At 70.8% G+C, this 226,651-nt stretch carries 210 protein-coding genes, 3 tRNA genes and 1 pseudogene (2 of these 214 running past the window's edge); 91 read left to right on the top strand and 123 right to left on the bottom strand.

The annotated features are described in order from the left end of the window. The 4 genes from BJ991_RS09475 to BJ991_RS09460 all read right to left on the bottom strand — a co-directional run. Positions 1-15: the beginning of a UDP-glucose dehydrogenase family protein gene (locus BJ991_RS09475; protein WP_179489489.1), read on the bottom strand. The gene continues 1,383 nt to the left of window position 1, outside the view; only the first 15 of its 1,398 coding nucleotides appear in the window; the start codon lies at positions 13-15; the stop codon falls past the left edge of the window. A 68-nt stretch (positions 16-83) separates the two neighbouring features. After that, positions 84-1,136: a right-handed parallel beta-helix repeat-containing protein gene (locus BJ991_RS09470; protein WP_179489487.1), complete on the bottom strand. Its 1,053-nt coding sequence runs from the start codon at positions 1,134-1,136 to the stop codon at positions 84-86. Further along, complete coding sequence (locus tag BJ991_RS09465) at positions 1,136-2,959, bottom strand: right-handed parallel beta-helix repeat-containing protein (protein WP_179489485.1); 1,824 nt, start codon at positions 2,957-2,959, stop codon at positions 1,136-1,138. Before BJ991_RS09465 ends, BJ991_RS09470 begins: the two co-directional genes overlap by 1 nt. Further along, entirely contained in the window at positions 2,956-4,296 is a 1,341-nt protein-coding gene (locus BJ991_RS09460; RefSeq protein ID WP_179489483.1) for a glycosyltransferase, read from the bottom strand. Before BJ991_RS09460 ends, BJ991_RS09465 begins: the two co-directional genes overlap by 4 nt. Before the next feature lie 360 nt (positions 4,297-4,656). On the opposite strand from BJ991_RS09460, the gene BJ991_RS09455 reads away from it, so the two are divergent. Beyond that, positions 4,657-5,391, top strand: coding sequence for an EI24 domain-containing protein (locus tag BJ991_RS09455; RefSeq protein ID WP_179489481.1), 735 nt, complete (start codon positions 4,657-4,659; stop codon positions 5,389-5,391). Positions 5,392-5,393: 2 nt separating this feature from the next. Here BJ991_RS09455 and BJ991_RS09450 read toward each other — a convergent pair whose 3' ends face one another. From BJ991_RS09450 to BJ991_RS09435, 4 genes are read right to left on the bottom strand one after another with little or no spacing between them, the layout of a single operon-like run. Next, the gene (locus tag BJ991_RS09450) at positions 5,394-5,798 is read right to left on the bottom strand and encodes an MmcQ/YjbR family DNA-binding protein (RefSeq protein ID WP_179489479.1); all 405 of its coding nucleotides are present in this window, start codon (positions 5,796-5,798) and stop codon (positions 5,394-5,396) included. A gap of 38 nt (positions 5,799-5,836) precedes the next feature. Beyond that, positions 5,837-6,505: a DUF4166 domain-containing protein gene (locus BJ991_RS09445; protein WP_179489477.1), complete on the bottom strand. Its 669-nt coding sequence runs from the start codon at positions 6,503-6,505 to the stop codon at positions 5,837-5,839. Then, a complete protein-coding gene (locus tag BJ991_RS09440; protein ID WP_179489475.1) occupies positions 6,502-7,134 on the bottom strand; it encodes an SRPBCC family protein in 633 nt (210 codons plus the stop codon). The genes BJ991_RS09445 and BJ991_RS09440 overlap by 4 nt, the downstream gene beginning before the upstream one ends. 38 nt (positions 7,135-7,172) lie before the next feature. Next, on the bottom strand, positions 7,173-7,736 hold the full coding sequence (locus tag BJ991_RS09435; protein ID WP_179489473.1) for an alpha/beta fold hydrolase: 564 nt from the start codon (positions 7,734-7,736) through the stop codon (positions 7,173-7,175). 353 nt (positions 7,737-8,089) lie between these two features. Here BJ991_RS09435 and BJ991_RS09430 point away from each other — a divergent pair, with 353 nt between their 5' ends. Further along, complete coding sequence (locus tag BJ991_RS09430) at positions 8,090-9,517, top strand: MFS transporter (protein WP_179489471.1); 1,428 nt, start codon at positions 8,090-8,092, stop codon at positions 9,515-9,517. Between the two features lie 20 nt (positions 9,518-9,537). On the opposite strand, the gene BJ991_RS09425 is transcribed toward BJ991_RS09430, so the two are convergent. Beyond that, on the bottom strand, positions 9,538-9,732 hold the full coding sequence (locus BJ991_RS09425) for a hypothetical protein (RefSeq protein ID WP_179489469.1): 195 nt from the start codon (positions 9,730-9,732) through the stop codon (positions 9,538-9,540). Between the two features lie 142 nt (positions 9,733-9,874). On the opposite strand from BJ991_RS09425, the gene BJ991_RS18810 reads away from it, so the two are divergent. Next, positions 9,875-10,237, top strand: a complete 363-nt coding sequence (locus BJ991_RS18810) for a DUF5655 domain-containing protein (protein WP_343048699.1) — start codon at positions 9,875-9,877, stop codon at positions 10,235-10,237. A gap of 60 nt (positions 10,238-10,297) precedes the next feature. On the opposite strand, the gene BJ991_RS09415 is transcribed toward BJ991_RS18810, so the two are convergent. Together BJ991_RS09415 and ychF are read right to left on the bottom strand one after the other, a co-directional pair. Beyond that, positions 10,298-10,660: a zinc ribbon domain-containing protein YjdM gene (locus BJ991_RS09415; protein ID WP_179489467.1), complete on the bottom strand. Its 363-nt coding sequence runs from the start codon at positions 10,658-10,660 to the stop codon at positions 10,298-10,300. Then, on the bottom strand, positions 10,653-11,726 hold the full coding sequence (gene ychF, locus BJ991_RS09410; RefSeq protein WP_179489465.1) for a redox-regulated ATPase YchF: 1,074 nt from the start codon (positions 11,724-11,726) through the stop codon (positions 10,653-10,655). Before ychF ends, BJ991_RS09415 begins: the two co-directional genes overlap by 8 nt. Positions 11,727-11,792: 66 nt before the next feature. Here ychF and BJ991_RS09405 point away from each other — a divergent pair, with 66 nt between their 5' ends. Beyond that, positions 11,793-12,422: a VOC family protein gene (locus tag BJ991_RS09405; RefSeq protein WP_179489463.1), complete on the top strand. Its 630-nt coding sequence runs from the start codon at positions 11,793-11,795 to the stop codon at positions 12,420-12,422. A gap of 7 nt (positions 12,423-12,429) precedes the next feature. On the opposite strand, the gene BJ991_RS09400 is transcribed toward BJ991_RS09405, so the two are convergent. Genes BJ991_RS09400 through BJ991_RS09385 form a run of 4 tightly spaced genes read right to left on the bottom strand, consistent with a single transcriptional unit; the run spans position 12,430 to position 15,257 of the window. Beyond that, on the bottom strand, positions 12,430-13,131 hold the full coding sequence (locus BJ991_RS09400) for an HAD family hydrolase (RefSeq protein ID WP_179489461.1): 702 nt from the start codon (positions 13,129-13,131) through the stop codon (positions 12,430-12,432). Next, on the bottom strand, positions 13,128-13,886 hold the full coding sequence (locus BJ991_RS09395) for a class I SAM-dependent methyltransferase (protein WP_179489459.1): 759 nt from the start codon (positions 13,884-13,886) through the stop codon (positions 13,128-13,130). The genes BJ991_RS09400 and BJ991_RS09395 overlap by 4 nt, the downstream gene beginning before the upstream one ends. Further along, complete coding sequence (locus BJ991_RS09390; protein ID WP_179489457.1) at positions 13,879-14,511, bottom strand: dihydrofolate reductase family protein; 633 nt, start codon at positions 14,509-14,511, stop codon at positions 13,879-13,881. The genes BJ991_RS09395 and BJ991_RS09390 overlap by 8 nt, the downstream gene beginning before the upstream one ends. Next, positions 14,508-15,257 carry a class I SAM-dependent methyltransferase gene (locus BJ991_RS09385; protein WP_179489456.1) on the bottom strand — a complete coding sequence of 250 codons (750 nt, stop codon included), beginning with the start codon at positions 15,255-15,257 and terminating at the stop codon, positions 14,508-14,510. Before BJ991_RS09385 ends, BJ991_RS09390 begins: the two co-directional genes overlap by 4 nt. Before the next feature lie 187 nt (positions 15,258-15,444). Here BJ991_RS09385 and BJ991_RS09380 point away from each other — a divergent pair, with 187 nt between their 5' ends. Both BJ991_RS09380 and BJ991_RS09375 read left to right on the top strand, forming a co-directional pair. Further along, positions 15,445-16,104 carry an exonuclease domain-containing protein gene (locus tag BJ991_RS09380; protein WP_179489455.1) on the top strand — a complete coding sequence of 220 codons (660 nt, stop codon included), beginning with the start codon at positions 15,445-15,447 and terminating at the stop codon, positions 16,102-16,104. A gap of 61 nt (positions 16,105-16,165) precedes the next feature. Beyond that, positions 16,166-17,509 carry a DNA recombination protein RmuC gene (locus BJ991_RS09375; RefSeq protein WP_179489454.1) on the top strand — a complete coding sequence of 448 codons (1,344 nt, stop codon included), beginning with the start codon at positions 16,166-16,168 and terminating at the stop codon, positions 17,507-17,509. A gap of 28 nt (positions 17,510-17,537) precedes the next feature. Here the strand turns inward: BJ991_RS09375 and BJ991_RS09370 are convergent, their stop codons facing one another. Both BJ991_RS09370 and glpX read right to left on the bottom strand, forming a co-directional pair. Further along, positions 17,538-17,747 (bottom strand): UDP-N-acetylmuramyl pentapeptide phosphotransferase, encoded by a 210-nt coding sequence (locus BJ991_RS09370; protein ID WP_179489453.1) that lies wholly within the window; start codon positions 17,745-17,747, stop codon positions 17,538-17,540. Between the two features lie 118 nt (positions 17,748-17,865). Next, positions 17,866-18,855, bottom strand: coding sequence for a class II fructose-bisphosphatase (gene glpX, locus BJ991_RS09365; protein WP_179489452.1), 990 nt, complete (start codon positions 18,853-18,855; stop codon positions 17,866-17,868). A 223-nt stretch (positions 18,856-19,078) separates the two neighbouring features. Between glpX and fbaA the strand changes: the two genes are divergently transcribed. Then, a complete protein-coding gene (gene fbaA, locus BJ991_RS09360; RefSeq protein WP_179489450.1) occupies positions 19,079-20,110 on the top strand; it encodes a class II fructose-bisphosphate aldolase in 1,032 nt (343 codons plus the stop codon). A gap of 83 nt (positions 20,111-20,193) precedes the next feature. On the opposite strand, the gene BJ991_RS09355 is transcribed toward fbaA, so the two are convergent. Genes BJ991_RS09355 through BJ991_RS09340 form a run of 4 tightly spaced genes read right to left on the bottom strand, consistent with a single transcriptional unit; the run spans position 20,194 to position 23,088 of the window. After that, on the bottom strand, positions 20,194-20,919 hold the full coding sequence (locus BJ991_RS09355) for a zf-HC2 domain-containing protein (RefSeq protein WP_179489448.1): 726 nt from the start codon (positions 20,917-20,919) through the stop codon (positions 20,194-20,196). After that, positions 20,916-21,422, bottom strand: coding sequence for a sigma-70 family RNA polymerase sigma factor (locus BJ991_RS09350; RefSeq protein WP_179489446.1), 507 nt, complete (start codon positions 21,420-21,422; stop codon positions 20,916-20,918). Before BJ991_RS09350 ends, BJ991_RS09355 begins: the two co-directional genes overlap by 4 nt. A gap of 47 nt (positions 21,423-21,469) precedes the next feature. Then, positions 21,470-22,051 carry a DUF6264 family protein gene (locus tag BJ991_RS09345; RefSeq protein ID WP_179489444.1) on the bottom strand — a complete coding sequence of 194 codons (582 nt, stop codon included), beginning with the start codon at positions 22,049-22,051 and terminating at the stop codon, positions 21,470-21,472. Next, entirely contained in the window at positions 22,048-23,088 is a 1,041-nt protein-coding gene (locus BJ991_RS09340) for a 4-hydroxy-3-methylbut-2-enyl diphosphate reductase (RefSeq protein WP_179492662.1), read from the bottom strand. The genes BJ991_RS09345 and BJ991_RS09340 overlap by 4 nt, the downstream gene beginning before the upstream one ends. Positions 23,089-23,187: 99 nt before the next feature. Between BJ991_RS09340 and xseA the strand changes: the two genes are divergently transcribed. Genes xseA through BJ991_RS09305 form a run of 7 tightly spaced genes read left to right on the top strand, consistent with a single transcriptional unit; the run spans position 23,188 to position 29,728 of the window. Next, positions 23,188-24,555: an exodeoxyribonuclease VII large subunit gene (gene xseA / locus BJ991_RS09335; protein ID WP_179489442.1), complete on the top strand. Its 1,368-nt coding sequence runs from the start codon at positions 23,188-23,190 to the stop codon at positions 24,553-24,555. Then, positions 24,552-24,791: an exodeoxyribonuclease VII small subunit gene (locus tag BJ991_RS09330; protein ID WP_179489440.1), complete on the top strand. Its 240-nt coding sequence runs from the start codon at positions 24,552-24,554 to the stop codon at positions 24,789-24,791. The genes xseA and BJ991_RS09330 overlap by 4 nt, the downstream gene beginning before the upstream one ends. Continuing rightward, complete coding sequence (locus tag BJ991_RS09325) at positions 24,791-25,432, top strand: DUF4245 family protein (RefSeq protein ID WP_179489438.1); 642 nt, start codon at positions 24,791-24,793, stop codon at positions 25,430-25,432. The genes BJ991_RS09330 and BJ991_RS09325 overlap by 1 nt, the downstream gene beginning before the upstream one ends. A gap of 38 nt (positions 25,433-25,470) precedes the next feature. Next, the gene (locus tag BJ991_RS09320) at positions 25,471-26,094 is read left to right on the top strand and encodes a carbonic anhydrase (protein WP_179492660.1); all 624 of its coding nucleotides are present in this window, start codon (positions 25,471-25,473) and stop codon (positions 26,092-26,094) included. Between the two features lie 22 nt (positions 26,095-26,116). After that, complete coding sequence (locus BJ991_RS09315; RefSeq protein WP_179489436.1) at positions 26,117-27,511, top strand: aspartate ammonia-lyase; 1,395 nt, start codon at positions 26,117-26,119, stop codon at positions 27,509-27,511. A gap of 43 nt (positions 27,512-27,554) precedes the next feature. Next, the gene (locus tag BJ991_RS09310) at positions 27,555-29,075 is read left to right on the top strand and encodes a sensor histidine kinase (protein ID WP_343048698.1); all 1,521 of its coding nucleotides are present in this window, start codon (positions 27,555-27,557) and stop codon (positions 29,073-29,075) included. Beyond that, complete coding sequence (locus tag BJ991_RS09305) at positions 29,072-29,728, top strand: response regulator transcription factor (RefSeq protein WP_179489432.1); 657 nt, start codon at positions 29,072-29,074, stop codon at positions 29,726-29,728. Before BJ991_RS09310 ends, BJ991_RS09305 begins: the two co-directional genes overlap by 4 nt. 126 nt (positions 29,729-29,854) lie before the next feature. Here BJ991_RS09305 and BJ991_RS09300 read toward each other — a convergent pair whose 3' ends face one another. From BJ991_RS09300 to BJ991_RS09285, 4 genes are all read right to left on the bottom strand, one after another. After that, positions 29,855-30,418 carry a hypothetical protein gene (locus tag BJ991_RS09300; protein ID WP_179489430.1) on the bottom strand — a complete coding sequence of 188 codons (564 nt, stop codon included), beginning with the start codon at positions 30,416-30,418 and terminating at the stop codon, positions 29,855-29,857. A 103-nt stretch (positions 30,419-30,521) separates the two neighbouring features. Beyond that, the gene (phoH2, locus tag BJ991_RS09295) at positions 30,522-31,886 is read right to left on the bottom strand and encodes an RNA 5'-3' helicase PhoH2 (protein WP_179489429.1); all 1,365 of its coding nucleotides are present in this window, start codon (positions 31,884-31,886) and stop codon (positions 30,522-30,524) included. A 162-nt stretch (positions 31,887-32,048) separates the two neighbouring features. Next, complete coding sequence (locus BJ991_RS09290; RefSeq protein ID WP_179489427.1) at positions 32,049-33,173, bottom strand: aminotransferase class V-fold PLP-dependent enzyme; 1,125 nt, start codon at positions 33,171-33,173, stop codon at positions 32,049-32,051. A gap of 88 nt (positions 33,174-33,261) precedes the next feature. Beyond that, complete coding sequence (locus tag BJ991_RS09285; RefSeq protein WP_179489425.1) at positions 33,262-34,047, bottom strand: isoprenyl transferase; 786 nt, start codon at positions 34,045-34,047, stop codon at positions 33,262-33,264. Positions 34,048-34,158: 111 nt separating this feature from the next. On the opposite strand from BJ991_RS09285, the gene trhA reads away from it, so the two are divergent. Continuing rightward, on the top strand, positions 34,159-34,896 hold the full coding sequence (trhA, locus tag BJ991_RS09280; protein WP_246301064.1) for a PAQR family membrane homeostasis protein TrhA: 738 nt from the start codon (positions 34,159-34,161) through the stop codon (positions 34,894-34,896). A gap of 24 nt (positions 34,897-34,920) precedes the next feature. Here trhA and BJ991_RS09275 read toward each other — a convergent pair whose 3' ends face one another. Beyond that, complete coding sequence (locus BJ991_RS09275; RefSeq protein ID WP_179489423.1) at positions 34,921-35,202, bottom strand: hypothetical protein; 282 nt, start codon at positions 35,200-35,202, stop codon at positions 34,921-34,923. Between the two features lie 66 nt (positions 35,203-35,268). Between BJ991_RS09275 and BJ991_RS09270 the strand changes: the two genes are divergently transcribed. Together BJ991_RS09270 and greA are read left to right on the top strand one after the other, a co-directional pair. After that, a complete protein-coding gene (locus BJ991_RS09270; protein ID WP_179489421.1) occupies positions 35,269-35,661 on the top strand; it encodes a DUF4307 domain-containing protein in 393 nt (130 codons plus the stop codon). Between the two features lie 86 nt (positions 35,662-35,747). Next, positions 35,748-36,239 (top strand): transcription elongation factor GreA, encoded by a 492-nt coding sequence (gene greA, locus BJ991_RS09265; RefSeq protein ID WP_179489419.1) that lies wholly within the window; start codon positions 35,748-35,750, stop codon positions 36,237-36,239. A gap of 45 nt (positions 36,240-36,284) precedes the next feature. Here the strand turns inward: greA and ilvA are convergent, their stop codons facing one another. Then, complete coding sequence (ilvA, locus tag BJ991_RS09260) at positions 36,285-37,511, bottom strand: threonine ammonia-lyase (RefSeq protein ID WP_179489417.1); 1,227 nt, start codon at positions 37,509-37,511, stop codon at positions 36,285-36,287. Then, positions 37,508-38,701 carry an AI-2E family transporter gene (locus BJ991_RS09255; RefSeq protein WP_179489415.1) on the bottom strand — a complete coding sequence of 398 codons (1,194 nt, stop codon included), beginning with the start codon at positions 38,699-38,701 and terminating at the stop codon, positions 37,508-37,510. Before BJ991_RS09255 ends, ilvA begins: the two co-directional genes overlap by 4 nt. Before the next feature lie 88 nt (positions 38,702-38,789). Between BJ991_RS09255 and BJ991_RS09250 the strand changes: the two genes are divergently transcribed. After that, positions 38,790-40,076 carry a DNA glycosylase AlkZ-like family protein gene (locus BJ991_RS09250; RefSeq protein WP_179489413.1) on the top strand — a complete coding sequence of 429 codons (1,287 nt, stop codon included), beginning with the start codon at positions 38,790-38,792 and terminating at the stop codon, positions 40,074-40,076. Then, positions 40,073-40,996, top strand: coding sequence for a hypothetical protein (locus BJ991_RS09245; RefSeq protein ID WP_179489411.1), 924 nt, complete (start codon positions 40,073-40,075; stop codon positions 40,994-40,996). The genes BJ991_RS09250 and BJ991_RS09245 overlap by 4 nt, the downstream gene beginning before the upstream one ends. Positions 40,997-40,999: 3 nt before the next feature. Here the strand turns inward: BJ991_RS09245 and BJ991_RS09240 are convergent, their stop codons facing one another. From BJ991_RS09240 to BJ991_RS09210, 7 genes are all read right to left on the bottom strand, one after another. Then, complete coding sequence (locus BJ991_RS09240) at positions 41,000-42,097, bottom strand: DNA glycosylase AlkZ-like family protein (protein WP_179489409.1); 1,098 nt, start codon at positions 42,095-42,097, stop codon at positions 41,000-41,002. Between the two features lie 40 nt (positions 42,098-42,137). Continuing rightward, positions 42,138-43,025, bottom strand: a complete 888-nt coding sequence (locus tag BJ991_RS09235; protein ID WP_179489407.1) for a M48 family metalloprotease — start codon at positions 43,023-43,025, stop codon at positions 42,138-42,140. Positions 43,026-43,028: 3 nt separating this feature from the next. Then, on the bottom strand, positions 43,029-43,598 hold the full coding sequence (locus BJ991_RS09230) for a LemA family protein (RefSeq protein ID WP_179489405.1): 570 nt from the start codon (positions 43,596-43,598) through the stop codon (positions 43,029-43,031). Positions 43,599-43,678: 80 nt separating this feature from the next. After that, the gene (locus BJ991_RS09225; RefSeq protein ID WP_179489403.1) at positions 43,679-44,992 is read right to left on the bottom strand and encodes a D-arabinono-1,4-lactone oxidase; all 1,314 of its coding nucleotides are present in this window, start codon (positions 44,990-44,992) and stop codon (positions 43,679-43,681) included. Then, the gene (locus tag BJ991_RS09220; protein ID WP_179489401.1) at positions 44,989-46,218 is read right to left on the bottom strand and encodes an alanine racemase; all 1,230 of its coding nucleotides are present in this window, start codon (positions 46,216-46,218) and stop codon (positions 44,989-44,991) included. The genes BJ991_RS09225 and BJ991_RS09220 overlap by 4 nt, the downstream gene beginning before the upstream one ends. A gap of 103 nt (positions 46,219-46,321) precedes the next feature. Then, positions 46,322-47,476: a PQQ-dependent sugar dehydrogenase gene (locus BJ991_RS09215; RefSeq protein WP_179489399.1), complete on the bottom strand. Its 1,155-nt coding sequence runs from the start codon at positions 47,474-47,476 to the stop codon at positions 46,322-46,324. Positions 47,477-47,502: 26 nt separating this feature from the next. Then, on the bottom strand, positions 47,503-48,240 hold the full coding sequence (locus BJ991_RS09210) for an SDR family oxidoreductase (protein WP_179489397.1): 738 nt from the start codon (positions 48,238-48,240) through the stop codon (positions 47,503-47,505). Between the two features lie 102 nt (positions 48,241-48,342). On the opposite strand from BJ991_RS09210, the gene BJ991_RS09205 reads away from it, so the two are divergent. Then, the gene (locus BJ991_RS09205; RefSeq protein WP_179489395.1) at positions 48,343-48,993 is read left to right on the top strand and encodes a TetR-like C-terminal domain-containing protein; all 651 of its coding nucleotides are present in this window, start codon (positions 48,343-48,345) and stop codon (positions 48,991-48,993) included. A 218-nt stretch (positions 48,994-49,211) separates the two neighbouring features. On the opposite strand, the gene BJ991_RS09200 is transcribed toward BJ991_RS09205, so the two are convergent. From BJ991_RS09200 to BJ991_RS09155, 10 genes are all read right to left on the bottom strand, one after another. After that, positions 49,212-49,285: transfer RNA gene (locus BJ991_RS09200), tRNA-Leu, on the bottom strand. A gap of 34 nt (positions 49,286-49,319) precedes the next feature. Continuing rightward, positions 49,320-50,717 (bottom strand): FAD-dependent oxidoreductase, encoded by a 1,398-nt coding sequence (locus BJ991_RS09195; protein ID WP_179492656.1) that lies wholly within the window; start codon positions 50,715-50,717, stop codon positions 49,320-49,322. A gap of 34 nt (positions 50,718-50,751) precedes the next feature. Then, on the bottom strand, positions 50,752-52,107 hold the full coding sequence (locus BJ991_RS09190) for a S8 family peptidase (protein WP_179489393.1): 1,356 nt from the start codon (positions 52,105-52,107) through the stop codon (positions 50,752-50,754). Further along, positions 52,104-52,634 (bottom strand): DUF501 domain-containing protein, encoded by a 531-nt coding sequence (locus tag BJ991_RS09185; protein ID WP_179489391.1) that lies wholly within the window; start codon positions 52,632-52,634, stop codon positions 52,104-52,106. Before BJ991_RS09185 ends, BJ991_RS09190 begins: the two co-directional genes overlap by 4 nt. A gap of 75 nt (positions 52,635-52,709) precedes the next feature. After that, the gene (locus BJ991_RS09180) at positions 52,710-53,249 is read right to left on the bottom strand and encodes an FtsB family cell division protein (protein WP_343048697.1); all 540 of its coding nucleotides are present in this window, start codon (positions 53,247-53,249) and stop codon (positions 52,710-52,712) included. 193 nt (positions 53,250-53,442) lie between these two features. Then, positions 53,443-54,723 carry a phosphopyruvate hydratase gene (gene eno, locus BJ991_RS09175; protein WP_179489389.1) on the bottom strand — a complete coding sequence of 427 codons (1,281 nt, stop codon included), beginning with the start codon at positions 54,721-54,723 and terminating at the stop codon, positions 53,443-53,445. Between the two features lie 94 nt (positions 54,724-54,817). Next, positions 54,818-55,504, bottom strand: coding sequence for a class I SAM-dependent methyltransferase (locus BJ991_RS09170; RefSeq protein ID WP_179489387.1), 687 nt, complete (start codon positions 55,502-55,504; stop codon positions 54,818-54,820). A 60-nt stretch (positions 55,505-55,564) separates the two neighbouring features. Then, complete coding sequence (locus BJ991_RS09165; RefSeq protein WP_179489385.1) at positions 55,565-55,732, bottom strand: methionine/alanine import family NSS transporter small subunit; 168 nt, start codon at positions 55,730-55,732, stop codon at positions 55,565-55,567. Further along, entirely contained in the window at positions 55,729-57,327 is a 1,599-nt protein-coding gene (locus tag BJ991_RS09160) for a sodium-dependent transporter (RefSeq protein ID WP_179489383.1), read from the bottom strand. Before BJ991_RS09160 ends, BJ991_RS09165 begins: the two co-directional genes overlap by 4 nt. A 68-nt stretch (positions 57,328-57,395) precedes the next feature. Further along, on the bottom strand, positions 57,396-58,181 hold the full coding sequence (locus BJ991_RS09155; protein WP_179489381.1) for a helix-turn-helix domain-containing protein: 786 nt from the start codon (positions 58,179-58,181) through the stop codon (positions 57,396-57,398). 74 nt (positions 58,182-58,255) lie between these two features. Between BJ991_RS09155 and BJ991_RS09150 the strand changes: the two genes are divergently transcribed. Next, entirely contained in the window at positions 58,256-58,768 is a 513-nt protein-coding gene (locus BJ991_RS09150) for a VOC family protein (RefSeq protein WP_179489379.1), read from the top strand. Between the two features lie 18 nt (positions 58,769-58,786). Here the strand turns inward: BJ991_RS09150 and hisS are convergent, their stop codons facing one another. From hisS to BJ991_RS09125, 6 genes and pseudogenes are all read right to left on the bottom strand, one after another. Next, positions 58,787-60,043 (bottom strand): histidine--tRNA ligase, encoded by a 1,257-nt coding sequence (gene hisS / locus BJ991_RS09145; RefSeq protein ID WP_218853147.1) that lies wholly within the window; start codon positions 60,041-60,043, stop codon positions 58,787-58,789. A gap of 31 nt (positions 60,044-60,074) precedes the next feature. Next, positions 60,075-60,755 carry a nucleoside triphosphate pyrophosphohydrolase gene (locus BJ991_RS09140; RefSeq protein WP_179489375.1) on the bottom strand — a complete coding sequence of 227 codons (681 nt, stop codon included), beginning with the start codon at positions 60,753-60,755 and terminating at the stop codon, positions 60,075-60,077. A gap of 53 nt (positions 60,756-60,808) precedes the next feature. Further along, the gene (gene nhaA, locus BJ991_RS09135; protein ID WP_179489373.1) at positions 60,809-62,152 is read right to left on the bottom strand and encodes a Na+/H+ antiporter NhaA; all 1,344 of its coding nucleotides are present in this window, start codon (positions 62,150-62,152) and stop codon (positions 60,809-60,811) included. Positions 62,153-62,367: 215 nt separating this feature from the next. Continuing rightward, positions 62,368-62,574 (bottom strand): alanine:cation symporter family protein, encoded by a 207-nt coding sequence (locus tag BJ991_RS18645; RefSeq protein ID WP_343048696.1) that lies wholly within the window; start codon positions 62,572-62,574, stop codon positions 62,368-62,370. A gap of 110 nt (positions 62,575-62,684) precedes the next feature. Next, positions 62,685-62,768: pseudogene (locus BJ991_RS18640) on the bottom strand (hypothetical protein); the annotation flags it as partial. Beyond that, the gene (locus BJ991_RS09125; RefSeq protein WP_179489371.1) at positions 62,768-63,367 is read right to left on the bottom strand and encodes a gamma carbonic anhydrase family protein; all 600 of its coding nucleotides are present in this window, start codon (positions 63,365-63,367) and stop codon (positions 62,768-62,770) included. The pseudogene BJ991_RS18640 and the gene BJ991_RS09125, both read right to left, overlap by 1 nt. 171 nt (positions 63,368-63,538) lie before the next feature. Here BJ991_RS09125 and gdhA point away from each other — a divergent pair, with 171 nt between their 5' ends. Both gdhA and BJ991_RS09115 read left to right on the top strand, forming a co-directional pair. Continuing rightward, positions 63,539-64,924, top strand: a complete 1,386-nt coding sequence (gdhA, locus tag BJ991_RS09120; RefSeq protein ID WP_218852913.1) for an NADP-specific glutamate dehydrogenase — start codon at positions 63,539-63,541, stop codon at positions 64,922-64,924. 144 nt (positions 64,925-65,068) lie between these two features. Beyond that, positions 65,069-65,257 carry a hypothetical protein gene (locus tag BJ991_RS09115; RefSeq protein ID WP_179489369.1) on the top strand — a complete coding sequence of 63 codons (189 nt, stop codon included), beginning with the start codon at positions 65,069-65,071 and terminating at the stop codon, positions 65,255-65,257. 26 nt (positions 65,258-65,283) lie between these two features. On the opposite strand, the gene mfd is transcribed toward BJ991_RS09115, so the two are convergent. Next, positions 65,284-68,970, bottom strand: coding sequence for a transcription-repair coupling factor (gene mfd / locus BJ991_RS09110; protein WP_179489367.1), 3,687 nt, complete (start codon positions 68,968-68,970; stop codon positions 65,284-65,286). 69 nt (positions 68,971-69,039) lie between these two features. Between mfd and BJ991_RS09105 the strand changes: the two genes are divergently transcribed. Next, positions 69,040-69,831 (top strand): hypothetical protein, encoded by a 792-nt coding sequence (locus BJ991_RS09105; protein ID WP_218852912.1) that lies wholly within the window; start codon positions 69,040-69,042, stop codon positions 69,829-69,831. 25 nt (positions 69,832-69,856) lie between these two features. On the opposite strand, the gene pth is transcribed toward BJ991_RS09105, so the two are convergent. Further along, positions 69,857-70,441, bottom strand: coding sequence for an aminoacyl-tRNA hydrolase (gene pth / locus BJ991_RS09100; RefSeq protein ID WP_179489365.1), 585 nt, complete (start codon positions 70,439-70,441; stop codon positions 69,857-69,859). Positions 70,442-70,543: 102 nt separating this feature from the next. Continuing rightward, a complete protein-coding gene (locus BJ991_RS09095) occupies positions 70,544-71,200 on the bottom strand; it encodes a 50S ribosomal protein L25/general stress protein Ctc (RefSeq protein WP_179489363.1) in 657 nt (218 codons plus the stop codon). Positions 71,201-71,464: 264 nt separating this feature from the next. On the opposite strand from BJ991_RS09095, the gene BJ991_RS18635 reads away from it, so the two are divergent. Beyond that, on the top strand, positions 71,465-71,587 hold the full coding sequence (locus BJ991_RS18635; RefSeq protein WP_281363925.1) for a hypothetical protein: 123 nt from the start codon (positions 71,465-71,467) through the stop codon (positions 71,585-71,587). On the opposite strand, the gene BJ991_RS09090 is transcribed toward BJ991_RS18635, so the two are convergent. Then, positions 71,572-72,078, bottom strand: coding sequence for a gluconokinase (locus BJ991_RS09090; protein ID WP_179489361.1), 507 nt, complete (start codon positions 72,076-72,078; stop codon positions 71,572-71,574). The genes BJ991_RS18635 and BJ991_RS09090 overlap by 16 nt on opposite strands. A 250-nt stretch (positions 72,079-72,328) precedes the next feature. On the opposite strand from BJ991_RS09090, the gene gndA reads away from it, so the two are divergent. Then, positions 72,329-73,756 (top strand): NADP-dependent phosphogluconate dehydrogenase, encoded by a 1,428-nt coding sequence (gene gndA, locus BJ991_RS09085; protein ID WP_343048839.1) that lies wholly within the window; start codon positions 72,329-72,331, stop codon positions 73,754-73,756. A gap of 63 nt (positions 73,757-73,819) precedes the next feature. On the opposite strand, the gene BJ991_RS09080 is transcribed toward gndA, so the two are convergent. Together BJ991_RS09080 and BJ991_RS09075 are read right to left on the bottom strand one after the other, a co-directional pair. Beyond that, a complete protein-coding gene (locus tag BJ991_RS09080; protein WP_179489357.1) occupies positions 73,820-75,154 on the bottom strand; it encodes an FAD-binding oxidoreductase in 1,335 nt (444 codons plus the stop codon). A 69-nt stretch (positions 75,155-75,223) separates the two neighbouring features. Further along, the gene (locus tag BJ991_RS09075; RefSeq protein ID WP_179489356.1) at positions 75,224-76,240 is read right to left on the bottom strand and encodes a magnesium and cobalt transport protein CorA; all 1,017 of its coding nucleotides are present in this window, start codon (positions 76,238-76,240) and stop codon (positions 75,224-75,226) included. 43 nt (positions 76,241-76,283) lie between these two features. Here BJ991_RS09075 and BJ991_RS09070 point away from each other — a divergent pair, with 43 nt between their 5' ends. The 3 genes from BJ991_RS09070 to BJ991_RS09060 are packed head-to-tail and all read left to right on the top strand — an operon-like array spanning position 76,284 to position 79,518. Next, complete coding sequence (locus tag BJ991_RS09070; RefSeq protein ID WP_179489354.1) at positions 76,284-77,288, top strand: NAD-dependent epimerase/dehydratase family protein; 1,005 nt, start codon at positions 76,284-76,286, stop codon at positions 77,286-77,288. A 44-nt stretch (positions 77,289-77,332) separates the two neighbouring features. Further along, a complete protein-coding gene (locus tag BJ991_RS09065) occupies positions 77,333-78,055 on the top strand; it encodes a response regulator transcription factor (RefSeq protein ID WP_281363924.1) in 723 nt (240 codons plus the stop codon). Beyond that, entirely contained in the window at positions 78,052-79,518 is a 1,467-nt protein-coding gene (locus BJ991_RS09060; protein WP_179489353.1) for a sensor histidine kinase, read from the top strand. Before BJ991_RS09065 ends, BJ991_RS09060 begins: the two co-directional genes overlap by 4 nt. Before the next feature lie 128 nt (positions 79,519-79,646). Here the strand turns inward: BJ991_RS09060 and BJ991_RS09055 are convergent, their stop codons facing one another. The 6 genes from BJ991_RS09055 to BJ991_RS09030 all read right to left on the bottom strand — a co-directional run bounded on the left by BJ991_RS09055 (position 79,647) and on the right by BJ991_RS09030 (position 87,172). Beyond that, positions 79,647-81,158 (bottom strand): FAD-dependent oxidoreductase, encoded by a 1,512-nt coding sequence (locus BJ991_RS09055; protein WP_179492646.1) that lies wholly within the window; start codon positions 81,156-81,158, stop codon positions 79,647-79,649. 62 nt (positions 81,159-81,220) lie between these two features. After that, positions 81,221-81,775, bottom strand: a complete 555-nt coding sequence (locus tag BJ991_RS09050; RefSeq protein ID WP_179489351.1) for an MOSC domain-containing protein — start codon at positions 81,773-81,775, stop codon at positions 81,221-81,223. Between the two features lie 62 nt (positions 81,776-81,837). Then, complete coding sequence (locus BJ991_RS09045) at positions 81,838-84,594, bottom strand: cation-translocating P-type ATPase (RefSeq protein WP_179489350.1); 2,757 nt, start codon at positions 84,592-84,594, stop codon at positions 81,838-81,840. Positions 84,595-84,623: 29 nt separating this feature from the next. After that, positions 84,624-85,658, bottom strand: a complete 1,035-nt coding sequence (locus BJ991_RS09040; protein ID WP_179489348.1) for a ribose-phosphate diphosphokinase — start codon at positions 85,656-85,658, stop codon at positions 84,624-84,626. Next, complete coding sequence (gene glmU, locus BJ991_RS09035) at positions 85,633-87,099, bottom strand: bifunctional UDP-N-acetylglucosamine diphosphorylase/glucosamine-1-phosphate N-acetyltransferase GlmU (RefSeq protein WP_179489346.1); 1,467 nt, start codon at positions 87,097-87,099, stop codon at positions 85,633-85,635. The genes BJ991_RS09040 and glmU overlap by 26 nt, the downstream gene beginning before the upstream one ends. Position 87,100: 1 nt before the next feature. Then, positions 87,101-87,172 (bottom strand) — tRNA-Gln (locus BJ991_RS09030). A gap of 172 nt (positions 87,173-87,344) precedes the next feature. Between BJ991_RS09030 and BJ991_RS09025 the strand changes: the two genes are divergently transcribed. After that, positions 87,345-87,848, top strand: a complete 504-nt coding sequence (locus BJ991_RS09025) for a MarR family winged helix-turn-helix transcriptional regulator (RefSeq protein ID WP_179489344.1) — start codon at positions 87,345-87,347, stop codon at positions 87,846-87,848. A 31-nt stretch (positions 87,849-87,879) separates the two neighbouring features. On the opposite strand, the gene BJ991_RS09020 is transcribed toward BJ991_RS09025, so the two are convergent. The 6 genes from BJ991_RS09020 to BJ991_RS08995 form a co-directional block, all read right to left on the bottom strand. Next, complete coding sequence (locus BJ991_RS09020) at positions 87,880-89,694, bottom strand: ABC-F family ATP-binding cassette domain-containing protein (RefSeq protein WP_179489342.1); 1,815 nt, start codon at positions 89,692-89,694, stop codon at positions 87,880-87,882. A gap of 80 nt (positions 89,695-89,774) precedes the next feature. Beyond that, positions 89,775-91,124, bottom strand: coding sequence for a GNAT family N-acetyltransferase (locus BJ991_RS09015; protein ID WP_246301063.1), 1,350 nt, complete (start codon positions 91,122-91,124; stop codon positions 89,775-89,777). Positions 91,125-91,241: 117 nt separating this feature from the next. After that, positions 91,242-92,165 (bottom strand): ABC transporter substrate-binding protein, encoded by a 924-nt coding sequence (locus BJ991_RS09010; protein WP_179489338.1) that lies wholly within the window; start codon positions 92,163-92,165, stop codon positions 91,242-91,244. Positions 92,166-92,197: 32 nt separating this feature from the next. Beyond that, positions 92,198-92,962: an ABC transporter permease subunit gene (locus BJ991_RS09005; RefSeq protein ID WP_179492644.1), complete on the bottom strand. Its 765-nt coding sequence runs from the start codon at positions 92,960-92,962 to the stop codon at positions 92,198-92,200. Continuing rightward, positions 92,959-93,645: an ABC transporter permease subunit gene (locus BJ991_RS09000; protein WP_179489336.1), complete on the bottom strand. Its 687-nt coding sequence runs from the start codon at positions 93,643-93,645 to the stop codon at positions 92,959-92,961. The genes BJ991_RS09005 and BJ991_RS09000 overlap by 4 nt, the downstream gene beginning before the upstream one ends. Continuing rightward, entirely contained in the window at positions 93,642-94,469 is an 828-nt protein-coding gene (locus tag BJ991_RS08995) for an ATP-binding cassette domain-containing protein (protein ID WP_179489334.1), read from the bottom strand. The genes BJ991_RS09000 and BJ991_RS08995 overlap by 4 nt, the downstream gene beginning before the upstream one ends. A gap of 183 nt (positions 94,470-94,652) precedes the next feature. On the opposite strand from BJ991_RS08995, the gene BJ991_RS08990 reads away from it, so the two are divergent. From BJ991_RS08990 to BJ991_RS08980, 3 genes are read left to right on the top strand one after another with little or no spacing between them, the layout of a single operon-like run. Continuing rightward, positions 94,653-96,338 (top strand): FAD-dependent oxidoreductase, encoded by a 1,686-nt coding sequence (locus tag BJ991_RS08990; RefSeq protein WP_179489332.1) that lies wholly within the window; start codon positions 94,653-94,655, stop codon positions 96,336-96,338. After that, positions 96,338-96,625 (top strand): metal-sensitive transcriptional regulator, encoded by a 288-nt coding sequence (locus BJ991_RS08985; protein WP_425487546.1) that lies wholly within the window; start codon positions 96,338-96,340, stop codon positions 96,623-96,625. The genes BJ991_RS08990 and BJ991_RS08985 overlap by 1 nt, the downstream gene beginning before the upstream one ends. Positions 96,626-96,665: 40 nt before the next feature. After that, positions 96,666-96,833, top strand: coding sequence for a hypothetical protein (locus tag BJ991_RS08980; RefSeq protein WP_179489328.1), 168 nt, complete (start codon positions 96,666-96,668; stop codon positions 96,831-96,833). A 49-nt stretch (positions 96,834-96,882) separates the two neighbouring features. Here BJ991_RS08980 and BJ991_RS08975 read toward each other — a convergent pair whose 3' ends face one another. Together BJ991_RS08975 and BJ991_RS08970 are read right to left on the bottom strand one after the other, a co-directional pair. Continuing rightward, positions 96,883-97,809, bottom strand: coding sequence for a 4-(cytidine 5'-diphospho)-2-C-methyl-D-erythritol kinase (locus tag BJ991_RS08975; RefSeq protein WP_179489326.1), 927 nt, complete (start codon positions 97,807-97,809; stop codon positions 96,883-96,885). After that, the gene (locus tag BJ991_RS08970; RefSeq protein ID WP_179489324.1) at positions 97,806-98,873 is read right to left on the bottom strand and encodes an aldo/keto reductase; all 1,068 of its coding nucleotides are present in this window, start codon (positions 98,871-98,873) and stop codon (positions 97,806-97,808) included. The genes BJ991_RS08975 and BJ991_RS08970 overlap by 4 nt, the downstream gene beginning before the upstream one ends. Before the next feature lie 176 nt (positions 98,874-99,049). Between BJ991_RS08970 and BJ991_RS08965 the strand changes: the two genes are divergently transcribed. After that, the gene (locus tag BJ991_RS08965; RefSeq protein WP_179489322.1) at positions 99,050-100,636 is read left to right on the top strand and encodes a stealth conserved region 3 domain-containing protein; all 1,587 of its coding nucleotides are present in this window, start codon (positions 99,050-99,052) and stop codon (positions 100,634-100,636) included. Here BJ991_RS08965 and BJ991_RS08960 read toward each other — a convergent pair. The 4 genes from BJ991_RS08960 to BJ991_RS08945 form a co-directional block, all read right to left on the bottom strand. Beyond that, positions 100,584-101,513 carry a phosphodiesterase gene (locus tag BJ991_RS08960; protein ID WP_179489320.1) on the bottom strand — a complete coding sequence of 310 codons (930 nt, stop codon included), beginning with the start codon at positions 101,511-101,513 and terminating at the stop codon, positions 100,584-100,586. The two genes, BJ991_RS08965 and BJ991_RS08960, sit on opposite strands and share 53 nt — an antisense overlap. A gap of 104 nt (positions 101,514-101,617) precedes the next feature. Next, on the bottom strand, positions 101,618-102,472 hold the full coding sequence (gene rsmA, locus BJ991_RS08955; RefSeq protein WP_179489318.1) for a 16S rRNA (adenine(1518)-N(6)/adenine(1519)-N(6))-dimethyltransferase RsmA: 855 nt from the start codon (positions 102,470-102,472) through the stop codon (positions 101,618-101,620). A 165-nt stretch (positions 102,473-102,637) separates the two neighbouring features. Continuing rightward, positions 102,638-103,012, bottom strand: coding sequence for a YciI family protein (locus BJ991_RS08950; RefSeq protein ID WP_179489316.1), 375 nt, complete (start codon positions 103,010-103,012; stop codon positions 102,638-102,640). Further along, complete coding sequence (locus BJ991_RS08945; protein ID WP_343048693.1) at positions 102,991-104,310, bottom strand: RNA polymerase sigma factor; 1,320 nt, start codon at positions 104,308-104,310, stop codon at positions 102,991-102,993. Before BJ991_RS08945 ends, BJ991_RS08950 begins: the two co-directional genes overlap by 22 nt. 183 nt (positions 104,311-104,493) lie before the next feature. Here BJ991_RS08945 and BJ991_RS08940 point away from each other — a divergent pair, with 183 nt between their 5' ends. Continuing rightward, positions 104,494-104,667 (top strand): hypothetical protein, encoded by a 174-nt coding sequence (locus BJ991_RS08940; protein ID WP_179489314.1) that lies wholly within the window; start codon positions 104,494-104,496, stop codon positions 104,665-104,667. Positions 104,668-104,669: 2 nt separating this feature from the next. Here the strand turns inward: BJ991_RS08940 and BJ991_RS08935 are convergent, their stop codons facing one another. Together BJ991_RS08935 and metG are read right to left on the bottom strand one after the other, a co-directional pair. After that, entirely contained in the window at positions 104,670-105,572 is a 903-nt protein-coding gene (locus BJ991_RS08935) for a TatD family hydrolase (RefSeq protein ID WP_179489312.1), read from the bottom strand. Continuing rightward, on the bottom strand, positions 105,569-107,143 hold the full coding sequence (gene metG, locus BJ991_RS08930) for a methionine--tRNA ligase (RefSeq protein WP_179489310.1): 1,575 nt from the start codon (positions 107,141-107,143) through the stop codon (positions 105,569-105,571). The genes BJ991_RS08935 and metG overlap by 4 nt, the downstream gene beginning before the upstream one ends. A 129-nt stretch (positions 107,144-107,272) precedes the next feature. Here metG and BJ991_RS08925 point away from each other — a divergent pair, with 129 nt between their 5' ends. After that, positions 107,273-111,628, top strand: a complete 4,356-nt coding sequence (locus BJ991_RS08925; RefSeq protein ID WP_179489308.1) for a prealbumin-like fold domain-containing protein — start codon at positions 107,273-107,275, stop codon at positions 111,626-111,628. A gap of 33 nt (positions 111,629-111,661) precedes the next feature. On the opposite strand, the gene rsmI is transcribed toward BJ991_RS08925, so the two are convergent. Then, the gene (gene rsmI, locus BJ991_RS08920; protein ID WP_179489306.1) at positions 111,662-112,480 is read right to left on the bottom strand and encodes a 16S rRNA (cytidine(1402)-2'-O)-methyltransferase; all 819 of its coding nucleotides are present in this window, start codon (positions 112,478-112,480) and stop codon (positions 111,662-111,664) included. A gap of 65 nt (positions 112,481-112,545) precedes the next feature. Here rsmI and BJ991_RS08915 point away from each other — a divergent pair, with 65 nt between their 5' ends. Then, positions 112,546-114,183 carry a phospholipid carrier-dependent glycosyltransferase gene (locus BJ991_RS08915; RefSeq protein WP_179489304.1) on the top strand — a complete coding sequence of 546 codons (1,638 nt, stop codon included), beginning with the start codon at positions 112,546-112,548 and terminating at the stop codon, positions 114,181-114,183. 111 nt (positions 114,184-114,294) lie between these two features. Here the strand turns inward: BJ991_RS08915 and BJ991_RS08910 are convergent, their stop codons facing one another. The 6 genes from BJ991_RS08910 to hemE form a co-directional block, all read right to left on the bottom strand. After that, positions 114,295-115,656 (bottom strand): glutamate-1-semialdehyde 2,1-aminomutase, encoded by a 1,362-nt coding sequence (locus BJ991_RS08910; protein WP_179489303.1) that lies wholly within the window; start codon positions 115,654-115,656, stop codon positions 114,295-114,297. Then, positions 115,653-116,663: a porphobilinogen synthase gene (gene hemB / locus BJ991_RS08905; RefSeq protein ID WP_179489301.1), complete on the bottom strand. Its 1,011-nt coding sequence runs from the start codon at positions 116,661-116,663 to the stop codon at positions 115,653-115,655. The genes BJ991_RS08910 and hemB overlap by 4 nt, the downstream gene beginning before the upstream one ends. Before the next feature lie 62 nt (positions 116,664-116,725). After that, positions 116,726-117,634, bottom strand: coding sequence for a hydroxymethylbilane synthase (hemC, locus tag BJ991_RS08900; RefSeq protein WP_179489299.1), 909 nt, complete (start codon positions 117,632-117,634; stop codon positions 116,726-116,728). Between the two features lie 100 nt (positions 117,635-117,734). After that, positions 117,735-118,406 carry a hydrogen peroxide-dependent heme synthase gene (gene hemQ / locus BJ991_RS08895; protein WP_179489296.1) on the bottom strand — a complete coding sequence of 224 codons (672 nt, stop codon included), beginning with the start codon at positions 118,404-118,406 and terminating at the stop codon, positions 117,735-117,737. Next, positions 118,403-119,677, bottom strand: a complete 1,275-nt coding sequence (locus BJ991_RS08890) for a protoporphyrinogen/coproporphyrinogen oxidase (RefSeq protein ID WP_179489294.1) — start codon at positions 119,675-119,677, stop codon at positions 118,403-118,405. Before BJ991_RS08890 ends, hemQ begins: the two co-directional genes overlap by 4 nt. After that, positions 119,670-120,737, bottom strand: a complete 1,068-nt coding sequence (gene hemE / locus BJ991_RS08885) for a uroporphyrinogen decarboxylase (protein ID WP_179489292.1) — start codon at positions 120,735-120,737, stop codon at positions 119,670-119,672. Before hemE ends, BJ991_RS08890 begins: the two co-directional genes overlap by 8 nt. 81 nt (positions 120,738-120,818) lie before the next feature. On the opposite strand from hemE, the gene BJ991_RS08880 reads away from it, so the two are divergent. Next, positions 120,819-122,045, top strand: coding sequence for a glutamyl-tRNA reductase (locus tag BJ991_RS08880; protein WP_179489290.1), 1,227 nt, complete (start codon positions 120,819-120,821; stop codon positions 122,043-122,045). A 93-nt stretch (positions 122,046-122,138) separates the two neighbouring features. Here the strand turns inward: BJ991_RS08880 and BJ991_RS08875 are convergent, their stop codons facing one another. Genes BJ991_RS08875 through BJ991_RS08845 form a run of 7 tightly spaced genes read right to left on the bottom strand, consistent with a single transcriptional unit; the run spans position 122,139 to position 128,431 of the window. Further along, positions 122,139-124,040 (bottom strand): DUF255 domain-containing protein, encoded by a 1,902-nt coding sequence (locus tag BJ991_RS08875; protein WP_179489288.1) that lies wholly within the window; start codon positions 124,038-124,040, stop codon positions 122,139-122,141. A gap of 21 nt (positions 124,041-124,061) precedes the next feature. Next, complete coding sequence (locus tag BJ991_RS08870; RefSeq protein ID WP_179489286.1) at positions 124,062-124,898, bottom strand: aldo/keto reductase; 837 nt, start codon at positions 124,896-124,898, stop codon at positions 124,062-124,064. Between the two features lie 54 nt (positions 124,899-124,952). Continuing rightward, the gene (locus tag BJ991_RS08865; protein WP_179489284.1) at positions 124,953-125,729 is read right to left on the bottom strand and encodes an ABC transporter permease; all 777 of its coding nucleotides are present in this window, start codon (positions 125,727-125,729) and stop codon (positions 124,953-124,955) included. Next, a complete protein-coding gene (locus tag BJ991_RS08860; protein WP_179489282.1) occupies positions 125,726-126,652 on the bottom strand; it encodes an ABC transporter ATP-binding protein in 927 nt (308 codons plus the stop codon). Before BJ991_RS08860 ends, BJ991_RS08865 begins: the two co-directional genes overlap by 4 nt. Then, positions 126,649-126,945 carry a winged helix-turn-helix domain-containing protein gene (locus BJ991_RS08855; RefSeq protein ID WP_179489280.1) on the bottom strand — a complete coding sequence of 99 codons (297 nt, stop codon included), beginning with the start codon at positions 126,943-126,945 and terminating at the stop codon, positions 126,649-126,651. The genes BJ991_RS08860 and BJ991_RS08855 overlap by 4 nt, the downstream gene beginning before the upstream one ends. Then, positions 126,942-127,619 (bottom strand): hypothetical protein, encoded by a 678-nt coding sequence (locus tag BJ991_RS08850; RefSeq protein WP_179489278.1) that lies wholly within the window; start codon positions 127,617-127,619, stop codon positions 126,942-126,944. The genes BJ991_RS08855 and BJ991_RS08850 overlap by 4 nt, the downstream gene beginning before the upstream one ends. Before the next feature lie 23 nt (positions 127,620-127,642). Further along, positions 127,643-128,431: a CPBP family intramembrane glutamic endopeptidase gene (locus BJ991_RS08845; protein WP_179489276.1), complete on the bottom strand. Its 789-nt coding sequence runs from the start codon at positions 128,429-128,431 to the stop codon at positions 127,643-127,645. Positions 128,432-128,514: 83 nt separating this feature from the next. Between BJ991_RS08845 and hrpA the strand changes: the two genes are divergently transcribed. Both hrpA and BJ991_RS08835 read left to right on the top strand, forming a co-directional pair. Further along, a complete protein-coding gene (gene hrpA, locus BJ991_RS08840) occupies positions 128,515-132,492 on the top strand; it encodes an ATP-dependent RNA helicase HrpA (RefSeq protein ID WP_425487523.1) in 3,978 nt (1,325 codons plus the stop codon). A 10-nt stretch (positions 132,493-132,502) separates the two neighbouring features. Next, complete coding sequence (locus BJ991_RS08835; RefSeq protein WP_179489272.1) at positions 132,503-133,444, top strand: quinone oxidoreductase family protein; 942 nt, start codon at positions 132,503-132,505, stop codon at positions 133,442-133,444. A 13-nt stretch (positions 133,445-133,457) separates the two neighbouring features. Here BJ991_RS08835 and BJ991_RS08830 read toward each other — a convergent pair whose 3' ends face one another. Next, positions 133,458-134,306 (bottom strand): sulfurtransferase, encoded by an 849-nt coding sequence (locus BJ991_RS08830; RefSeq protein WP_179489270.1) that lies wholly within the window; start codon positions 134,304-134,306, stop codon positions 133,458-133,460. A gap of 102 nt (positions 134,307-134,408) precedes the next feature. On the opposite strand from BJ991_RS08830, the gene BJ991_RS08825 reads away from it, so the two are divergent. From BJ991_RS08825 to BJ991_RS08775, 11 genes are all read left to right on the top strand, one after another. Continuing rightward, positions 134,409-135,755 (top strand): O-acetylhomoserine aminocarboxypropyltransferase/cysteine synthase family protein, encoded by a 1,347-nt coding sequence (locus tag BJ991_RS08825; protein ID WP_179489268.1) that lies wholly within the window; start codon positions 134,409-134,411, stop codon positions 135,753-135,755. Continuing rightward, the gene (locus BJ991_RS08820; protein ID WP_179489266.1) at positions 135,752-136,750 is read left to right on the top strand and encodes a Gfo/Idh/MocA family protein; all 999 of its coding nucleotides are present in this window, start codon (positions 135,752-135,754) and stop codon (positions 136,748-136,750) included. Before BJ991_RS08825 ends, BJ991_RS08820 begins: the two co-directional genes overlap by 4 nt. Positions 136,751-136,785: 35 nt before the next feature. Continuing rightward, positions 136,786-137,661, top strand: coding sequence for an NYN domain-containing protein (locus BJ991_RS08815; RefSeq protein ID WP_179489264.1), 876 nt, complete (start codon positions 136,786-136,788; stop codon positions 137,659-137,661). Positions 137,662-137,802: 141 nt separating this feature from the next. Further along, positions 137,803-139,182 carry an MFS transporter gene (locus tag BJ991_RS08810; RefSeq protein WP_179489262.1) on the top strand — a complete coding sequence of 460 codons (1,380 nt, stop codon included), beginning with the start codon at positions 137,803-137,805 and terminating at the stop codon, positions 139,180-139,182. Between the two features lie 119 nt (positions 139,183-139,301). Then, a complete protein-coding gene (locus tag BJ991_RS08805) occupies positions 139,302-140,489 on the top strand; it encodes an ROK family transcriptional regulator (protein ID WP_343048692.1) in 1,188 nt (395 codons plus the stop codon). 58 nt (positions 140,490-140,547) lie between these two features. Beyond that, positions 140,548-141,594, top strand: coding sequence for a substrate-binding domain-containing protein (locus BJ991_RS08800; protein WP_179489258.1), 1,047 nt, complete (start codon positions 140,548-140,550; stop codon positions 141,592-141,594). A 76-nt stretch (positions 141,595-141,670) separates the two neighbouring features. Further along, entirely contained in the window at positions 141,671-142,519 is an 849-nt protein-coding gene (locus BJ991_RS08795) for an ATP-binding cassette domain-containing protein (RefSeq protein ID WP_179492640.1), read from the top strand. Next, positions 142,516-143,724, top strand: a complete 1,209-nt coding sequence (locus tag BJ991_RS08790) for an ABC transporter permease subunit (RefSeq protein ID WP_179489256.1) — start codon at positions 142,516-142,518, stop codon at positions 143,722-143,724. Before BJ991_RS08795 ends, BJ991_RS08790 begins: the two co-directional genes overlap by 4 nt. Positions 143,725-143,904: 180 nt before the next feature. Beyond that, a complete protein-coding gene (locus tag BJ991_RS08785; RefSeq protein WP_179489254.1) occupies positions 143,905-144,984 on the top strand; it encodes a substrate-binding domain-containing protein in 1,080 nt (359 codons plus the stop codon). 85 nt (positions 144,985-145,069) lie between these two features. Further along, on the top strand, positions 145,070-145,879 hold the full coding sequence (locus BJ991_RS08780) for an ATP-binding cassette domain-containing protein (RefSeq protein ID WP_179489252.1): 810 nt from the start codon (positions 145,070-145,072) through the stop codon (positions 145,877-145,879). Continuing rightward, positions 145,876-147,147, top strand: coding sequence for a sugar ABC transporter permease (locus BJ991_RS08775; protein ID WP_179489250.1), 1,272 nt, complete (start codon positions 145,876-145,878; stop codon positions 147,145-147,147). Before BJ991_RS08780 ends, BJ991_RS08775 begins: the two co-directional genes overlap by 4 nt. Positions 147,148-147,225: 78 nt before the next feature. Here BJ991_RS08775 and BJ991_RS08770 read toward each other — a convergent pair whose 3' ends face one another. Further along, positions 147,226-147,921, bottom strand: coding sequence for an NAD-dependent deacylase (locus tag BJ991_RS08770; protein ID WP_179489248.1), 696 nt, complete (start codon positions 147,919-147,921; stop codon positions 147,226-147,228). A 169-nt stretch (positions 147,922-148,090) separates the two neighbouring features. On the opposite strand from BJ991_RS08770, the gene BJ991_RS08765 reads away from it, so the two are divergent. Continuing rightward, positions 148,091-149,497: an MDR family MFS transporter gene (locus BJ991_RS08765; protein WP_179489246.1), complete on the top strand. Its 1,407-nt coding sequence runs from the start codon at positions 148,091-148,093 to the stop codon at positions 149,495-149,497. A gap of 28 nt (positions 149,498-149,525) precedes the next feature. Here the strand turns inward: BJ991_RS08765 and BJ991_RS08760 are convergent, their stop codons facing one another. Both BJ991_RS08760 and BJ991_RS08755 read right to left on the bottom strand, forming a co-directional pair. After that, on the bottom strand, positions 149,526-151,046 hold the full coding sequence (locus BJ991_RS08760) for an ATP-dependent DNA ligase (RefSeq protein WP_179489244.1): 1,521 nt from the start codon (positions 151,044-151,046) through the stop codon (positions 149,526-149,528). 56 nt (positions 151,047-151,102) lie between these two features. Further along, positions 151,103-151,978 carry an LLM class flavin-dependent oxidoreductase gene (locus BJ991_RS08755; protein WP_179489242.1) on the bottom strand — a complete coding sequence of 292 codons (876 nt, stop codon included), beginning with the start codon at positions 151,976-151,978 and terminating at the stop codon, positions 151,103-151,105. Between the two features lie 155 nt (positions 151,979-152,133). On the opposite strand from BJ991_RS08755, the gene BJ991_RS08750 reads away from it, so the two are divergent. Next, positions 152,134-152,961: a DUF2306 domain-containing protein gene (locus BJ991_RS08750; protein ID WP_179489240.1), complete on the top strand. Its 828-nt coding sequence runs from the start codon at positions 152,134-152,136 to the stop codon at positions 152,959-152,961. Here the strand turns inward: BJ991_RS08750 and BJ991_RS08745 are convergent. The 3 genes from BJ991_RS08745 to BJ991_RS08735 all read right to left on the bottom strand — a co-directional run bounded on the left by BJ991_RS08745 (position 152,922) and on the right by BJ991_RS08735 (position 157,055). Continuing rightward, a complete protein-coding gene (locus BJ991_RS08745; protein ID WP_179489238.1) occupies positions 152,922-153,686 on the bottom strand; it encodes an LLM class flavin-dependent oxidoreductase in 765 nt (254 codons plus the stop codon). The two genes, BJ991_RS08750 and BJ991_RS08745, sit on opposite strands and share 40 nt — an antisense overlap. 54 nt (positions 153,687-153,740) lie before the next feature. Then, entirely contained in the window at positions 153,741-154,376 is a 636-nt protein-coding gene (locus BJ991_RS08740; protein ID WP_246301061.1) for a VOC family protein, read from the bottom strand. Between the two features lie 135 nt (positions 154,377-154,511). Further along, the gene (locus BJ991_RS08735) at positions 154,512-157,055 is read right to left on the bottom strand and encodes an ATP-dependent Clp protease ATP-binding subunit (protein WP_179489236.1); all 2,544 of its coding nucleotides are present in this window, start codon (positions 157,053-157,055) and stop codon (positions 154,512-154,514) included. 244 nt (positions 157,056-157,299) lie between these two features. On the opposite strand from BJ991_RS08735, the gene BJ991_RS08730 reads away from it, so the two are divergent. Genes BJ991_RS08730 through BJ991_RS08715 form a run of 4 tightly spaced genes read left to right on the top strand, consistent with a single transcriptional unit; the run spans position 157,300 to position 161,172 of the window. Next, entirely contained in the window at positions 157,300-158,133 is an 834-nt protein-coding gene (locus BJ991_RS08730) for a class I SAM-dependent methyltransferase (protein ID WP_179489234.1), read from the top strand. 37 nt (positions 158,134-158,170) lie between these two features. Further along, on the top strand, positions 158,171-158,380 hold the full coding sequence (locus BJ991_RS08725) for a hypothetical protein (RefSeq protein ID WP_179489232.1): 210 nt from the start codon (positions 158,171-158,173) through the stop codon (positions 158,378-158,380). A gap of 14 nt (positions 158,381-158,394) precedes the next feature. Beyond that, the gene (locus BJ991_RS08720) at positions 158,395-160,749 is read left to right on the top strand and encodes a LuxR C-terminal-related transcriptional regulator (protein ID WP_179489230.1); all 2,355 of its coding nucleotides are present in this window, start codon (positions 158,395-158,397) and stop codon (positions 160,747-160,749) included. A gap of 51 nt (positions 160,750-160,800) precedes the next feature. Next, entirely contained in the window at positions 160,801-161,172 is a 372-nt protein-coding gene (locus tag BJ991_RS08715; RefSeq protein WP_179489228.1) for a VOC family protein, read from the top strand. Positions 161,173-161,235: 63 nt separating this feature from the next. On the opposite strand, the gene BJ991_RS08710 is transcribed toward BJ991_RS08715, so the two are convergent. Next, positions 161,236-162,297 (bottom strand): SDR family NAD(P)-dependent oxidoreductase, encoded by a 1,062-nt coding sequence (locus BJ991_RS08710; RefSeq protein WP_179489226.1) that lies wholly within the window; start codon positions 162,295-162,297, stop codon positions 161,236-161,238. Positions 162,298-162,380: 83 nt separating this feature from the next. Between BJ991_RS08710 and BJ991_RS18630 the strand changes: the two genes are divergently transcribed. Beyond that, positions 162,381-162,965: a TetR family transcriptional regulator gene (locus BJ991_RS18630; protein ID WP_179489224.1), complete on the top strand. Its 585-nt coding sequence runs from the start codon at positions 162,381-162,383 to the stop codon at positions 162,963-162,965. A gap of 3 nt (positions 162,966-162,968) precedes the next feature. Here BJ991_RS18630 and BJ991_RS08700 read toward each other — a convergent pair whose 3' ends face one another. Next, positions 162,969-163,958, bottom strand: a complete 990-nt coding sequence (locus tag BJ991_RS08700; RefSeq protein WP_179489222.1) for a DUF5937 family protein — start codon at positions 163,956-163,958, stop codon at positions 162,969-162,971. A gap of 45 nt (positions 163,959-164,003) precedes the next feature. On the opposite strand from BJ991_RS08700, the gene BJ991_RS08695 reads away from it, so the two are divergent. The 3 genes from BJ991_RS08695 to BJ991_RS08685 are packed head-to-tail and all read left to right on the top strand — an operon-like array spanning position 164,004 to position 165,451. Next, positions 164,004-164,399 carry a cupin domain-containing protein gene (locus BJ991_RS08695; protein WP_246301059.1) on the top strand — a complete coding sequence of 132 codons (396 nt, stop codon included), beginning with the start codon at positions 164,004-164,006 and terminating at the stop codon, positions 164,397-164,399. Positions 164,400-164,433: 34 nt separating this feature from the next. Then, positions 164,434-164,727, top strand: coding sequence for a DUF4287 domain-containing protein (locus tag BJ991_RS08690; RefSeq protein WP_179489218.1), 294 nt, complete (start codon positions 164,434-164,436; stop codon positions 164,725-164,727). 4 nt (positions 164,728-164,731) lie between these two features. Then, positions 164,732-165,451, top strand: a complete 720-nt coding sequence (locus BJ991_RS08685; RefSeq protein ID WP_179489216.1) for a VIT1/CCC1 transporter family protein — start codon at positions 164,732-164,734, stop codon at positions 165,449-165,451. On the opposite strand, the gene BJ991_RS08680 is transcribed toward BJ991_RS08685, so the two are convergent. Continuing rightward, the gene (locus tag BJ991_RS08680) at positions 165,414-168,074 is read right to left on the bottom strand and encodes a cation-translocating P-type ATPase (RefSeq protein ID WP_343048691.1); all 2,661 of its coding nucleotides are present in this window, start codon (positions 168,072-168,074) and stop codon (positions 165,414-165,416) included. The genes BJ991_RS08685 and BJ991_RS08680 overlap by 38 nt on opposite strands. Before the next feature lie 167 nt (positions 168,075-168,241). Here BJ991_RS08680 and BJ991_RS08675 point away from each other — a divergent pair, with 167 nt between their 5' ends. Both BJ991_RS08675 and BJ991_RS08670 read left to right on the top strand, forming a co-directional pair. Beyond that, positions 168,242-170,236, top strand: coding sequence for an ABC1 kinase family protein (locus BJ991_RS08675; RefSeq protein ID WP_179489214.1), 1,995 nt, complete (start codon positions 168,242-168,244; stop codon positions 170,234-170,236). Between the two features lie 68 nt (positions 170,237-170,304). Beyond that, on the top strand, positions 170,305-172,803 hold the full coding sequence (locus tag BJ991_RS08670) for a glycoside hydrolase family 65 protein (RefSeq protein WP_179489212.1): 2,499 nt from the start codon (positions 170,305-170,307) through the stop codon (positions 172,801-172,803). On the opposite strand, the gene BJ991_RS18805 is transcribed toward BJ991_RS08670, so the two are convergent. The 3 genes from BJ991_RS18805 to BJ991_RS08655 all read right to left on the bottom strand — a co-directional run bounded on the left by BJ991_RS18805 (position 172,710) and on the right by BJ991_RS08655 (position 174,062). Then, complete coding sequence (locus BJ991_RS18805) at positions 172,710-173,051, bottom strand: universal stress protein (protein WP_343048836.1); 342 nt, start codon at positions 173,049-173,051, stop codon at positions 172,710-172,712. The two genes, BJ991_RS08670 and BJ991_RS18805, sit on opposite strands and share 94 nt — an antisense overlap. 99 nt (positions 173,052-173,150) lie before the next feature. Beyond that, on the bottom strand, positions 173,151-173,615 hold the full coding sequence (locus BJ991_RS08660) for a DUF3817 domain-containing protein (protein WP_179489208.1): 465 nt from the start codon (positions 173,613-173,615) through the stop codon (positions 173,151-173,153). Positions 173,616-173,624: 9 nt separating this feature from the next. After that, positions 173,625-174,062 (bottom strand): MarR family winged helix-turn-helix transcriptional regulator, encoded by a 438-nt coding sequence (locus tag BJ991_RS08655; RefSeq protein WP_179489206.1) that lies wholly within the window; start codon positions 174,060-174,062, stop codon positions 173,625-173,627. A gap of 143 nt (positions 174,063-174,205) precedes the next feature. Between BJ991_RS08655 and BJ991_RS08650 the strand changes: the two genes are divergently transcribed. Further along, on the top strand, positions 174,206-174,775 hold the full coding sequence (locus tag BJ991_RS08650) for a DUF6512 family protein (RefSeq protein ID WP_179492634.1): 570 nt from the start codon (positions 174,206-174,208) through the stop codon (positions 174,773-174,775). A gap of 56 nt (positions 174,776-174,831) precedes the next feature. On the opposite strand, the gene nrdF is transcribed toward BJ991_RS08650, so the two are convergent. The 4 genes from nrdF to nrdH all read right to left on the bottom strand — a co-directional run bounded on the left by nrdF (position 174,832) and on the right by nrdH (position 178,726). After that, a complete protein-coding gene (gene nrdF, locus BJ991_RS08645; protein ID WP_179489204.1) occupies positions 174,832-175,806 on the bottom strand; it encodes a class 1b ribonucleoside-diphosphate reductase subunit beta in 975 nt (324 codons plus the stop codon). Positions 175,807-175,838: 32 nt separating this feature from the next. Then, positions 175,839-177,995 carry a class 1b ribonucleoside-diphosphate reductase subunit alpha gene (gene nrdE, locus BJ991_RS08640; protein WP_179489203.1) on the bottom strand — a complete coding sequence of 719 codons (2,157 nt, stop codon included), beginning with the start codon at positions 177,993-177,995 and terminating at the stop codon, positions 175,839-175,841. Next, positions 177,977-178,411, bottom strand: a complete 435-nt coding sequence (nrdI, locus tag BJ991_RS08635) for a class Ib ribonucleoside-diphosphate reductase assembly flavoprotein NrdI (RefSeq protein WP_179489202.1) — start codon at positions 178,409-178,411, stop codon at positions 177,977-177,979. Before nrdI ends, nrdE begins: the two co-directional genes overlap by 19 nt. Before the next feature lie 81 nt (positions 178,412-178,492). Beyond that, the gene (gene nrdH / locus BJ991_RS08630) at positions 178,493-178,726 is read right to left on the bottom strand and encodes a glutaredoxin-like protein NrdH (RefSeq protein WP_179489201.1); all 234 of its coding nucleotides are present in this window, start codon (positions 178,724-178,726) and stop codon (positions 178,493-178,495) included. Between the two features lie 357 nt (positions 178,727-179,083). Between nrdH and BJ991_RS08625 the strand changes: the two genes are divergently transcribed. After that, positions 179,084-180,328: an MFS transporter gene (locus BJ991_RS08625; protein ID WP_179489200.1), complete on the top strand. Its 1,245-nt coding sequence runs from the start codon at positions 179,084-179,086 to the stop codon at positions 180,326-180,328. Positions 180,329-180,416: 88 nt separating this feature from the next. Next, entirely contained in the window at positions 180,417-181,265 is an 849-nt protein-coding gene (locus BJ991_RS08620; RefSeq protein ID WP_179489199.1) for a gamma-glutamylcyclotransferase family protein, read from the top strand. Between the two features lie 16 nt (positions 181,266-181,281). Here the strand turns inward: BJ991_RS08620 and BJ991_RS08615 are convergent, their stop codons facing one another. Beyond that, positions 181,282-181,686, bottom strand: a complete 405-nt coding sequence (locus tag BJ991_RS08615; protein WP_179489197.1) for a pilus assembly protein CpaE — start codon at positions 181,684-181,686, stop codon at positions 181,282-181,284. Positions 181,687-181,711: 25 nt separating this feature from the next. Next, positions 181,712-182,725 (bottom strand): LacI family DNA-binding transcriptional regulator, encoded by a 1,014-nt coding sequence (locus tag BJ991_RS08610; RefSeq protein ID WP_179489195.1) that lies wholly within the window; start codon positions 182,723-182,725, stop codon positions 181,712-181,714. Between the two features lie 105 nt (positions 182,726-182,830). On the opposite strand from BJ991_RS08610, the gene BJ991_RS08605 reads away from it, so the two are divergent. Then, the gene (locus BJ991_RS08605) at positions 182,831-185,737 is read left to right on the top strand and encodes a glycosyl hydrolase family 28-related protein (RefSeq protein WP_179489194.1); all 2,907 of its coding nucleotides are present in this window, start codon (positions 182,831-182,833) and stop codon (positions 185,735-185,737) included. Positions 185,738-185,797: 60 nt separating this feature from the next. Here the strand turns inward: BJ991_RS08605 and BJ991_RS08600 are convergent, their stop codons facing one another. Then, positions 185,798-186,628: a LacI family DNA-binding transcriptional regulator gene (locus tag BJ991_RS08600; protein ID WP_179489192.1), complete on the bottom strand. Its 831-nt coding sequence runs from the start codon at positions 186,626-186,628 to the stop codon at positions 185,798-185,800. A gap of 112 nt (positions 186,629-186,740) precedes the next feature. Here BJ991_RS08600 and BJ991_RS08595 point away from each other — a divergent pair, with 112 nt between their 5' ends. From BJ991_RS08595 to BJ991_RS08545, 11 genes are all read left to right on the top strand, one after another. Beyond that, positions 186,741-188,420 (top strand): glycoside hydrolase family 13 protein, encoded by a 1,680-nt coding sequence (locus BJ991_RS08595; protein WP_179489190.1) that lies wholly within the window; start codon positions 186,741-186,743, stop codon positions 188,418-188,420. A 63-nt stretch (positions 188,421-188,483) separates the two neighbouring features. Then, entirely contained in the window at positions 188,484-189,851 is a 1,368-nt protein-coding gene (locus BJ991_RS08590; protein ID WP_179489189.1) for an ABC transporter substrate-binding protein, read from the top strand. A 73-nt stretch (positions 189,852-189,924) separates the two neighbouring features. Next, the gene (locus BJ991_RS08585) at positions 189,925-190,908 is read left to right on the top strand and encodes a carbohydrate ABC transporter permease (protein WP_179489188.1); all 984 of its coding nucleotides are present in this window, start codon (positions 189,925-189,927) and stop codon (positions 190,906-190,908) included. Continuing rightward, entirely contained in the window at positions 190,905-191,795 is an 891-nt protein-coding gene (locus BJ991_RS08580) for a carbohydrate ABC transporter permease (RefSeq protein ID WP_179489187.1), read from the top strand. The genes BJ991_RS08585 and BJ991_RS08580 overlap by 4 nt, the downstream gene beginning before the upstream one ends. 114 nt (positions 191,796-191,909) lie before the next feature. Beyond that, positions 191,910-192,668, top strand: a complete 759-nt coding sequence (locus BJ991_RS08575; protein WP_179489186.1) for an alpha/beta fold hydrolase — start codon at positions 191,910-191,912, stop codon at positions 192,666-192,668. Positions 192,669-192,688: 20 nt separating this feature from the next. Beyond that, positions 192,689-193,861: an acyl-CoA dehydrogenase family protein gene (locus tag BJ991_RS08570; protein ID WP_179489185.1), complete on the top strand. Its 1,173-nt coding sequence runs from the start codon at positions 192,689-192,691 to the stop codon at positions 193,859-193,861. 68 nt (positions 193,862-193,929) lie between these two features. Next, the gene (locus tag BJ991_RS08565; RefSeq protein WP_179489184.1) at positions 193,930-194,379 is read left to right on the top strand and encodes an iron chaperone; all 450 of its coding nucleotides are present in this window, start codon (positions 193,930-193,932) and stop codon (positions 194,377-194,379) included. Between the two features lie 67 nt (positions 194,380-194,446). After that, positions 194,447-195,718 (top strand): DUF445 domain-containing protein, encoded by a 1,272-nt coding sequence (locus BJ991_RS08560; protein ID WP_179489183.1) that lies wholly within the window; start codon positions 194,447-194,449, stop codon positions 195,716-195,718. Positions 195,719-195,769: 51 nt separating this feature from the next. Next, positions 195,770-196,147, top strand: a complete 378-nt coding sequence (locus BJ991_RS08555) for a gamma-glutamylcyclotransferase family protein (RefSeq protein ID WP_179489182.1) — start codon at positions 195,770-195,772, stop codon at positions 196,145-196,147. After that, positions 196,131-197,087: an arginase family protein gene (locus tag BJ991_RS08550; protein WP_179489180.1), complete on the top strand. Its 957-nt coding sequence runs from the start codon at positions 196,131-196,133 to the stop codon at positions 197,085-197,087. Before BJ991_RS08555 ends, BJ991_RS08550 begins: the two co-directional genes overlap by 17 nt. 80 nt (positions 197,088-197,167) lie before the next feature. Continuing rightward, the gene (locus BJ991_RS08545; protein WP_179489177.1) at positions 197,168-197,656 is read left to right on the top strand and encodes a SixA phosphatase family protein; all 489 of its coding nucleotides are present in this window, start codon (positions 197,168-197,170) and stop codon (positions 197,654-197,656) included. Positions 197,657-197,675: 19 nt separating this feature from the next. Here BJ991_RS08545 and hutI read toward each other — a convergent pair whose 3' ends face one another. The 3 genes from hutI to hutH all read right to left on the bottom strand — a co-directional run bounded on the left by hutI (position 197,676) and on the right by hutH (position 202,393). Beyond that, entirely contained in the window at positions 197,676-198,923 is a 1,248-nt protein-coding gene (gene hutI, locus BJ991_RS08540; protein WP_179489175.1) for an imidazolonepropionase, read from the bottom strand. Between the two features lie 153 nt (positions 198,924-199,076). Beyond that, a complete protein-coding gene (gene hutU, locus BJ991_RS08535) occupies positions 199,077-200,786 on the bottom strand; it encodes a urocanate hydratase (protein WP_179489173.1) in 1,710 nt (569 codons plus the stop codon). After that, positions 200,786-202,393: a histidine ammonia-lyase gene (gene hutH / locus BJ991_RS08530; protein WP_179489171.1), complete on the bottom strand. Its 1,608-nt coding sequence runs from the start codon at positions 202,391-202,393 to the stop codon at positions 200,786-200,788. Before hutH ends, hutU begins: the two co-directional genes overlap by 1 nt. Positions 202,394-202,473: 80 nt before the next feature. Here hutH and BJ991_RS08525 point away from each other — a divergent pair, with 80 nt between their 5' ends. Beyond that, on the top strand, positions 202,474-203,217 hold the full coding sequence (locus tag BJ991_RS08525; protein WP_179489169.1) for an IclR family transcriptional regulator domain-containing protein: 744 nt from the start codon (positions 202,474-202,476) through the stop codon (positions 203,215-203,217). A 77-nt stretch (positions 203,218-203,294) separates the two neighbouring features. Then, on the top strand, positions 203,295-204,419 hold the full coding sequence (locus tag BJ991_RS08520) for a baeRF11 domain-containing protein (RefSeq protein ID WP_179489167.1): 1,125 nt from the start codon (positions 203,295-203,297) through the stop codon (positions 204,417-204,419). Positions 204,420-204,457: 38 nt separating this feature from the next. Here BJ991_RS08520 and BJ991_RS08515 read toward each other — a convergent pair whose 3' ends face one another. Then, positions 204,458-205,468: a LacI family DNA-binding transcriptional regulator gene (locus tag BJ991_RS08515; protein WP_179489166.1), complete on the bottom strand. Its 1,011-nt coding sequence runs from the start codon at positions 205,466-205,468 to the stop codon at positions 204,458-204,460. A 191-nt stretch (positions 205,469-205,659) separates the two neighbouring features. On the opposite strand from BJ991_RS08515, the gene BJ991_RS08510 reads away from it, so the two are divergent. From BJ991_RS08510 to BJ991_RS08495, 4 genes are read left to right on the top strand one after another with little or no spacing between them, the layout of a single operon-like run. After that, complete coding sequence (locus BJ991_RS08510; protein ID WP_179489165.1) at positions 205,660-206,919, top strand: sugar ABC transporter substrate-binding protein; 1,260 nt, start codon at positions 205,660-205,662, stop codon at positions 206,917-206,919. 3 nt (positions 206,920-206,922) lie between these two features. Continuing rightward, a complete protein-coding gene (locus BJ991_RS08505; protein ID WP_179489164.1) occupies positions 206,923-208,032 on the top strand; it encodes a carbohydrate ABC transporter permease in 1,110 nt (369 codons plus the stop codon). Beyond that, positions 208,029-208,940: a carbohydrate ABC transporter permease gene (locus tag BJ991_RS08500; RefSeq protein WP_179489163.1), complete on the top strand. Its 912-nt coding sequence runs from the start codon at positions 208,029-208,031 to the stop codon at positions 208,938-208,940. Before BJ991_RS08505 ends, BJ991_RS08500 begins: the two co-directional genes overlap by 4 nt. After that, positions 208,937-210,862: a glycogen debranching N-terminal domain-containing protein gene (locus BJ991_RS08495; RefSeq protein ID WP_179489162.1), complete on the top strand. Its 1,926-nt coding sequence runs from the start codon at positions 208,937-208,939 to the stop codon at positions 210,860-210,862. The genes BJ991_RS08500 and BJ991_RS08495 overlap by 4 nt, the downstream gene beginning before the upstream one ends. Before the next feature lie 98 nt (positions 210,863-210,960). On the opposite strand, the gene BJ991_RS08490 is transcribed toward BJ991_RS08495, so the two are convergent. After that, complete coding sequence (locus BJ991_RS08490) at positions 210,961-211,437, bottom strand: YbaK/EbsC family protein (protein WP_179489161.1); 477 nt, start codon at positions 211,435-211,437, stop codon at positions 210,961-210,963. A gap of 263 nt (positions 211,438-211,700) precedes the next feature. On the opposite strand from BJ991_RS08490, the gene BJ991_RS08485 reads away from it, so the two are divergent. Then, on the top strand, positions 211,701-212,777 hold the full coding sequence (locus tag BJ991_RS08485; protein ID WP_179489159.1) for a Glu/Leu/Phe/Val dehydrogenase family protein: 1,077 nt from the start codon (positions 211,701-211,703) through the stop codon (positions 212,775-212,777). A gap of 97 nt (positions 212,778-212,874) precedes the next feature. Next, positions 212,875-213,657 (top strand): ZIP family metal transporter, encoded by a 783-nt coding sequence (locus BJ991_RS08480; protein WP_179489157.1) that lies wholly within the window; start codon positions 212,875-212,877, stop codon positions 213,655-213,657. Between the two features lie 76 nt (positions 213,658-213,733). On the opposite strand, the gene BJ991_RS08475 is transcribed toward BJ991_RS08480, so the two are convergent. Then, on the bottom strand, positions 213,734-215,761 hold the full coding sequence (locus BJ991_RS08475; RefSeq protein ID WP_179489155.1) for a glycosyl hydrolase family 28-related protein: 2,028 nt from the start codon (positions 215,759-215,761) through the stop codon (positions 213,734-213,736). A 286-nt stretch (positions 215,762-216,047) separates the two neighbouring features. Between BJ991_RS08475 and BJ991_RS08470 the strand changes: the two genes are divergently transcribed. Further along, a complete protein-coding gene (locus BJ991_RS08470) occupies positions 216,048-217,139 on the top strand; it encodes a polysaccharide deacetylase family protein (RefSeq protein WP_343048690.1) in 1,092 nt (363 codons plus the stop codon). 41 nt (positions 217,140-217,180) lie between these two features. Beyond that, a complete protein-coding gene (locus BJ991_RS08465) occupies positions 217,181-218,047 on the top strand; it encodes an LLM class F420-dependent oxidoreductase (protein ID WP_179489151.1) in 867 nt (288 codons plus the stop codon). A gap of 179 nt (positions 218,048-218,226) precedes the next feature. On the opposite strand, the gene BJ991_RS08460 is transcribed toward BJ991_RS08465, so the two are convergent. From BJ991_RS08460 to galU, 4 genes are all read right to left on the bottom strand, one after another. After that, positions 218,227-218,299 (bottom strand) — tRNA-Ala (locus BJ991_RS08460). A gap of 66 nt (positions 218,300-218,365) precedes the next feature. Further along, positions 218,366-219,325, bottom strand: a complete 960-nt coding sequence (locus tag BJ991_RS08455) for a large exoprotein (protein WP_343048689.1) — start codon at positions 219,323-219,325, stop codon at positions 218,366-218,368. 16 nt (positions 219,326-219,341) lie between these two features. Further along, positions 219,342-219,971, bottom strand: coding sequence for a GNAT family N-acetyltransferase (locus BJ991_RS08450; RefSeq protein ID WP_179489149.1), 630 nt, complete (start codon positions 219,969-219,971; stop codon positions 219,342-219,344). A 42-nt stretch (positions 219,972-220,013) separates the two neighbouring features. Then, positions 220,014-220,901 carry a UTP--glucose-1-phosphate uridylyltransferase GalU gene (galU, locus tag BJ991_RS08445; RefSeq protein ID WP_179489148.1) on the bottom strand — a complete coding sequence of 296 codons (888 nt, stop codon included), beginning with the start codon at positions 220,899-220,901 and terminating at the stop codon, positions 220,014-220,016. A gap of 104 nt (positions 220,902-221,005) precedes the next feature. Here galU and BJ991_RS08440 point away from each other — a divergent pair, with 104 nt between their 5' ends. Continuing rightward, positions 221,006-221,605 carry a 5-formyltetrahydrofolate cyclo-ligase gene (locus BJ991_RS08440; RefSeq protein WP_179489147.1) on the top strand — a complete coding sequence of 200 codons (600 nt, stop codon included), beginning with the start codon at positions 221,006-221,008 and terminating at the stop codon, positions 221,603-221,605. 49 nt (positions 221,606-221,654) lie between these two features. Here BJ991_RS08440 and BJ991_RS08435 read toward each other — a convergent pair whose 3' ends face one another. Beyond that, a complete protein-coding gene (locus BJ991_RS08435; protein WP_179489146.1) occupies positions 221,655-224,012 on the bottom strand; it encodes a transketolase-like TK C-terminal-containing protein in 2,358 nt (785 codons plus the stop codon). A gap of 113 nt (positions 224,013-224,125) precedes the next feature. On the opposite strand from BJ991_RS08435, the gene BJ991_RS08430 reads away from it, so the two are divergent. Next, entirely contained in the window at positions 224,126-225,295 is a 1,170-nt protein-coding gene (locus tag BJ991_RS08430) for an acyl-CoA dehydrogenase family protein (RefSeq protein WP_179489145.1), read from the top strand. A 16-nt stretch (positions 225,296-225,311) separates the two neighbouring features. Continuing rightward, on the top strand, positions 225,312-226,448 hold the full coding sequence (locus BJ991_RS08425) for an acyl-CoA dehydrogenase family protein (protein ID WP_179489144.1): 1,137 nt from the start codon (positions 225,312-225,314) through the stop codon (positions 226,446-226,448). A 132-nt stretch (positions 226,449-226,580) separates the two neighbouring features. On the opposite strand, the gene BJ991_RS08420 is transcribed toward BJ991_RS08425, so the two are convergent. Then, positions 226,581-226,651 carry the 3' end of an acetyl-CoA acetyltransferase gene (locus BJ991_RS08420; RefSeq protein WP_179489143.1) on the bottom strand. It continues 1,075 nt past the right edge of the window, so 71 of the gene's 1,146 nt are visible here — the last part of the coding sequence; its start codon lies beyond the right edge, outside the window; its stop codon occupies positions 226,581-226,583.

The following is a 226,651-nucleotide window of genomic DNA, read 5'->3' as shown; positions in this document are numbered from 1 at the left end:
GAGGTCGGTCGTCATGGGTGTCTCCTTGCTCTGCGTCCGGTGTTCGAAACCGGGTCGGGAATGGTTGCGGATGCCGCGGCCGCTCACTCGCGGCACTCGACGTTGCTCAGCTCTCGGTCGCCCGAGACCTCGTTGTCGCACAGGAGGACGTTGCCGCGCTCGGGCTCGAACGCGAACGCCACTCCGTCGCCGGGGCCTTCGAGGTTCGCGACGTTGCCCGCGAAGACGTTGTCGGTGCCCCAGCCGTCGAGGATCTCGTGCGTCTGGAACCCGTCGCCGGGCGACGACGTGCCTTCGTTGCCCTCGATGCGCCACCCGTTGCCCTTCACGTCGACCCACGAGTCGGCATCCGTGATCGCCGAGCCGTCGAAGGTGTTTCCGCGCAGGACGCCCGCGCTCGTGCCCTCCTTGATGTCGACGCTCTCGGACGTCGTGCCCGAGATGGTGTTGCCCTCGATCACGTTGCGATCGCTGCGGTCGGGCTCGCAGCCGGTGATGTCGCACCAGTTGCTCTCGGCCGAGCCGATGTAGATGCCCTCGCCGAACTTCGGCTTGCGCAGCCCGGTGTCGCCGACGGTGTTGCCCACGACGTGGTTGTCGGTGCTCGCGGCGCGAAGGTGGATGCCCTCGTCGCCGATGTGGGTCACGGTGATGCCGCGGATCGTCGTGTGGGTCGTGGCATCCGCCATGATCCCCTTCTGGCCGTTGCGCACCGTGAAGCCCTGCACGATCCAGTGGGAGACGCCGTCGAGGTGCAGCACGTAACCTCCGTCGACCGCGCCGCCGTCGAGGATCGCATCCTCGGGCCCGCACAGCGTGATGGGAGCGTCCTGCGTGCCCTGCGCCGAGGCGACGAACTCGCCCTCGTACGTGCCCGGCTGAAGCGCGATCACGTCGCCGGGCTGGGCGGCGTCGAGCGCATCCTCCAGCTCTTGGGTCGTGGTCGGCTCGGCGGTCGCGTCCTCGCATTCGACCTCGGCGGCACCACCCGCGGGTGCGGGGGCCGTCGGGGTCGGCGACGGCGGCGCACCCGATGGACTGCCGCCGGATGCCGGACCCGACGCGCACCCGGCGAGGGGCGCGAGCAGGGCGAGCGCCGCGACGATCAGCGGCGGGGCGTGGGACTTTCGGTTCATCACTGTGTCCTCCGGATCGACTCGGGGGGAACGATCCCCCGTGTGAGCTGGGTGAGCGGGATGTGCTCGGGATACGGATGGCGGATGGGCGGGCTCTTGCGGCGCGTGAGCGCCGTGATGACCACGAGCACGCCGAGCGCCGTCCAGATGAGAGTCAGCGGCTGCGCGAACGTCTCGAGCACCGAACGCGGGGTGACGGGCGGCGACCAGCCCTCGAGGTCGTTGCGCGCCGCGTATCCGCCGACGGCATCGTCGTGCACGGCGGTCGTGCCGTGCCCCGCGATGACGTTGCCGACGATGCGTGTTCCGCTCGCGTGACCGACGAGGGTCACCGCGTGCTGCGAGATGTCCGCGAACCGGTTGTCGCGGATGTCCGCCGTCGCGTCATGCAGGTGCACGCCGGTTCCGACCGACGACAGGACGTTGTCGCGAATGCCCACCTCCGAGGCGCCGTCCCGCAGCGCGATGGACTGCCGCTGCTGGTGCGACATCGTGTTGCCCGTCATCGTGACGAGGGTCGCGGCATCGTCGACCACTACGCCGACGATGCCGGCCGCGATGTCGCTGTCGGCGATCGAGACGTCGCGCGCGCCGCTGACTTCGACGCCGTAGCGCGCGTTGTCGGCGATGCGCGACTCGACGATCGCGATGTCGCCGTATCCCGCGGTCGAGGAACCGGCCGGATTGGGCCCCTGCGCGAGCGCGCGGCCGTCGATCGCGATGCCGTTGCGGCCGTTGCCCGTCACGGTGACGGCGGTCATCGCGATGGACGCGCTCGAGCGCCCGACGACGATGCCGTCGCCGGCGCTGGCCGACACGGTCGTCGCGGCGAGCTCGGTGTCGGTGACGTCGCGGTGCAGCACGAGCCCGTCGATGAGGCTGCCGTCGATCGTCGAATCGCCGACGGCGAGCCCCGCGGCATCGGCCACGAAGAGTCCGTACGCGTTGCCCGTGAACGTCGCGTGCTGGACAGACCCGCTCACGGGCCCGAGGCGCGCGTCCTCTTCGTCGAGTGTCGAGGTCACCTCGTCGGGCGAGACGAGGGGCGCGGCTGCGTCGGTCGCGGCATCCGTCGACTCTTCGGCGAGTGCGGGGCGGTCATCGGATGCCTCGGCGCCGGTCAGCGCGAGTCCGCCCGTCTCGCCCGACCAGAAGCCGAGCTGAGCGAAGGCGGCGTGCGCGATGTCGACGGTTCCGCTCTGGACCCGGATGTACGCACGACCATCAGCCGTCGTCGTGTCCTCCGCGCCCGTGCGCGGGTCGAAGCTGTTCACCGCGAGGGGAGCGCCCTCGGCGCCGGCCACCCGCAGCGCACCGCCGATGACGACGATGGACGCGAACCCTTCGGGAGTACTCGCGAGCTTGACGGCGGGGACGCCCGACAGGTCGAGCGCGGCCTGCGGCAGCGCGACGATGCTCTCCGACACCAGGATCGCCCCATCGGGCAGCTCGGTGATCGCGTCGGGCGACAGGGCTCGCAGATCGTGGATCGTGTAGGGGTCCTGTCGCGCGGGCAGCACGAGGGTCGTGAGCGGCGCCGTCGGCAGGCGGTACGCGCCCTCGACGTGTCCGGAGCGCCACGGGAGTATGCCCGCGAGCGACGTCACGAGCGAGACGCGCTCGCGCTCAGCCGCGACGAGGGCAGCCTCCGCCTCGGCGTCGCCCGCGTAGCCGAGGTCGCGCGAGCCGTCCTGCTGCGTCTGCCCCTCGGCCCAGGACTCGCCGAACGGGTTCTCGCGGAACACGATGCCCGCGACGAACGCCGCCGCCACGATGACGACCACCAGCAGCAGCGTGCCGGTGAAGCGCTGCAGGCGGGTCATCGCTGCGTCACCGCCTCTGCTCGCGCCGTGGCCGGCGCGCCGGCGGCCGGCGAACGGAGCGTCGCGGCCGACTGGCCGTCGCCGCCCACCTGGGTGGCGCTCCGCGTCAGCCAGCCCTGCTTGTTCATCGTCGCGAACGCCCACAGCTTCACGGGAAGGGCGATCACGATCACGGTGAGCGCCACGATCGGCAGGATGACGATGTCGCCTGGGTGGCGGGCCAGGTGCGAGATCCCGCGGATGCCGCGACCGATGATGACCCACCCCACGACGCCGACGATGCCGATCGTCGTGAACTCGAGCCGCGCGAACAGCAGGTAGAAGAGCGTGAGGCCCATCGTGACCGGGGTGAGGAGGATCTGCAGCACGGTGATCTTCGTGACGAACGGCGTCTGCCACAACCACCCCTTCGCGATCGCGGTGAGGTAGCAGCGGTAGGAGTTGCGGCTCCACCGCACGCGCTGCTTGACGAAGGCGCGCAGCGTGTCGGGGAACATCGACAGCGCGCGGGCGTCCGACTGGTGCACCGTGCGGTAACCGGATGCCAGCACCAGCCAGGTGAGCCGGCCGTCGTCACCCGCGATGCAGCGACGCCCGAGGAAGAACTCGTTCTCGAGGTGGTCGAGCACCGGCAGGACCGCACGGCGTCGGTAGGCGGCCGTCCGTCCGGAAAGGCAGGGAACGGCGCCCGCGCGGCCCATGGCGGGCACGTAGTCGTAATAGCGCAGGTCGACGAGCCAGTCCGCGACCCGGCGCCACACGCTCGAGCGGCGCTGATACACGTTCTGGTGCGTGCCGACGCCGCCGACGCGCGGATCGATGAAGGGCATCTGCACCGCGCGCAGCAGTCCGTCGCGCCACGCGGTGTCGGAGTCGGTCAGCACGAGCACATCGAACCGGGCGAGACGGATGCCGGCGCCCAGCGCCGACCGCTTGCCGACGTGCTCGAAGAGGATCGGTCGAACGCGCGGGTCCCCCAGCGCGACGATGCGGTCGTACGCCTCGAGGTCCGCGACGTCGAGCACGATGATGATCTCGTCAGGGTCCTGAGACCGCCACGAGTCGAGGCATCTCATGAGGATGTCGGGGTCCTCGTGGAACGACGGGACGACGACCGACGTCGTCTCGCGATGGCTGTTGCGGATCGGCCGGGCGAAGCGCGACAGCGTGAAGCGGTAGAGCCACAGGCTCCACACGACGATGCCGGCGATCGCCAGCGGAACGAACGGCCGTACAGTCGCGAAGAACTCTTCGACCGCCTGCCAGTCGACGGCCGACAGCGCGCTGTCGAGGAAGGCGGTCAGGTCGTCGAACGGTGAAGCGTCTTGCGGGGACATCGAGCTCCTTGCCAGGCGCACGCCGCCGCTGGGAGACACCGACCGGTCGGGCCGGCGTCGCCGCGAAGGGTGCGCCGTTTTCAGTCGTGAGGAGGGACGTGGCCGAGAACGGCGCGCAGAAGTCGAAGTGTCCACGGTAGGCCGGCGGGCGCGGAATCTCGCGGGGGTTCACATCCTCCGGGAGGGCACCTACTATGGGCATCCCCGATGAGAAGCGGCTCACGGAGCATCCGCGTTTTCAACCCGTGATCTGCGTTTTTACTTGCCTGTCGCCCTCACTGGCGATGCGACGCTCGTCCCTTCGGCCTCAACCTCCGCCTGAGGATCTACTCCACGCGCCTGCCCTAGGCTGAGGGGCGCATGCGCGATTTCATCAGAGGAGTGTCGTATCTCGGACGCGGGTTCGCGTACTGGGGCAGACGGCCGGGTCTCATGGCTCTGGGGCTGGTCCCCGCGGCGATCGTCGGAATCGTCTTCCTGGCGGGCCTCATCGCACTGGGCGCGTTCCTGCCCACGATCGCCGACGCGCTCACGCCGTTCGCCGACGGCTGGCCGAGCGTCTGGGCGGTCGTCATGCGTGTCGCGGTCGGCACAGCCGTGTTCGGCGCAGCGCTCGTCCTCGTGGTGGTGTCGTTCACCGCGGTGACTCTCGTCGTCGGCGACCCGTTCTACGAGCGCATCTGGAAGGCGATCGAGACGGAGCTCGGCGACACCGGGGCCGAGAAGGACTACGGCTTCTGGCGCTCCGTTGGGGACGGCGTCTCGCTCATCGCGCGCGGCATCGCCGTCGCGGTGGTCGCCGCCCTCCTCGCCCTCATCCCCGCGATCGGCGGAGTGCTGAGCGCGCTCGTCGGGATCGTCGCCACGGGATGGCTCGTCGCCGACGAGCTCACGGCGCGGGCGCTCACGTCACGCGGCATGGCACGCCGCGAACGCCGATGGGTGATGCGCCCGCACCGGGCTCGCGTGCTGGGGTTCGGCGTCGTCACGCAGCTGTGCTTCCTCGTGCCGCTCGGCGCCGTCGCGACCATGCCCGCCGCCGTCGCAGGGTCGACGCTGCTCGCGCGATCGCTGCTCGAGGGCGACGCCGCCTGACGTCAGGATGACCCGCGAGGGGAAGACGCCTCATCGAACTCGCGACGCAGGTACTTCGGCGCCTGGGTGCGCCACGCCTCGGTCACGAGCTCGGCGAGGTGGTCCTCGTCGATGCGGGCCATCCGGAAGGCGACCTTCGGCTCGCTCCACCGCGTCGTCGTGCGCAGGAACACGTCGGGATCCATCTCGGCGAGAGCGAGCGCGTCGACGGCGTCGGCGACCTTCACGGCGACGACGAGCTCGGATGCCACGATCGCGCGCACGTCGTCGGGGATGCTCGGCCACGGGTGGCACTCCCACGCGTAGAGCTTGCCGCGCACGAACCACGCGGCGCCGCCCGTCGTCGCGCGCTCCTCGCTGCCGGGAAGCCGCTCGGCGGTGCGGCGCACGTCGTCGAGAGTCGGCATCGACCGAGGGTATCGCCCACCGCAGACAGCGCGGTGGGTCAGGTTCTCCGCTCGTGCCGCACGGGCTTGAGCCGCTCGGGCGCGCCCGTCGCCCGAATCCACTCGCACTCGAACGTGCCGCTGTAGCCGAAGAGGAACCCGAAGCGGTGATTGTGCACCTCGAGGTCGACGTGGAATCGGCCGTCGGCGTCATGGAAGTGCTCGTGCAGTGTCGCGCGCCCGCTGAAGGCCATCGGGAAGCGGAACGCGATCGGCCCCTCGTAGAAGCGCTGCGCGTCCGATGTCAACCGCAACCCGCCCCGATCGTCGACCCGCAGGTCGAGGTCCACCGCAAGGTGCTGGTGGGTGCCCAGGTAGTCGAGGATGCGACCGCCGTCGAGGATCATCGTCGCGTCGAAGCGACGACTCTTCCCGGCGATCGCGTACTCGCGCACGAACGTGACCGTCTCGCGTCCGAGCGGGTCGACGTACGGGTAGTTCTCGATCACGAACGGCACATCCCGCCCCGTGTCGGGCACGAGGATGTTCCGCAGCCGCCCGATCTGCAGGAACGGCACCGTCCACCACGGCCCGCGCCGGATCGTCGTCATGACGCCCCGGCCGACGCACGCCTCGCCCGATGCGAGGCCGACACCGAACCGGCGGCGCATCATCGGATGCAGCCGCGCGAAGTCCTCGCCGAGGGCGCGCTCGAAGATCGAGGTCACGACGCCGCCTCCGTGGCTGGGTCGGGCAACGTCGCGAGCGTCGCAGGTGCATTCACGAGGTGGTCGGCGCGCCGCGGACGCGAGGCGGGCGCGCGCCGGCAGCGACGAGCGCGAGGACGATCCGGATGCCCCCACCACACCGCACTCCACAGCGGCCACCGCTCGGGCGGAACCCCGGTCTCGATCCAATTCCGCAGGCGGTCGAAGCTCCAGGCCGTCGCCCATCCCAGCAGCGGGCGGACGAGCACGTCGAGCAGGCCCCACCCGGGTTCGTAGTCGTAGCCCGTGATGAAGGCGGTCCCGCCGTCGACCGGCACGTAGCGCCAGTACCCACGACCGGCGCGGATCGGCGACAGCACGTCGTCGGTCGCGAAGCGCAGCGCCGAGGTGCGAGTGCCGTCGGGTCGTTCGACCTCACCGAGGCTCACTCCGGTGCCCTCGACGATGTGGAACGGAGTGCGTCGCGTGTAGCGGAAGCGGGTGGCGCGCGCATCCGTCTCGCCTGTCGGCTGAATGTGTGAGAAGCGGATGTCCCACCGCACGTGCTCCGCCGGGTCCTGCGTGAGCCGCCAGACCTCGTCGACGTCGGCGCGGATGAAGATCTCGACATAGATGCCGGAGCGGGTCACACGACGACGCTACCGGCCCGCCGCGACGCGACCGTGCATCAGTCCCAGTCGAGGTACTCCTCGATGATGACGGCCGTGTCCATGATGTGAGTCAGCGGGAAGAGATGCCCCGCGCCCTCGATGTTCTTGACGCTCGCGCGCTCGGAAGCGGTTGCCCGCAGAGCGTCGCCGTTGGCGGGCGGTGTGACGTGGTCTTCGGTCCCCTGGATGATGAGCACCGGGATCACCGGGGCCAGCGGGATGTCGGCCTCCTCGACGCCGAGAAGCAGGAGGCCGTTGACGCGGTCGGTGTGCGTCGCGGCGAACGCGCGCGCGACGGTGCCGCCCGATGCATGCCCGCCGATCCACGTGTGCTCGAATCCGAGGCGGTCGAGCACGGATGAGACGTCCGCGACGCGCTCCTCGAAGCTCTCCGAGTCGGAGCGGGTGCCGACGCGCACGACGTGGAAGCCGGCCTCCTCAGCGAGGTAGTGCGACACGACTCCCAGTGGATCTCCGTCCAGACCGCCGTCGGCGACGAGCACCAGCGAGATGGGCCCCTCCCCCTCCTCGACGTACGGGATCGGGCGGCTGTCCGCGTCGACGGTGCGGTTGTCGGTCACGTGCGTGAGTCCTCTCGTGCGGGAAGTGTCGTGTCTCGCTCCGCGCGCACAGCGATGCCGCGGCGAACGACGGGATGGTGCGCGAGGCGGATCGAATCTATCAGACGGGCGGACGCGCGGTTTGCCATTACTGCCTCTGATCTGGTCTTTTGAGACGCGGAGTGCTCGCACCCCGGTGCCAGGACGGGGTTGTCAGGGAGCAGCCTCGCCAGTCCGCCATCGCGCCGTTGGGTATCGTGTTCCCACTTCCCCGGCGCTCACCCTTGCCATCGTCATCGCGATCGCGGAGTCGGTCGCCGGGATCGTTCCGGCCCATCGTGCGGCCGCTCTCCCCGTCCTCGAAGGGATCGCTCATGACTGAGTCGCGCCGGGTGTCCCTCGTGCTGACGCTCGTCTCGGCACAGCTCGTGGTGATGCTCGACTCGAGCATCCTGAACGTGGCGCTGCCGTCGATCGCCGATGAGTTCGCTCTGTCCGCCACGGGCACCGCGTGGGTTCTCAACGCGTACTTCCTCAGCTTCGGAGGGCTCCTTCTCGTATCTGGCCGCGCGGCCGATGTCTTCGGGCGCAGGCGGATGTACCTGATCGGGGCCGCCGTGCTCGCGATCGGCTCGGTGGTCGGGGCACTCGCACCCGACGAGGGGGTGCTGATCGCGGCGCGGGTGTGTCAGGGGGCAGGGGCCGCGATGCTCAGCCCGGCCGCGATGTCGGTCATCCTGGCCGGGTTCACCGGATCGGCCCGCACGACCACGATGAGCTGGTGGGGCGCGGCGTCCACGGTGGGCGGCGCGCTGGGCGTCACCGTCGGCGGCGTCCTGACGGGGATGCTGGGATGGCACAGCGTGATGGCTGCGACGGCCATCGTCGCGTCCGCGGTGCTCGTGGCGGGCTGGCTGACGCTCCCGGCGGACGAAGCGGGAGCACGGCGACCGTTCGACGCCGCCGGGGCCGCGGCCCTCACCCTGGCGGTCGTCGCCGCGGTCTACGCCGTGCTGACCGTGCCGCACAGGGGATTCGCCTCGATCGAGGTGTTCGTCGCCGTCCTCGCTGCCATCGCTGCGGGAGTGGCGTTCGTCATCATCGAGAGGCGCACCGCTGACGCCATCCTCGCGCCCGCGGCGCTTCGCGAGCCGCGCGTGGCGGGCGGCGTCGTCGCGAACATGCTCGGCGGCGCCGCACGGATCGCGTGCTTCGTGCTGGTCGCATTGCTGATCCAGCAGGTCCTCGAATACGAGCCCGCGGTCGCGGGCGTGGCGATGCTTCCGACGTCGCTCGCCGGGTTCGCCGTCAGCACTCTCGTCCTGCCGCGTGCCCTCAAGCGCTTCGGCGCCGAGAAGGTCGCCGTGGCGGGACTCGCGATGCTGATCGTCGCCCACCTGCTGTTCGCCTCGATCGACCACGGCGCACCGTATGTGTGGCGGGTTCTGCCGGTGCTGCTCCTCGCCGCGACCGGCGTGGCGTTCAGCTTCACCCCGACGACCCTCGTCATCGCCGACGGCTTCGCTGCACGCAGAGCGGGCGTCAGCTCCGGTCTGGCCTCGGCCACAGCGCAACTCGGAGGCGCGATCGGCATCGCCGTCTTCGGCGCCGTCGACGCCGCCGGAAGGGCCGCTGCGCTCGGCGCAGGCGGGAGCGCCCTGGCGGCGGCCGAAGCCGGACTGTGGGCCGCCCATCTGACGGCAGCCGCGTTCGCCGCGGGTGCCGTGATCGTGGCCTACATCACATGGCCCGCGCTCCGCAGATCGCCCCGACGCACGCCGAGGACGGCGACGGGATCATGAGATCGACGACGTGAACGCCGTCAGAAGTCGACCTTGCGCTCCTTGTCGACATCGAGCTCGGTCTCGTCGCTCGACCATGCGTCGAGCGTCGAGTCCAGTTGGCGGCGGAGCCACTCCGCGCTGAGCGAGCCGGATGCTGCGTGCTCGTCCAGCTGGCGGCGCCTCTCGTCCGCGGTGCCGTGCAGGTCGGCCGGGTCCGAACGTGCGTTTGCCATCGCGTCCTCCCAGGGTCGTCCCCCCGGGCGCGAGCGTACACCTCATGATGTTGTGAAGGCGGGTGCGCGCGATGCTCGATCGGTGCGTCGCGGGGAGCGGCCAAGCCTCAGCAGCCCTCGGCAACCCGACTACCCTTCTCTCGTGACGGAGAGGACACCTGAGGACTACTTCGGCGCCCAGAGCGTGGGGCTTGACACGTTCCTACGCGTCCATGCGGCAGCCGTGGAGGCCCACCCGGACGTGACGGTCCGAGTGTCGAAGAGCCAGGTGGCACTGCGACGCCGGCGCGGCTTCGCCTATCTATGGATCCCGGGTCGGTACCTGCGCCGGCCGACCGCGCCCGTCGTCTTGTCTCTCGCGACGGACGAGCGTCTGGAGTCCGCACGATTCAAGGAGGTCGTCCACCCCGGCCCCTGGATGCACCACCTGGAAATCCACGACGTCAAAGACATCGACGACGAAGTCGTCGGCTGGCTCATCTCGGCAGCCGACGACGCGGGCTAGATGGCGAAGCGGATCGCCTGTCTGGCGTCGCGCGCTCTCCGACGGGCGGTTCCCGGGGTGTCAGAGCGACTTCTTGACCACGCTCGACTTCAGCTGCATTCGCCCGAAGCCGGGCACGGTCGCATCGATGTCGTGGTCGCCCACGCCGTCGTCGATGAGGCGGATGCCGCGCACCTTCGTGCCGACCTTCACGGCGCCGCCTCCCGCGCCCTTCACCTTGAGGTCCTTCACGATCGTGACGGTGTCACCATCGGCGAGCACGTTGCCGACGGCATCGACGACAGGCGCCGCGGCCTCGGCCGCGCTCGCATCCGTGTCATCCGCCGACCATTCGTGGCCGCACATCGGGCACACCAGCAAGGCTCCCTGCTCGTAGGCGTAAGGCTCGTTGCACGCAGGGCAGGGGGGCAGCGCGTCAGACATTGAACCGGAACTCCACGACATCCCCGTCCTGCATCACGTAGTCCTTTCCCTCGATACGGGCCTTGCCGCGGGCGCGGGCCTCGGCCACCGATCCGGTTTCGACGAGGTCGGCGAACGAGATGACCTCGGCCTTGATGAACCCCTTCTCGAAGTCGGTGTGGATGACACCCGCGGCCTGCGGAGCCTTCCAGCCCTTGCCGATCGTCCACGCGCGAGCCTCCTTGGGCCCGGCGGTGAGGTAGGTCTGCAGCCCGAGCGTGTCGAAGCCGATCCGAGCGAGCTGATCGAGGCCCGACTCGTCCTGACCGGTCGACGCGAGCAGCTCGGCGGCGTCCTCGGGGTCGAGGTCGATGAGCTCGGACTCGATCTTCGCGTCGAGGAACACGGCCTGCGCGGGCGCGACCAGTTCGGCGAGGGCCGCCTTCTTCGCGGCATCCGTCAGCACGCTCTCATCGACGTTGAAAACGAAGATGAACGGCTTGGCGGTGAGCAGACCGAGCTCCTTGATGGGGGCGAGGTCGATGCCGGATGCCGACAGCAGCTCACCCCGCTGCAGGGCCTCCTGCGCGGCGAGCGCGGTCGAGAGCACGGCAGGGTCGGTCTTCTTGCCCTTGACCTCCTTCTCGAATCGCGGAATCGCCTTCTCGAGGGTCTGAAGGTCGGCGAGCTGGAGCTCGGCGTTGATCGTCTCCATGTCGCCCTTGGGGTTCACCGCGCCCTCGACGTGCACGACGTCGTCGTCATCGAACCCGCGGACGACCTGCGCGATCGCATCTGCCTCACGGATGTTCGCGAGGAACTGGTTGCCCAGCCCCTCCCCCTCGCTGGCGCCACGCACGATGCCGGCGATGTCGACGAACGACACGGTCGCGGGGAGGATCCGCTCGCTGCCGAAGATCTCAGCGAGCGTCTTCAGCCGCGGGTCGGGCAGGCTCACCACCCCGATGTTGGGCTCGATCGTCGCGAACGGGTAGTTCGCCGCGAGCACCTGGTTCTTGGTCAGAGCGTTGAAGAGGGTGGACTTGCCGACGTTGGGCAGTCCGACGATTCCGATGGTGAGAGCCACGGGCATCCAGTCTACGGCGCTCAAACTCGCGGCCCGGCCCGTCTCCAGCCGCCCTAGGCTGGCCGCGTGCGGTTCGCTCATGTGAGGCTCGCGGCGCCCCTCGACCTGAGGGGGTTCTACGGAGGTGAGCTCGGGCTGCCGCTCGACAGGGACGCGATCGTCGTCGGCGAGACCCGCCTCTCTTTCCGGGTCGAGGACGGCGGCGCGTTCTACCATTTCGCTCTTCTCGTGCCCGGCGACCGCTTCGACGCGGCGCTCGAGTGGGCCCGCGACCGCGTGGAGCTGCTGGGCGACGTGTTCGACTTCGCCTTCTGGGACGCGCGAGCGACCTACTTCCACGACCCCGCCGGCAACATCGTCGAGCTCATCGCCCACCGCAGGCTCGAGGAGAACGGGCGCACAGGGACGTTCGCGGCGGATGAGCTCGTCGGCTTCTCGGAGCTGGGGCTCGTCGGCGATCGACGGGAATTGCTGCGCCAGCTGGAGCAGGTCGGTCTCGAGCTCTGGAGCGGCGGGATCGACGAGCCCGACAGCCTCGGCTTCGTCGGCGAGAAGGGACGGACCCTCATCCTCACGCGCCCGGGCCGCGGCTGGCTCCCGACGGGAAGACCGGCGGAACCGCATCCGGTCGCCATCGACTTCGAGCCGGACACGGCACGGTTCGAGTTCGATCCGGCACCGGCCGGTCCGCAGTAGGCCTGGCTCAGCCGAGGAGTTCGACGAGCCCCCGCAGATCCGTCACGATGTGATGGGGATCGCAGTCCTGCTCGGCGCCACGGCGGTCGATCCACACCGCCGTCAGGCCCGAGGCCCGCGCGCCGCCGACATCCGCGTGCTGGTTGTCGCCGATGTGGAGCGCTTCGCTCGCCTCGACGCCCATCCCCTCGACGGCGGCGTCGAAGATCGCCGGGTCCGGCTTCTGCGCGCCGACCTCGCCCGAGACGAGGATCGCGTCGAACCGTCCGGTCAGGTCGACCGCGTCGAGCTTCGCGCGCTGCAGGTCGCTCGGGCCGTTCGTGATGATCGAGGTGCGGATGCCGCGCCTGCGGCACTCCGCGAGCACGTCGAGCGCCTCAGGGTACAGCGACCACGACGTCGTCTCGATGCGCCACTGCAGCTCGTACGCCTCTCTCGCGGCAGCCTCGAGATCGTCGACGTCGAACTGCGACAGCGCCCGACGCCACACTCCCGCCATGACGACATCGGTCGGGACTCGGCCGAGCATCCACTGCTCGCCGATCTCGTCCCACTGCTCCGACCACGCGCGCCGGTGCACTGCGTCGACGTCGGCAGACGTCAGGCCGTGCCGCTCCGACACGCCGGCCGCCACGCGCACGAGCACGTCGTCCATGTGGTCGTCACGCAGCAGCGTGCCGTCGAGGTCGAAGCAGACTCCGCGGATCATGCGGTCTCCTCTGTGAGTTCGGTCCGTCGGCCAGACATGTACCGGTACGACGCCGTGACATACGGCACCTCCACTATGCCGTCGCGATCCGACACTCCGGGCCGCCCGAGCACCTCCACGACCGCGCGCAGCACCTGCTCCTGCTCGTCGGACGGCAGCAGCGGGAAGTAGCTGCGCGACCGGACGTCGGCGAGGATCTCGTCCGTCGTCGACCGTCGCACCCACTCCACGAAGTGACGCGCGGGACCCGCGAACGCGTCGCCCATAGCCGGGTCCTCCACGTCTCCGCGGAAGTGGTCGCCGTCTGCTCGCATCGCGGTGCCCAGGTCGTGCGCCCACGGCACGCGCTCGTCGCGGAGGTTCCAGACGAGCCCGAGTCGCCCGCCCGGCCGCAGCACGCGGGCGACTTCGGCGGACGCGGCATCCGCATCGACCCAATGCCACGCCTGCGCGAACGTGACGACATCGACGGATGCGTCGGGCAGAGGCATCCGCTCCCCCGACCCTGCCATCGCCTCGACGCGCGGAAGGGCACGGCGCAGTTCCGCGAGCATGCTCGCCGACGGCTCCACCGCGATCACGCGGCGACCTGGGCGTTCCAGCAGGCGGGTGAACTTGCCCGTGCCGGCGCCCGCGTCGACGACGACCTCGGCGTCATCGCCGACGAGCCAATCGACGGACTCGCGCGGGTACGACGGACGCGCGGCGTCGTACCCGGCCGCGACCGAGTCGAACGACGCCGCGGGATCACTCATCCCGCGTCTCCGCGGAGTCGACGCGCCAGCGCATGAGGACGTTCCCCGACTCCTCCCAGGCGCGCGTCTCGAGCAGCTTGAGCGCCACCGGTGGGCGCGTGTCGAACAGCGGCACACCGCGGCCCGCGATGAGCGGGAACGTCACGAGGTGCAGCTCGTCGACGAGACCGGCCTCCATGAGGTCGTTCCACAGGAGCCTGCCGAGGAGGATCAGGATCCCTCGGCCCTCGGTCTGCTTCATCGCGGCCACCTCTCGGCGGGCGTCCTCGATGCGCACGATGCGGGTGTTCTCGTACGGCGCGATGTCGGCGTCGGTGACCGTGTCGGAGACCACGACCTTCTCGACCGCGAGGATGAGGTCGGCGAACTCGCGGCGGATGGCCGTGGCATCCGCCGCTTCGCGGACCCCGCTCCAGTACGTCATGTTGCCGAGGAACGAACGCCGGCCCGACAGCAGAAGCGTGTCGGACTCGCGCAGGAGGCTCGTCGTGTAGTGGTCGAACGAGTCGGCGCCGCGGTAGTCGGGGTGCTGGTGCTCGAAGAACGAGACGATGTCGTGCGTGTCGTCCTCGTAGCGGCCGTCGACCGTGACGAAGTTGCAGACCGTGAGCGTGCGCGTGCTCATGGCCGGACCACCCGATACGCGCGTGTGACATACGGCAGCTCGATGGTCGCGTCGCCGACGGCACCGAGCTCGTCGAAGAGTTCCGCGAGACCGACCTCGATGCGCTCGCGCTCCGCGGGCGGAGCCGTGATGATGTAGCTGCGCGAGCGGGCCATGTCGAGGAGCGCGTCGCGCGTCATCCGCCGCGACCAGTGCCACGTCTTCGCCTCGAGCTCCGCGAACGGCGCGGCGAGCGTCGGATCGCCGTCGGCGAGCATCTCCTCCGCGCGACTGCCGTGCATGATGCCGGTGAGGCGCCTCACCCACGGCTCGCCGTCGTCGCGTACGTTCCAGATGAGCCCGAGCACACCGCGCGGGCGCAGGACGCGCGCGACCTCGGCGGACGCGGGCACAGGATCCACCCAATGCCACGCTTGGCCCAGCACGACCGCGTCGACGGATGCATCGGGCAGCGGCAGGTTCTCGGCCGTGCCGACGAACGTGGGCACGCGCCGCACGTTCTCGCGCAGGACGCCGAGCATCGCGGCATCCGGATCGATCGCGACGACCTCGGCTCCCGCCTCGACGACAGCACGCGTCAGCTTGCCCGTTCCCGCTCCGACATCGGCGACGCGCAGGCTGTGCCCCTCTCGGCGGGCGGGCTCCAGCAGCCACTCGACCGCATCGGCGGGATACTCCGGGCGACCGGATTCGTAGACGGATGCCGCGGACCCGAACGATCTCGACATCTCTTCGCGGGTGGCCATGCCTCGACCCTACGACCCCGGCCCGACACGTGCGGATCTCCGGAGATCTGCGCAGGACCGGCGCCGCACACCTCGCAGCCGCGCGGCTCCGGCCCCTGGGTCATCCGATCGTTCCGGAGTTGCGCACGTCCGACGTCGTCCGGCGTGCCTGCCCGGCGACGTCGGAGGTGCGAGTGATGCTGAGGGGGTGCCACTGGATTTCACCGCGATCGACTTCGAGACGGCGAACTCCAGCAGTGCGTCGGCGTGCGCGGTGGGCCTCGCGCGGGTGCGCGACGGCGAGGTCGTCGACACGAAGGGCTGGCTGATCCAGCCGCCCTTTCCGCACGACCAGTTCTTCGAGCTGAACACCCGCATCCACGGGCTCACGGCCGAAGACGTCGTCGGCGCGAAGACCTGGACCGAGCAGCTCGCCGATCTCACGGAGTTCTGCGGGTCGGATGTGCTCGTCGCGCACAACGCCGGCTTCGACATGACCGTGATCCGGCGCGCGTGCGAGGTCACGGGCGATGACTGCCCGCCGTACGAGTACGTGTGCAGCCTCCAGCTCGCTCGGCGCGTCTACCGCCTGGAGTCGTATCGGCTTCCCTCCGTGGCCGCAGAGGCGGGCTTCGCCGAGTTCGCGCACCACGACGCCACCGCCGACGCGCTCGCGTGCGCGCACATCATGATCGACGCGGCCCGGCGGCTGAGCGCCCGCGACATCCGATCGCTGGCCCAGCTCGCCCGCGTGGGCGTGGCGCGGATCGCGGTACCCGAGCGTGTCGAGAAGCCGCCGGCGGCCGATGCGCCTGCGTCCGGGGCGCCGCTTCGGTGGGAGCAGCAGACACTCTTCGAGTTCGCCTGACGTCACGCGGCGCGCGGCGCCGCGCGAGTGCGATGTCGGATGCTCGCGTCATCCTGATCCCATGGACGCACTCATCATCGTCGCGATCGTGATCGCGTGTCTCGCCGCCGGCGCCCTCGCCGGGTGGACGGCCGGGCTCGCGCGCGCCGCAGCGCGCTCCGCCCGCGAGCACACCGACCTGCGCGCACGGCTCGCCGCCGCCGAGGCGGCGCGGGCGGGCGTCCAGGCGCAGCTCGATCACCAGCACCTCCTCTACCGCGAGCTCGCAGCGCAGACGCGGTCCGATCAGGCCGCGCGCGAAGAGCGCGAGCGTCGCGAGCAGGCGGTGCTGCGGGCGCTCGCTCCCGTGCACGAGACGCTGCAGACGATGCAGCTCAAGGTCGACGAGCTCGAGCGCGAGCGCCACGCCCAGTTCGGCACGCTCGCCGAGCAGCTGCGGCGCGCGCACGAGTCCGACGAGGCGTTGCGCGCGACCACCGAGTCGCTCGCGAGCGCACTGCGGTCGGGCGCGACGCGCGGCGTGTGGGGCGAGACGCAGCTCCGCCGTGTTGTCGAGGCGGCGGGGCTCACAAGGTACGTGGATTTCGACCTGCAGGCGACGGTGAAGACGGATGCCGGGGCCGGCCGCCCCGACATGGTCATCCGCCTCCCGGGCGACAAGGCGATCGCCGTCGACGCGAAGGTCCCGCTCGACGCGTATCTCGAGGCGAGTGCGATCCCGTTCACGGCCGTCGGCGCCGAGGCGGCGCGTCGCCGCGCGCTGCTCGAGCGCCACGTCAAGGCCGTCCGCGCCCACGTGGACGCGCTCGCGAAGAAGAGCTACTGGCAGGGGCTGTCGTCGAGCCCCGAGTTCGTCGTGTGCTTCGTGCCGAGCGAGTCGCTGCTCGCGGCCGCGCTCGAAGAGGACCCCGCGCTGCTCGACTACGCGTTCGGCAGGCGCGTCGCCCTCGCGTCGCCGGTCAACCTGTGGGCTGTGCTGAAGACCGTCGCCTACGCGTGGACGCAGCAGGACGTCTCGCAGGAGGCTCGCCGCCTGTTCGACCTCGGCAACGAGCTGTACCAGCGGCTCGGCGGCCTCGCGGGCCACGCCGACGACCTGCGCCGCGCGATCGAGCGCACGATCGACAGCTACAACAAGCTCGCCGGCTCGCTCGAGTCGAGGGTCTTCGTGAGCGCACGCCGGTTCCCCGGCATCGACGAGACGAAGCTCGACGCCCTCGCGGCACCCGCGACGATCGACAAGTCGCCGCGGCGCCTGACCGCGCCCGAGCTGCTCGAGGGTCTCGCGTTGGACGACGAGGCCTCCGTGCTCGAGGAGCCGCCGGTGCTCGACGAGTCATCCGCGCTCGACCCGCCCACGATCGGGGCCGACGTCGGAGAGGTGCGCCACCGCATCGGCCCGTGAGGGCGCGTGAGCCCGCAGAGCGAGCGGGTCAGACGCCGCCGGGGATGAGGCTCATGAGCGCGATCACGGCGCCTGAGACGACCACGAACGCGCCGACCATCCACCACGCCGAGAGCTCGTGACCCTCTTCGCGCCTGACGCGCAGAAGCACGTCGGGGCGACGCGCAGGATCGATGGCGTTCGCCACGACGGCGTGTGCGCCGGTCTGCGGCTTCGGCTCGCTCACCGGTACGGTCATCGTCAAACTCCTCCAGCCTGCGGAAACGGACTGCGTCGACGCCGACGACTCGTTCGATTCTGCCAGACGAGTCTGGACATCGGGCGCACGCCGTCGTCACGAACCGGTCACGAACCGATCACAGCCACTTCGACGTGAGGTGCTCCGACGAGATGCGCCGCAGCGTGCCGGACGCGCCGCGCAGCACGACGCTCTCGGTGTAGACGTAATCGCCCTCGCGGCGCACGCCTGCGACGAGCTGTCCGTCGGTCACTCCCGTCGCGACGAAGATGGTGTTCGAGCCCCGCACGAGCTCGTCGGCCTCGTACACGTAGCCGTCCATCTTGAGCCCCGCGTCGATGCCGCGCTGCCGCTCGTCGTCGTCGCGCGGCCACAGCCGGCCCTGGATGTGCCCGCCGAGGGCCTTGATCGCGCACGCCGTGACGATGCCCTCGGGGCTCCCGCCGATGCCGACGCACATGTCCGTGCGCGCGTCGTGGCGCGCGGCGTTGATGCCGCCCGCGACGTCGCCGTCGGTCATGAGGCGCGTGCCCGCGCCCGCCGCTCGGATCTCGTGGATGAGCTGATCGTGACGCGGCCGGTTCAGCACCGAGACGACGATCTCCTCGACAGGCTTGCCGAGCGCCTTCGCGAGCCGGTGGATGTTCTCGCCAATGGGCAGCCGGATGTCGACGACGCCCACCCCGGCGGGCCCGGTGACGAGCTTGTCCATGTAGAAGACGCTCGACGCGTCGAGCATCGTGTCGTGGTCCGACACCGCGATCACCGACAGCGCGTTGTTGCGCCCCGCCGCCGTGAGCGACGTGCCGTCGATCGGGTCGACGGCGACATCGCACTGCGGACCGCGCCCGGTGCCGACCTTCTCGCCGTTGAACAGCATGGGCGCCTCGTCCTTCTCGCCCTCGCCGATCACGATCCGGCCGTCGAAGTTGACCGTCGTGAAGAACGCGCGCATCGCGTCGACCGCCGCGCCGTCGGCCTTCTCCTTCTCACCGCGGCCGATCCACGGCACCGAGCGGATGGCGGCGGCCTCCGTGGCGCGCACGAGCTCGAGTGCGAGGTTGCGATCAGGGCGGAGGGGACTCATGTCGGCGGTCAGGCTCACCATGTCGCCCAGCCTAATCACCGGCTGTCGCGAATCGAGGTGCTTACCGTCTTCCCCGGATGAAGGAATCGCAATTCTTTCACAGGCGTCAGAACGAGCCCGCGCTTTCGCCCCGCACGGCCGCTGGGGCATCCGCTTCGCCGAAGGCGCTTCGCTAGAGTGACCGTGCAGGCCGAAACGACCGTGCCGCCGCACCCCCGCGCGCACGCCAAGCAAGGAGCAACACATGCCCGTCGCCACCCCCGAGCAGTACGCCGACATGCTGGACCGCGCGAAGGCCGGCGGCTTCGCGTACCCCGCGATCAACGTCTCGAGCTCGCAGACCATCAACGCCGTCCTGCAGGGGCTGACCGAGGCCGGGTCGGACGGCATCCTGCAGGTGTCGACGGGCGGCGCCGACTACTTGTCCGGCCACAGCGTCAAGGCACGTGCGACCGGCGCCATCGCGTTCGCGAAGTACGCCACCGAGGTCGCCAAGTCGTACCCCATCACGGTCGCCCTGCACACCGACCACTGCCCGAAAGAGGCGCTGCCGACCTTCGTGCTGCCGCTCATCGAGGCATCCGAGGAAGAGGTGCGCGCCGGTCGCAACCCGCTCTTCCAGTCCCACATGTGGGACGGCTCGGCGGTGCCGCTCGACGAGAACATCCAGATCGCGAAGGACCTCCTCCCCCGCATGCGCAACATCAACGCGATTCTCGAGATCGAGGTCGGCGTCGTCGGCGGCGAGGAGGACGGCGTCAAGCACGAGGGCTCGAACGAGGCGCTCTACACGACCGTCGCGGACGTGACGAAGGCCGTCGAAGCGCTCGGCCTCGGCGAGAACGGCCGGTACATCTCAGCACTCACGTTCGGAAACGTGCACGGCGTCTACAAGCCCGGCAACGTCAAGCTCCGCCCCGAGCTGCTCGGCGAGATCCAGGAGGGCATCGCGGAGCGCTTCGGCACCGGACCCAAGCCGCTCGACCTGGTCTTCCACGGCGGCAGTGGCTCGTCCGATGAGGAGATCGAGCTGGCCGTCTCGCACGGCGTGGTGAAGATGAACATCGACACCGACACGCAGTACGCGTTCACGCGCTCGGTCGCCGGCTTCATGTTCCAGAACTATGACGGCGTTCTCAAGGTCGACGGCGAGGTCGGCAACAAGAAGGCGTACGACCCGCGCGCGTGGGGCAAGATCGCCGAGACGGCAATGGCGGCACGCGTCGTCGAGGCGACGCAGCAGCTCGGATCCCACGGCAAGAGCCTGGCGGCCTGACCGACCGAATCGACGGATGCCGCGGCCGCCCGCCCGACCGGTCGGCCCGCGGCATCCGCGTCTCGGCGCACCCGCTGGGGTCGTCAGCGCGCCGGGACGTCGTCGTATCGCATGAGCACGGTCCCGTCCGCGGCGCGCACCTCGATCGCGCTGATCGCGTCGAGCTCCATCGCCGTCCCCGCCGAGAGCCGCGCGGACGACCCCGGCCCCGCGCGCCACGTCGACACCGGCTCGTCGGTGCCGTCCGCGCCGACGACCGCGAGGACGTAGACCCAGCCGCCGGGAGGCGCATCCGAGTCGACGGAGTCGGGGTAGCTGCACTCGAGATCGATGCGCGTGCCCCACGCGACCTCGGTGAGGCGCACGGATGCCTCGATCGGCACGCCCGCGATGTCCTCGAGCACGAACTCGGCGGTCGGTCGCGGCGCGAACGACGAGATCGCGACGGGCACGGCGATCCCCGCGACGAGTGCGAGGGTCGCGGCGATGCCGACCGCCCACCACGTGCGACGGCGGCGGCGGCGCGCTTTCGTGAGCGACGCGATGCCCGCGCGGACGGCGTCGTCGTCGAGATCGGGGCCGTCGGCGGCATCCGAGTCTCTCGCCTCCTCGCCCTCGTGGATGCGCTCGGCGCGCTCCGTCGAGATGCGCGAGAGCAGCCCCAGGGTGGGAGTCAGCTCGGCCGTCGCGCGGCGGCAGACCGGGCATTCGTCGAGGTGGGCCTCATACGCGCGGCGTTCCGACGAGGACAGGGCGCCCAGCACGTACGCGGCGTCCCACTCGGCGTACGTCGTGTGATCGGGGTTCATCGGGTCACCCCCCTCTCCTGGAGCGCGAGCCGCAGCGCGCGCAGGCCGTAGTGCAGCCTGGACTTCACTGTTCCCTGGGGGATGTCGAGCGCGGCGGCGGTCTGAGCGACGCTCATGCCGCCGTAGTACGCCTTGACGATCACCGCGCGATGCTCCGCGCTCAATGCGGCGAGCGCCTCCTCGATGAGGAGCGTCTCGAAGAGCGCGTCCGTGTCGTCCTGCAGCTCGCGGTCGGGCACCTCGGCGACGGCGCGCTCGTGCCGCCGGTGCGCGCTGCGCGCCTCGTCGATCACGAGGTGACGGGCGACCGTGATCATCCAGGCGCGGGTCGTCGACGGGTCCTGCGCGAGGATCCGGGGTGTGCGCCACGCGCGAAGCAGCGTCTCCTGCACGACGTCGTCAGCGCCCGCGCGATCGCCCGTAAGGTGGACGACATAGCGCCACACAGGCCCCGCGTGGGCTTCGAAGAGCGCCGTGAGGCGGGCGTCGTCGTCGGGCGGCATCCGTCACCTCCTCCTCGTTGAGTTCACGAGACGGCGCCCGGTTCGGTTCAGCCCGCCGGAGGGTTCGTGATGTACTGCGAGAACGCCGGATCGCCCAGGAGCGGGATCGCGATGCACACGTACACGATCGCGTAGGTGACGAGGGCGCCGACGAGCGGGATCCACCAGGCCAGGCGGCCGCTGCGGAGCCTGCGCACCGCGAGCAGGGCCGTCACGACGTAGCCGACGGCGAGCAGGATCGCCGCGATGAGGCCCCACGAGCGGGCGGACTCGACGTTCGTGAAGTCGCCCGGGATGCCCATGATCTGCATCGCGCGCTCGGCGACGGTGGGCAGGTCGAGGAACGAGACGGCCGTGAAGACGACGTTGATCGCGCCGTACACGAGGAGGGCGATCGTCGCGATGCGGTCGGCGGGGTGCGGCCGCAGGACCGGGCCCTGCGGGTCGACACGGGGAGGGACGCTCGGCGCGGCCGGCGGGACGGCGGCCGGCGGGACGGCGGCATCCGCAACCGGCGAGTACACCGACGCGGCCTGGGGGTCGCGGATGTGCGCACGCTGTTCCTCGGGCGTCGCGTACTCCCCGTACTGCGGCCGCGGACGCTCGTGGCCCTGTGACGCGTCGGTCATGCGCGACTCCGCCCGCCCAGCGCACGCTCGTCGCGGCGGCCTGACTGATCCTGCCGCAGCTCCTTGGGGAGCGAGAAAATGAGGTCCTCCTCGGCGGTGCGCACCTCTTCGACGTCGGCGTAGCCGGCGCCCGCGAGCTCTTCGAGCACCTCCTGCACAAGCACCTCGGGCACGGACGCTCCGCTGGTGACACCGACGGTCTCGACGCCGTCGAGCCACTCCTGCTGCACCTCGTCGGCGTAGTCGACGCGGTACGCGGCCTTCGCGCCGTTCTCGAGGGCGACCTCGACGAGTCGGACGCTGTTGGAAGAGTTCGCCGAGCCCACGACGATGACCAGGTCGGCCTCGCGCGCGACCTTCTTGACCGCGACCTGGCGGTTCTGCGTTGCATAGCAGATGTCGTCGGACGGCGGGTCCTGCAGCTGCGGGAAGCGCGCGCGCAGTCGCCGCACGGTCTCCATCGTCTCGTCGACCGACAGCGTCGTCTGCGACAGCCACACGACCTTGGACGGGTCGCGCACCTCGACGGTGTCGGCCTCGTCGGGCGAGTTCACGATCGTGACATGATCGGGCGCCTCACCTGCCGTCCCCTCGACCTCTTCGTGGCCGAGGTGGCCGATGAGCAGGATCTCGTGGTCGTCGCGCGCGAACCGCACGGCCTCGCGGTGCACCTTGGTCACGAGCGGGCACGTGGCGTCGATGGCCTGAAGGCCGCGATCGGATGCCGCGGCGACGACGGCCGGCGAGACGCCGTGCGCGCTGAACACGACGTGAGCGCCCTCGGGGACCTCGTCGACCTCGTCGACGAAGATCGCCCCCTTGCTCTCGAGCTCGGTCACGACGTGGATGTTGTGCACGATCTGCTTGCGCACGTACACCGGCGAGCCGAAGCGCTCCAACGCCTTCTCCACAGCGATGACGGCACGGTCGACACCGGCGCAGTATCCCCGCGGAGAGGCCAGCAGCACCCGCTTGCGACCGGCCACCGGGATATCCTTGAGGCGCTCCCGCCGCCGCGGAACGCGGGGAACGGGCATCCGTACGGCCTGAGAAGTCACCCCCCGAGTCTACGTGGCGGGCCCTGTGCGACGGCCGAGCGCTCCCGCCGCGAGCGCCCGCACGACCGAGAGGATCGCATGACGACCTTCCAGCCCCCCGGGTCGAACGGCCGCGGCGGTCCCGCGTTCGCGGCGCAGCAGGTCCCGGGTGAGGCGCCCCCGCCCGACTCGGTGCACCCGCGCGACTCCTCTCCCCAGGCGCCGACCTCGGTGGCGCGGCTCAACGAGACGATCCGCGACTTCATCGACATGTGGGGCTCGGTGTGGGTCGAGGGCGAGATCACATCGTGGAACGTGCGGGGCGGCAACATCTTCGGCGGGCTGAAGGACCTCGGCACCGAGGCGGTCATCCAGTTCCGCATCTGGTCGAGCACCCGCCAGCGACTGCCGGGCGACCTCAAGGTGGGCGACCACGTCATCGCGTGCGTGAAGGCGGACTACTTCCCCAAGACGGGCGCCTTCAGCTTCGCAGTGTCGTCGATGCGCCACGTGGGCCTCGGCGACCAGCTCGAGCGGCTCGAGCGCCTCCGCGTGAAGCTGCGCGCCGAGGGGCTGTTCGACCCCGCGCGCAAGAAGCCGATCCCGTTCCTGCCGCACGTCATCGGGCTGATCACGGGCGAGAACTCGGATGCCGAGAAGGACGTGCGCCGCAACGCCGAGCTGCGCTGGCCCCAGGTCACCTTCCGCACGAAGTACGCGGCGGTGCAGGGCGACCGGTGCGTTCCCGAGACCATCGCGGCGCTCAAAGCGCTCGACGCCGCGCCCGACATCGACGTCATCATCATCGCGCGCGGCGGCGGCGACCCGCAGACCCTCCTCGGCTTCAGCGACGAGCGCCTGGTGCGCGCGGTCGCCGCGGCGACGACGCCCATCGTGAGCGCGATCGGCCACGAGAATGACCACCCGCTGCTCGACGACGTCGCCGACCTCCGGGCCTCTACGCCGACGGATGCCGCCAAGCGCGTCGTGCCCGACGTGGCCGAGCAGCGCGCGCTCGTCGCGCAGCTGCGGTCGCGCATGGCGACGCGCCTCACGCAGCGACTCGCGCACGACATCGCGCAGCTCGAGCAGCTGCGGTCGCGGCCCGTGCTGCGCTCCCCCGAGTCGATCATCGACTCGCGCGCGCAGCAGCTGTGGATGCAGACCTCCCGCGGACGCGAGATCATCGACCGCCGCCTGTCGCACGAGGGGCGCGCGACCGCCGAGCTGCGCGCGACGCTGCGCGCGCTCTCCCCCGCCGCGACCCTCGCGCGCGGGTACGCGATCGCTCACCTGCCCGAGGGCGATATCGTGCGCGACGCCGCGCAGGCCCCCGCGGGCTCGACCGTCCTGGTGCGCGTGGGCCGCGGGTCGTTCTCGGCCCGGTCGGACGGCCCGGTGGACGACGGCGAGGGCGAGCCCGACCGGACGGATGCCGCGGAGCGGGAACCTAGGATGGAAGCATGACCGCGCCGAACGAGAACGCCGACGTGTCCGGGCTCTCCTTCGAGCAGGCCCGCGACGAGCTCGTGCGAGTCGTCCACGACCTCGAGCAGGGCGCGCCCACGCTCGAGCAGTCGCTCGCGCTGTGGGAGCGCGGCGAGGCGCTCGCCGCCCGCTGCGAGGAGTGGCTCGTCGGAGCCAAGCGCAGGCTCGACGCCGCCCGCGCGTCGGCCGAGACGGGCCCGGGGACGGGGTCGTGATGGCCAGGCAGCCGCGCGTCGTCGCCGAGCTCGGACGCCCCGAGACGCCCGAGGAGGCCGCTGAGCGCAAGGCCGTCCACTCGGCCGCGTACCGCTCGAGCCAGAACCTGCGCAACCTCATCGCGGCGCTCATCGTGACGCTCGGCGTCGTCCTCGTGGTCGTCTTCGCGGTGCCGCGCGGCACGCCCCCGCCCCGGGAGGACATCGACGTCGCCGCGGTCGCCGAGCGCATCTCCGAGAACGAGGGGCGCCAGATCATCGTGCCGGACGTGCCCGGCGAATGGCGCGTCAACGTCGCCAGCGTCGAGGGCGACACCACCCGCGCATGGACGATCGTCTACGTGCCCGGCGAGGAGCAGGGCTTCGTGCGCGTCGCGCAGGGCTTCGACGCCGACCCCGCGTGGACGACCCGCGTGCTCCGAGGCGCGGACGCCGACGAGACCGTGACGATCGACGGCGTCGCGTGGACGCGCTACGACATCGCCGACGCGGAAGCCGCCGGCAACGTCACGAGCGCGCTCAGCGCCCAGGCCGGCCCCGACGTCGTGCTCGTGTACGGCAACGCGCCCGAGGCCGACATCGAGCGGACCGCCGAGTCCGTCTCCGGGCAGGTGCGCGAACTGCAGGAGGCCGCGGAGTGATCGTCGACGAGCCGACACCCCGCAAGGTGTGGGACGAGATGCGTCGCGGCAACGCACGCTTCGTGAGCGGCGAGCCGCGGCATCCGCGTCAGGACGTCGACCGCCGTCACGAGCTCGCCCATCACCAGCGACCGCGCGCCGCGCTGTTCGGCTGCTCCGACTCGCGCCTGGCCGCAGAGATCATCTTCGACAAGGGCCTCGGCGACCTGTTCGTCGTGCGCAACGCCGGCCAGGTCGTGTCCGACTCGGTCGTCGGCAGCCTCGAGTACGCGGTCGCGGTGCTCGAGGTGCCGCTCATCGTCGTGCTCGGCCACGACGAGTGCGGTGCGGTGGCGGCAGCGATCGACAGCACGAATCCGGATGCCGCGCCCCTCCCGCCACACATCTGGAGGCTCATCGCCCCGATCGTGCCGGCCGTCCGGCGCGTGCAGCGCGAGCTGTCGAAGACGGGGCGCCCGATCGACGACATCGACGCCGAGCACGTCGGACGCGAGCACCTCCGCGACACCGTCGCCGAGCTCCTCCACTCGTCCGAGCTCATCAGCGACGCCATCGCCGAAGGCCGCCTCGCGATCGTCGGGGCGAACTACCGACTCGAAGAGGGCACAGCGGTGCCCGACATCATCGTGGGCCCCGCCGACGCGGAGCCCCTCGCATCCTGAGACACACCGGAGGAACGACGAAGTGACCGACATCGAGTACCGCATCGAGCACGACACGATGGGCGAGGTGCGCGTGCCCAGGAACGCCCTGTACGCGGCGCAGACGCAGCGTGCCGTGGAGAACTTCCCGATCTCGGGCGACCCGCTCGAGCCGGCGCAGATCGTCGCCCTCGCGCGCATCAAGAAGGCGGCGGCCCAGGCCAACAAGGAGCTCGGCACGCTCGACGGCGAGGTCGCCGACGCGATCGCGCGCGCCGCCGACCGCATCATCGGCGGCGAGTTCATCGACCAGTTCCCGATCGACGTCTACCAGACCGGCAGCGGCACGTCGTCGAACATGAACATGAACGAGGTCCTCGCCACGATCGCGACGCAGGACCTCGGCCGCACCGTGCACCCCAATGACCACGTCAACGCCTCGCAGTCGTCGAACGACGTGTTCCCGACCTCGGTGCACATCGCGGTCACGCAGGAGCTCATCGACGACCTCATTCCCGGCCTGGACCACCTCGCGGTCGCGCTCGAGAAGAAGGCCGAGGAGTGGAAGGACGTCGTCAAGTCCGGCCGCACCCACCTCATGGACGCGACGCCGGTCACGCTCGGGCAGGAGTTCGGCGGCTACGCGCGCCAGATCCGCCTCGGCATCGAGCGCGTGCAGTCGGTGATCCCCCACGTCGCGGAGGTCCCGCTCGGCGGCACCGCCGTCGGCACCGGCATCAACACGCCGCTGGGCTTCCCGCAGAAGGTGCTCGAGCTCATCGTCGCCGACACCGAGCTGCCGATCACCGAGGCGAAGGACCACTTCGAGGCGCAGGCGAACCGCGATGCGCTGGTCGAGGCATCCGGCGCCCTCCGCACGATCGCCGTGTCGCTCACCAAGATCAACAACGACCTGCGTTGGATGGGCTCCGGACCCAACACCGGCCTCGGTGAGCTGCGCATCCCCGACCTGCAGCCCGGATCCTCGATCATGCCCGGGAAGGTCAACCCTGTCGTCCCCGAAGCCGTGCTCATGGTCTGCGCGCGGGTCATCGGCAACGACGCGACGATCGCGTGGGGCGGCGCCTCGGGCCTGTTCGAGCTCAATGTCGCGATCCCGGTCATGGGCACCGCGCTGCTCGAGTCGATCGAGCTGCTCGCGAACGCCTCGCGCCTCCTCGCCGACAAGACCATCGACGGCCTCGAGGCGGACGTCGAGCGCGCGGCGGCCTACGCGGGCATGTCGCCGTCGATCGTGACGCCGCTGAACAAGGTCATCGGCTACGAGGCGGCGGCCAAGATCGCGAAGCACGCGGTCGCGAACGGCATCACGATCCGCGAGGCCGTGATCGACCTCGGCTACGTCGAGCGGGGAGAGATCACCCTCCAGCAGCTCGAGGAGAAGCTCGACCTGCTCTCGATGACGCGCGCAGGCTGAAACCCGGATGCCGCTGTGGGCCCCCTGGCGCGATAATCAGGGGGTGAGCCGCACACCCCGCCCGATCTCGGCTCGCGCCCGGATCCTGGGTGCGATCCTCGCGGTCGCGTGCGTAGGCCTCGCGATCGTCGGAAGCGTGACGTTCCTCGTGCAGCGCGAGAACGTGATCAACGAGATCGACAGCCGCCTGCGGTCCCAGGTCGAGCAGCTGAAGATCATCAGCGGCGACACCGAAGGCACGGGCGACGAGGCGCCGGCGGGGTCCGCGTCCACGGCACGCGAGACGATCGACATCGACGAGTTCGACAGCGTCGTGGAGTTCATGCGAGCGGCGGTCGGACGCCTCGTCCCGGCACGTAACGAGGGCGGCCTCGGGGTCATCGACGGCGAGCCGCGGTTCCGGCCCACGACGCTCTCGGGCTTCGACATCTCGGAGAACGTCACGCTCATCGAGCGCGCCGTCGCCGAGGCCCAGCGCACGCAGGACAGCGTGATCGGCACGGTGGTCACGGACGAAGGCTCGCTTCGGTACATCGCGATCCCCGTCGAGAAGCCGGGCGACGACTCGCGCGGCGTGTACATCCGCGCGGTCGACCTCGCGGGCGAGCTGCAGCCGGTCACGATCGCGATCATGACGTACTGGATCGCGGCGATCGCCGTGCTCGCCGCCGTCGGCGTGGTCGGGTGGTTCGTCGCAGGCCGTCTTCTCTCTCCCATCCGCCAGATCCGCGACGCGGCGGACGCCATCACCATCAGCGACCTGTCGCCGCGACTGCCGACCCAGGGCAACGACGACATCGCCGACCTCACCCGCACCGTCAACTCGATGCTCGACCGCCTCGAAGGCTCGGTCGACGTGCAGCGCCAGCTGCTCGACGACGTGCGCCACGAGCTGAAGACGCCGATCACGATCGTCCGTGGGCACCTCGAGATGATGGACCCGCGCAACGTCACCGATGTCGAGAGCACGCGCGCAATCGGAATGGCCGAGCTCGACCGCATGAACCGGCTCGTCGAGGACATCGATCTGCTCGCCGCGGTGGAGGGCGACCCGTTCGACATGAAGGAGGTCGACCTCGCCGCCCTCACCGCGCGCATCGGCGAGCTTGTCGCCGTAATCCCGGGCCACGACTGGAAGGTCGAGGCGTGCGCCGAGGGACACGTCCTGGGAGATCAGGACCGCCTCCTGCAAGCGTTGCTCCAGCTCGCCGACAACGCCGCGAAGTACACGCCCGAGGGGTCCCCCATCGAGATCGGCAGTGCGCTGGACGACACGGAGGCGAGGCTGTGGGTGCGTGACCACGGGCCGGGCATCCCTCCCGCCGCCCGCCACCGCATCTTCCGGCGGTTCGACCGCGCGCACGGCAAGCGCTCGGTCGGCGGATCCGGACTGGGGCTCGCGATCGTCGACGCGATCACGAAAGCGCACAACGGCCAGTGCGTCGTCTCCGATACGCCGGGAGGCGGCGCTACATTCACGATCGGGCTGCCGTTGCCGACCGCCGGGCTTCCGGCGCCCGTGCGCGCCGGCGACGTCGTGCTGCAGAGGGAGGCATCCGGATGACGACGATCCTCATCGTCGAGGACGAACCGCGGATCGCCGCGTTCGTGAGCCGCGGGCTGGAGTCGGCGGGGTACGAGACGACCATCGTCGACGACGGGCCCGAGGCCCTCGAGGTCATCCTGCGGGGCGAGGCCGACCTCGTGCTCCTCGACGTGGGACTTCCCACGATGGACGGCTTCGAGGTGCTGCGGAATCTGCGCGCACAGGGCTCGACGATCCCCGTGATCATGCTCACGGCGCGCTCGAGCACGCGCGACACCGTCGAGGGGCTGGACTCGGGGGCGAACGACTACGTGTCGAAGCCGTTCACATTCGACGAGCTGCTCGCGCGCGTGCGCTCGCGCCTGCGCGAGACCGCGGGATCTCAGCCGACGACGCTCACGCACGGCGACGTCGTGCTCGACATCCTCGCGCGCCGAGCCACGGTGGGCGGACGCGAGGTCGACCTGTCAGCGCGCGAGTTCGCCCTCGCCGAGCAGTTCCTGCGCAATCCGGGCCAGGTGCTCACGCGCGAGCAGCTCCTCAGCCGCGTGTGGGGGCTGGACTTCGACCCCGGCTCGAACGTCGTCGACGTCTATGTGCGCTACCTTCGCGGCAAGCTCGGCCCCGAGCACATCACGACCGTGCGAGGTGTCGGCTACCGCTGGGAATGACGGATGCCGCGCGAGCTCGCGCTCGCGCTCGCGGCGCGGGCTCTCTGCTCCCGTGCAAGAGGAAGGCCCCCGACGCTGGGGAACGCCGGGGGCCTGGGAAGGGCCGGGGCTGGGGAACACCGGCCGTCAATCGCGACTGTCTGGGGAATAGCGCGATTGATCTATCAATCCGGACCACCACTCGCGGCGGTCGTCGAATCGTCCGCCATCCTCGGCGGAATCCTTATCATGGGAGCCGCTGTAGCGGTCTCCTGAGCTGCGGTCGCGCAGGCGCTCGATGAACTCGCGCACGCGCTCTTCGTCCCATCCGCGCTCGCGCGCCCACTCGCGCACGCGCTCCCAGGAACGCGTGCGCTCGACCTCGCGGATGAGCGTCTCCTCTTCGGCGGCGCTCGGCGCCGCCGGAGCCGTGGGCTGGCCGTCGGGAATCTGATCGGGCTGCTGAGCGACCGTGACGTCGCGCGGCTCGGGAGCCGGCACCGTAACGGGGGTGCTCGCAGGATGACGGCTCGCGTCCGGGTTCGGGGTCGCGTCAGCGCGCGACGGGACGACGATCGCCCCCTCGCCGATCGCCACGCCGGCCTCGTCGGCCAGCGCCGCGGAATGGGTGAGGGCGACAGCGCAGGCGACAGCCACGCTCGCCGCGACGCTCATAGCGCCGCCGACGACGAAACGCGTCTGGGTCTGCATGTCCTTCTCCCCGATCAGAAGGGCGCGGAGTATTCGTCCTCCTTCCATGTTCGCAGAGTCTCATGAGACAGGAAGGAGACGGCGATGAGACTCCTCTCATGGTTCAGAGCGGTTCGCCGCCCTCCAGGAGCTCTGTCACGAGGGCCGCGATCTCGGACCGCTCCGACCGGACAAGGGTGACGTGGCCGAACAGATCGTGGCCCTTGAGCGTCTCGATGACCGACGCGACGCCGTCGTGCCGCCCGACCCGCAGGTTGTCGCGCTGACCGACGTCGTGGGTCAGCACGACGCGGGAGTTCTGCCCGATGCGGCTGAGCACGGTGAGCAGCACGTTCCGCTCGAGGGACTGCGCCTCGTCCACGATCACGAACGCGTCGTGGAGCGAGCGACCGCGGATGTGCGTGAGCGGCAGCACCTCCAGCAGCCCGCGGGCGATGACCTCTTCGAGGACGTTCGCCGACACGACCGAGCCGAGCGTGTCGAAGACCGCCTGCCCCCATGGGTTCATCTTCTCCTGCTGGTCGCCCGGCAGGTATCCGAGCTCCTGCCCGCCCACCGCGAACAGCGGCCGGAACACGACGACCCGCTTCTGGAGCTGTCGCTCGAGCACCGCCTCGAGGCCCGCGCACAGTGCGATCGCCGACTTGCCCGTGCCCGCGCGGCCGCCGAGCGACACGATCCCGACTTCGGGATCGAGCAGCAGATCGATCGCGATGCGCTGTTCGGCCGACCGCCCGTGCAGCCCGAAGACCTCGCGGTCGCCGCGCACGAGGCGGTACGCGCCGTCGCCCGTGACGCGGCCCAGGGCCGATCCACGCTCGGAATGGATGATGAGCCCCGTGTTGACCGGAAGCCCGCGCACGTCGTCGCTGGTCGCGACCTCGCTCTCGTAGAGGTCGCTCACCTCGTCGCCCGAGATGTCGATCGTGGCGATGCCCGTCCAGCCCGAGTCGACGGCCTGCTCGGCGAGGTACTCCTCCGCCGAGATGCCCAGCGACGCGGCCTTCACGCGCATGGGAAGGTCCTTCGAGACGACGGTCACGTCGCCGCCGTCGGCCGCGAGGTGCATCGCGACGGCGAGGATCCGCGTGTCGTTGTCGGCGAGACGGATGCCGGACGGCAGCACCGACGAATCGGTGTTGTTCAGCTCGACTCGAAGCGTTCCGCCCTGGCCGACAGGCACCGGGAAGTCGAGGCGCCCGTGCTCGATGCGCAGCTCGTCGAGGTACCGCAGCGCCTGGCGCGCGAAGTATCCGATCTCCGGGTCGTGACGCTTGCCCTCGAGCTCCGAGATCACCACGACGGGGATCACGACATTGTGCTCCGCGAAGCGGAAGAGAGCGCGGGGGTCGCTCAACAGGACCGACGTGTCGAGCACGTAGGTCCGCAGGTCGTCCTGCTGTTCGATCGGCTCGTGCTCCGCCTGGTCGAGGCGAGTCCGCTGCTGGTGAGGTGCTCGTGAGGTCACAACCCGCTCCTGCCCCGGGTCCTCGCGGACCCGGCCGTCACGAGTCGACCGTCTGAGTCACGAGTCGCGATCCATGTGGCCGACTCGATCGGGTGCTCTACCCGATGCCTTGACCGTACGTCGCGGGAGCGGGCGTTCCGGTCGGCGACACGCGGGCGGATCTCACCACACACGCGAGGAGGAGAACGCCGCGAGCGCGTCTCCGAAGAGCCTCAGGGTGTCCGCGCCCGTCCCGACGTGCGGCGAGACGCGGATGAGCCCCGCTCGCACCGTGACGGTGAGCCCGTGGTTCGCGAGCGACGCCGCGAGGGGCGCGGCATCCTGAGCCGCGGGCGCGAGCGTGACGATGCCCGCGCGATGCTCGGGCTCGCGCGGCGTGATCACGGGGATCTCGTAGCGATCGGCGAAGAACAGCACGTCGCGCGTGCGCTCCGCGATCTCGCGCTCGATGACGTCGACGCCGATGTCGCGCACCTCGCGCAGCGCGGTCGCGAGGCGCGCGACGGCGAGATGATCGGGCGCGCTGACCGTGAAGGCGCGAGCGGATGCCACGGCCGGCGGCACACCGGCGGCACTCGGCTCGCCGTCCGCCCCCGCATGCCCCGAAAGCACCGGTGCGATGCGCTCGAGCGCCCGCTCGCCGAACCACGCGAAGCCCGTGCCGCGGCCCGCGCGCAACCACTTGTAGCCGTTCGCGCACACCACGTCCGCGGCGGCGTAGTCGGCGTCGACCACGCCGAAGCCCTGGATCGCGTCGACGATGAGCACACGGTCGCCGATGACCTCCCGCAACGCGGTCAGGTCGGCGCGGTAGCCCGTGCGGTAGTCGACGAGGCTCACCGCGAGCGCGGCGGTGTCGTCGGTGAGAGCGTCGCGCACGACCTCGGGCGTCACGTACCCCAGCTCGGGATCGAGCCACTGGAGCTGCGTCTTGCCGAAGGCATCCGCCGCTCTGGCAGCCGTCACCGTGATGCTCGGGAAGTCCTGTCGCGCCAGCATTACGCCGCCCTCGGCGAGGCCGTACAGGGCGTGCATGAGCCCGTAGGTCGTAGACGGCTGCAACGTGACATGCGAGGGATCGGCGCCGAGCACTTCGGCGAGCAGCTCGCGCGCCTCGGCCTCGTGCTCCATGACGAGGTCGATGCCGGTGCGGCGACCGGATCCGAGGAGCTCCGCATCAGCATGGGACTCGGATCTCACCGACGGGGAAAGGGGCCCGAACCGCGCCCAATCCAGATAGCCAGGCTCGCCGTCGAACGAGGCCTGATAGGACTCCAGATCCGTCACGGACACATTCTGGCATGCAGGGGTCACGCATATGCCCCTCGGGTTTCGCATGCCGGGACCGCGCGGATTCACACGCGTCCGAGCTGCGTCAGCCGCCGTATCGGCGGTCGCGCTGAGCGTAGTCGCGGATCGCCCGCAGGAAGTCGACTTCGCGCAGATCCGGGCCGAGCGCCTCGACGAAGTAGAACTCGCTGTGGGCGCTCTGCCACAGCAGGAAGTCGCTCAGCCGCTGCTCGCCGGAGGTGCGGATGACGAGGTCCGGATCCGGCAGTCCGCCGGTGTACAGATGCTCGCCGATCTGCTCGGGGGTGAGGCTCGCGGCGAGCTCTTCGAGCGACCCGCCCTCCTCGTCGTGCTTCGCGATGATGCTGCGCACCGCGTCGACGATCTCGCCGCGACCGCCGTACCCGACGGCGAGGTTGACGTGCATGCCGGTGTTGTCGCGCGTCCGCTGCTGTGCGGCCGCGAGCACGGCGGCGAGCTCGGCGGGCAGGAGGTCGGCGCGCCCGACGTGCTGGACACGACGGTCCGTCCCCCGCGACAGCTCCTCGGCGAGCTCGGCGATGATCTCGATGAGGTCGGAGAGCTCCTTCGAGTCGCGCTTGGCGAGGTTGTCGTTGGAGAGCAGGTACAGCGAGACGACCTTCACGCCGACCGCGTCGCACCAGTCGAGGAACTCGCGCATCTTCGCCGCGCCCGCCCTGTGCCCGTGCGCCGCGGACTCGTAGCCCAGCTGGCGCGCCCAGCGCCGGTTGCCGTCGATCATCATCGCGACGTGGTGCGGCACGACCTCGGGGGTGAGACTCCGGCGCAAGCGGTTGATGTAGAGGCGATAGAGGGGTCCTCGCCCTTCGTTCGACCTCGTCGATGCCACTCCCCTACGCTACCGCTCACGCGCCGCGAGTGAAGGCTGGAACCTGGTGTCACCACATGCGACACCCGGTATGTTCCCCATCCGGCATGCGCGGGGCTCTAGCCTTGACAGATGAGCCGCCGTACGCGTCGAGTGATCCCACCCGCCCCCGAGGTTCCGGTGCTCCCGCTCATGGACGCCGCCGCCGTCGACGCGGCCAGGCCCGAGATCCGGCCCACCTGGCGCGGATGGATCCACGCCGCGACGTTCCCCGTCGCGATCGCCGCGGGCATCGTGCTGATCGTCCTCGCGCAGGGCGCGCCCGCGAAGTGGGCGTCTGCGGTCTTCATGGCGACGTCGCTCCTGCTGTTCGGCAACTCCGCGCTGTACCACCGCTTCGACTGGGGCCCCACGACGAAGGCGGTCCTCAAGCGCATCGACCACGCGAACATCCTGCTGCTGATCGCCGGCACGTACACGCCGATCGCGGTGTTGGCGCTGCCCACGCCGAAGACGATCCTGCTGCTGTCGCTCGTGTGGGGCGGCGCGATCCTCGGGATCCTCTTCCGCGTCTTCTGGCTCCACGCGCCGCGCTGGCTCTACGTCGCGCTGTACCTCGTGCTCGGCTGGGCGGCCGTCATGTACATCGTCGACCTGTTCCAGGCGAACGCGGCGATGATGATCCTCGTGATCGTGGGCGGCCTGCTCTACACCGTCGGCGCGGTCGTGTACGCCGTGAAGAAGCCCAACCCGTGGCCCGGCCACTTCGGCTTCCACGAGATCTTCCACGTGTGCACCGTCCTGGCTTTCCTGTGCCACTGGACGGCGTGCCTGCTCATCGCCCTCGATCCCGCGTACCACGCTGGCTGACGGCGCGCGGGCCGGGGCATCCGCTCAGGTCGTGCGGTCGTCGCCCGCGGCATCCGTCGATTCGTCGTCGACCTCGGTCGCGCGCGTCGCGGCGGCCGCCTGCTCCTCGGCCTCGAGCTGCTCGTTGATGTCGGCACGGACGCGGCCGCGACGGATGCGCCGCATCATGTCCCACACGAGCACGATGACCGCCACCGCGAGGAGGGCGATCACCGCGAAGCCCCACGGGCCCGGCGTGACGAGGTCGGGGTCCACCTGGTCCGTCGGTGCGGGGGTCGCTGCGAGCACGGCCAGCGATCGAATCATGGTGTGTCCTCGTTCCGGCGCGGGAGCGCATAGCCTGGAACTCCAGCCTAGTTCCGACGGGAAGCCATGACGACGCAGGACGTGCTCGACGACCGCTACGGGCATACGCCGTCGCCGCGCCGGCGGTGGACGATCTCCGTCGCGATCGTGGTGGTGGTCGCCGTCGTGGCTGTAATCGCGTGGATCGCGGTCGCGAACGCCGCGAACACCGTGGAGGCCCGCACGACCGCGTACCGCGTCGTCGACGAGCGCACAGTGGTCGTGAACTTCCAGGTCACGGCGCCGACCGGACGCGGCCTCGCGTGCGCGATCGAGGCGCAGGACGAGCAGCACGGAATCGTGGGGTGGAAGGTCGTCGAGTACGAGGCATCCGATGAGCCCGGCCGCGCCTTCAGCGAGACGCTTCCGACCGTCGGTCGGGCGACGACGGGTTTGGTCAACTCCTGCTGGGTGACGTAACCTGGGATCAACGTACGTCGATCGCGCCCTGGCCGTGAGCCGGGGCGTTTGGCTTATCGACGTCCCCCCGAACGAAGGAGACCGACGTGTCCACTGACGCACCGGTGACGTTCCTCACCCAGGATGCCTACGACCGCCTCGCCGCCGAGCTCGAGCACCTGTCGACCGTCGGCCGCGACGAGATCGCCAAGCGCATCGAAGCCGCCCGCGAAGAGGGCGACCTGAAGGAGAACGGCGGCTACCACGCCGCGAAGGACGAGCAGGGCAAGCAGGAGGCGCGCATCCGCACGCTCCAGCAGCTGCTCAAGAACGCCAAGGTCGGAGATGCGCCCGAGAGCAAGGGCATCGTCGAGCCGGGCACCGTCGTGACGGCGGTCGTCGCCGGCGGCGAAGAGGTGTTCCTCCTCGGCAACCGCGAGATCGCCTCGGGCTCCGAGCTCGACGTCTACAGCGAGGCGTCGCCCCTCGGCTCGGCCATCATCGGCCTCAAGGAGGGCGACAAGGCCTCCTACACCGCTCCGAACGGCCGCGAGATCTCGGTCGAGGTCGTCAAGGTCGAGACCTACGCGGGTCAGTGACCTCGAGAGGCCGGCGCCGCGCGTGCGGAGTCGGCCCCTCGCGTCCTAGTCGAATACGACTGTCGGACTGAAGCCGGCCTCTTCGAGCACCGCGATGACGTGAGCTCGGTGCTCTTCGCCGCGCGTCTCGACGCTCAGCTGCAGGATCACCTCGCTGATCTGCAGGCCCTGGCCGTGACGGGTGTGCATCACCTCGATCACGTTCGCGCCGGCGAGCGCGAGCAGCTCCGCCACGCGCGCGAGCTGACCGGGCCGATCCGGCAGCGGGATCCGCAGGGTCATGTAGCGACCGGATGCCGCGAGCCCGTGCGCCACGACGCGCTGCAGCAGCAACGGGTCGATGTTGCCTCCCGACAGGACCGACACCGTCGGCCCCGACGCCTGGATCTTGCCCGACAGGATCGCGGCGACGCCCGCGGCCCCCGCGGGCTCGACGACCTGCTTCGCGCGCTCCAGCAGCGAGACGATCGCCCGCGCGATGTCGTCGTCGCTCACCGTGACGATGTCGTCCACGAGCTCGCGGATGATCTCGAACGGGATGTCGCCGGGCCGCGCGACCGCGATGCCGTCGGCGATGGTCGGCGTCGTCCCGATCTGGATCGGCCCTCCCGCCGCGAGTGAGGGCGGGTAGGCGGCCGAGTTCTCGGCCTGCACGCCGATGATCCGCACAGATCGTCCGGATGCCGCGGCCCGCGCCTTCGCCGCCGCGGCGACGCCCGCGATGAGCCCGCCGCCGCCGACGCTCACGACGATCGTCTCGATGTCGGGGACGTCGTCCATGATCTCGAGGGCGAGCGTGCCCTGCCCCACGATGATGTCGCGGTGGTCGAACGGGTGGATGAGGACGGCGCCCGTGCGCTCCGCGAACTCGGCCGCGAGCCGCAGGGGCGTCTCGACCGTCGCGCCTTCGAGCACGACGTCCGCCCCGTAGCCGCGCGTCGCGAGAAGCTTCGGCACCGGGACCCCCAGCGGCATGAAGATCGTTGCCGGGATGCCCAGCGACTGCGCGGCGAAGGCGACGCCCTGCGCGTGGTTGCCGGCCGAGGCCGCGACCACTCCGCGCGCGCGTTCTTCGGGGGTGAGGCGCGAGAGCCGGTACATCGCGCCGCGGATCTTGAACGAGCCGGTGCGCTGCAGGTTCTCGAGCTTGAGGTGGACGGGGACGCCCATGAGCTCCGTCAGGTGCAGGGACGCGTCCAGCGGCGTGTGCGAGACGACGCCCGCCAGAGATGCGGCGGCGTCCTCGAACTCCGCCAGGGTGGGCGTGGTCAAGCGGGCTTCCTCCTCGTGCGTGGGACCGTGCTCCAGATGAGATCCGCCGGCGGTGGTCGCTCACCGGTCTGCCACGACCTGCGCGAGATGCTGACGGCGACGACATTGATGAAGGCGGCGAGCGGCACCGCGAACAGCGCGCCGGGGATGCCGGCGATGAGCGCGCCGCCGGCGACCACGAGCACGACGGCGAGCGGGTGCACCTTGACCGCGGAGCCCATGAGCAGCGGCTGCAGGACGTGGCCCTCGAGCTGCTGCACGCCGAGCACGACGACGAGCATCCACAGTGCGATCCACGGGCCGTTGTAGACGAGTGCCAGGAAAACCGCGAGCGCCCCGGTCACGACCGCACCGACGATCGGCACGAAGGCGCCGAGGAAGACGAGCACGCCGATCGGGATCGCGAGCGGGACGCCCAGCAGGAACGCGCCGAGCCCGATGCCGATCGCGTCGATCGTCGCGACCAGCAGCTGCGTGCGCGCGTAGTTGACGACGGTGACCCAGCCCGCACGTGCCGAGGCGTCGGCCGCCGGGCGGGCCCTCTGCGGGAACAGCCGCAGGGTCCAGCGCCAGATGCCCGGACCGTCGGCGAGGAGCGTCAGCAGGATGAAGAGGGCGAGCAGCGTGCCGGTCGCGACATGCCCGACGGTCGTGCTGATCGCGAGGGCGCCCGACCACAGGAGCTCGGCCTGCTCCTGGATGAGCGCGCCCGCCTGGTCGAGCAGTCCGTCGATCTGCTCGGGCGTGAGGTGCAGCGGGCCGTCGATGAGGTACTGCCGGAGTTGCTGGACCGCCTCGATCGTCCGCGCCTGCACGTCCGACCATTGGCGGGTGATCTGCCACACCGCCAGCCACAGCAGGCCTGTGACGATCGCGAGCGTTCCGACGACTGAGATGACGATCGCGAGCCACTTCGGCACGCGATGGCGCAGCATCCACGAGAACGCCGGCCACAGCAGAGCCGTCACGAGGATCGCGATGAGCAGCGGCACGACGAGGAGGCGCAGCTGGATCACGAGCCAGATGCCCACCCCGACCGCCGCCGCGACGACGAGGAACCGCCAGGAGTACGCGGTCGCGACGCGGAGTCCTCGGGGAATGGTCGGCGACAGCTCAGTGGAAACCACTCGGCTGCGGTCGCGGATCGCGTCGAAGATCCCCCCGCGGGCCTTTTCGTCTGGGCCGCTCATCCCGCCAGTCTACGGGCGCACGCGCGCGTCTCCGGCGCGCGCCGACGCCCCGGGGGCCGTGTCGGAGGCGACGTCTAGGCTGACCCGGGTGAACGGCTCCCTGAGCGCCTCCGAAGCGCGTCGCATCGTCCTCGCCGCGCAGGGGTTCACCCGCGCGCGCCCCGGGTCGCCCGGCACGCGCCAGCTGAACACGACGCTGCGGCGCATGCACACGCTGCAGATCGACTCGGTCAACGTGTTCGCCCGGTCGCACTACCTCCCGCTGTTCTCACGGCTCGGGGCGTACGACCCGAAGGCGCTCGATCGGCTGCTGTTCGCCCGCCGCGCGCCGTACGTCGAGTACTGGGCGCACGTCGCGGCGTTCATCCCCGCCGAGGACTGGGGGCTGTTCCGGTTCCGCATGGACGACCTGCGGGCGAAGTACGGCGGCGACGACACCTGGTTCGGCCGCAACCGCGAGACCGTCGAATGGGTGCGCTCCGAGCTGGCCGAGCGCGGGCCGCTGCGCCCGGCGCAGATCGAGCGCGACGCGAAGCGCGAAGCGCGCGGACCGTGGTGGGACTGGGACGTGGTCAAAGAGGCGCTCGAGCACCTGTGGATGTTCGGCGAGGTGGCCATCGCGGGCCGACGGGGCTTCGAGCGCACGTACGGCCTCGCCGCCGACGTCCTGCCACCTGCCGCGCTGGAGACGTCGGTGCCGCGCGACGACGCGATCCGCGAGCTCGTCCGCCGCGCCGCGCGCGCGTACGGGGTCGCCACGGCATCCGACATCGCCGACTACTGGCGCATCCGGGACCGTCCTCGCGTCGTCGCTGCGATCAGGACGCTCGAAGACGCGGGGGAGCTCACGCCGGGGACGGTCGAGGGATGGACGACCGCCGGCCGGCCCGCCAAGGCGTGGCTCCATCGCGACGCCGCGATCCCGCGCCGCGTCGACGCGACGGCGATCCTCACCCCGTTCGATCCCGTCGTGTGGTTCCGCGATCGCGCCGAGCGCCTGTTCGACTTCGCGTACCGGATCGAGATCTACACCCCGGCGCCGAAGCGCCGCTACGGCTACTACTCGCTGCCCGTGCTCGTGGGCGACGACCTCGTCGGCCGCGTCGACCTGAAGGCCGACCGCGCCGCGTCGACGCTGCTCGTGCAGTCGGCGTGGTGGGAGCACGGCGCTCCGCCCCACGCGGCCGAGCGCCTCGCGGAAGAGCTGCGCGCTGCCGCGCGGTGGCAGGAGCTCGAGTCCATCTCGGTCTCGCGGTGGGGCGATGCGACCGACGCCCTCGCCGCCGCGCTGCCCGAGGCGGCGCGCCACGAGGCCGGATCACGCGAACCCGTCGCGCTCGCTCCCGACGAGCCGACCGCTAGCGTGGAGGCGTGAGACGAGGGGCCGTCATCGGCATCGTCGCGGGGGCGCTCGCCGCCATCGCCGTCGGCGTTGCACTGTGGTGGTGGCTCGCGCGCCCCGGAGGCCCCGGGGGGCCGGCGGACGCCGCGCGAGAGTTCCTGTCCGCGCTCGAGTCCGGTGACGGCGAGCGCGCGGTCGAACTCCTCGAGTCGGCTCCGCCGCGCGAAGCGGACGTCGCCGCCGCGCTCGACGGGGCAGCCGCCCGGATCGAAGCCGCGACCGTCGAGCGCGTCTCGGCGGGCGCCGGCGGTGCGACGCGCGCCGACGTCGCCTTCGACCTCGCGGGCGAGTCCCACGAGGCGTCGTTCGGCCTCGTCGAGACCGCGGACGGGTGGCGCGTCGCCGCCGACGCGCTCGGCACGCTCACGGGCGAGACGACGATCGGCGACTCGATCGCGGTCGGAGACGTGATCGTCCCGGCGGATGCGCCGTTCGCGCTCCTTCCCGCGCAGTACCCGGTCACGGCCGCACCGCGCGGGCTGCTCGAAGGCGAGGCGACGGCGGTCGTGCTGCCCGGTGGCTCCGCGGATGCGGCGGTCGAGGCATCCGTCTCGCCTCAGGCGACCGAGCGCGCGCAGGCCCGGCTCGAGGAGTACGCGCGGGCGTGCGCCCAGCCGGCCGACGCCGTGCCCCGCAACTGCGGGCTGCGCGTGCCGTGGGCCGCGGACCTCGCGACCCTCGAGTCGATCGCGTTCCGCATCGACCGGATGCCGCAGCTCGCCCTCTCCCCTGACGCGACGGCGTTCGACGCGACCGGCGGCGTCGTGACCGCCACCGCCACGGGAACGACGCGTGACGGCGGCACCGCATCGTTCACGTACCGCGCCGACGACTGGGCGCTGCGCGGCACCGTGTCGTTCGAGGGCGACGAGATGGTGCTGGCCATCGGCTGACGGCTACGCGACCGCGACGCCCTGCACCTCGAGCCCGAGCCAGCGCGCGAGATCGCGGATCTCGGCCTGCACTCCCTCGGCGATGTCGGCGGTGACCGGCTCGTCTTCGTGGATCGCGTTCACCCGAAGCACTCCGCCCTTGCGGTCTGCCTTCGCGTCGAGCTTTCCGACGAACCGGTCGCCGTGCAGGATCGGCAGCGCGAAGTACCCCCACCGGCGCTTCGCGGCGGGCTTGTACATCTCGAGCAGGTACTCGTAGCCGAACAGCTCCTCGAGCCGCTTGCGGTCGAACACGAGTCGGTCGAACGGCGACAGCAGCGCCGTCCGCGGGGCCACGTCGTCGAGCCCCTCGAGCGCCGCGGGGTCGAGGCGCCAGCGGCCGTCGATGCCGTCGACGACCGCCTCTTCGCCCACGGTGCCGACGTCGATGGGCTCGACGGGCTGACTCACGCTGCGGGCACGCGCGACGCCGAGCGAGCCGAGCCGCCGCTCCGCGCGCTCGCGCGCGGCGTCCTCGTCGGAGAGGTCGGGCACATCGGCCGGGTATACGCGCTCCGCGAGGTCGAAGCGACGGCCCTGGGCGTCGCGGCCCGAGATCGCGACCTCCCCGCGCAGCACGAGCATCTCGAGCATCTGCAGCGTGTTGCGGTTGTTCGTCCACCCCGACGAGCGCCACGACACCTGCGCCGTGTCGGGGATGTCGGCAGGGCGCAGCGGACCGTCGGCACGCAGCCGGTCGAGGATGTCGCGGCGGAAGCGATCGTTCGCGGCGAGCCACTCGCGCGCCTCGCGCGACTGCGGCCGTCTGCGCACCTCGGGGAGGAGCAGCGGCAGGTCTGCCATCGTGCGATAGAAGCCGCCCCATTCGAAGATCGCGCGGTCCTCCTCGACGAGGCGCGCGAGATCGGCGGGATCGTACGGCCACCCGAGCCGGCTCCACAGGATGTGGTCGGCGCTCGGCGCGATCGCAGCCGTCGGCTCGATGTTGACGACGGTCAGTGCGTCGATCGTCTCGACGATTCCCGCGGGCCGCTCGGCCGTCAGCAGCTGGGCGCGCACCGCGATGCGGCGCGCCTCATCACGCGACAGTCGATGAGTCATCCCGCGACCCTAGCGCGGGGGTCCGACGCGACGACACCCGTCAGAACCGGCCGCCCATCGTCTGCAGGCGCTCGATCCTCTGCGGGATCGGCGGATGCGTCGCGAACAGGCGCGCGACGGCGCCAGGTCGCAGCGGATCCGAGATCCACAGGTGGGCCATCGAGGTGTTGGCCTTCTGCAGCGGGCGCCCGTACTGCTCGAGCTTGGTCAGCGCCGACGCGAGCCCGTCGGGGTCGCGCGTGGTCATCGCGCTCGTGGCATCCGCCAGGTATTCGCGCTGCCGCGAGATCGCCGCCTGCACGACACCGGCCAGCAGCGGCGCCACGATCGCCGCGACCACGCCGAAGAGCAGGAAGATGATCTGCGCCTGGCTGTTGCCGCCCCGGCGTCCGCCGCCGAAGAACGCGACGCGCAGGAAGACGTCGGCGAGGATGCCGACCGCCACGACGAGTCCGAACACGATGAGGGACACGCGGATGTCGTAATTGCGGATGTGCCCGAGCTCGTGCGCGAGGACGCCCTCGAGCTCGCGATCGGTCATGAGCTCGAAGAGCCCCGTGGTCACGGTGATCGAGGCCTCTTCGGGCTTGCGCCCCGTCGCGAACGCGTTGGGCGCCGGATCGTCGACGACGTACAGCTTGGGCATGGGCGTGCCTGTCGCGATGCACAGGTTCTCCACGAGCCGGTAGTAGCGCGGTGCGTCCTCGCGGCCCACCTCGACGGCGCCCGACATCGCGAGCGCCTCACGGTCGGCGAAGAAGTACTGGAAGGCGGCGTAGCCGGCGGCGAAGATCAGGACGAACGCCGTGACCCACCAGTTGTTGTTCATGAGCCAGCCCGCGAGCAGGCCGATGGCGCCCAGCACCAGGATGAACGCGGCGAGGATGAACCACGTGTTCCGCTTGTTGCGGGCTATCGCGGAGTACACGCGTCAGAACTGGACGCGCGGCGGCTCCGAGATGGCGGCGCCGTCGACCACCTCGAAGAACTCCCGCTCGTGGAAGCCGAGGTTGCGCGCGAACAGGTTGTTCGGGAAGACCTTGATCTTCGTGTTCAGCTCGCGCACGCCGCCGTTGTAGAACCGACGCGATGCCTGGATCTTGTCTTCGGTGTCGACGATCGACTGCTGCAGCTGGAGGAAGTTCTGGCTCGCCTGCAGCTGCGGGTAGGCCTCTGCCACGGCGAACAGCGATTTGAGCGCCTGCTGCATGTGCCCTTCCGCGACTCCCGCCTCGGCGGGGCCGGATGCGCTCAGCGTCTCGGCGCGCGCTCGCGTGACGTTCTCGAACACCGCCTTCTCATGCGCCGCGTAGCCCTTGACCGCCTCGATGAGGTTCGGCAGCAGATCCGCCCTTCGCTTCAGCTGGACCGTGATGTCGCTCCATGCCTCGTCGACCCTGACGTTCAGCTGCACGAGCGAGTTGTAGGTCGCCCACAGGTAGATTCCGACGATGACGACGAGCGCGACCACGATGAGAACCGGGATCAGCCATTCCCACATACCTGTGACTCCGTTCGTATCACCGTCATCCTAGCGGGGTGCCCCGCGCCTGAACGGGGTACGCCGGTGACTCCCAGGCGTTATTCACCGAGCACGCGCTCGAGGTAGGCGTTCTGGAACATCCGGTTCGGATCCAGCCGGTCGCGCAGCCCCACGAAGTCCCCGAAGTGCGGGTATCGCTCGCGGAGGGCGGTGGCATCGAGCGTGTGCATCTTGCCCCAGTGCGGGCGGCCGCCGTGCGCGACCATGATCTCCTCGACGGCCTCGAAGTACTCCGAGGGGTCCTCGCGCCAGTAGCGGTGCACGGCGATGTAGCCGGTCTTGCGCCCGTGCGCGGTCGACATCCACAGCTTGTCGGCGGCGGCGAACCTCACCTCGATGGGGAACGAGATGCGCCAGCCGCGCTCGTCGATGAGCGCCCGCAGCGCGTCGAACGCCGGCCGGACCTTCTCGGCCGGCAGCGCGTACTCCATCTCGCGGAACCGCACGGTCCGGCTCGTCGCGAAGACCCGGTGCGACAGATCGGTGAACTCGCGGTCGCCCCATACGCGCACGGATGTCCCGTTGATCGTAGGCACGGTGGCAGGCAGCATCCGCGCCACACTGCATGCCACCTGGTGCAGTCCGCTCCCGACCAGCGTGTCGTCGACCCATTTGCCGACCGGCGACAGTGGATGCCGCGGCGCGCTCTCGGGCAGTCGTGTGTTGGTCTTGGTCATGGCTCGGTCGGTGTGCGGGAACCAGTAGAACTCGAAGTGATCGGATGCCTCGACCCGGTCGTCGAGCGACTCGAGCACGTCCGTGAGGGCCTCCGGCCGCTCGAGCGCATGGAGCACGAACGCGGGGACGCACTGGATCGTCACGTCGACGAGCACGCCGAGTGCGCCGAGCCCCAGCGCGACGGCGGGCAGCAGGTCGGCGCTCTCGTCCTCGTCGATCGCGAGCAGCTCGCCGTCGGCGGTCACCAGGGTCGCGCCCACGATCTGCGTCGCGATGCCGCCGAAGCGCGCCCCCGTGCCGTGCGTTCCGGTCGAGATGGCGCCCGAGATGGACTGGCGGTCGATGTCTCCGAGGTTCTGCATCGCGAGGCCGTACGGCGCGAGCAGCGACGGGATCCGGTGCAGGCGCGTGCCCGCGAGCAGGCGAACGCGCGAGCGCTCGCGGTCGACGTCGACGATCCCCGACAGGTCGGTGAGGTCGAGGAGCACGCCCGGAGCGGCCGCGATTGCGGTGAAGCTGTGGCCCGAGCCGACCGCCTTGACGCGGAGTCCACGCGCGGCGGCGGACTGCACCGCGCGCCGCACCGCCCCCACCGTTCGGGGGAACTCGATGCGCTGGGGACGGATCGACACCGATCGCGCCCAGTTCTGCCATGCACCGCCCAGTCGTGTCACAGGAACGTCTTGCCCTCTCCGCGATAGGTGGGAACCTCGCCGACGACCGCACCGTCGTCTACGAGGACATATCGGTCGACGCGCTCCGCGAGCTCGCCGCTCTTCGCGTGCCGGAACCACACACGGTCCCCGACCTTCAGGTCTCTCGCCGCGTCGCCCTGCAACGGCGTCTGCACCTCGCCCGCCGCCTCGCGCGGCAGGGTCGTGAGCCCCGCGGGCCACACCGGCTTGGGCTGCCGTGACGCGAGCGCGGGCCCCGACGCGATCCAGCCGCCGCCCAGCACCGTCGCGATGTCGGCCGCGGGCTTGCGCACGACCTCGAGGGCGAACGCCGCCGCGGGCGCCGGATCGAACGCACGGTATCCGTCGAACAGGTGGCCCGCGAGCAGGCCGCTGCCGGCGGTCACCTCGGTGACGGATTGATCGGATGCCGTGAGCTCGAGCGACCCCGTGCCGCCGCCGTTGACGAACTCGAGCGGCGCGATGTCGCGCAGCGCGGCGACGACAGCCGCGCGGCGCTCGAGCAGCTCCTGCGCGGATCGGCGCTGCATCCACCGGATGACCGAGTCGCCCGATCCGGTGGCGTCCCCCTGCCCGGCGATCTGCGCCTCGTACATCATGAGGCCCACGAGGCGGAAGCCCGGACGCGCGGCGATCGCGCGCGCGAGGTTCGCGACATCGGCGGGACCGTGCAGGGGCGACCGCCGCACGCCGATGTGGCCGAGAGCGGGCGCGCGCCACGAGGCATCCGCCTCGATCGCGACCCGGATCTCGGGACGCTTCGCGGGAGGCGCGACCGCGTCCGCGAGGTCGAGCTGGGCCAGGTCGTCGACCATGAGCGTCACGCGCGCGGCCGCGTTCTCGTCGGCGGCGAGGGCCGCGATCGCGGCGCGGTCGACGGTCGGGTAGCCCAGCACCACGTCGTCGTGGGTCTCGGCGAGCCACAGCGCCTCGGGCAGCGTGAAGGCGAGGATTCCGCGGTAGCCCGCGACGGCGAGCGTCGCGTCGACGATCTCGCGCACGCGCACGGACTTGCTCGCGACGCGGATCGGCACGCCCGCCGCGCGGACGACCATGTCGAGGGCGTTGAATCGGAGCGCGGCCAGGTGGATGACGGCGACCGGGCCCGAGACGCCGGCGACGGCATCCGTCACCTCACGCCAATAGACCGCGGGATCACGCCACGGCTGCGTCGCCACGGGTGCGGAGAGCAGGTCGAGCGTCATCGTTGCCGCTTCGGGTGCGAGCGCATTGCCCCAGCCTACGGCGATGGACGATCGGTTTCGATGCGGCGGACACCCGGCGCGGCGCGACGCCCGCCGCACGCGGTCACGACCCGGGCTGCTCGATCGGGACCCGTAGGATGCGATCGTCGCCGGGGCGCGGGTCGGTGCCGCCCCACGTCGCACGGTCGGTGTTCGATGTGATGAGCCACAGGGCGCCGTCGGGCGCGACCTCGACCGTGCGGATGCGCCCGTAGGTGCCGACGAGGTGCTCGACGGGCTCGGCGATCGCCTCCCCGCCGTCGACCGGGAGCTGCCACAGCCGCTGACCGCCGAGCGCTCCGATCCACAACGAGCCCGCGGCGTACGCCATGCCCGACGGGCTCGCGTCGTCGGGATGGATCGTCGCGATCGGCGGGACGCCCGTGTCGCCCGCGACGCCCTCCGTCTCGGGCCATCCGTAGTCCTCGCCGGGGTGAAGGACGTTGACCTCGTCCCACGTGCGGTGGCCGAGCTCCGACGCGTACGCGGTGCCGTCCGGTCCGAACGCGATGCCCTGCACGTTGCGGTGGCCGCTCGAGTAGACGGGCGAGGCATCCGGGTTGTCCGCCGGGATGGAGCCGTCGGTCGCGATGCGCAGGATCTTGCCGTTGAGCGAGTCGTCCGCCGCGGCGTTCTCGGGCTCGAAGGCGTCACCCGTTCCGATCCACAGCCGGCCGTCCGGGCCGATCGCGAGGCGCCCGCCGTGGTGCCGATCGGCGGTTTGGATGCCGTCGAGCAGCACGCGATCGACTGTGAGCGAGGCGAAGTCGTCGGCGATCGCGAGCGCGACGATCCGGTTCTCGTCGGCGCCCGAGACGGATGCGAAGACCGTGCGGTTCTCGTCGAACTCCGGCGATGCGACGATGCCGAGCAGCCCGCCCTCGGACGAGACCCGCACGTCGGGGACGACGCCGACCGGCTGGGCCTCGCCACCGGCGGCGGGAACGCGCAGGATCCGCCCGCTGATGCGCTCCGAGACGAGCGCGGACCCGTCGGGGAGGAACGTGAGGCCCCAAGGCGCTTCGAGGCCGGTCGTGAGCTCTTCGGGTTCGCCCAGCGTCGCAATGGACCCGGGACGGGGCGTCGGGTCTGCGGGGACGCTGATCCGCGGCTGCGCCGAGCCGGGTGAGCCGGATGCCGCGCCCGTGCAGCTCGCGAGGGCGACGCCGAGGCCCAGGAGGCCGAGTGCCACCGTGACGATCGTGCGGACGGTTCGCATGAGTGCTCCCTGCTGAGGATGCGGCGCTACGCGGCGCCGCCGTTGACGAAGAGGGTCTGGCCGTTGATCCAACGCGCGGGTCCGGCGAGGAACGCGACCGTCTCGGCGATGTCCTCGGGCGTGCCGAGCCGCTCGAACGGGTTGCTGCGCGCGATCTGCTCGATGAGCTCGGGGCGCTTGCCGTCGAGGAACAGCGGGGTCGCGGTGGGGCCGGGTGCGACCGTGTTGACGGTGATGTCGCGCCCGCGCAGCTCGCGCGCGAGGATGAGCGAGATCGCTTCGACGGCGCCCTTGGACGCGGCATACGCGCCGTAGTTCGGAGCCTGCAGCCGCGTGATCGACGTCGAGAAGTTGATGATCGCGCCGCCCGGCCGGAGGCGCTGGGCGGCGAGCTTGTCGACGACGAACGTTCCCCGCACATTGATGCGGTGGATGCGGTCGAACTCGTCGAGATCGAGCTGCGCGATCGGTGAGAGCGGCATGATGCCCGCGGTGTGCACGAGCACGTCCACGCCGCCGAACTCGCGCTCGGCAACGTCGAACAGCTCGGTCGCGGTGCGCTCTTCGGCGATGTCGCCGCCGACGGCGATGGCTCGCCCGCCCCGTGCGGTGATCGCGGCGACAGTGTCGTCCGCGCGCTCCTTGTTCCCGTGGAAGTGCACGACGACCGCGACTCCGCCGGCGGCGAGCCGCAGCGCGGACGCACGGCCGATCCCGCCGGAGCCGCCGGTCACGATCGCGACACGGTCGATGGTGTCGGTCACAGGTGTTCTCCTCGCGTAACATGTGAACAGGAAGTACATTACTGCGAGAGGTAGAAATGTACAAGCTGTACACATTACACCGCCGAAACGCGAGGAGCATCGATGACCGAAGAGCGCACGCCCCCTCCGCGACGAGGTCGGGGCCGCCGGCCCGCCGCGGAAGTCCGCGCCGAGGTGCTGGCCGCGACCGGCCAACTGCTCCTGCACGAAGGGCTGCGGGCGGTGACATTCGACCGCGTCGCGCGCGAGTCGGGCGCGAGCAAGGTCACGCTCTACAAGTGGTGGCCCTCCCCCGGCGCCCTGGCCGCCGAGGCGTACTTCACAGAGAGCGCCCCGGTGCTGACCTTCCCCGACACGGGCGACATCCGCGCCGACCTCATCTCGCAGCTCACCGCGTTCGTGCGGTGGATGACCGTCGAGGGCGCGGCCACACCGGTGTCAGAGCTCGTCGGAGCGGCGCAGATCGACCCCGACGTCGCACGCGCCTGGGCCGAGCAGTACGCCAGACCGCGTCGCGAGCTGGCCCGTGTCCGCCTGCGGAAGGCTCAGCAGCAGGGTCAGCTCCGCGAAGACGCCGATCTCGAGGTGATCGTCGACCAGCTGTGGGGCGCGTGCTACCACCGGCTGCTCGTGCTCAAGGTGCCCTTCGACGAGGCGCTCGTACCGAAGCTCGTGGATCAGGCTCTGTACGGAGCCGCGCGCGTGGAGGTGACGCCGCCCGTCGCGCGTGGTGGCCGACGTCTCGGGCTCTGACGGGGGCCGTGCCGCAGCGGTCGGTGCCGGGACTCGCTCAGCGGCCCCGTCGCATGAGCGCGCGGCCGTGCACCTCCCGCATCGGCGAGAACGGACCCGAACGGATCGTCTCCGTTCTCGAGCGCCTGCGTCGCAAGGTCGACGCAGCGGCGCAGAAGCCGCTCGTCGATATCGGAGATCGCCGCACCATCGTCGTCTCCTCCGCGGAGCGTCGAACGTACCCCCGCTGGGATTCGAACCCAGACTGGAGCGGGTTTAAGCCGCTTGCCTCTGCCGGTTGGGCTACGGGGGCGCGCCGAATCACGGCGACGTGCCCACCCTAGTGCTCAGCGCGACGCGGCGACCTTCACGCTCTTCGCCGGCTTCTTCGCACCCTTGTCGTCGACCGGGTTCGCGACGACCTGCGGGCGAGGACGCGCCGCGAACTCCTCGAACACGTAACGCGGGTTCTGCACCGTGGAGAGGTTCACGAGGTCGCGGCCGAGCCACAGGTTGTTCCACCAGCCCCACAGCACGCGCCACTTGCGCTCCCACGAAGGCATCGCCATGCCGTGGTAGCCGCGGTGGGCGACCCACGCGACGAAGCCCTTGAGCGCGAGGTTGCCGGACTGGAACACGCCGTTGTACAGGCCGAGGCCCGCGACCGCGCCGAGGTTCTTGTGGTAGTACTCGCGCGGAAGCTCGCCGCGGAGCACCGCGGTGAGGTTCTTCGCGAGGAGCTTCGCCTGGCGCACGGCGTGCTGGGCGTTCGGCACGCAGTAGCCACCGACGCCGCCGCCCGAGAGGTCGGGTACGGCCGAGACGTCGCCGGCCGCCCACGCGCCCTGGACGACCTCTTCGTCGGTGCCGACGCGCAGGTCGGCGCGCGTGAGGATGCGCCCGCGCTCCTCGACCAGGAGGTCGCTGCCGCGCACGACGGTGGGATTCGCCATGACGCCCGCCGTCCAGATGATCAGATCGGACGGGATGATCTCGCCGGTCGACAGCTCGACGTTGCCGTCGACCGCACCGGTGACCTGCGTGTCGAGGTGCACGCTGGCACCTCGCTTGGCGAGGTCTTTCAGCACCCACTCGCTCGTCTTGAGCGAGACCTCGGGCATGATGCGGCCCATCGCCTCGACGAGGTGGAAGTGCGTGTCTTCGAACGAGAGCTGGGGATAGCTCGAGACGAGCGCCGACGCGAGCGATCGCAGCTCGGCGAACACCTCGATGCCCGCGAAGCCGCCGCCGATGACGACCGTCGTGAGCAGACGGTCGCGCGCGGGACCGGGAGGCAGCACCGACGCCTTGTCGAAGTTCGACATGAGGCGGTCGCGGATGGCGACGGCCTCTTCTATCGTCTTGAGGCCGATCGCGTTGTCGGCGATGCCCGGGATCGGGAACGTGCGCGACACGGCGCCCGCGGTCACGACGATGTGCTCGTACTCGAACTCGAACGGGTCGCCCTCGATCGGGGTGATCGTCGCGACCTTGCGGGCGTGCTCGATGCCGGTGACCTTCGCGGCGAGCACGTTCGTGCGCTTGAGGTGGCGGCGGAGCGCGACGACCGAGTGACGCGCCTCGATGGAGCCGGCCGCGACCTCGGGAAGGAACGGCTGGTACGTCATGTAGGGCAGCGGGTCGACGATGGTGACCTCGGCCTCGCCTTTGCGCAGATGCTTCTCGAGCTTCCAGGCCGTGTAGAAGCCTGCGTAGCCGCCACCGACGATGAGGATCTTGGGCACGGTGTTCGTCACGGTGGGGAGAACTCCTCCTGAGTCAGCGGCGTGGCGTGCTGGACGCCTTACGGATGCGTCGGACAGCTGCGGTGACGCCGAGCGAAACAAGTATACCCGCGGCAGTCACACCCAGCAGCGGCAGGGTGCCGTAGAGGAGCGTATCGGACGTCGGCACCAGCGGACTCGTCTCGGGCGGCACCTCGTCCGCCGACGGCAGCGGCGGCACCGTGACGACCGCCTCGGTGGGCGTGGGGGCGGGCGTCGCCTCGGCCCGGCGGTACAGGCGGATCCACTCCTCGAGGCTGCCCATCGGGTTCTCCGACACGCGTGCCACCCCGGCCGACACGGCCGCCGCGGCGTCGACGAGCCCGTAGCCGTACAGCGGGTCGGGCAGGTCTCGCCCGGGCGCCGGCGGCCGGGCGGTGCGGATCAGGCGGTTGATGACGTTCGCGGCGTCGAGATCCGGATGCGCCGCCCGCACCAGCGCCGCGATGCCGGCGACGATCGGGGCCGCGCCGCTGGTGCCGTCCCACTGGACCAGCCGCCCGTCGGACGATACCCCCAGCAGCTCCTCGCTCGGCGCGGAGACGCCGATCGTGATGCCCTGCGTCGACGCGTTGACGCTGGCGCGACCGGCCGGATCGACGCCGCCGACCGTCAGCACGCCGGGGATGGTCGCCGGCGCGCCGACGCGCGTCGTCCCGCTGCCGCGGTTCCCCGCCGCGACGATGACCACGACGTCGTTCTCGAACGCGTAGAGGAACGCGTCGTCCCAGCTGCGGTCCCAGTCGGGCGTGTTCGTCGTGAGGGAGAGGTTGATGATGTCGGCGCCGTTGTCGACGGCCCACACGATGGCCTCGGCGATCTGCTGCGAGAACGGGACAGGCGCGGATGCCCCGAACCCGACCGAGATCGACAGCAGCTCCGCCTCGGGCGCGACGCCGATCATGCCCGTGTCGGGACCGGTCCCCCTCCCCGCCGCGAGGGAGGCGACCCAGCTGCCGTGGCTCGCGTCGACGGCGCCGATGGGCGTGCGCCCGTCGTCGGTGCCGACGCCCGAGACATCCGTGCCGCCGACGACCGCTCCCTGGAACTCGACCGGACCGCGTCCGATCCCCGTGTCGATGATCGCGATGCGCACGCCCGCCCCGCGCGTCGTCTCCCACGCACGGCGGATGCCGTACGCGTCGAGCCAGTACTCCGCGGCGCGGACGGGGTCCTCGGCATCCGCCTCGGGGGTCGTCGGTGCGGAGGCTGCGCGAAGAGCCGCGGCGGAACCGGTGACGGGCGCCGCGGCATCCGTCGATGCCGCGGCCGCCCCCGATGGCGCGATCAGCACCGAGACCGCGACGACCGCAGCCGCCGCGTGCGCCGCGAGGCGCTTCGAGCGCCTCATGCGACCCTGCCGAGGTTCGGACCGGGCGTCGCGCACACGCAGCGCTCGGGTGACCACGCCGCGAGCTCGAGCGCGCGGTCGCCGATGGGGTTCACCCCCGGACCGGCCGCGAGCGCGTGGCCGGCGACCGCATGAAGGCACTTGACACGGGCGGGCATGCCTCCGGCCGAGATGCCCTCGATCTCGGGCACCTCGCCGTAGTGGGCGCGATCGCGCAGGTACGCCTCGTGCGCGTACCGGTAGCGGGCGCGCAGGTCCTCATCCTCGGCGAGCTGGTCGTTCAGCTCGCGCATGGCGTGGTCCGCCTCGAGCGCGGACATCGCCGCCGTGGCCGCCGGGTGCGTGAGGTAATAGAACGTCGGGAACGGCGTGCCGTCGGGCAGGCGCGGCGCGGTCGCGACCACGGTCGGATTGCCGCACACGCACCGCGCGGCGACGCCCACGACGCCGCGCGCGGGCCGGCCGAGCTGCTCGCGCAGCACGTCGAGGTCGGCCTCGGAGACGGGCGGGAACGGCGGCGTGGTCACGGCGCCCAGGCTACCCGTTCCGTGCTGAGCGGACGCTGGCGTGGACCGTGGCCCGCACCGGCGGATGCGCCGCGGTCAGGGCGCGGGCGGGGCATCCGTCTCGTCGGGGTCCGGCTCGTCGGGCACGCCGATCGTGATCGGGGCGACCGTCTGCGCGATGCCCGCTTCGGTGAGCGTCCGCACGAACTGCGACATCCAGTCGGCGCGCGTGACCTCGACGTCGTCGCTCACGGGCTCCTGCTCGCGGGGCAGGCGCTCTTCGGGGAGGTCGTTGTCGACGAGGTACACGACCTCTCCCGGGCGCACGTAGTACAGCCGCTCACGGGCCTGTGCGGTGATGTATGCCGGGTCGTCGAAGCGGTCGCGCTGCGCCTCGAGCGCCGCGACCTCCTCTTCGGTCGCCTGCACCGCCTGCTGCAGCGCGGCGATCTGCTGCCGCTGGTCGACGTAGGTGCCCACGGTCGGCACGAGCACGAATGCCGCCAGCACGACGAGACCGAGCATGATCGCCATGAATCCCGAGAACCGGATGCCGCCGAGCCACGCCCGCACATCGACGGGCTTGCGGGGCACACGGCGCGTGCCGGTGGAGCGGGATGGGGAGGTCGTCTTCACAGTGGACGATCCCCCCTACGACACGTTCCGCGATCCACGCGAGGCTGTCCTCGATCGTACGGCGAGTGCGCTCCGGCTCCCCCGCCCGCTCGCCGAGTGTCGCGAGCCGGATGTGCGGCGCGACGGTCGTGCGTGGCACGGAAGAGGGCCTGCGGGCGGTGGTGTCGCCCGCAGGTCCCCTCTTCGGCTGCCCTCAGCCCTTGAAGCGCGGGAAGGCCGAGCGACCCGCGAACACGGCGGCGTCGCCCAGCTCCTCCTCGATGCGCAGAAGCTGGTTGTACTTCGCGACGCGCTCGCTGCGGGCGGGCGCGCCGGTCTTGATCTGGCCGCAGTTCACCGCGACCGAGAGGTCGGCGATCGTGGTGTCCTCCGTCTCCCCCGAGCGGTGCGACAGCATCGAGCGGTAGCCGTTCTGGGTCGCGAGCGCGATCGCGTCGAGAGTCTCGGAGAGCGTGCCGATCTGGTTCACCTTGACGAGGAGCGCGTTCCCGACGCCGAGGTCGATGCCCTTCTGCAGGCGTGTCGGGTTGGTGACGAACAGGTCGTCGCCGACGAGTTGCACCTTCGAGCCGATCTTGTCGGTGAGGGCCTTCCACGCGTCCCAGTCGTCCTCGGCGAGGGCATCCTCGATCGTGACGATCGGGTAGTTGTCGACGAGGTCGGCGAAGTAGTCGGTGAGCTGCTCGGCCGACCACGGCTTGCCCTCGACCGTGTAGACGCCGTTGTCGAAGAACTCGGTCGCGGCCACGTCGAGCCCGACTGCGATGTCGGTACCGGGGGTGAAGCCGGCCTTCTCGATCGACTGGATGAGGAAGTCGAGACCTTCGCGGTTGCTCGGAAGATCGGGGGCGAACCCTCCCTCGTCGCCGAGGCCGGTCGCGAAGCCCGCGGCCTTCAGCTCGCCCTTGAGGACGTGGTACACCTCGGTGCCCCAGCGCAGCGACTCGGCGTATGTCTCCGCGCCGATCGGCGCCAGGAAGAACTCTTGGAAGTCGATGCCGTTGTCGGCGTGCTCGCCGCCGTTGATGACGTTGAACAGCGGCACGGGGAGCACGTGCGCGTTGGGGCCGCCCAGGTAGCGGAACAGCGGCAGGTCGGCGCTGTCGGCGGCCGCCTTCGCCACCGCGAGCGAGACCCCGAGGATCGCGTTCGCGCCCGCGCGCGACTTGTTCTCGGTGCCGTCCGCCTCGATGAGGATCTCGTCGACGATGCGCTGCTCGCTCGCCTCGACCCCCTCGACGGCGGGGCCGAGCTCCTCGACGACGGCGGCGACCGCCTTCAGGACGCCCTTGCCGCCGTAGCGGCCCTTGTCGCCGTCACGCAGCTCGTACGCCTCGAACGCACCCGTCGACGCGCCCGAGGGCACGGCGGCGCGCTGCACGATGCCGTCGTCGAGGAGCACCTCCACCTCGACGGTCGGGTTGCCGCGCGAGTCCAGGATCTCGCGCGCGTTGACTGCCTCGATAAGTGCCACAGGGGACTCCTTGGTTCGTGGAGGGTGGTTCTGCGGAGCGCCGTCGGTCCGCCCCCGAGTCTAGTGACCGCGCCGCGTCGGCCAGGGGCATCCGTCATGTGCCGCCTACGGCCGTGACGATCGCGATCGCGACGCCGTCCCAGCCCTTCGCGTCGAGCGTCTGCAGCGCCGTCGCGTCGAAGCGCGGATCGCGCGCGAGCATCTCGAGCCCCCGTTGCGTGCCGATGACGTTCGAGACGGTCGTCGCGGGATTGGCGACCTCTCCCCCGCGTCCGACGTTGTCGACGACGACGACCGTGCCCGGATGCCCGAGGCGCGCCGCCCAGTCGAGGTAGAGCGTGTTGGACTCCTTGTCGGCGTCGATGAACACGAAGTCGAACGGCTCCTCGCCCGTGAGCGTCGGCAGCACGTGCTCGCCTCGCCCGACGCGCACCTCGACCTTGTGAGCGACGCCGGCGCGTTCGAAGTTCCTGCGGGCGAGCTCGGCGATGCGCGGCTCGGCCTCGATCGTCACGACGCGCCCGTCGTCGGGCACCGCGCGGGCGAGCCAGATCGTCGAGTAGCCGCCGAGCGTGCCGATCTCGAGCACGCGGCGTGCTCCGCTCATGCGCGCGAGCAGATGCAGGAGCTTGCCGTTGACCGGGGCGACTTCGATCGGAGGGAGTCCGGCGGCCTCCTGATCGGCGACGGCGGCCTCGAGGGCCTCGTCGTGGCCGACGAGCGTCTCGCTGAAGTAGGCGTCGACGCGACGCCAGGTCTCGGGCGTGGGGTGCTGGGTCACACGGCCAGCCTTGCCAGGGGCATCCGGCCCGTCAAGACGTCACGGGCGGGCCCGCGTGACTCACGTGTCGTGCTCGATGATCCCCGCGTCCTCGCGGTGGTCGTCGGTCCCGCCCGACGGGTACGACCCGACCTCGGGACGCCGTGCGAGGAAGATCGCGCTGGCGACGAGTCCTCCCCACACCAGGACGATCGCGAGGATCAGGAAGATGAACGAAAGACCGGTCATCGTGTCACCTCCGAACGGGTTTCGGCGGATGCCTCGGGAACCGCCGGCCATGCCGCGAACTCATCGGGCGACTCACGCCACGGGATGAGCCACGCCACGATCGCGATGATCACGATGAGGGCGACGGTGCCCCATCCGAAGATGCCGAGGTACCAGCCCGGCATGCCGCCGTACCCCTCGACGATGAGCGTGATGATCCGCGAGATGAGCATGTAGCCGAGCACGACGGGCGCGACGAGCCCGACGAGCAGCACCCAGATGCGACCGACCTTGAAGGTCGACACGGCGTTGAGGTGCTGACGCAGCTCGGGTCCGCGCCGGAAGACCCAGATCACGAGGATCGACATCAGGACGGCGGATGCCACGATGCCGATGTTGTTCGCCCACTGGTCGGTCACGTCGAGCGCGAGCAGGCCCGTCGTGGTCGAGAACAGGACGATCGACAGCAGCGCACACAGCGCGCCGAGGCCGATCGCCGCCGTGCGGGGCGTGAGCCCGAGCTTCTCCTGGATGCCGGCCGACACGACCTGCAGCACCGAGATGAGCGAGGTGAAGCCCGCGAGGGTGAGCGAGCCGAAGAACAGGGCTCCGAAGATCGGCCCGGCCGGCATCTGCGCGACGATCGCGGGGAACGTGATGAAGGACAGGCTCACGCCCGTGAGACCTTCGAGGTCGCCGACGGCGATGCCCTGCTCGAACGCGAAGAACCCGAGCGTCGCGAACACGCCGATGCCGGCGAGGATCTCGAACGACGAGTTCGCGAACGCGACCACGAGGCCCGGCGACGTGAGATTCGCGCGTCGCCGGCGGTACGACGCGTACGTGATCATGATGCCGAACGCGATCGACAGCGAGAAGAAGATCTGGCTGTACGCGGCGATCCACACGTTGGGGTCGCCGAGGGCCGCCCAATTCGGCGTGAAGAGCGCGTTGAGTCCTTCGGCCGCGCCGTCCAGGAACAGCGCGCGGATCACGAGCACGAGGAACGCGATCAGCAGCACCGGCAGCGCGATGACGTTCGCGCGCTGCAGGCCCTTCGCGACGCCGGCGGCGAGGACCACGATCGTCGCCACCCAGACGATCGCGAGCGGGATGAGCACGCCCGGCACGAACTCGAGGCTGAATCCAGGGTCGCCGACATGCAGGTAGTCACCGAGCAGGAACCCTGCCGGGTCGTCGCCCCACCGCAGGTCGAACGAGAAGACGAAGAAGCTCATCGCCCACGCGATGACGACCGCGTAGTAGATCGCGATGACGAACGCGATCGCGACCTGGAACCAGCCGAGGGTCTCGAGCCACCGCCCGCGCGGCCCGCCGAGCCGGCGGAACGCGGTCGGGGCGGCGCCGCGGAAACGGTGCCCGATCGCGTAATCGAGGAACAGGATCGGGATGCCCGCGGTGATGAGCGCGACGAGGTAAGGGATGAGGAACGCACCCCCGCCGTTCTCGTACGCCACACCCGGGAATCGCCAGATGTTGCCCAGCCCGACGGCCGAGCCGATGGCGGCGAGGATGAATCCGACCTGTCCGGTCCACTCCTCGCGGGGTTTCGTCGAACCGGGTCCTGTGGGTGTGTTCGTTGCTGCGTCGGTCACGGGGGCTCCCTTCGGCTGCGTCGGCAAAGGTGCGGAGTGCTCGGCACGCTAGCAGTACCGCCGCGCGTTCACGAGAGGGTCGTCGCGTGTCGATACGAGCTCGGTGTGAACGCGAGCACGGTCCGGAAGTCGTTGGTCAGGTGTGCGTGGTCGGCGTAGCCGAGCTCCGCCGCGATCGCCGCGAGATCGGCATCCGGGTCGTCTCTCACGCGCTGTGCAGCCTCCTGCAGCCGGCGCCGGCGGATCATCGCCGACGGCGTGACCCCGACGTGGCGTCGTGCGAGCCGCTGCAGCGTGCGCGCCGAGACCGCGAGCCGCGCGGCGGCGTCCTCGACGCGGACGATCTCGGGATCCGTCATGAGCAGAGCCGCCATGTCGTTCGCGAGGCGCTGCTCGCCGCTGAGACCGCCGACCCGTCGCGCGAGCCACGACGAGAACGCCTCGACCGCGCGAGCGTGGCGTGCCGCGGCATCCGGGTCGTCCATCGCGTCCGAGACGGCGCGAACCAGCCCGGGCGCGTCGATCGAGACGGATGCGTCGACCAGCGCCGCGGCATCCGCCGCCAGCGCCCCGACCGCAGCCGGCCGCAGGAGCGCCCCGACCGCCCATCCCCGACCCCTGAGATCGCGGTGGAGGCGTCGCGTGGTGGGTCCGAAGAGGCCGACGTCGCCCCCTTCGACGACGAGGTTCGACGCGGGATACGCCACCACCTCCTGACGCGACGAGCGTCCGGGGACGATGTCCCACTCGGGGATCCAGAACCACTCGACGAGGTCCGTCGCCCCGGCGCCCGGCGGCACGCGGGTGAACTGCGGCAGCCGCGCGGGATACAGGATTCCTCGCGTCGGGTCCATGCTCCTCAGGGTAGGCGCGGACGTGTCGCGTATCTCCAAGCGCCGGTCGGCGGGGCATCCGTAGCGTCGTGGACATGGAGAAGACAGAGACGGCGGCGAACGGCCGCCACACCACGAACGGCATCCCCCACGGACTCACGAGCCTGACCCCGTTCCTCGCGATCCCCCGCGCGAAGGAGGCGATCGCGTTCTACCGCGACGTCTTCGGCGCGCGGGTCGTCGACGTGACCGAGACGGACGGCGTCGTGTACCACGCGCAGCTCGACTTCGGCCACGGTCACCTGCAGCTCGGCGAACCGGTCGCGGACTACCACCTGGTCCCGCCGCCCGCGGGCGAGGACGACTGCTACTCGATCGGGCTCTACTGCCCCGACGTCGACGCGCTCACGGAGCGCGCGGCCGAGGCCGGCGCGACGATCCGCGAGGCGCCGACGACCTTCGTATCGGGCGACCGGTTCTCGAGCATCCGAGACCCGTTCGGGGTGCGCTGGTCGCTCATGACGCGCGTCGAGGACCTCTCCGAAGAGGAGAGCGCGCGGCGCGTGGCCGAGTGGGCCGCGCAGCTCGGGGCGGGCTCGCAGGGCTGACACCCGGCTTGCGGACGCCTACGAGAGCGGCTTGACCTCGAGCTCTTCGAGGGCTGCTCCGGCCGCCACCGTCGCGAACGCGGTGTACCCGTCCGCGGCGGCGCGGTCGAGCAGCCCCTTGAGGTTCTTCGTGCGCTGCTCCAGGCGCACGCGCACACCGTCCGCGACGAACGCGTTCTTGAGCGCGAGCAGCTCCGCGAGGGGCACATCGCGGTCGTGCACGAGCACGATCGCGCGCTCGTCGGCATCCGCCTTCGCCTCGACGAGGTCGACGATGCGCTCGAAGCCGATCGAGAAGCCGACCGCGGGCACGTCCTGACCGAGGAAGCGCCCGATCATGCCGTCGTACCGGCCGCCGCCGCCGAGCGAGTACGTCACCGACGGGTGCGCGAGCTCGAAGATCGTGCCGGTGTAGTAGCCCATCCCGCGCACGAGGAACGCGTCGAACACGAGCGGGATGTCGCCCCCGCCGCGCGCCGCGGCGACCGCCTCGCCGATGCCGACGAGGTGCGAGACGACGTCGTCGGGAGCGCCCTCGGGCAGCGCCTTGCGGATCTGGCGCTCGCCGTACGGCCAGAACTCGCGCGTCTGCGGACGCTTCAGGAATCGCTCGAACGCGTCGACGGCCGGCGGCGTCGCGCCACGCTCGCGGAGCTCGGCGACGACCCCGTCGACGCCGATCTTGTCGAGTTTGTCGATCGTGATGAGCACCCCGGCGCGCTCGTCGGGCGCGAACCCGAACGTGTCGAGCATCCACTCGAGGACGCGGCGGTCGTTGATGCGCACCGAGCCGCCCTCGAGCCCCAGCGCGTCGAGGGTGTCGAGCGTCGCGACGATGAGCTCCGCCTCGGCGCGCGGGCCGGCGTCGCCGATGACGTCGATGTCGCACTGCATGAACTGGCGGTAGCGCCCCTTCTGCGGCCGCTCCGCGCGCCACACCGGCGCGATCTGGATCGCGTGGAACACCGACGGCAGCTCGGCGCGGTGGCTGGCGTAGAAGCGCGCGAGCGGAACGGTCAGGTCGTACCGCAGCCCCAGATCGGACAGCGCCCGAGGGTCATCGGCGCCCGCCCGGATCGCATCGGCGTCGAGACCGCGCTTGAGCACGTTGTAGGCGAGCTTCTCGTTGTCGCCGCCGATGCCCGCGTGCAGGCGGTCGTAGTCCTCGACGACCGGCGTCTCGATCTCGTCGAACCCGTGGGCGCGGTAGCGCTCGCGGATGACGGCGAGCACGCGCTCGCGGCGGGCCTTCTCGGCGGGGAGGAAGTCGCGCATGCCGCGCGGCGGATTGACGGATGCCACCCGCCTAGTTTTCCAGATCGGACACGGATGCCTCGGCCGCCCGCACCTCGCCCTGAAGTCGCCGCACGCGCTCGCGCAGCGCGCGCTCCGCATCCCACCCGTTCTCGCGCGCGATCGCGACGAGCGCGAGGAGGGCGTCGCCGAGCTCGGCTTCGGAGGAAGGCTCCCCGCGTGTCGTCTCGTCTCGCTCGCTCGTCGACCGGGAGGAGACGCCCACTTGCGCGGCGCGGCCCAGCAGCTTCTGCGCGAGCGCGAGGCTCGGCATCCGCTCGCTCACCCCGTCGAGCACCGACCGCCGCTCGTGCTTCTCGAGCGCCTTCGCCGCGTTCCAATGCACGAGCACCTCTTCGGGCGTGTTCGCCACGGCGTCGCCGAAGACGTGCGGATGCCGCCGCACCATCTTCTCGGTGAGCGATCGTGCGACGTCGTCGATGTCGAACGGATCGTCCGGGTCGCGTGAGGCGATCTCGGCGTGGAACAGCACCTGCCACAGCAGGTCGCCGAGTTCCTCTCGCAGCTCGTCGCGCGAGCCCGTCTCGACGGCGTCGATGAGCTCGGCGCTCTCCTCCACGAGGTACGGCACGAGGTCGCGATGGTCGATCTGCTGCGTCCACACGCAGCGGTCGCGCACCGTGCGCATGACGTCGGCGGCCTCGCGCAGCGGGTCGGTGTCGGTGTCGGCCATCGGGTGCTCCCTGGCTGTCGGTGCGGTGCGGAGCCGGGTGGACGCGGCATCCGTCATGGCGTCGGATAGACGTCGGGGATGCCGTCGCCGTCTTGGTCGACCGACTCCTCCTCTTCGATTCTGCGGTATCGGCGGTTGCGTGCTCCGAGAACGACGGATGCGAGCGCGGCGGCGACGATGGATGCGAGGAGGATCCCGACCTTCGCATGGTCGTGGTGGGCGTCGGTCTCGTCGAAGCTCAATTCGGTCACCAGGAGCGAGACCGTGAACCCGATGCCGGCGAGCAGGCCGACGCCGAAGAGGTCTATCCACGTGACGGCGGGGTCGAGGCGCGCGTGTCGCGCCCGCGTCGCGATCCACGTCGTGACGACGATCCCGATGGGCTTGCCGACGATGAGGCCGATCATGACCCCGATGAGCACAGGATCGGCGAGCGCGGCCGTGAGGCCCTCCGCCCCGCCGATCGCGACGCCGGCGGAGAAGAACGCGAATACGGGCACGGCGAACCCCGCCGACAGCGGGCGGAAGCGGTGCTCGAACACCTCGGCGAGACCGGGCTCCTCGACGGGCACCCCGTCACGTCGTCGGTGCCGCACCGGGATCGTGAAGCCGAGGAGCACACCCGCGATCGTGGCGTGGATGCCCGACGCGTGCACGAAGGCCCACGCGACGACGCCGATCGGCAGCAGGATGAGCCACGCTGCGGCTGGGTTGAGGTGGAAGAACTGCCGGTACCGCTGCGCGATGATGCCGTACACGGCGATCGTGAGGAGCCCGAGGAGCAACGGGACGATCTCGATCGACTCTGTATAGAAGATCGCGATGATCGCGATCGCGATGAGGTCGTCGACGACCGCGAGCGTGAGCAGGAAGATCCGCAGTGGGCTGGGCAGGTGCGAGCCGATGATCGCGAGCACGGCCACCGCGAACGCGATGTCGGTCGCTGTCGGGATCGCCCAGCCGCGCAGCAGCTCGGGATCGTGGAAGGTGACGAGCACGTAGAACAGCGCGGGGACGGCGACCCCGCCCGCGGCGGCGAGCACGGGGACGATCGCCGTGCCGATGCGCCGCAGGTCGCCGGCGACGAACTCGCGCTTGAGCTCGAGCCCCACGAGGAAGAAGAAGATCGCGAGCAGTCCGTCGGACGCCCACTGCCCCACGGTCAGCTGCAGGTGCCACGGCTCGTACCCGATCTCGAGGTCGCGCAGCCAGAAGTACCACTCCGCCCACGGCGAGTTCGCCCACGCGATGCCGATCGCCGCCGTGATCACCAGCAGCGCCCCGCCGACCGTCTCGCTGCGCAGCACGCGCAGAATGCGCAGTGACTCCGCATAGCTGCCCCGCTGCGGGAAGCTCTGCGCCTGAGCGGGGCTGCGGTCCGGGTCGGCTGAGGTCATTCGGGCTCCGATGCGGTCGGCGAACACGGGTGTCGACCAGACTTCCCGACGCGCCCTCTCCAGCGTACAAGCGGTGCCTCGCAGGCCGATCGCTCGCCCGCCGAGCGCGTCCTATTTGCGGGGACGGCGTGTCGCGGCATCCGTCTCATGCAGGTGATCGCGGTGCTTCTCGGCCTGACGGCGCTTGGTCGTGAGGTCGATAGGCCCGGTGACGGTCAGCTCGTCCTCCCAGACGTGGATGCCGCCGACGTCGGGCAGGCGGTCGCGGGTGAAGACCGGATCCTGCCCCTCACGCCGCTGTGTGTGTAGTCCTTCAGCAGCCGGAACGCGATGCCCGACAGCAGCGCGATCGCGATGAGGTTGACGAGCGCCATGAATCCCATCGCGCCGTCGGCGAAGCTCCACACGAGATCAGCCGACACGACCGCGCCCAGGAACACCGCGACGACGGCGAAGATGCGGTACCCGGTGAGAACGCGCGACGCGGCGTGATGAACTCGATGTTCGACTCGCCGTAGTAGTACTTGCCGAGGATCGAGCTGAACGCGAGAAGGAAGATGACGATGCTCAGCAGAACGTTCGACCACTCCCGAGGGGGGCGCGCGGCATCCGGCATCAGTCGAGCCGGCGGTCCCCCGAGTGACGGGCCAGGCTCGCGGCGTACCGCTCCGTGAGCTGCACCATGAGATCGGGCGTGTCGCGGTCGAGCCCGAAGACGTAGCCCGGGAAGTCGAGCTCGCGCTGCGCGGCCCAGATCTCGTCGTGTCGGTCGGGCGAGAGGATCTGCACGGGATCGCCGACGGCGACCCATCCGATGGGAACCACGGTCTCGGGCGGGAGCACCGTGCGCAGGTGCACGACCGCGTTGATGCGCACCTCGCTGCGCTCGCCGATGCGCGCCCCGTTGAAGACCCGCGTTCCGGTCGCGAGGAACACCTCGTCGGCGATTGTCGCGCCGCTGATGCTGGCCATCGGCCCCACGAGGACGTGCGAGCCGATGTGCACGGGATTGACCGACGTCGCGCGGATGAGCGCGTTCTCCATCACGATGACGTTCTCGCCGAGGGTGATCGCGCCGCCCTCGCCCGTCACCACGGCGCCGTGCAGCACCTGGCAGCCGGGGCCGATCCGGACGTCGCCGCTCACGACGGCCGTAGGTGCCACGACAGCCTCCGGATGGATGCGGGGCTGCGCCCCCAGGTGCTCGAACCGCACGGTTCCTCCCTCGGTCAGCGCCAGCGTAGCGCCTCGCCATCTGCCCTGTTCGACCCGCACCCTGAGCCCGCTGAGTGAGCACTCTGCTCAGTCGGCGTGCGGTCGAGTCGCGAACGGCAGGTAAAGTGGCCGGGTTCGGATCGCTCCGACCGGCGCCCGTCTCCGGGCGCGATGCTCCACCAGAAAGCTCCACCACCCGTGACTGAATCGCTCGTCGCCCTGCCGTCCGTCGTCCGCGAGGTCTTCGCGACCGTGCAAGCCCGCAACCCGCACGAGCCGGAGTTCCAGCAGGCCGTGCACGAGGTGCTCGACTCGATCGTGCCCGTGCTCGAGCGTCACCCCGAGTTCGTCGACGGCGGCATCGTCGAGCGGCTGGTCGAGCCGGAGCGCCAGATCATGTTCCGCGTGCCCTGGGTCGACGACGACGGAAAGCTTCAGGTCAACCGCGGATTCCGCGTGCAGTTCTCGTCGGTGCTCGGCCCCTACAAGGGTGGCCTGCGCTTCCACCCCTCGGTGAACCTGTCGATCATCAAGTTCCTCGGCTTCGAGCAGATCTTCAAGAACGCGCTCACAGGGCAGGGCATCGGCGGCGCGAAGGGCGGCAGCGACTTCGACCCGCACGGCCGGTCGGATGCCGAGGTCATGCGCTTCTGCCAGTCGTTCATGAACGAGCTCTACCGTCACCTCGGCGAGCACACCGATGTGCCGGCGGGCGACATCGGCGTGGGCGCGCGCGAGATCGGCTATCTGTTCGGCCAGTACCGCAAGATCACGAACCGCCACGAGTCCGGCATGTTCACCGGCAAGGGCGTGCAGTGGGGCGGCGCCGAGGTGCGCACCGAGGCCACCGGCTACGGCGCGGTCTTCTTCGTGCAGAACATGCTCGGCGTGCACAACCAGTCGATCGCCGGCCGCCGTGTGGCGGTGTCGGGATCGGGCAACGTCGCGATCTACGCGATCGACAAGGCGTACCAGCTCGGGGGCCTGCCGGTGACGGCATCCGACTCGTCCGGCTACGTCGTCGACGATGCCGGCATCGACCTCGGCCTGCTGCGGCAGATCAAGGAGGTCGAGCGCGGCCGCATCGCGGAGTACGCGGCCCGCCGCCACGGGGCGCGGTTCGTCGAGGGGCGGCGTCCGTGGGAGGTCCCCGTCGAGGTCGCGATCCCGTCGGCGACGCAGAACGAGATCGACGAGGACGACGCCCAGGCCCTCATCGCGAACGGCGTGCGCGCGGTCGCCGAGGGCGCGAACATGCCGTCGACGCCCGCAGCCATCGCGGCATTCCACGAGGCCGGCGTGCTCTTCGGGCCTGGGAAGGCCGCGAACGCGGGAGGCGTCGCGACGTCGGCGCTCGAGATGAGCCAGAACGCATCGCGCCAGCGGTGGAACTTCGCCGACAGCGAGTCGAAGCTCCGCGCGATCATGTCCGACGTCCACGACGCCGCGTTCCACGCTGCCGAGCGCCACGGCCGCCCGGGCGACTACGTCGTGGGCGCCAACGCCGCCGGATTCGAGCGGGTCGCGCACGCGATGCTCGCGCAGGGCGTCATCTGACCGCATCCGCTCTCTGCGCGTCCTCGCCCTCGCCTTTCCCGTCCTGTCGCGAGAAACACCGGCGTGACCGGACGAGTCTGATCGGGTCCCCCGTTCGCGCGCGTCGGTACGAGCCTCCCGCCGCGTCGGGGTTAGCGTCGAGCCATGACCAGGACGTGGAACGACGGGCCGGCGCCCGTGCGCGACGCCGAGGTCTGCCCCGTGTGCGCCTCGACCGACGTGCGCGTCGCGGACCAGGGCTGGTTCGTGCTCGAGCTCGAACGCGGCGATGAGGTGCGCTCCGACGGAGCGGTGGAGTTCTCGTGCCGCGATTGCGGTGCGCGCTGGGAGTGACGCCGAGAGTCAGCGGCTGACGCCGCTCACTCCCCCGCCGCGGCGGATGCCGGCACCGACGCCTGCTCCGGGAACAGCTGATCCAGCAGCTGACCGACCCAGGCGATGAGGTCGGCGTCGCCCACGAGCGAGCCGTCGGCCGTCGGGAGCGGCACGACGAGCGCCTCGCCGCCCGCGACGATCTTCGCCTTCGGGTGCAGTCGCTGCAGCCGCACGCGTATCGAGTCGGGCAGGTTCGCCGGGGCGATGCGCAGGTTCGGGCCCATCGCGACGACGTCGGACAGTCCCGCCCGCGCCGCACGGCGCCGCAGTCGCGCGACGGCGATGAGCCCCTCGACCTCGGAGGGCGGCTCACCGTAGCGGTCGCGCAGCTCGTCGAGCACGAGATCGATGGCGTCCTGGCCGTCTGCCTGGCGGGCGGTGGCGGATGCCGCGGCCGACAGCTTCTGGTACGCCTCCAGTCGCAGGCGCTCGCTGTCGATGTAGTCCTCGGGGATGCGCGCCTGCACGGGCAGCTCGAGGCGGAGCTCGGTCGGCCCTTCGGTCTCTTCGCCGCGGAACGTCGCGACGGCCTCGCCGATCATCCGGAGGTAGAGGTCGAAGCCGACGCCCGCGATGTGTCCTGCCTGCTCCGCGCCGAGGAGGTTGCCCGCGCCGCGCAGCTCGAGGTCCTTCAGCGCGACCTGCATGCCGCTGCCGAGGTCGTTGTTGACGGCGATCGTCTCGAGACGGTCGGCCGCTGTCTCGCTGAGCGGCTTGTTCTCGTCGTACAGGAAGTACGCGTACGCGCGCTCGCGCGCTCGGCCCACGCGCCCGCGGAGCTGGTGCAGCTGCGACAGGCCGTACTTGTCGGCGCGGTCGATGATGATGGTGTTCGAGTTCGAGATGTCGAGCCCGGTCTCGATGATCGTCGTGGAGACGAGCACGTCGGCGCGGCGCTCCCAGAAATCGTCGACGACCTGCTCGAGCTGGTGCTCGCCCATCTGCCCGTGGGCGACGGCGATGCGCGCCTCGGGCACGAGCTCGGCCAGGTGCGCTGCGACCCGCTGGATCGACTGGACGCGGTTGTGGACGTAGAAGACCTGTCCCTCGCGCAGCAGCTCGCGACGGATCGCGGCCGCGATCTGCTTGTCGTTTCGCGGCCCGACGAACGTGAGGATCGGGTGGCGGTCCTCCGGCGGCGTCTGCAGAGTCGACATCTCGCGGATGCCCGTCACCGCCATCTCGAGCGTGCGCGGGATCGGGGTCGCGCTCATCGCGAGGATGTCGACGTTCGTCTTGAGCTTCTTCAGCTGATCCTTGTGCTCGACGCCGAACCGCTGCTCCTCGTCGATGATGAGCAGACCGAGGTCTTTGAAGGCGACCTTCTCAGTCAGTATGCGGTGCGTTCCGATGACCATGTCGACCGTGCCGTCGGCGAGCCCCGCGACCGTCTCGCGCGCCTCCTTGTCGGTCTGGAAGCGCGAGAGCGGCCGCACTCTCACCGGGAAGCCCGCGAACCGTTCCGTGAAGGTCTCGATGTGCTGCTTCACGAGCAGGGTCGTCGGAACGAGCATCGCGACCTGCTTGCCGTCCTGGATCGCCTTGAACGCGGCGCGCACGGCAACCTCGGTCTTGCCGAAGCCGACATCGCCCGACAGCAGCCGGTCCATCGGGATCGGCTTCTCCATGTCGGCCTTGATCTCGTCGATCGTCTGCAGCTGGTCGGGCGTCTCGGCGAACGGGAACGCCTCTTCGAGCTCGCGCTGCCACGGGGTGTCCGGCCCGAACGCGTGGCCCTTGGCGGCCATGCGCGCCGAGTAGAGCTTCACGAGCTCGACCGCGATGTCGCGCACCGCCTTGCGCGCGCGGCCCTTCGCCTGGGCCCAGTCGCTGCCGCCCATCTTCGACAGGGTCGGCGCCTCGCCGCCGACGTACTTCGACAGCAGGTCGAGCTGGTCGGTCGGCACGAACAGCTTGTCGCCCGGATAGCCGCGCTTCGACGGCGCGTACTCGAGCACGAGGTACTCGCGCACGCTCTTGACCGGATTGCGGCCGCCGCTGGAGACCTCGCGCTGCGTCAGCTCGACGAACCTGCCGATGCCGTGCGTCGCATGCACGACGTAGTCGCCTGCCTTGAGCTGAAGCGGGTCAACGACGTTGCGCCGACGGGACGCGAGCTTCTTGACGACGCGGTTGTCGCTGCCGATCGTGCGCCCGTAGAACTCCGCCTCGGTGAGCACCGCGAGCTTGGCGCCGGGCGCCTGGAACCCGCGCTCGAGCGGCGCGACGACGAGATGCGCGACGCCGGGCTCGGGCGGCTGGAGGACATCGTCGACCTTGCGCGCAGCGATGCCGCGGTCGGAGAGCACGTCGCGGGCACGTTCGACGAGGCCGACACCGGATGCCGCCACCACGACGCGCCATCCGTCGGCGAGCAGCTGCCCGACGTGCTGCGTCGCGCCGTCGACGTTGCCGTGGAAGGACGGCACGCCCGAGCCGGGAACGCGCACAGCCGACGCGTCTTCGAGCTCCACGGCGGCGGCCTCGTACTCGGGCTGCTCGGCGTCGCGCAGGGCGGCCGCCGCATCCGCCGCCCCGGAATCGAAGCTGCTGAGCGTCCACCACGACGCCCCGCGCGCGTGCGCCGCCTCGCGCAGGCGCGAGAGCGTCACGAAGTCGCCCGCGCCCAGGTCGACGGGCGTCTGCGCGCCGACGGCCGCGGCGCTCCACGCGGCCTCGAGGAACTCGCGGTTCGTCTCGCTCAGGGTGAGCGCGCGCGTGACGGCGCGCTCGGGGTCGATGACGGCCACGGCGGCACGCTCGGGCAGGTAATCGGCGAGGGTCACGAGGCCGTCGACGAGGGCGGGAAGCAACGACTCCATTCCCTCGGCGGGGATGCCCTCGGCCATCTTCTCGAGGATCCCGCGCACGCCGGGGAACCGGCCGACGAGCTCTTGCGCGCGGTCGCGCACGCCCTGCGTGAGCAGCAGCTCGCGACCCGCGATGAGCTCGACCTCGTTCACTGCGCCCGGCAGCGAACGCTGGTCGGCGACCGAGAACGCTCGGATCTCATCGACTTCGTCGCCGAAGAACTCGACGCGGTACGGGTGGTCTGCGATCGGCGAGAAGACGTCGAGGATGCCGCCGCGCACCGCGAACTCCCCCCGGCGCGACACCATGTCGACGCGGTGGTACGCGAGTTCGACGAGGCGCGCCGAGATCTCGGACAGGTCGTTCCCGCGGCCGCCGGCGACGAGGCGCACCGGCTCCTCATCGCCGAGGCCGGGCGCGAGCGGCTGGATCGCACCGCGCACCGACGCGGTCACGACCAGCGGCGTCTCGCCCGTCCAGCGGGTGATCCTGCGCAGCACGTCGAGGCGACGGCCGACCGTCTCGGCACTGGGGCTCAGGCGCTCGTGCGGCAGCGTCTCCCACGCGGGGAACGCGAGCACCTCGGCGCCGGGCACGAGCGCCTCGAGCGCGGGCCCGAGGGACTCGACGCGACGACCGGTCGGCGCGATCACGAGGAGCGCCGGAGGAAGACCCGCCTCGCGGCGGCGCTCGAGGAGCGCGGCCAGCAGCGGCGCGTCGAGCCCGTCGACGAGCGAGAAGTCTGCGTCAGCGGATGCCGGCGAGCCGGAACTTCTCGAACCCGAACCGGTGGCCGCGGCAACGACCTCCCGGAACGGCTCAGCCTGCTCGAGGGCGCGCACGATCCCGGGAACTGTCACCGAACGAGTCTACGCGACCCCTCGCCCACTTCTCGCGGCGGCGACCTCTCCGGCTCATAGGATGTGAGCGTGAGCGACCCGGCCGACACCACTCCGACGGCACCCGTGCCGCCCTATGTCCCGCCCCAGCCGGCGCCGCCGGTCCCCGGGCAGGGTTGGTCACCGGGCGCCGCGGGGCATCCGCCCCAGGGGCAACCTCAGCCGCACTCACAGCCGTCATACCCGGGTCAGCCGTCATACCCGGGTCAGCCTCAGCACGCCGGCCGACCGCCGGGCCCCGCCCAGCCGGCCCATCCGGGGTACACCGCTCCACCCGCGTACGGACCCCCGGGCTACGCGCACCCGGGTGGGCGGGCGCCCTACGGCGGCGCCCCTTCGCCGCAGGCTGCAACGGGAGCGGCAGCGTGGGCGCCGCCGTACGCGCAGCCCGCGGCCCGCGTGCCGCAGACGACCTTCGGCGCGACGGCCGCCGCCCGGCCGACTTCGGCCATCGGGACGATCGCGCTCGTCGCGGGAGTGCTCGCCGCCGTGATCGCGCCGATCGCGGCATCCGTCGCGTCGTGGCAGATCGGGGTGGGCGTCGGCTCCGAGCAGGCGCTGGTGCCCACGGGCGCCGAGTTCGATCCGTCGGTGTTCACACCCGTGCGCGACTGGGTGCTGCTGGGCGAGGTGTCGTTCTGGCTCGGGACGCTGTTCGGGGTGTGGGCGCTCGTGCAGGGCATCGTCGCGATCGCGAAGAATCGCGGGCGCGGGTCCGGCGTGACCGCCGTCGTGCTCGCCGCGATCGGACCGTTCGTGTTCGCCATCGCCGTGACGGTCTTCCTGTCGGCGGGCCTCGCGGCGGGAGCCGGGCTCGCCTGAGCCGCCCGACCGGGGTCGGCCGCGCTCAGACGCGCGGCGCGTGGTGCTTCTGCTGCGCCGCGAGCAGACCTTCGCCGACGAGCTGCTCGACCGCGTCGGCGGCATCCGACAGCAGCAGGGGAAGGCTCCTGCGCTCTGTCGGCCCGAAGGGATCGAGCACCCAGTCCGCGGGGTCCTGCCGGCCGTTCGGGCGGCCGATGCCGACGCGCACGCGCGCGAACGCTGTCGACCCGAGTGCCTTCGCGACATCGCGTACGCCGTTGTGGCCGCCGTGGCCGCCGGCGGCCTTGAGCTTGATCGTGTCGAACGGGATGTCGAGCTCGTCGTGCACGATGACGACGCGCTGCGGATCGATGCCGTAGAACTTCGCGAGGTTGGCGACGACCCCGCCCGACACGTTCATGAACGTGTTCGGCTTCGCGAGGACGAGCTTCGGGCCGCCCGGCCGCAGCCGCGTCTCGGCGACCCGAGCATTCGCCTTGTGCGCTCGGAAGGTCTCGCTGCGGCGCTCGGCCAGCTCGTCGAGCACGAGCTGGCCGACGTTGTGCCGCGTCAGCTCGAATCGCGGCCCGGGGTTGCCGAGTCCGACCACCAGCCACGCGTCAGCCATGGTTCACATCCTGCCTCATCGGCGCCCGACCGAACGGGCGCCGGGTGCGCGAAGAGGGGGCGCGGCGAGCCGCACCCCCTCTTCGAACGTCTGCGCGACGGATCACTCCGAAGCGGACTCCTCCTCGGCGGGAGCGCCCTCCTCGGCGGCCTCGGCCTGCTCGGCCGCGACCTCGGCGTCCGCCTCGGCGATCTCCTCGTCGGCGGCGATCGTCGCGGCGGGCACCGCGACAGCCACGATGAGCAGCTCGGGGTCGGCGACGAGGGTCGCGCCCGAGGGCAGCTTCAGGTCGCCGGCGACGATGTGCGTGCCTTCCTCGAGGCCCTCGACGTCGAGCTCGATGTGCTCGGGGATGTTGGTCGCCTCGACCTCGAGCGACACGGTCGTCGCGTCGAGGTTGGCGATCGTGCCGGGGAACGGCTCGCCGTGGACCACGATGGGCACCTCGACCTGGACCTTCTCGCCCTTGCGGACCACGAGCAGGTCGATGTGCTCGATGATCTGGTGCACGGGGTCCTTCTGCACGTCCTTCACGAGCGCGAGCTGCTGCTTGCCCGCGACGTCGAGCTCGAGCACCGCGTTCGCGCGGCGGATGAGCAGCGAGATCTGGTGGCCCGGCAGCGCGACGTGCACGGGGTCGGTGCCGTGGCCGTAGATGACGGCGGGGATCTTGCCTGCGGCGCGGAGCCGGCGGGCGTAGCCCTTGCCGAAGTTCTCGCGGACCTCGGCCGTGACCTTGGTGTCGGTGTCGGTCGACATGATGGATTCTCCTTGCGGGCCCACGGGCCCAGATGTGGGGTCTTTTCAACTCGAACGCGAGCGCGTGAGGAAGCCGTGAGCCTGCATCACCGCGTCGATCACGGATGCCGCTGCCGCCGCTGCGGGCGGATCGAGGCATCCCTCGCCGAAGTTCAATCCTCGAGTCTACCAGGGCCATCGACGCGGCCCTGACGAGCGGCTCCCCGCTAGCATGAAGGCGACCACCTCCGCGTCACGCGGAGCCGCACCGCACGGAGGATTCCCATGGAATACGGCTTCCTGTCCCACGTCGTCTTGTGGATCGTCGGCGCGATCGCCGCCGTCGGCACGATCGGCACGGTGCTCGCCATCTGGTCGATCGGCCGAGCCGCCTACCGCAAGGACTGACGTCCGGCGAGCCCTTCCACGGCGAGCTCGACGATCTCGCCGGGCGCCCGGTCGCCCGGCACCGCGACCCCTGGCTCATCCGGTTCCAGGTGCTCGAGCGTCTCGAGCTGCGACTCGAGCAGCGCCGCCGGCATGAAGTGCGTGCGGCGCAGCATCCGTCTTTCCAGTTCGTCCCGCGAGACGACCAGCTCGACGAACGCGGTGCCCGGTGATCCCGAGCGGATGCGATTGCGATAGCGGCGCGCGAGCGCGGAGCACGCGACGACGATGCCGCCGCCGCCCTCGTGCAGCGTCGCGGCGACGCGGTCGAGCCACGGCATCCGGTCCGCGTCGTCGAGCGGCGTGCCGGCTGCCATCTTCGCGACGTTCGCGGCGGGGTGCAGGTCATCGGCGTCGACGAACCGCACGCCGAGCCGCTCCGCGAGCAGCGAGCCGACGAGGGATTTGCCCGAGCCGCTCGGGCCCATCACGACGATGCGCGCCTCGGCCATTCACCGACCGTAACCCAACGGATGCCCCGCGGCGCTCACCCGCTAGCCTGGAACCCGATCCCGTTCCCCTCTAGGAGCCCTCGTGTCTTCGAACGACCCCGCCGAGCCCACCCAGATCTCCACCGACGACGCACAGGCACCGCACGAGGCGGCGACCGAGCACGAAGGCGCGCCCGAGCCGCAGGACGTCGCGCGTCCCGCACCCGAAGGAGGAGAGGCGGCTCCGTCCGAGGCCGCCGCAGTCGCCAACATCGGCGTCGTGGGTCTCGCCGTCATGGGCTCGAACCTCGCGCGCAACCTCGCGAGCCGTGAGGGCAACACGGTCGCGGTGTACAACCGCAGCCACGAGAAGACCGACTCCCTCGTCGCCGAGCACCGCGAGGCGGGCTTCGTGCCCGGCTACTCGTACGAGGAGTTCGCCGCGTCGCTGCAGAAGCCGCGCACCGCGATCATCATGGTGAAGGCCGGCGCCGCGACCGACGCGGTCATCGACGAGCTCATGCGCGTGTTCGAGCCGGGCGACATCATCGTCGACGGCGGCAACTCGCTGTTCACCGACACGATCCGCCGCGAGAAGGCCGCGCGCGAGCGCGGATTCAACTTCGTCGGCATGGGCGTCTCCGGTGGCGAGGAAGGGGCCCTCCACGGTCCTTCGCTCATGCCGGGCGGTCCCGACGAGTCGTGGGTCACGCTCGGCCCGATCCTGCGCTCGATCGCGGCGGTGGCCGAGGGCGAGCCCTGCGTCACGCACATCGGGCACGACGGCGCCGGCCACTTCGTGAAGATGGTCCACAACGGCATCGAGTACGCCGACATGCAGCTCATCGCCGAGGCGTACGACCTCATCCGCCGCGGCACGGGCAAGACGCCCGCCGAGATCGCCGACATCTTCGCCGAGTGGAACCGAGGCGAGCTCGAGTCCTACCTCATCGAGATCACGGCCGAGGTCCTGCGACAGGTCGACGCCGCGACCGGCAAGCCGCTCGTCGACGTGATCCTCGACCAGGCGGGAGCGAAGGGCACCGGCGCGTGGACCGTGCAGACGGCGCTCGACCTGGGGGTGCCCGTGTCGGGCATCGCCGAGGCGGTGTTCGCGCGGTCGCTGTCGAGCCACCCCGAGCAGCGCGCGGTGTCGCACGGCCTCCCGGGCCCCGAAGAGGCGTTCTCGGTCGACGACGTGGACGCCTTCGTCGAGGAGGTGCGGCTCGCGCTGTACGCGTCGAAGATCGTCGCGTACTCGCAGGGCTTCGACGAGATCCGCGCCGGCGCAGCGCGGTACGACTGGTCGATCGACCTCGGCGCCGTCTCGAAGATCTGGCGGGCCGGCTGCATCATCCGCGCCCAATTCCTCAACCGCATCGCCGATGCGTACGCGGCCGAGCCCGACCTTCCCGTGCTGCTGACCGCGCCGTACTTCGTCGACGCACTCACGCGCGGGCAGACCGCGTGGCGCCGCGTCGTCGCGACGGCGGCGGCCGCCGGCATCCCCTCCCCCGCGTTCTCGTCGTCGCTCGCGTATTACGACGGCCTGCGCGCCGACCGCCTGCCGGCCGCGCTCGTGCAGGGCCAGCGGGACTTCTTCGGCGCCCACACCTACAAGCGCGTCGACCGCGAAGGCACGTTCCACACGCTCTGGTCGGGCGACCGCACCGAGGTCGAGGCCGAAGACACGCACTGATCCCGCTCGTCGAGGTTCCGGCCCGACCACTCGGGCCGGGCCGGAACCGTCACGACCGGTGCGTCAGGCCGCCGCCGCCGGGACGACGTTGTGCGTCCGGCAGAAGATGTTCTGCGGATCCCACTCGCGCTTGATCGCGGCGAGCCGCGCCATCGTCTCGGGCGAATACATGCGCGCGACCCACTCCGGGTCGGTCGACACGGAGAAGTTGCCGTACGAACCGTGCCCGAGGGACTCGATCGCGTCCCACGCCTCCTGAGCAGCCGCGCGGCCGGCGTCGTCGAGCATTCCGGGCACGTCGAACGCGCCGGCCATCGCGAACCAGGTCGCGTCTCGGGCGGGGAACGGCGTGTCAACCTGCGCCACATCCCCGTACGCACCCCCCAGCGAGCGCAGGAGCACGACGGACGCGGGGTTCGCCTCGCGGAACGCGACGAGCTTGTCGATCGCCTCGTCATCGAGCAGGCGTAGGAGCGTGTTGCCGCCGACGAAGCCCGGCATCGGCTGGTCGGGCTCGGCCGCGGGCGTGTCCATGAGGATGTCGGGATAGTCGCGCGCCTCGAGCTCGGCGACGGTGACTCCGTCGAGCTCGATGAGCGGCGCGAGCACCGCCCGCGCGGCATCGACATCGCGACCGACCCAGACCGCCTGGATCGACGCGCCCGCGGGCGCGTTCGGGTCCATCGCGGGCACATCCGCGAACGTGACCGTGAGCCCGCGCGGGGCGTCGGCGAGGACGTCGCGCAGCACGCGGATGACTGGCCGAGAGTCGCCTTCGAGCGCGAGCGTCGTGAACACGACGCCGTCGAGCGGGTGGGCGCGGAAGTCGAAGCGCGTGACGACGCCGAAGTTGCCGCCGCCGCCGCGCAGCGCCCAGAACAGGTCGGGGTGCGACGACGCCGAGACCTCGACCACGTCACCCCCCGCAGTCACGAGCTGGGCGCCGACGAGCTGGTCGACCGCGAGGCCCCACTCGCGCACCATCAAGCCGATGCCGCCGCCCAGCGTGAGCCCGCCCACGCCGACCGACGACGTGTCGCCCGAGCTGATGGCCAGGCCGTGGTTCGTGAGCTCGGCCGCGACGGCGCCCCACGTCGCGCCGCCGCCGACACGGACGAGGTCTGCCTCGACCGTGATCGACGAGAGGGCCGACAGGTCGACGGTCACGCCGCCGGGCACCCCGCCCCACACGCTGTGGCCACCGCTTCGGACCATGACGGGCAGGCGTTCGGCCCTCGCGAGCCGGACCGCGGCGCGAACGTCGTCGACGCTCGATGCGCGGACCACCATCGTCGGCTCGCCGATGCCGGCGTGGAAGCGACGTGCGTCGTCCCATCCGGGGTCGTTCGCCGTGATGACCGCACCGGAGACTTCTGTGCGCAGCTGTTCAAGAGTCATGCGCGCCACGATAGGACCGACCACCGACATGCGACCGGCCGTTCGCGCACAGCGAATGACGCGGCGCGGCTAGAGCCAGTTCCTTCGCTTGAAGATGATGTACAGCGTGAGGCTCGTCGCGAGCATGAGCCCGAGTGCGAATGGATAGCCCCACGGCCACGCCAGCTCCGGCATGGCGTCGAAGTTCATGCCGTACACCGTCCCGACGAGCGTAGGCGCGAAGAGGATCGCCGCCCAAGACGACACCTTCTTCACCTGGTCGTTCTGCTCCAGGTTGAACTCGGTCATGCGGCGCATCACCTCGTTGTTGCGCTGCTCGACGAGCGTCGCGTGCACGTCGAGCGCCGTGCCGAGCGTCTGGCGGAACCCGTCGACGCGGTCGGCCACGTGACGCGCCTGCTCTCCGAGGTTGCGGAGGGCGGGGGCATCCGCTCGCCCCGTCCGTGCCTTCTCGGCATCGGTGAGCCGGTCGAAGATGTCCGCGAGCGGCGCCGTCGCGTGCTGCAGATCGATCACCTCTCGCTGCAATGCGAAGATGCGCCGCGAGACGCCGACGTCGTCGGCGAACAGCTCGTCCTCGATCTCGTCGATGTCGTTCTCGACCCCGTCGAGGACGGGGCCGTACTCCGAGAGGATGCGCTCGAACAGCGCCCAGACGACCGAGTGGCTCCCCCGTGAGACCGCGTCCCGATGCTCCGCGATCCGGCGGGCCAGGTCGTCGAGGTCGAGCAGGTCCTGGCCGCGTGCCACGGTGACGACGTACCCGACGCCCGCGAAGACGTCCACCTCGGCGAGCTCGACCGTCTCGGTGTCGTCGTGGTAGGTGGCCGCCTGCATGACGAGGAACAGATCCTCGCCGTAGTCCGACAGCTTCGCCCGCTGGTGATCGCGCAGGCAGTCCCTGACGGCGAGCGGATGCAGCTTCAGCAGGCCCATGAGCTCATCGAGCTGCTCGGCGGTGGGCTCCTGCAGCGCGATCCACGCGAACCCCGACCGCACCGACGCCTCCCGCGCGGCATCGGCCGGCGACATCCCGCGTCCGACCTGTTCGCCATCGGAGAAGATCCGCACATCGACGACCGTCATGGACTCACCCTAAGCACGCACGCCGAACGTCTATGGTCGATCCGTGAGCAAAGCACGCATTCTCTTCATCGGCGGCACGGGCACGATCAGCGCGGCGTGCGTCGCGCGGGCAGCCGCGATCGGGCACGACGTGACCGTCCTCAACCGCGGGACGGGCCGCAGGCCGCTCCCCGACGGCATCCGGGTCCTCCGCGCCGACGTGCGCGACGCCGCTTCGGTGCGGTCCGCGATCGGCGACGAGAGCTTCGACGTCGTGTGCGAGTTCCTCGCCTTCACGCCTGACCACGTGCGGGCCGACCTCGAACTGTTCGAGGGCCGCACCGGCCAGTACGTGTTCATCAGCTCGGCATCCGCGTACGACACCCCACCCAAGCGCCTGCCGGTGACGGAGTCGACGCCGCTGCGCAACCCGTTCTGGCAGTACTCGCGCGACAAGATCGCGTGCGAGGACCTGCTCGTGGCCGCCTACCGCAAGCGCGGCGTGCCGATCACGATCGTGCGGCCGTCGCACACGTACGACGAGCTCCTCCTGCCGACGTCGGGCCACTGGACCGACATCGCGCGCATGCGCGCCGGCAGGCCGGTCATCGTGCACGGCGACGGCACGAGCCTGTGGACCCTCACCCACAGCTCCGACTTCGCGGTCGCCTTCACGGCGCTGCTGGCCAATCCCTACGCGATCGGCGAGACCTTCCACATCACGGGCGACCACGCGCCGACATGGAACCAGATCTACGGATGGCTGGCGGATGCCGCGGGCGTGACCGACCCGCACCTCGTGCACGTGGCATCCGAGACCATGGCCGCCTTCGCGCCCGATCTCGGGCCGGGCCTTCTCGGCGACAAGGCGCATTCGATGGTGTTCGACAACGCGAAGGTCAAAGCGCTCGCGCCGGAGTTCCGCACGACCATCACGTTCGACGAGGGTGCGCGGCGGATCGTCGAGCACTACGACGCGCATCCGGAGCTTCAGGTGGTCGACGACGACCTCGACGCCGCGTTCGACCGTATGGCCGCGCACGCGATGGCGCTCACAGGCGGCGCATAGCTCGCTCCATAGGAAACGCATAGGTTGGCGCGCACAATGAGGGGATGACGACCCCTTCCCTGCACCGCCCAGACGGCACCGCGCTGCGGGTTCTCGTGGTCGACGACGAGCAGATGCTCACCGACCTGCTGTCGATGGCGCTGCGCATGGAGGGCTGGGACGTGCGCGCGGCCGCATCGGGCTACGAGGCGCTGCAGGCGGCGCGCGAGTTCCACCCCGACGCGATGGTGCTCGACATCATGATGCCGGACCTCGACGGCATGTCGGTGCTGCAGCGGCTGCGTCAGGGCGGGGACGACGTCCCGGTGCTGTTCCTCACCGCGAAGGACGCCGTCGCCGACCGCGTCGCGGGACTCACCGCCGGCGGGGACGACTACGTCACCAAGCCGTTCAGCCTCGAAGAGGTCGTCGCACGGCTGCGCGGGCTCATGCGGCGAGCGGGCGTCGCGCACGCGGCCGGAACCGAGCCGATCCTGCGCGTGGGCGACCTGTCGCTCAACGAGGACAGCCACGAGGTCATCCGCGACGGCGTCGAGATCGAGCTCACCGCGACCGAGTTCGAGCTGCTGCGGTACCTCATGCGCAATCAGCGGCGGGTCGTATCCAAGGCGCAGATCCTCGACCGCGTATGGAACTACGACTTCGGCGGGCGCTCGAGCATCGTCGAGCTCTACATCTCGTACCTGCGCAAGAAGATCGACGCCGGCCGCGAGCCACTCATCCACACCGTGCGCGGCGTCGGGTACATGATCAAGGCCCCGCAATGACCGCAGCGCGGCGGCCGTGGACGCTGCAGCGCCGCCTCATCGTCACGGTCGTGGCCATCACCTCGCTCATCATGGTGCTCGTCGGCGTCGCGACGAGCGCGCTGCTGGGCGGAGTGCTCGAAGAGGGGCTCACGAACCGGCTCTCCGCGACGACGGCTCGCATCGTCTCACTCGCGCGACCCCTCATCGTGGGCGGGCTGAGCGCGGAGGAAATCCTGCGGCAGCATCCGCAGCAGGCGGGCCTGCTGCTGGCCGTCGTGACGCCGCCCGAAAACCCGACGGCCGCCGTGACCGAGGCGGACGGCACGGTGACCGCGCTCACCGACGACCAGCTCCGCGAGCTCGCGTCCGGCCTGCGCGCCGACGGCCCGCTGGTCGTGACGATCGACGCCGTCGGGACGTTCCGGGTCGTCGGCGAGGCGACGGGCCCGTCCATCGTCGTCGTCGGCCTCTCGCGCGACGAAGTCGCCGCCACGATCGGCCGCATGCTCGTCACGATCGGGCTCCTCACCGCGGGCGGACTCCTCGTGCTCGGAACCGGCACGGCGTGGGTCATCCGCGCAGGGCTGGCCCCGCTCCGGGCGGTCGCCGACACCGCGGAGGACGTCTCGCGCCTGCCGCTGTCGCAGGGAGAGGTGTCGATCGCCGAGCGCGTTCCCGCCGAGCAGGCCGATCCCCGCACCGAGGTCGGGCGCGTGGGCAGCGCCCTCAACACGCTCCTCGACCACGTCGACAGCTCGCTCGCCGCGCGGCAGCGGAACGAGGAGCGGATGCGCCGCTTCGTCGCAGACGCGAGCCACGAGCTGCGCACGCCGCTGGCGTCGATCCGCGGTTACTCCGAGCTCTCGCTGCGCGCCCTCGAGCGCGAGGACGCACCGGCGGCGCTCGAGACCACCGAGACCTCGCTCGAGCGCATCCAGGCGCAGTCGCTGCGGATGACGCGCCTCGTCGAAGACCTCCTCCTGCTCGCGCGCCTCGACGAGGGGCAGGAGCTCGTGTACGCAGCGGTCGACCTCACGCGTCTCGCGGTCGACGGCGTGACGGATGCTCGGGCCGCGCACCCCGACCACGAGTGGCAGCTCGCGGTCGGCGACGACCCGGTCGTCGTGGCGGGCGATGCCGTGCGGCTCAGCCAGGTCGTCGCGAACCTGCTCGCGAACGCGGGGACGCACACGCCGGCCGGCACGACGGTGGCCGTGGGCGTGGAGCGCGACGGCGAGGACGCCGTGCTGCGCGTGCGCGACGACGGGCCCGGCATCGACCCCTCGATCGCGAACGAGCTGTTCGAGCGCTTCGCGCGCGCGGATCGGTCGCGCGCGCGCCAGACGGGCGGGACCGGCCTCGGCCTGTCGATCGCCCGCGCGATCGCGAACGCCCACGGCGGGACGCTCTCGGTGCGCAGCGAGCCGGGCGACACCGTGTTCGAGCTGCGGATGCCCGCGAGGCCGTCCGACCCGGCCTGACCGCGGCAGTCGGGCGCGCGGTGCGTGCGCTGCCGTTTCCGGCATCCGCGCCCCCTTCTCGACACCGCGCGTGACGGAAACGACGGCGCGAGGACCCGGACCGCCAGCGCGAGACGGATGCCGCGCGCTCAGTAGCCGCTGAAGGCGTCGGTCGTGATCGACCGCGCGCGCTCGAGCGCCGGCGCGAGGTCGGCGATGAGGTTCGGCGGCCCCGACACGAACGCGTGGCGGGCCGAGATGTCGGGCACGACCCGCACGAGGCCTTCCGCGTCGAGGCGCACCCCGCGCGCCCACGTCCAGTGCGAGGGGAGGTTCTCGGGACGGTCGCGCGTGAACACCACGACCGGAACCCCCGAGGCCTCGATCTCGTCGCGGAACGCGAGCTCGGAGGCATCCGACGCGACGTAGACGAGCACGATGTCGCGGTCCTCCTGCGCGAGGCGCAGGTGGCGCAGCTGCGATACGAACGGCGTCACGCCGATGCCCGCCGCGACCATGAGCAGCGGCACGTGAGCCTTCTTCGGAAGGACGAAATCGCCCCACACGCCCGTCACCGCGAGGTCGTTGCCGGCCGTGACCTGCGCGAGGGCGCGCTTGTACGAGCTCGGATGCGCCGCCTGTGCGCCCATGCTCTCGCGGAACGCGATGCGCAGCTCGGGCAGGTCCTCGGGCGCGGAGACGATGCTGAACTCGCGACGCGTTCCGCGCGCGTCGGGGCGGCGGTGCGGCACATCGAGCTCGATGTACTGCCCGGACTCGAACCGCACGGTGCGCTTCGCGTCGAACGTGAGCTGGCGCACGGTCGGGGTCACGTCCTGGCGAGAACGCAGCGTGAGGCGGACGGCGGCCCGCACCGAGAACGCGAACGCCACGAGGTTGCCGATGAGCAGGGCGCGCTCCTCTCCGAGGCTGACCGCGCCGAGATCGATCGGCCACCCGGCGAGCACGCCGACGACAGCGGCGACCGTGAGCTGCTGCCAGCGGCGCGGCGGCATCGTGAGCGGCTCGGACAGCATGAACGCGCCGAGGAACAGGAACGGCGACGACCACAGCACCGGGCAGAACACCTGTGCGAAGTCGAGCGGGGTCCCGGCCGCCTGGTACTGCGCCGACGTGCGCAGCACCGCGACGCCGACGGCGATAACGACGAACAGCGCCACCATGCGCAGCTTCTCGGTGCGCCACAGCACCGCGACGCCGAGCACGACGACCGGTCCTGCGAGCGCGGGAGTGCCGACCCACCACGACGACGTGCCGAGCGCCGGGAATGCGAGGGCGAGCAGCGTGAGCACGGTGGCGCCGACGGCGGCGGGGTTGAACACGTGCCGGCCGCGCCATGCGAGCACGTACTTCGACAGCGACGCGGCGGCGCCCGCGATCGCGATCCCACCGAGCCCCGCGAGCTCGAGCGTCGGCCGCAGCACGAACAGCAGGATGTGGGCGGTCACGAGCGACGACTCGAGGCGCCACGGCAGGCGGAGGACGGCGTGGGCCGCGGCATCCGTCGCCCCGCACACGACAACGAGCACCGCGAGCGTCGCGACCAGCTCGCCCGGCCCCGGACCGACGAGACCGAAGAAGGACAGCACGAAAGCGATCGCGGCGAGCGCGGCGAGCGCGAGCAGCACCAGCCGGTACATCGACACGCGGCCGAGGAGCGCGAAGACGCGGTTCCACGCCGCCGTGAGCCACGCGGGCACGGTCACACCACCGGGAGAGGCTCGTGCGGCTCGTCGGGGAGGGTGACGCGGATGCCGTCGCCGGGGCGCACGACGCCGCCCCGCGCGACGACCGACATGACGCCCGCGAGGCGGACTGTGGCGCCGTCCTCGTCGACGTGGATGAGCTCCTTCATGAGGCCAGCCGACAGGCCGTTGATCTGAGTGCACGGATTGCGCAGCCCCGTGACCTCGATGACCGCCTCGTCGCCGAGTGTCAGCCGCGCGCCGCGGGGCAGTGACAGCAGGTCGATGCCCGACGTCGTCACGTTCTCGCCGAGCTCACCGGGGGCGACCGCATGTCCGCGCCGCGCGACCTCGTCGAAGAGCTCCGCGTGCATGAGGTGCACCTGCCGCAGGTTCGGCGAGCTCGGGTCGCGGCGCACGCGGGACCGGTGCTTGACGGTGGCTCCGGCGTGGGCGTCGCCTTCCACCCCGAGTCCTTCGATGAGCGTGATGCTGTCGCGGGTCGGCTTGCTGAATCGATGGCCGTCGTCGCGCGCCACGGCAACGACGGTCCCTGCGAGGCTGTCGGTCACGGTTCAACGCTAGCGGTCGCGCTGAGCACCTCGGCGCCGCAGCCGGGCGCCCGCTCGACCGGCTACGAGCGGCTTCGGCGGCGGCGAATGAGCTTCAGCAGCTCGATCGCGAAGAACAGGACGACGGACAAGCCGAGCGGAAGCAGCCACGACTGGAGCGTGAGCGGACGCGAGTCGAACAGGTCGTTCATGAACGGCGCGTACGTGTAGACGAGCTGCAGCACGATGAGCGCGAGGGCGGACCACCACACGACCCGGTTGCCGCGGAACACGTCGAACGTGATGCTCGAGCGCGTGAGGAACCGGCAGTTGAACAGGTACGCGAGCTGGCCGAGCGCGAGCATCGCGACGGCCTCGGTGCGCGCGTACGGGATGTCGGTGCCGGCGGCGACGACGCTGTAGAACACGCCGAGCGTGGCGCCGCCGATGAGCAGCGACACGATGAGCACGAAGCCGAGCTCGCGCAGGTTGATGATCGAGCCGCCCGGCGGCCGCGGCGGGCGCCGCATGATGCCCTTCTCACCGGGCTCGTACGCGAGCGCGAGCGACAGCGTGACGGCGGTCACCATGTTGACCCACAGCACCTGGACGGGCGTGAGCGGCAGGGCGATGCCCAGGACGACGGCGACGAGGATCACGAGCGACTGCGCGCCGTTGGTCGGCAGCAGGAAGACGATCGACTTGCGGAGGTTGTCGTAGATGCGGCGGCCCTCGCGGATCGCGCTGCGGATCGTCGCGAAGTTGTCGTCGGCGAGGACGATCTCGGCCGCCTCCTTCGTGGCCTCGGTGCCCTTGATGCCCATCGCGATGCCCACGTTCGCGCGCGTGAGAGCCGGTGCGTCGTTGACGCCGTCGCCCGTCATCGCCACGACCTCGTCGTGGGCCTGCAGCGCGCGCACGATGCGGATCTTGTGCTCGGGGCTCGTGCGCGCGTAGACGTCGACCTCGCGCACGACCTCCTTGAGCTGCTCCTGCGACAGCCCCTCGAGCTCGGTGCCCGTGATCACGTGCACGTCCTCGCCGTCGGGGACGAGCCCCATCTCCCGGCTGATCGCGAGGGCTGTCCCGGCGTGGTCGCCGGTGATCATCTTGACCCGGATGCCGGCGGTGTGGCAGTCCGCGATCGCGTCGATCGCCTCCGGCCGAGGCGGATCGAGGATGCCCCACACGCCGAGGAACTCGAGGTCGTGAAGGTCGTCGAGGTCCACATGGTCGACCGGCGGCGCGACGGGGCGACGAGCCGCCGCGAGCACCCGGAGCCCCTGCGCGCTGAGCTCGTCGATCGTGCTCCCCCACAGCGCGAGATCGAGCGGCTCCGTGCCGGAAGCGCCCCGCTGGCCCGAGGACCGCTCGAGCAGGCGGTCGGGCGCGCCCTTGACGAGGATCGCGCGGGAGTGGTCGGCGGACTCGTTCACTGTCGCCATGAGCTTGTTGGCCGAGTCGAACGGCAGCACTCCCACGCGGCGTGTGCCCTCGCTCGTGACGCCGCCCTTCATCGCGACGACCTTGAGCGCCCCCTCCGTCGGCTCTCCGACGAGCGACCAGCGCCCCGCGGAGGTGTCGGCGACATCCTGGGCCGCCGGCGCGTCGCGCACGATGTGGGCGTCGTTGCACAGAGTCGCCACGGCGAGGATCGCCGCAAGATCGGGTGCGGGGCGCTCGGGAGCATCCGCCCCTTCGCTTCCGTCGGGTGTGATCTCGCCGCGCGGATCGTACCCGAGCCCCGAGACGCCGTACGCCCGGACGCGCGTGACGATGCGCCGCACGGTCATTTCATTCCGAGTGAGGGTGCCGGTCTTGTCGGAGCACACGGTGGTGACCGAACCCAGCGCCTCGACGGCGGGCAGCTTGCGCGTGATCGCGTGGCGCTTGGCCATCTGCTGGACGCCGATCGCGAGCGTGATCGTCACGAGCGCGGGAAGCCCTTCGGGGATCGCCGCGACGGCGAAGCCGACCGTGGCGGAGATGAGCTCGCCGAACGGCATGCCGTGCAGGAACCGGCCGATCGCGAGCATGACGACGGCCATGCCGAGGATCACGAGCGTCAGCACGCGCCCGAACCCGGCGAGCTGCTTCGTGAGAGGGGTGTCGAGCGAACCCGCCTCTCCGACGAGGCTCTGGATCTTGCCGATCTCGGTCGAAGCCCCCGTGCCGGTCACGATGCCGCGCCCCTGGCCCGCGGCGACGATCGTGCCTGAGAACGCCATCGACGCGCGGTCGCCGACCCCGGCATCCGCCGCGACCGGATCCACCGACTTCGAGGCCGGCACCGACTCGCCCGTCAGGGCGGACTCGTCGATCCGCAGCTGGAACGACTGGAACAGCCGCAGGTCGGCGGGCACCTTGTCGCCCGGCGCGAGCCGGACGACATCTCCGGGAACGAGGTCGGCAGCGACGACGGTGACCCAGCGTCCGTCGCGGCGCGCGCTCGCATCGGCCGACAGCATGCCGCGGATGCCGGCGAGCGCCTTCTCGGCGCGGCCTTCCTGCACGTAGCCGATCACCGCGTTGATGATGGCGACCGACATGATGACCCAGAAGTCGAGCCAGTCCTGCATGATCGCCTTGACCGCGGCCGCGCCGAGCAGGATGTAGATCAGCGTGTCGTTGAAGTGTGCGAGGAAGCGGAGAATCGCGGGCTTGCGCTTCGGCTCGGGCAGCAGATTCGGGCCGTGCTCTTCGAGCCGGTCGGCGGCGGCTGCCGACGACAGGCCTTCCAAACCTGTTCCAAGCGCCTCGGCGACGTCGTCGACCGGCAGCGCGTACGGCCGCTCGGGTGCGATGCTGAGGGTACCCGCGGTGCTGCTCTGCTCTGCCATGGCGGCTCCTCGCGCGCGGGACGGTGGGGTCAGGCGGCTCCGTCGAACATGCGCGTGACCGAGCCGTCTTCGAAGACCTCCTTGATCGCGCGCGCCAGCAGCGGGGCGATCGGAAGAATCGTGAGGCTCGGGAAGCGCTTGTCGAGCGGGATGGGGATCGTGTCGGTCACGACGACCTCGTCGATCGAATCGCTCTGCAGGCGCTCGGACGCGGGATCGCTGAAGACCGGATGCGTCGCCGCGACGATCACGCGCTCGGCGCCGTTCGCTTTGAGGGCCTCCGCCGCCTTCACGATCGTGCCGCCCGTGTCGATCATGTCGTCGACGAGCAGGCACACCCGGCCATTGACGCGGCCGACGATCTCGTTGACGGTGACCTGGTTGGCGACGTTCGGGTCGCGGCGCTTGTGGATGATCGCGAGCGGGGCGCCGAGGCTGTCGGACCACGTGTCGGCGACGCGCACACGCCCCGTGTCGGGCGAAACGACCGTGAGCTTCGCACGATCCTCTTCGGTCAGGGTGCGCTGGAAGTACTCGAGCAGCACCGGCTTGGCGAAGAGGTGGTCGACCGGCCCGTCGAAGAAGCCCTGCACCTGCGCCGCGTGCAGATCGACGCTCATGACGCGATCGGCGCCGGCCGTCTTGAGCAGGTCGGCGACGAGGCGCGCGCTGATCGGCTCGCGGCCGCGGCCCTTCTTGTCCTGCCGGGAGTACGGGAAGTACGGCGCCACGACGGTGATTCGCTTGGCGGACGCCCGCTTCGCCGCGTCGAGCATGATGAGCAGCTCCATCATCCACTCGTTCACCGGCTGGCCGAACGACTGGATGAGGAACATGTCGCACCCGCGGATCGAGACCTCGAACCGGGTCAGGATCTCACCCGATGCGAACGTGCGGTACTCGGTGGGGACGAGCTCGGTGCCCAGCGCCTTCGCGACCTGGCTCGCAAGCTCGGGATGAGATCGACCGGATGCGACGACGAGGCGCTTCTTGGTCTTCGCGACGAGCCCTGGGGCGATGTCGTGCTCTCGATCGAGGTCAACCGTCTTGTTCTTGCGCCCCATCGTCCGCCTTCTGTGCGCTTCGGGCCTTGGCCGCCACTTCGGCCGCCGCGGTTCCCGGTCTGTTCTTCTCGACCCACCCCTCGATGTTGCGCTGGGGTGACACGCTCAAGGCCAGGGCGCCAGCGGGGACATCCTTGCGGATCACGGCCCCCGCCCCGGTCTTCGCTCCGTCTCCGATCCTAACGGGCGCGACGAAGACGTTGTGCGACCCGCTGTGCACCTCGTCGCCGATCTCGGTGCGGTGCTTGGCGAGATCGTCGTAGTTCGCGGTGATCGCACCGGCGCCGAGGTTCACCCCCGTGCCGATCGTGGTATCGCCGATGTACGACAGGTGCGGCACCTTGCTGCGCTCGCCGATCGTGGAGTTCTTCGTCTCGACGAACGTGCCGATCTTCCCCTTGTCGCCGAGGTACGTGCCCGGGCGCAGGTACGCGAAGGGCCCGACGCTCGCGCCCGCGCCGATGACGGCGAGGGTCGCGTCCGCCCGGCGCACGGTCGCCTGCTCGCCCACCTCGCAGTCGACCAGCGTCGTGTCAGGGCCGATCACGGCACCCGTCGCGACCGTCGTCGACCGGAGGATGTGCGTGTTGGGAAGGACCACCACGTCGGGGGCGAGCGTCGCCGTCACGTCGATCCACGTCGTGGCGGGATCCTGGATCGTCACGCCCTCGAGCTGCCACCGGCGCACGATGCGCTGGTTGAGGATTCGCGCGGCCTCGGCGAGCTGGGCTCGGTCGTTCACGCCGAGCGCGGCCGCGGCATCCGGCGCCTGCTGGACCGACACGACCTCGCCCTCGCCGCGCGCGAGACCCACGACGTCGGTGAGGTAGCGCTCGCCCTGCGCGTTGGCGGAGTCGAGGCGCGGCAGATGCGTGCGCAGCGCGTCGACGCGGAACACGTACACGCCGGCGTTGATCTCGCTGACGGATGCCTCGTCGTCGGTCGCGTCCTTCTGCTCGACGATGCGGCGGACGTCGCCCGAGTCGTCACGGATGACCCGGCCGTAGCCCGATGGATCGCCGACGACCGCGCTCAGCAGCGTCACGGCCGCGCGGCGCGCGCGGTGGGTCGCGACGAGGTCGGCGAGCGTCGAGGGCTCGAGGAGCGGGACGTCGCCGCTCAGCACGAGCACGTCTCCTGCGAATCCGTCGAGGACGGGGAGCGCCACCTCGACGGCACGTCCCGTGCCGGGGATCTCGTCCTGGTCGACGACGACCGCGGCGGGGTCGAGCTCGCTGATCGCGGACGCGACCGCCTCGCGCTCGTGGCGCACGACGACGACGACGCGCTCGGGCGACAGGGCGTGCGCGGCGTCGAGCACATGCGCGACGAGCGGCCTGCCGCCGATGCCGTGCAGGACCTTCGGCGTGCGGGACTTCATGCGCGTGCCCTGGCCCGCGGCGAGGACGATCACGGCGAGCGACGATGCGGTGTTCTCCATGCTCCGCCGCCAGGACTCGAACCTGGACCTCACAGCTCCAAAGGCTGTCGTGCTGCCATTACACCACGGCGGATCGCGCTCCTCCGGTGCCGGAGGCGCGCCTCGTCAAGTCTGCCAGACGGCGCCTGTGCCACCCTCCGCGGGTCGGCTCGCGAGACGCGGTTCGGGGCGGATTCCGTGGGTTGGGGCGCGTTTCGTGCGCCCCAACGTCGGAATCCCGCCCCAATCCCCGGAACAATGGGGGTATGCCGAAGGAGACGGACGAGGTCGACCGGATCGTCAGCGCGTGGACCCGCCAGCGTCCCGACCTCGACTTCTCGCCCCTGGAAGTCCTCTCGCGCGTCGACCGCCTGTCGCGCCACCTCGACCGCGCTAGGCGCGACGCGTTCCACCGCAGCGAGCTCGAGCCGTGGGAGTGGGACGTGCTGTCGGCGCTGCGCCGCGCGGGCGAGCCCTTCCAGCTCAGCCCCAAGCAGCTCCTGCAGCAGACGCTCGTCTCGAGCGGCACCATGACGAACCGCATCGACCGCCTCGTGGGCCGGCGTCTTGTGCGGCGCGAGGCCGACCCCGATGACGGGCGCAGCATCCTCGTGATCCTCACCGACGACGGTCGCACGCGCGTCGACGCCGCCATCACGCGACTCGTCGACGCGGAGGCGCTGCTGCTCGACGCGCTCTCACGCGCGGATCGGGAGCGCCTCGCGTCGCTGCTGCGCAAACTGAGCCTGAGCTTCGACACGGCCGAATGACCCCGCCCCGCTCCCCCGGCGGCAGACCACGTCAGCCGGTCTGCTCGCTCAGCTCGTACCAGCGCGCCTCGACCTCGTCGCGCTCGGACTCGAGCGCTCCGATCCGCTCCATCTCGGCGCTGAGAGCGACGTAGTCGGACTGGTCGCGATCGGCCAGCGCGACGCGCGCGGCGTCGATCTCCTTCTCGAGCCGCTCGAGACGGCGCTCGAGCCCCGCGAGCTCCTTCTGTGCGGCACGCAGCTCTGCGCCCGTGAGACCGGTCGAGACGGGCGAGGCGGATGCCGCGGCATCCGTCTCGCCGCTGCGTTTCGTCTCGCTGCGCTCGCTCGACGACCGGGCGCGCAGACGCAGGTACTCGTCGACGCCGCCGGGGAGGTGCCGCAGGCGCCCGCCGAGGATCGCGTACTGCTGGTCGGTCACACGCTCGATGAAGTAGCGATCGTGCGAGACGACGATGAGGGTGCCGGCCCACGAGTCGAGGAGGTCTTCGAGCGCGGCGAGCATGTCGGTGTCGAGGTCGTTCGTCGGCTCGTCGAGGATCAGGACGTTGGGCTGCTCGAGGAGGATCAGCAGGAGCTGCAGACGCCGCTTCTGGCCGCCGGAGAGATCCTTGACCGGCGTGGCCAGTTGCGCGCTCGCGAAGCCCATGCGCTCGAGGAGCTGTCCGGGGGTGAGCTCCTGCGCCTTGGAGCCCGTGCCGAACGTGTAGGTCGTGCGCAGGCGCGAGACGACGACGCGCACGGGGTCGTCGAGATGGTCCTCGAGCTCGTCGAGGCGCTGCGTGAGCGTCGCGACCTTGACGGTCTTTCCGCGCTTGACGCGGCCCGCCGTCGGGAGGACGTCACCCGAGATGAGCCCGAGCAGCGTCGACTTGCCGGCTCCGTTGACGCCGAGGATGCCGGTGCGCTCACCAGGCGCGAGACGCCACTCCACGTCGTGGAGCACCTCGGTCGAGTCGTACGTCACCGACACGTCGAGGAGGTCCACGACGTCCTTGCCGAGACGCGTCACGGCGAGCGACTGCAGCTCGGTCTTGTCGCGGATCTCCGGCACGTCGGCGATGAGCGCGTTCGCGGCCTCGATGCGGAACCTGGGCTTGGACGTGCGCGCCGGTGCGCCTCGGCGCAGCCACGCGAGCTCCTTCCGGGCGAGGTTCTGGCGCCGGGCCTCGATCGCGGCCGCTTGCCGGTCGCGCTCGACGCGCTGGAGGATGTAGGCCGCGTAGCCGCCGTCGAACGGCTCGACGATGCGGTCGTGCACCTCCCACGTCCTGGTGCAGACCTCGTCGAGGAACCAGCGGTCGTGGGTCACGACGAGCAGACCGCCGACGGTCGCCGCCCACCGGCGCTTGAGGTGGGACGCCAGCCACGCGATCGCCTCGACATCGAGGTGGTTGGTCGGCTCGTCGAGGAAGAGCACGTCGTCGTCGCGCGTGAGGAGGGCGGCGAGCGAGACCCGGCGGCGCTGGCCGCCGGAGAGGTCGGTCACTGGACCGTCCCACGCGATCCCGTCGAGCAGCCCGGCGATGACGTCGCGGACCCTCGCGTCGCCCGCCCACTCGTGCTCCGCGCGATCGCCGACCACCGCCTCGCGCACGGTCAGCGAGTCGTCGAGCGTGTCGGACTGGTCGAGAACTCCGACGCGCACTCCCCCGCGCATCGTGACGCGTCCGGAATCGGGCTCGAGGCGCCCCGCGAGCATCGCGAGCAGGCTCGACTTGCCGTCGCCGTTGCGCCCGACGATGCCGATGCGGTCGCCCTCTTCGACGCCGAGCGAGACGCCGTCGAAGACGACCTTCGTGGGGAACTCCAGGTGCAGGGCCTCGGCCCCGAGAAGATGTGCCATGTCCGCTCCAGGCTAGGCGACACGACGCGGCGGTCCGCACGCCGCTGCTCTCGCCTCCTCTGCGATCGGCGTGCCGCCGGTCAGTACCAGAAGCTCAGACGAGGCGGCGTGTGCCACGAGAAGACGCGAGCGGCCGCGACGGGATCGTCGGTCGTCACCCTGCCGGCGCGGTGCAGCGTCGCGAGTGAGACGCCGCCGAGGTACACCGCCGACAGCTCGGTGATCCCGAGGCGCACCACGAGAGCGTCATCCGGCTCGGCGTCGGGCTGGACCGGGGTCACCCGGCCGACGCCGTCCGCGTCGACGTCGAGCACGAAGGCGCCGTGAGTGAAGCCGAGCGTGTCGGACACGTCGAGGAGCAGCCGCCCGGCCGCCCCGAAGCGTCGCGTCTCGAGTGCGGCGACGACGTCGAGGATGCGCACGTACTGGTGGTCGCGAAGCGTGATGGTCGCGGCGCGCTGATCGGCGATCATCCACCAGAGGGGCTCCTCGACCGACAGCTCGTGCGCGCTGACCTCGCCGACGAGGTCGAGCTCGAGCAGGAAGCGCCACAGTGCGGCGTACGCGTCGGCGGTCTCGGCGAGCAGGTAGTGGACCGAGACCTTCGCCTTCGTGAAGTCGTCGTGGTTCTCGTGCACCGCGTAGATCGCCACACCGCGAACCTCGCCGACGGCATCCGTGTACTGGACCGCACGCTTCTCGCCCGCCTTCTCGGCGACCGGCGTCGTGCCCGACATCTGATCCCAGTGGCCCGGCGGGACGTCGATCTCGCCCGCCACGAGCCGCCGCGCGCGGTCGTGCAGATCCGGTGCGAGCTCGCGGAAGCGCTGGCGCGGGATGAAATCGACGCGTCCTTCGGGGAGCGGCCCGATCCATCCCGCTCGCCGCGTCTCGATGCGCCACGTGGCGCTCGCGGCCGCCGGTGCGAAGCCGTAGCGCCCGTACAGGGTCGACTCGCTGACGGTGAGCATCGCCATCGGGATGCCCGCCGCGTGGGCCGACCGGAGCTCGCCCTCGAGCATCGCGCGTGCGATGCCGCGGCGGCGGTGCGTCGGCGCCACCGTGACCGCCGTGATCGCGCACGACGGGATCACGGCGCCGCCCGGCACAGTGAGCTCGCCGATCCACGATGCGATCGTCGCGACGGGCGCCTCCGACACGGGCGATGCCGGGTCGTAGACACCCGTCAGCCGGCGGTAGGCCGACCGCTCGCGCGAGGACGCGACGTGCTCGTCGCTGCGCTCGGAATCCTGGAACCCACGTGCGACGGACTGCAGCCACGGTGCGAACGCGTCGCTGTCGACCGGCACCCTCCGATACGCGAGGCCGCCAGCCGCCAGTCGCTCCTGGGACTGCTCGTCGACGGGGCCGGCGCGGAACGCCGCGCGGTCGTCCTCGCTCGCGACCAGGGCCGTCGCTCGTTCGCTCATGTTCATGCTCCTGTCCGCGATTCGGCGGCGCCTACGGGCACTGCCGGTCCCCGAAGAGGCGCCCATCCAGGGTAGGCGGGCGCCCCTCCGGGGTGTGTCGTCAGTCGTGCCCGCGCGTCAGACGAGCCCGTTCTCCTCCAGCCACTGCGACGCGATGTCTTCGGCCGAGAGCTGGTCCTGCGTGCTCTGCACGTTGAGGGCGACGAGGCCCTCGGGCGTGAGCGCTGCGCTCACGGCGTTGATCACCTCGGAGATCTGATCCGCGATGTCGGCGTTCGCCACCGGCACGACGTTCGACGCGAGGAACAGGCCCTCGGGGTCGTCGAGCACGACGAGATCCTCGGTCTGGATGCGCGGGTCGGCGGTGAACACGTTCGCGACGTTGACCGTCCCTGCGACGAGGTCTTCCACGGTCGTGTCACCCGTGGGGGTGAACTCCACCTCGATGCCGTACGTCTCGAGCAGACCGGTCGGGCCGTACGGCCGCTCGGCGAGCTCAGGCGGGCCGCCGAGCGTGAGCGGCTCGGTGACATTCGCGAGGTCGGGGATCGCCGCCAGGTCGTACTGCTCGGCGAACGCCGCCGTGACGGTGTACGAGTCCTGGTCGCTCGCCGTCGACTGATCGAGCACCACGAGCCCCTCGGGAAGGGCGTCGGGCAGCGCCGCGTACACGTCTTCGGACGTGCGCGCGGTCGTCTCGGGGTCGAAGAACTGCAGCAGGTTGCCGCTGTACTCGGGGAACAGGTCGACCTCGCCGTTCTCGAGCGCCGGGATGTAGGCGTCGCGCTGGCCGATGTTGAACTGGCGCTCGACCTCGAAGCCGGCGTTCTCGAGCGCCTGGGCGTAGATCTCGGCGATGATCTCGTTCGAGTAGTACGCCTGCGACCCGACGACGATGGTGTCGCTCGGGGCATCCGTGTCGTCGCCGCCGCCGGCACCGGGGTCGAGCGGATCGCTGGACGAACAGCCCGCGAGCACCAGGGCCGCGACCGTGCCCGCCAGCAGTGCGCCGGCGGTCCGGGACTTCTTGCGTGTGAACATGGGGGATCTCCTTCTGGTGGGGACTTCGGAACTCACGTGAGGACGGGACTGCGGTCGACGGGCCGGGTGTCGGATGCCGCGGCCGCCGCGCCTGCGGAGGAGCCGGGCGCACCGGGACCCGCCGCGCGACTCGCGCGCACGCCCCGCGGCACGACGGCGCGCTGCGTCAGCGCGAAGAGCCCGTCGAGCACGAGGGCGAGCGCCGCGACGAGGAGCGCGCCGCCGAGCACCATGTCGTAGCGGCGCAGCGGGATGCCGGCGATGATGTACTGCCCGAGCCCGCCGAGGCCGACGTACGCGCCGATCGTGACCGTCGCCACGACCTGCAGCGTCGCTGCCCGCAGCCCGGCGACGAGCAGCGGCAGGCCGAGCGGCACCTCGACGCGCCACAGCACCTGCCACGGCGTCATGCCGATCGCGCGCGACGCGCCGATGACGTCGCGGTCGATCGCCTCGAACCCCGCGTACGCGCCGGCGAGGATCGACGGGATCGCGAGCAGCACGTAGCTGATGACCGCCGCCTCGGGCTTGTGCAGCACGCCGATGAGCATCACGAGCAGCACGAGCAGCCCGAACGAAGGGATCGCGCGCGCCGCACCCGAGACCGCGACCGCGATGTCGCGCCCGCGCCCCGTGTGGCCGATGAGCCACCCGAGCGGCACCGCGATCGCCGCGGCGACGAGCACCGAGATCGCGGTGTACGCGAGGTGCTGTGCGAGCGCGACCGGGATGGCCGTCGGCCCCTCGAGCCGCTCGGGCGAGAAGAGCCACGCGAAGGCGTCGAGGAAGAGGTTCACGTCGTCGCCCCTGCTTCGAGCCCGATCCGGATGCCGCGCCGCCGCCGCGCCATCGTGCGCAGCCACGGCATGAGTGCACGGCCCAGCGCCACGAGCGCGAGATCGACGACGAGCGCGATGACCGCGACGGCGACCATGCCTGCGAACACCTCCGCGACGATTCGCCGCTGCAGACCGTTCGTGAAGAGGTACCCGAGGTTGGTGACGCCCACGAGCACGCCGACGGTGGCGAGGGCGATCGTGCTCGCGGCGGTGACGCGGAGACCCGCGAGCAGCACGGGACCTGCGAGCGGCAGGTCGACGGCGAAGAATCGCCGGGGTCCGCCGAAGCCCATCGCGACGGCGGCGAGGCGCACGTCGGCGTCGACGGAGTCGAACCCGTCCACGACCGAGCGCACGAGCAGCGCGACGGCGTAGATCGTGAGCGCGAGGATCAGGTTCACCTCGGAGAACGCGGGCACGCCGATGATCCCGGGCAGGATCGCGAGCAGAGCCAGCGACGGGATCGTGTAGAGGAGCCCCGTTACGATGACGACCGGGCTGCGCAGCAGGCGGAAGCGCCACGCGACCCACCCGAGCGGCAGCGAGATCACGAAGCCGAGCACGATCGGGATGAGGCTCTGCCGCAGGTGGACGAGCGTGAGCGACCAGATGAGGTCGAGGTTGTCGAGCACCCAGCTCACGGGGCATCCGCCTCTGACACCAGCGCACCCTGCGTGCGCCCGTCGGTGTCGACGACGACCGTGCCGCGCGCCGTCTGCTTGAGGCGCAGCGCGCGTCGGCCTCGGTCGGCGCCGATGAAGGACTCGACGAACCCGGATGCCGGGTCCTCGATGATCTCGCTCGGACTGCCCACCTGCGCGATGTGCGCCCCCGTCTCGAGGATCACCACCTGATCGCCCAGGAGGAAGGCCTCGTCGATGTCGTGCGTCACGAACACGACGGTCTTGTCGAGCTCGCGCTGCAGGCGGATGACCTCCTGCTGCAGCTCGGACCGCACGATCGGGTCGACAGCGCCGAAGGGCTCGTCCATCAGGAGGATGTTCGGGTCGGCGGCGAGCCCGCGCGCGACGCCGACGCGCTGCTGCTGACCGCCCGAGAGCTGGCTCGGATAGCGGTCGGCCATGCTCTCGTCGAGGCCCACCGTCCGCATGAGCTCGAGCGCACGGCTGCGCGCCTCACGCCGTGAGGTGCCTTCGAGCACGGGAACCGTGGCGATGTTCTCGGCCACCGTGAAGTGCGGCATGAGGCCCGAGTTCTGCATGACGTAGCCGATGCTGCGCCGCAGGCGCACGGGGTCGCGCCCTGCGACGTCTTCGCCGTCGATCGAGACGGTGCCGGAGGTGGGATCGACCATGCGGTTGATCATTCGCAGCAGCGTGGTCTTGCCGCTTCCGGACGACCCGACCAGCACCGTGGTGCGCCGCGCGGGCATCACGATGCTGAACCCTTCGACGGCGACCGTGCCGTCGGGGAACCGCTTCGTGACATCGGCGAATTCGATCACGCGTTCGTCGCCTTCGGGTCGGTGTCAGGGTTTCCCCACGGTACCGGACCCCTACGACACAGGGGGTCGGATGGCGGGATTCGATGCACCCCCAAGCCGGATCCCGATTTGCGTTCCTATACCCCTGGGGGTATCTTGATCTCAAGCCCGTGGATACCCCTAGGGGTATAGGAGGAGAGACAGATGCGCATCGTGATCGTCGGCGGAGTCGCAGCCGGCATGAGCACCGCCGCCCGCGCGCGGCGGCATGACGAGTCGGCCGAGATCATCGTGCTCGAGCGCGGGCCCGAGGTGTCGTTCGCGAACTGCGGCCTGCCCTACTACGTGGGCGGCGAGATCGAGGACGCATCCGCCCTCCTGCTGCACACGCCCGAGACGCTGCGAGCCTCGCTCAACCTGGACGTGCGCACCGGCCACGAGGTCGTCGCGATCGACACGACCACGCGCACGGTGACCGCGAGCTCGCCCGAGGGTCCTGTCACGATCGCGTACGACGCGCTGGTGCTCGCCCCCGGCGCGGCGCCCGTGCGTCCGCCGCTGGTGGGACTCGACTCCCCACGGGTGCACACCCTGCGCACGGTCGGCGACGCGGTCGCCCTGCGAGACGGCGTCGAATCCGGCGCCCAGCGCGCCGTGGTGCTCGGCGCCGGCTTCATCGGCCTCGAGGCCGCCGAGTCGCTGCGCGCCGCGGGCCTGGCCGTCGACGTCGTCGAGCTCGCCCCGCACGTCCTGCCCCCTCTCGAGCGGGAGCTCGCCACGCTCGTGCGCGACGAACTGGTCCGCCTCGGCATCGGCGTGCACGACGGCGTGGCAGCCGATCGGATCGATGACCGGCCGGATGCGGCATCCGTCGTCCTCTCGGACGGAACCGCGATCGACGCCGACCTCGTCGTGCTCTCCGTCGGCGTGCGGCCCGACACGGCCTTCGCCGAGTCGGCCGGCATCCAGACGGTGCGCGGCGCGATCGTCGTCGACGCGCGCGGCCGCACGTCGGCGGAGCGCGTGTGGGCCGCGGGTGACGCGACGCTGTCGACGGATGCCGTCACCGGCGTCTCCCGCCCGGTCGCGCTCGCCGGGCCCGCGAATCGCGCGGGCCGCCTCATCGCCGACGACATCTTCGGCATGACCGGCGCGCGGCCCATCCCCTCCGCCGCGGGCACCGCCATCATCCGGGTCGGCGAGCTGACCGCCGCAATGACCGGCGCGAATCGCGCGTCGCTCGATGCCGCCGAGATCGAGTACCGGACCCTGCACCTGCACCCGAACCAGCACGCCGGCTACTTCCCCGGCGCCGCGCCGATGCACCTCGTCGTGCACATCGCCGCGTCCGACGGGCGCCTTCTGGGCGCTCAGGCGGTCGGCGTCGAGGGCGTCGACAAGCGCATCGACGTGCTCGCCACCGCGCTGCGCGCCGGCCTCGCCGCTCCCGACCTCATCGACCTCGACCTCGCGTACTCGCCGATCTACGGCCAGGCGAAGGACGCCGTCAACCTCGTCGGCATGGTCGCCGAGAACGTCCTCAACGGGCGTCTCCGCTTGTGGTACGCCGACGAGGTCGAGCAGGTCGCCGCCGACGCGCTCGTACTCGACGTGCGCACGCGCGCCGAGTTCGCGACCGGGCACATCCCGGGTGCGCTCAACATCCCGCACACCGAGCTGCGGGACCGCCTCGACGAGGTGACGGATGCCGCGTCCGGCCGTCCCGTCCGAGTGCTGTGCGCCGCCGGTGTGCGCGCCAACATCGCGCACCGCGTGCTCGTGGGCGCCGGGTTCGACTCGGCCTCGCTCTCGGGCGGCATCCAGACCCTGCGCCAGTGGCACGGCGCCGAGATCGACCGCATCGTCCAGACCGAGGGAGTCCTCGCATGATGATCACCGGAACACCCGAAGAGCAGGCGGCCACGCGCAAGCGCATCTCCCACCGCCTGCGGCGCGCCCAGGGCCAGCTCACCGCCGTGATCGGCGCGATCGAGTCCGGCGGATCCTGCCGCGACATCGTCACCCAGCTCTCGGCGGTGTCGAGCGCGCTCGACCGCGCGGGCTTCGCCATCGTCTCGGCAGCGATGCGGGACTGCGTGCTCGACCCGGATGCCGCGGCCGATGCCGAAGGCCTCACCGTCGAGGAGCTCGAGAAGCTCTTCATGGCGCTCGCCTGAGCCGAACCACCCACCCCTGATCGACCCACGGAGACCCATCATGTGTCAGAAGATCACCTGCACCACGTGCGGCAAGGCCACCTGGACCGGCTGCGGACAGCACGTCGAGTCGGCACTCGCCGGCGTGCCCGCATCCGCTCGCTGCCAAGGTCACGACGCCGCACCCGCCGAGCGCAGAGGCCTGTTCGCGTCGCTCTTCGGCCGCTGATCCGCTGACGCCCTCCCGGGGGGCCCGGGTCGGCCACCGCCGCGGGCGCTCACCCGACGACGCGCGCCCCCGGTACCGGGCCGTGCACGTGGAGGGCGTTGTAGCCCGCCGCGGTGAGCGAGACCTGCAGGTCGAGCGCCGCCTCGGAGCCGAGCGTGAGGAACGCGACGGTCGGACCCGATCCCGACACCATCCCGGCGAGCGCACCCGCGCTCTCACCGAGCTCGAGCGTCTCGCGCAGCTCGGGCTGCAGCGACAGCGCGGCGGACTGCAGGTCGTTGCGCACGCACTGCGCGAGCGCAACGGGGTCTCCCGCGCGCAGCGCGTGCAGCACGGCGGTGTCGACCGACGGGCCGCGCAGCGGCGGGGCGATGTCAGGCCCTTCGCGCAGCGCGTCGAGGTGCCGGTAGACCTCCGGCGTCGACAGGCCGCCCTCGAAGGGCACGACGACCCAGTCGAAGCGCCCCTGGGCGAGCGCGGGGCTCAGGCGGTCGCCGCGTCCGGTGCCGATCGCCGTGCCGCCCATGAGCGCGAAGGGCACGTCCGCCCCGAGCTTCGCGCCGAGCCGCTGCAGATGCGCGGAGCCGAGCTCGCCGCCCCACAGCGCGTCGCACGCGACGAGTGCGGCCGCGGCATCCGCCGACCCTCCGCCCATGCCCCCCGCGACCGGCACGCGCTTGACGATCTCGAGGTGCACGCCGCCCTCGTGCCCGAGCTCCTTGGCCACGAGCCGCGCCGCGCGCAGCGCGAGGTTGCGGTCGTCGGCGGGCACGCCCGCTACGTCGACCGTGCCGCTGACCGACACCGTGAACTCGGGCGAGGGCTCCGCCCACACCTCCTCGAACAGCGACACGGCCTGATACGCGGAGGCGACGTCGTGGTAGCCGTCGTCCTGCACCGCGCCGACCTCGAAGAAGAGGTTCAGCTTGCCCGGCGCCCTCGCGTGGACGCGCTCCGTCGCGAGCGCCTCGCTCACAGCTCGGTCGACTCCGCCCAGAGATCCACGTCGATGCTGTCGGCCGCCGCGTCGATCTGCTCGAGCTCCTCGGTCGTGAAGGCGGGGCCGTCGAGAGCGGCGAGGTTCTCGTCGAGCTGCTCGGGCCGCGATGCGCCGATGAGGGCGGATGCCACGACCGGCTCGCGCAGCACCCACTGGATCGCCAGCTGGGCGAGCGTCTGCCCGCGCTCCTTCGCGACGACATCGAGGCTGCGCAGGGCCGACAGGGCCCTGTCGCTCAGTCGGCCGCCCGGGAGAGACGACCGCTGCTGAGCGCGCTGCGCCGTGCCGTCCTGGAGATACCGGCTCGTGAGCAGCCCTTGGGCGAGGGGTGTGAAGGCGATCGCGCCGAGGCCCTCCTTCTTCAGCAGCCCCGTCAGGCCGTCCTCGATCCACCGGTTCAGAATCGAGTAGGCAGGCTGGTGGATGACCAGGGGCGTGCCCATCGACCGCGCGCACGCGGCCGCCACGGCGGTGCGCTGCGCGCTGTAGGACGAGATGCCCACGTAGAGGGCCTTGCCCTGCCGTACGAGCGTGTCGAGGGCGCCGACCGTCTCTTCGATCGGGGTGACCGGGTCGGCGCGGTGCGAGTAGAAGATGTCGACGTGGTCGAGCCCCATGCGCGTGAGCGACTGGTCGGCGCTGGCGAGGATGTACTTGCGCGACGCGAAGTCGCCGTACGGCCCCGGCCACATGTCCCACCCCGCCTTCGACGAGATGATCAGCTCGTCGCGATACGGGCGGAAGTCCTCCGCGAAGATGCGGCCGAAGTTCTTCTCGGCCGAACCGTACGGCGGCCCGTAGTTGTTCGCGAGGTCGAAGTGCGTGATCCCCCTATCGAACGCGTGCCGCAGCAGCGCCCGCTGGTCGTCGAGCGGGATGTTGTCACCGAAGTTCCACCACAGTCCGAGCGAAATCGGAGGAAGATAGAGACCAGACGCCCCCACCTGGCGATAGTCGGCGACCGAGTACCGATCTCCGGCTGCGGAAAAGGGACGGTGGATGTCGAGGACGTCGGGCCGGAAGCGCGGTGCGTCGGTCATCCTGTCAGGCTAGCGCGCGCGACCCCCCGCGGCGACGGGGTCGAACGACGTCTCGCGACGGTACACGCTGGTCCCCGACCACGACCGGAAACGCCGGCGAAACACCGGCTGACTAGGGTGTCGATCCGCCGACCCTGGCGGGAGGCATCCGTCAAGACAGAGAGGAGGAAGCCGCGATGGTGAGATTGTCCGCACTCCCCACTCGCCGCGAACCCGCAGACGACCTGCTCACGAGGCCGGACGTCGTGCTCGACCGCGGGCTCCTGCACCTCGTGCACGACGACGTCCCCGGATGGCGGGCGCGCATCGACGACCTGCTCGCGGTCGCGGATGCGTTCGACGCCGCCGATGTTCCGCTGCTGCTCATCCGTCGCGACCGCTCGACGCCCGCGATCGTGGTCGATCTCGACCGTCGCGAAGACGCGTTCGCCGCGCTGCGTTCGCTCGCTCACGACCCCTTCTACGTCAAGGGCAAGCGGCGGCCGCCTGTGCTGGCGGCGGATGCCGCGCCCCTGAGCAGCGATCCGTTCGCGGTCCGCGTGTACCGGCCCCGCATCACTCCGCGGCGCACGCTGCGGTACGGGGCGTCCCTCGCCGCGCGCGTCGAGTTCTGGCGCTTCGGCGAGGTCCTCGTGGAGGCGCCCGACGAGAACGTCCTCATGCGCCGCCAGACGCCCGCCGAGGACGTGGGCTTCACGACGGTGGAGCAGCACGGACGCGTGTGGCGCACGATCGAGGGCATGTTCGACCCGCTCCCCAAGGAGTTCCGCGGCGACGTCGACATCGTCTTCTCGTGGGTCGACGGCTCGACGAGCGAATTCCAGCGGCAGCGCGCCGCCGCCCTCGCCGAGTACGTCGTCGGCGAGGGCGACGACTCCCCCGCCCGCTACCGGCACGTCGACGAACTGCGGTACGCGCTGCGGAGCGTGTACATGTACGCCCCGTGGGTGCGGCGCATCCACATCGCGACCGACTCCCCCGTTCCGGGGTGGCTCACGGAGCATCCGCGCATCCGCATCGTGCGAAGCGAGGAGTTCTTCGCCGACCCGTCGACGCTGCCGACCCACAACTCGCACGCGGTCGAGGCGCAGCTGCACCGGATCCCCGGCATCGCCGAGCACTTCCTGTATTCGAACGACGACATGTTCTTCGGTCGGCCTGTCGAGCCCGAGCTCTTCTTCACGCCCGCGGGCGTCACGAAGTTCGTCGAGTCCGGCGTGCGCATCGGCACGGGCGAGCCCGCCGCCCACCGCAGCGGTCACGACAACGCGCTGCGCGTCAACCGCGCGCTCCTGCGCGAGCGGTTCGGGCGCACGATCACCCGTGACCTCGAGCACTGCGCCGCGCCGCTGCGCCGCAGCGTCCTGGCTGAGCTCGAGCGCGAGTTCGCCGAGGACTTCGCGCGCACCGCCGCCACGCGGTTCCGGTCCGCGACCGACATCTCGGTGACGAACAGCCTGTACCACTATTACGCGCTCATGACCGGACGCGCCGTGGCCACGACGCAGCCGCGCGTGCAGTACGTGCAGACCACGACGACGGGCCAGCTGCGCAAGATGGAGCGCCTCGCCGAGCGGCGCGACATCGACATGTTCTGCCTGAATGACGGCGGCACCGAGCAGGACGTGCCCGAGGAGCTCCGCGTGCGGGCCCTGCGGGCCGTGCTGGACCGGATGTTCCCGGTGCGCGCCCCCTGGGAGCGCGCCGACCTCAGCGCAGGACGGGAATCGGCTCGGTCGGCGCATCCCTCGACGCGCGGCTGACGTCGGCGATGCCCGCGACGCGCAGCCGGCGCTGAGCCTCGGCGGCGTCGATGTGCTCGAGCGGCTTGGGCGCGTCGAGCGGCACGACCGAGTGGACGAGCGTGTCGTCATACACGTGCACGAGGTTGAACGCCTGCGCGCCGTCCTGCGGCCGCGTTCCGCCGACGGGGACTGTCAGGTCCTGCGCGTAGCACGTCGACGACGCGACCGAGACGGGGATCCCCGCGAACGTCGCGAACGTCGAGTAGTGCAGGTGGCCCGCGATGATCGCGCGCACGTCGGTGCCGCGCAGCACGCGCGCGAGGCGTGACTGGTCTCGCAGCTCGACGCTCGCCGCGAGTGCGAGGACGCTCGGGATCGGCGGGTGGTGCATCGCCAGGATCGTGCCGAGCGGCGCGGGCGTCGCGAGCTCCGCGGCGAGCCACTCGAGCTGCTCGTCGGTCACCTCGCCGTGGTGATGCCCTGGCACGGTGGTGTCGAGGGTGATGACGCGCAGGCCGTCGAGCTCGTCGACACGGTCGAACGGACGCAGCAGGTCGCCGGCGCCCCTGTCTTCGCCGAAGAGACCCCGGCGGAACGCCGCGCGGTCGTCGTGATTGCCCATGACCCACAGCACGCGCGCGCCGATCCGCTCGGCGAACGGCTCGACGAGACTGCGGAGGTCCTGGTAGGCGCTCGGCTCGCCGAGATCGGCGAGGTCGCCGGTGAAGACGATCGCGTCGGGAGCCACGCCCGACGCCTCGATCGCGTCGAGCGCGCGGGCCAGGTTGGCGGCGCCGTCGACACTGTCGAACAGCCGCGGTCCGGGCCCGCGAAGATGGGTGTCACTGATGTGCAACAGCGTGCGCTCGGGTGCCGCATGCTCGGCGGTGCGCATCGAACTCTCCCCGCCCCGTGATCGTCCGGGACTCCGTCAATTTTAGGTCTGCCGAATCCGAGGGGCCCGGAAAGACGCGGTGAATCCCCGATGAATCCCTGGAGTCAGGTCGAGCGAGCGGCCACCTGCGCGATCCGCTGGAAATCGCCGATGGAGAGCTCCTCGCCGCGGGCGGTGGGCGCGACATCCGCCTTCTCGAGCACGGCGGATGCCTCGGCCGCCGTCCCCCCCAGCACACCCGCGAGCGCCTGCCGGAGCATCTTCCGCCGCTGCTGGAAGGCTGCGTCGACGATGCGGAACGTGCGACGGCGCTCCTCCTCGCTTCCGCGTGGCTCCGGGTCGCGCCGGAACGCGACGAGCACGCTGTCGACGTTCGGCACGGGCCAGAAGACGTGCCGCGACACCGTGCCGGCGAGGCGCCATGGGCCGTACCAGGCGGCCTTCGCACTCGGCGCGCCGTAGACCTTCGACCCGGGCGGTGCGGCGAGCCGCTCCCCCACCTCGGCCTGCACCATCACCACGCCGCGCTCGATCGCGGGGAACGTCTCGAGGAAATGCAGCAGCACGGGCACCGATACGTTGTACGGCAGGTTCGCCACGAGCACGGTCGGGGCGCCCGGCAGCGCGGTCACGCGCAATGCGTCGGCATCGACGACCGTGAGCGCGCCGTCCTCCACACCGTGGGCGGCGGCCGTCTCGGGCAGCTTCTCGGCCAGACGGTGGTCGATCTCGACGGCGGTGACGGATGCCCCGGCCTCGAGGATCGCGAGGGTGAGCGAGCCGAGTCCGGGCCCGACCTCGACGACGCGCTCGCCCGGTTCGACGCCCGCGACCTGCACGATCCTGCGCACGGTGTTCGCGTCGACGACGAAGTTCTGCCCGAGCTTCTTAGTTGGCGTGAGATCGAGCTCGGCCGCGAGGACGCGGATCTCAGACGCGCCGAGAAGCTGAACCGACATGCGTCTCACGGTAGCAATGGAGCGATCGCTGCTCTCGCAAACGCCCCTGCCGCGCGACCGGCTCCGCCCGAGACCAAGGGCATGGAGCTCGAGCAGACCGAGACCCTGTTCGTGCGAAAGGGCGCGGCGGCCGCGACCCGCTGAACGAGACGAGCCGGATGCCGCTCAGGCGGTCGCCGCGTCGGCGTCGTCCTCCCACGGCAGCCGCACGACGGGCAGGATGAGGACCTTCCCGGCGACGGCGGTGGGGTGCTTGGCCATGTACGCGGCAGCCTCCTCGATCGAGGCGGCCTCGAGGAGGTCGTAGCCGGCGAACCACTCCTTGAACTCGGGGAACGGACCGTCGGTGACGATGACCTTCCCGTCGCGCACGATCACCGACTTCGCCTGCTCGGGGCCGGCGACGGGGGCGCCCGGACCGAGCCGGCCGGCGTCCTCGCCCTCCTTCGCCCAGGACTCGAGCATGCGCTGGTCCTCGTCCTGCGCGAGCAGGGTTCCCGACGAATCGGTCATGTGGATCACGAGGTACTGCTGGGCCATGACGGCTCTCCTTCTTGTGGTGGTCGTTGTGCGGCGGCGGTCTCGGCGAGTCCGTCGCGGCTCCGGCGCAGGTGCGCGGCGACGGCGGCGTTCCCCGCCAGCGCGATCGCGCGGTCGTACTCCGCGAGCGCCTCGGTGGGGCGGCCGACGCGCTGGAGCAGCTCGGCCCGCGTCGCGTGGAACGCGTGGTGGTCCCCGAGCACATCGACGAGGTCTTCGACGACCCGGAGTCCTGCCTGCGGCGAGTGGGCCTCCGAGACGGCGATGGCCCTGTTGAGGGTGACCATGGGGCTCGGGTCGACGCGTTCGAGTCGGGCGTAGAGCGTCACGATGCGGGACCAGTCGGTATCCGGGGCGTCTGCGGCGGACACGTGCACGGCGTTGATCGCGGCGAGAAGCTGATAGCGACCGGGCGCGTCGGCGGGCGCATCCGCACTCGCCTGGTCGGCCAGCAGAGCGAGGCCCTCCTCGATGACCGCACGATCCCACGCTGCGCGGTCCTGCTCGTCGAGCCGCACGAGCTCTCCGTCTGCCGACACGCGCGCGCCGGCGCGGGCTTCGGTGAGGAGCATGAGCGCGAGCAGCCCGGTGGCCTCGGCGCGTTCGGCGGATGCCTCGGGCAGCAGGTCGCGCACGAGCCGTGCGAGGCGGATCGCCTCGCCGGTCAGGTCGCGGCGGATGGGCTCGGCGCCCTCACCGGAGGCGAGGTAGCCCTCGTTGAAGACGAGGTAGAGCACGGTGAGCACGCCGTCGACGCGTCCCGGCAGATCCTCGCGCTCGGGGACACGGTACGGGATCCGTGCGGCCTTGATCCTGGCCTTCGCGCGGCTGATGCGCTGGCCCATCGTCGTCTCCTGCACGAGGAAGGCGCGCGCGATCTCCGCCACCGTGAGCCCACCGACGATGCGCAGCGTCAGCGCGACGCGAGCCTCCATCGGGAGAGCGGGGTGGCAGCACGTGAACACGAGGCGCAGGCGGTCATCCTCGACCGCACCGATGGGCTCGGCCGGCGAATCGTCCTCGAGCATGCGCGCCTCCCGATGCAGCTCGCCGCGGCGCGCCTCGCGCCGGAGCCGGTCGATCGCCGCACGGTGGGCTGTCGTCGTGATCCACCCGCCCGGGTTGGGTGGCACGCCATCCGCCGGCCAGCGCTCGACGGCCTTCGCGAAGGCCTCGGCCGCGGTCTCCTCGGCGAGATCGAGGTCGCCGTACCGCCGCATGAGTCCCGCGACGATCCGCGCCCACTCCTCTCGGTGAGTGCGGGCGATCGCCTCGTCGACGGCGGACGTCACGGGCACCACGCCATCTCGGTCTCTCCTTCGTTCACCTTCACCACGAACGGGCCCTCGTCGATTCGACACCGCCGCGCGGAAGAAGTCCACGGAATCCCGATGGGACGCAGTGTCGAAGTCCGCTCCCTCCGTTCGTGGATCGAATGAGGGCGGACCACCGGGTCCGTCCCGCCCAGGAGAGGAACCGCCATGGACGATTCGGACGCGGACGGCGCCGGCGACCGGGATCTGCGCGATCGGATGCGCGAGCTCAGAGCCGCCAGGACTGAGACGCGCAGAGCACGACGTCGGGCCCGGTTGGCGGCGTGGACCGACTTCGTGTACTCGATCCCGCCGGGTGTCGGCATCCGCATCGGCGGCTGACGTCAGTCCGAGAACGCGCCGTAGACCTCGACGGTGTTCGCGGCGAGCTGCGCGCACAGCTCGTCGAGCTCGACCCCGAGCTCAGCGGCGATGAAACGCACCGTCACCGGAATGAGGTAGGGCGCGTTCGGGCGGCCCCGGTGCGGCGTCGGCGTGAGGAACGGGGCATCCGTCTCGACGAGAATCCGCTCGCGCGGCGTCACCTTGAGCGCGTCGCGCAGGCTCTGGGCGTTCTTGAACGTCACGTTGCCCGCGAAGCTCAGGTAGTAGCCGCGCTCGGCCGCGCTCGTCGCCATGTCGGCGTCGCCCGAGAAGCAGTGGAAGACCGTGCGCTCGGGCGCCCCGACCCGCTCAAGGGTCTCGAGCACCGGCTCGTGCGCGTCGCGGTCGTGGATCTGCATCGCGATGCCGTGCTTCTTCGCGAGCGCGATGTGCGCCTCGAAGCTCTCGAACTGCGCTTGGCGCCCGGATTCGTCGGTGCGGAAGAAGTCGAGACCCGTCTCGCCGATCGCGCGCACGCGCGGCTGCGCCGCGAGCTCGTCCATCGCCTCGATCGCCATGTCGAGCCGCCCTGCGGCCGCGTACGCGGGCGCTTCGTTGGGGTGGATCGCGACGGCTGCGAGGACACGGGGATCGGATGCCGCGGCATCCGCCGACCACACGCTCGACTCGATGTCGCCACCCGCCTGCACGACGCCGATCACGCCCACCGACTCCGCGAGGTCGAGTTGCTCGGCGAGCGTGCGCGGCTCGTCGCCGTCGGAGATCTCCAGATGCGCGTGGTTGTCGTACACCGGCACCGTGAGCGGCACGGGCGGATCGGGCCACCGGACGTCGCGCGAGCCGTCGTTGTGGCGCGCGCGGATGTATCCGGAGACCTCGGCCTCGGGCTTCTCGTCGCTCACTGGCTCTGCTCTACACGGGGGAACAGCGGTGCGAGAGCGTTGACCGACGCGCCGGCCGGGAGGAGCCCCCACGACCCGGCCTCGCGGATCGGCTGCTCGCCGAGGCGGCCGAGCGCCTGGTCGGCGCCGAGCGCGACCCACAGCTTCTCGGTGGCCTTCGGCATCACGGGCGACAGCAGCACCGCGAGCGCACGAAGGCCCTCGGCGGCGGTGTACAGCACGGTGCCGAGGCGCGCGCGATTGGCCTCGTCCTTCGCGAGCGCCCACGGCTCGTTCTCGGTGATGTAGAGGTTGAGCGCGTCGACGATCGTCCAGATCGAGGCGATGGCCTCGTCGATGCGGAACCGCTCGATCGCCGCGTCGGCGGCGGCGGCCGCATCCGCCACCGTCTTCTGGATGTGCAGGTCGCCCTCTGCGTACGCGTCGGCCGGCGGAACGAAACCCTCGCAGTAGCGCTCGATCATCGCGGTCGTGCGGGACGCGAGGTTTCCGAAGCCGTTCGCGAGCTCGGCCTGGTAGCGGGCGGACAGGTCCTCCCACGAGAACGAGCCGTCGTGCCCGAACGGGATCGCCGACAGGAAGTAATACCGGTAGGCGTCCGAGCCGAACACGCTCGTGATCTCGGTCGGGGCGATGCCGGTGAGCTTCGACTTCGACATCTTCTCGCCGCCGACCAGCAGCCACCCGTGCGCGTAGACGCCCTTGGGCACGTCGACGCCCGCGGCCATGAGCATCGCGGGCCAGATGACCGCGTGGAAGCGCAGGATGTCCTTCCCGACGACGTGGTACGCGGGCCAGCGGCGCGCGAACTGCTCGGGATCGGAGCCGTAGCCGACGGCGGTCGCGTAGTTGAGCAGCGCGTCGACCCACACGTAGATGACGTGCGACTCGTCCCACGGCACCTTGATGCCCCAGTCGAACGTCGAGCGCGAGATCGACAGGTCCTTCAGGCCCTGCTTGACGAACGAGACGACCTCGTTGCGGGCGGTCTCGGGCCGGATGAAGTCGGTCTTGTAGAGCTCGAGCAGGCGGTCCTGGAACTCGCTCAGCTTGAAGAAGTAGTTCTTCTCCTGCAGCAGCTCGAGCGGCTTCGAGTGGATCACGCAGACCTTGAGCCCCTCGAACGGACCGGTGCCGTCGACGATCTCGGTCTCAGGCTTGAACTCCTCGCAGCCGACGCAGTACAGCGCCTCGTACTCACCCGCGTAGATGTACCCGCGGTCGTACAGCGCCTGGAAGAACACCTGCACGTTGCGCTCGTGGCGCTCCTGCGTCGTGCGGATGAAGTCGTCGTTCGCGACATCGAGCTCCTCCAGCAGCGGGAACCACGACTCGGCCACGAGCTTGTCGACCCATTGCTGCGGCGTCACGCCGTTGGCGGATGCCGCGCGCAGCATCTTCTGGCCGTGTTCGTCGGTTCCCGTGAGCATCCACGTGTCGTCGCCCGACTGACGGTGCCAGCGCGCCAGCGTGTCGACGGCCACGGTCGTGTAGCCGTGGCCGATGTGCGGCACGTCGCTCGGGTAGTAGATCGGCGTCGTGATGTAGAAGGACGGGCGGCCGGAAGTCACCCGTCGATTCTAGGATGCGCGGATGCCGCGGCAGCCCGTGTGACGACCGCGCTCGCGACGCTTCCCCTGTTGCGCCTCGTATGCGTCAACTAAAATCCGTCACATGGCTTCCACTTCTGGGAGGATGCCATGCAACGCAACCGTGGAATACTTCTCCTTTCGATCGGCGCGTTGATAGGCGCCGCACTCGTGCCGCTCGGCGCGACGGGAACTGCGTCGGCGGCGACGCTCGCGCCCTCGGGTCTGACAACCGGCATGCAGATCGACGGGGACAAGAGCGGCGGCACGCCACCCGGCACCTTCGACTGGGATTCGTTCCTGTCCCCGCCCGTGCCGGACGGATCGTTCACCTTCACCCCGACGGGGCCGTACACGACGACGCAGGGATACGCGTCCACTGGCATCCTCGACGCGACATTCGACTGGGACAACGGCACCCTCGCCGCCGCGTGCTCGGGTGTGGATGCCACGGGCTCGCCCGGCAGCCAGACGCCCAACACGAACCCCTGGGCGCCCGGCCCGGCGAACGTGAACGACAAGGACAACATCTGCAGTTCGGCGGCGGCGTACGAGATCGTCACCGACGCCGAGGGCGTGCAGCACGCCATCCTTTACACGTACTGGACGCGCTTCACCGGCAACGGCGACATGAGCACCATCCAGCTGCTCGAGGGTCCGCTGGCCGGCCGCTGCGATGACGTGCTCGTCGACTTCGACTACGACTCGAGCGCGGCATCGCTCGCCGTCTCGTTCCGGCGCTGGACCCCCACCGCGGGCGATGACTGCGCGAACCCGAACGGAGCCGGGGAATGGCTCCTCACCGGCGAGCCGGTCGACTTCGACTGGTCCACGGGCATCCGCACCGAAGGCCCGCCCCTGGACAACCAGCCGCAGACGACGTTCGGGGAGTTCGCGGTGGACCTGACGACCGCCGGCCTGTTCAGCCCGGAGAGCTGCTCGGCGTTCACCGCCTCGACGATGCTGTCGCGCACCGGAAACGACTTCACCGCGCAGACGGAGGACTACCTCACCCCGGGCGACCCGCTCACGATCGCGAACTGCGGAACGCTCACCGTCACGAAGCAGGTCGAGCCCGCGGGGTACCAGGGCGCCGATCGCTTCGACTACCTCGTGAACCGCGCGGGCGGCGGCATCGTGCTGCCCGACACCGACGCGACGCAGATCGACGACGACCTGGGCATCGGCGAGACCGATGTGTGGGAGAACGTACTTCAGGGGACCGACTACCGGCTCTCCGAGACGGTCGCGTCGCCGTGGGCGCTGCAATCCATCGTCTGCACGGTCACCGCGCCGGGCACCGAGACCCCGATCGTGTTCATGCTGGACGACCCGGCCGATACGTTCACCGTCTTCCCGGAGACCACGACGGACTGCGTGATCACGAACGCGACCTCGACGGTCACGGTGACCAAGCAGACTCTCCCCGACGGCTCGCCGACCGAGTTCGCCTTCGAGGTCGGCGCGAACGCCGTCGCGCTCTCGGACGGCGAGAGCGCGACATTCTCGTTCGCGCCCGGCACGACCGTCGACATCTCCGAGACGATCCCGGCCGGCTGGGTCGCCGCGGCCGACATCACCTGCACCGACGCGAACGCCGTGATCGGCGGCACGAGCGCGCAGGTGACGACCGTGGCGGGCGAGGACGTCTCGTGCGTCTTCACGAACACGCAGCTGAGCACGATCGTGATCAGCAAGGAGGCGTTCGGCACGCCCGACGACTCCGTGTTCGAGTTCACCGGCGACTGGACGACCGGCACGCCGGCCCTCGGCCCGGACGGCGAGTTCTCGATCAACGTCGCGACCGGGGACGGCACCAACTACACGCAGACGTTCGAGGGCGTCCTGCCCGGCACGTACACCGTGTCGGAGGAGCCGGGCCAGAACGGCACCCTGTTCGGCTCGCTGCTGTGCACGATCGGCGGGACCGACGTCGACTTCGACGATCCGACTGCCCAGTTCACACTCGCGCCCGGCGACACCGTGACGTGTTACTTCGTCAACGTGACGCCGGGGCAGATCCTCGTCGTCAAGGAGACGGATCCGTTCGAGTACGACCAGGACTTCCCGTTCGAGTTCGGCCCGGCGGGCGCGGATCCCACACAGACGTTCACGCTGAACCCGCTGCCCGGCCAGGCGACCTTCAGCAGCGGCCCGGTGGGCCCGGGCCAGTACGACATCACCGAGCTGATCGGAGACGTACCGAACTGGGCGCTCACGGGCATCGTCTGCGACGTTCCGGGCGGCTCGTACACGTCCGATCTCGCAGCCGGCACGGCGACGGTCGATCTCCCCCCCGACGGCGCGGCGGAGTGCATCTTCACGAACACCGCCGACCGAGCGCAGGTCACCGTGGCCAAGTCCGCCACCGGCATCGCCGACGACTACCCGTGGTCGTTCGAGTTCCAGCTCATCAACGAGGACACCGACGAAGTCCGCACGCTGACCGTCGACTCGGAGAACCCGATCGGCACGCTGGGGGACGTGCTCCCAGGGGCGGACTACACGCTGATCGAAGTCGCACAGGCCGGCTGGTCCGGCACCCTCTCGTGCGATCCGAACATTCCGGATGCGGATGCCACGGCGGCCGGCTGGCAGTTCAGCGTGCCTCCGGCGTTCGATCTGCAGTGCACGGCCACGAACACGGCGACGCCCGCTACTGTCTCGGTCGAGAAGACCGTCACCGACGTGACGCCCGGATACGAGTGGTCGTTCGACTTCACCCTCGACCCGTCCGACGGTGTGACCCCGGGCGCGACGCAGACCATCGACGGCACCGGCCCGGGAACCGGGTCGGCGACGTGGGAGGGTCTGCTGCCGGGCGAGACCTACACGCTCACCGAGGAGGCGGTGCCCGGATGGATGCCGGGCACGCTGACCTGCGCCGGCGTCGAGGACCTCGACCCGTCGGCCGACGTGGTCGAGTTCGTCGCCACGCCGGGTCTCGCGCTCTCGTGCACCATCACGAACACGCCGGAGCCGATCGACCTCGAGATCGTCAAGACCGCCCTGGGCGGGGACGCGACGTTCCAGTGGGTGCTCACTCCGCTTGATCCAGTGGGTCCGGCGATCGTGGCCACCGTCGCGACGGAGGGCGGCACCGGCACCGCGACGCTGACCGGCCTCGTCGCAGGCACGACGTACTCGCTCGACGAGCTCGACTTCGAGGGCTGGATCGAGGGCGAGCTGGAGTGCACGGTGACGCACGCCGACGGCTCGGCGGAGCCGATCGACGTGAGCGGCTTCACCGTGGAGCCGGGTGACCAGATCGCGTGCACGATCGAGAACCAGGCGGTCGGAACCATCGTGATCGTGAAGAACGTCGAGGGGCCTGACGGCACGTTCGACTTCACGGGCACCTGGCTCGACCCGGCGGACTTCTCGATCACGACTTCGGCGGGCACCGGCTCGGCGACGTTCCCGAACGTCATACCCGGCTCCTACCAGGTGTCCGAGACCGACCCGGTCGGCTTCGACAACACGCTGCTGATCTGCGACGACGGAGACCCCGAGGGCACCGCGTCGACGGTCGAGGACCTCGTCGGCCAGATCGAGCTCGACCCGGGCGAGACGGTGGTCTGCACCTTCACGAACACGGAGTGGGGATCGATCATCGTCGACAAGACGACGCTCCCGGCCGGATCCCCGCAGGAGTTCGACTTCGAGTGGGGCCCCGACGGTGAGGCGTTCACGCTGGCCGACGAGACCGCGCCGTACTCGACCGGGCTCGTTCCTCCGGGAGAGTACAGCGTGTCCGAGACGAGCCAGCTGCCCCGCTGGCAGCTCACCGGCCTCGACTGCGTCGGCGCGGAGGGCGAGCCTCTCGTCGAGGGAGCGACGGTGACGTTCGACCTCGCGCTGCAGGCGACGGTGTACTGCACCTTCGAGAACGCGTACCTCGCGCCGCTCGAACTGTCCAAGACGGTCACGACGCCGCCCGAGGAACAGCCCGACGGGTCGTTCGTCGTGGGGTACTCGCTGCTGGTCGTCAACCCCGGCGGGCTTGCCGACGTCTACGACCTCGACGACGAGCTCCTCTACGGCGTCGGCGTCACCGTCACCGACGCCGCGGTGACGTCGCTGAACGGGATCGCGGTCAACACGGCATGGAACGGCATCGGCGACACGCGCGTCGCGACGGCCGCCGAGATCGACCCGGGCGTGACGCACACGTTCGACGTGCTCGTGACCTTCACGGTCTCGCCGACGATCACCACCGATCAGGCGGACTGCACGACCGCGTCCGCCACCGAGGGGACCGGCACGCTGAACCGCGCCACCGTCGTCTTCACGGACGGTCAGGCGCAGGACGAGGCGTGCGCACCGGTGCCGTCCATGCTCCCGCCCACCGGTGTGACGCTGATCGCGCTCGGCCTCGGCCTCGGACTGCTGCTGGCCGGCGCCGTGGCCGTGCTCGTGCGGCGCCGCCGGTATGTCGAAGCCGACGATCGAGCACTGAGCGGGTGAGCCGGATCCGCGCCGAGCCGGTGCGGGCCCGACTCAGCCCCGCACGGCGAGGGCGGCCTGGTACAGCTCTCGCGACGAGTGACCCGTGTGGGCCGAGACCTCAGCGGCGGCGTCCTTCAGACGCGTGCCGGACCGCACGAGCTCGAGCACCTGCGTCACGGCATCCGGGAGCGCGATCGCATGCGCCTCGGCACCGGCGACGACGATCACGACCTCACCGCGCACACCGCCCTGCGCCCACTCCGCGAGCTCGGCGAGCGGGCCGCGGACGACCTCCTCGTGCAGCTTCGTGAGCTCGCGGCACACCGCCGCACGGCGCTCCACGCCGAACTCCGCGGCCATGTCGGCGAGCGTCGCCGCGACGCGCGTCGGCGCTTCGAAGAACACCATCGTCCGTCGCTCGGCGGCGAGCCCTCGCAGCGCGGCGGAGCGCTCCCCCGGCTTGCGCGGCACGAAGCCTTCGAACGTGAACCGGTCGGTGGGAAGCCCCGATACCGCGAGAGCCGTGAGCACGGCGCTCGGCCCCGGGATCGCGGTCACCGTCACGCCCGCCTCCGCGGCCGCGGCGACCAGGCCGAAGCCCGGATCGCTCACGGTCGGCATGCCGGCGTCGCTCAGCACGAGCAGATCCTCGTCGCGCGCGAGCTCGACCAGCTCGGCCGCCTTCGCCTTCTCGTTGTGGTCGTGGAACGCGATGAGGCGCGGGCGGTTCTCGATGCCGAGCGCCGCAAGCAGTCGCTGCGTCGTGCGCGTGTCCTCGGCCGCGACGACGGTCGCCGACTCGAGTGCCTCGACGAGACGCGTGGAGGCGTCGCCGAGGTTCCCGATGGGGGTCGCGGCGAGGATGATCACGCGGCCAGCCTATGTTCTCCACAGCACGAAGCGTCTCGTGCATCCGACGCCCTAGGCTGGTCGCCGTGTCGACCGTCGCCGAGCCGCAGCTGTTGCCCGCCGCCCGCCCGACGCTGTACGACCGCTGGTCCGCCCGAGCCGCCGCGAACCCTCGCATCGCGGCGCGATGGGGGTGGATCGCTCCCCTGCTCGTCACGCTCGTGGCCGCCGTCCTGCGGTTCGCGAACCTCTCGACCCCGCACGCGCTCGTGTTCGACGAGACCTACTACGTCAAGGACTCGTGGAGCCAGTGGGTGCTCGGCTTCTCCTCGACGTGGCCCGAGAACGCCGACGCGCGCTTCCTGAACGGTGAGACCGACATCTTCACGGGGCAGGGCAGCTTCGTCGTGCATCCGCCCCTCGGCAAGTACCTGATCGGCGCCGGCATGGCCCTGTTCGGCGCCGACTCGACATTCGGCTGGCGCTTCGCCGTCGCGCTCTTCGGCACCGCGACCGTGCTCGTGCTGTACTTCCTCGCTCACGCGCTCACGCGCTCGGTCGTGTTCGCCACCATCGCGTCCGGGCTCATGGCGGTCGACGGCCTCGCGATCGCGATGAGCCGCGTCGCGATCCTCGACATCTTCGTGGCGTTCTTCGTCGTGCTCGCGTTCTGGTTCGCGGCGCTCGACCGGCGCCGCCTCGATGAGCGCCTCGCCACGGCGATGCTCGCGCGATCGCCGCACAAAGGGCGCGAACCGGCGACCGTGAGCCTGCGATGGGGCGCCGTGATGTGGAACCGGCCGTGGGTCGTCGCCGCGGGTGTCGCAGCGGGTGCCGCGGCATCCGTCAAGTGGTCCGGCCTGTACGTGCTCGCGGGGCTCGGCGTCTACCTCGTCGTCACGGATGCGCTCTCCCGTCGGCGCCTCGGCGTCGAGCTGTGGCCCTTCGACGCGGTGCGGCAGGCTGTCGTGACGTTCGTGCTCTTCGTGCCGGTGGCGTTCGTCGTGTACCTGCTGTCGTGGACCGGCTGGCTCCTCACCGACGGCGGGTACGACCGCCACTCGGCCGACGCGGAGCCGGCGACCGGGCTCTGGTCGTGGGCGCCCCTCGCGCTGCAGAGCCTGTGGCGGTATCACCAGGCGATCTATGGGTTCCACGTCGGCCTCACGACCGACCACAGCTACGAGAGCCCCGCGTGGCAATGGCCGCTGCTGATCCGGCCGACGTCGATGTACTTCCACCAGGACCCGTTCGGCGACGCCGGATGCGGCTGGGCGAGCGGCTGCGTGCAGAACATCTACAGCATGCCCAACCCCCTCGTGTGGTTCGCGGGCGTCGCCGCCGTGCTCTACGCGGTGTACCGGTTCGCAGTCGCCCGCGACTGGCACCTCGCGCTCGTGCTGCTCGGCATCGGCGTGACGTACGTGCCGTGGCTGCTGTACCCCGAGCGCACGACGTTCCAGTTCTACACGGTGGTCGTGCTGCCGTTCCTGCTGCTCGCGCTCACCTTCGCGCTGCGCGACATCGCGCGAGGCGGCGTCGCGGCGTCCGCCGTGCCGGGCTCTCCCGAGTCGTCGTACCGCCGCGCGACCGGGCAGCGGCTCGTGATCGTGTTCCTCGTCGTCGCGCTGCTCGTCGCCGCGTTCTGGTACCCCGTCGTCAACGGCATCGCGGTGCCGTACGAGTTCTACCGCCTGCACAACTGGGTTCCCACCTGGATCTGACCTGCGCCCGCGCGTCGCCGGATCAGGCGGATGCACCGGGATCAGGACCGATTCGCGCGAAACGTCCTGTTCTCGCGGGATCGACCTGTTCTCGGCGCGCTCAGGAGGCGGTCAGGCAGGCGAGGCGGATGCCGCGGCCCGCGCCGCGGCCGGAAGCGCGGCCGTGACGCGCTCGATCGCCGCGTCGTCGTGCGCCGCGGTGAGGAACCACGCCTCGAAGACACTCGGCGGGAGGGACACTCCGGCGTCGAGCATCGCGTGGAAGAACGCCCGGTAGCGGAACGCGTCCTGCGCACGGGCGTCGTCGTAGTCGCGCACCGGATCCGGGCGGAACGCGATCGAGAAGAGGTTCGCCGCACGTGAGACGACGTGCGCGACACCCGCCGCGTCGAGAGCCTCGTGCGCGGCGCTCGCGACGGCGTCCGCCGCCTCGTCCACGCGGCGGTAGACCGCGTCGTCGGCGAGCTTCAGCGTCGCGATGCCCGCCGCCACCGCGAGCGGGTTCCCGCTGAGCGTACCCGCCTGGTACACCGGCCCGACCGGGGCGAGCAGCTCCATCAGGGCGGCGCGGCCGCCGATCGCGGCGAGCGGCATGCCTCCGCCGATGACCTTGCCGAACGTGACGAGGTCGGGGCTCCAGTCCTCGCCCGACGCCTGCTCGAGGCCCCACCAGCCGGCGGGACCGACTCGGAAGCCCGTGAGCACCTCGTCGAGGATGAACAGGGCACCGTGCTCGTGCGCTGTCTCGATGAGGAACCGGTTGAAGCCGGGCTCGGGCGTGAGGACGCCGGCGTTCGCGCCCGCGGCCTCGGCGATGATCGCCGCGATGCGGCCCGGGTGCGTCTCGAAGGCGGCGCGCACGGCGTCGCGGTCGTTGTAGGGCAGCACGAGGGTGAGCGCCGCGATATCGGCGGGGACGCCCGCCGATCCGGGAAGTCCCAACGTCGCGACCCCGGAGCCCGACTCGGCGAGAAGGCCGTCGGAGTGACCGTGGTAGTGGCCGGCGAACTTGATGATGACGTCGCGCCCCGTGGCGCCGCGCGCGATGCGGATCGCGGTCATCGTCGCTTCGGTGCCCGTCGAGACGAGGCGGAGGCGCTCGATCGCGCGCTTCGTCTCGCTCCCAGCGGTCGCTCGCTCAGCGACCGGGGATGGGCTGGCGAGCCGGTCGATGACGAGCTCCGCGAGCTCGGTCTCGCCGGGGGTCGACGCGCCGAACGAGAGGCCGCGCGATGCGGCATCCGTCACAGCCTTCACGACTTCGGGGTGCGCGTGACCGAGCAGCGCGGGCCCCCACGACGCGACGAGGTCGACGTACTCGCGCCCCGAGACGTCGCGCACCGTCGCACCGGAGGCCGACACGATCGACAGGGGAGTTCCTCCGACCGACCCGAACGCGCGCACGGGCGAGTTGACTCCGCCGGGGATCACCGCGCGGGCGCGGGCCGCGGCATCCGCATTGTTCGTCGTCATGCGTCTCGTCTCCTCGCGCCGCGACCGGAGAGGCGTTCCGCCGCCTCGACGGCCCAGTACGTCAGCACTGCGTCGGCACCCGCCCGCACGATGCCCGTGATCGACTCGTCGACGGCGCGTTCGCGGTCGATCCAGCCGTGCGCGGCAGCGGCCTCGATCATCGAGTACTCGCCGCTCACTTGGTAGGCCCACACGGGAACCGGCGAGGTCGCGGCGGCGTCGGCGAGCACGTCGAGGTACGACATCGCAGGCTTGACCATGACGATGTCGGCGCCCTCGGCGAGGTCGAGCGCGACCTCGCGCGCGCCCTCGCGGCGGTTCGCGGCATCCAGCTGATACGTGCGGCGGTCGCCCTGCAGCGAGGACTGCACCGCGTCGCGGAAAGGTCCGTAGAACGCCGACGCGTACTTCGCCGCGTACGCGAGGATCGCGACATCCGTGCGACCGGCGTCGTCGAGGGCCGAGCGCACGACGTCGACCTGGCCGTCCATCATGCCGCTGAGGCCGAGCAGCTGCGACCCGGCCTCGGCCTGCGCGAGCGCCATGTCGCGGTAGCGATCGAGCGTGGCGTCGTTGTCGACGGCGCCGTGCGCGTCGAGCACGCCGCAGTGGCCGTGGTCGGTGAACTCGTCGAGGCACAGGTCGGTCTGCACGACCAGCGCGTCGCCCGCCTCCTCGACCGCCAGGCGCGTCGCCACGTTGAGGATGCCGTCGGGGTCGGTCGCGCCGGAGCCCTCCGCATCCTTGTGCTCGGGCACACCGAACAGCATGACTCCCCCGAGGCCCGCCTCCGCCGCGCGCACGATCTCGCGGCGCAGCGAGTCGATGCTGTGCTGCACGACGCCCGGCATCGACGCGATCGGCAGCGGCTCGCCGGCGCCCTCTCGCACGAACACCGGCAGCACGAGCTGCTCGGGGTGAACGCGCGTCTCGCGCGCAAGGCGACGCCATGCCGGCGTCGCGCGCAAGCGTCGCGGACGGACGGACGGGAAGCTCGGGTCGGTCATGGGGAGTCCTTCGTGTGTTCGGCGCGCGCCGTCTCGCTGCGTACGCGCGAGGCCCGGTGTCGTCAGTCGCCGAGGGGTGCGAGGTCGGCCGCGCCCTGCTGAAGCAGTTCGTCGGTCACATTGCGGGCCACGGATGCCGCGGCATCCGTGCCGTCGTCGTCGAGCGCGGCCGCGTGCGAGCTCGACAGCTGCGCCGTGCCGTCGGGCCGGTAGACGACCGCCGTCAGGAACAGCAGCTCGTCCTCGACGAACGCGTGCGCGCCGATCGGGGCGGCGCAGCCGGCGCCGAGGAGCGCCAGCACGCCGCGCTCCGCGTCGGCGGCGAGCCGCGTCGGGCGGTGGTCGATCGCCGCGGCGAGACGCTCGTCGCCCGCGCGCGTCTCGACGGCGAGCGCCGCCTGCGCGGGGGCGGTGGGCCACGCCTCGAGGTCGAGGTACTCGGTCACGGCGTCGAGGCGTCCCAGCCGTCCGAGCCCCGCGGCGGCGAGCATGACGGCGTCGAGCGCGCGCTCCGGGTCGGCGGAGCCTACGCGTCCGAGCCGCGTGTCGACGTTGCCGCGCAGGTCGACGAGCTCGAGGTCGGGGCGCCGGGCCGCGAGCTGCGCACGGCGGCGCGGCGAGCCGGTGCCGACGCGTGCCCCCTCGGGGAGGGTCTCGAGCGTGAGTCCGTCGCGCGCGCACAGCGCGTCGCGCGCGTCCGCGCGCTCGGGGACGGCCGCGATCGCGAGCCCTTCGACGGGGGTCGTCGGAAGGTCCTTGTACGAGTGGACGAGCACATCGACCTCGCGGGCGAGGAGCGCCTCGCGGAGTGCGTTCGCGAACACGCCCCGCCCGCCGAGGGTGGACAGCGACGCGGTCGACGTGTCTCCTTCGGACAGGATCGGCACGAGCTCGCCGCCGAGCAGGTCGGCGATCGTGCCGGCCTGCGCCATCGCGAGCGCGCTCGCGCGGGTCCCGATGCGGAGGGTCATGCGTCTGCCCACCCGTGCCGAGATCGCCCGGATGACGGCCTGCGCGCGGCGAGCGTCGCCGTTCGCGCGATCTCGGCGGCATGAATCGAGCCCCAGGGCGTCACTCGATCACCTCGCGCACCTCGGACGGCGCGATGCGCCGGCCGGTGAAGAACGGCACCTCTTCGCGCACGTGCAGGCGAGCATCCGTCGCGCGCAGGTGGCGCATGAGGTCGACGAGGTCGACCGGGTCGTCGGCCTCGAGCGCGAGCAGCCACTCATAATCGCCGAGCGCGAAGCTCGCGACGGTGTTGCTCTGCACCTGCGGGAACTCACGGCCCTTGCGCCCGTGGTCGCCCAGCATCCGCCCCCGCTCCTCGGGCGGCAGGAGGTACCACTCGTAGCTGCGCACGAACGGGTACACGGTGAGCCAGTCCTTGGGCGTGAGGCCGCGCGAGAACGCCGGCGCGTGGTCGCGGCTGAACTCGGCGTCGCGGTGTACGCCCATCGCGTTCCAGGTCGGCAGGAGCGGTGCGAGCTCGCGGCTGCGGCGCAGCGTGCGCAAGTGGCCCTGCAGTTCGTCGACCGAGTGCCCCGTGAGCCACAGGAGGACGTCGGCATCGGCGCGCAGTCCCGACACGTCGTACACGCCGCGCAGCGCGTCGCCGACCTCGGCGGACGCGTCCTCGATCGACACAGCGCCGAGCGGGACATCGGCCGGATGCGGGTCGCGACGGAGGACGGCGAAAAGCGTGAAGTACCGGGCTTCGACGGCGGGGGTGGTCTCGGTCACCCTTCCATCCTCCCCCCGGACGCCGGTTCCGGCGAATCCGCGCCCAGCCGCTCGGCGACCCTTTCGGCGTGCGCCACGACCGACGCGAGACCCGTTCCGGCAGGCCCCTCTCCCACGGCGGGTTCGGGCGTCCCCGCCCACGCACCGCCGGGTCGCCGCCGCCACACCGCGGACGTCGCGTCGACGATGCGTTCGATGCGCGCGCCGGTGAGCGTCGCGGCATCCGCCCTCGCCCGCTCGATCGCGTCGGACGGCTCGCCGTCATACGAGAGCCGCAGCGCGTGGAGTCCAGGCAGGCGCTCGCCGACCCACGCCCACTTGGCCGAGACGTGCGTGAGCGCCCTCGCCGAGACGCCGGACGCGCCGGACGCGACGAGCACTCCCGTGCCGCGCGGGGCCGAATCGAGACCGGATGCCTCGACCACGAGCGTCGCGAGCGTGACGTGTCGCCCCGCGGGAGCGTCGGCCGGCGCGCCGGCGCGAACGACCTCGCCGGTGAGCCGCCGCCCGTTCACCGTGACGCCTTCGGCGCCGATGTCGCTCGCATCGGCGCCGGTCTGGAGCCGCACGCCCCGCCCCTCGCACTCCGCCACGAGCGCATCGACCAGCCGGAACATGCCGCCGCGGATGCCGGCGACCTGCGATCCCGCGGGCGCCGCCGCACGGATACGCTCCACCGCCGCCGCGAGCGACCCGCTCGCGCGCAGCTCGTCGCGCAGGCGCGGCGAGGCGGTCTCGACCGGGAGGGAGTACGGGTCGCTCGAGTGGACGCCGCGGACGACGGGCGACACGAGGCCGTCGACGACTCCCCTGCCCATGCGCCGCCGCACGAGGTCGCCGAGGGACGAGGCATCCGCCCCCACCCGTGCCGGAAGAAGTGCGTCGAGCCGCGCACGCAGCGCCGCGCGGCGGCCGATCGCGTGGACGACGTCCGCCGCGGCCGGATCGCCCGGGATGCCGAGGACCCCGGTCGCGGGCAGCGGCACCGCCGATCCGTCGGCGCGGTACAGCCACGCGGGCTTCGGCAGCGGCGTCTCGATGTCGTCCGCGAGACCGAGCTCGCCGAGGAGCGCGGCCACCGTGCCGCCGCGCGTCGCGAACGACTCGGCGGCGGCATCGAGGTCGACGCCCGCGACCGTGTGTCGCGCGACCTGTCCGCCGAAGCGGTCGGAGCGCTCGAACACGACGACGCGCCTGCCGGCGAGGGCGAGGCGGCGCGCGAGCACGAGACCGCCGACTCCCCCGCCGACGACGAGGACGTCGTCAGGCATGCACGAACTCCACGATGCGCGTGAGCACGGTCGGGTCGGTCTCGGGCGGGACGCCGTGGCCGAGGTTGACGATGTGCGCGGGCGCGGCGGCGCCGCGGTCGATGACGTCCTCGATGTGCGCCGCGAGCACCGGCCACGGCGCCTGCAGCAGCGCGGGGTCGATGTTGCCCTGCAGCGGCACGCGGCCCCCGAGGCGCTCGTTGGCGACGTCGAGCGGCAGCCGCCAGTCGATGCCGACCACGTCCGCGCCGATGCCCGGCAGCAGGTCGAGCATCTCGCCCATGCCGAGGCCGAAGTGGATGCGCGGCACATCGAGCCCGCGGAGCGCGTCGAACGCGCGGCGCGAGTGCGGGGACACGCGGCGCTGGTAGTCGCTGCGCGACAGCGAGCCCGCCCACGAGTCGAAGAGCTGGACGACGCTCGCGCCGGCCTCGACCTGCGCGCGCAGGAACGCGCCCGTCACGTCGGCGCACCAGTTGAGCAGCGTCGCCCACGTGCGCGGATCCGTCCGCATGAGGGCCCTCGTGCGCAGCTGCTCCTTCGACGGACCGCCTTCGACGAGGTAGCTCGCGAGCGTGTACGGCGCCCCGCCGAAGCCGACGAGCGGCGTGCTCCCCAGCTCGGCGACGACGATGCGCACCGCCTCGCGGATCGGGTCGAGCGCCGCCGGGTCGATCGGACGGAGATTCAAGACGTCGGATGCCGTGCGCACCGGCTCGTCGAGCACGGGACCCCGCCCGGGCACGATCTTCACGCCGACACCCGCCAGCAGGACCGGCACGACGATGTCGCTGAAGAACACCGCGGCGTCGACGCGGTGGCGGCGCACGGGCTGCAGCGTGATCTCGGCGGCGAGGGCCGGGTCGAGGCACGCGTCGAGCATCTCAGTGCCCGCGCGGCTCTCGCGGTACTCGGGAAGCGAGCGGCCCGCCTGACGCATGAACCACACCGGAGGGATCGCCGGACGGTCGCCCTGCGCGGCGCGAACGAGCGGCGATCGGGCGGTTCGCCCGTCGGTGAGCGGGTGGTCTGCGGGAAGGGCGGCGGTGGCGAACGTCACCCGTCCAGGCTAGTTCGCCGTGCTGGGAGGAAGGACCGCGTGGATGCGGCACCACCTCGACAGGGCGGGTAAACTCGCGGCGTGCTTTTCTGCCTCACGGCGAATCACCGGAACACCGACTTCGAGGTCCTCGAGCGGATCTCGCAGGCGGCGGATGCGGCCGGGCCCGACCTTCTCGCCGCGCACGACTTCGTGCGCGGTGCCGTCGTGCTCGCCACCTGCAACCGCTTCGAGGCGTATCTCGAGCTCGACGAGCCCGTCACGGGCGCCGCGGCTCTCGCGCACGAGGCTGTGCTCGAGATGCTCGAGGCGCGCGTCGGAGCCGACACCGAGGTGCTCCGCCGATCGGCTGTCACTCTCGGAGGCGACGACGTCGTGCGGCACCTCTTCGCCGTGAGTTCGGGCCTCGAGTCGATGGTCGTCGGCGAGGAGGAGATCAGCGGACAGGTGCAGCGCGCGCTGCGCTCCGCGCGCGAGGCCGGCGTCACGAGCCCGCTGCTCGAGCAGGTCTTCCAGCGCGCGGCGCAGGCGTCGCGCGAGGTGCGCGCCCGAGCGGATCTCATCGGCGAGGGCCGCTCGCTCGCACGCCTCGCGCTCGACCTCGTCGGGTCGCGCATCACCGACTGGAACGACACCGCCGTCCTGCTCGTGGGCACGGGAAGCTACGCCGCCACGACGATCGCCGCACTCCAGGCGCGCGCTGCGGCCGACGTGCGCGTGTACTCGGCCACCGGCCGCGCGCAGCAATTCGCCGCGAAGTACGGCGTGCGCGCCGAGAGCGACCTGCGGCGGGGCATCCGCGAAGCCGACGTCGTCATCACGTGCACCGCCCGCTACACCGTGACCGCCGACGACGTCGCGGGAGGCCGCGACCGCATCATCGTCGACCTCGGGCTGCCGCGGAACGTCGACCCGGCGGTCGCCGACGTCGACGGCGTCACGCTCGTCGACCTGGAGCTCCTCGGCAAGCACGCGTCGGTGCCCGAGCTCGGCCACGGCGCCCACGAAGTCGTCGGCTCCGCCGCGGCGTCGTTCACTGCTCAGCGCGACGCGGCCGCGGCGGTCGTCGCCGTGCGGTCGCACATCCAGGCGGCGCTCGAGTCCGAGATCGACCGGCTCCGCGACGACGACGGGCGCACCGAGGCCGCCCTCCGGCACCTCGCCGGTGTGCTGTCGCATACGCCGTCGGTGCGAGCGCGCGAGGCGGCGGCCGAGGGCCGGCTGGACGAGTTCGAGCGCGCGATCGAGCTCGTGTTCGGCATCCGCGTCGACCGCGAGGACCGCGGCGATCTGCGGGCGATCGGCTGACGTTTCCGGCGCCCCGGACGTTGAGCGAGGACGCGCTGCGACCGAGCCGAAACGGCGCGGGTTCGTGGTGCGCTTCGTCTCGCTCCGCTCCGCTCAGCGACCGGATGAGGGCGAGGCGACGAGCTCCGCCGCATTCGTGAACGGCAGCCTGCAGGCGAAGTCCTGACAGTCGTACGCCGTCGCCCTGCCGTCGAGCGCGGCCTTGCCCTCGAAGAGCTCGAAGCCGGCGCTCGCGAACGCCTCCGACTGTGCGGGAGTGACAACCGCGAAGACATCTGCGCGGATGCCCCGCCCCGCCGTCACCAGCGGATCGTCGGCGTCCCCCGCGACGACGACGACCTGCCGCGGCGCCACGACGAGTCCCGCGGCGGCGCGCAGCAGCGCCCCGTGAGCGAGCGGCTGAGCGACCGCCCTCCGCCCGTGGAACGCGACGATCTGCTCCGCGATCCTGCGCCACTGCTCCCCCGCCCCGAGCCGCCACAAGTCGAGCGCCGCGAGCGCGATCGACGCCGGACCCGACGGCTCGTCGCCGTCGCTCGCCTCGGCTGGAGCCTCGACGCCCTGCGCCGCGAGCACGGGGTCGCCGCCGGCCGGCGGGCGGGGCATCCGGCTCTCTTCGACGCACTCGGCGACGAGATCTCGCGCCCGCACCGCGTACGCGACGTCGCCGGTCGCCGCCGCGAGCGCCAGGAGTCCTCCGGCGAGCTGACCGTAGTCGGCGAGCGTCGCGGGGGCGCGCGACGGGATCTCGTCGAGCGACGCGCGCACGAGGCGGCCGTCCGCGTCGACGTTCGTGGTGAGCACGGTGTCGGCCGCCCAGCGCGCAGCTTCGACCCATGCCGGCTCGCCGAGCCGCGATCCCGCCCGCGCGAGCGCGGCGATCGCGAGCCCGTTCCACCCGGTCACGACCTTGCCGTCGACGGCGGGCGGCTCGAGCTCGGTGCGCTCCGAGGCGTCGCGCGCGTAGTAGCCGCCCTCGCTGCGGGCGCCGTCGATCCACGACTCGGAGTCCTGCGCGGCGCCGACGCCTCCCGAGGGCTGCTGCAGCACGCCGATGAGGAACCCGGAGACGCCCCGCGCCGTCTCGTCGTCGCCCGCGTCGAGCGCCACCTCGAGCAGCTGCGCGTTGTCGGTGAGCATGCGCTCGTAGTGGGGCACCGTCCAGTCGCTGCGCGTCGCGTAGCGGAAGAAGCCTCCTTCGACGGGGTCGCGCAGCTCCGACCCGGCCATCGCGGCGAGCGCACGGTCGGCGACGGCGGATGCCCCACCCGCGGCCTCGCGCACGAGCGGCGTCTGCAGGAACCGCAGCGCGGTCGCGACGGGGAACTTGGGAGCGGCGGGGTTGCCGCCGCCGAAGCCGCCGAACTCCGGATCCTCCTGGTCCGCGAGCGCGCGGGCGGCGTCGGCGAGCTCCTCCGCACTGGGAACGCCGGCTTCCTCCGACGGCTCCGTCCCGCGCGAGGCCGCGAGCGCCTGGAGGATCGCCGCCCCGGTCTGCTCGACTTCGCCGCGGCGTACCGTCCACGCCTCGCGCACGGCGTCGAGCACCTGCCGGAACGACGGCAGCCCGACGCGTGGCTCGGGCGGGAAGTATGTGCCCGCGAAGAACGGGCGGCCGGTGGGCGTCGCGAAGACGGTGAGCGGCCACCCGAGGCTGCGGCTGAAGGCGGATGCGGCGGCCATGTACGCCGCGTCCACCTCGGGGTGTTCCTCGCGGTCGACCTTGATGCTCACGAAGCCGTCGTTGAGGACGGCGGCCAGCTCGGGGTCGGCGAACGACTCGCGCGCCATGACGTGGCACCAGTGGCACGTCGAGTACCCGATCGAGACGAGCACCGGCACGCCGCGGCGCGCCGCCTCGTCGAACGCGGCATCGCCCCACGGGTACCACGCGACGGGGTTGTCGGCGTGCGCCCGCAGGTACGGGCTCGTCGATCCGGCGAGGCGGGAGACTCCCGAGTCGCCTCGGTCCGGAGCATCCGTCCCTGGGGGCACAGCCCCAGGCTACCCCCGGGGTCAGTTCACCTCATCGGGGTGCGCGCTCACGCGGCCCGAGCCGTCGCCCGGGTCCATGCCGTCGATCGCGGCCATCTGCGGCGCGGTGAGCTCGAAGTCGAACACATCGAGGTTCTCGGCGAGGCGCTCGCGACGCACCGACTTCGGGAAGACGATGTGGCCCTTCTGCAGGTGCCAGCGGATGACGACCTGCGCGGGAGTCTTCCCGTGGTCCATCGCGGCGGCCGCGACCGGGGCCGCCCCGAAGAGGTCGTACTTGCCCTGCCCGAGCGGACCCCACGATTCGATCTTCACGGCGCGTTCGGCCGCCCACGTCGTCACGTCGCGCTGCTGGTACGCAGGGTGCAGCTCGATCTGGTCGACCGCGGGGACGACGCCCGTCTCGGCGACGAGGCGCTCGAGGTGCGGCACGAGGTGGTTCGAGACGCCGATGCTGCGCGTGAGGCCCGCGTCGCGCAGCTCGATGAGCTTCTGCCACGCGTGCACGTAGTTGTCGGCGGCCGGCGTCGGCCAGTGCACGAGATAGAGGTCGACGTGGTCGAGGCCGAGCTTCTCGAGGCTCTCTGCGATCGCCGAGTTCGGCTCGTCGCCGTCGTGGCGGTCGTTCCAGAGCTTCGTCGTGACGAACAGCTCGTCGCGCGCGATCCCGCTTGCGGCGATCGCCGCGCCCACGCCCTCCTCGTTGCCGTAGATGGCGGCGGTGTCGATGTGGCGGTAGCCGAGCTCGAGCGCCTCGGTCACGGCGCGCTCGGTGTCGGCGGGCGGAACACGGAAGACTCCGTAGCCGAGCTGCGGGATGCTGTTGCCGTCGTTGAGCGTCACGGTGGGGATCGTCATGCCACCAGCCTACGAGCGGGCCGACGCCCCTCGGACCGGCCCGCTCGCATCGGCTCAGCGGTAGCGCCGTCCCTCGTCGCGCCGGAACAGCGCCAGGGCGAGGGCGAGCGAGACCGCGATCCACGCGAGGGTGCCCACCCAGACCCACCACTCGAGCGTGCCGCCCTCGACTGCCCAGATGACGAGCTCCCGCGCCTGCCGCGTCGGCGTGAAGCGCGAGATGACCTCGAGCCAGTCGGGGAACAGAAGCGGAGGCAGGAAGAGCCCGCCGATGAATGCGAGGGCGAACATCGCGATCTGGATGACCGCGATCGCGGCCTTGAACGGCATCGAGTAGCCGATCGCCGTGCCGATGAGCATGAACGGCAGGGCCGCGATCGCGAGCGCCACGAACCCCGCCAGGATCCGTGCGGGCGACGCCTCGGCCGCGGTCAGGATGCCGCCGACGGCGATGACCGGCACGACCGCCAGGAGCCCGAGACCGCCCGTCGACAGCAGCAGCGCGAGCACTCGCGCGAGTCCGGGAGCGGGCAGCGTGCGCAGGTACGGATCCCACGGCTTCTCGCGGTTCTCGGCGATCGCGAGTCCGAACCCGAACAGCGAGTTCGACATGACCGCGAACACCGCCAGCGAGATGACGGCCTGCGTCGCGTACACGGGATTCTCGGCGACGACGCGCTGCGGCACGACGAAGAACACGAGCGCGAGGGCCGGGAAGACGAGCGTGCCGATGACGGCCATCGGCACTCGGAGCGTCTCGATGAACTGGTACCGGGCGTGCAGGAGCGTGAGTCGCACGAGCGACGGCCCGGTGGAGGCGATGGTGCTCATCGCAGTTCCTTTCCGTGGGAGGTGACGAGTTCGTCCGCGGGGCGTCGCGCGGTGAGCGCGAGGAAGGCCTCCTCGAGCGTCGCGCCGCGCACGCCCAGATTGCGGAAGCGAATGCCCGAGCCGACGAGCGCGCGCACGAACGCGTCGGAGTCGGACACCGTGAGGACCTGCACGCCGTCCGCCGTGTCGCGTCGCACGACGCCGTCGAGCGCATCGAGCGCATCCGGCTCTTCGACCTCGAGCCGCACCTGGCTCACGCCGACCTCCGCGACGATCCGGGCGACGGAGTCGTCGGCCAGCACGCGCCCCTCGCCGAGCACGATCACGCGCTGCGCGAGCGCCTCGATCTCCTCGAGATAGTGGCTCGTGACGACGACGGTGGCGCCGAGCTCGTGCTGATGCCGGATCGCGTCCCAGAGGACGCGCCGCGCGTCGACGTCGAGCCCCGTCGTCGGCTCGTCGAGCAGCACGAGGCGCGGGCGGCCGACGAACGCGAGGGCGACGGCGAGACGGCGCTTCTGGCCGCCCGACAGCGAGCCGCTCTGGCGGCGCAGGAGGTCGCTCAGCCCGAACTCCTCGGCGAGGGCATCCGTCTCGACGCGGTCGGCGAAGTGCCCGCCGACGTAGTCGATGACCTCGCCGACCCGCAGCGTCTCGGGCAGCGCCGTCTCCTGCGGCGTGCTGCCGAGCAGGCGCCGCGTGCGGGCGTCGCGCGGATCGGCGCCGAAGAGCGTCACGGTGCCCGAGGTCGGGCGGCGCAGCCCCTGCAGCAGCGACAGGAGCGTCGTCTTGCCGGCGCCGTTCGGACCGAGGAGACCGAGGATCGCGCCCGGCTCGATGTCGAGGGTCACGTCGTCGACGGCGACGAGGTCCCCGAAGCGACGGGTCACGCGTTCGAAGCGTGCGAGAGGTGTGGAGTTCATGAGACGCCTCCGAGGAAGGATCGCAGGGTCTCCGTGTAGTCCTCGAACGCACGGCGCCCTGCTTTGGTGAGGGAGAGGTAGGTCACAGGTGTGCGACCCTTGAAGCTCTTCGCGACGTCGACGTAGCCGGCGTCCTCGAGCTTGCGCAGGTGGGTCGACAGGTTGCCCGCCGTCATTCCCAGCAGCTCCTGCAGGCGCGGGAACGAGATGCTCTCGCCGACGTCGAGCGTCGCGAGCGCGGCGGTGATCCGCAGTCGCCCCTGCGCGTGGATCACGGGGTCCAGGTCCGTCATCGTCGCCGTGCCCCCGTGTCTCGTCCACCGTACGCCCAGATCGCGGTGAAGACGGCGGCGGCGAGGAAGACTCCCCCGCCGGCGATGGCGAACACGAGGTAGTGCGTGGGGTACCCGAAGTACGGCGCGACGCACGCCACGAGCACGATCCAGCACCCCATGACGATCGAGCCCCAGTTCTGCCAGATGCCGCCGGCGAGGAAGTACATGATGCCGACGAACATCACCGCCGCGGTCGGGTAGTAGATGTTCGCGACGTCGCGGCTCATCCCGGCCGCCAGCAGCGCACCGCCGAGCGCGTAGATCGCGAGGAACCCGACCGGCCAGGCCAGCCCGAAGACGGAGCCGGTCCACGCCGCCGCGGCGCCGGCACGGATGCCCCGCCCCATGCGCGCCCCTCCGACGGCGCTCGCCGCGATCGCCCCCGCCATGAGCACGATGAACGACGCGACCGCGATCGGCAGCGGCATCCGGAACGCGGGCGCGAGCCCGTCGATCAGCCACAGCATCATGAAGCCCACGCTCCAGGCGAGGCCCCACGCGCCGAGGATCACCGGGAGCCACGACGCCATGCGGCGCTGCATCCGGTTCTGCTCGCTGGTGACCAGCTCGAGCGCGGCGGCCGGATCGAGGGCCGGGTCGAGGCCGTCGTCGGCTGTCTCGTGGGGTGTCATCGACGGGTTCCCTTCTGGTTCGGTCACTGCGGCAGCCACGCGATCGCGAGAGCGGGGGCGCTCGTGAAGAGGTTGACGGCGAAGTGGGCGACGATGATCGGCATGAGGCGGCCCTGGCGGTGGGCGATGATGCCCGAGCCTGCGCCCCATACGAAGAACGCGCACGCGTAGGCGAGCGCCGCGGACGAGGTCGGCGCGTAGAAGATGTGCTGAAGCCCGAAGAACAGCGCCGAGACGGTGATCGCGAGGGCGACCGGCATGCGCGTCGCGAGGCCCCGCTGCCCGTAGCCGCGATAGACGAGCTCTTCCACCGGCGCGTTGAGCGGGGCGAACGTGAGCACCGCGACGACGGCGAGGATCGTCATCGCCCACCGCGGAAGGTCGGGCACGGATGCCGGGTCGAAGAACACGGTCTCGAACGCCGCGAACGTCGCGTCGCCGTATTGGAGCGCCATGACCCCGAGCACCGTGAGCGCGAACGGCACGTAGAGCACGACCAGCCACAGCAGTCCCCACAGCACATCGCGGCCGAGCCTGGCCCGCGAGTACCCGATGAGGTCGCGCAGCCTGCTTCCCCGGTCGTGCACGAGGCGCCGCGCCCACCACAGGCACACGAGGTTGACAGGCAGCATCGCGAGCGCGGCGAACAGGGGCGAAGGAGGAAAGGCGGTGGCGCCGGTCGGCAGGAACAGAACCCAGACGAGGATGGATGCCGCACCCACGAGCGCCACGCGGCCGATCAGCACCACGACCGCGCGCGCGGCGTACGGCGGCTCCGAGACCCGCTGCCGGACCTGCGTTCGTTCAGTCATGAAGTACTTTGTACCGCAAACCACTCTGCGCGTCAACGGTCGATCGGGACCGCGTCCGAGCGGCCGTCGTACGATGGAGGGCTGTGTCCGCACCTGCCCCTGTCATCTCGTACCCACCGGAGCTGCCCGTCAGCGCCGCGCGGGACGAGATCGCGCGGGCGATCCGCGATCACCAGGTCGTGATCGTCGCGGGCGCCACGGGCTCCGGGAAGACCACGCAGCTTCCGAAGATCTGCCTCGAGCTCGGCCGCACGAGCATCGCGCACACTCAGCCCCGCCGCATCGCCGCGCGCACGATCGCGGAGCGCGTCGCCGAAGAGCTGCAGGTCCCCCTCGGCACGACCGTCGGCTACAAGGTGCGCTTCACCGACAAGGTCTCCCCCGACACGAGCATCGCGCTCATGACCGACGGGATCCTCCTCAACGAGATCCACCGCGACCGGCTGCTCCGCCGCTACGACACGATCATCGTCGACGAGGCGCACGAGCGGTCGCTCAACGTCGACTTCCTGCTCGGCTACCTCACGCGCATCCTGCCGAAGCGTCCAGACCTCAAGGTCGTCATCACGAGCGCGACGATCGACCCCGAGAGCTTCGCGAAGCATTTCGCTCAGGGCGACGGCATGCCCGCTCCGATCATCGAGGTGTCGGGCCGCACGTACCCCGTCGAGCTCCGCTACCGCCCGCACGATGCCGACGACGACGTCGACGGCATCGCCGCCGCGCTGCGCGAGCTCGATCGCGAAGCCGCCGGCGATGTGCTCGTGTTCCTCCCGGGCGAGGCCGAGATCCGGGACGCGATGGATGCCGTTCGCGGCATGTACGCGAAGGACCCCACCCCCACGGAGGTGCTCCCGCTCTTCGGACGCCTCAGCGCCGCCGAGCAGCACCGCGTGTTCGAGCCGTCGACGGTCGCGGGCGTGCGCCGGCGGGTCATCCTCGCGACGAATGTCGCCGAGACGAGCCTCACGGTCCCCGGCATCCGCTACGTCGTCGACACCGGCACCGCGCGCATCTCGCGCTACAGCAACCGCAGCAAGATCCAGCGCCTGCCCATCGAGGCGATCTCGCAGGCCTCGGCCCAGCAGCGCTCGGGGCGCGCGGGCCGCACGGCGCCCGGCATCGCGATCCGCCTCTACGCCGAGGACGACTTCGAGCGGCGGCCCGAGTTCACCGAGCCCGAGATCCTGCGCACGAGCCTCGCGAGCGTCATCCTGCAGATGCTCACGCTCGGCTTCGGCGACATCGCGTCCTTCCCTTTCCTCACCCCGCCCGACTCACGGGGTGTCAAGGCGGCGTTCGACCTGCTCGTGGAGCTGGGGGCGGTGCGGATGCCGCGTCCCTCGTCGCGCGACGGCGAGGCATCTGGCCCGCGTCTGACCGACCTCGGTCGCGAGCTCGCACGCCTGCCGATCGACCCGCGCTTCGCGCGCATGCTGGTCGAGGCTCGTCGCGCGGGCGTGCTGCGCGACGTGCTCGCGATCGTCGCCGGCATGTCGATCCAGGACGTGCGCGAGCGCCCCGAAGAACGCCGGGACGAAGCGGATCGCCTGCACGCGCGGTTCGTCGACCCGGCGAGCGACTTCCTGACGCTGCTGAACCTGTGGAACCACCTGCAGGAGCAGCAGGCGTCGCTCGGCTCGAGCGCCTTCCGCCGCCTGTGCCGCTCCGAGCACCTCAACTACGTGCGCGTGCGGGAATGGTTCGACGTGCACCGGCAGCTGAGTACGCTCCTGCGCGCACCGCGCACGGAGGAGACGGGCGTCGCCGACCCCGATGCGATCCACCGGGCGATCCTTTCGGGGCTTCTGTCGCACATCGGCATCCTCGACGCGCGCACGCTCAACCCGCCGAAGGACCGCCGCGGCACCGGTGGCGGGCGCCCCGCACGGGGCGAGTACGTCGGCGCGCGCGGCGCGCGATTCGCGATCTTCCCCGGGTCGGCGCTGCGCAGGAAGAGCCCGTCGGCGGTGATGGCGGCCGAGCTCGTCGAGACGTCGCGCCTGTTCGCGCGCACCGTCGCCGCGATCGACCCCGCGTGGGCGGAGGACCTCGCCGGCGACCTCGCGCGACGCCAGCTGAGCGATCCGCACTGGTCGAAGACGGCGGGCGCGGCATCCGCGTATGAGAAGGTCACGCTCTTCGGCGTCGAGATCGTGCCGCGCCGACGCATCCAGCTCGCCCGCTTCGACCGCCCCCTCGCGCGCGAGCTCTTCGTGCGGCACGCGCTGGTCGAGGGCGAGTGGGACTCGACCGCGTTCCTCGGCGCGGACAAGAGGCTCACCGCGTTCGAGCGCCGCAACCTCGAGCTGCGCCGCCGGCTCGAGAAGGTCGAGGAGCGCGAGCGGCGGCGCGACATCCTCGTGGGCGACGAGGCGGTGTTCGCGTTCTACGACGCCCGGGTCCCGCGCGACGTCTTCGACGCGAGGTCGTTCGCGGCGTGGTGGAAGGACACCTCGACCCGCACGCCGCGACTGCTCGACATGAGCGAGTCCGACCTGCTCGACGAGGCGGCGCGCTCCGACGAGCGCGACTTCCCCGCGCGATGGCGGCAGGGCGACCAGGTGCTGTCGCTCGCGTACCGCTTCGAGCCCGGCGCGCCCGACGACGGCGTCACGGTCGTCGTGCCTCTCGCGCTGCTCGCGCAACTGCGGGCGGACGGCTTCGACTGGCAAGTGCCGGGCATGCGCGACGAGCTCATCGCGGGGCTCATCCGGTCGCTGCCGAAGGCGATCCGCCGGCACGTCGTCCCCGCGGCGGACTGGGCGGCGCGGTTCTCCGAAGAGCTTCAGGGCCAGGGACCCGAGTCGCACGACGGCCTCCCGCCGACGACCCTGCGCGACGCGCTCGCCGCGCGCATCCAGCGCATCGCGAATCAGCCCGTCACAGCGTCGGACTTCGACCTCGAGCGCGTCCCCGCGCACCTGCGCATGTCTTTCCGGGCGGTCGACGAGCGCGGGCGGGCAGCGGGGTCCGATCGCGACCTGACGGCGCTCCAGCAGCGGCTGGCGGGGAAGGCGCGCGGAGCAGTGGCGAAGACGCTGACCTCGTCCGTGGCCGAGCGAGCACGCGAAGCGAGCGAGACGAAGCACGGTCCCGAAGGGGGCGCTTCGTCGCCGTCGCCTCGCTCCGTCGCCCAGCTTCCGGGGCACGGCGGCTTCGCCGAGGCATCCGGTCTCACTGAATGGACCCTCGACACCCTGCCGGACGTCGTCGACACGAAGGTCGCGGGCGGCGTCGTCCGCGGCTACCCCGCGCTCGTCGACGAGCGCTCGTCAGTGGCGCTGCGCATCGAGTCGACGCCCGAGGCGGCAGCCGCTGCAACCCATGCCGGCGTGCGGCGGCTCATGCTGCTCAGCGTGCCCTCTCCCGCGGCGTACGTGCTCGAGCACCTCACGTCGGCCGAGAAGCTCGCGCTGGCAGCGTCGCCGTACCCGTCCGCGAAGGCGCTCATCGAGGATGCGCGCACCGCGGTCGCCGACGCGGTCATCGCACGCACCGCCTCCGGAGTCGTGCGCTCGCGCGCGGAATTCGACCGCGTGCGCGACGCGTTCTCGGCGGCGGTCGTGGACGAGCTCTTCGCGGCGGTCTCGCTCACGGCGCGCATCTTGACGACGGCTCGCGAGGTCGAGCGATCCCTGCGGTCACAGAACTCGCTCACGCTGCTCGGCGCGCTCAATGACGTCAAGGGGCAGCTCGCGGGGCTCGTATTCCCAGACTTCGTCTCGCGCACGGGGCTCGCGCGACTCGCCCACGTGCCGCGCTATCTGCAGGGCGCGCTCGAGCGTGTGCAGGGCCTCGCCGACAACGCCGGGCGCGACCGGCAGCGCATGACCGAGATCGAGCGGGCGACGGCGCAGTACAGCGAGGCGGGCGGAACGATCCCGCCGGCGGCGGATGCTCCGCGCGCACTCGTGCACGTGCGGTGGCTTCTCGAGGAGTACCGCGTCAGCCTGTTCGCGCAGCGCCTCGGCACGGCCGAGCCCGTGTCGGCGCAGCGCATCGGAAAGGCGCTGCGCGAGATCGGGACGACCGGCCCCGCGGCGGCGCCGCGCCGCTAGCGTTGCCGGTATGGCTCAAGCGATCGTCTACACCGAGTTCGGGGCACCCGACGTGCTCACCCTGGTCGACATCGACGTGCCTCCGCCCGCGGCAGGCGAGGTCGCCGTCCGCATCGAAGCCGCGGGGGTCAATCCGATCGACGCGAAGCTGCGCAGCGGCAAGCGCCACTCGGGCGAGATCACGAGCCCCCGGCGCGTGGGCGCGGACGCCGCGGGCGTCGTGACGGCCGTCGGCGAGGGTGTCGAAGGACTCCGCGTCGGCGAGCACGTCGCCGTGTTCGCCGCGCCCGGCTCCTATGCGACGGAGGTCGTCATGCCCGCGACGCACGTCGTGCCGCGGCCGCCCGCCGTGTCCGCGGCCGAGGGCGCGGCACTCGGCGTGCCCGTCGGCACCGCGTACCAGACGCTCCGCTCCCTCTCCGTCGGCGAGGGCGACACGCTGCTCCTCCACGCCGGCTCGGGCGCGGTGGGTCAGGCGGTCATCCAGTACGCGGTCCTGTGGGGTGCGCGGGTCGTGGCGACTTCGTCGCCCCGACGGTTCGATCGCGTGCGCGAGCTCGGCGCCACGCCCGTCGAGTACGGCGACGGGCTCATCGACCGCGTGCGTGACGCCGCGCCGCGCGGCGTCACCGTCGCGATCGACGCCGCCGGAACCGACGAGGCGCTCGAGGTCTCGGAGGAACTCGTGGCGGAGAAGGCGCGCATCGCGACGCTCGTGCGCGGCCGGGACGCCGCGGGTCGCGGTATCCGTGCCTTCTCGGGCGGCTCGCCCGTGCCCCTCACGCCGCAGCAGCTCGCGTGGCGCGCCGAGGCGATGCCGGTCACGCTCGCCCTCATGGCGGCCGGCCGCTTCGCCGTCGAGCTCGGCCCGTCCCTGCCGCTGACCGAGGCGGCCGAGGCGCACCGCCTGCTCGAGGGCGGCGTCGACGGCAAGATCGTGCTCGTGCCCTGACCGGGGCGCGAGCTCACACCGAAGGGTCTCCCGGCTCCGGGCCCGTCGCGACCGGACGCCCCGGCGTGTTCGACCACTGACTCCACGATCCGGGGTACACCGTCACGTCGATGCCTGCGACGACGCCCGCGAGCGCGGCGTGCGCGGCGGTGATGCCCGAGCCGCAGTAGGCCGCCACCGGCGTGCCGGGTGTCGCGCCGACCTCCGCGAACGCCGCACGAAGCGCGTCCGGTGACCGCAGGAGCCCGTCGTCGAGCAGCGTCGCGATCGGGAGATTCACCGCGCCCGGGATGTGGCCCGCGATGGGATCGAGGGGTTCGACCTCGCCGCGATAGCGCTCCGCCGCGCGCACATCGAGGAGGATCCCGCGGCTCGGCCACGCGGCCGCGTCGTCGATGTCGGCGACGCCCTCGGTCACGTCGTGCAGCGAGATGTCGCCCGGCACGGGCACGACGTCGCCCTCCTCGAGCGGCAGTCCCTCGCGCGTCCACCCCGACAGACCGCCGTCGAGCACGCGCACGTCGGCGACGCCCGCGCGCGAGAGCAGCCACCACGCGCGCGCCGCCGCGAGCCCACCCGCGTCGTCGTACGCGATGACGGTGTCGCCCGCATGGAGGCCCCACCGCCGCGCCGCACGCTCGAGCACCTCGCGGGACGGGAGCGGATGCCGCCCATCCTCGGGTCGTCCGTGCGAGGCGAGCTCGTCGTCGAGGTCGATGTGCACGGCGCCCGGGAGGTGTCCTTCGAGGTACTCCGGGCGGCCGTCGGGACGGCCGAGCCGCCACCGCACGTCGAGCAAGCGCACCGGACGCCCGCCGTCCAGGAGCGCCGCGAGCTCGCGGGCCGAGATGAGGGGATTCATGCCTCCCATCATGCGGTGCGACGTGGCCTGCGGCGCGGGTCGCGGACGCAACAGTTCGACACGTTCGTCGAGAGCGTCGGCACCCGCCGCGAGAATGGACGCATGTCCGAGCCTTCCAGCGGCTTCGCGACGGCTCAGGTCCAGGCCGGTTACGTTCCCGGTGTCGTCCACAGCACCGCCGTCCCGCCGATCCACCAGTCGAACGCCTTCGCCTTCTCGTCGCTGACCGAGGCACGCGAGCTGTTCGCGCTGCGCCGCGACGGAGACATCTACAGCCGCGCGGCGAACCCCACGGTGCTCGTGCTCGAAGAGCGGATCGCCGCGCTCGAGGGCGGCACCGCGGCGGCGGGCGTGGCATCCGGTCAGGCCGCCGTCGCCGTCGCGCTCCTCGCGCTCGCCAAGCAGGGCGAGCACATCGTCGCGGCCCGCCAGCTCTACGGCGGCACCGTCGACCTGCTGGACGAGACGTTCGCCGACTGGGGCATCGACGTGACCTTCGTGGATCAGGACGATCCGGATGCCTGGACCGCCGCGCTCCGCCCCGAGACACGCGCCGTGTTCGCCGAGTCGATCACCAACCCGAACGCGCAGGTGCTGGACCTGCGCCGCGTCGCCGCAGTCGCGCACGACGCCGGCGTGCCCCTCGTGGTGGACGCGACCCTCGCGACGCCGTACCTGCAGCGGGCGAAGGATTTCGGCGCCGACATCGTCGTTCATTCGGCGACGAAGTTCCTCGGCGGTCACGGAACGTCGCTAGGCGGCGTCGTCGTCGACCTCGGCACGTTCGACTTCACCCGCGAGCCGTCCCGCTGGCCGCAGGTCACCGCGCCCTACCGCCGCGTGCCCGGCGGCAGCCTCGTCGAGCGGTTCGGTGCGCACGGCTCGCCGTACATCGCGCTCGTCAAGACGAAGTACGTGCACGACCTCGGGCCATCGCTCTCGGCGTTCAACGCCTTCCAGCTGCTGCAGGGCCTCGAGACGCTCGACCTTCGCATGGACCGGCACTCGTCGTCGGCGCTCGCGGTCGCGCGCTTCCTCGAGCAGCACCCCGCCGTCGCGCGCGTGCACCACCCCGGCCTCGAGTCGAGCCCGTGGCGGGCCGCGGCGGCCGAGTACCTGCCGCGCGGCGCAGGCTCCGTCTTCTCCTTCGACGTGCACTCGGCAGGCGACCCCGAGCAGGACTTCGCCCTCACCGAGGAAGTGGTCGGGCGCCTGCGCGTCGTGCAGCTGGTCGCCAACATCGGCGACGCGCGCAGCCTCATCGCCCACCCCGCGTCGATGACGCACAGCCACCTCTCTCCCGCGCAGCTCGCCGAGGCGGGCATCGCGTGGACGACGCTGCGGCTCTCGATCGGCCTCGAAGACGTCGCCGACGTCATCGGCGATCTCGACCGCGCGCTCGAGGTCGCCGTGCCCGCGTCCCCCCGTCTCGCTACGCTCGGGGGATGACCGACTCGACCTCCGGCCTGCGGTGGGGCATCCTCGCCGCGGGCGGCATCGCCACCGCGTTCACGAGAGACCTCCGCACGGCGGGGCTCGACGTCAGAGCCGTGGGCGCCCGTCGCCCCGGCGCCGCGCAGGCGTTCGCCGACGAGTTCGAGATCCCGCGCGCGCACGAGACGTATGAGGCGCTCGTCGAGGACGACGACGTCGACATCGTGTACATCGCGACGCCGCATCCGATGCACGCCGAGAACGCGACCCTCGCCCTCGAGCACGGCAAGCACGTGCTCGTCGAGAAGCCCTTCACGATCAACGCCGCCGAGGCGGCGCGCGTGCGCGACGTCGCGCGAAAGCGCGGGCTTCTCGCGATGGAGGCGATGTGGACGCGGTACCTCCCGCACATGATCCGCGTGCGCGAGCTGCTCGAGGCCGGTGCCCTGGGCGACGTGCGCGCGGTGTTCGCCGACCACACCCAGCGGATCTCGTCCGATCCCGACCACCGGCTCAACTCCCTCGCGCTCGGCGGCGGCGCGCTGCTCGATCTCGGCATCTACCCGATCTCGTTCGCGTGGGACGTGCTCGGCGCTCCGCGCGCGATCGCCGCGTCGGCCCGCCTCGGCGACACCGGCGCCGACACCGAGGTCGCGACGATCTTCACGCACACAGACGGGGCCATCTCGACCTCGATCTCGGCGTCGCGTTCCGCCGGCCCCAACACGGCGCACATCGTGGGCACCGACGCGCGCATCGACATCGACCGCGTCTGGTACACCCCCACGTCGTTCCGGCTCATCGCCCCCGATGGCACCGTGCTCGAGGACTACGTCTCGCAGGTCGAGGGTCGTGGCATGCAGTTCCAGGCGCTGGCCGCCGAGCAGTACGTCGCGGCCGGGCAGACCGACAGCGACGTCCTGCCGATCGACGAGACGATCGCCATCATGGGCGCGCTCGACGAGATCCGCAAGCAGATCGGCGTGAGCTATCCGGGCGAGACGGAATAGCGACGCAGCGGGCTGTCCGCTGGCACACTGAAGCCATGCCGGACTCGCAGAACGCCCGCGTCGCCGTGTACCTGGACTTCGACAACATCGTCATGTCGTGGTACGACCGCGTGCACGGCCGCAACACGTACTCACGCGACCGCGCGCGCATCGCCGAGACGCCGATCGCACCGGAGGTCGCCGAGCGGCTGCAGCGCGCGACGGTCGATGTCGGCGCGATCATCGACTACGCCGCCTCGTTCGGCACGCTCGTGCTCACGCGTGCGTACGCGGACTGGTCTTCCTCGGTCAACGCGGATTACCGCTCTCAGCTCGTCGCCCGTGCCGTCGACCTCGTGCAGCTGTTCCCGACCGCCGCCTACGCCAAGAACGGCGCAGACATCCGGCTCGCGGTCGACGCCGTCGAGGACATGTTCCGCCTCCCCGACCTCACGCACGTCGTGATCGTCGCGGGCGACTCGGACTACGTGCCGCTCGCGCAGCGCTGCAAGCGCCTCGGGCGGTTCGTCGTGGGCGTCGGCGTCGCGGGTTCGACCGCGAAGGCCCTCGCGGCCGCGTGCGACCAGTTCGACTCGTACGACGCGCTGCCGGGCGTGCAGCCCGCCGACGGGCCCGAGCCGTCCGAGAAGAAGGACACGGCGCCCGCGCGGCGGCGCGCCCGCAAGAAGGCGACCGATCCCGGGGCAGATCTGCTCGAACGCGCCCTGCGGCTCGAGAGCGACAAGGAGGGCGACGACTGGCAGCACGCCTCCGCCGTCAAGAGCCTCATCAAGCGGCTCGACCCCTCCTTCAGCGAACGGGCGTATGGGCACAAGAGCTTCTCGGAGTTCGTGAAGGCGCACACCGACGTCGCAGAGGTCGACGAGTCCGGCAACGTCGTCCTCATCCGCCTCGCGGCCGGCAGGCGCTGATCCCGCCCCCTCCTACCCGGGTACCCGGGTAGGTCACGCGTGCCCGTGCACTCTTCGTATTGAAACCTGAATCCCCTTTCAGTAGATTCGCCGGGCGGCTCCCCCCGCCGCTTCCGCGCTCTACAAGGAGGTATCAAGCGCATGGCATCAGCCACGTCCTCGAAGGCTTATCCCCAGTCGAGCCTTCGACGCGTCGTCACAGCGTCGATGGCGGGCACCGTCGTCGAGTGGTACGAGTTCTTCCTCTACGCCACGGCCGCGACGCTCGTGTTCAACGTCATCATGTTCCCGCCATCGGATGACCCCTACGCAGGCGTCATCTCGGCCTTCCTCACGTACGCCGTGGGCTTCATCGCGCGCCCCCTCGGCGGCATCGTGTTCGGCCACTTCGGCGACAAGTACGGCCGCAAGAGGCTGCTGCAGTTCGCCATCATCCTCGTCGGCGTCGCGACGTTCCTCATGGGATGCCTTCCGACGTTCGCCCAGGTCGGCTACTGGGCGCCCGCGCTGCTCGTGCTCCTGCGCTTCGCGCAGGGCTTCGCCGTCGGCGGCGAGTGGGGCGGCGGCGTGCTCCTGGTCGCCGAGCACTCCCCCGACCGCACTCGCGGATTCTGGGCGTCGTTCCCGCAGGCGGCCGTGCCGATCGGCAACCTGCTCGCGACCGTCGTGCTGCTCGTGCTGAGCAACACCCTGTCGCAGGAGGCGTTCCTCTCGTGGGGCTGGCGCATCGGCTTCTGGCTGTCGGTCGTGATCGTCGCGGTCGGCTACTACGTGCGCACGCGCATCACGGATGCCCCGATCTTCCTCGAGGCCCAGAAGGAGGCCGAGGACGAGCGTCGCGACCGCTACGGCGTCCTCGAGGTGCTGCGCCGCTACCCCCGCGGCGTCATCACCGCGATGGGCCTGCGGTTCGCGGAGAACATCATGTACTACCTCGTCGTGACGTTCTCGATCACCTACCTGAAGATCGCGCTCGGGATGGACACCGCCGCGATCCTGGGCATGATCGCGATCGCGCACGTCGTACACCTGATCGTCATCCCGTTCGTCGGCGGACTCACCGATCGCATCGGACGCCGGCCGGTGTACGCGATCGGAGCCGTCGCCGCGGCCGCGTGGGGCTTCGTGGCGTTCCCGATGTTCAACACGAAGGATCCGCTCATCATCATCCTGGCGATCTGCCTGGGCCTGGTGCTCCACTCCTTCATGTACGCGCCTCAGCCGGCGATCATGTCCGAGATGTTCCCGACGCGCATGCGCTACTCGGGCGTCTCGCTCGGCTACCAGGTGACCTCGATCGTCGCCGGCTCGCTCGCGCCGATCATCGCGGCCGCGCTCCTGTCGAGCACCGGCTCGTGGGTGCCGATCGCCGTCTACCTGGCGATCGCCGCCGCGATCACGTTCGTCGCGGTCATCTCGTTGCGCGAGACGAAGGGCTCGTCGCTGCACGAGCTCGACCGCATCGACCGCGAGCGCCTCGCCGCCGAGACGGCCGCGATCCCCGTGAAGGCCGAGGCCTGAGCAGCACACCGAGCGAACGCGCGAGGGCGGGTGGGGCATCCGCCGCCGCATCCGCCCCCACGCCCACGGAGCGGGCGGATCCCGGCATCGATTCCACCCCGTCCGGTACAGTGTCCAGCGTGGTACGCCGGAACACTCCACCCGGCTCGCAGTCCTCGCTCCGGGAAGCGAACCGGGCACGTCTCGTCGAGTCGCTCAAGCGCCATGGGCGCCTGACGCAGATCGAGCTCGCCGGCAGCACCGGCCTCTCTCCCGCGACGGTGTCGAACATCGTCAAGGAGCTGACGGCATCCGGCATCCTCCACACCTCGTTCACATCGCGCAGCGGCCGTCGCGCGACCCTCGTCTCACTCGCCCGCAAGGTGGGCCTCGTCGCGGGCGCGCACTTCTCGACGCGCCAGCTGCACATCGCGATCGCGGATGCCACGCGCACGACGGTCGCTGAGACGGTGATCCCCCTCGCGCCGGGCCACCGGCACGACGCAGAGCTCGACCGGCTGAGCATCCTCCTGTCCGAGATGATGGACAACCTCGGCGGATCCCTCGGCGACCTGCTCTCCGTGGGCGTCGCGCTCCCCGCGCCCATCGATCCGCGCACGGGCATGGTCTCGACCCCCGGGCTGCTGCCCGGCTGGGAGGGAATCGACGTCGCCGAGAGCCTCAGCGCCCGCATCGAGCGCCCCGTGTACGTCGACAGCGAGGCGAACCTCGGCGGACTGGCCGAGGCGCGCGAGGGCAGCGGCCGCACCGCGTCGTCGTCGGTGTACATCCGCGTCGGCCACACGATCAGCGCGGGCCTCATCGTCGACGGCGACCTGTTCCGCGGTGTGAGCGGCAAGACGGGGCAGATCGGCCACATGACGATCGACGAGAACGGCCCGATCTGCCGGTGCGGCAATCGCGGATGCCTCGAGACCTACGCGTCCGGGCCCGCACTCCTCGCCCTCTTCCCCGAGAGCGAGGGAATGCAGCGTCTCGGCGACCTGCTCGCCGCTGCGGACGCGGGCGTCGGAAGCGCGATGCGCGTGATCGCCGATGCCGGGCGCCACATCGGCATCGCTGCGGCGAGCCTGTGCAACCTCTTCGACCCCGAGCTCATCATCGTGGGCGGCGAGCTGGCGCAGGCCGGCGAGATCCTCATGGCTCCGATGCGCCATGCCCTCGAGCGCTCGGCGCTGGCGGCGGTCGGCGGCCTGCCCGAGATCGTCGGGGCGTCGTTCGGCGAGTGGGCCGAGACGCGGGGGGCGATCGCGATGGCGCTCGACCACGTGACCCTCGACGCCGACGTCATCCAATTCACCGCGTAGGCTCGAAAGACACGCGCAGCACCTCCCACCGCTCCCGCGTGCCGTACGAGAGCCGCCCGTGAGAAGAACCTTCGCCTTCGTCGTCGCCGTCGCCCTGCTCGCAGGGGGGCTCACCGCGTGCGTGCCACAGTCCGGGTCCGCGGACGGGACGATCGCGCTGCTGCTGCCCGACAAGAAGACCGCACGGTACGAAACGTTCGACCGCCCCGTGTTCGAGGCGCGCGTGAAGGAGCTGGGCGACTACGAGGTGCTGTACGCGAACGCCGATCAGGACGCCGCGAAGCAGCAGCAGCAGGCGGAGTCGATGCTCACCGCGGGCGTCGACGTGCTCGTGCTCGACCCGGTCGACGCACAGGCGGCTGTCACGATCGTGAACGCTGCCAACGCGCAGGACGTGCCGGTCATCGCGTACGACCGCATGGTCGCCGGCGGCGAGCTCGCGTACTACGTCTCGTTCGACAACACGCGCGTCGGGCGACTCCAGGCCACCGCCCTCGTCGCGGCGCTCGAGGAGCGCGGCGAGGCCGACGGCGGCATCCTCATGGTCAACGGCTCGCCCACCGACAACAACGCGGCGAGCTTCCGCGAGGGGGCGCTCGAGGTGATCCGCGACAGCGGGCTGCACGTGCTCGCCGAGTACGACACGCCCGACTGGAGCCCCGACAAGGCGCAGGCCTGGGTCGCCGGGCAGATCTCGCAGTTCGGCGACGAGATCGCCGGGGTGTACGCCGCGAACGACGGCACGGCCAGCGGCGCCGTCGCCGCGCTGCGAGCCGCGAATGTGTCGCCGTTCCCCGTCGTGACGGGCCAGGACGCCGAGCTGACGGCGCTGCAGCGCATCGTCGCGGGCGACCAGCACATGACGGTGTACAAGGCGCTCGAGCGGCAGGCGACGCGAGCCGCCGACGTCGCGGTCGACCTGCTCAACGGCCGCCCGGTCGAAGGCGAGCTGGAGGTGAACGGCACTCCCGCGACCCTCCTCGAGCCGGTCGCCGTGACGGTGGACGACATCCTCGACACGGTCGTCGCGGACGGGTTCTGGAGGGTCGACGACATCTGCACGCCCGAGTACGCGGCCGCATGCGAAGCGGCGGGCATTCTCTGAACCGCTCTGGGAGGATTGACGCGTGACGACCGTGAACCCGTCCCGCGCCGGCCGCCCGCGCGAGCGCGTACTGACCATGCGCGGGATCGGCAAGCACTTCGGCGCCGTCCGCGCGCTCACGGACGTGGACTTCTGGGTCAACGAGGGCGAGGTCGTCGCCCTCGTCGGCGACAACGGCGCAGGCAAGTCGACGCTCGTGAAGGTGCTCGCCGGGGTGCATCCGCCGGATGCCGGCACGATCGAGTTCGACCGCGACGAGGTCACCATCTCGAGCCCCGCCGACGCGCAGGAGCTCGGCATCGCCACCGTCTTCCAGGACCTCGCGCTGTGCGACAACCTCGACGTCGTCGCGAACCTCTGGCTCGGGCGCGAGCTCGTGAGCGAGGGCAAGCTCGACGAGGTCGACATGGAGCAGCGCACGTGGGCGCTCCTGCGCGAGCTCGCGGCCAAGATCCCGTCGGTGCGCATCCCGGTCGCGTCGCTGTCGGGCGGCCAGCGCCAGACCGTCGCGATCGCGCGCTCGCTCATCGGCGAGCCGCGCGTCGTGATCCTCGACGAGCCGACCGCGGCCCTCGGCGTCGCTCAGACGGCCGAGGTGCTCAATCTCATCGAGCGTCTGCGCGAGCGCGGCCACGGCGTCGTGCTCATCAGCCACAACATGGCCGAGGTCATGGCGGTCGCCGACCGGATCGTCGTGCTGCGGCTCGGACGCAACAACGGCGAGTACAACGCGGCCGACGTCACGAGCGAGACGCTCATCGCAGCGATCACGGGCGCGATCGACAACACCGGCACGCGCCGCGCGCCGACCGGGCGCACCCCGACCGTGCGCAAGGACGAGACCGACGACCGTCCGGACGCCGACGTCATCCCGCTGACCTCGCGCGAACCGCGTCGCGGACGGCGACGGGGCGGCGCGTCGTGACGGACGAGGCGATCGACGCCGCGGGGGTGCGCGGCTCGGCCGAGCGTCTGTGGGCGCGCATCCGCGGCGGCGATCTCGGCCCGCTCCCGGTCATCGTCGGACTCGTCGTCATCTGGACGGTGTTCCAGCTGCTCAATCCCGTGTTCCTGTCGAGCCGCAACCTCGTCGACCTCACGATGCAGTGCGCGTCTATCGGGATCATCTCGCTCGGAGTCGTCGTGGTGCTGCTGCTCGGCGAGATCGACCTGTCGGTCGGATCGGTCTCGGGGCTCGCCGCCGCGATCCTCGCCGTCGGGTTCGTGCAGCTGCGGTGGCCGCTGTTCCTCGCGATCACGGCGGCGGTGGCGACCGGATGCCTCGTCGGCCTGCTCTACGGATACCTCCACGCCCGATTCGGGCTGCCGAGTTTCGTGGTGACGCTCGCGGGGCTCCTCGGATTCCTCGGGCTGCAGCTGTGGGTCCTCGGCGAGACGGGGTCGATCAACCTCCCGTTCGACTCGTGGCTCGTCGAGTTCGCACAGCAGTGGTTCCTCCCCGCGTGGGCCTCGTATGTCGTGGTCGTCGTCTCGATGGCCGCGTACGCGTGGTCGCTGATCCGGCGTGCGCGCAGGCGCGCCGCGGCGAACCTCGAGAGCCAGAGCTACCGCGAGATCGCGCTCCGCGCGGGCGCCCTCCTGCTGCTCCTGCTCGCGGCCGCGTGGTACCTCAACCTCGCACGCGGCGTCGGGGTGATGTTCCTGTTCTTCGTCGCGCTCGTCGTCGCGATGCACGTCGCGCTCACGCGTACGCGGTGGGGACGCGCCGTGTACGCAGTGGGCGGTTCGGTCGAGGCGGCGCGGCGCGCCGGCATCCGCGTCGACCGCATCTACCTGTCGGTGTTCGCACTGTGCTCGAGCTTGGCGGCCGTCGGCGGCATCCTCGCCGCCGCGCGCCTCGCGGCGGCGAACCAGAGCTCCGGCGGCGGCGACACGAACCTCAACGCGATCGCGGCCGCGATCATCGGCGGCGCGTCGCTCTTCGGCGGGCGCGGCACGGCGTTCGCGGCGCTGCTCGGCGTCATCGTGATCCAGTCGATCTCGTCGGGCCTGACGCTGCTGAACCTGAACTCGTCGGTGCAGTTCATGGTGACCGGCGCGGTGCTCGTGCTGGCGGTCATCGTCGACTCGATCTCGCGCCGCACGCGAGTCGCGACGGGCCGCGCGTAGCCCTCGAGGCGCCGCATCCGATCGAATCGTTTCGTTTCTGAATTCACGAGCCGAACGCCGTTCGCCGGTTGCAAAAGCGTTATGTTCAAGACTTGACGCCAAGGGGTCGGCCCGGAAGTATCGACCCAGCGCGAACTGCACCAACCTCGCGATCGCGAATTCAACGACGAAAGGCGAATGATGAAGAAGTCATCACTCCTCGCCGTGGCTGCTCTGGGCAGCGCGGCGGCCTTGCTGCTCACGGCGTGTGCCGGCAGCGGCGGCGGCACCCCCACGGACGGCGGCGACGGCGGCGGAGACGCTGCGGGCCGGGCGTGCGTGATCCTCCCCGACGCCGCGTCGTCGCCCCGTTGGGAGAACTTCGACCGCAAGTACCTGCAGGAGGGACTGGAAGGCGCCGGCTTCGAGGTCGACATCCAGAACGCGCAGGGCGACGTCAACAAGTTCTCGACGATCGCCGACCAGCAGCTCACGCAGGGCTGCGGCGTCATGCTGCTCGTCGACTACCAGGGCGCCGCCGAGGCCGTGGCGGCGAAGGCCAAGGCCGAGGGCATCCCGGTCATCGCCTACGACCGCCCGTTCGCGGGTGCCGACTACTACGTCTCGTTCGACAACGTCGAGGTCGGCCGTCTGCAAGGCCAGACGGTGCTCAACGGCCTCGAGACCGCGGGCGTCGCTCCCGAAGAGGCCGTCGTCGTCTACATCGGCGGCGACCCGACCGACGGCAACGCGAAGATGTTCCACGACGGCGCCGACGAGGTCCTCTCCGAGGCGGGCATCACGCCGGCCGCCGAGCCGCCGGGGGCGTGGGACCAGGCCAAGTCGCAGACCAACTTCGAACAGGCCCTCACGAGCCTGAGCGGCGTGGTGCACGGCGTCTGGGCCGCGAACGACACGAACGCCGCGGGCGTCATCAAGGTCCTGCAGGACAACAACCTCCAGGGCGTCGCGGTGTCCGGCCAGGACGCCAACGTCGCGGGCCTGCAGAACATCCTGCTCGGCTGGCAGACCGCCACGGTCTACAAGCCCGTCAAGGATGAGGCCGAGGCTGCGGTCGAGGTCGCGATCGCACTGCTGAGCGGCGAGACCGTCGAGACCGACGCCGAGCTCGACGACGGCACGCCGTACGTCCAGGTGACGCCGCTGCTCGTCGGACCGAACGAGGTCAAGGATGTCATCGCCGCAGGCGACGCGTCGTACGACGACGTCTGCACGCCCGATGTCCAGGCGGCCTGTGAAGAGTTCGGAGTCACGCCGTAACGTAACGGTCAGAGCCGCGGGGGCGTCGCGTCAACGAGGCGCGGCGCCCCTCGCGCGCTGAATCCGACACCGCAAGGAAGCGAGTATGTCTCAGACCCTCACCGCGACTGAGCCGATCATCGAGCTGATCGGCGTCAAGAAATCGTTCGGCCCCGTAAGCGTGCTCAAGGGCGTCGACCTCAAGGTGTACCCGGGCAAGGTCACCGCCCTCGTCGGCGACAACGGCGCCGGGAAGTCCACCCTCATCAAGGGCCTCGCCGGCGTGCAGCCCTACGACGAGGGCGAGGTGCGCATCGACGGCGAGCACCGCGATCTGCACACGCCCCGCGCCGCCGCCGACCTCGGCATCGAGGTCGTGTACCAGGACCTCGCCCTGTGCGACAACCTCGACATCGTGCAGAACATGTTCCTCGGCCGTGAGGAGCTCTCGTTCGGCACGTTCGACGAGGGCGTCATGGAGCGCGAGGCATCCGACACGCTGCGATCGCTCTCCGTCCGCACGGTCAAGTCGGTGCGCCAGAAGGTGTCGTCGCTCTCCGGTGGTCAGCGCCAGACCGTCGCGATCGCGCGCGCCGTCCTCAAGAATGCGCGCGTCGTGATCCTCGACGAGCCGACCGCCGCTCTCGGCGTCGCCCAGACCGAGCAGGTGCTCAACCTCGTCCGGCGACTCTCCGACCAAGGCGTGGCTGTGATCCTCATCAGCCACAACCTCGCCGACGTCTTCGCCGTCGCCGACGACATCGCCGTGCTGTACCTCGGGCAGATGGTCGCCCAGGTGGCGACGAGCGAGACGACGCGCGACGACGTCGTCGGCTACATCACCGGCACCAAGACCATGGAAGGCGTCGACCTCATCGAGACGTCGAACATCACGACCGAGGGAGATGCGGAATGAGCAGCAATGCCACTCGCACCGAAGCCGCGCCCGACCCCGTCTCGTCCGACCTGATCGGCAGCGGCGTCGAGGGCGGTCTCGCCGATCAGGTCCAGGCGTGGTGGCAGCGCGTGCGCAGCGGCGACATGGGAGCCCTTCCCGCCGTCGCCGGCCTCCTCGTGCTCGGCGCCCTCTTCTCGTTCCTGAGCCCGTTCTTCCTCACGGAGCGCAACTTCGCGAACCTGCTCAACCAGGCGGCGACCCTCGTCGTCCTCGGCATGGCCCTCGTGTTCGTACTGCTTCTGGGCGAGATCGACCTGTCGGCGGGTGTCACCGGCGGCGTCGGCATGGCGCTGTTCGTGGTGCTCAACGCCGTGCTCGGCATCGCGTGGCCGATCGCGCTCATCATCGGCTTCGGGTTCGGGTTCCTCACCGGCGCCTTCATAGGATTCTTCGTCGCACGCGTCGGGATTCCATCCTTCGTCGTGACGCTGGGCCTGTTCCTCGGCTTCCAGGGCCTCGCGCTCGTGATCATCGGCCCCGGTGGGCTCTACCGCCTCCAGGTGCCCGAGCTCATCGCGATCCAGAACGGCAACCTCCCGGTGTGGGGCGGCTGGCTCATGCTCGCAATCATGCTGGCGATCTCGGCCGGCACGTCGTTCTGGGACCGTGCGCGCCGCACGCGCGCCGGCGTGCCGAACCGCGCGATCTCGCTCGTGTGGATCAAGCTCGCGAGCATCGCGATCATCGGCGGCATCGTGGTCTACGTCCTCAACCAGAACCGCGGCCAGTCCGTCGTCGAGGTCGCGGGCGTGCCGATCGTCGTCCCGGTCGTCCTCGCGATCCTGTGGATCGGCACGTTCGTGCTCGACCGCACGAAGTTCGGCCGCTACATCTACGCGATCGGCGGCAACGCCGAGGCGGCTCGGCGCTCCGGCGTCAAGGTGCGCTGGATCAAGTGGTGGGCGTTCGTGATCTGTTCGAGCCTCGCCGTGCTGTCGGCGCTCCTCAGCGTCGCGCGCGTGGGCTCGGTCGATGCCACTGTCGGTCGTGACATCGTCCTGTCGGGCGTCGCGGCAGCGGTCGTCGGCGGCGTCAGCCTCTTCGGCGGCCGAGGACGCCTCATGCACGCGGCCATCGGCGCGCTCGTGATCGCGACGATCACCAACGGCCTCGCGCTGCTGCGCCTGCCGGCGGGCGTGAACCTGCTCGTCACGGGCGGCGTGCTGATCCTCGCTGCGACCGTCGACGCGGTCTCGCGTCTGCGGTCGGGCGGCGCGCGAACCTAGCCCGCGGCTTCGCGCTCGCGCGACAGGCGTCGGCCACTCCGGCCGGCGCCTGTCGCATCCGTGTGGCGCGATTCGCCGTCACTCGGCGACCGCGAGCACCTCGTCCACCCACTCGGCTACGAGCACGCTCGCGGGTCCCGTGCGCGCGACGTCGAACGGCATGAGCCCGTCGGTCGCCTCGAGGTTCAGCTCCACCGTGCGGGCGCCGAACGCCGACGCGAGCGCGGCGTACCCGGCCGCGGGATACACGCTGCCCGACGTCCCGATCGACACGAAGACGTCGCACGCGATGACGGCGCGCTCGATGCGGTCGAGGTCGTACGGCATCTCTCCGAACCACACGACGTCTGGCCGCAGCGCACGCGCGCCGCACGCGGGGCACGGCGGCCGATCGATGAGGTCGGCGCGCCACTCCGGCCGCGCGCCGCACACGGCGCACAGCGCCCGGTTGAGTTCGCCGTGCATGTGCACGAGGTTGCGGGTTCCCGCCCGCTCGTGCAGATCGTCGACGTTCTGCGTGACGACGAGGACATCGTCACCGAGTGCGGCCTCCAGACGTGCGAGTGCGCAGTGGGCGGCATTCGGCTCGACGGATGCCGCGGCCCGCCGCCGCGCGTCGTAGAACGCCTGCACCGTGTGGGGGTCGCGCTCGAACGCCTCGGGCGTCGCGACGTCCTCGACGCGGTGGCCCTCCCACAGTCCCCCGGCGTCGCGGAACGTCGGCACGCCGCTCTCCGCCGAGATGCCGGCGCCGGTGAGCACCACGATCCGCATGGGCTCTATTGTCCCCGACCGCCGACGTACACGGCCGGGGAACGAGTTCGTCGCCCGGATCACGCCAGCTCGATCGACAGCGTCAACGGCGCGGCGGATGCTCCGTATACGCCCCATTCAACGGGACCGGTTGCACACGGCACCCTCCCATATGGTTCCCTGATTCTCGATGAGCGATATCGGGCTGCGATCCGAACGCGGGCCGATCCTGCTCGCGCTCATGCTGTCGATGTTCCTCATCGCGATCGACTCGACGATCCTCTCGACGGCGGTGCCGACGATCGTGCGCGACCTGGGTGGCTTCGCTCTGTTCCCGTGGCTTTTCTCGATCTACCTGCTCGCGCAGGCGGCGACCGTACCCGTGTACGCGAAGCTCGCCGACACGTTCGGTCGCAAGCCGATCATGCTCGTGGGCGTCGGGGTCTTCCTCGTCGGGTCCGTGCTGTGCGCCACGGCGTGGGACATGCCGTCGCTGATCGCCTTCCGTGGGCTCCAGGGCATCGGCGCGGGCGCGATCATGCCCACCGTTCTCACGATCGCCGGAGACATCTACACCGTGCGCGAACGCGCTCGCGCGCAGGCCTACCTGTCGAGCGTCTGGGCGATCTCGGCGGTCGTCGGCCCGACGCTGGGCGGCGTGCTCTCGCAGTTCGCGTCGTGGCGGTGGATCTTCTGGATCAACCTCCCCCTCGGCCTCTTCGCGCTCTTCCTGCTGTGGCGCAACTACCGCCCCGCTTTCGAGCGCCATCGCCGCCGCATCGACTATGCGGGCGCAGTGCTCCTCACGGGCGCACTCGTGCTGCTCGTGCTCGGCGTGCTCGAGGGCGGCGTGGACTGGGACTGGCTCTCGTGGCAGTCGCTCGCCGTGTTCGGCGGCGGCGTGATCCTGCTCGTGGCTTTCGTTCTCGTGGAGCGCCGCGCCGACGACCCGATCCTCGCGCCGTGGGTCTTCCGCAGCCGTCTCGTACGCTCGACCTCGCTCGTCGGCCTGCTCATCGGGGTCGTGCTGATCGGGCTCGTCTCCTACACGCCGACGTTCCTCGAATCGACGACCGGGGCCTCGCCCATCGTGGGCGGCCTCGCCGTCGCGGGGCTCATGATCGGGTGGCCGATCAGCGGCGCGCTCGCCGGGCGCTTCTACCTGCGCATCGGCTTCCGGTCGACGACGCTCGTCGGGTCGACGATCGTCATCGCGGGCACCGTATGGCTCGCGGGTTTCGCGTTCCTCCCGTCGGCTGGGCTGACGGGCTTCGGATGCTTCATCGTCGGCGTCGGGCTCGGATTGGTCGCAAACCCGTCGCTCATCGCCGCACAGTCATCCGTCGAGCTGCGCCAGCGCGGCGTCGTCTCGGGCACGAACGCGCTCGCGCGCTCGATCGGGAGCTCTGTCGGCGTCGCGGTGTTCGGCGCGATCGCGAACAGTCTCATCGACGATCGCGGAGGGCACGAGACCACGGCCGCCGTGCAGGCGGGCGCCATCGGCGTCTACATCGGCGTCGCGATCGGGGCTGTCGCGATGCTGTTCGCGTGCATGGCGATCCCGCACGTGCCGATCCACGAGGAGCAGATCCGATGACACCACCGCGCCGGCGACGCGCCCCGCGTCAGCGCAGCAGCGCCCGCAGCGTCTCGATGGTGTCGGCCTCGTTCGGGTTCTTGTCGGGACGGTACGCCTTGACGCGCGCGAACCGCAGCGCGATCCCGCCCGGGTAGCGCGTCGACCGCTGAACGCCGTCGATCGCGATCTCGACCACGGTGACCGGATGCACGTGCACCGCGTACGCCGAGCGATCCGTCTCGATCGTCGGGAAATACTCGGTCTGCCACCGCAGCAGCTCGTCGGTGAGCCCCTTGAAGGTCTTGCCGACCATGACGAATCCGCCCTCGGGCCCGAACCGACCCTCGGGGTCGTACGCGCCGAGGTGCAGGTTCGACAGCTGCCCCGTGCGTCTGCCCGACCCCCATTCGACGGCGAGCACGACGAGGTCGTAGGTCAGCACGGGCTTGACCTTGATCCAGCTCTTTCCGCGGCGGCCCGCGGCGTACGGGGAATCGAGCGCCTTCACGACGACGCCCTCATGCCCGGCGGCAAGCGCCTCGCGCGAGACCTCATCGGCCGCGGCCGGGTCGGCGGTGACGATGCCGGGGATCCGCCACTCCCCCGCGAGCTGCTCGAGCACGGCCTGTCGATCGGCGAGCGGCTCGTCGATGAGATCCCGCCCGTCGGCGTGCAGGACGTCGAAGAACCAGGGGCGCAGGACGAACTGCGGCGCGGTCTCGGACCCGAACCGCGCCATCGTGTCCTGGAACAGCCGCGGCCCGCCGTCCTCGTCGAGCGACAGCGTCTCGCCGTCGAGGATCAGCTGCGCGGCAGGCAGCGTCCGCACGATCTCGACGAGCTCGGGCACGCGGTGCGTGACGTCCGCGAGGTTGCGCGTGAACACGCGCACGTCGTCGCCGTCGCGGTGCACCTGGATGCGCGCGCCGTCGAGCTTGTATTCGACGGATGCCTCACCCACCGCCTCCACCGCCTCGGCGGCCGTGGCGGCGGTCGACGCCAGCATCGGCAGGACCGCGCGGCCGACGCGAAGCGTGACCGCGTCGAGGTTCTCGGGCGGTTCGGTGAGCGCTATGCGGGCCGTCTCGCCGAGATCGCCCGCGAGCATCGCGGCCCGCCGCACCGCCGCTGCGGGACGTCCCGACGCCTTCGCGATAGCGTCGAGCAGCACGCCCTCGAGCGCGCCCGTGCGCAGCTCACCCAGCACGACGCGCACGAGGAAATCCCACTCCCGCTCGGTCGCGAGGCGCGCGAGCGACTCGAGCGCCTCGCGTCGTGCGGCGACCGAGCCCGCGCCGGCGGTGCCCGCCAGTGTCTCGAACGCAGCGTCGACGTCGAGCACCGTGAGCGTCGCCTCGGCCGTGTGCTCGATGGCGAGGTTAGCGAAGCCGCGCCAGCCGACGCCGAGGCGCCCCTGCCGAGGACTCGCCGTCAGCAAGCCCACGGCGACGGGCAGCTCCTCCGGCGTCAGCCCACCCACGAGCGCCGAGAGCGCATCGATCTTGGCGAGCCGCGATCGCGTCGCGCCGACAGCATCGACGGTGTCGACCACCCCGGACAGCAGCATCTCCGAATTCTCGCACCGCCGTCCGACACGATGTCGGCACGCGCCGGCGAGCGGGCTCACCCGAGGAGCCGCGCCACCTCCCCGACGTTCCGGAAGTACGCCGCCAAATCCGACTCCTCGCGCGGCGGCAGCAGCACGATGTCGTCGATCCCGGCCCGAGCGAAGCGTGCGATGTCGCCGGCGACGTCGTCGGGCGTGCCGGCGAGCACCGCCGCGATCGGGTCCGATCCTGGTGCGGTGTCGTCCACCCCGGCAGCGGCGCGTGCGGCGGCATCCGGTCCGAATGCCGCGACCACATACGCCGCGACGTCGAGCTGATCCGTGCGCCCCGCCCCGGCGTGCCCGTCGCGCACGGTCTCGACCGATCGCGCGAGCGCGTCGGGCGCGTACCCGCTGTTGAGGAGCACCCCGCCGGCGACCTCGCCTGCGAGCCGAAGCGTCTTGGGCCCCTCCGCGGCGCAGTACACGCGCGGCCCGGCCACGGGCGGCCAGTCGAGGCGCACGTGGTCGAGCTTCACGTACTGCCCATCGACACTGACCTCCTCCCCGGCCAGCAGTGAGCGCAGCGCCGGCACGTACTCGCGCATGAGCGTGAGCGGCGACGCCGCGCGTGCGCCGACCTGCGCCATCCACGGCAGCACGCCGTGCCCCACGCCCGGCAGCAGACGCCCCGGGAACATGCGCTCGATCGACGCGATCTCCATCGCGGTCGCCGCGACGTTTCGCAGCGGCATGGGTGCGATGCCGATGCCGATGCGCAGCCGCTCGGTCCACGCGAGAGCGGCGGATGCGGTCGCGAACGCCGATTGGCGGAAGCAATCCTCCCAGATCCACAACTCGGGAACGCCTGCCTCCTCGGCGGCCTCGACCGCCGCGCGGAACGCCTCGGGCGGGTTCGGGTAGGGGCTGAAGATCGCGCCGACGCAGGTCATGCGTACACTCTGCCTCGGACCGCCGACGTTCACGCGCTCCACCGCGCGTGCCGTCGCCGACCGGCTGCGAACCCGCGAACCGGGGGCCAGCCCCCGGCCGAGTCGGGGGGCTGGCGGCATCGCCCGCAAGGCACCCGCGGCCCTAGCTTGAGCGCATGAGCCAGCACAAAGGGGTGGCGACCGCGAACGGACGGGCGTCGAGCGGCGCTTCACCGGAAGTCGGTCGACTCGGCACCCGCATCGGATGGACCTGGGTGCTGCTGTCGTCGCTCGCCGTCGTCGCGTACGCCGTCATCCCGTACCTCACGGCCGCACTCCCCGTTCTCGCGGAGGCGGACGGAGGCACCGGCGGTCTCGCGGACCACTATGCGACCCAGGCCCCGGTCGTCGTCGCGGGGTTCTACGCGCACATCGTCGGCGGGGGCGTCGCGCTCGCGCTGATGCCGCTGCAGTTCTGGCGGATGCTGCGCGAGCGCACTCCGAAGGCGCACCGCTGGATCGGTCGAGTCGCGCTCGTGGGCCTGGCGGTCGGCGCGGTCGGGGCCCTCGTCATCGCCCCGTTCAATTCCGCGGGGCTCGTGGGCCTCTTCGGCTTCGGCGGGCTCGGAGTCGTGTGGCTGTATGCCGGATGGCGCGCGTACCGAGCGATCAGACGCGGCGACGTCGACAACCACCGGGCGTGGATGATGCGCACCTTCGCCGTCACCTACAGCGCGGTGACGCTGCGGCTCTGGCTGTTCGCGCTCATCTTCGCGCAGATCCCGTTCGCCGGGCCGGATGGCTTCGACTTCGGGGCGGCGTTCGACAACGCGTACGGCGTGGTGCCGTTCTTGGCGTGGATCCCCAATCTGATCGTCGCCGAGTGGCTCATCCGGCGCCGCGGCCTGCCGTCGTACCGGATCGCGCCGGCCTCCGCACACCGGCCGGTTCACGCGACCCCGCGTCAGACCCTCGACGCCGCCGTCTCGATGAACCGCGTGTAGGCGTCGACGTCGTCTTCCGGGACGACCGCGCGCAGCACGACTTCGTCCACGGCCGATTGGTATCCGCGGATGCCTCCCCCGAAGTCATCGGGACGCAGGACGGTCGCGCCCGCTGTGATGCCGAGTCGCTCGAAGTTCGCCTTGTATTGCGGGATCGCGCCGTAGCGGCCCGCCTCCTCCTCCAGCCGCTGCACCGCCTCGGAGTCGAGCGCCGCGCGGACGTACAGCGCGACGTGTGCGTCGACCCCCACACCCCGCGCCTCGCCCGCCTGGGCCGTCGCGGCCTCCGGAGTGAGCCAGCTCAAGAGCACACCATCGGCCTCCGCCGCGCCGAGGCGGCGCATCCGTGGTCCCAGCGCCCCGATGAGCAGGCGCGCCGACGTGACTTCGCGCAGTCTCCCGACCGCATCGCGCATGAGCGCGAGCGCCCCGGACCGGGCGCCCCCGGACCCGACCCCGAGCACGAGCCGATCCTGCGGGAGCGCCCGCACCGCGTCGGCGATCGACTCGGGCGGGCGACGGTCCATCGGCACGACGCCCGTCGCGAGCGTGAGCCGGTCGGTGACCGCGGCGGCGGCGGCGAGAGCGGCGAGCGAGTCCGCGCCCGGCGTGTCATTGACCCACAGGGCGTGGAATCCGGCGGATTCGACGGCGGGGGCGACCGCGGCGATCGCATCGGGACCGAGGGCCGCGGCGACGCCGATCGAGACGAGGGCTTCAGGCATGCTTCGAGCATGCCCCGGATGCCGCGGGCGCCGCCAGATGGGTCGCGCGCGGGCTCAGCGGGCGGACGGCGCCCAATCGAACCCGTCCGGATCGGTGAACGTGCCGCCGTCGGAGTGGATCAGCAGACGGTGGGAGCCCGTTCCCTCGGCGTCCAGTGCGACGGATTTCGCGAGTGCGCGCCGCTTGTAGAGACCGAGCCCGATGGGGCTCGCGGGTGTGGCGAAGTCGACGTAGGTTCCGAATCCCTTCGCGACGGAGAGCCCGCGCGCCGTGTAGAACTTCTTGCTCGCCGCGACGTCGTCGACGCCGAGCAGCAGCACGATGTCCTCGAATTCGCGGGTCGCCGGTCCGGCATCCTTCTTCGCCGAGCTCGCGAGATTCCAGATCGCCCCGTCGGGCGCCTGAACGACTCCGCCGAAGCCCCACAGCGACTTCTCGGTCGGCTTGACGACAGTCGCGCCGGCCGCGACCGCGGCGCCGAACAGCGCCTGGACGTTCGCCGGCTGCGACGCGACGAGCGACAGGGTGTAGCCGCGGAACCCGCTGGTCGGCGAGTCCGCCGGGCGCGTGCGCACCTGCGAGTCGAGGCGGAACGCGTCGCGGTAGAAGGCCGCGGCGGCCTGAGGGTCGTCCGCTTCGAGCGTGATCGCGTCGATGGAGGTGATGGTCATGGTGTCCGTCGTGTTCATACCGGCGACGCTACGCGCGGGGCGGCATCCGGCACTTCTCGATTCCTGCTCGATGTGCACGAAAGACACGGATGCGACGAGGCCGCCACCCGAGTGGGCGGCGGCCTCGTCCCGCTGCGAGCGGACTTGATCACATCAGGCGGCCTGCGGCACGGCGACGTTCGCCGCCACGACCAGCTGGTCGCCGGAGACGTCTACCGTCACGGACCCGCCGTCGACGAGCGCGCCCGTCACGAACAGGTCGGCCACGCGGTCGTCGACCTCGCGCTGGATCAGGCGACGCAGCGGGCGAGCGCCGTACTCGGGCTCGTACCCGTGCTCGGCGAGCCAGTCCACCGCGGCATCCGTCAGCTCGATCGTCACCTCACGGCGCGCCAGGCGTGCCGCCGTCGCACCGATCATCAGGCTGACGATCTCGCGCAGCTGCTCGCGGTCGAGCTTGCGGAACAGCACGATCTCGTCGATGCGGTTGAGGAACTCGGGACGCATCGCCTCGCGCAGCTTCGCGAACACGCGGTCGCGCAGGTCCTTCTCGGAGCCGAACCCGGTCTCACCGCCGCCGTCGGCGACGAATCCGATCGCGCCGGAGCGCGACGCCAGGAACTCGCTGCCGAGGTTGGAGGTCATGACCACGACGGTGTTGCGGAAGTCGACCGTGCGACCCTGACCGTCGGTGAGGCGCCCGTCGTCGAGCACCTGCAGGAGCAGGTTGAAGACATCCGGGTGCGCCTTCTCGATCTCGTCGAACAGCACGATCGAGTACGGGTTGCGCCGCACGCGCTCGGTGAGCTGCCCGGCCTCGTCGTAGCCGACGTACCCCGGAGGGGCGCCGACCAGGCGCGACACGGTGTGACGCTCGCCGAACTCGCTCATGTCGAAGCGGATGACAGCGCCCTCGTCGTCGAACAGCGAGGCCGCGAGGGCCTTCGCCAGCTCGGTCTTGCCGACGCCCGTGGGGCCGAGGAACAGGAACGATCCGACGGGGCGACGCGCGTCGCCCATGCCCGTGCGATTGCGGCGCACTGCCTTCGCGACGGCGGCGACCGCCTCGTCCTGACCGATGACACGCTCGTGCAGCTCGGACTCGAGGGTCGCGAGGCGCTCGCGCTCGGTCTCGGTGAGACGGTTCACGGGGATGCCCGTCGCACGGCTGATCACGGCAGCGATCTCGGGCTCGTCGACGACGGCCTCGAGTGCGCCGCCGGCGTTCGCCGTCGCCTCTTCGATCTTGGCCTGCACTGCCGCGATCTCGTCGCGGATGCGCGAGGCCTCCTCGTAGTGCTCGGCGGAGACGGCCGCGTTCTTGTCGGCCTCCAGCGTCGCGAGGCGCTCCATGAGCGCCGACACGTCGACCTTCGCGCCGAGCCGCAGCCGGAGCCGGGCGCCCGCCTGGTCGATCAGGTCGATCGCCTTGTCGGGCAGCACGCGCTCGGTGAGGTACCGCTCGCTCAGCTCGACGGCGGCGCGCAGCGCCTCGTCGGTGTAGGTCACCGCGTGGTGCTCCTCGTAGGCGGGCTTCAGCCCGCGCAGGATCAGCACCGCGTCCTCGATCGAGGGCTCGCCCACCTTCACAGGCTGGAAGCGGCGCTCGAGCGCGGGATCCTTCTCGATCACGCGGTACTCCTTGAGAGTCGTCGCGCCGACGAGGTGCAGCTCGCGGCGCGCGAGGCGGGGCTTGAGGATGTTGCCCGCGTCCATCGCGCCGTCACCGCCCGCACCCGCACCGACGACGGTGTGCACCTCGTCGAGGAACACGATCAGGTCGCCCTTCAGCGACGCGATCTCGTCCATGGTCTTGGTCAGGCGCTCCTCGAAGTCGCCGCGGTACCGCGTGCCGGAGAGCATCGCGGCCAGGTCGAGGGTGACGACGCGCTTGCCGCGGAGCTGCTCGGGCACGGCATCCGCCACGATCGCAGCCGCCAGGCCCTCGACGATCGCGGTCTTGCCGACACCGGCCTCGCCGATCAGCACCGGGTTGTTCTTGGTGCGGCGGCTGAGGATCTCGATCGTCTGCTCGATCTCGTCGGCGCGCCCGATGACCGGGTCGAGCTCGCCCGCCTCGGCGAGCGCCGTGAGGTCGGTGCCGTACGTGTCGAGCATCGGCGTCTCGGATGCCGCATCCTCGTCGTCGGAGGCGGGGGCCGGCACGCCGTTCGGCGTCACCGTTTCGCGCACGCCCTGTGTGAGCGCCTCGGCCGTCACGCCGGCGTCGGCCAGCACGCGACCGGCCGGAGTGTCCTGCGCGAGGACGAGAGCGAAGAAGAGGTGCTCGGGGTCGACATAGGTCGAGCCGGACGAGCGCGCGACCTGGAACGCGTGGAACAGCGCGCGCTGCACCGACGGGGTCACGACGGCGCCGTCGACGTCGGCCGCCGGTCCCGCGGCGGGAAGGCGGTCGTCGGCCGCGCGAGCGATCGCCCGCGGGTCGGCGCCGATGCGCTCGACGGCGTCGCGTGCGGGAGACTCCCCCACGATCACGCGCAGCACGTGCAGAGCATCGAGCTCACGCTGGCCGCGCGCGAGCGCGTACTGGCCGGCGCGCTGCAGCATCTCCTGCGTGCGAGCACTCAGGAAGCGGCTGAGGTCGATCGACCGCTCAGCGCGCGCCCGCTCACCGGCGAGGTACCGCGCGAGGAACTCGTCGAACGAGCCGCCGGTGGGAGTGGTGTCTTCAGGCATGAATTGGTCTCCTGCTGAACTTGAGTCGTTGCCTGTCAAGTTTACAAACTTGAGCAGATACGTATCAAGTTCAACGCGGTGACGGCACTCGTATTCCCGGTGTCTCGTATCAGATCGGCCCGAACCGGCCTCGTCCGTCTCGCGTGCGTGACTTCTCGGTGCCGATTTCCGTGTGGCGCACGGATGCGCGACGTTCCGCCGGCGAGGACGCTGGACGGCGTCCACCGAGACGAAGGAGAAGGACATGACCGATCTGCACACCATCGCGATCGACGACGAGGACAAGGCGCTCAAGGCCAAGCACCGCGCCATGTGGGCTTCGGGCGACTACCCCGCCCTGGCATCCGACCTCATCTGGCCGCTCGGGCCGCGGCTCGTCCAAGCGGTCGACGTGCGACGCGGTGACCGCGTGCTCGACGTGGCGGCCGGAACGGGCAACGCCGCGATCCCGGCCGCGCTGCGCGGTGCCATCGTGACGGCGAGCGACCTGACTCCGGAGCTCTTCGGAGCCGGACACCGCAACGCACAGGAGGCGAGGGCGACGCTCGAATGGGTGCCGGCCGACGCCGAGGCACTGCCCTTCGACGACGACGCGTTCGACGTCGCGATGTCGTGCATCGGCGTCATGTTCGCACCGCACCACGAGCGCGCGGCCGCCGAGCTCGTGCGGGTCACGCGCCCTGGTGGGCGCATCGGCGTGCTGAGCTGGACGCCGACCGGGTTCATCGGGCGCATGTTCGCCGCGATGAAGCCGTTCAACGCCCCGCTTCCCGCGGGTGCCCAGCCGGCTCCGCTCTGGGGCGATGAGCAGCACGTCCGCGACCTGTTCGGCGACCGGATCACCGACATCCGCGCGACGCGCGAGACGGTGCGCGTCGATCGCTTCGCGACCGGCGAGGAGTTCCGCGCGTACTTCGCGTCGCACTACGGACCCACGATCGCGGTCTGCAACCGCAACGCCGACGACGCCGAGCGCACGGCGGCTCTCGACTCGGCGCTGACCGCGCTCGGCGACGCCGCGATCTCGGACCACGCAATGGAGTGGGAGTACCTGATCTTCACCGCGACGGTGCGCTGACGACCGCCGTCGAACCGCTCGGAAGGAGGCGGACCCGATGTCCGCATACGATCCTCTGGCCCTGTTCCTGCTGGAGCAGCAGGGGCTGACGCGCGAGCTCGAGCACCGCCGGCGCATCCGCGAACTCGGCCTCGGCCGCGCGCGCGGACCGCGCCGCGGAGGTGAGGGTGAGGCGGATGCCGCGCTCCGACCGGCCGCGGCCGTGAACGCCGGCGGACGCGGGCGCCTCCTTCCGGGCGACGCGTGAGTACACTGACCCGCGTGCACGGCCCGACGCTGACGCCGCGCGAACGCGCGGTGCTCGCCGCGGTGGAGCGACGACTGAGCAACCCCGAGATCGCCTCGGAGCTGTTCATCTCCGTGCGCACGGTCGAGAGCCACATCGCGAGCCTGCGACGCAAGCTCGACGCCGAGAGCCGCGCGGATCTCATCGCGGCGGCCCGGTCGGATCGCGACTCGGCGATCCGCACACCCGGCAACGCGCTGCGCGGCCGCGGGCGTGACCTCGCTCGACTGCGGGAGCTCTTCGCCGCGCGCCGCCATGTCACGATCGTCGGGCCGGGTGGGGTCGGCAAGACCCGCCTCGCCCTCGAGCACGCGCGGAGCCAGACCCCTCGCGTGCCCGTCGTCGTCGAACTCGAGCACGCGACACCATCGGACGTCGTGACGCGCATCGCGCGCACACTCGGCCTCGAACCGGCGCGCTCACGCGATCCGTCCGACGCGCTCGCGGTGGCGCTGTCGTCGCAGGACCACCTGCTCGTGCTCGACAACGCCGACCACGTGGCATCCGCGACCGGCGAAGCCGTGGCCGGCCTGCTCGCCCGCGTCCCCGGCCTCGCGGTGCTCGCGACCTCGCGCACTCCGCTGGGCGGAGCCGACGAGATCGTCATGCAGCTCTCGCCGCTCGCGACCGACGGCGTCGACGCGCCGGCGACGGCTCTGCTCATCGACCGGATCAGGACGGGTGGCGGGACGATCGAAGCGGGCGAGGTCGAGCTCGCGCACCACATCGCCGAGCGCCTCGACGGCCTTCCGCTCGCGCTTGAGCTCGCCGCATCCGCCGCTCGGCACCTTCCCCTCGAGGACCTCGCGGCGCGGCTCGACCGCGACTTCGCGACACTCGACCGGGCGTATCCGGAGGGCCGGCACCGCAGCCTCGCGACGGCGTTCGAGTGGTCATGGGATCTGCTCAGCCCCGACGAGCAGGACGTGCTGCGCCGCCTGGCGGCGCTGCCCCGCACGTTCGACATCGACCTCGCGGTCGCGGTGACGCACACAGGCGTCGAGGGCATCATCATGAGGCTGCTCGACCGTTCGCTCGTCGTCGCCGCACCAGGCGGCCCGGCGCGATGGCGCCTGCTCGCGGTGCTGCGCGAGTTCGTGCTGGATCGCACGGACCCCCAGATCGTGCAGGATGTGCACGCGCGCCACGCCGCGCACATCGAGGCCGTCGCCGCACGCGTCGCCGCGCGCGCCCGCACCGACGCGAGCCCCGCGGCTCTCGCCCAGTCCGCGATGCTGTGCCCCGAGGTCAACGCCGCGCTGCGCTGGTCGCTCGAGGTCCCCGACGCGCTCGCCGTATCGCTGGCGACCTCGCTCGCGGTGGGCGTCGAGCAGTACGGATCGGATGTCGACAGCGTCGCGGCACTGTCCGCGGCGGCCCACGACGAGAGGCTCGTGTCTCAGATGGGTCCCCAGGAGCTGCTGCTGCTCGGCAGCGCCCTCGCCTTCTACGACGTCGAGCCGGTCGCCGCGTTGGCCGAGCGCGCACTCGGCATCGCCCAGGACGACCGGGGGCGCCGGGCGGCCCACCAGCTCGCGGGCCTGGCCGGGGCGTACGGCCCCGATCCGCGCGCCGCGCTGGAGCACCTCGACCTCGCAGAGACGCTCGCCCTGCGGGCAGGTGACGCGTGGGACGTCGGAGCGGTGCGCCAGTGCCGCGGCATCGCGCTACGCACGCTGGCGCTCCGCGATGACGACGACACGTCCCTCGAAGACGCGCTCGAGGCCTTCGAGTCCGCGGTCGACGCGTACTCGCGCGCCGGAGACGACACGCACGTGCACAACGTGCGCTTCATGATGGCGCTCACGGCCGCCGAGAGCGGCTGGGACCCGACCCGCGCCGCCGCGTGGGCGACCGAGTGCCTGTCGTACGCCGAGCGCATCGGCAACGAGCACGAGCTCGCTCACGCGCGGCTCGCGTTGGCGACGCTCGGGGCGGGCGCGGACGACGACATCGACCTCGTCGACCTGGTGGACACCTTCCGCCATCTCGGCGACCTCCGCTGCGTGAGCCGCGGGCTCCTCCTGCGAGCGCGACGCGAGCCGGCCGCTGACTCCCGGATCGCCCTGCTGCGCGGGGCCGTCGACATCGCGACGGCGGCGAACGACCACGCGAGACACGCGGCGGCACTCGCGCGTCTCGCCGGCGCACACCACGACGCCGGTGACCCCGCCTCCGCGCTGGCGACGCTCGACACGCTGTCCGCGGTGGCAGGTCGCGCGGCTGCGCTCGCGGCGTGTCCCGCCGAACTCGTGGAACGGTTCACCGGCGATCCCGATCCCGCCCCCGACGGAACCGCGAGGGTCGGCAACGTCGGAACCCCGGCGTAGCGTCGCGACATCGGGAAGGTTCGCTTCCCGCGAGGCGAGGGGGCAGCGGCGATGGACTGGAAGATCGAGCTCATCCACGTTCCGGTGACGGATGTCGAGCGCGCGAAGGACTTCTACGTCAAGATCGGGTTCCATCCCGACCACGATCACCGGGTGTCCGATGAGGTGCGTTTCGTGCAGCTGACACCGCCCGGCTCCGCGTGCTCGATCGCGATCGGCGAGGGACTCGGCCTCGACCTCGAACCGGGGCGGCAGAACACGATCCAGGTCGTCGTGCCCGACGCCGATGAGGCGCTCGCGCATCTGCGCAGCCTCGACGTGGAGGCCGACGGCGTCGACGAGCAGGCGTGGGGCCGCTTCGTGACGTTCGCCGACCCCGACGGGAATCGCTGGACGCTGCAGGAGCTGCCGAGAGGGAGCTGACCCTCCCGGGCCCGTCGGGTCGGGCATTCCGGGAGGGCCAGGATGAAGGGGTGAGCGGGCCGCTCAGGCGGCCGACCACCCACCGTCGCTCGCGAGCACGACGCCGTTGATGTTGACGCCGTCGTCGCTCAGGAGGAACGTGATCGAGGCTGCGACCGCCTCGGCTTCGGCGGCGTCCGGCAGGATCGTCATCGCCTGACGCACGCGCTGCGCACCGAGCGCCGACGCGAACGTCGCCTCGATGTTCGTGATCGTCGCACCTGGCGCGACGGCGTTGACCCGCAGGCCGCTCGGCCCGTACATGAACGCCGTCGACTTGGTGATGCCGACGACCGCGTTCTTCGACGCCGTGTAGGCGACGCCGGCGGCTGATCCGCGCAGCGCGGCCTCGGACGCCGTGTTCACGATCGAGCCGGCGCCGCGAGCGAGCATCGCCGGGATGACCGCGCGCGTGAGCTTCATGGTGCCGTCGACGTTCACGGCGAACACGCGCTTCCACACCGCGTCGGTGACCTCGCCGAGCGGGGTCATGTCGTCCATGATGCCGGCCACATTCGCGAGGCCATCGATCCGTTCGCCCGCCGCGGCGACGATCTCGGCGACCTTCGCGTCGTCGGTGATGTCGGCGGCGACGCTGACGATGTCGGCGCCCGGGTGCTCCGCCGCGAACTCGGCGAGGCGCTCCGGCGACATGTCGACAGCGATGACACGCCCTCCCTCGCGCGCGACGCGCGACGCCGTCGCGCGCCCGATGCCGGAGCCCGCTCCGGTCACGATGACGGTCTTTCCCGCGAAGCGGCCGGCGTCGATGCGCTCGGCCCACTCCGTCGCAGGAGTGGGCGCGGCGTCCGCGTGATCGTCCTCATCGGCAGCGGATGCCGCGGGGGCGTCTGCGGGGGCGTCACCGGATGCGGCGCGAGCGACGAGCTGGTCGACCATCTCCTGCGTGAACGAGCCCTTGCTGAGCTTGACGAGCCGCTTGAGAGCGAGGCGGCTGACGGGCTTGAGCACATCGGCGCTCTGACCGCCCTGTGCGAGGAGGTCGCGGATGATCGGACCCCCCACGGGGTCGTTCAGCCACGTCTTGATGGAGTCGTCGCCGCTGAGGAGCGTGCGCGTGCTCATGAGATGGATCCTTCTTCTGCTTCGGTCTCTCGAGTTCGAGAACTCGCTACCGGACAACCTTGTCCGGTAATAGGCTATCACCCGTGACTCCGCAAGGGAACGCCGCCGCGACGCCGCGCAAGCCGAATCGCGGGCGCGGCGCGGGCCCCGAGAACCGACGCGCGCTCATCGACGCGGCACGCGAGATCTTCGCGACGGAGGGACTGCGGGCACCGCTCAGCTCGATCGCCAAGAGGGCGGGCGTCGGGCAGGGCAGCCTCTACCGGCACTTCCCCGATCGGCTGGCGCTCGCGGTCGCCGTCTTCGACGAGAACCTCGAGGTCGTCGAGCAGATCGCGAAGAAGGCCGAGACCTCGCTCGACGACTTCTTCGCGCTCATCGCGGAGCAGGCGGTCGTGTCGACGGCCCTCATCGACCTCATGTGGCGCAGCCAGCATGACGAGCGCGTCGCACACGTCGGCGAATCGCTCGCCCGCGCGGCTCGCACCGTGCTCGATCGTGACATCGGTCGGGGCCGCGTGGGCCGGCACGTGGAACTCGACGACGTCCTGCTCGCGGTGACGATGCTCGCCGACGCGATCACGCGCACCGACGGTGCCGACGCGCGGCTCGCGGTCGCCTCGCGCGTGCGGGCGATCCTCCACGCGGCGTTCGCACCGCGCGCGTGAGCGTCACAGGCCTGCTCCGACCATCGCCTCCCCGAGCGGGGTGCGAAGGTGCAGCACACGATGCCCCTCGCGATGGCTCGCGATGAGGCCGGCGTCGCGGAGCACCGTGAGGTGGTGCGACACCGTCGAGAGCGCGAGTCCCGCGTCGACGGCGACCTGCGATGTCGTGCGCCACTCGTGAGACGAGAGCAGGATCCCGGCGCGCGCCGGCCCGAGCAGCGACCCGAGCGCGTCGACGCGGGCCGCCGCATCCGCCGCCCACCTCTCGGTCACGCCCTGGGCCGGATAGAACAGGGTCGGCTGCGCGGGCGGCTCGGTGATGACCGCGCAGCCCTGCTGCCCGAACACCGACGGCACGAGGACGATGCCCGAGCCGCGACAGTCGAGCACCTCCGAGTGGAAGCCGAGCTCGACGCGCAGTCCGTCGGAGCTCCAGTCGACCGTGCGATGCAGCCCGTCGACCATGCTCGCCAGACCCTCGGTCGCGATGCGGCGGGAACGGACCGCGATGTCGGCGCGCAGAATCCGCTCCAGCTGCGGCCAGACCGGCTGGACGAGGGCGTTCCACAGCTCGAGCCACGCGTCGGCGATCATCGCCCGCGCCCGAGGCAGATCGCCCAGCATCGCCTCGACCGCCCGCCGGCGAGCACCCTCCGACCGGACTGCCACCTTGCCCAGGTCGACGCGCATGAGGTCGTCGGGCACGTCCCGCAGCCGCTCGGCCTCGTCGGAGGGCTCGAGGTCCCACGTCGGGGTGGCGGTCAAGAAGTCGGGGAAGTATCCGCGTTCGCGCACGAGCGCCGCGAAGAGCTCGAACGCCTCGTGCGGCACCCGGTCGCGCACGTCGCGCAGCCATCCCCACTGCAGCGGGTGCTCCGCGGGGCGTTGCAGCGCGCGCACCGCATGGCACAGCTCATGCCCCGGCGAGACGCCGAAGCGGATCGCCGAGATGTCGTCGGGAGACAGCCGGAAGACGACGAAGTTTCGACCCACATCGAAAGACTACGGCGACGGATGCCACAGCGGCAGTCTCTTCATATGAACGCTGCAGAGATCACCCTTTCTCCCGCCACGGAGGCACCCGTCGGCGCAGGTCAGATCGTGACCGGCGAGGCCCTGCGTATCGGCGAAGGACGCACGCGACGCTTCGTCGGCCGCGAGCACGGCGCGGGCATCTCGTATTTCCTCGTCGACTACGAACCCGGCGAGGGCCCGGGCCTGCACTGGCATCCGTACACCGAGACGTGGGTCGTGCTCGCGGGAACGGCCGAGATCACGATCGGCGACCGCCGGGTGATCGCGCGTGCCGGCGACACCGTGACCGGGCCCGCCGGTGTGTGGCACCGCTTCGAGAACGCCGGCGAGGATCGGCTGCGAGTCCTGTGCATCCACGCATCCGATGTCATCATCCAGACCTGGGCCGACGCTCAGTAGCCCACTGCCCGACCATTCTCCTCCGGAGGAACCCATGTCATTCCAGGCCTACCTCGACGCCATCGAGAAGAAGACCGGACTCACACCCCGCCGCCTCGTCGACCTCGCCGCTGAGAAGGGCTTCGGTCCCGACACGAAGGCCACGCCCATCATCGAGTGGCTCGCCGCGGACTACGGCCTCGGCCGAGGCCACGCGATGGCCCTCGTGTACGTCATCACGAAGGGTCCGCAGATCCCCACGAAGCACGTCGGCACCGACGGCGTGCACCGCGACGAGTCCGACACGCTGTGGCTCGACGGGGCGGCCACGAACCCGCATCGGGGTTAGCGCGATGACGCTCTCTCGATCCGCGCATTCCGACGAGCCGCACGGCCCCGGCGTCGCCGGCCGGCTGAACTGGCTCCGTGCGGGGGTGCTCGGCGCGAACGACGGCATCGTCTCCGTCGCGGCGATCCTCGTCGGTGTGGCCGGCGCCACGAACGAGCTCGCCCCCATCCTCTCCGCGGGTGTCGCCGCGCTGGTCGGCGGGGCGATCTCCATGGCGCTGGGCGAGTACGTGTCGGTGAGCAGCCAGAGCGACAGCGAGAAGGCACTCATCGAGAAGGAGCGCCGAGAGCTCGCCGAGACGCCCGAGCAGGAGCTGGATGAGCTCGCCGGACTGTACGAGGCGAAGGGGATCTCGCCGGAGACGGCGCGCAAGGTGGCGATCGAGCTCACCGAGCACGACGCCCTCGCCGCGCATCTGTCCGCCGAGCTGAACATCGACCGCGAGGACCTGGTGAGCCCGTGGCGGGCGGCGCTGGCATCCGCGACCGCGTTCATGATCGGAGGCGTCATTCCCTTCGTCCCGATCCTGCTGCCGGCGTCCGTGCGGATCGCCGCCACTTTCGCCGTCGTCCTGGTAGCCCTTGCCCTCACCGGCGCCCTGGGCGCCCGCCTCGGAGGCAGCCCGATGCTGCGCCCCACCATCCGGGTCCTCGTCGGCGGCGTCATCGCGTTGGGTGCGACGTTCCTCATCGGAACGCTCCTCGGAACCACCGGAGTCGTCTGAGGCCGACGCCGTCGTGCGCCGTCCGCCGGCGCCGGTGGGCGATGCGCTTGTGCAGCGCGTCGATCAACAGGACGGCCGGGATCGCCGCGCCCGCGAGAGCCCACCCGTACGGAGGAGGCCAGCCACCGCCCAGAAGGCTCGCCAAGAGCGGCAGACCCAGGAACGCCGCAAGCAGCACAGCCTGAGCGGCCACCGCCCAGAGGACGGCCGGGTTCCCGCGCGCATCGAGCCTCCAGACGGGGAGTCTCGTGCTGCGGCACGCGAACGCGTTGGCCATCTGTCCCAGCACGATCGCCGCGAAGGCGGTCCCGGATGCCGCGGCCTGCAGCGCAGGCGAGGGTGTGGCGCCCCACGTCCATCCGCCGACCACCAGGACGACGGCGAACGCGCCCATCGACACGACAGCCTCGGTGCCGCCCAGCACGAGGAGGGCCCGCCCCAGCAGCGCCCGGTCGACAATCGAACGTGGTCGGCGCCCGTGCATGGTCTCCGCTCGGGGTGGCTCGGCGCCGAGCGCCAGCGCGGGGAGCATATCGCTGCCGATGTCGAGGGCGATCACCTGGAGCACGCCGATCGCGAGCGGCACCGATCCGCCCGTGACCGCCCAGACGACGAACGGCGCCAGTTCGGCGACGTTGTCGGTCAGGTGATAGGTGAGGAACCTCCGAACGTTCTGGAACGTCGCCCGCCCGAGCTCCACCGCCGCCACGATCGTCGCGAAGTGGTCGTCGAGCAGCACGACGTCTGCCGCTTCTCGCGCGACATCGCTGCCCGTCGCGCCCATCGCGACGCCGACATCCGCCTCTCGCAGCGCGGGTGCGTCATTGACGCCGTCGCCGGTCATCGCCACCACGTGCCCGTGTGTGCGCAGCGCGCGAGCGATCCTCAGCTTGTCGGCGGGAGTGGCGCGCGCCACGACGACTCCATCGTCCCGGTCGATGGCGTCGGCGAGCGCCGCGTCGTCTTCGGGAAGATCGGTTCCGTCGAGGACGACGCCTCCCGGCCCGAGCAGTCCGACCTCCCGCGCGATCGCGGCCCCCGTCCGCGGGTGATCACCGGTGATCAGGGCGATGCGGATGCCGGCATCCCGGCACTTTCGCAGGGCCTCCCCGATCCCCTCGCGAGGCGGGTCCTCGAGGGCGAGCAGCCCGAGAAGCTCGAGGTCGATCTCCATGTCGTGCGACGGATCGCCCCTCCAGCTCCGCACCCCGACCGCGAGCACGCGCCGGCCCGCATCCGCAAGCTCGTGGACGGCTCCTGCCAGATCATCCGGCACGGCGCGACAGCGCGCGAGCACCGCCTCCGGAGCCCCGAGGACCGAGACGCGGCCGCCGTCGAGCGAGGAGCTGATCATCCGGTCGGAGCTGTACGCGATGCGCCGGCCTTCTGCCTCCGCGCTCACCCCGACTCGCAGCGCCAGGCAATGGAACGCCGCTTCCATCGGATCGCCTTCCGCGACCCAGCCGTCCGGCGTTCTCACGACCCGCCCGCTCACGCAGCGCAGGGCGGCGCGGGCGACGTCAGGCAGGAGGGCGATCGCGGCATCCGGCCCCTCGATCCGCGCCGCGGGATTGTAGCCGTCCCCGTGAACGACGACCCTGCCCGCGACCGTGATGACGTCCACGACGTTCATGCGGTTCTGGGTCACGGTGCCGGTCTTGTCGGTGCAGATGAAGGTGGTGGCACCGAGCGTCTCGACGGCGTCGAGCCTGCGCACGAGCGCCTTGCGGGCGGCCATCTTCTCGGCGCCGCGCGCGAGCGAAAGCGTCACCGTCGGCAGCAGCCCTTCGGGGACGAGCGCGACCGCGACGCCGATCGCGAAGATCGCGGCGCCGAGCGGCCCGAGGCCGAGAAGGATCGCGACGGCGCCCAGACCGATCGCGACGGCCCCGGCGATCGCGGCGACCACGCGCACCACTCGTCGAAGCTCCATGGTCAGAGGGCTCGCCGGGCGCACGGCGCTCGCCGTCAGCCGGCCGATGCCCGCGAGCTCCGTTCTCCCGCCCGTCGCGACGACCACGGCACGGGCCTCGCCCTGCACGACATACGTGCCGCCGATCAGCCGCTCGCCTGCGGCCCGGGCGACCGCGACGCTCTCGCCGGTGACGATCGACTCATCGAGCCTCAGATCCGCACTCGACGTCACGCGGAGGTCCGCGCCCACACGGTCGCCCGCGGACAGCAGCACGAGGTCGCCCGGAACGAGGCCCTCCACGGGCACTTCGGCCACCTCGCCGTCTCGGATCACCCGCGCAAAGGCCGGGATCAGCATGTGCAGGCGCTCGGCGGATCGGTCGGCGCGGTACTCCTGCGCGAATGCGAAGGCCGCGTTCAGAAGCACGATGGTCACGATCGCGACGGCCAGAGCCGGCGTCCCGGCCAGCAAGGCGAGACCGGCCGCGACCCACAGCAGCAGCGCCAGCAGGTGCGTCAGCTGCGCGAGCATCATGCGCCAAGCGGGTGCACGACTTCTGAAGACGACCGTGTTGGCACCGATCCGGGCCAGGAGGGCGGCCGCGTCGCGGCTCGTCAGCCCCGAGTCGGCATCGATCCGGCCCGCCGCGCGCTCATCCTCGCCGAGCGCCATCGCGTACTCCGAGAACTGAACGCGGGGCCTGGGCACCCACGACGCCACGGCGTGTCACCTGTTTGTGAAGCACCAGCCCAGCGTGTGACGGGAGGTCGCCCCGGCTCGGGACCTTGGACCCCCGCCCCGCGCACGCACGAGACCATCCTCGACATCATGGAGCGGTTCGCCTGCCTGCTGCTTGACCGGAAAGCACTCTGACCATGCCGGTGTGGCCCGTCCTCATCGCGGTCGGTCTGGCCTTCTCGGTGCTCGCCGCGTGGGCGGCGAGGCGCCTTCTCGACGGGTCGATCGGCTGGATGCGTGCCGGTATCACGTCGCTCGTCGTCTTCATCGCAGCCCTGCCGCTCGCGACGTGGTCGTTGCGGGCGGCGGGCGTGCTCGACGGCGACCGGGTCGTGGCCTCCACGCCGATCGCCCTGGCGTTCTTCGCGCTCTCCCTCGGGTGGCTGTTCGCGGTCGTCGTCGTCTGCGTGGTCACTCTCGAGTTCGCGTGGCCGTCCCACGGGGTGCCCAACCCCATCGCGGCCGTGCGTGAGGCATTCCGCCGCCGCGATCGCGCCCGGCGCTACACCGAGATCCTCTCGATCGCGTCTCGTCACGGCCTGGCGGTGTTCGGGCGCCCGCGCGACGCCGGCATGCCGCGCGATCTCCCCGCCGCCGTCGTCGCCGCCGCCAACGACGCGGGGGTCACGTTCATCAAGCTCGGGCAGATGATGTCCGCCCGCGACGACGTGCTGCCGCGCGAGCTGGTCGACGCGCTCGCGACGCTCCAGATGGACTCGACGCCGATCCCCTGGGCTGACGCGAAGCAGGCGATCGAGATCGAGCTCCGCAAGCCGGTCGGAGAAGTTTTCCGCTCGATCGACACCGAGCCCCTGTCCGCCGCATCCGTCGCTCAGGTCCACACTGCCAAGCTCATCGACGGCCGGGACGTCATCGTGAAGATCCAGCGGCCCACCGCGCGTCGGCAGGTCGTCACCGATCTCGACATCCTCGCTCGCCTCGCGGCCGACCTCGAGCGCCGCACCACCTGGGCGAGGGATTACGGCACCGTCGCACTCGTAGAGGAGTTCAGCAGAACCCTGCACGACGAGCTCGACTACCGCGTCGAGCTCGACAACATCGAGCTCCTGCGCGAGGCGACGGCGGCATCGCCGTGGGCGCTTCGGATCCCGCAGACGTACAGGGAGCTCTCGACGGAGCGCATGCTCGTGCAAGAGCGAGTGTTCGGCGCGCCGCTGAGCCGCATCTCCCCTGGTGATCTCCCGAACGAGTACGCGACCGCGATCGCAGACCACATCGTGGCCGCGGTCCTCGATCAGGTGCTGACTCGCGGAGTCTTCCACGCCGACCTGCACGCCGGGAACGTCATCGTCGACACCGACTCACGTGACCCGGCCCTGGCCGTCACCCTGGTGGACTTCGGCGCGCTGGGGATCGTGGAGAAGAGCCTGCGCCGACTGCTGGCGGCGCTGCTGATAGCGATGGGGAACGAGGACGACGCCGGGGCGACCGACCTGGTGCTGCTCATCTGCGAGGCGGGACCCACCGTCTCGAAATCGGCGCTCCAACGAGAGATCGGCGCCCTCATCACCCGTGTGCACAACGCCGCGTCCGGCGATGACGTCTTCCGATTGCTCGTCGACGCGCTGCGACGGCAGCGGCTCGCGATTCCGCCGTCGCTGCTGCTGGTTCTTCGCACACTCGGATCCCTGGACGGCACCCTTCGGCGCCTGTCGAGCCGGTACAACCTCACGCGCAAGGGCATCGAGCTGGCCGGCCGGGCCCGCCCGCTCGGTCTGTCCCCGCGCGACATCGTGATGACCGCCCAGGTGCAGCTCACACTCTTCGCCGAGGGCGCTCGACGGATGAGCCGGCGCATCGAGAGCATCTCGCGTCAGCTCGACGACGGCACGCTTTCGGTGCGGGCCGGGATCTTCGACAGTGCCGACGAACGCACGTGGGTCGACGGTCTGGTGTCGCGCGTGACGATCACCGTCGTCGGAGTCACGCTCGTGATCGCCGGCTCCCTCCTCGGTGTCAGCGACGCCGGGCCGGTGCTGGCCGGCGACGTGCCGGCCGTGTCGTTCATCGGCAGCACGCTGGGCCTCGGCGGCCTGCTTCTCCTGCTTCGCAGTCTCAGCAGCTCGTTCCGAAGCGGCCGCGCGCGACCGCGAAGGCCCTCAGGCGGCTGAACGGGACCATCGGCCCGGCATCCGCCTCTATCGGGCGGTGGAATGACCCCGATACGAAGGAGTGTGTCATGGGCAGCGCACCTCGCTTCAACGGCAGCAGAGCACGGGCGGACACGCTGGCGCACATCCCCGGCACTGCCGAATGGCCCGCGTGCGAACTGTGCGACAGACCGTCGAGCGAATGGGAGCTGGACGTCTGCGACCCCGATCCGAAGCAGGAGGGAACCCTGGAAGCCCTGCTGACGCTCGGCAACGGCTATTTCGCGACACGGGGCGCCGCCGTCGAGCACAGTGCCGACGGTGTTCACTACCCGGGCACCTACATCGCGGGGATCTACAACAGGCTCCGATCCGGGGTCGGCGACGACGAACGCGAGGACGAGAGCATCGTGAACCTGCCGAACTGGCTGGCGGTGCACCTGCGCTCGCGCGACGGCGAACTCATCGCCCGAGCCGTCCATGACCATCGCGTGCTCGACATGAGACGCGGCATCCTTCGACGCGAGGTGCACGGCGAAGACCGCTCGGGGCGTCGGTCCGTGATCCGCGAGATCCGTCTGATCTCGATGCGGCGACCGCACGCAGGCTTCCTGCGCATCGTCGTCACGCCCGTGGACTGGTCGGGAGAGCTGTGCGTCGAATCGTCGACGGACGGAGAGGTGCGCAACGACAACGTGGCCTCCTTCCGGGGACTCGCTGCGGATCACCTCGACGTCGTGGAGGCTCGAAGCGACCCGAACGGAACGAGCCTGCTCGTCGCGGAGACCACTCAATCGTGCGTGCGCGTCGCGGTCGCAACGCGCACGCGGATCGACGGCGCGCCGCCCGCGCAGACCCTGGATGCGGACGGAGTCGCCCGATTGCGATGGGACCTGCGAGTGACGCAGGCGGCACCGGTGGCCGTGCACAAGACCGTTTCGCTCTTCACGTCGCGCGATCGGGCGATCACCGAGCCGTCGGCGGCCGCACGCAGGGAACTCGAGCACGCGCCGGACCTCCGCGATGCGATCGGCGAGCACGAGACCGAGTGGCGCCACATCTGGTCGCGGCTGCGGTTGGAGGTCTCACCCGCCGGTGAATCGGCCGCCGAATCCGTCGGCATCCAGCGCGCGATCGACACGCACATCTTCCACACCGCGCAGACGCTCTCGCGACACACGTCCGAAGGCGACGTCGGCATTCCGGCACGCGGACTGCACGGCGAGGCGTACCGCGGGCACGTCTTCTGGGACGAGCTCTTCGTCTTCCCCTTCCTCAATCTGCGGATGCCCGAGCTCACGCGCGCTCTTCTGCTGTACCGCTACCGACGGCTCACCGAAGCGCGCAGGATCGCCGAGAGCATCGGCGACGACGGCGCGCTGTTCCCGTGGCAGAGCGGAAGCGACGGGCGCGAAGAGACGCCGGTGTCCTTCTACAACCCGCTCGCCGACGACTGGATACCGGACCACTCGCTCCTGCAGTTCCACGTCGGACTCGCGGTGGCGTACAACACGTGGCACTACTTCCAGGTGACCGGAGACATGAACTTCCTGGCCTCATTCGGTGCGGAGCTGCTGGTCGAGATCGCGCGGTTCTGGTCGTCCCGCGCCGAGCACGACCCTCGCACGGGTCGTCACCACCTCCGTGGCATGATGGGCCCGGACGAGTTCCACGACGGCTTCCCGGATCGGGCCGGCAGCGGGATCGATGACAACGCCTACGTCGCCGTGATGGCCGCGTGGCTGTTCTCGACCGTGATCCGCGCGCACGACACCCTCGGCGGGGACAGCAACAGCGACCTGTGGCAACGGCTCGGCCTCGAGGATGAGGAACTGATCCGGTGGCGGATGCTGAGCCGCACGCTGTACGTGCCGTTCCTCGCCAACGGTCTGCTGGCACAGTTCGAGGGATACGGCGACCTCGAGGAGTTCGACTTCGAAGGCTATCGGGCCCGTTACGGCGACATCGGACGCCTCGACCTCATCCTGGCGGCGGAAGGCGACTCGCCCAATCGGTACAAGGTGTCCAAGCAGGCCGACGTCCTCATGCTGTTCTATCTGTTCAGCGCCGAGGAGCTCAGCGCGATCTTCGAGCGCCTCGGGTACGACTTCGATCCCCAGACGATTCCCGACACGATCGCGTACTACCTCGCCCGCACGACGCACGGATCCACCTTGAGCAGAGTGGTGCATGCGTGGGTGCTTGCGCGCGGCGACCGTCGTGCGGCGTGGGAGCTCCTGCGAGAGGCGCTCGGCACCGACCTTCGCGACATCCAGGGCGGAACGACTCGGGAGGGCATCCACCTGGGGGCGATGGCGGCGACCGCCGACATCCTGCAGCGCTGCTTCACCGGGCTCGAGGTCCGAGAGGACACGATCTTCCTCCATCCGCAGCTGCCTGAGGCGCTCAAGCGTTTGACGTGCGAGCTGCGCTACCGCGGCCACTGGCTGACCCTGACCGTCACTCACGAGACCGTGACTCTGACCTCGCGGGCTCACGCCGCACCGACGATCGCGGTCGTGATCGAGGGCGAAGCCCTCCGGCTCGAGGGGGGCGCGACCGTGCGCAGGCGCCTCCCCGGGCGCTGAACCGCGCTCAGGTTCCGCTCTGGTCGCGGGTATCGCCGACGTTCGACGCCTCGGCGCCCCGCGGATCCGTTCAGGCCGCGACGCGGACGCACGACGAAGACAGGGCAATGAGCGTGCTCGACGCAGGCGGCACTCACCGATCCGAGCAGCATTCCCGCGAAGCCCCCGAGCCCTCGACTGCCCAGCACGAGCATCCCGCAGCTCTTGCTGAGCTCGATGAGCGTGCGCGCCGCCGGCCCGGTCAGCACCGTGCCTCGCAACCAGGATGGGGTCACCGGCGGGCCTTGTGCGGGCCATTGGTCCCATCGGGCCGTGGCTCGACGGGCGGCTGCCAACCCGCTCCGTGGCTAGTGTCGGCCGCCCGGCGGGCCGATGATCAGCAGTGCGACGAAGAGCACGACGACGGCGAGGGCGATGAGGATCGCGAGCACCCACGGGCGCCGGAGGAACCACCGCAGCAGGCGGTCGTGCCAGCGCGCGTCGCGCGGGTCGGCGGTGGCCTCGAGTCGCCAGTCGCCCGCGAGGCGACCGGTCCGGTGCAGCCAGACCTCGGCGGGAATGGTCGCGTAGGGGATGATCGCGCTGACGATGGCGAGGGCCGCCGGCCACGGACGCCAGCGGTTGTTCATCGCGACGAGGATCGCGGTGGCGCCGTACGAGAGGAACACGAATCCGTGGATGCCGCCCCCGATCGTCGTCGCGATCGGAAGGTCGGCGAACGCCCGCAGCAGCAGCCCGATGATCAGCAAGGTCCAAGAGACCGCCTCGAGGATCGCAAGAGTGCGGAACAGGCGCAGCGGCGTGCGGAACATTCCTTCAGCCTAACTGAAGGAATGTTCCGTCCCACTCGCCTGGGCAGGTTCCTCGTGGCGCACCTCGAGCACGGCGGCCAGCTGCGGCGCCTCCGCCACGAACGCTCCGTCGAGGCGCGTCAAGCGATCCTCTGCCTCAGCGAGCGCGGCCTCCCCCGCAGGCGTCGCGCGCAGGTCGGATGCGGCGCCGGCGTGCGCCGTGGCGTCGTGCACCAACCCCTCGTCCTGCAGAGCCCGAACCGCCGTGTGCGCGGTCTGGACGGTGATGTGCGAGAGGCGCGCGAGCTCGGAGAACGAGATGCCCGGGGTCGCGTGGATGTGGGCCAGCAATCCGTACTTGCGAGCCGTGAGACCGAGGTCCTTCAGCGTCGCAGACAGGCGACTCTCCCAGACGCTCCCGATGGTCAGCAGCGCGAGGACGGGGCTCGTGGTCGGGCGCTCAGGCATGACGCTTGATGCTACCCCGACAGCTGGAAACGCCGCGGGCGCTGTGCGGCGATCACGACACTCGACGTGGCGCGCTCCCCTTCACCCCGCCGGCTCCGAGTGCCTCGGTAGGCTGGAACTCGACGAGCGCGAGGGTGGGTCAGATGGGGCTGAAAACCATGGTAGCCGTTTCCCTGTGGATGATCCTTCCCCTCGGCATCCTGGGCAGCTTGCTGCACTTCGCGTTCGACTGGAGCCGCCACAATCGATTCGCGGCGATCTTCAGCGCCGTGAACGAGAGCTACTGGGAACACATCAAGATCGCCATCTGGCCGGTGATGCTCCTGCAGATCGTTTTGTTCTCGCTGGGCGGTCACCGGTATCCGGCGTTCGTGCCGGCCGCGACGATCGCGCTGTACTCGCTGCCCGTCAGCATGATCGGCCTCGTGTATCTCTACAAGTCGATCACCAAACGCAACATTCTCTGGATGGACATCAGCGTCTTCTTCGTGATCATCGCTGTCGCTCAGATTCTGTTCGTCCTGCTGCTCGAACAGCTCGCACCCAATTGGGCGACCATCGTTCTGTCGGTCCTGTTCCTCGTCGGTCTGATCGCCGCATTCCTTCGATTCACGATTCGCCCGCCTCAGGAACCCGACGTGTTCATCGACCCGACCAATCAGAACTACGGCCTGCGCGCGCACCCCGACATCGACTCGACGCCTCCCCGCTAGTGGGGGCGCCAGCGCGATGTGTCGCTATGCCCGCTCCTGTGAAGGCGGACACAGCGTCAGAAGTCCCAGTCCTCGTCCTCCGTCGCGACCGCCTTGCCGATGACGTACGACGAGCCCGATCCCGAGAAGAAGTCGTGGTTCTCGTCCGCGTTCGGCGACAAGGCCGACAGGATCGCCGGGTTCACGTTCGTGACGGTCGACGGGAACATCGCCTCGTAGCCGAGGTTCATGAGCGCCTTGTTCGCGTTGTAGTGCAGGAAGCGCTTGACGTCTTCGGTCAGGCCGATCGCGTCGTAGAGGTCCTGCGTGTACTGGACCTCGTTGTCGTAGAGCTCGTAGAGCAGCGAGAACGTGTAGTCCTTGATGTCGTTGCGCTTCGCCTCGTCGACGAGCTCAAGGCCCTTCTGGAACTTGTAGCCGATGTAGTAGCCGTGCACGGCCTCGTCGCGGATGATGAGGCGGATGATGTCGGCTGTGTTCGTGAGCTTGGCCTTCGACGACCAGTACAGCGGCAGGTAGAAGCCGGAGTAGAAGAGGAACGACTCGAGCAGCGTCGAGGCCACCTTCCGCTTGAGGGGCTCGTCGCCGCGGTAGTACTCCATGACGATCTGCGCCTTGCGCTGCAGGTTCTCGTTCTCGACCGACCAGCGGAACGCGTCGTCGATCTCAGGCGTCGAGCACAGCGTCGAGAAGATCGACGAGTAGCTCTTCGCGTGCACCGACTCCATGAACGCGATGTTCGTGTAGACGGCCTCCTCGTGCGGCGTGAGCGCGTCGGGGATGAGCGACACCGCCCCGACCGTGCCCTGGATCGTGTCGAGCAGAGTCAGGCCCGTGAACACGCGCATCGTGGTCTGCTGCTCCCCGGGGGTCAGCGTCGCCCACGACTGCACGTCGTTCGACAGCGGCACCTTCTCGGGGAGCCAGAAGTTCCCGGTGAGACGGTTCCACACCTCGAGGTCCTTGTCGTCCTCGATGCGGTTCCAGTTGATGGCCTGGACGTGGTCCAGCAGCTGCAGCTTCTCGCTCATTTCCTTCTCGTTCTCAAGAGATCCGGTCGGCGTCACAGCATGCAGCTGACGCACTCGGACAGGTTGGTGCCCTCGAGGGCCATCTGCCGCAGGCGGATGTAGTAGATGGTCTTGATGCCCTTCTTCCACGCGTAGATCTGGGCCCGGTTGATATCGCGCGTGGTCGCCGTGTCTTTGAAGAACAGCGTGAGCGACAGACCCTGATCGACGTGCTGCGTGGCCGCGGCATACGTGTCGATCACCTTCTCGTAGCCGATCTCGTACGCGTCCTCGTAGTACTCCAGGTTCTCGTTCGTCATGAACGGCGCCGGGTAGTAGACGCGGCCGATCTTGCCTTCCTTGCGGATCTCGATCTTCGAGGCGATCGGGTGGATCGAGCTCGTCGAGTTGTTGATGTAAGAGATCGAGCCGGTCGGCGGCACGGCCTGCAGGTTCTGGTTGTAGATGCCGTGCTGCTGGATCGACGCCTTCAGCTCGCGCCACTCGTCCTGCGTCGGGATGTGCATGCCGGCGAAGAGCTCCTCGACCCTCGCGGTCTGCGGCTCCCACGCCTGGTCGGTGTACTTGTCGAAGAACTCGCCCGACGCGTACTTCGACTCCCAGAAGCCGTCGAACACCTGGCCGCGCTCGATCGCGAGCCGGTTCGACGCGCGCAGCGCGTGGAACAGCACTGTGTAGAAGTAGATGTTCGTGAAGTCGAGGCCCTCTTCGGATCCGTAGTGGATGTGCTCGCGCGCGAGGAACCCGTGCAGGTTCATCTGCCCGAGGCCGATCGCGTGCGAGCGGTCGTTGCCATCCTCGATCGAGCGCACCGAGCGGATGTGGCTCTGGTCGCTCACGGCGGTGAGAGCGCGGATCGCGACCTCGACCGTGCGGCCCAGGTCACCGCCGTCCATCGCGAGCGCGATGTTCATCGAGCCGAGATTGCACGAGATGTCCTTGCCGATCTGGTCGTACGACAGGTCCTCGTTGTAGGTCGTCGGCGTGTTGACCTGCAGGATCTCGCTGCACAGGTTCGACATGTTGATCCGGCCCTTGATGGGGTTCGCCCGGTTCACCGTGTCTTCGAACATGATGTACGGGTAACCCGACTCGAACTGGATCTCGGCGAGGGTCTGGAAGAACTCGCGCGCCTTGATCTTCGTCTTCTTGATGCGCGAGTCGTCGACCATCTCGTGGTACTTCTCGGTCACCGAGATGTCGCCGAACGGCACCCCGTACACGCGCTCGACGTCGTACGGCGAGAACAGGTACATGTCCTCGTCCTTCTTGGCGAGCTCGAACGTGATGTCGGGCACGACCACGCCCAGCGAGAGCGTCTTGATGCGGATCTTCTCGTCGGCGTTCTCGCGCTTGGTGTCGAGGAACCGCATGATGTCGGGGTGGTGCGCGTTGAGGTACACCGCGCCCGCGCCCTGACGCGCGCCGAGCTGGTTCGCGTAGGAGAAGGAGTCCTCGAGCAGCTTCATGACGGGGATGATGCCGCTGGACTGGTTCTCGATCTGCTTGATCGGCGCGCCGGCCTCGCGGATGTTCGACAGCAGGAGCGCGACGCCGCCGCCGCGCTTCGAGAGCTGCAGCGCCGAGTTGATGCCGCGCGCGATCGACTCCATGTTGTCTTCGATGCGAAGCAGGAAGCACGACACGAGCTCGCCGCGCTGCGCCTTGCCCGTGTTGAGGAACGTCGGGGTGGCCGGCTGGAAGCGACCGGCCACGATCTCTTCGACGAGCTCGATCGCGAGCTGCTGGTCGCCGTCGGCGAGGCCGAGCGCAGTCATGACGACGCGGTCCTCGAACCGCTCGAGGTACCGCTTGCCGTCGAAGGTCTTGAGCGTGTAGCTCGTGTAGTACTTGAACGCCCCGAGGAACGTCTCGAAGCGGAACTTCTTCGAGTACGCGAGGTCGTTGAGCTTCTGGATGAACTCGAACGGGTACTTCTCGAGCACGGATGCCTCGTAGTAGTTCTTCTCGACGAGGTAGTCGAGGCGCTCCTTGAGCGAGTGGAAGAACACCGTGTTCTGGTTGACGTGCTGCAGGAAGTACTCGCGCGCCGCGCGCTTGTCGGCATCGAACTGGATCTTGCCGTCGGGTCCGTACAGGTTCAGCATCGCGTTGAGGGCGTGATAGTCCAGCCCTTCGAAGCGTGGGTCGTCCTTGAAGGTCGTCTGACTCAGTGCTGCTTCCACCATTTTTCCAATCCCTCGCTCACGCGATCGACGTCTTCGGGCGTGCCGAACAGTTCGAGCCGATACAAGTGCGGCACGTGGCACTTGCGGCTGATGATCTCGCCGGCGAGCCCGAAGGACTCGCCGAAGTTCGTGTTGCCCGCGGAGATCACTCCGCGGATGAGGCTGCGGTTGTGCTCGTCGTTGAGGAACCGGATCACCTGCTTGGGCACGGCCCCCTTCTCGGCACCACGACCCTGCCCTCCGCCGTACGTCGGTGTGACGAGCACATACGGCTCATCGACATGCGGTGTCGGGTCGGTGCTGTGGAGCGGGATGCGCACGGCGCGCATTCCGAGCTTCTCGATGAAACGCGCCGTGTTGCCCGAGACGCTCGAGAAGAAGACCAAGAGCGGTGCACTCGTCGCGACTGCGCTCATTGCTCACCCCCGATTCCTGAGCGTCGTCGAACGGCCCCCGTCGAGCGGGCCGAGACGGCCCGTCGAGCTGCGACGAAGGGGTCAGGCCAGACGGGCTGCGAGCTCGTCGATCTTGTCGGGACGGAAGCCCGACCAGTGGTCCTCATCGGTGATGACGACCGGCGCCTGCAGGTAGCCCAGCGCCTTGACCTGCTCGAGGGCTGCCGGGTCCTCGGAGAGGTCGTGAACCTCGTATTCGATGCCCTTCGAGTCGAGCGCGCGGTAGGTCGCCGTGCACTGAACGCAGGCGGGCTTCGTGTAGACCGTGATCGCCATGTTGGACCGTCTCTCCCTCACATCCGATTCTCTTCCGGCAGTTCCCCCCGCCGGGACACCAATACTACATATGGGGACCGACATTCGGCACAACCACAAGGGATAGTAGTTACATCCGTGTAGTTTTCCACCGTTCCCCACATGTACAACACAGGTTCTCCACCGTTTCATCCACAGCTCGAGCGGTTTCGAGGAGCCTGCAGAACGCCTGAAAGACGCGCTTTCCGGATGCCCCGGCCACATCCGTCCACAGGTGGGAGGCTACGCGGGGCATCCGACAGCGAATCCCGCCCCAACCTTCCCTCGGCGTGTCGCGGCGTGTCGTTCGGCGTGTCGCGCTCGCGATAGCGTTGACGGGTGGCGGGGTACCGGGATCTTCTGCGCACGCCGGGGGTGGGACGCATCATCGCGGCCCAGCTGACGGCACGGTTCCCGAACGGCATGACGAGCCTTGCGATCCTGCTGCACGTCGAGCAGGTCACGGGCTCGTACGGCGCCGCCGGCCTGGTGCTCGCGGCGACGAGCGTCGGCCAGGCGATCGCCGGCCCGGTCACGAGCCGGTGGATGGGCGTGTGGGGCATGCGCCGCGTGCTCACGACCACCCTCGTCGTCTGCGCCATCGGGCTGACGGCGATGGCACTGGTTCGGATGTCACTGCCGGCGTACATGGCGCTGGGCCTGGTCACCGGCCTGTCGACCCCGCCCGTGCAGTCCGCCGTCCGCACGATCTACCCCAAGATGGTCAACTCGCGGCAGCTCACTCCGCTGTTCTCGCTCGACGCGAGCCTGCAGGAGATCATCTGGATCCTCGCCCCCGTGCTCATCACGTTCGTGTCGACGCAGATCGGCACGGTTCAGGGCCTCCTCACGATCGTCGTCATCCTCGTGGGCGGCGGAGCGTGGTTCATCCTCTCCCCCGAGGTCGGCCGCGTCCGCATCCCCCGCAGCCGCCGCAGCCTCGGCAAGGTGCTGGGCAAGCCCGCAGTGCTGCTCGCGACGATCACCGGGTTCCTCCTCATCGGGGCATGCGCCGCCGTCGAAGCCGGTGTCGTGGCGACGTTCGGCCACGACGGGCTCGAGGCGGGCATCGTGCTCGCGCTCTTCTCCGTCGGCAGCCTCGCCGGCGGCCTGGGGTTCGGGCACATCCCGATCGGCCGATGGGCGATGGCGCGGCGCATGCTTATCGTGACGGTCGGGCTCTCGCTCACGGCGCTCATGCTCGACATCGTGTGGCTCGGCGGCACGGTCGGGTGGCTCAGCGGCACGCTCATCGTCGCCGGTGTCGGCGTCGCCCCTGTCCTGGCCGTCCTCTTCGCGATCACGACCGCGAGCGTCAAGTTCAGCGAAACCGCCGAGGCGTTCGGGTGGATCGGCACGGGCCAGCTCATCGGCGCGGCTGCGGGCTCGGCCGTCGCGGGCTTCCTCATCGACGATGTCGGCCCGCAGGGCGCCTACGTCGCCGCGGCGGTCTTCGCATTCGCAGGACTCATCGTCTCGGTGGTGTTCGTCCGGGGCTTCCCCGACCTGCGCCACGGCGACGCGAGCCCGATCCCCGACACCGAGCCGGTCGCCACGATCACCCGCCCGATCGCACGGCCCTGACCTCCACCTCAGGATCTGCGCAGGAGTCCGTCGACCGTGCTCGGCGGACGCCATACTCTATTCAGCGGCACAGCGTCGAGGAGGGGCGATGGGCGCAGTCGACGACGACGGCGATGAGCGAGCGGGACGCGCCGAACCCGGACCGCGGTCCATCTGGCTGCGACCCTCCGGCATCTCGGCTCTCGCGGCGGTCGCCGCGGTGGCGGTCGCGCTCATCGGCGTCCTCGTGACCCTGCAGCCGAGTCCTGCGTCGGGGCCTCAGGCGTCTACGCCCGCGGATCGTCCCGCGCTGTTCGTCTACGGTTCCTCGATGCCCGGCCAGTCGCGCTACGACGTCATCGCGGAGCACGTCCTGGAGTCCCGTCCCGATGCCGTCGAGGGGTTCCTGTACGACTCCGGACTCGGCTACCCGCTGGCGAAGTTCGGCCCGGGGGCCGAGGTCCCAGGCGTGGTGCTGTACCTGCATCCGGAGACGGCCGATGACGTGCTGCGCGCGATGACGCAGGTCGAGAGCGGGCTGTTCCACCCTCGTCAGGTGCGCACGCAGGGAGGCGTCACCGCGACGGCGTACGAGTGGATCGGGGCGACCGACGGCTTTCCGCGCATCGACGAGTGGGACGGGTCGACGGCGGACTACGGGCTCGTGGTCGACGAGAGCTCCCTCGTTCCCGGCGACTGCTACGGACGAACCGCCCGCAGCGGTGAGGCGCTCACGACGCTGTGCGACGCTCCGCACGCCTACGAGGTGTACGCCGTCGTCGATCCGGGCGATGACACGCAGGCCGCGTGCGAGGACGAGTTCGCCACGTTCGCCGGACTGCCCTACTCCGACTCGGTGCTCGTAGTGGAGACCGTGGAGTCCGGCTCGGGCGTCAACTGCATCGTTTTCGAACCCGACGTCCTGACATCGGGCACGCTCGCCGGCGCGCGCCGCTGACCACGAGGCGGCCGCCTCAAGCGATGCGCCCCAGCAGCTCCAGCACCGCGAGCGCGTAGGCGTCAGCGGGCTCCGGATGCTCGAAGACCATGGTCTGGCCGGCGACCTCGATCGTGACCTCGTGCGTGTCGGGCAGGCGCCGCAGCGACCGGAACGCGCCGCGCAGCAGCTCGCGGAGCTGATGCTCGTGCGGCAGCCACAGCGCGTCCTCCAACGCGACGGAGTCGAGCGCCCACTCCGTCGTGCCGTTGAAGGCGAGGAGCTTGCCGGTCGGGTACTCGCGCGGCTCTATCGTCATCTCGCTCACGACGAAGACGTCCGCCTCGAACTCCGGTTCGTCGAGCTGGAACCGGTCGCCCGAGCGCGGATGCCACACGAGCCCCGCGTCGCGCAGCGCGAGCGCCAGATCGGTCGAGATCATGACGCCAGCGTAGGGCGCGCCGGGGTCACCGGCGCGGGGCGGCGACGGATCCGCGCTCGATGAGCCGGACGCCGAGCGAGACGGGCGCGCGCGGTCCTTCGCCTCGCTCGATCTCGTCGAGGATGATGCGCGCCACTTCGGCCACCTTGGCGTCCATGTCCTGCGCGACGGTCGTGAGCCCCGGGGTCGTGTATCCGCTGATGTCGAGCGCGTCGAAGCCGATCACCGACAGATCGCCGGGGACGGAGCCGCCCGCCTCTGCTACGCCGGCCATGATGCCGACCGCGAGCACGTCGGCCGTTGCGAAGACCGCCGTCACGTCGGGGTGGTCTCGCAGAAGTCGCAGCCCCAGGGCCCGACCGTCCTCGAAAGAGGTCAGCACCTCTTCGCGCACGATCTTCGAGGCGTCGACGCCCGCCGCGACGCATGCCGCGCGGAAGCCGTCCCACCGCTGGCCGACCACGCCCATTCCTTCATAGGGCGGTCCCGCGAACATCACGCGACGGTGCCCTGCCTCGGCCAGACACGCCCCCGCGAGCCAGCCGCCGCGGTGGTCGTCGGTGCGGACGCCGATCGTGCGGGGATTCGCCGAGTAGCTGTCGATCGCGACGAGAGGGACGCCGTCGATGCGGATGCGGTCGATCTGGGCATCGGTGAACTCGACGAGGATCGCGCCGTCGAGCGACCACCCGCGGATCGTCTGCGCGATCTCGTCGTCGCGCTCGATTCCGCGCAGGAGCACGTGATAGCCCCGGTGACGCAGGTGACGCTCGACGCCGCCGATCACCGCGACCGTGTGGGGGCTGAAGAGGAGGCTTCCCTCCTCGCCCACCGGCACGAGTGCTGCGACGATGTGCGAGCGGCTCGCGGCGAGGCTGCGGGCGGGGATGTTCGGCACGTACCCGAGCCGCTCCGCGATCTCGAGCACGCGGTCGATCGTCGCCTTCGACACGCGGGCGTGCTTGCCGTTCATGACGTTGGATACGGTCATGACGCTGACCCCTGCCTGGTCCGCGATGTCGCTCAGCTTGACGGTCAACGTTCTCCCCTCCGCGCCACATCATAGGGGCGCTTGACGCCGGACTTCGGCGTGGTTTAGCGTTCGACCTTAGTTTATCGCTAAATCTGATCGAAGGAGATCAACATGGCCGTCCTCACCCGGCGCCGAGCGGCGATCGCCCCCGCGATCGCGCTGGCGATCGCGGCATCCGTGATCGCCCCTCCCCCGACCCACGCGGCCGTCGCGACGCCGCTCGAGTACGAGGCCGAAGACGCGTCGCTGTTCGGCGGCGCCGGCGTCAACGACAACCATCTCGGCTACTCGGGCGCCGGCTTCGTCGACGGCTTCATCCTCGACCACCGCGGCACGGCGGGCGTCACCTTCACGGTCGACGTGCCGGAGGCGGGCGAGTACGGCCTCAACCTCCGCTATGCGAACGGGCTCGGCTCGGACATGACGCTCTCACAGCTCGTCGAGGGCGAGGACCGTCAGATCGTCCTCCCGTCCGCGGTCGGCGCGTCGTGGAGCCAGTGGTTCATCCATCAGGAGGCCGTGGAGCTCGAAGCGGGCACGCAGCAGATCACGTTCCGCTTCGACGCCGACGACACGGGCAACGTCAACATCGACGCGATCGCGCTCACGACCATTGGCGACCTCTCGACGCCGGGCGGCGGGGCCACCGATCCCGGATCGGTGCCGGGCACGGGTCCCGACACGCGGTGGGACGGTGTCACGGCCAGCCTGCCGACGCACTCCGCGCCTCGCGGCGGTGCGACGTACGAGGCCGAGTCGGCTCTGTTCGCCAACGGCGCGAAGGCGACGACGGATGCCTCGACCGTCGACCTCTCGGCCGACCGGTCGCGTGTGGTCGTCACCACCTTCGCCGCCGACGCGCGCGCGCAGCTCGTCACCATCCGCTACCGCAGCACCGCGACCGCGCCGGCGCGCCTCGTCGTGGGAGCCGACGGCGTCGCCCTCGGCGCGTTGTCGCTGCCGCCGTCCTCCGGCCTGCGCGAGGTCGCCGTGTCCGTGCCGCTTCGCGCGGGCGTCGGCACGCTCGAGCTGCGCCGCACGGGGGACGCGATCGACGGAGTGCTCGAGCTCGACGCGGTGCGCCTCCAGCGTGGCACGGCGCCCGCCGAGCGGGGCGCGACGCTCGGCACGACGCTCTACGAGGCCGAGCACGGGCTCACCGACGGCACGATCCTCGCCCCGAGCCGCACGTTCCGCGAACTCGCGGCCGAGGCATCCGGTCGTCAGGCCGTCACCCTCACCGGCCAGGGCGAGGGCATCGCGTGGACCCTGCGCGAACCCGCCGACGCGCTCGTGCTGCGCGCGTCGATCCCCGACACGGCCGACGGCACGGGTCAACACGGTGTGCTCGGGCTCTACGTCGGAGAGCGCAGGATCGCCGACGTGCCCGTCTCGAGCGAGCACTCGTGGGTGTACGGCGGCTACCCGTACGGGAACGACCCTTCGCGGGGCGGTGCGCAGCGCTACTTCGATGAGACGAGGACAACGTTCGCGAAGCTCCCCGCGGGGACGACGATCCGCCTGCAGAAGGACGCCGACTCGGGTTCGCTCCCGTACACCGTCGACCTCGTCGAGACCGAGCTGCGCGCGCCCGCGCTGACCGCCCCGGCGGGCTACGTCGACGTGCGCGACCACGGCGCAACCGCCGACGACGGCACCGACGACACGGCGGCGATCCAGGCCGCGGTCACCGCCGCAAGCGCCGCGGGCACGGGAGTGTGGCTGCCTCAGGGACGCTTCACCGTGAGCGATCGCGTGCGGCTCGTGGACGTCTCGATCCGCGGCGCGGGGCCGTGGTACTCGATCATCGAGGGCACCGCCGGCAAGGGCGGGCTGTACGCGATGGGCTCCGGCGTCACGATCGCCGACCTCATGATCGACGGCGACGCGCGCCATCGCGACGATGCCCGCTCCGACTCGGGCGTCGAGGGCAACTTCGGGCAAGGGTCGCTCGTGCAGGACGTGTGGATCGCCCACACGAAGACCGGCCTGTGGGTCGACGCGGGCACGGACGGCTTCGCTGCCGTCGGCATTCGCGTGCGCGACACGTACGCCGACGGCGTCCACCTGCACGGCGGGGTGACGGACGCGCGCGTCGAGCACGCGGCCGTCCGCAACACGGGCGACGACGCGATGGCGATGTGGTCGTCGGGCGGCTCGGTCACGCGCGGCACGTTCTCGCACGCGACCGTGCAGGTGCCGCTGCTGGGCAACGGGGCGGCGATCTACGGCGGCGATTCCAACCGCATCGCCGACTCGGTCATCAGCGACACGCTGACGGCGCCGGCCGGGATCGCGGTGAGCACTCGGTTCAACCCCGTGCCGTTCTCGGGCACGACGGTCGTCGAGCGCAACGACATCTTCCGCGGCGGCGGGTGGGAGCCCAACTGGAACACGTCGTTCGGCGGCATCTGGGTGTTCGCCGACACGAGCCACATCACGACCCCGGTGCTGATCCGGCACACCCGCATCGTCGACTCCACCTACGAGGGCATCCTCGTGAGCGGCAGCCACTGGGTGAACGATCTGCGCGTCAGCGACGTCACGATCGAGGGCACCGGGTCGTACGCCGTGGCGGCGCGCGTCGGCGGCGATCACCGCTTCCGCGATGTGCGGGTCTCGGGCGTGAGCGAGCCGTCGGACGGCCGCAACCACTGGTGGGGCACCTTCATCGACGAGGGCGGCAACACCGGGCTGCTCGCGACCGAGACGGCGGCGTGCTCGGTGACGGTGCGTTCGACACCCGTCGTCGACGGCCGGTACACGTCGGTCGTCACGATTCGTCTCACCGGGCCGGCCACGCCCGGGGTCGTCTCGTGGCGAGCGGCGAGTGGCGAAGCGGTCCTCGACGCCACCGCCGCGACGGTCTCGCAGAACGGCACCACGGTGACCGCGCAGCTCGACCGCGACCTCCGAGCCAAGAGCGCGACCTTCGTCGTGAGGGGCACCGCGAATGCGCCGCACGTGGCCGCACCCGATGCGTTCACGCTCGATGGAGTGCGCTGCGCGGCGCCGTGACACCCGCGCCCCGCGCCGGCCGCACGGTCGGCGCGGGGCACCGGCGCGCCGGTCGCGCGCTCAGCGCGCCGCGCGCCCGATCGACGCGCGCTCGATCACGACGACGTCGACGGTGAGCGGCCCGGCGACCGAGGGCGCGAGTCTTGGGTCGAGGAGAGCCTCGGCGGCCAGTCGCGCCTTGCGCGGGATGTCCTGCGCGACGGTCGAGAGCTTCGGCGTGACGACCGACGCGAGCGCGAGGTCGTCGAACCCGAGCACCGAGACGTCTGCGGGCACCCGTGCGCCCGCGAGCGCGAGCCCTTCCATGACGCCGACCGCGAGCGTGTCGGCGGCCGCGAAGACGGCGGTGATCGACGGATGCCGCGCCCGCAGCGCCCGCCCGAGCATCACGCCCTCGCGCACCGTCGTCCCCGCGGTCATGTGGCGCGCGGGCGCGCCCGCGCCGGCTGCGACGAACACGGACCGGAACCCCTCGTGCCGCTCGCGCATGACGCCCGAGGTCTCATCGGACGGCCCCACGACGAGCACGTCGCGATGGCCGCGGCTCAGCAGGACCTCGGCCGCCCGGCGCCCACCCTCGGCGTCGTCGGTGCGGATGACGGCGAGAGACGGATGCCGCGCATACGCGTCGATCGCGACGGCACGCGTGCCCAGGTCCGGCAGCCCCGCGAGCTCGTCGTCGCGGAACCCGAGCAGCACGACGCCCGCGAGCCCCTCCGCCTGGGCGGCGATGTCGGCGGGCGACGCCACGCCGAGGAGGACGAGCCTGTGGCCGCGCCCGCGCACCTCGCGTTCGAGGGCCGCCACGAACTCGCCGTGATGAGCCGTGAGCGAGATCTCGTCGGCAGCGCCGGCCGGAGCGAACAGCCCCGCGAGCGGGGATCCGGACATGAGCGGCGCCTCCTTCGAAATCCGAGTTGACACGGTCTGCGACGTCACCTAATGTCATCGCAGCAGGTATATCGCTAAACCTAGCACCAGCGGACGAGGAGGCCGCGAGCGGATGGTCGAAGAGGATCGGGACGGAACCGCGGTCGAGTCGCCGCAGGCACGGGCGGCGGCCCCCAGCGCGCTCGCCGAGCCGTGGTGGCGCGACGCGGTGATCTACCAGATCTATCCGCGCAGCTTCGCCGACGGGAACGGCGACGGCACGGGCGACCTCGCGGGCATCCGTGGCCGCCTCCCCTACCTCCGCAATCTCGGCGTCGACGCGATCTGGCTCACGCCGTGGTACGTCTCGCCGCTCGCCGACGGCGGCTACGACGTCGCCGACTATCGCGACATCGACCCCGCGTTCGGCACGCTCGCCGAGGCCGAGGCCCTCATCGGCGAGGCGAGCGGGCTCGGCATCCGCACGATCATCGACATCGTCCCCAACCATGTGTCGGACCAGCACCCGTGGTTCCAGGCGGCGCTCGCCGCCGAGCCCGGCTCGCCCGAGCGCGAGCGCTTCTGGTTCCGGCCCGGCCGCGGCCCGTCCGGCGACGAGATGCCCACGGACTGGGTCTCCAGCTTCGGGGGCGACACGTGGACGCGCACGACGAACCCCGACGGCACGCCCGGCGAGTGGTACCTGCACCTGTTCGCGGCACAGCAGCCCGACCTCAACTGGGACCACCCCGACGTGCGGAGCGAGCACGAGGAGATCCTGCGGTTCTGGTTCGACCGGGGTGTCGCCGGCATCCGCATCGACTCGGCGGCGTTCCTCGTGAAGGACGCCGCTCTGCCGCCCCTGCCCGCCGACCCCGCGCCAGGCGCCCACCCGCACATGGATCGCGACGAGCTGCACGACATCTACCGCTCGTGGCGCGAGGTCGCCGACTCGTACGACCCGCCGCGCGTGCTCGTGGGCGAGGTGTGGCTCTCCGACGCGAAGCGCTTCGCCGCCTACCTGCGCCCCGACGAGATGCACAGCGCGTTCAACTTCGACTTCATGACGCAGCCGTGGAACGCGGCCGCCCTGCGCGAGTCCATCGAACGCACCCTGCGCGAGCACGCCCCGGTGGGCGCGCCCGCGACGTGGGTGCTGTCGAACCACGACGTGACGCGGCCGGTCACGCGCTACGGACGCGTCGACTCGGGCTTCGCGTTCGACCGCAAGCGGTTCGGCGTCGAGAGCGACCTCGAGCTCGGCACACGCCGCGCCCGTGCGGCCGCCCTGCTCACGGCGGCCCTCCCCGGGTGCCTGTACGTGTACCAGGGCGACGAACTGGGACTTCCCGAGGTGGAGTTGCCCGCCGACGTGCTGCAGGACCCGATGCACTTCCGCTCGGGCGGCATCGATCCAGGACGAGACGGATGCCGCGTCCCGCTGCCCTGGGCAGGCGACGAGCCTCCGTACGGGTTCGGCACGGCGGGCGGGACCGGAACGTGGCTCCCGCAGCCTGGCGACTGGGCGATGCTGTCGGTCGCCGCGCAGGAGCGAGACCCTCGGTCGATGCTCGCGCTGTACCGCGGTGCGATCGCCGTGCGCCGCGAGCGGCCCGATTTCCACAGCCCCGACCTCGAATGGCTCGATCTGGGCGATGATGTCATCGCGTTCCGCCGTGGCGACGCGACCGTCTGCATCACCAACCTCGGGCCGGATCTCGAACTGCCCCCGCACACCGCGATCCTCCTCGCGAGCGCACCCGCCGAGCACGGGTCGCTTCCCACGGACTCCACCGCATGGCTCGCCCTGTGAGCATGCGCACCCGGAGCGCGTCCGCACGACGCGACTGACACAGCAAGTACGAAAGGAATGACGATGACGTCAACACGCACGCGGCTCGGCATCGCCGGTGTCGCACTGGTCTCGGCGGGTGCGCTGCTCGTCGGGTGCAGCGGCGGCGGCGCCCCCGCGACCGACGGCAAGGTCACGATCAAGGTCGCGATCGACGCAGGCCTCGAGCAAGAAGCGCGCGACAACTTCGATGCGCGCGTCGAGGTGTTCGAGGACGCGAACCCCGACATCACGGTCGAGGCGCAGGAGTACACGTGGACGGCGCCCACCTTCACGACCGACCTCGCCGGCGGCACGCTGCCCGATGTCTTCCCGATCCCGTTCACCGACGGGCGCGGGCTCATCGCGAACGGGCAGATCGCCGACATCAGCGACCTCGTCGCGGAGCTGCCCTACGCCGACCAGTTCAACCCGAACATCGCGCAGGCGGGCCAGGCCGACGATGGCGGCCAGTGGGCCGTGCCGATCGCCGCGTACGGCCAGGGCCTGCACTACAACCGCACGCTCTTCGAGGCGGCGGGCCTCGACCCGGACGACCCGCCCGCGACGTGGGACGAGGTGCGCGAGGCGGCGAAGAAGATCGCGGATGCCACGGGTGAAGCGGGCTACGCCACCATGACGTCCGGCAACACGGGCGGCTGGATCCTCACGACACTCGTCAATGCTTTCGGCGGCCGCACCGAGAGCGGCGACGCGAAAGAGCCCACGATCGACACCGACCCGGCCGTGCAGGAGGTGCTCGAGTTCCTGCACGACCTGCGCTGGGAGGACGACTCCATGGGCGCGAACTTCCTGTACGACTGGGGCACGATCAACCAGGACTTCGCGTCGGGTCGAATCGGCATGTACGTCTCGGGCGGCGGCAACTACGGCAACCTCGTGACGCAGAACGCGCTCAACCCCGACGACTACGGCCTGGCTGTGCTGCCGCTGGAGGGCGCCGACCCGGGTCTGCTCGGAGGCGGCACGCTCGTCGCGGTCAACCCGAAGGCAAGCGAGGCCGAGCAGGCCGCCGCGGTCAAGTGGATCGACTTCTACTACCTCGCGAAGCTCACCGAAGAGGACACCGTCGTCGAGACGGCCGAGCTCGCGGCATCTCTCGACCAGCCGGTCGGCGCGCCGGAGCTTCCGATCTTCAACCAGGAGCAGTTCGACCAGTACCGCTCGTGGATCGACCCGTTCGTCAACGTGCCGGTCGACCAGATGGCGCCCTACACGGACGCGATCTTCGACCAGCCGCTCATCGCCGAGCCCCGCGTCGCGACGCAGGACGTCTACGCTCTCCTCGACACCGTCGTCCAGGCGTTGCTCACCGACGAGAACGCCGACATCGCGAAGCTCCTCGCCGACACGCAGACCCAGGCAGAGTCACTGTACGCCAAGGCAGGTTAGCCGCCGGCGCGGTCTCCCGGGGCGCATCCGACGCCCCGGGAGATCGCATCCCCTCCCGACAAGGATCCGCCGCATGACACAGATCTCCCCCGCGACGGCACCGCCGCTGGTCGCGGACACGGTCGAGACGATCGAGGAGGCCGTCGAGACCGGGCGCCGGCGGCGTCGCGTCCCCCAGTGGCTGCGCGGCGACGGACCTCACATCCTGGTCTTCCTGCTGCCGCTCCTCGCGAGCTTCGCCCTGTTCTCGTGGAAGCCCATCGTCGACTCCGCCGTGATGGCGTTCCAGCAGACCAACCTCATCGCGCCGCCCGAATGGGTCGGCCTCGAGAACTTCGCGACCGTGCTGAGCGATCCGCTGCTGGGCACCGCGGTCGTGAACACGCTGTGGTTCGCCGTGCTCGCGCTGCTGCTCGGCTATCCCGTGCCACTGGTCGTCGCCGTCCTCATGAGCGAGGTGCGGCGTGGCCGCGGACTGTTCAGCGCACTCGCGTATCTGCCCGTCGTCGTGCCGCCGGTGGTGGCCGCGCTGCTGTGGAAGTTCTTCTACGACGCGTCGCCGAACGGCGTGTTCAACACGATCGTCGGCTGGTTCGGCATCCCGCCGCAGCCGTGGCTGCAGGACCAGCTCAGCGCGATGCCCTCGATCGTGCTGTTCGCGACGTGGTCGGCCGCGGGCGGAACCGTCATCATCTATCTCGCCGCGCTCGTGGGCGTGGCACCCGAGCTGTACGACGCCGCCGAGGTCGACGGCGCCGGCATCTGGCGCAAGGTGTGGCACGTGACCGTTCCGCAGCTTCGCGGGGTGCTGCTCATCACCTTCATCCTTCAGATCATCGGCACCGCTCAGGTCTTCCTCGAGCCGTTCCTGCTGACGGCGGGCGGACCGGCGAACTCGACCACGACGATCCTCATGCTCATCTACAAGTACGCGTTCCAGAACAGCCTCGGCGGCGACTACGGCGCCGCGACGGCCCTGAGCATCATGCTCGCGATCGTGCTCGGCCTGTTCTCGGCGCTGTACTTCCGCCTCACGAAGTCCTGGAGCATGTCATGACCACCGCCACCGGGGACCGCGGCATCCTCTCCGCCGCGGACTGGCGCCGCCGGCACGTGCGCCTCACGACGCGCGCGACCCACGCGATCCTGCTCGTGTCGCTCATCGTCGTCGGGCTCGGGCCGATCCTGTGGCTCGCGAAGTCGGCCGTGACGCCGACGCAGGACACGCTGCGCCAGCCCCTCGCGCTGTGGCCGAACGGCATCGACTGGGAGAACCTCACCACCGCGTGGACCCGCGTCGAGATCGACAAGTACTTCCTCAACACCGTGCTCATCGCCCTCGGCGTGTGGCTCGTCCAGGTGCTCGTCTCGACGACCGCGGGCTACGCGCTGTCGGTCCTGCGCCCGCGTTACGGCAAGATCGTCGTCGCCCTCGTGCTGGCGACGCTGTTCGTGCCGAGCATCGTCCTTCTCGTTCCGCTGTACCTCACGATCGTGAACCCGCCCCTGCTGGGCCAATCGCTCATCAACACCTTCTGGGCCGTGTGGCTGCCGGCCGGGGCCAACGCCTTCAACGTGCTGCTCGTCATGAGGTTCTTCGACTCGCTTCCCCGCGAGGTGTTCGAGGCGGCCCGCATGGACGGCGCGGGGCCGTACCGCCTGTTCTGGTCGATCGTCCTCCCCATGTCGAAGCCGATCGTGGGCGTCGTGTCGGTATTCGCGGTCATCGGCGCATGGAAGGACTTCCTTTGGCCGATGCTCGTTCTGAAGGACCCGGCGATGCAGCCGCTGTCGGTGCGCCTGCCTCAACTGCAGCAGTTCATCGAGCTCGACGTGTTCCTCGCCGCGCTCGCGATCTCCACGGTCATCCCGATCGTGCTGTTCCTCGTGTTCCAGCGCCTGTTCCTCAACGGCGCGGGCATGGGAGGCGCCGTCAAGGGGTGAGGCCGCAGCTGGGAGGTTCGGTCGCGGCGGGGAAGCGCCGGTGACCGGCGGGATCGTGCCAAACATCGCCGCGCGCGCCGAGGGCGCATCCGCCCAGACTCTAGGCTGATCCGCATGCCCGCACCCGTCACGCTCCCCCGCCGCTCGTGGGGCGACCCCGCCGCCGCGCGAGGCGGCCTCCTCATCCACGGGCTCGGCTCGAATGCCGCGCTCATGTGGCGGTACGCAGTCGCACTCGCCGACGACGGTTGGCGTGCGGAAGCCGTGGACCTGCGCGGCCACGGAGACGCGCCGCGCACACTCGACTACACGCTGGAGGCGTACGCCGCCGACCTCGCCGCGACTCGGGCGGCCTCCGGGCCGTGGGATCTCGTGATCGGCCACTCGCTGGGCGGGGCCGCCGCGACGCTCGTCGCCTCCCGCGACCAGTCGTGGACGCGCCGACTCGTGCTCGTCGATCCGGCGATCCACCTGACACCCGCCGACCGTGAGAACGTCCGCGTGAGCCAGGAGGAGGCATTCGCCGACCCGTCCCCAGAGGCGGTACGGGCGCAGCATCCGTCATGGCATGAGATCGACATCGAGCTCAAGGCGGCCGCCGCGCAGCAGGCGAGCCGCTGGGCAGTGGAGCAGACGAGCGCGCAGAACGCCGACTGGGACGTGCGCGACGCCGCGGTGCGCCTCCCCGTGCCGACGCACGTGATCGCCTCCGATCCGGCGGTGTTCAGCCTCTTCGCGGGGAAACCCGCGGCCGAGATCGTGCACGAGAACGGGAGCATCACGATGTCGGTCGTGACCGGCGCGGGGCACTCGCCGCACCGCGACAAGCCGGAAGAGACGATCGCGCGCCTGCGAGAGGCCCTGCGACGCTGACCGCGGGCCAGAATGGGCGAGTGAGCGAATTCGATCCCGCCGCGTACCTGTCCGACGAGCTGCTCGAGCGCATCCGCTCGCGTGCCTCGGGGTACGACCGCGACAACCTCCTCCCGCACGAGGATCTCGACGAGCTGCGAGCTGCAGGCTACCTCGCGATCCTCGCCCCCGAGGAGCTCGGCGGAGCGGGGCTCGGGCTGGCCGAGGCATCCGTCCTGCAGCAGCGGCTCGCCGGCGCCGCACCCGCCACCGCCCTCTCGGTCAACATGCACCTCGTGTGGACGGGGGTCGCGAAGGTCCTCGCCGACCGCGGCATCGACACCCTGCGCTTCGTCCACGAGGGAGCGGCGGCGGGCGAGCTCTACGCGTTCGGCATCAGCGAGGCCGGCAACGATCTCGTGCTGTTCGGCAGCGATACGGATGCCGCGCCCCGCCCCGACGGCGGGTACGCGTTCACCGGCACCAAGATCTTCACATCGCTCGCGCCGGCGTGGACGCAGCTCGGACTGCACGGCCTCGACACGACGAGCGAGGACGGGCCGAAGATGGTCTACGCGTTCGTGTCGCGCTCGGAGGAGGCCGACGGCCGCATCGTCACGCGCGACGACTGGGACACGCTCGGCATGCGGGCGACGCAGAGCCGAACGACCGAGCTCCACGGCGCGATCGCGCCCCCAGGTCGCGTCGTGCGGCGCATCGATCCGGGTCCGAACCCCGACCCGATCGTGTTCGGCATCTTCAGCGTGTTCGAGCTGCTGCTCGCATCGGTGTACACGGGCATCGCGCGGCGCGCGCTCGACCTCGCGGTCGAGACCGCAGGAAAGCGCCGGTCGAAGAAGACGGGCCTCGCGTACAGCCAGGACCCCGACATCCGCTGGCGCGTCGCGGACATGGCGCTCGCGTACGACGCGCTGCCGCCGCAGCTCTGGTCGCTCGCTCGCGACATCGACGAGCAGGTCGACCACGGCGCGCGCTGGTTCTCTCTGCTGTCGGGTATCAAGCACCGCGCGGTCACGATGGCCAAGCGCGTCGTGGACGACGCCGTGCTCGTCGCCGGCGGCTCGTCGTACTTCTCGCAGAGCGAGCTCGGGCGCCTGTACCGCGATGTGCTCGCGGGACTGTTCCACCCGTCCGACCCCGAGTCGGCGCATTCCACCGTCGCAACCGCGTGGCTGGGGCCGCTCGAGAGCTGAGCACGGTCGGAGGGAGGGCGGTCAGGAATCGAGAAGCGGATCGGATGCGGCATCCGTAGCCTGAAACCATGAACGCAGCCAAGGACACCCACACCGGATTCTCCGAAGAAGAGCGCACCGCGATGAAGCAGCGCGCCGCAGAGCTCAAGGAGCAGCGCAGCGGCGGCACGAAGGTGAAGCAGCTCGAGAAGGACCGCAAGGCAGTGCAGGACGCGATCGCGCAGCTCCCCGACGAGGACCGCGCCCTCGCCGAGGCGATCCACGAGATCGTGATCTCGGTCGCGCCCGAGCTGGACCCCAAGACGTACTACGGCATGCCCGCGTACGCCCGCGACGGGAAGGTCATGATCTTCTTCTCGCCGGCGACGAAGTTCAAGGAGCGGTATGCGTCGCTCGGCTTCAATCCGAACGCGAACCTCGACGACGGCAACATGTGGCCGACGACCTTCGCCGTCCTGAAGATGACGAATGCCGAGAAGAAGAGGATCTCGGAGCTCGTGGAGCAGGCGGTCAGCTGACTGGGGATCATCCGCGTACACGCCCGTCGCCGCCATCGGCGGAACGGGCGCGTGCGAGGATGACCGCATGGCGCGCACTCCCACGGCCCTCCTGAGTCCGGCTGACCAGGAGCGTCGGCACGGCCTGCGCGTCATGAAGGGCGTCGCGCTCGGCGCCCTTCTGTTGATGGCGGTGCTGTTCGCGGTCGCGTTCGCATTGCAGGAGCAGTACCCGTGGCTCGCCTACGTGCGGGCGGCCGCGGAAGGCGGCATGGTCGGGGCGCTCGCGGATTGGTTCGCGGTGACGGCGCTGTTCCGGCATCCGCTCGGGATCCCGATCCCGCACACCGCGATCATCCCGAACCGCAAAGACGAGATCGGCCGCAACCTCGGCGAGTTCGTCGAGACGGAGTTCCTGCGCGGCGAGCTCGTGCGCACGAAGCTCGAGTCCACCCCCATCGCCGCGCGGCTCGGCGAGTGGCTGCGCGAGCTGCCGCACGCGGAGCGGGTCGGAGAGGAGGCATCCGTCGTCGCGTCGGGACTCCTTCGCGCGCTCAGCGACGACGATGTGCAGGAGGTCATCGAGGCGCTCGCGCGCGAGCACCTCATCGCGCCCGAGTGGGGACCGCCGCTCGGCGGCTGGCTCGCGCGCGTCGTCGAGGGCGGCGGGCACCACGGCGCGGTCGACCTCGCCGTCGACAGCGTCGCGGGATGGCTCGAGGCGAACCACGACGCGTTCCGCGGACTCGTGTCGCGGCGCCTGCCGTCGTGGGTGCCGTCCTTCGCGCAGCGGCTCGTCGACGACGCCGTGTACAACGAGGCGGTCAAGTTCGTGTCGGCGATGCAGAGGGATCCGCGGCATCCGGCTCGCCTCGCAATCGACGGGTACCTCGGCCGCCTCGCCGACCACCTGCAGCACGACCCCGCCACGATCGGGAAGCTCGAGGACGCGAAGGTCGCGGTGTTCGACAGCCCGCGCGTACGCGAGCTCGCGGGCGAGGCGTGGAACGCGGCGAAGTCCGGCCTGCTGACCTCGCTCGCCGACCGCGACAGCGCGCTGCGGCGCCGCATGACCGACGCGCTCGTACAGATCGGCGAGCGGCTGGTGACGGATGCCTCGCTCCAGCGCCGCGTCGACACCCTCGTCACCGACGCGGCCGTCGTCCTGGTCGACCGCTACCGGCACGACATCGCCTCGATCATCACCGACACGGTCGAGCGGTGGGACCCTGCCGAGACGACCGAGAAGATCGAGCTCATGGTCGGTCGCGACCTGCAGTACATCCGCCTGAACGGCACGATCGTGGGCGCGCTCGCGGGCGTGGTGATCTTCACGATCGCGCACGCGCTGCTGGGCTGACCCGGGCTGTCGGTGGGGGCGGCGCGGCGCGCGCGTCGGTAGCCTGGAGGCATGGCCGACAGCGGCGAGAACCTCGTCTTCAGCTACGGCACCCTGCTGGACGCCGACGTGCAGCGCGCGGTGTTCGGACGCGCGCTCGACGGCGACGACGACGTGCTCGTCGGCTACACGATCGACTACATCGACGTGCCCGACCCGCGGGTGTTCGAGCTGTCGGGGAAGTCGGTGCATCCGATCATCCGGCCCACCGCGAGCCCGCTCGACAAGGTCGTCGGCAAGGTCCTGACGCTCACCGACGAAGAGCTCGAGGCGGGTGACGACTACGAGTTGTCGATGTACCGCCGCGCCTCCGTCACCCTCGCGAGCGGGCGCACCGCGTGGGTGTACATCTCGACGCCCGAAGGAGACCTGCGTGACTCTGCCGACTGATCCGCTGTGGCCGCGAGCAGGCGGATGGCCGTCGCCCGCGGACGACGGGGAGAACGCGGATGCCGCGATCCTCGGCGTGCCGACTTGGCGCACGTCCCTGTCGCCGACGGGAGCGCACGCGACGCCGGCCGCCGTGCGTGAGGCGCTGCGTCGCTACTCGCCCACGATCCTGCTGCAGGGTGACCCCGTGCGGCACGCGATCGCACGGCCCGTCGAGCCCGTGGATCTCGACGACGCGCTCCGCGTCGTCGACGCGGGAGATGTCGACGAGCCCGATGGGCCCGAGGGAGAGGCGGCCGTGCGCGAGGCGGTGGGCCGGCTCTCCGAGCGGACCGGGCTCGTCGTCGCGCTCGGCGGGGACAATTCCGCGACCTACCCGGTCGCCCAGGGCGCGCAAGCCACGGGACTCATCACGATCGACGCCCACTACGACCTGCGCGACGGCGTCTCGAACGGCTCCCCTGTGCGGCGGCTCGTCGAGGACGGCTTCGATCCGTCGCGGATCGTGCAGCTCGGCATCGCGGACTTCGCGAACTCCCCCGCCTACGCGCGGCGCGCGGCGGAATGGGGCATCTCGGTCGTGACGCTCGACGAGCTGCGCTCCCGCGGAGCGGCCGACGTGATCGCCGACGCGCTCGACATCGCCGGCGCGTGGCCGGGCGACGAGGCATCCGGTGTCCGCGTCCACCTCGACATCGACGTCGACGTGTGCGATCGCGCGGTCGCACCAGGGTGCCCCGCGTCTGTGCCCGGCGGGCTCGAGGCCCGCGAGCTGCGAGCGCTCGTGCGAGCGGCGGGGGCGGACGTGCGGGTCACGAGCGCCGACATCGTCGAGGTCGACGCGACGGCGGATGCCGCGGACGGCCGCACCGTCCGGCTCGCGGCGCTGTGCGTGCTCGAGCTCCTCGCGGGGCGTGCGCTGCGTTCCCCACGCGCGTGATTTCCCTGCGCTGTGCCATGGAGCGGGCACGCGTGAGCCGGGCCGCGAACTCGCGGGCGGGCGCGTGGCATGCTGAGCGCATGATCTCGCTGGCCCTCGTGCGTCACGCCAAGTCGGACTGGAGCGTGGTGAAGCGCCCGGATGGGCGGATGATCGACGACCACGACCGCCCGCTCAACGCCCGCGGGCGGCGCGACGCCCCGCGCATGGCGCAGCGGCTCGCCGACGCGGGGTTCCGCGCCGACGTCGTGCTGTCGAGCACCGCGCTGCGCGCCCGCCTGACGGCCGAGGCGTTCGCCGACGCCCTCGGCGCACCTCTGACGCTCGACGAGGAGCTGTACGGCGCCCCCCCGAAGACCCTGTGGACGGTGGTCTCCGCCGCGGGGCATCCGCGTGTCGTCGTGGTCGCGCACGATCCGGGGATGAGTGCGCTCGCGGCCCACCTCTCGCGGGACCGCATCGAGCACATGCCGACGTGCGCCGTCGCGACGTTCGCGTGGGACACGGAGGACTGGGCCGTCGCCGACGCGCTCGAACCCGTCGACTGGACGTTCGACACTCCGCGCTGACGCCTGTGCCGACGGCGCGTCAGAGCGCGGCGCCGTCCTTCCACACGCGCTCGACGAGCGGAACGCCCGGGCGATACGCGAGGTGCGTGCGGGTCGGTGCATCGAGCAGCACGAGGTCGGCGCGCAGCCCAGGGGCGATCGCCCCGACGTCGTCGCGCCGCAGCGCCCGTGCACCTCCGGCGGTCGCCGCCCACACCGCCTCGGCCGGCGTCATGCCCATCTCTCTTACGGCGAGAGCGATCATCAGCGGCATCGAGCTCGTGAAGCTCGAGCCCGGGTTGCAGTCGCTTGCGATCGCGACCGTGACTCCCGCGTCGAGGAGCCGGCGCGCGTCCGGGTACGGCTGCCGGGTCGAGAACTCGACGCCCGGCAGCAGGGTCGCGACCGTGTCGGAGGCGGCGAGCGCGGCGACATCCGCGTCGTCGAGGTAGGTGCAGTGATCGACGGATGCCGCGTCCATCGCGACCGCGAGGCGAACGCCTTCCCCGGGTCCGAGCTGATTCCCGTGCACGCGCGCCTCGAGCCCGTGCGCGATGCCGGCGGCGAGCACCCGGCGAGATTCCTCGGGCGTGAACGCACCCTTCTCGCAGAAGACGTCGACCCACCGGGAGTGCGGCGCGCACGCGCGCAGCATCGCGCCGCACACGAGTTCGACGTAGTCGTCGCGCCGTTCGGCGTACTCCTGCGGCACGACGTGTGCCCCGAGGAACGTCACCTCGTTCGTGACCTCGGCGGCGAGCCGCGCGAGGCGCTCCTCGTCGGCGACCGTGAGGCCGTAACCCGTCTTGATCTCGAACGTCGTCGTGCCCTGCGCGTGCAGCTCATCGACGAACGCACGGAGGCGCCGGCGCAACGCGTCGTCGCTCGCGTCCCGCGTCGCGGCGACCGTGCGTCGTATGCCGCCCGCAGCGTACGGCGTCCCCGTCATGCGCGCCTCGAACTCGTCGGCGCGGTCGCCGGCGAACACGAGGTGCGTGTGGCTGTCGACGAACCCCGGGATGACCGCGCGGCCGCCGGCGTCGACCACCTCGAGGTGCCCACTCTGCGCGGTTTGGGGCGGATCTGCCGCTTTGGGGCGCATTTCGTGCGCCCCAAAGCCGGTATCGCGCCCCAAACGGAGGGTGCGTGCGTCCGCAGCCGACCCGACCCACGCGATGCGCTCGCCCTCGACGAGCACCGCCGCGTCGCGCCACGTGCCGCACGGGTCGTCCGGCGTGCCGACGTTGGTCGTGAGCTCGCCGATGTTCGTGATGAGCGTCTCGGTCACGGCATCCGTCCCCTCTCCCTCGACTCCTTACCCTTCCCGGACCCCACCCCGCCCCCACCCCGCCGAGATTGCACGAACCGCGGAACGGATGCCGCAGCAACCGTCATTCGCGCAATCTCGGCGCCCTGGCGGGGGCCCACCGCCACGCCCGGGTCAGGCGTCCAGCATCGGGATCTTGAGGCCCCGCTCGCGGGCGACCTCCTTCGCGCGCTCGTAGCCCGCGTCGACGTGACGCATCACGCCCGAGCCGGGGTCGTTCGTGAGGACGCGCTCGAGCTTCTCGGCGGCGAGCGCCGACCCGTCGGCGACCGTCACCTGCCCCGCGTGGATCGAGCGTCCGATGCCGACGCCGCCGCCGTGGTGGATCGACACCCACGCGGCGCCGGAGGCGGTGTTGAGCAGGGCGTTGAGCAGAGGCCAGTCCGCGATGGCATCCGAGCCGTCCGCCATGGCCTCGGTCTCGCGGTACGGCGAGGCCACCGATCCCGAGTCGAGGTGGTCGCGGCCGATCACGATCGGCCCCGAGAGCTCGCCCGAGGCGACCATCTCGTTGAACTTCAGCCCGGCGAGGTGGCGCTCCTTGTACCCGAGCCAGCAGATGCGCGCCGGGAGGCCCTCGAAGTGGACGGCGTCGCCCGCCTTCTCGAGCCACCGCACGAGCCCGGCGTTCTCGGGGAAGAGCTCCATGACGGCGCGGTCGGTCTTGCGGATGTCGTCGGGATCTCCCGAGAGTGCGACCCAGCGGAAGGGACCACGCCCCTCGGCGAACTGCGGCCGGATGTAGGCAGGCACGAAGCCGGGGAACTCGAACGCGCGGTCGAACCCGCCGAGCTTCGCCTCGGCGCGGATCGAGTTGCCGTAGTCGAACACCTCGGCGCCGGCGTCCTGGAAGCCGACCATCGCCGCGACGTGCTTGGCCATGCTGCCGCGCGCTCGGGCGGTGAAGCCCTCGGGGTCGCGCTCGGCCTCGGACTTCCAGTCCTCGAACGCGATGCCCACCGGCAGGTACGCGAGCGGGTCGTGTGCGCTCGTCTGGTCGGTGACGACGTCGACGGTGATGTCGCCGGCCCGATGCCGCAGCAGCAGGTCGGGGAAGACCTCGGCGGCGTTGCCGACGACTCCGACGGAGAGTGCCTCGCCGGCGCCTTTGGCGGCGAGGACGCGGGTGAGGGCCGCCTCGAGATCGGTCGTGTACTCGTCGAGGTAGCCGTGCTCGACGCGGCGGCGCAGGCGCGACTCGTCGACGTCGACGATGAGCACGACGCCCCCGTTCAGCGTGACGGCCAGCGGCTGCGCGCCACCCATGCCGCCGCACCCGCCGGTGAGGGTCAGGGTGCCCGCGAGCGACGCCGTCGACAGGTCACCGCCTCGCTTCGCGGCGAGCGACCGCGCGACTGCGGCGAATGTCTCGTAGGTGCCCTGCAGGATGCCCTGCGTGCCGATGTAGATCCACGAGCCCGCGGTCATCTGGCCGTACATCGTGAGGCCGAGCTCCTCGAGCCTGCGGAACTCGGGCCACGTCGCCCAGTCCCCCACGAGGTTCGAGTTCGCGATGAGCACGCGGGGCGCCCACTCATGGGTGCGGAACACCCCGACGGGCTTGCCCGACTGCACGAGCAGCGTCTCGTCCGGCTCGAGCTCGTCGAGCGTGCGGATGATCGCGTCGAATGCCTCCCATGAGCGTGCCGCCCGACCAGTGCCGCCGTACACGACGAGGTCCTCGGGGTGCTCGGCGACCTCGGGGTCGAGGTTGTTCATGAGCATGCGCTTCGCTGCCTCGGCGCCCCAGCTCTTCGCGGTGCGCTCGGGGCCGCGCGGCGCGCGAACGGTGCGAGCCTGCTGTGCACTCGGTGTCTCGATCATCAGCTCTGCTCCTCGGTGGTGTCGTGTGCGGCCGCGGCTTCGAGCGCGGCCCGCGCGATCGCGCCAGTGGTGACGAGTTCGGTCGCCGCCTCGATGTCGGGCGACAGGAAGCGGTCGGGACCCGGACCGCCTACGCGCGTGCGAAGGAGGTCGCGCGCCGCGGCGGTCGCGGGGGCCGGCTCGAGCGGCGCTCTCAGGTCGAGCGCTCGCGCCGCCGTCACGAGCTCGATCGCGAGCACTCGCGCGAGGCCATCGATCGCGCGCCGGAGCTTTCGGGCAGCCGCCCAGCCCATCGACACGTGGTCCTCCTGCATCGCGGAGGACGGGATCGAATCGACGGATGCCGGGACCGCGAGCCGCTTGAGCTCCGACACGATCCCCGCAGCGGCGTACTGGGCGATCATGAGCCCCGAGTCGACGCCCGCCTCGTGCGCGAGGAACGGCGGCAGCCCGTTGCTGCGCGCGACGTCGAGCGCGCGGTCGGTGCGCCGCTCCGAGATCGACGCGACGTCGGCGACCGCGATCGCGAGGAAGTCGAGCACGTACGCGATCGGCGCGCCGTGGAAGTTGCCGTTCGACTCGACGCGGCCGTCGAGAGTCACGACGGGGTTGTCGACCGCTGCCGCCAGCTCGCGCGACGCGATGAGCCCGGTGTGCTCCAGGGTGTCGCGCGCGGCGCCGTGCACCTGCGGCGAGCACCGCAGCGAGTACGCGTCCTGCACACGCGTGCACACGGCGGGGTCGCGGTGCGACGCCATGATCGCCGATTCCGCGAGCAGTGCCCGCAGATTCGCGGCCGATTCCGCCTGGCCGACCTGCGGGCGCAGCGCCATGAGGTCGGCGGCGAACACGGCGTCGGTGCCGAGCTGGCTCTCGATCGACATCGCCGCGGCGACGTCGGCCGTGTCGAGCAGCATCCGCAGGTCGTGGGCTGCCAGCAGCAGCATGCCGAGCATGCCGTCGGTGCCGTTGATGAGGGCGAGGCCCTCCTTCTCTCGGAGTTCGAGGGGTGCGACGGATGCCGCGGCCAGCGCCTCCGCGGCGCGTGTCGTCTCGCTCGTTCCTCGCTCGCTCGACGACCGGGGAGCGATCACGCGGACCTCGCCCTCGCCCATCGCCGCGAGCGCGATGTGCGCGAGCGGCGCGAGGTCGCCGGAGCATCCGAGCGACCCGTACTCCCGCACGATCGGCGTGATGCCGGCATTGAGCATCGCGGCGTAGGTCTTCACGACGACGGGCCGCACGCCCGTGCGACCGGTCGCGAGGGTCTGGAGGCGCAGCAGCTGGAGAGCGCGCACGACCTCTGCCTCGACCTCGGGTCCCGTGCCGGCGGCGTGCGACCGGATCAGGCTCGCCTGCAGCTGCATCCGTCGATCCAGCGGGATGAACGTCGTCGCGAGGGCGCCGAACCCGGTCGAGATGCCGTAGTGGGGGTGAGGGTCGTCGGCGAGGTCCTCGACGAGCGACCGGGTGGCGGCGACGCGCTCGAGGGCCGCCGGGTCGAGCTCGACGCGCGCGCCGTGGCGCGCGACGGCCACGACGTCGTCCGGGCGCAGGGGTGCGGCGCCCACCGTGACGACGTCGAGCGAAGGGGTGACGGTGGTCATGCGACCGATTTCACACCCACGCGAGGGCGCGCGACAGCGGTTCGTGGCATCCTGTGTCTGTGATCCCAGACAAAGCGCAAGTGCCGGCTGCCGATCATACGCTTCGAATCCTGTCGTTCCTCGCGCGCCAGCGCGGGCCCGCAGCCGCCCATGCGATCGCGACGCAGCTCGGGATCCCCCGCTCGACCGTGTACCACCTGCTGCGCACGCTCGCCGCGCACGGCTTCGTCGTGCACGTCCCCACCGAACGGCGATGGGGCCTCGGCACCGCGGCGTTCGAGCTCGCTGGCGGCTACGCGCGCCAGCAGCCGCTCGCGCGCCTGGGCCGCCCGATCGTCGCGGCGCTCGCCGACCGCGCGGGCGAAAGCGCGCACCTCGCGGTGATGACCGGCCGCGACGTCCTGTACATCGTCGAGGAGCGCGCTCCGCGCCGCCCCGCCCTCGTGACCGATGTCGGCGTGCGGCTGCCCGCCCACCTCACGGCGACCGGTCGCGCGATGCTGGCCGCGCTCCCCCGCGAGCAGGTTCGGGCGCTGTATCCGGATGCCTCGGCCTTCGCCGACCGCACAGGTCGCGGTCCCGCGAGTCCGCGCGAGCTCCGCGAGATCCTGCGCGAGGTGCGCGCTCGCGGCCACGCCGTCGAGGACGGCGAGGTGACCCTCGGACTGCGCTCGGTGGGGGTCGCGGTGCGCGACCACGCGGGCTGGCCGGCTGCCGCGATCGCCGTGACGTGGCCCGATGACTCCGATACGGATGCCGACCGTGTCGCCGGACTGGCGGGCGACGCCGCCCTGGAGCTGTCGCACCGCATCGGCGGTCGCTGACGGCCGGGCGATAGGCCGATCGCGCCGCATCCGCAACCCCCGGTGCGGGGATCATCGAGCGCACCTATCGTGGCTCCATGCTCCCTGTAGACATTCCGGACCGAGACCAGCTCATCTCCCTCACGGAGCACCGGGACGCGGCGAGCGTGTCGATCAGCCTCGCGTCGTCTCCGGTCCCTCAGGACCACGAACGCATCCGCATCGCCCTGCGCGACGCGATCGACGACGCCGCACGGCAGCTCGAGAAGCTCGACCTGCCGCACGGCGCGCGGCATGACGTCGTCGGCCGTCTGCGGTCCGTGATCGGCGACGACGAGTTCTGGACGCGGCAGTCCCGCTCGATCGTTCTCCTGGCCGCCCCGGGCGTGCTCCACGCGTTCCGGGTGGCGAACCGCCTCACCGACCGGGTCGTGGTGTCGGATCGCTTCGACGTCTCCGGGCTCATCCGGGCGGGGTCCTTCCCGCTGCGGGGCTTCGTCCTGAAGCTGTCGCAGCAAGGCGCCACGCTCGCCGAACTGGACGACGAGGGGCGGCTGGCGGAGCATCCGATCTCCCTCCCCGACGACCACCGGCTCATGCTGGAGCGGACGACGACCGACGGCACGTTCGACCGGCGCCGCGCGCACGGTGCCACCGGCGACCGCGTCGAGCGCGAGCGCTTCTGCCGCGTCGTGCAGGACGAGGTCGTCAAGGTCCTGCCCCGCGGAGTCCCCCTCATCCTCGTCGCGAGCGACGACCTCGACCCCGCGTATAGCGCGGTGAACACGCACGACTGCCTGCTCGACGACGTCGTGCACGAGCACCCCGACTCGCTCACGCGCGAGCGGCTCGAGCACATCGCGCGCGAGATCCTCGAGCGGCGGCGGACCGCCGACCTGCGCGAGTGGCGCGAGCGGTTCGGCAATCTGCGGGCGCAGGGCCTCGCGACCACGCGGCTGCGCGACGTCGCGGTCGCGGCGGCGTCGGATGCCATCGACGAGCTGCGCTTCGATCTCGACGCCGACGTGCATGGGCGCGTGGACGAGTACGGCAAGGTGGAGCCCGCGGGCGTCGGCGGTCGCGAGGGCTACGACGTGGTGGACGAGCTCGTCACGCGCGTGCTGCGCGCTGGAGGCAAGGTGCGCGCGATCCGCAAGGAGGAGTCGATCGACGGGTCGCCGGTCGCGGCGACGCTGCGCTTCCCGGTGCCGGCGCGGCACTGAATCGGGCCGGGCCGGCGCCGCGGGCCCGACGACTCGGGTCAGCGCACGATGAGCCTCGGCTCGACGAGCACGTGGGCCTCGCCGGCCGCCGTGCGCCGAGGGGCGACGACGCTCCCCGTCGGGCCCATGAGCAGCTCCAGCGCCCCCGCCGCGACGTGCTCCGGCAGCTGCTCCACGCTCGTCAGCGCGAGCGCCTCGGCCGCGGGCGTGTTGTCGAAGCCCGTGACGGGCAGGTGCGGCCGCCCGGCGGCAGTGGCGGCGAGGTGCGCGCCGATCGCGAGAGAGTCGCTCACGCACACGATCGCGTCGATCTCCGCGCGCGACTCGAGCACGCGCGCGACCGTCGCCCGCGCCTCGCTGACGCTCTCTTCGCTCGTGAGCCGCGGGCCGGTCGCGCGCGCCGCGCTCATCGCCTCTCGCCACCCACGCTCCCGGTCATCGCCCGTTCCGGAGCCCGATGGCCAACCGAGGAACGCGATGTGCGTGCCCGCGGTGGCGAGCAGGTGACGCGTCGCCGCGCCCGTGCCCGCCGCTCCGTCGACGTCGACCCACAGGTGCGCGGGGTCGGCGACGTCGTCCTCGCCCCACGGCCTGCCGAACGAGACGAAGGGGATGCCGCGCTCGGCGAGCCACCGGGTGCGGGGGTCGCCGTGGAAGGTGCCGGTGATCACGACGGCGTCGATCTCTCCGCCCTCGGTGAGCTCCTGCATCCGCTCGATCTCGTCGGCCGGGCTGCTCGCCGCGTAGAGCTGGATCCGCATGCCGCGGTCGCTCGCGCGCTCGGTCAACGCGTGCACGAAGCGGTCGAGCACCACACCGGAGATCCCTCCGGCGTAAGGGTCGAGGTGGATGCCGATCGTCGAGCTGCGTCGCGTGCGCAGGCGGCGCGCCGCCGCGTGCGGCCGGTACCCGAGCGTCTCGATCGCACGCCGCACGCGGTCCCGCGTCTCGGCGCGCACGATGTCGGGCGTGTTGATCACGTTCGACACGGTCTGGCGCGAGACGCCGGCCGCCGTGGCGACGTCCTCGACGGTCGGCGCCTTCGTCATCCGCGTCTCCCCAGTGGTCGGATCGTTCAAATCGTTATCCTACGGTCCCCGTCCGCCCCTTGACAGGAGCGCGATCACGTTCCTACCGTGGGCCTTGGTGAATTCTTTGATCGTTCAAAGTCTGTCACGGAATTTGAACGATCAATAGGCCCCATCACGCACCGAGAAGCTCATTCAAAGGAGAAGAGACCATGACACGGCACAAGACACGCGCGATCCTCGGGACCGGTGCGCTCCTGGTGACCGGCGCCCTCGCACTCACGGCGTGCGGCTCCGGATTCGACGACGGCGGTGCGGGCGGAGGCGACGCCTCCGAGCTCACCTCGTCCGAGGACGCCCTCACGATCCTCATCGGCTCGTCGGGCGACGCCGAGACCGACGCCGTCACCGAGGCGGTCGCAGCCTGGTCCGAGGAGTCCGGCATCGATGCAACCGTCCAGGTCGCGAACGACCTGCCCCAGCAGCTGTCCCAGGGATTCGCGGCCGGCTCGCCGCCCGACCTCTTCTACCTCGCGACCGAGGCGCTGGCCGGCTACGCCGGCAACGGCTCGCTGAAGGCCTACGGCGACCTGCTGTCGAACAAGGACGACTTCTACCCGTCGCTCGTGCAGAACTTCACGTTCGAGGACGAGTTCTACTGCGCGCCGAAGGACTTCTCGACGCTGCAGCTGATCATCAACCAGGGCCTGTGGGATGCGGCCGGCCTCACCGACGCCGACATCCCCGCGACGTGGGACGACCTCGCCACCGTCGCCGCCACGCTCACGAAGGATGGAGTGACCGGCCTCGCGTTCGGTCCCGAGTACCAGCGCCTGGGCGCCTTCATGGCTCAGGCCGGCGGTCAGCTCGTCAGTGACGACGGCACCGAGGCGGTGGCGAACAGCCCCGAGAACGTCGAGGCGCTCACCTACGTCCAGGAGCAGATGGCGGCGGGCAACTTCGCCTACTCGTCCGACCTCGGCGCAGGCTGGGGCGGCGAGGCGTTCGGCAAGCAGCTGTCCGCGATGACGATCGAGGGCAACTGGATCCAGGGCGCCATGACGAACGACTTCCCCGACGTCGACTACGTCGTCGCCGAGCTCCCGGCGGGACCCGCCGGGCAGGGCACGATGCAGTTCACGAACTGCTGGGGGATGGCAGCCGACAGCCCGAACCAGCAGGCGGCGCTCGACCTGGTCGAGTACCTGACCAGCGCCGAGCAGCAGCTCGCCTTCTCGGAGGCCTTCGGGCCGATGCCGTCCGCGCAGTCGGCAGCCGAGCAGTGGACCGCTGACAACCCCGACCTGGCCGCGTTCCTCGCCGGTGCGGACTACGCGAAGGGCGTGCCGACCAATGACGGCATCGCCGCGGTCATCACCGACTTCAACGCGCAGCTCGAGGGGCTCAAGGCGGGCGACCCGCAGCAGATCCTCGACACCGTGCAGGAGAACACCGAAGCGGTCGTGGGCTGACCCATGACGACCACCGTCGCAGCGCCTCCCCGCGAAGGAGGCTCCGGCCGGGGTATCCGGCGCGGGGAGGCGCTCGCCGGCTGGGTCTTCACCCTGCCCGTCATCCTGATCCTGGGGATCTTCCTGCTCGCGCCGGTGCTCATGGCGCTGTGGGTGAGCTTCTCGGACTGGTCGGGCCGGGGAAGCCCCCTGTCGGCGAACGTCCGCTTCGTGGGCCTCGACAACTACGCGTCCATCACGACCGGCGGCGGACTGCCCACGCGGGACTTCGGCATCTCCCTGCGCAACAACGCATGGTACGTGCTGCTGGTCGTGCCACTGCAGACGGCGCTGTCGCTGTTCCTCGCGATGCTGGTGAACCGCGCCATCCTGCGCGGGCGCGGCATCTTCCGCACCGCGTTCTACTTCCCCTCGGTGACAAGCTCGGTCGCCATCACGGTGCTGTGGCTGTTCCTGTTCTCGGCGACCGGAGTCGTCAACGAGGTGCTCTCGTGGATCGGCATCAACGGGCCGAACTGGTTCCAGGACCCGAATGGGATCGTCCACAACGCCCTCGCGGCCTTCGGCGTCACGACCGGACCACCCGCTCTGACCGAGAACGACTTCCTCGGGCTGTCGTGGTGGAACTGGCTCGCGGGCCCGTCGGTCGCGATGACGGCCTTCATCATCATGGCCGTCTTCACCACGAGCGGCACGTTCATGCTGCTGTTCATCGCGGCGCTGCAGAACCTCAGCGGCGACGTGCAGGAAGCCGCGATGGTCGACGGCGCGAACGCGTGGCAGCGGTTCTGGCGCGTGACGCTGCCGCAGCTGCGTCCGACGCTGTTCACGGTGCTCACCCTCGGCCTCATCGGGTGCTGGCAGGTGTTCGACCAGATCTACACCGGCACGCAGGGCGGCCCCGGAAAGACGACGCTCACGCCCGCGTACCTGTCGTACTCGTCCGCATTCCTCGGTCAAGACTGGGGGCAGGGCGCCGCGATCGCCTTCATCCTCTTCGCGATCATCGTCGTCTTCACGCTCTTCCAGCGCTGGGCGCTGCGCGAGCGGCCGGTGTCGAGACGCCGCGCTCGCCAGTACCAGCCGTCTCAACCGAAGGAGGCGAAGCGATGACCGGCACGACCCTCACCGAGGCGCGGGTGCTCACCGAAGAGCCGCTGCGTCAACCGCGTCCGACTCGGCAGCGCTGGGTGCACGCGCCCCTCGCGTGGCAGTTCGTGCTCTACGCCGTGCTCATCGCGATCGCGCTGATCTACATCTATCCGTTCCTCGTTCAGGTCGCGACGTCGTTCAAGACGGAGTCCGAGGCGGCGAGCGACCCGATCTCGCTCATCCCGCAGACGTTCACATTCGCTGCGTACGAGCGACTCTTCCTGCGGAGCGACTTCCCGCTGTGGTTCGCGAACTCGGCGATCGTGACGGTCTTCGTGACGCTCGGTCGCGTGTTCTTCTGCTCGCTCGCCGGCTATGCGCTCGCGCGCCTGCACTTCCGCGGACGCGGGATCGTGTTCGCCGCGGTCGTCGCCGTCATGGCCGTGCCCGCGGTCGTGCTGCTCATCCCGAAGTTCCTCGTGATCAACCAGCTCGGCATCTACGACTCGTACGCGGGCATGATCCTGCCGCTGCTCGTCGACGCCGCCGGCGTGTTCATCATGAAGAACTTCTTCGAGTCGATCCCGGTCTCGGTCGAGGAGCAGGCGCGGATCGACGGAGCCGGCACGTTCCGCGTGTTCTGGTCGGTGGTTCTGCCGATGGCACGGCCCGCGCTCATCACGATCATCATCCTGTCGTTCCAGGGGTCGTGGAACGAGCTGAACCACTTCATCGTCGCTACTCAGTCGCCCGAGCTCACGACTCTCACGAAGGGCGTCGCGGCCCTCGCATCCGGCCAGCTGAGCCAGGGCTCGCAGTACCCGCTGAAGCTCGCGGCGGCGGTGATCATGACCATCCCGGTCGCGGTGATGTTCTTCATCTTCCAGCGGCGCATCATGAACGTCAGCGAAGGAGCCGTCAAGGAATGACCGCAGGAACGAACGCCGTCGCGCTGCAGCCGCTCCTCGATGACGCGGTCATCGCGCTGCGGGCACCGACACAGGTGTGGTCGGGGCGCGAGGGCGACCTCGGCGCGCAGACGATCGACGGCGTCTACCACGGCGATGTGCGCCACATCCGCTCGATGACCGCGAGCTGCCGGGACTCGCGCATCGAGTGGATCTCGGTCGCGCCCGACGGACCGTCGCGTGTCGTGTTCGGCGGACTGCTGCGCGGGCTCGACGACCCGATGCCCGACCCGCGACTGCGGCTCGTGCGCGACCGCCACGTCGAACCCGGGCGTGTGACGGAGACCTGGACGGTGGAGTCGGGCCTGCCGCATCCGGTCGAGACGACACTCACGCTCGCGATCGCGCCGGACTTCGCCGCCCTCCACGACGTGAAGGCGGGTCTCGCGGTCGCGCAGGCGGCTGAGATCACGACGAATGAGCCGGATGCCACGGCCACGGTCACCCACGACGGCCGGTCGTTCATCCTCTCGGCACCCGGCGCCGAGGTCACCGCCGTGTCGGGCGCCGCCACGGCGGAGTGGCCCGTCGTCATCGAGCCGCACGGTGCGGCATCCGTGTCGTTCACCCTCGCCCTGCACGATGACGCCTCGGTCGTCCACGGAGCGGCCGGTGCGTGGCCTCCCGCGGATGGGCGGCGCGGACCGACGGGCGACACGCGTCTCGACCGATGGCTCGACAGAGCGCTCGGTGACCTCGACGCGCTGCGGCTGACGGCGAGCGGCGACGCCGACGACGAGTTCTTCGCGGCCGGCGCGCCGTGGTTCTTCACGCTCTTCGGGCGCGACTCCCTGTGGACGGCCCGGCTCGCGCTGCCCGTCGACGTCGGGATCGCAGCGTCGACGCTGCGCGTACTCGCGCGGATGCAGGGCACCGAAGTCGACCTCGCGACCGCCCAGGAGCCGGGCAAGATCCTCCACGAGCTGCGCTCGTCGGCGCTCGAGCTGCCGAACGAGGGCGTGACGCTCCCGCCGCTGTACTACGGCAGCGTCGACGCCACCCCGCTGTGGGTCTGCCTGCTCGCGGACGCGTGGCGTGCGGGCATGCCGGAGTCCGAGGTGCACGCGCTCATCCCCGCGCTGCGCGGTGCGCTGCAGTGGCTCGTGGAGTTCGGCGACAGCGACGGCGACGGCTTCATCGACTACATCGACCGCACCGGGCGGGGCCTCGCGAACCAGGGGTGGAAGGACTCGGGCGACTCGATCCAGTGGCGCGACGGCACGCTCGCGCGCGGTCCGATCGCGCTGTGCGAGGTGCAGGGCTACGCGTACGAGGCGGCGATCGCCGGCGCCGACCTCCTCGAGGCGTTCGGCGAGGGCGAGGGGGCGCTCTCGCCGTCGGCGCTGCGCGAGTGGGCGTCGAACCTGCGCTCGCGGTTCCGCGAGTCGTACTGGGTCGACACCCCCGAGGGGCGGTATCCGGCGATCGCGCTCGACCGCGACAAGCGCCCGGTCGACACGCTCACGAGCAACATCGGCCACCTCGTGGGCACCGGGATCCTCGACCCCGACGAAGAGCGCGCGGTCGCCGAGCTCCTGCTCGCAGAGTCGATGTCGTCGGGCTTCGGCATCCGCACCATGTCGACGGGAGCCGCCGGCTACTGGCCCCTGTCGTACCACGGCGGCAGCGTGTGGACGCACGACACCGCGATCATCGCGTGGAGCCTGCACCGAGCGGGGTTGACGGATGCGGCACGCGACGTCGTCCGAGGACTCGTCGCCGCGGCCGAGGGGTTCGCCTACCGCGTGCCGGAGCTGCACGCGGGCGACCCCGCGTGGCAGACGTCCGTGCCGATGCCCTACCCGGCCGCGTGCCGCCCGCAGGCGTGGTCGGCGGCCGCGGCGATCGCGTGCGCGGAGATCGTCCGCGCGCCCGCTCGCTGAGCCTGCCTCCCCCGGGATTGCGCGAATCACGGGTCTCCCGTCGCGGGAACCGTCGTTCGCGCGATCTCGGCGTATGTGGGCGAGGTGGCCCGGAGGCGTCAGTCGACCTTCGCGACCGTGCCGTTCGTGAGACGCACGAGCTCGTCGAACGTGAGCGGGAAGACCGTGTGCGGCGTTCCGCCGGCGGCCCAGATCTCGGGGTACGGGGCGAGATCCTCGTCGACGATGGTCGTGAGCGGCGACGGATGCCCCGTCGGCGCCACTCCCCCGATGGCCTGTCCCGTCGCCTCGCGCACCTGCTCGGGCGTCGCACGCTTGATCGACGTGCGTCCGAGTCGCTCCGCGAGGGCGGCGGTGTCGACGCGGTGGGCGCCGCTCGTCATGACGAGCAGCGGCTCGCCGTCGCTCCAGAACACGAGGCTGTTCGCGATCGCGCCGACCTCGACCCCGAGCGCCGCAGCCGCGAGCGGAGCGGTGGACGCGGCATCCGGAAGCACCACGATGTCGCCGGTGATGCCGACGGCACGCAGAGAGTCGTGGACGAGACGGCTTCGAGTAGGCAGGTGAGCGGTCACCCGCTCAGACTATCCGCGCCCGCGGGCCGCTCCGCGCGAGGGTGGCGCTGTCGTCACCCGCTGAGGGTATCGGCGGAGCATCCGGTCTCTTGACGCATCCTGCAATCGCTGGGTCGCCGCGAACCGATCCGCTTGAGCGATCTGCTCACTCGCCGCGCGAACGGTTGAACAGTCCGCCGCGTGGTGGTGCAATGGTTGCGGATGCCGCGAAGAGGCGGCGTTCGCAGCGCACAGCCCACAAGGCCCGCCGGAAGAGGATCGCGATGACGCACACCCTGCCCCTGCCCCGTTTCGACCACGAACGCGTGGAGGTGATCACGGGTCGTCGAAGCGGTCTGGTGATCATCGTCGCGCTGCACTCATCGGTGCTCGGCTCCGCCCTCGGCGGCGCCCGCCTGTGGACGTACCCGAACTGGAGCGACGGTCTCGGTGACGCGCTTCGCCTGTCGGAGGCGATGACGCTCAAGAACGCGGCGGCAGGCCTCGACGCCGGTGGCGGCAAGTCCGTGATCGCGCTTCCGCCCGGAACGCAGCTCGACGCGGAGCGCCGCCGCGCGGCGTTCCGCGATCTCGGCGACGCGGTCGAGTCCTTCCACGGCCTGTACCGCACGGCGGAGGACGTCGGCTCGACGACCGAGGACATGCTCGTCGTGAGCGAGCGCACCGAGCACGTGGTGGGCCTCCCCGACGCCGTCGGCGGCTCGGGCGAGCCGGCCGGCCCCACGAGCATCGGCGTGTACGAGGCGATCCGGGCGACGCTCGAGCGGGTCACCGGCTCGAGAGAGGTCCACGACCGCCGCATCACCATCTCGGGACTGGGCCAGGTCGGCAGCCGGCTCGCCGTTCGACTCGCGGCGGAAGGCGCCGTGCTGACGGTGACCGACGTCAACCCCGCCAAGCGCGACCTCGCCGCAGACCTCGGCGTCGACTGGGCCGAGCCCGGCACCGAGCACCTCGTCCCCGCGGACGTGTTCGTGCCGGCGGGCATCGGCGGCGTGCTCAATAACGACGTGATCGACGCGCTGGACGCGAAGGCGGTGTGCGGTCCTGCGAACAACCCGCTCGCCGAGCGTGCGGGGGCCGACCGGCTAGCGTCGCGCGGGATCCTCTACGCCCCCGACTTCGTCGTGAACGCCGGCGGCGTGATCTACCTCGACCTCGTGGCGAAGCAGCTCGGCACGAAGGCCGAGGTCATGGACCGCGTCGCGGCCATCGGGGACACCGTGCGCCGCGTCTTCGACGAGGCGGAGTCGCGTGGCGTGTCGCCGCTCGAGGCGGCCGAGGGTCTCGCCGCGCAGCGTCTCGCCGACGGCGGTCGCAAGCCCGCGCTCGCGCACTGACGCGCTTACTCGCGAACCGGCGCACCGGGGCTGTCCCCGCGTGCGCCGGTTGCGCGCGCTGCCGCGACCAGACGCCGCTCCGCGCTAGGTTGACGCCATGGACGGACTCTGGCTCGCGGCGCTGAGCGGGCTTATCGCCGGGGGCACCCTGCTGGTCGGCGCCGGGTTGGCGTGGTTCGTCGACATTCCGCAGCGCCTGGTCGCGGGGATCATGGCGCTCGGCGCGGGGGTGCTCATCTCGACCCTCGCGTTCGAGCTCGTCGAGGAGGCCGCTGAAGCGGGCGGGTTGATCCCCGTATCCATCGGATTCCTCGGCGGTGCGATCCTGTACATCGTCGCCGACTGGCTCGTCACGCGCCCCAGGAAGCGCACGAGCGTTCCCCCTCCGGCACCGCCGACGGTCGCCCCGAAGAACATCGCGGTGCGGCGAGGCGCGCGCTTGGCCGGCGGCACGGGCGTCGCCATCGCGATCGGGGCGCTCATCGACGGTATCCCCGAGTCGATCGTGATGGGGCTCTCCGTCCTGCAGGGCGGCATCAGCATTCCGATCGTCGCCGCGATCGCGATCAGCAACTTCCCGGAGGGTCTCGGGTCGACTGCGGCGCTCAAGCGAGGCGGCTCAAGCGGTCGGGCGGTCGCGCTGCTGTGGTGTGGCATCGCCGTCGTGACGATCGTGGCGTCGGTGGCCGGCTTCGCGGTGTTCCAGGCCGCCCCGGTGAGCCTCATCGCCGTGATCACGACGGTCGCCGCGGGCGGCCTGCTCGCCATGCTCTGCAACACGATGATCCCCGAGGCGTTCGCCCAGCAACGCGGGCTGACCGGGTTGTGGGCCACGATCGGCTTCTTGTGCGCCTTCCTCCTGCACGAGCTCACGGGCTGACCGACGAGAGAAGGCGGATGCCGCGAGCCAGGCAGGCCGCGGCATCCGCCTTCCTTCATGCCTCAGCGCGAGGCGATTACGGCTGAGCCCACGGCGACGGGGGCGGCGGTGCGACCACCGGTGGGCGGTCGTCGCACGTGATCGTGTTCGGCAGCTCCCACTCAGCCATCCACGCGCCTGTCGTGCCGCCGCCGTCATTGCCGCCGAGATCGGCCACGGTGAACTCGCTCCCCGTCGGCGGGAAGTTGAACGACCCGCAGTTGTTGATCCCGACCGCGCCGACGCCTCGCGCGTCGACGTTCTCGAACGACGCGCCGCCGGCGACCCGCGCGCTGAGCACCGACGTGCCGGTGCCGTCGACGCGCACGTCTTCGAAAGCGACATCCGTGATCGCGACGTCGTTTCGGACCGCCCACTCCGACACCATCATGATCGCGTTGTAGGTCGAGTCGAGGTAGTGGTCGCCGGTGACGCGGATCGCGCCGTCGATCGACCGGTCGAGCGCGTAGATCCACAGCGATCCGAGGCCTATCCTCCAGTTGAGCTCGAATCCGCCCGCGCGCACGGTCGTGTTGTCGGTGAAGCCCAGCGCGCCCTCGAACGGCTGCGCGCCGAACCGGGCGCCCGCGTGCAGGCCGCTCCCCTCGCGCACCGGGTCGGCGACGAGATTGCGTGCGACGGTGTTGTCCCGCCCGCCGTAGATCGCGATGCCGTTCGCGAGCGTCGGCGACTGCACGGTGTTTCGCTCGAACACGTTGCCCGCGTTCTGGTCCGTCTCGGCCCACATCGCGAGGCCGTCGTCGCCGGTGTTGCGGACGAACGTGTTCACCACGCGCGAGTCTGTGACGCCGCGGTGGAAGTTCACGGCATCCGCGATCTGGTCGACGATGATGGCGTGATCGATCGTCACGTTCGACATCGGTCCGTCGAGCCAGATTCCCACCTTGGTGTGCTGGATGTGCAGGTCGCGGAAGGTCGAGTCGCTGAACGCGCCGCCGATGCCGTTCACCTGGTCTGTGTCGATGCGCTCGCGCACATCGCCCTCGATCGCGAGACCCGAGATGTGCACGTCGCGGCTGCCGCCGTCGGCGGCGTCCTTGCCGTAGAACCCGACGCCGTTGTGCACCGAGCCGTCGGGCGCAGGCTTCGAGAGGGCGACCTCGCGACCCTTGACCTTCGTGTACCAGTGGCCGGCGCCGACGATCGTCACGTCATCCACGATGATGTGGCGGTCGACGCGGTACGTGCCCGTCGGGAGGTACACGGGCAGCCCGCTCTTCTGCGCCGCGGCGATCGCCTTCTCGATCGCCGGAGCGGAGTCTCTGCGGCCGTGCTTGTCGGCTCCGTACTCGAGCACGTTCTCCGCTTCGCGCACCTGGACCGGCGGGCCGACGAGCTCGGTGTCGACGAGGTCGATGACCGTCGCCTCGACCCCGTGGGGCGCGGTGAGCCGGATCGTGTCGCCCGCCTGATACGTCTTGTCGAAGAGCACGCGCTCCTCGTCGAAGAACTTCATCGGCCGGAACGGCTTCGCGGGTTCGAAGTCCGGCAGGTCGAACTGCGGCACGCACGAGCACTCGGTGATCCACCAGTCCGGATGCAGCAGCCCCGCGTTCGGGTCGTTCGTGAAGGGATACTGGTTGTAGAGGTACGCATACTGCGACGTCATCGTGAGCGTGTACGGCTTGTTCTTCGTCGTGATGCGCAACGGCGCCGTGATGCCGCCTCCCTGCGCGGCATCCGGAATGCTGTACCGCACCGTGATCGCGTTCGTCGGTGCCGGGAGCGTGAACTCGACCCACTGACCGGGTGCGAGACTGACCGCGGAACGGCCGGATGCCTCGCCCGCCACCGTGTACGCGTCGCGACCCGCATCGAGCACCGTGCCGTTCGTGCGCGCGTTCTCGGCCTCCTGCTCGAGGAACGGCACGCCCGCCCCGCGTCCCTCGGTGAGCGCGGGGTCGAGCCCGGCCCGCGTGACGATCGGGTCGGGCGGTGGCGTCGACCACGGCGGTGCGGCGGTTGCCACGGGCGCTGCGGCCAGCATGGCGAGGGTGACGGATGCCGCGGCCAGCGCGGCGACGGCGGGGAGGGGACGCGTCATCGTCGACTCGTTTCTCGTGGGGTGAGGGATGCCCGATTGCGGCAAATCTAGGGCGGGCATCCCGTGTTATCAAGCACTTCATCACCTTCTCTCGCATTTTCGTCGTCTTCTTGCACTTGTGTGTCGGATCCCCGCAAGGCTTGCGCTCCACGCTAGAATCCCGCTGACGTCGCGGAACTGGGGCCGCGGCGAACGACCCTCTGGGAAGGTGATGGGCCGGTCCGCGAGATCGACGCGCGCTGGTGCCACCGCGCGCCGGCGCCATGTCGCGCCTTCCGTCGCGGCCGTGGCCGTGATCGGCGTCATCGTCGGGCTCGCCGGAGCGATGGCCGCGCTCGGCTCAGGGTCCTCCTCGTCGCCGCAGACGCCTGCACCGATCGGCCCGAGTGCGACGCCGACGGCGGGCGACGAGCCGCCCGCCGAGACTCCCCCGACGCTGGTTCAGGCGCTTCTCGCGGCGACCGACGACCCGGCCGCATGCGTCGTGTCGTTCGAGGGCGAAGAGGTCGACCTCCCCCCGATCCTCCAGAGCGAAGGCAGCCTGTTCGACAGGCTGCCGATCCCGCAGCGCGAGGGCCTCGTGTTCGCGGGGTGGTACGCCACGCTGGCGGATGCCGCCGCCTACGCGGTCCCCGCCCGCATGAACGGCTCACGAGAGGTCGCATGCACCGAGAGGCAGCTGACCCTCTACGGCGCGTGGACGACGCCCGAGGCGAACGCCGCCGAGAACGCGCGCATCCCGATCATGATGTACCACCAGTTCACCGCCAAGCCGGAAGGCGAGAGCGGCTGGACGCGCGGCAATCACGTGTACATCGGCGACTTCGAGGCGCACATGGCGTACATCGCCCAGGACGGCTTCTACTTCCCGACGTGGGACGAGCTTTCGGCGTTCATCGACGGCAGGCTCTTCCTGCCGAACCACTCCCTCATCGTGACCGACGACGCCGCCGACCAGACGTGGTTCGATCTCGCCGTGCCGATCGTCGACAAGTACAAGGTGCTCACGACATCGTTCATGATCACCGCGCACCGGCAGGACCCGCCCCCGTCGAAGTACGTGCTGCGCCGCTCGCACACGCACGACATGCACCAGCCGGGGGCGAACGGCGACGGCCAGATGGTCAACTGGGCCGCCGCCGACATCGCGGCCGACCTCGAGGCATCCGCCGCGGTCCTCGGCGCGAAGGAGGTCGTCGCCTATCCGTTCGGGCATTACAACGAGACCGCGAAGCAGGGAGTGCGACAAGCGGGCTTCGAGCTCGCGCGCACGATCGAGCAGGGTTACGTGCGCATCGGCTCCGACAAGCTCGCGCTGCCGTGCGTGCGCATCAGCTACGGAATGGGCGCGGATGCCCTGCCGGGACTGATCGGCTGACGCCGGCCCCCACCCCCTTCCGGCGCCCCTACCCTGTGACCATGCGCACAGGAATCCACTACTGGAACTACACGACGCCCGGCGGAGAAGCCGCGATCGCCGAGGACATCGTCGCGACAGCGAAGGTCGCCGAGGACGGCGGGTTCGATCAGTTCACCGTCATGGACCACTGGTTCCAGATGGATGCGACGGGCGACGCGGCACAGCCGATGCTCGAGGCGTACACGACACTCGGGTTCGTCGCCGCCCACACGTCGCGCCTGCGCATCGGCCCCCTCGTCGTGGGCGTGACGTACCGCCACCCCGGTCTGCTCGCGAAGACCGCCACGACCCTCGACGTGCTGAGCAGCGGCCGGTCGTTCTTCGGCATCGGCGCCGCGTGGTACGAGCGCGAGCATGCGGCGCTGGGCGTTCCGTTCCCGCCGATCGCGGACCGCTTCGAGCGCCTCGAGGAGACGCTCCGGATCGCGAAGCAGATGTGGGGCGACGATGACGGCCCCTTCGAGGGCCGCCACTACCGCCTCGCGCAGACGCTCAACAGTCCGCAGCCGGTGGCGTCGCCGCATCCGCCGATCATGATCGGAGGCAAGGGCAAGCGCAAGACCCTGCGACTCGCCGCGCAGTTCGCCCAGATCGTCAACTTCACCTCCGCCGACCCGGAGGAGGTCGCCGAGCTGCTGGACGTGCTGAGACGGCATTGCGATGACGTCGGCACAGATTACGACGCGATCGAGAAGCAGGCGCTCGCGGGTCGGCTGAATCCGGATGCCCCGGGCTGGCTCGACCAGGTGAAGCGGCTCCGCGACCTCGGAATCGACCTCGTCGTGCTCAGTGTCCGGCCCGACCGCCAGCTCGAGTGGGTCGAGCGGCTCGCGACCGAGGTCGTGCCGCGGGTCGCGGAGCTCTGACGCGAATCACGTGGCGATAGGACGCCTCAGTGGACCTGAGGGGATTCGTCCCCACCGCCCCTCCACGCGCCGCTGCGCGTCGCGCGGAGCCTCTGCGGCGTGGGCCCACCCAGGGGTTCGAATCACAGTGCTCGTAGAACGACTCAGCCCCCGGACGAGCCGGGGGCTGAGGCGTTCTGTGGACCTGAGGGGATTCGAACCCCTGACCTTCTCATTGCGAACGAGACGCGCTACCAACTGCGCCACAGGCCCGTGAACCTCAGATAGATTAGCACGGCTCGACGAGCCGTCCGGACCACCCGAGGACCGTTCTCGCCGCTACTCCCCCGCCGCGCGACGCGCGAGCAGGCGCCGCACATGCGCCTCGATCTCGGCGTCGTCGACGTAGCCCATGCGCGCGAAGTCCGGCGTGCCCGCGGCGGCAGGACGAGCCTCGCGAGCCTGACGCGCGCGGTCGATCGAGGGAGGCGCCTGAGCCTCCGCCCGCGCGCGGATCGCCTCGTCGAGGGCCGCGCGACGTCGCGCTTCGCGCGCCTCCTCCGCCTCGAGCACGGCCGCGGCTCGAGACCCCGCCGAGGCCGTGAGCGGCCGAGGAAGCTCGCGCGGCTGCCACGCCCGGTCGGGCTCGAGTGCGACGTCCTGCACGGTCACGGGTGCGCGGGTCGCGGCATCCGCCTTCTCCGCCCTCGCAGCCGCACGAGCGGCGACGCGCGAAAGGCGCACGAGCATCAGCGCGCACAGCACGGCCACGGCCACCGAAGACCACAGGAGCAGCTGCGCGCCGGTTGTCACGACCTCCCACGCTCCCCAGCCGGCGAAGCCGAGCGCGGCGAGCCCCACCGTCGTGGTCGCGAGCCGCATGCGGCGCCGCGCGCGAGCACGACGCGCGTGCGGCGAGCGCCGGGCGGTCGCCCGCTCGGCGCGAGCCTGCTCGAGCTCGATCCGCGACTGTTCGAGGGCTGCGTGCTCTCGCTCGGCGATCGCGCGACGCGCGAGCCGCTGCTGCGCGAGCGCCGTCCGCGTGTTGAGCTCGAGCCGCACCTCTTCGGGCGTCTCCGCCGTCTCGGCGAGCACGCGCAGCGCTTGGTTGAGCCGCACCGCGTTGCGCTCGGCCGCGTCGTACTGACGACGGCTGTGCCACGACGGCAGGAGGTAGACGAGCCACAGCAGGACCGTCACGGCGACGATCACCCCACCGCCCAGCACCTGCCCGCCCATGCCGTCAACGGTAAGCGAGTGCGGGGCGCGGTCCGGGGCATCCGTTCGCGTGTCGCCCACGCGGCCGTCCCGCGACTTACGCGTGCAGGCGGTCGGACGGAGGAACGGATGCCGCGTCCTGCGGCGCGCGCCCCGTGACCCAGCGCTCGAGCACGCCCTCGGGGACCTCCTCGCGAACGAGCGCGAAGCAGTAGTGGTCGCGCCAGTCCCCATCGATGTGGATGTAGCGGCGGCGGAGCCCCTCGTAGCGGAAGCCGAGCTTCTCGACCACCCGCAGGCTCGCGCGGTTCTCGGGGCGGATGCAGATCTCCATGCGGTGCAGGTTCAGCTCGCGGAAGCACACGTCGGTCGCCATCGCGACCGCGGTCGGCGTGATGTTGCGGCCTGCGAACCGCTCGCTCACCCAATACCCGATCGTCGCCGACGCGAGCGACCCGCGCGCGATCCCCCACACGTTGAGCTGGCCGGCGATCTCGCCGTCGTACTCCATGACGAACGGAACACCGAGTCCGTCGCGGTACTGCTGGAGGAGACGACGGATGCCGAGCCTCATGTCGAACGACACCGGACCGTCAGGGCTGGTCGCCTCCCACGGCCGCAGCCATGCGCGGTTCGACAGCAGCTCCTGCTGCAGCACGCGCGCGTCGCGCTGCTTCACGAGTCGGATCGACACCGGCCCGTGCTCGCGAGGAGCGGTCAGATCCACGAGACCTCCCTCGGACGCAGGCCCATCCGGCGGTCCCCCGCGCTACAGCCGTGCCGCGAATTCCTTGAACCACGGGCGCAGCGCCGGGCCGAGGTCATCGCGATCAGCGGCGAGCTGGACGATCGCCTTGATGTAATCCACCCTATCGCCGGTGTCGTATCTGCGCCCCCGGAAAATCACGCCGTAGACGCCCGGCCCATCGGGATCCGCGGCGAGCTCCTGGAGTGCGTCGGTGAGCTGGATCTCGCCGCCCTTGCCCGGCTCGGTGCGCTCGAGGATCTCGAACACGCTCGGCGCGAGCACGTACCGCCCGATGATCACGAGGTTCGACGGCGCCTCTTCCTTCTTCGGCTTCTCGACGAGGCCGGTCACCTTGACGATGCCGTCCGTGTCGGTCTGCTCGACGGATGCGACGCCGTACGCCTCGACATGGTCGGGGTCGACCTCCATGAGCGCGATGATCGCGGCGCCCGTGCGCTCGTGCTCGGCGAGCATCGTCTCGAGCAGCACATCGCGCTCGTCGATGAGGTCGTCGCCCAGGAGCACCGCGAACGAGTGCTCGCCCACGTGCGCCTGCGCACGCAGCACCGCGTGCCCGAGGCCCTTGGGCTCGCCCTGGCGCACGAAGTGGATATCGGCGAGGTCGCTCGACTCCAGCACGCGGCGCAGGCGCTCGGTGTCGCCCTTGTCCTTCAGCTTGTCTTCGAGCTCGGGCACCGAGTCGAAGTGGTTCGAGATCGCGTTCTTGTTGCGTCCGATGATGACGAGGATGTCGTCGATGCCGGCCTGCGCCGCCTCCTCGACCACGTACTGGATCGCGGGCTTGTCGACGACAGGGAGCATCTCTTTCGGCATCGCCTTCGTCGCGGGGAGGAAGCGGGTTCCGAGTCCTGCGGCAGGGATGACGGCCTTGAACGGCAAGTGCGGCATCCCCTGAGTCTAGAGGGCGGATGCCGCGCTCCGCGGCGCGGAGCGCGGGACGCGCGGGTGTGATATGCGCCGGTCGGCCAACCGCGCCCGCCTAGAATCGACGCATGTCCGACGCGATCGCCGATGCCAAGCGCGCCCTGCGGGCGGAGCTGCGCGAACGGCGCAGCATGCGCTCCGAGCAGGGGCGGCGGGAGGCCGCGGCCGGCATCCGCGAGCAGCTCGACGCCCTGGTCGAGCGCCACGGCGCCCGATCCATATCGTGCTTCCTGTCGACGAGCATCGAGCCGGGCACGCGTGAGTTCGTGGGTGGCGCGGTCGCGCGTGGCATCCGTGTCCTGCTTCCCATCACCCGCAAGGACGGTCTGTTGGACTGGACCGTCGCCGAGCCCGAGTTCGACATCGCGGAGGGCCTCTTCGGCCAGCCCGAGCCGGTCGGCGAGCTGCTCGGGCCGATCGCGGTCAACGACGTCGACCTCATGATCATCCCGGCGGCGGCCGTCGACAGGACGGGCATGCGCCTCGGCTGGGGCCGCGGGTTCTTCGACAAGACGATCGGGTCGATGGAGCGCTGCCCTCCCGTGTACGCGGTGATCTTCGACTCCGAGTTCGTCGACGAGCTGCCGAGCGACCTGCACGATCAGCGCGTGACGGGTGCGGTGACTCCCTCTCGCACCATCGTCACGGCCGAACACCCAGGCTCGTGACGGATGCCGCGTTCGCGACCTCCGTCACCGGTGGTTAGCCGGTTCGAGGTCAGCGCGAACCGGCATCCGCCTCCGTCAGGTCCAGCGCGGACCGGATGATGCTGTCGACATCGATCCCGTGCGCCCGGTAGACGTCGTCGACGTCACCGGACTGCCCGAACTGCGAGACGCCGAGGTTGCGCGACGCGACGCTGTTGATCGTCGCGATGAACGCGAGCGTGTGCGGATGCCCGTCGAGGATCGTGACCTGCGGCACGGCCTTCGACGCGGGGAACACCTGATCGAGGATCCACGACGAGCCGTCGCCGCTCCCGCGCCGCGCCTGCAGCGCCTCGTAGAGCAGACCGGGGCTGGTCGCGCACACGACCTCGGCGCGCACGCCCTGAAGCGACAGGCGGGCCGCCGCCTGGAGAGCCTCGGGAACGAGCGCGCCCATCGCGACGATCTGCACGTCCGGGGCCGGCTCCGGACGAAGGACGTACGCGCCGGCGACGACCTGGCGGCGACGGCGCTCGCGGGCGGCCGCGTCATCCGGGATGGATGCCAGCTTCTGGTCGATGGGGCGGGTGGACAGGCGCAGGTACGCCGACTTCCCGCCCGGGCGGCCCAGCTGGTTCATGCTGGCCAGCAGCGCCCACTCGGCATCGACCACGAACGCGGGCTCGTAGCTGACGCACTCCGGCTGCTCGAGACCGATCGACGGCGTCTTGATCGACTGATGCGCGCCGCCCTCCGGTGCCAGCGTCACGCCGGACGGCGTTCCGACGAGGATCGACTGCCCGCCCGCGTACATCCCGAACGACCAGGGCTCGAGAGCGCGCTCGACGAACGGGTCGTAGATCGTGCCGATCGGGAAGAGCGTCTGCCCCCACCGGCTCCACGTCGTCCCGAGCTCCCCGAGCAGACCGACGAGGTTGACCTCCGCGATGCCGAGCTCGATGTGCTGCCCCGTCGGACGCTCGCGCCAGTGGAGGAGGGTCTCGCCGTCATCGTCGAACCAGTTGCGGCGTTCCTCGATGCTCCACACGCCGACCTTGTTGATCCATCCCGCGAGGTTCGTGCTGGAGCTGACGTCGGGGCTGACCGTCACGACCAGTCGCGCGACCTCGGGCGCGACGCGGGTCAGGTCAAGCAGCGCGCGTCCGATCGCGGCCTGCGTGGTCCCCGTTCCGGTCGGGGTGCGGCCCAGGTCGAGCGGCACCGGCGGCGGCGACACCGGCGGGACCGGGTCGCGCCGCAGCCGCGCGGCCGCCCGCACGCACAGCTCGTTCGCCTCGGTGCCCTCGTCGAATCGGCGCCACGGGACTGAGGGGTCCTCCGCGAGCGAGTCCGCGAGCTGCTGGAACTGCTCCTCGGTCAGCAGCGAGGAGTGGTTCTGCGGGTGTCCCTCCGTCGGCAGGCCGTAGCCCTTGATCGTGTAGGCGATGATCGCCGTGGGTCGCGAGTCGTCGATCTGCGCGTACGCCTCGCGGAGCGCGTCGATGTCGTGTCCGCCCAGGTTGCGGATCGCCGCGTGCAGTGTCGCGTCGTCCACCTCGGCGATGAGCGCGCGGATCGCCTCGCCGTCGGCACCCTCACCAGGCAGGCGCCGGCGCAGCTCGTCGACCTCGCAGCGAAGGAGTCGCTGGTACTCCGGATTCGGCATGTCGATGATGCGGCGCCGGAGCGCCTCGCCCCCGGGCCGGGCCATGAGCGATTCCAGGAGGCGCCCGAACCGGACGGTGATCACCTGCCAGCCGGCCGCCTCGAAGAGGCCGTGGATGCGTCCGGCCGCGATGTGCGGCACGACACGGTCGAGCGACTGGCGGTTCAGGTCGACGATCCACACGATCTCGCCAAGACTCTGCACCGACGGATCGAGGACGGCCTCCCAGATCGCACCCTCATCGAGTTCGGCGTCCCCGACGAGGGAATACTGACGGCCGCGCGACGGGGTCCCCGTGACGCCCTCCGTGACTCGGCGAGCGATGGCCCCCCACAGCGGGGCCGTGGCTCCGATGCCGACGGATCCGGTGGAATAGTCGGCAGGGTCGGGATCCTTGCGCCTGCTCGGGTAGCTCTGCAGACCGCCGAACTCCCGGAGGGTGGTGAGGTGCTCCTCCCCCAGGATGCCGAGAAGGTAGTTGATGGCGTGCAGCACCGGCGACGCGTGCGGCTTTACCGAGACGCGGTCGCCGCTCTGGAGCTGTTCGAGCCAAAGTGTGGTCATGATGGTGGCCATCGAAGCGCTCGACGCCTGGTGCCCGCCCACCTTCACGCCCGACGCGGTCTCCCGAACCTTGTTGGCGTGGTGCACCATCGCCGTCGCGAGCCACAGCACGCGCTTCTCGACCTGGGCGAGAACCTCCGGGCGGCAGAGAGGATCACCGTTCGAGGCGGAACCGCGGAATCCGAGGGCTGCTTCCATGATCTTCCTTCTCCGTTGAGGGACGAGCCCGGGCGCAGTGGACAGGCTCGGAAACATAATATATTGTATCGAATCAAGACCACAGTACCGCAGGGCAGCGAACGGAACAAACGATGGAGTTCGAACTCACGGCCGATGAGCGCCGATGGCGGGAGGAGGTTCGGGCCTTCCTGGCCGAGCATCTGACCGCCGAGGTCGTCGCGGAGAAGACCGAGAAGCACCCTCAGGGGCGCTCCCCCGCGGTCGCGGAGTTCTGGTCGCGCGTCAAGGAGCGCGGATGGCATCGGCTCACCTGGCCGAAGGCGTACGGCGGCAGCGAGCTCGATCCCGTGCGGAGGATGATCCTCCTCGACGAGTTCGAGTACTGGCGCGCGCCGAGCTGGGATATGACGATCACCTCGCTGGCACCCGTCATCATCGCCCACGGGACCGACGACAACCGCGAGGACTGGCTTCCCGGCATCGGCGAGGGCAGCGTCCGGTTCGCCCTCGGGTACTCCGAGCCGAACTCGGGAACCGACCTCGCGTCGCTGCGGACCTCCGCTGTGCTCGACGGCGACGAGTGGGTGATCAACGGCGAGAAGATCTGGAACAGCGGCGCCCACTACCAGACGCATGAGTGGCTGGCGGTGCGCACGGGAGAGGGCGGGCCGCGCGGCATCTCCATCATCATCGTCCCGATCGATGCCCCCGGAGTCAGCGTCGCCCCCATCTGGACATGGGGCGACCACCGCACGAACAGCACGCACTTCGACAATGTGCGCGTTCCGCGCCGGAACCTGATGGGCGAGGTCAACAAGGGCTGGACCTACATCACCGCGGCGCTCGAGAACGAACGCGGCGGCCTCGGGTCGGCCGGAGGCGTGCGACGGCTCCTCGACGACCTCGTCGCCGAACTCCGGCGCACGCGTGTCGACGGCGTCCTGCTCTCGGAGGACCCCGTCGTGCGGACGACCGTCGCCGAGTTCGCGGCCGAGCTGTCCGCCCTCGAGATCATGAACTTCGACGCGGCGCTGAATGGATCGAACGGCAGCTTCGAGGCGGTGAGCGCGACGATGTCGAAGGTGGTCAGCACCGAGCTCCGCTCGCGGATCGCTCGTTTCGGCCTGGATGTGCTCGGACTGCGCGGTCAGGAGTCGGGATCGACGGCGCCGGTGGACGGATGGATCGAGTACGAGTACCGCGGCGCCCCACTCTGGCAGTTCGTCGGCGGCGCGAACGAGGTGATGCGGGATCTCATCGCGCAGCGGGGTGCGGGGCTTCCCCGCCCACCGCGCCGGTGATCGGGGAGGAGAGCACATGGACCTTTCATATTCGTCGGACGAGCGGGATCTGATCGACCTCGCACGGCAGGTGTTCGCCACCTTCGACCAGGACATCCTCGCCGAGTCGCCACCGCGGGAGGTCGTCCCGCGCGCCGACCGGTTCATGGGCGAGGTCGCGGGCACCGGCTTGCTGGGCATCGGGCTCGACGAGGAGGTCGGCGGGAGCGGCGGCACGCTCGTCGACCTCGGCATCGTCTTCCGTGAGGCCGGCCGCGCCGTCGTGCCCACCGCGATCCGCTCGACCATCGGCGCGGCGCTCCACATCGACCAGCTGGGCACGACCCCGCAGCGCGAGGAGTGGCTCGGACGGCTGACCACAGGTGAGGTGACCGCCGCCCTGGCCATCGCCGAGCCGGGCGTGGACCGCCGCATCGACCTGATCACCACCACGGCATCGGCGAGCGCGGACGGCTGGGTCCTCGGCGGAACGAAGACCCTCGTCGAGAACATCTCCACGGCCGGCGTCTTCGTCGTCGCCGCCCTCGTCGCGGGCGAGGGCGCGCCGACCGTGAAGTACTTCGTCGTCCCCGCCGAGGCACCCGGGCTGAGCATCGAGACGACCACCGTCATCGGCGAAGAGGACCACGGGCGGCTGACGCTCGCCGACGTCCCGGTCCCCGCGAGCGGACTGCTCGGCGAGGACCCGCGACGCGACAGTCGCGCCGCAGCCGCGCGCGCCATGCTCGTCTTCGACGCGCTGCGGGCGCAGGAGATGGTGGGCATCGCCGAGCAGATCGTCGAGCGCACCGCGGAATACGTGACGACGCGCCACCAGTTCGGCCGGCCGATCGGAACCTTCCAGGCGGTCCAGCACCGGGTCGCAGACATGCTGATCGCCACGCGCGCCGCCGGACACCTCGCGAACCGGGCGGTCTGGACGCTGAGCGAGGGCCTCGACGCGGAGCGGGATGTCGCCGCATCCGTCGTGCTCGCCGCCAAGGCCGCCGAGATCGCGACCCTGTCTGCGCACCAGGTCCACGCCGGGATGGGCTACGCGAAGGAGTCCAAGCTCTATCTGTGGTCCCAGCGGGCGAAGTCCCTCGTGCTGCAGACGAGTGGCCGTCGGCACCAGCTGCAGCGGGTCGCCGAGTCGCTCTTCGACGCCGCGTAAGGCCCCCAGTCCGACCGCGCCGTCGAGGTCGGCCATCTCCGATGGCCGACATCACGAGGGGCTCCACCGCACCCGTGCGGTGGAGCCCCTCTCTGCTGTGCTGGAACAGGTTTGTCAGCGGGTCCGGCGTCGTCAGCCGCGACCGAGGATCATCGTCCCCGACGAGGAGAACCACCCGCCCATCCCGCTCACGCACGCGAGCT

The sequence above is a fragment of the Microbacterium immunditiarum genome (assembly GCF_013409785.1).
Lineage (GTDB): Bacteria > Actinomycetota > Actinomycetes > Actinomycetales > Microbacteriaceae > Microbacterium > Microbacterium immunditiarum.
Note: the sequence above shows the minus strand (reverse complement) of the source record. Positions and strands in the feature narration are given on the sequence as shown.

Coding starts and splice junctions, on each gene's coding strand:
- BJ991_RS08710 (WP_179489226.1), bottom strand. CDS start 162,297: ATGAGCACGCGCACGCTCCTCAGCGGCGACGACTCCATCAAGACGTGG.
- BJ991_RS08775 (WP_179489250.1), top strand. CDS start 145,876: ATGAGCAGCAATGCCACTCGCACCGAAGCCGCGCCCGACCCCGTCTCG.
- BJ991_RS08545 (WP_179489177.1), top strand. CDS start 197,168: ATGATCTCGCTGGCCCTCGTGCGTCACGCCAAGTCGGACTGGAGCGTG.
- BJ991_RS08815 (WP_179489264.1), top strand. CDS start 136,786: ATGCCGGACTCGCAGAACGCCCGCGTCGCCGTGTACCTGGACTTCGAC.
- BJ991_RS08730 (WP_179489234.1), top strand. CDS start 157,300: ATGACCGATCTGCACACCATCGCGATCGACGACGAGGACAAGGCGCTC.
- BJ991_RS09345 (WP_179489444.1), bottom strand. CDS start 22,051: ATGACCGACGCGTCACAGGGCCACGAGCGTCCGCGGCCGCAGTACGGG.
- BJ991_RS09415 (WP_179489467.1), bottom strand. CDS start 10,660: ATGTCTGACGCGCTGCCCCCCTGCCCTGCGTGCAACGAGCCTTACGCC.
- BJ991_RS08735 (WP_179489236.1), bottom strand. CDS start 157,055: ATGCCTGAAGACACCACTCCCACCGGCGGCTCGTTCGACGAGTTCCTC.
- BJ991_RS08440 (WP_179489147.1), top strand. CDS start 221,006: ATGTCCGACGCGATCGCCGATGCCAAGCGCGCCCTGCGGGCGGAGCTG.
- BJ991_RS09340 (WP_179492662.1), bottom strand. CDS start 23,088: ATGCCCGTTCCCCGCGTTCCGCGGCGGCGGGAGCGCCTCAAGGATATC.
- BJ991_RS09300 (WP_179489430.1), bottom strand. CDS start 30,418: ATGCAGACCCAGACGCGTTTCGTCGTCGGCGGCGCTATGAGCGTCGCG.
- BJ991_RS08500 (WP_179489163.1), top strand. CDS start 208,029: ATGACCGGCACGACCCTCACCGAGGCGCGGGTGCTCACCGAAGAGCCG.
- BJ991_RS08565 (WP_179489184.1), top strand. CDS start 193,930: ATGAACGCAGCCAAGGACACCCACACCGGATTCTCCGAAGAAGAGCGC.
- BJ991_RS09240 (WP_179489409.1), bottom strand. CDS start 42,097: ATGACTCATCGACTGTCGCGTGATGAGGCGCGCCGCATCGCGGTGCGC.
- gdhA (WP_218852913.1), top strand. CDS start 63,539: ATGCTCCACCAGAAAGCTCCACCACCCGTGACTGAATCGCTCGTCGCC.
- hutU (WP_179489173.1), bottom strand. CDS start 200,786: ATGATCGAGACACCGAGTGCACAGCAGGCTCGCACCGTTCGCGCGCCG.
- BJ991_RS09370 (WP_179489453.1), bottom strand. CDS start 17,747: ATGACCGTACCGGTGAGCGAGCCGAAGCCGCAGACCGGCGCACACGCC.
- BJ991_RS08505 (WP_179489164.1), top strand. CDS start 206,923: ATGACGACCACCGTCGCAGCGCCTCCCCGCGAAGGAGGCTCCGGCCGG.
- BJ991_RS08425 (WP_179489144.1), top strand. CDS start 225,312: ATGGACCTTTCATATTCGTCGGACGAGCGGGATCTGATCGACCTCGCA.
- BJ991_RS08760 (WP_179489244.1), bottom strand. CDS start 151,046: ATGCTGCTGTCCGGGGTGGTCGACACCGTCGATGCTGTCGGCGCGACG.
- BJ991_RS08575 (WP_179489186.1), top strand. CDS start 191,910: ATGCCCGCACCCGTCACGCTCCCCCGCCGCTCGTGGGGCGACCCCGCC.
- BJ991_RS09465 (WP_179489485.1), bottom strand. CDS start 2,959: ATGACCCGCCTGCAGCGCTTCACCGGCACGCTGCTGCTGGTGGTCGTC.
- hutH (WP_179489171.1), bottom strand. CDS start 202,393: ATGACCACCGTCACCCCTTCGCTCGACGTCGTCACGGTGGGCGCCGCA.
- BJ991_RS09095 (WP_179489363.1), bottom strand. CDS start 71,200: ATGTCGACCGACACCGACACCAAGGTCACGGCCGAGGTCCGCGAGAAC.
- BJ991_RS08925 (WP_179489308.1), top strand. CDS start 107,273: ATGCAACGCAACCGTGGAATACTTCTCCTTTCGATCGGCGCGTTGATA.
- BJ991_RS09355 (WP_179489448.1), bottom strand. CDS start 20,919: ATGAACCCCGATCACACGACGTACGCCGAGTGGGACGCCGCGTACGTG.
- BJ991_RS08615 (WP_179489197.1), bottom strand. CDS start 181,686: ATGATCTCGACCGATCTGGCGCTCGCGCTGCGCGACGCGGGGCTCGTG.
- BJ991_RS08695 (WP_246301059.1), top strand. CDS start 164,004: ATGAACGCTGCAGAGATCACCCTTTCTCCCGCCACGGAGGCACCCGTC.
- BJ991_RS08835 (WP_179489272.1), top strand. CDS start 132,503: ATGGCTCAAGCGATCGTCTACACCGAGTTCGGGGCACCCGACGTGCTC.
- BJ991_RS09190 (WP_179489393.1), bottom strand. CDS start 52,107: ATGAGGCGCTCGAAGCGCCTCGCGGCGCACGCGGCGGCTGCGGTCGTC.
- BJ991_RS08690 (WP_179489218.1), top strand. CDS start 164,434: ATGTCATTCCAGGCCTACCTCGACGCCATCGAGAAGAAGACCGGACTC.
- BJ991_RS09055 (WP_179492646.1), bottom strand. CDS start 81,158: ATGTACCGGCTGGTGCTGCTCGCGCTCGCCGCGCTCGCCGCGATCGCT.
- BJ991_RS08845 (WP_179489276.1), bottom strand. CDS start 128,431: ATGACTGAACGAACGCAGGTCCGGCAGCGGGTCTCGGAGCCGCCGTAC.
- BJ991_RS09385 (WP_179489456.1), bottom strand. CDS start 15,257: ATGGCCACCCGCGAAGAGATGTCGAGATCGTTCGGGTCCGCGGCATCC.
- BJ991_RS09040 (WP_179489348.1), bottom strand. CDS start 85,658: ATGGGGCGCAAGAACAAGACGGTTGACCTCGATCGAGAGCACGACATC.
- BJ991_RS09065 (WP_281363924.1), top strand. CDS start 77,333: ATGACGACCCCTTCCCTGCACCGCCCAGACGGCACCGCGCTGCGGGTT.
- BJ991_RS08785 (WP_179489254.1), top strand. CDS start 143,905: ATGAAGAAGTCATCACTCCTCGCCGTGGCTGCTCTGGGCAGCGCGGCG.
- BJ991_RS08795 (WP_179492640.1), top strand. CDS start 141,671: ATGCGCGGGATCGGCAAGCACTTCGGCGCCGTCCGCGCGCTCACGGAC.
- hemC (WP_179489299.1), bottom strand. CDS start 117,634: ATGACCCTCCGCATCGGGACCCGCGCGAGCGCGCTCGCGATGGCGCAG.
- BJ991_RS09270 (WP_179489421.1), top strand. CDS start 35,269: ATGACGACGCAGGACGTGCTCGACGACCGCTACGGGCATACGCCGTCG.
- BJ991_RS09155 (WP_179489381.1), bottom strand. CDS start 58,181: ATGGACCCGACGCGAGGAATCCTGTATCCCGCGCGGCTGCCGCAGTTC.
- BJ991_RS08810 (WP_179489262.1), top strand. CDS start 137,803: ATGGCATCAGCCACGTCCTCGAAGGCTTATCCCCAGTCGAGCCTTCGA.
- BJ991_RS09395 (WP_179489459.1), bottom strand. CDS start 13,886: ATGAGTGATCCCGCGGCGTCGTTCGACTCGGTCGCGGCCGGGTACGAC.
- pth (WP_179489365.1), bottom strand. CDS start 70,441: ATGGCTGACGCGTGGCTGGTGGTCGGACTCGGCAACCCCGGGCCGCGA.
- BJ991_RS09305 (WP_179489432.1), top strand. CDS start 29,072: ATGACGACGATCCTCATCGTCGAGGACGAACCGCGGATCGCCGCGTTC.
- trhA (WP_246301064.1), top strand. CDS start 34,159: ATGAGCCGCCGTACGCGTCGAGTGATCCCACCCGCCCCCGAGGTTCCG.
- BJ991_RS08650 (WP_179492634.1), top strand. CDS start 174,206: ATGGGGCTGAAAACCATGGTAGCCGTTTCCCTGTGGATGATCCTTCCC.
- BJ991_RS08620 (WP_179489199.1), top strand. CDS start 180,417: ATGGGCGCAGTCGACGACGACGGCGATGAGCGAGCGGGACGCGCCGAA.
- rsmA (WP_179489318.1), bottom strand. CDS start 102,472: ATGTCGGTTCAGCTTCTCGGCGCGTCTGAGATCCGCGTCCTCGCGGCC.
- BJ991_RS08985 (WP_425487546.1), top strand. CDS start 96,338: ATGATCACCGGAACACCCGAAGAGCAGGCGGCCACGCGCAAGCGCATC.
- BJ991_RS08970 (WP_179489324.1), bottom strand. CDS start 98,873: ATGACCGACGCACCGCGCTTCCGGCCCGACGTCCTCGACATCCACCGT.
- BJ991_RS09460 (WP_179489483.1), bottom strand. CDS start 4,296: ATGTCCCCGCAAGACGCTTCACCGTTCGACGACCTGACCGCCTTCCTC.
- BJ991_RS09400 (WP_179489461.1), bottom strand. CDS start 13,131: ATGATCCGCGGAGTCTGCTTCGACCTCGACGGCACGCTGCTGCGTGAC.
- BJ991_RS08520 (WP_179489167.1), top strand. CDS start 203,295: ATGCTCCCTGTAGACATTCCGGACCGAGACCAGCTCATCTCCCTCACG.
- glmU (WP_179489346.1), bottom strand. CDS start 87,099: ATGGAGAACACCGCATCGTCGCTCGCCGTGATCGTCCTCGCCGCGGGC.
- BJ991_RS09090 (WP_179489361.1), bottom strand. CDS start 72,078: ATGGCCGAGGCGCGCATCGTCGTGATGGGCCCGAGCGGCTCGGGCAAA.
- BJ991_RS08990 (WP_179489332.1), top strand. CDS start 94,653: ATGCGCATCGTGATCGTCGGCGGAGTCGCAGCCGGCATGAGCACCGCC.
- xseA (WP_179489442.1), top strand. CDS start 23,188: ATGACGACCTTCCAGCCCCCCGGGTCGAACGGCCGCGGCGGTCCCGCG.
- nrdH (WP_179489201.1), bottom strand. CDS start 178,726: ATGGCGATCACGGTCTACACGAAGCCCGCCTGCGTTCAGTGCACGGCG.
- BJ991_RS08485 (WP_179489159.1), top strand. CDS start 211,701: ATGACGCACACCCTGCCCCTGCCCCGTTTCGACCACGAACGCGTGGAG.
- nrdF (WP_179489204.1), bottom strand. CDS start 175,806: ATGAGCGAGAAGCTGCAGCTGCTGGACCACGTCCAGGCCATCAACTGG.
- BJ991_RS08435 (WP_179489146.1), bottom strand. CDS start 224,012: ATGGAAGCAGCCCTCGGATTCCGCGGTTCCGCCTCGAACGGTGATCCT.
- BJ991_RS08465 (WP_179489151.1), top strand. CDS start 217,181: ATGCGCACAGGAATCCACTACTGGAACTACACGACGCCCGGCGGAGAA.
- BJ991_RS08580 (WP_179489187.1), top strand. CDS start 190,905: ATGACCACCGCCACCGGGGACCGCGGCATCCTCTCCGCCGCGGACTGG.
- BJ991_RS08765 (WP_179489246.1), top strand. CDS start 148,091: ATGAGCGATATCGGGCTGCGATCCGAACGCGGGCCGATCCTGCTCGCG.
- BJ991_RS08510 (WP_179489165.1), top strand. CDS start 205,660: ATGACACGGCACAAGACACGCGCGATCCTCGGGACCGGTGCGCTCCTG.
- BJ991_RS09080 (WP_179489357.1), bottom strand. CDS start 75,154: ATGACTCTTGAACAGCTGCGCACAGAAGTCTCCGGTGCGGTCATCACG.
- BJ991_RS09330 (WP_179489440.1), top strand. CDS start 24,552: ATGACCGCGCCGAACGAGAACGCCGACGTGTCCGGGCTCTCCTTCGAG.
- nrdE (WP_179489203.1), bottom strand. CDS start 177,995: ATGGTGGAAGCAGCACTGAGTCAGACGACCTTCAAGGACGACCCACGC.
- BJ991_RS09390 (WP_179489457.1), bottom strand. CDS start 14,511: ATGAGCACGCGCACGCTCACGGTCTGCAACTTCGTCACGGTCGACGGC.
- BJ991_RS08745 (WP_179489238.1), bottom strand. CDS start 153,686: ATGCCTGAAGCCCTCGTCTCGATCGGCGTCGCCGCGGCCCTCGGTCCC.
- BJ991_RS08960 (WP_179489320.1), bottom strand. CDS start 101,513: ATGCGCACCGCCGAGCATGCGGCACCCGAGCGCACGCTGTTGCACATC.
- BJ991_RS09140 (WP_179489375.1), bottom strand. CDS start 60,755: ATGGCCGACACCGACACCGACCCGCTGCGCGAGGCCGCCGACGTCATG.
- nrdI (WP_179489202.1), bottom strand. CDS start 178,411: ATGAGCGCAGTCGCGACGAGTGCACCGCTCTTGGTCTTCTTCTCGAGC.
- fbaA (WP_179489450.1), top strand. CDS start 19,079: ATGCCCGTCGCCACCCCCGAGCAGTACGCCGACATGCTGGACCGCGCG.
- BJ991_RS09115 (WP_179489369.1), top strand. CDS start 65,069: ATGACCAGGACGTGGAACGACGGGCCGGCGCCCGTGCGCGACGCCGAG.
- BJ991_RS08890 (WP_179489294.1), bottom strand. CDS start 119,677: ATGCCTGACGACGTCCTCGTCGTCGGCGGGGGAGTCGGCGGTCTCGTG.
- BJ991_RS08660 (WP_179489208.1), bottom strand. CDS start 173,615: ATGTTCCGCACGCCGCTGCGCCTGTTCCGCACTCTTGCGATCCTCGAG.
- BJ991_RS09470 (WP_179489487.1), bottom strand. CDS start 1,136: ATGAACCGAAAGTCCCACGCCCCGCCGCTGATCGTCGCGGCGCTCGCC.
- BJ991_RS08555 (WP_179489182.1), top strand. CDS start 195,770: ATGGCCGACAGCGGCGAGAACCTCGTCTTCAGCTACGGCACCCTGCTG.
- BJ991_RS08675 (WP_179489214.1), top strand. CDS start 168,242: ATGCCGGTGTGGCCCGTCCTCATCGCGGTCGGTCTGGCCTTCTCGGTG.
- BJ991_RS09020 (WP_179489342.1), bottom strand. CDS start 89,694: ATGGCACATCTTCTCGGGGCCGAGGCCCTGCACCTGGAGTTCCCCACG.
- BJ991_RS08755 (WP_179489242.1), bottom strand. CDS start 151,978: ATGACCTGCGTCGGCGCGATCTTCAGCCCCTACCCGAACCCGCCCGAG.
- BJ991_RS09350 (WP_179489446.1), bottom strand. CDS start 21,422: ATGCCGCCCGACGACGACGCCCGCCTCACGGCGCTCTTCGAAGCCCAC.
- BJ991_RS08865 (WP_179489284.1), bottom strand. CDS start 125,729: ATGAGCACCATCGCCTCCACCGGGCCGTCGCTCGTGCGACTCACGCTC.
- BJ991_RS09060 (WP_179489353.1), top strand. CDS start 78,052: ATGACCGCAGCGCGGCGGCCGTGGACGCTGCAGCGCCGCCTCATCGTC.
- nhaA (WP_179489373.1), bottom strand. CDS start 62,152: ATGACCTCAGCCGACCCGGACCGCAGCCCCGCTCAGGCGCAGAGCTTC.
- BJ991_RS08860 (WP_179489282.1), bottom strand. CDS start 126,652: ATGAACTCCACACCTCTCGCACGCTTCGAACGCGTGACCCGTCGCTTC.
- BJ991_RS08715 (WP_179489228.1), top strand. CDS start 160,801: ATGGACTGGAAGATCGAGCTCATCCACGTTCCGGTGACGGATGTCGAG.
- BJ991_RS09075 (WP_179489356.1), bottom strand. CDS start 76,240: ATGACGGTCGTCGATGTGCGGATCTTCTCCGATGGCGAACAGGTCGGA.
- BJ991_RS08820 (WP_179489266.1), top strand. CDS start 135,752: ATGACCGACTCGACCTCCGGCCTGCGGTGGGGCATCCTCGCCGCGGGC.
- BJ991_RS08655 (WP_179489206.1), bottom strand. CDS start 174,062: ATGCCTGAGCGCCCGACCACGAGCCCCGTCCTCGCGCTGCTGACCATC.
- BJ991_RS09375 (WP_179489454.1), top strand. CDS start 16,166: ATGGACGCACTCATCATCGTCGCGATCGTGATCGCGTGTCTCGCCGCC.
- BJ991_RS08515 (WP_179489166.1), bottom strand. CDS start 205,468: ATGACGAAGGCGCCGACCGTCGAGGACGTCGCCACGGCGGCCGGCGTC.
- BJ991_RS08740 (WP_246301061.1), bottom strand. CDS start 154,376: ATGAACACGACGGACACCATGACCATCACCTCCATCGACGCGATCACG.
- glpX (WP_179489452.1), bottom strand. CDS start 18,855: ATGGTGAGCCTGACCGCCGACATGAGTCCCCTCCGCCCTGATCGCAAC.
- BJ991_RS08965 (WP_179489322.1), top strand. CDS start 99,050: ATGGTGAGATTGTCCGCACTCCCCACTCGCCGCGAACCCGCAGACGAC.
- BJ991_RS08950 (WP_179489316.1), bottom strand. CDS start 103,012: ATGGCCCAGCAGTACCTCGTGATCCACATGACCGATTCGTCGGGAACC.
- BJ991_RS09255 (WP_179489415.1), bottom strand. CDS start 38,701: ATGAGCGGCCCAGACGAAAAGGCCCGCGGGGGGATCTTCGACGCGATC.
- BJ991_RS08870 (WP_179489286.1), bottom strand. CDS start 124,898: ATGACGATCCCCACCGTGACGCTCAACGACGGCAACAGCATCCCGCAG.
- hemB (WP_179489301.1), bottom strand. CDS start 116,663: ATGACCGACCCGAGCTTCCCGTCCGTCCGTCCGCGACGCTTGCGCGCG.
- BJ991_RS09450 (WP_179489479.1), bottom strand. CDS start 5,798: ATGCCGACTCTCGACGACGTGCGCCGCACCGCCGAGCGGCTTCCCGGC.
- BJ991_RS09455 (WP_179489481.1), top strand. CDS start 4,657: ATGCGCGATTTCATCAGAGGAGTGTCGTATCTCGGACGCGGGTTCGCG.
- BJ991_RS08825 (WP_179489268.1), top strand. CDS start 134,409: ATGTCCGAGCCTTCCAGCGGCTTCGCGACGGCTCAGGTCCAGGCCGGT.
- BJ991_RS09150 (WP_179489379.1), top strand. CDS start 58,256: ATGGAGAAGACAGAGACGGCGGCGAACGGCCGCCACACCACGAACGGC.
- BJ991_RS09275 (WP_179489423.1), bottom strand. CDS start 35,202: ATGATTCGATCGCTGGCCGTGCTCGCAGCGACCCCCGCACCGACGGAC.
- BJ991_RS09320 (WP_179492660.1), top strand. CDS start 25,471: ATGCGTCGCGGCAACGCACGCTTCGTGAGCGGCGAGCCGCGGCATCCG.
- BJ991_RS08600 (WP_179489192.1), bottom strand. CDS start 186,628: ATGTCCGGATCCCCGCTCGCGGGGCTGTTCGCTCCGGCCGGCGCTGCC.
- BJ991_RS08590 (WP_179489189.1), top strand. CDS start 188,484: ATGACGTCAACACGCACGCGGCTCGGCATCGCCGGTGTCGCACTGGTC.
- BJ991_RS18635 (WP_281363925.1), top strand. CDS start 71,465: ATGGAATACGGCTTCCTGTCCCACGTCGTCTTGTGGATCGTCGGCGCG.
- BJ991_RS09010 (WP_179489338.1), bottom strand. CDS start 92,165: ATGTTCACACGCAAGAAGTCCCGGACCGCCGGCGCACTGCTGGCGGGC.
- BJ991_RS08560 (WP_179489183.1), top strand. CDS start 194,447: ATGGCGCGCACTCCCACGGCCCTCCTGAGTCCGGCTGACCAGGAGCGT.
- BJ991_RS08670 (WP_179489212.1), top strand. CDS start 170,305: ATGGGCAGCGCACCTCGCTTCAACGGCAGCAGAGCACGGGCGGACACG.
- BJ991_RS08980 (WP_179489328.1), top strand. CDS start 96,666: ATGTGTCAGAAGATCACCTGCACCACGTGCGGCAAGGCCACCTGGACC.
- BJ991_RS08685 (WP_179489216.1), top strand. CDS start 164,732: ATGACGCTCTCTCGATCCGCGCATTCCGACGAGCCGCACGGCCCCGGC.
- galU (WP_179489148.1), bottom strand. CDS start 220,901: ATGCCGCACTTGCCGTTCAAGGCCGTCATCCCTGCCGCAGGACTCGGA.
- hisS (WP_218853147.1), bottom strand. CDS start 60,043: ATGCGCGACTTCCTCCCCGCCGAGAAGGCCCGCCGCGAGCGCGTGCTC.
- BJ991_RS08475 (WP_179489155.1), bottom strand. CDS start 215,761: ATGACGCGTCCCCTCCCCGCCGTCGCCGCGCTGGCCGCGGCATCCGTC.
- BJ991_RS09025 (WP_179489344.1), top strand. CDS start 87,345: ATGCCGAAGGAGACGGACGAGGTCGACCGGATCGTCAGCGCGTGGACC.
- BJ991_RS09220 (WP_179489401.1), bottom strand. CDS start 46,218: ATGACGCTCGACCTGCTCTCCGCACCCGTGGCGACGCAGCCGTGGCGT.
- BJ991_RS08585 (WP_179489188.1), top strand. CDS start 189,925: ATGACACAGATCTCCCCCGCGACGGCACCGCCGCTGGTCGCGGACACG.
- BJ991_RS08855 (WP_179489280.1), bottom strand. CDS start 126,945: ATGACGGACCTGGACCCCGTGATCCACGCGCAGGGGCGACTGCGGATC.
- BJ991_RS08480 (WP_179489157.1), top strand. CDS start 212,875: ATGGACGGACTCTGGCTCGCGGCGCTGAGCGGGCTTATCGCCGGGGGC.
- BJ991_RS09215 (WP_179489399.1), bottom strand. CDS start 47,476: ATGCGAACCGTCCGCACGATCGTCACGGTGGCACTCGGCCTCCTGGGC.
- BJ991_RS08725 (WP_179489232.1), top strand. CDS start 158,171: ATGTCCGCATACGATCCTCTGGCCCTGTTCCTGCTGGAGCAGCAGGGG.
- BJ991_RS09425 (WP_179489469.1), bottom strand. CDS start 9,732: ATGGCAAACGCACGTTCGGACCCGGCCGACCTGCACGGCACCGCGGAC.
- BJ991_RS08750 (WP_179489240.1), top strand. CDS start 152,134: ATGAGCCAGCACAAAGGGGTGGCGACCGCGAACGGACGGGCGTCGAGC.
- BJ991_RS08595 (WP_179489190.1), top strand. CDS start 186,741: ATGGTCGAAGAGGATCGGGACGGAACCGCGGTCGAGTCGCCGCAGGCA.
- BJ991_RS09230 (WP_179489405.1), bottom strand. CDS start 43,598: ATGTGGGAATGGCTGATCCCGGTTCTCATCGTGGTCGCGCTCGTCGTC.
- BJ991_RS08495 (WP_179489162.1), top strand. CDS start 208,937: ATGACCGCAGGAACGAACGCCGTCGCGCTGCAGCCGCTCCTCGATGAC.
- BJ991_RS09165 (WP_179489385.1), bottom strand. CDS start 55,732: ATGACCGGTCTTTCGTTCATCTTCCTGATCCTCGCGATCGTCCTGGTG.
- BJ991_RS08910 (WP_179489303.1), bottom strand. CDS start 115,656: ATGACGACGAACAATGCGGATGCCGCGGCCCGCGCCCGCGCGGTGATC.
- BJ991_RS09205 (WP_179489395.1), top strand. CDS start 48,343: ATGACCGAAGAGCGCACGCCCCCTCCGCGACGAGGTCGGGGCCGCCGG.
- BJ991_RS09430 (WP_179489471.1), top strand. CDS start 8,090: ATGACTGAGTCGCGCCGGGTGTCCCTCGTGCTGACGCTCGTCTCGGCA.
- BJ991_RS08770 (WP_179489248.1), bottom strand. CDS start 147,921: ATGCGGATCGTGGTGCTCACCGGCGCCGGCATCTCGGCGGAGAGCGGC.
- BJ991_RS09325 (WP_179489438.1), top strand. CDS start 24,791: ATGGCCAGGCAGCCGCGCGTCGTCGCCGAGCTCGGACGCCCCGAGACG.
- BJ991_RS09015 (WP_246301063.1), bottom strand. CDS start 91,124: ATGAGCGAACGAGCGACGGCCCTGGTCGCGAGCGAGGACGACCGCGCG.
- BJ991_RS08850 (WP_179489278.1), bottom strand. CDS start 127,619: ATGACACCCCACGAGACAGCCGACGACGGCCTCGACCCGGCCCTCGAT.
- BJ991_RS08605 (WP_179489194.1), top strand. CDS start 182,831: ATGGCCGTCCTCACCCGGCGCCGAGCGGCGATCGCCCCCGCGATCGCG.
- BJ991_RS08780 (WP_179489252.1), top strand. CDS start 145,070: ATGTCTCAGACCCTCACCGCGACTGAGCCGATCATCGAGCTGATCGGC.
- BJ991_RS09045 (WP_179489350.1), bottom strand. CDS start 84,594: ATGGCAGAGCAGAGCAGCACCGCGGGTACCCTCAGCATCGCACCCGAG.
- BJ991_RS08830 (WP_179489270.1), bottom strand. CDS start 134,306: ATGAATCCCCTCATCTCGGCCCGCGAGCTCGCGGCGCTCCTGGACGGC.
- BJ991_RS08430 (WP_179489145.1), top strand. CDS start 224,126: ATGGAGTTCGAACTCACGGCCGATGAGCGCCGATGGCGGGAGGAGGTT.
- BJ991_RS08940 (WP_179489314.1), top strand. CDS start 104,494: ATGGACGATTCGGACGCGGACGGCGCCGGCGACCGGGATCTGCGCGAT.